Source organism: Bacillus cereus group sp. N31 (assembly GCF_016483245.1).
GTDB classification, from domain to species: domain Bacteria; phylum Bacillota; class Bacilli; order Bacillales; family Bacillaceae_G; genus Bacillus_A; species Bacillus_A toyonensis.
This window is the reverse complement of sequence record NZ_JAEHCH010000002.1, coordinates 230,686-438,999: the sequence shown is the minus strand read 5'-3', so window position 1 is coordinate 438,999 and position 208,314 is coordinate 230,686. Positions and strand designations below refer to the sequence as shown.

Here is a 208,314-nt window from a genome sequence, read left to right as displayed (position 1 = left end):
AGAATTAAGTGAATATAAAGCAATTTATATGATTCAAGATCATCTGTACTTAGTATATGAAGCTATACAACAAGACACCCAAGAAGGATCAAAAATTTTCCTTCGTCTGTTTGACCTCTTACAGAAAAACGGACGGAAATCGCATCGATATGAGAAAAAGACAGTTTTTGATATTTTAGGTGTCGTTTATCAGTGTACTGTATCCAATCTAAAGCAGAAAACTGCATAATCTTTAAAAATACACCTTATCAAGGTTTATTTGGTATGCGTATTTTTAAAAACAAATAAACAAAATATCAAGCATGTAGGCAACATGAACAGAAGTTCATAGGAAACCCAACCTTAGCTTGATGGGCATGGGGTCCCATATCAAAAAAAGAAAATTGTACATTTGGACACAATTTAGACGCAAAATATCCAATTCCTTGTACGATAGGGAATCGGATATTTATTTTACTGTTTTATATAGTGTACAATTTCTCGCTTACTAGGTCTGTGTAGCAACCGAACCAAATCTTACTTTAAGTATTAGTGGACATCAAAAATAGTAATGACTAATCCAGATTAACATCCATCCGATTCACAATTACATATACCAAAATGTTAAATAGCTAAATAATACAAACGGTATGAAGTGAATTTCTACTCTTTTCATACCGTTTTAAATTTGTTTATAAGTTTCATACGAAAATCGTGGAAAGATGGCAGCATCTCTTTATAAACAAGGATCAAAAGTTACCATACCTGACAACGGAAATATTAATGTAACTCTAGTTCCTTTATTCACTTCAGATTCAATGCCAATTTTCATTCCTAATTTTGAGCACAGTTTTTCGCATAGATACAAACCCATTCCTGTACTTTTGCTAAATCTCCTTCCATTCTCTCCAGTAAATCCTTTTTCAAAAACTCTATTTATATCTTTAGTTATTATCCCTACTCCATTATCTTCTATAGTTAGTATTACTGAGTTAGTTTTCTTAATTGTGTATATACGTATCATTTGTTCTTTGTTATTTGAGTACTTTATAGAATTTCCTATTATTTGATTAATAATAAATTCAACCCATTTTCCATCACTATATACAATCTCATCAATATCCTGTATATCTAATTTTATTCTCTTATGAATAAAATCTCTATAATTTCTTCTAATTACAGTTCTTACTACATCATCAAGGTTGATACGTACAGATTTTAAATTCGGATGGTTTGCTAGCGTTTCGTTAAAGTGTTGGTCGTACGCTTTATAGGAAAAGCCCTAATTTACTTCTTCATATTCCTTCATAATTTTATAAAAGGTGTTTTTCTTTAGTTCTAACATTTCCATAAATATAACAACAGTTATTTCTCTATTCTTCCATTTTGAATGAGTTTCCTCTATGTATGTATAATTATATGTTTTATATCGCTTTAAAGGATATTTCTACATTTCTATTAAAAAATCTTTAATGGGCGCCAAACTTTAAAATAAAAGTCATAATTACTCCAAAAATAAAGGAAGACATACAAGAGGTACCGCCCATGCATATCAACTTAAGAAATTGATTGTTCCCCAAAACAAAAAAACACTACATTCTCATAAATCACTGTTGTAGTGATATGAATTTTTCGTTTTGGGATACTTTAAAATATTTGCTTGATAGGCATGGGGCAGCAGTCTAATATGCTTGAATTATAATCAGTGTAAGCAGCTAAAAAAGTAATTGCTGGAATAGAAGTTAAGCATATGATCAAAAAAGGACAAACTCTCCAAGGTGAGAAGTTTGTCCAAAACCATAATCTATTTGATTTCACAATATAAAATTCAATTCCGCTAACAATCTTTCTTTTTTCATATCCCACGATTTTCACATGAGAACCCAAAATAGTGGATTAGAATAATGATTTAATACTTGCTAGTACAGTAAGGATACCTATAATAATGACAAATACATTGCTCGCTTTTCCTTTATATTTAGCTAGTACCGGTACTTTATAGATCGCATACATCGGTAATAGACATAAGATAGCTGCTACTAACGGTCCGCTAAGAGCATCAATAAGTCCAAGAATACTTGGATTTGCATAAGCAACATACCAACATGTTAATACGACAAAAGTAAGGATGATTGTCTTAACTGTTTTTTCTCCTATATCTTTCCCACGTGTTCGACTGGACTTGATAATCATGTCACGCATTACTTCATATGCTCCTATATAGTGTCCAAGGAACGACTTTGTTATGGCCGTAAAAGCAATGATAGGAGCTGCAATAGTAATTACAGGCGAATTAAGCTCATTAGCAAGATATGACAAGATTGATAAGTTCTGTTCTTTTGCCATCATGAGATCATTTGGAGTCAAACTTAAGGTACTGCTCCAAACAAAGAACATAACAACAGAGAATGTCATAATATAACAAACTTTTTGTATTTGAGCACACTTGGCATTAGTAGCTTCTATTCCATAGGTAGCTCTTTGTTTCATAACAAATGATGAAATCATTGGAGAATGATTAAACGAGAATACGATGATTGGTAGAATCATCAATATCGTTCCAAAATATCCTGTTCCTGTTGAAGCAGTAGAAACATTTGAAAAACTAAGCATTGACGTATTCCACTGTGGAATCAAAGATATTGCGATAAAAAGTAAAGAAGCTATGAAAGGATATACTAGCATGCTCATTATTTTCACAGTGATATCTTGACCAAAATTTAGTATAGCGATAAGACCAAGTACTAATACAAGCGATAAAATGGCCCTTGGAGGCTCTGGCATATGCAATTGATGCACGATAAAACTACTTGCAGTATTTGTAAGTGCAACCGAATACATCAGCACGATCGTATAAATTGAAACAAAATATACTATGTTAAAAATAATACTTGCCTTATTTCCGAAATACTCTCTTATTGTCCCTGTAATCCCCTCATCAGCAGAATTAGAAGCGTAAATCATTTTAGCAAGCGCCCTATGTGAGTAATACATTACAGGATATGCCAGTATGGTAATTAGTAGTAATGATAATAAACCGCCTGAACCTGCATTTATAGGTAAAAAGAGTACTCCTGCCCCAATTGCTGTTCCAAAAAGGCTCAATGCCCAGGTAGTATCCTGCTTATTCCATTTTTTAGGATCTGGATATTTATCATTTTTTACTGCAGTATTATCAGCTTGAAATTCTATGTTTTTTGCAGTATTCCCATTCATATAATACTTCCTCCTTGTGTCCTATTCTTACGTCTCTTTTTAGACTTAGGAATATAGATTGTTCTTGAAAAATGAATTGCTTAAAAAGTGCGCCACATCGTTTACCCTTCTTCTCATTTGACCAAAATCAAAAATTCCACTAGTCTTCAACCTGATGGGTTTGTTACCACTTACAAAATGTTTCAGTTATATAGTAGTATATTTTAGGGGCAATTCCCCAATATACAGACATCCTTAGGCGAACAATAGAGAATAAGTTTGTTAATTTTTTCACAATGTATCCGATAATTGTTCATTGATCTGATTGTTTCTCTCCAAAGATTTTATTTTTAATGGAAATCCCTGTAGGTGTAGCGGCAATTCCGCCTAAACCTGTCTCTCTTAACTCGCGAGGCATTTGTCTTCCAACTCTATACATCGCTTCAATAACTTCATCAGCATTGATGATATTGTTTACGCCGGCTAATGCGATGTCCGCTGCGGCTAAAGCATTTGTCGCTCCAATGGCGTTTCTCTTTACACAAGGAATTTCTACCAAACCAGCGACCGGATCACAAACTAAACCGAGCAAATTTTGTAATGCAGTTGAAAAAGCTTCAGAAGATTGCTGTGGTGTTCCACCTGCAGCTTCTACCGCAGCTGCAGCCGCCATTGCTGATGCACTGCCTACTTCAGCTTGACATCCTCCATACGCTCCTGAAATACAAGCGTTGTTTGCGACTATCGTTCCAAATAACGCTGAAGTGAATAGAAAATGAATCATATCTTCATGACTTAACTGCAACGTATCTTTAATACTAAATAAGACTCCCGGGATTGTCCCACTCGCACCTGCTGTTGGAGTTGCACAAATAGCTCCTAATGCAGCATTTACTTCATTAACACCGATAGCACTTTGAATCCCTAGCACCATCAAATCGCCAGAAAGAGTTTTCCTATTTTCTCGATAATTTTTAATCTTAACAGCATCACCTCCGGTTAAACCGGTTGGAGAAAATACCCCGTCGCCCTCGATACTTTTATTTATGGCATTTTCCATAGTCGCTAAATTCCGTTCCATTTTACTCCAAACTTCTTCATAAGAAGTTTTAGTTTGTTTGATTTCCTGTTCCATTGCTAATTCATAAATTGGCTTTTGGCTTTTATTAGCTGCATCCACAATTTCTTTTATGGTCATATACATTTTTTTCACTCCTTAATGGAACTAAAGAATAATAAGGTTAGCTATATTACTTAAATTTCCCAATTCCTTCTGAGCATTACCAGGCAATAGAGAATCCAAAGCGAATGCATATAAATATTTCTTGTTATCTTCTAAACTATGAAAGTTGTTAATTTCCACATCATATTGTTTAAAGATCCTTCGTAAGACAAATTCAAAGTCAGCTCTTTCAGAAATCGCAATAATAACTGGCAATGGCCCCTGCAGATCTAAGCTAAATCCGTCAATTTCAACATGTTTGACTTCAATCAATCCACCACCGACCGAAATACCCATCGTTCTAATACTTCGACTTTCATCCTCTAAATGTACATCTGCCGTATTTGGATGACCTGCAGGACTATCACCCGCTTTTTCAATAAAGGTAATGTCAATTCCTTTAGATTCTGCTATTTTAATAGCATCTGGCACTTTGCTGTCATCGGCAGCAAATCCCAATATCCCAGCAATAATTGCAAAATCAGTTCCGTGACCTTTATGGGTTTCAGCAAATGATTCATAATACTTTACCACAACTTTTTTTGGAAGACCTTGAAATAATGTATTGGCAACTGTTCCAATAGCCAAGGCACCTGCAGTATGTGAACTTGAAGGACCTATCATTATTGGCCCAATCACATCAAAACAACTTTTGTATTTAACAATCTTTTTTTCTTTAATAGATGCTACATTCATATTCATATAAACACCCCCATAATTTGTTATTTTTAATTGCAGTTGAATCTAAGTTATTAAAATGACTGATTCAAAACAAGACCTCATTGAATGCGTTTTCATTCTCGTGTCAAATACACTTCCTTTTAATCACATACCTTTCTTAGAGTAATCATGTCAGTATGTCCAATTTTAAAAGGTTACTTGTAATGTCATTAGAATTTTTGCAAAAAACTAGGTTTGATACTTTCTCTAAAGGTAATAAATTTTCTCTCGACGCCCTCATTATAGCTTGTATATTTATGAGATCAATATTTTTTTATTTTTAGAAAGATTGAATAAACAGAATCTTGAATGAGTAATAGATTACACTTAGCATGTAGCAATTGTGTCCTTTGTTTGAAGCTGTATTAGTTACTAGAAAAGCAAAAATAACACAGAGTTCCTTTCATTAACACATTGATTATATTGAAAAATCATTATAATGATACTTATATTGTCCTTTGTTAAAACATCTAATTTTGGAAATGAAAGCTGTTGCAATAAATAATAAATGTAGATGACAATGAATCCATTAATGAAACATAAAATCATTTATTGATATTAATAATTAATTTTGTATTAATATACATTTTCAGAAAAAAGAAACTTCTTTTATACTCTTAACTTGAAGTACTACTTTGACAATATTCACTAATTTACACCATCGATATCTACAGTTATGGAAAACCTAATTAGGTTTAAAAAGAGAGAAGAACATTTGTGAGCTCTTCTCTCTTTTTTATTTACTTAAGATTACTATTCAAATTGCTTATTGCAATTACTTTAGCCTGACTTTTATATTATAAATCTAATTTCCATACTACTTCACAAGCTGATAAAAGGAAAAAAGTATCGATTCCGTCAAAATTAAATTATAAAAAAGCTTTGTTTTCCTGTAACAAATTATTTATCCTGCTATTCATTGGCAATACACTTCCACACTTAATAAATGTTCACTTTATATCCGTTTGCAATATTTGCACATACCACACCTCCGATAATAATAAGCAATTGTAGCGCCAAACAGAGCTAATCCCCAAATTGGCCATAATAGCTCTGGACCTTCCAATGCCCATCCCCTATGATCTAGCCCCCCTTTATTAATAAAACCCTCGGATGTACATCAAACCAGTTGAAGTAACCATTATGGAAACAAGTGAAGCACACAAAAAACAACTCCAAAATCCACTTTTATTGTATATTTTGGGTTACTTGACGTTTACCTTACAAACACAAGTAGAACAGTTCAAATCAATTGAACTGTTCTACTAAGGTTATTTCATTTTTTTAACCTAATCCCATTTTGACAAATTAAATTGCAGCTCCAACAACCACTGCTATCACAAAAACTAAATCACTATATATTTTATGTTTAACTAGTTTTATTGATTATAAGAATATTCATTTTGGTTTTGCAACACCCTCAACGTGAATACATGTACTTTTTCATACGGATATTACTTACCTCTGTAGGTTCATAATCTCTGAATGCCTAAGTAATTGTTTTAAAACAGTTACATCAAAACATAAATTTTAATGTTTAATGACTTTTGATATTTCCTGATATTCCAATGATTTTGAGCTACCCGACTGGATTTTTTTTGCTAATTCATTAGCATAGTTTGTTGTTGCCGGCGCAAATTTATTACGATCCCACTGATGATTTCTAGCGATTTGTTCATCAGACAGATTATAATATGAATAAGTTACTCGTCCTTGCACATCTGGAATTGGATCATCAAAAGTTGTATCAAGATGGTACCATTTCCCTTCAATTTTCACTTGATTCCAAGCATGTGGTTGTCCATTTCCAGTTCCTGTTACAATATGAGTTTCTATTCCAGCCTCTTTTAACAATTGATACGTTAATAATGCATACCCTTGACAAACAGCAGAGCGGTTTGCTAAAGCTTCATATGCTGTATAAGCTTGGAAAGAAGTATCATAAGAAACATGCTTTACAACATAATCATGGATTACTTTTACTTTTTCGTGTTCATCCATACCAGCTTTGATAATGGAATTGATAATTGATTTTGCTTGCGCCTTTACATAGTCCGTTTGTCCTTTGGATTCACGATATGTAATCTTTACTGTAAACGTGTAATTTCCTGGAATACCACGAACGGAATATTGCGTATGCGAAATATTATGATTCAAATATTCGTTAGATTCGACTGCCTTGTCATATTCTTTAACAAGTGTGTTTAGAACCTCATTAATATTAGAGTTTTGGGATTTGTATGTCATCGTTATATTTTCTTTTTGATTATTAATATGAGTTTTTATTTCATTTTGAAATGCGTCTAATAGTTTCCCATCAGGTCGTGAATTATTATTTACAGATGTAGTATTTGGATTCCAAACACCATTACTTTCAAGGTAGTACTGTTTACCATTATCTTGGATCCAGCCTGTTTGCATCGCTCCACTTCCATTGAAGTAGTACCATGCTCCATTTACCTGCTGCCAATTTGTTTGCATCGCTCCGCTTCCATTGAAGTAATACCATACTCCGTTTACCTGCTGCCAAGTTTTTTTGATCGAGCCTTTTCTTTTTATGTAGTACTTTTTTCCATTTTCTTGGTGCCATCCTGTTTGCATCGCTCCTCTTCCTTTGAAGTAATACCATGCTCCGTTTACCTGCTGCCAACCTGTTTGCTTCACACCGTTTACATTATAGTAATTCCATACTGATCCAGTTTGTTTCCAACCTGTATCGGCACTTGTGTAAGTAGCTACTGTTGATCCCATCACTGTGAGACCAACTGCCATAGCTAAAACTTTTATATTCTGTTTCATAAATCTAATATTCCCCTTCTCTTGACCTATTTATCTATCAAACATTAACAATGAGGGCGTTGCAAAACTAAAATAAATACTCAATATTATAAAATGACACTTTCATTAGTAAATATTACTCTCCTCACTAATTGTTAGTTAATTCAATCGAGATTTTACGAGCAGTTAATGTAGGATAAATTAGAACAACTAGCTAAAAGATGACGATGCAACTCTTTGTCTTTCCACTTATGAAACGCATAATACATGGCCTCTTTGTTATAAGAGTTATCTTAGTCAATATTAGCGATTAAAGCAAGATTTGACATTTATTTATCTATATAAACATATTAAACATATGGTGCGTGAAATTTTTAAACAGCGCATTAGGGGGGAATACAGGTCAAATGTTATGTTAATTATACGGAATTTAGATTTATTAACCATTTTGTTGTCGCTTCTGTATACTGAGTACCTGTTATAATAAGAGGTTCTTTACATTCGGGACGTTTGCTTTTTGCAATATTGACTTGATGATCTATGTCTTTCAAACAGCTTTTAATATTTAGGATTTTTTGAGAATCATATTGTTAGCGATAATAGAATGTATGTAATTACGAACATTTATGTGTTGAAATGAAAGTGAACGAATATTCAAAAATTAACTTTCATATTTATAATAAATAAAGAGCACTTTTTAATGTTTTAAAAGTACTTTTAATTTGATGTTGATGTGACGTAACCTTAAGTATTTAGAAATTAAAAAAAGTCCCTTAATAATGTTAAAGGAACCTTACTCACACAAATAATCTGTAAATCAATTCATTTTTGATATACAGATCATTTGTATGATAATTTTTATAAATAATTGCTAAATAGTGAATTTACATAAATGCTTTTAGAAGTTCTTGAACTAATGGGATTGCTCCACCTATAAATTTTAAAACTGCCATTGCGATTTCCATATTATTCTCTCCTCTTTTTTCGTATTAAGATGTGGTTAATCTTTATACCCTTATTATAGTAAGCGCTTACAATTATAACAATACATTTTTGTATGCAATATTGCATATTTATACGTTTAGACAAAATTAGACCTCTATTAGTCATTCTTTAATGGTACCATAGCGAGGTGAGAGTCTTTAAGGGTTCTCCTTAATAGGAGGAAATATGGAAAGAGTGCAAGAGATTGACAGTAATCTAAAATTTAAGGGTTGGGTTAAACAGGTATTAGCTGTAGGAGGAATGTTAGGGTTCTGCTACTTAGTGCTATATGTTTTCTGTTTCTTAGTTACTATGTAAATATTATACAACTAAACTAGTAGAGTCTTGCCTAGAGCGGTAAGGCTCTTTTGTTTTGTATGAGATGAGCAAACTACATACAATACCTCTCAGGTTTGTCAGATTACTCTGTATGGCGCCTTGTTTCTCTAGGTTCTAGGAACATTAACTCCTATCATTGAAAGGTAAATAAACTTCTATTTAAAAGTTTCCATTTCTATTGAAAACACAATTGTATTGATAAAAAATGTCTTTTTACTAGATACATATTAAAAAGACAGGCATAAGTTATATTACGCTTTGGTAAAATCTTTTTATCTTTGAAAAGGACTTACATCTGATTAATAGATTTGAATCCTTTTTGCATATTGTCATCTTTATATTATCATATAAATATAATATATTAAAAACAATTTAAATGCAAAAATACTAGTATGGATACTGCAAGTATTTTTCAAAATAACGTAAACTATGCGGAAAAATAAAATAAGCTGCCCATATGGACAGCTCATTTACATAATTATCGTTATCGGAATTTAACCCTCTAATATTCATTCTAGAAAGTATCCTAGCCAAAAGCGGATGTTTAGTCGCTTTGTTTGAATTATGATTTTAGTAAGGAGTTTTGCTTTATCGCTTACAGATAAAGCATTATCTTTATTTTCAATCGGAGTTTCCCTTTCTTTTGATAAATCATATAGGTAGTTTAATGTCTTAATAAATCCTTTTAATGAAGATGATATTATCCTTGGATTCCATTCACCTTCGCCATGTTCCGCAGTATATATTGGTAAATATCTTCTACTCATATCTACAAAGATAGGGTTTCCATATTCCTCCTCGTGCCCTATGACAAACCGAGACTGTCTCCAATCTCCTTTATTATCTATGCTATACCCCAATTGTTCCTTTTCTAATGCACTATTACTATAAATTATTAATCCACTATATCCAATAGATAGTTCTATTTCTTTAAATGTGTCTAATAGATTATATAATTCGTTAATTTGTAATTTCATCAGTACCCTCACGCAAAATGCTTTGTATATCACTCGATTTAATTTTTCTATTGTAATTATTAAATATTTCGCATTATATGGAAAGTTAAATTAAGTAACTAAAACAAGCACTCTATACATGTAAGGTTAATATAACGTCTCATTATCAATAGCGAGTACAAGTGAGAATCCTAACCTCGCAAGGGAACCTCCTTTTTTGTTCTATGTATTCATGCATTTTTTATACATTCCTATCCTGTCGCTGTTTTGTTCCGGAATGCTGACGGTATAATATATATATAAAGACACCCTAAGGTACCTTCCTCCGACTTAAACCATCTTAATTTTAATAATATGTATTGAACTCACACCAAATATTATTGTATCAAGCTGGTGTATAGCGATTATTGGTAAACCGTTTTGAAAATTTGCGTTTTGTTGTTACTATCCCATGCCCATCAAGCTAATATTTTGAAGTATCCCCAAAACGAAAATTTTCTTCGTTTTGGGGAACTACCAATTTCTTAAGTTGATGGGCATGTATGGTGACCCCTATTAGAGAAATTTACTAGGTTATGGCTTTGACTCGGTTTTTCTAAAGAATACATCAGGATTATTCTGTCCGTTCAAAATATTTCGATTGTCACCCCAAGCATGGAGCAATGAATGACCTGGACCCGTAATAACTTGATTGTATTCACCCATATAACAAGAAAACACTCTTGGATCAAAATTCACGAAAACCCCACCGCTTGGTATATGATTATTAGGCACTTGAGAAAATTTGGTGCTGACCATATTTTCTTTCCCTACTTTACCAACGCCCTTATGAAGAGAGAATGTTTTCATAAACACACCAAATGTTCCATTACCTATGCCGCCAACATTATTAGGATCATTAAAGCGGTTATATTGAATATGAGCTCCTTTTTTATTGACAGCTACTGATGGAAAGAATGCATGTGGTAAATTATTGGAGATATTCACTTGAGTCCAGTTATTTCCTCCGTTTTGACTATAGGCTAAAAAGACATCGATAAAGATTGTACCTCCAATATTTCTACGTTGATTCCATACTACATAAATCGTACCATCTGGTCCTATACCTGCTTGAGGGATCTCAAACATCCTAATCACCCGTTGCTGCTCTGTTAATATAACAGGACGGAGTTCATTGGCTGGTCCGCATGGTACAACATCCGTAGCCGCTGCTGCAAATAGGCCAGCAGAGACTTGTACATTTATTGGGAAGGTATTTCCTCCATCGATTGACTTAGCCATACGAATGGAACGGTTCGCAGTATTTAGCTGAGCAAATGTGCCTGGCAAACGACTTTCATAAAAAACATATATATTCCCCGCTTTATCCACTACCGGAAAGGCTCCAAACACTGCATTAGCCCCAGCGACAATCGTTTGACTTGGAATAATAGGAGTTAATGTTACACCTGTTCCAAATTTTGAAAAACGAATTTTTGTACCTACATTAGGAGGGCCAAAGTCAGTCCATACAACATATAAAGCCTCATTTCCTGGATTATCAGCATCAGGACCTACTGTAATCCACGCTTTATCTTGATTTCCTGGATCACTAGCAGCTGGAGTCTGCCCTCGCCCAACAACTTGAGGAAGGTTCATAGTTATTGTTTTGTTTGGACTGATCGTTCCGGTTGAAACAGTGATTACACCTTCTTGCCTGCCTCCAATCAATTCATCCCCAATTTGTGAATAATAAAATACTCCATTTCTATCAACTGCTAAAGATGGATCACCAAAATTTTGACCTCCAGGATTGGCTGGTATTGACCCACCATCGGTCCAATTTTTACCTAAATCTTTTGAAAAGGAAAACCCTGAATAACTTGATGCCCCAGCTACCCCTGTGGCATTATTAGTATCATTAAATCCATACAAAATAAAATCTTTAAAACGCGCAAGGCTTGTCTCGCTTTGAGTTATATTTGGAAAACTAGCGATATCAACAGCAGGGTTATTCACTTGAACTTCTTTATCATTTGGTTTTGGTTTTGGCGGCATTTGATCACCCTTTCTATTATTTTTTTCAATATATAATATGAAAAAAACGAAAGAGTGCTTAGACTATTTAATAGATTTAAGTTTTTTTTGGAAGAGTCATTTAATCAATTAATTAGTCTTTAAACAAACCGAAAAAACCTTGCTGCTTTTGTTTCTGTACATCTCTAATGTTTTCAAGCAGGAGTGTTGGTCATATAAACATTGATACCACTAAGTCGTTTACTACGAGGAGAATATTTCATTCCTTTCTTTTTTTCTCGTACAACGTAATTAATGCTGTCAACATACCAAAAAGAGTCCTGATTGATAAGGACTCTTTTTTGAACTTTTACAAAAGTAAACTTTTAAACACCTAATTAAAATTCTATTATCTATTTTACCACTTGGACAGATACTGGCTTCCAACCCTGATTCTCTACCCAATCAATATCAACCTTATATTTTTTATTACTTTGTTTATCTCGTATATTACCGTAAGCTTTATTATTACCATTATTCCCAATAAACTCGAAAATCAATTGGCCCTCTGGAACATCAACAGCATAAGAAATTGCTTCTTTCATCTCACTCCAATCTACTGTTCCTTCTTTAAATTTCATTTCAGGTTTTGCTCCTTGCTTTGTACCAATTGGCTTCCAAGAAGGATTAGTTTGAGAACCCTTTTCTTGAGATACCGATTTTTCTGCTTTTTGTTTCTCTTCTAACAGTGCTGCTTCTTTCTCTTCATTTTTCTTCTCTTCTAACAGTGCTACTTCTCTCTCTTCACGTTTCTTCTCTTCTAACAGTGCTGCTTCTCTCTCCTCACGTTCCTTCTCTTCTAACTGCGCTGCTTCTTTCTCTTTACCTTTCTTCTCTTCTAACTGCGCTGCTTCTTTCTCTTTACCTTTCTTCTCTTCTATCTTTGTTTCTTTCTTTTCTTGAGCAATTGCTTTCTTTGATGTATCAGAAGGGGAAAACAACTGGTATGTCACTATACCAACTGTCACTAATACCAAAGTAAATGCAATATTAAAAATCACCTTTTTACGACGATTTTGTTGTTTTTCTTGAAACCTGCTTACTTGTCCCATTTTTTAAACCTCCGAGTTTATTTTCTCTTCTAATCTTTATGCGTTTCCTTATAATTCTTAATATTTTTATTAAACGATGGAAATGAATTACAATTCCCATACAAGATTTCATATCATAATAAAATTTGTGTTTTTTCAAGCATCTGACATATGTTATTCAAAAATATTTTAATACATTAAAAATTGATAAGCATCTGTTCGTAAGAAACCTTCAATTTTATTCAAAGGTGATTCCAATTACGTCCACATTAGATCTCCTGTAGAAATCTTTTTCACAATTAAGCCCCTTCTTCCCTTATTTATAATTTTCAAATTAAACTGCCCTCTATGGTACAATAAAGATGTGTTGTTTTCTACTGGGGTATGTCGTAAAATCAAAAGGGATTTTATCTCTTTTACCTTTTTTTCAGAGTAACTTTCACCACTAGGAAACTCTATTATTCCTAATGTAATCTTTAATTCGCTTTCATTAAAAATCCAATCCTTATTAAGTTCCCTTATCTTTTGTATAAAGCTTCTTTTGGTTTTTCCTATATAGATCAATGTTTCATTCTTAGCATATACTCTAGAGATTGCAAATATTCCCTTCTTAAAAGCTTCTTCTCTATTATAAAAATCATTTAAACTATACAATCCATACCACTTAATATGTACTGTTTCTATTAACCTCACCTCATTTTTAGATAATATTATAATTTCTGAATGTTCAAATTATTATGGATACATAGCCTTGATTACTTGAATTATAAATAGTGCTTTTCAATAATACATTTTATTATTACTAATTTCAATAATGAATATGTGTATATCATCATGAATTTCCTATCATTTGTTTCGTCAAGTAGGGGTAGCGTCAGGAAAATGCGCATTTACAACGTTAAGGAAATCCCCATATTAAAAAGCCCCATTTATCAACATTTATATTGAGGAATTAGGTTCTTTTCGTTATTCCGTTAAAGCGCTCCTTTAATTGAATAACCAAAATCTCTCCTCACTCATAATATCACTTAATTCTTATTAAACTAACGCACCTCGTTAGTTTAAGTGTAATTCTTCACAAATTTTTAGCAGGTTTAGTTAAAAATCTTTTTTATATAAACAAAAGAACTGAGCGAAAAATAACGCTCAGTTCTTTTACAAACATCCCATTTCATAAATGTGCGATCATATTATTTTCGTACAGCTTCAAATGTAATGAGTTGGCTATCTGTTGATGGTTGCTTTTTGAAAGTATAATCGGCAGAACAAGTAATATCAGTTTTATATGCATCATTGAATTAGTAGCTTTACATAGAGATTTTTTAGATTCCACTGATGATCCTTGCAGTTATCACACTAAAACAGCTTCTTTAGTATATTCTATAAAATTTTAAATACAACAATTCCTTATGAAGCATCATCTACTAAGATAACCATCATTTTTTGAGAATTATATTGAACTTACCTTTTTAAATTGTGCAGATAATTTGCAGATATATATTAGCATAAGTACTCTCCATTCGAACATATGATGAAGTGAATGATAGGACAGGGAGGTATCATGATGTTTGCTTATACGTTAACTGCCTTAACACTTTGTTGTATCTCAATTATTATTACATCATATATTTCTAAACGTAAGGGTACCCTAATGGAGTATATGGTATTTATTATGTCTTTTAGTATGAGTATCGGTTTAAGTATAGGTTTTTATTTAGGTATTCTCTTTAAAGGGGAATTACTATATTCTACTTTGCTTGCTATTTTGATTAGTGGTTGTATCGGTCTTTTAGTCGGTCTACGTTTTCACCTATATACTGCCTTAGAAGGAATGTTCTCTGGATTAATGGCAAGTATGATGGGAGCAATGATTACAGAAATGCTAAATGCGCAACAAGCTCATAGTATACTATTCATTAGCCTTTTACTTTCTATAACGATAACTATGTCATGTATAATTCAGCTTTTATCAGAAACCTTTACTACTTATATCCATCGTCGGTTTCTATTATTACTCTCTATTGGCGTAGTAATTATCCTGACTGTATTCATAACGTTCCCAGAGCATGTCCCGCCAACCTCTTCCACAGAAGAACAACATAAACATTAGCAGCTATAATCGATTCCCTCTAACATTTCATTATATTAGGGGGAATCGATTTCATTAATTTTATTTCTTAACAGATGAAGATTAAAAACACTTTGAATCGCTAGCCCAAAATTTCTATATCTATATAATTGATAACACATTAATTTCATAGATATTCAATTCTCTTTGCTTGAGAAGGTATACCATTCCATCTTGAAATAATAAATTTTCACTTAACCAATATATGTTTTTGGATCCATAGCATTGCTCTTCTGTGCATTCCATTCACCTTTATGGATTTCAAAATGTAAGTGCTGTCCTTCAGATTGTCCTGTATTCCCCATTATGCCAAGTTGTTGTCCTCGCTTCACTTTTTGACCAGCAGAAACAGAACGACTCTTTAAATGAGCATATACAGTCGTATATGTTTGTCCGTTAATATTGTGAGAAATAAACACAACATTACCATAGCTTGTAGAATAATAAGAGCGAGTGACTACACCTTCTGCGGCGGCAACAACCGGCACTATTCCTGAAGCAGCAATATCTAATCCGTGATGCATTTGCCTACCACGTTTCTCAAATCCAGAAGTATATCTTCCTACAGCTGGTTGAATAAATTCATTTGTTGTATTTATTCGCTGCTCCTCTGCATCAGTCTCACTTGTTTTTGATAGGAATTTACTTGATACATAACCGTTTTTACCGTTGTAATTAATTTTTTTCCATCCATTTTGTTCAAATAGAACTTGTACTTTTATTCCTTTTGATAAAGCACCGATTACACCATGATTTGTACCAGCACCGCTTCTTACATTTAACACGCTTACGTTAACATAGTAGTCATCAACTGTTGCTCCAGTAGATGGATTACTTGTTTCAGGTTTTGGTGGTGTACCTCTTTTAACAAATTTTACATATTCACTGCTTACATAACCAGTTCTTCCATTATGATTAATTTTCAACCAGCCATTTTCAACGCCAGTTACTTGCAATGTTCGTCCGTTTAATACACCACCAATTACACTATGGTAAGTAGCAGGACCTGTACGCACACGTAAAGATGTAGCGTCTACAATGTATATACCGTCAGCTTGAACCGTAACATTATTTTGTTGTTCATTTGCATTAGAGCCACTCTTTGAAATGTAATCTTTACTAATATAGGCGTCTTGTCCTTTATAGTTAATTTTGAACCAATTTTGTACTTCACCAGTCACTGGAACTACTTGTCCTTTATACATAGAGCCTAAAATCGTATGGGAAGTACTTGGACCTGTACGAACGCGGAGGGAGGATACGTTAACTTTGTAATCCCCACTCGCTACTTGAAATTTCCCATTGTTATTGTCGCTTCCATTTGAGCCACTGTCTTTCACAAATTGACTGCTTACATAACCCACTTTTCCATTATGGTTAATTTTCAACCAGCCGTTATCTTCTCCAATAACTTGTAAAACTTTCCCTTCATACACGCGCCCCATTATTGCACTAGATGTATTTGGCTGTGTGCGAACACGTAATACATTAGCAGTTACAATTTTACTACGACTCTTACCTATATTCGTCTTTGCTAGTACGCCATTTTTCGAAATAAATTCACTACTCACGTAGCCAATTTTTCCGTTATGATTGACTTTCAACCAACTGTTTTCTTCTCCAATAACTTGTAAAACTTCCCCTTCATACACGCGTCCCATAATTGCACTAGACGTATTTGGCTGTGTGCGGACACGTAGAACATTCGTATTTACTGTTACTTGATTTTCATATTTTACTACATCAGTAGTTTGCTCATGCTTCGTGTCTTTTTGTATAACAGTATTTTTCGCTTGAGCAGTACTAATAAATACACTTCCTGTAACAGAAGCTACTGCTACACTAGCTAAAATTTTTTTCATAAGTATAAAACACCTTCCTACAAACATATTCAAGTATCATTATGTTTTTATGTTAACTTCCATTTCTTTTCATTCTAACTATTCAGGAAAAGTATCCTTTTATTATCCACCATCTATACCTAGTAATAAAAGAAACTTAAATCCATTACACTTTGAAAATTCTCTCATTGCTTCAATCTAACACTACATAATGTAGTTTTAATTTCCAAAAAAAATGGCTACAAATGATCACCTATAATTAATACTACAAAAATAAAAAAATCATAATTTAGGCCTTCTTCATTTAACTTATACTTTTGCTTAAATATACCTGCTCTCCTTTCACACTACGAATTGTAGTATAAAATAAAAGAAAGGTCAAATATAAGTATTTAGCCTTTTGTAACTACAATACATTACATTTATCCATTTCTAATCTAATCATAAATAATTATGTTTTTTAATCTCTAAATAACCAAAAAACATTTTCACCTTGTAAACTCTTCCTACAGGATAGCTCTCTCTTATTGTCTAAACTTTTATAAAAATAATATTCCAAATTCACAACATGACATATAAAAGCAGCAATCTACTAAGATAACTGCTTTACATTATGATAAACTACATGAATTTCACATTATTCCGGCTTATTAGGAATATTAGGGTTTGGAACATAATCAGATGTGTAATCTATATATTTTACTTCCGTTACCATCCCTGCTGAAGCATGGTGTAGATCGTGACAGTGGAACATCCACTCACCCGGATTGTCTGCTACAAGGGCTACTTCATATTCTTCTCCTGGTTTCAGATTTAATGTGTCTTTAACAATTGGAGAACCTTCAATCGGTTTTCCATCTTTACTTAATACTTGGAAGAAATGACCGTGCAAATGCATCGGGTGATCGTCTCTTTTAGAGCGATTTACTAATTTCACTTTTACTAAGTCACCCTTTTTCACTAGAATTGGATCAATATCTGGAAATACTTTTCCGTTAATTGTATAAACCATTTCATTTTCATTCATTTTCGTATTCAAGTCCATATTATATGTGGCAGTATACTGCTGCTCTAGTGTGAAACTACCTAATTTTTTCTCACCATATTTCGTCATATCTAATTTCGGTAGTTTTTCTTTTTCATTTGCTCTGTCTTTCATCTCTTTACTACCTTCATATTCCATAATTGTTTTCATTCCTTTTGCACCTTTATTTGCTGAATGGTCTTCAACATACCATTTCCCAGGATTGTTAGCAGTAAATTCAACATCATAGCGTTCACCCGGTGCGATTGAAATTACTTTATCCTTTATAACTTTTGGATCGTTTATTGGTTGACCATCTGTCGCAACTACTTTTATATCATGACCGTGAACGTGTATATCATGTGATAGATAACCAGCATTAACAAGTCGAAGACGAACTTTATCACCCTTTTTCACTTTTAACGGCTCTACTAAATCACCGCTTTTACCATTGATTGTGAATAAGTTATACATACCCATATCATGACCTTCCATCTTCATATTTCCATGGTCCATTCCTGCCATATTACCAGAGTCTTTTTTATCACTACCCATGTTCATACCTGAATAATCCATGCCTTTCATATCATCATTCTTTTTCGTATTTTCATTATCCTTAGATTTATTACCTTTTTGCGCTTTTGTCATTTCTTTTAACTGCTTATTAATTTCTTCTTTATCTGTTATCCATTCATCTAACATTAACGTGTAATCTTTATCATACTTTTCATTTGTATCCTCTACAATAAGGGCACCATATAAGCCTCTATCTAGTTGATTTACAGAATCTTGATGTGAATGATACCAATACGTTCCTGGTACGTTCGCTTCAAATTCATAGGTGAAACTTTTTCCTGATTCAACCGCATCTTGTGTCACGCCTGGAATTCCATCCATGTTATTTGGGACAGGATACCCATGCCAATGAATAGATACTGGTGCAGGTAATTCATTTTTTAATGTCACTTTAACCTTTTCACCTTTTTTCACCCTAATTTCCGGACCCGGGGATGAACCATTAAATGTCCAGACTGGAACAATAACACCGCTACTTAGCTTTTGTTTTTCTTCTTTCGCTACTAAAGTAACTTCTGGCCCTTTTACAACTTTCAATGGCTTTGTAGCCGTTTCAGTCTGTGTTGTTTTTTTATCATTCATATTTTTATGATCATTTGTTGTATTTGTGGTCGCAGAACATGCAGCAATTAAAGATATTACGGAGACTGTAACTGCTGTTAATACAAATCTCTTCATAGAAAATCCCTCCTTTTTCTTTTTCAAGATTATTATAGAAGATAATTTTAAAGAAAATATGGAGATATAAAATGAGCAAAATAAAAAGGCACCCAAAATTGAGCGCCTCTTCTAACTATTATTTTGTAACAACTTCATCTTCTTTTACATTTACATTATTGTTACTCATAAACCCTTCAATCTCTTCAACTGTTCTAATGATATCTTTTGACAAATTTTCATAGCCATCTTTTGTTACAAGGATATCATCTTCAATACGAATACCAATTGATTCTTCTTCAATATATAGACCTGGTTCAATCGTAATAACCATACCTTCTTCTAATACTCTTTCTTTGTATGTTCCAACATCGTGAGTATCTAAACCAAGAAAGTGACTGACACCATGATAATAATATTTAGATAGTTCCTCATCTTCTTGAATTAAACCAATAGCTTTACACTCTTCTGCTAGTACCTTTTTTGTATGCTCATTTAATGCAGCAAAATTTAAGCCTGGCTTAATAATCTCTGTTGTTTCTTTCAATGCTTTTAATACAATATTATAGATTTGTTTTTGGCGACTAGAGAATGTTCCATTTGCCGGGAAAGTATAACTAATATCAGCGTTATAATAGTCTTTTTGAGCGCCTAAATCTAGCAGTACTAAATCACCATTTTGAATTTGTGCATCATTATCTTCATAATGAAGAACTGTTGCATTTTTCCCACTTGCCAAAATTGTATTGAACGCATGATGCTTAATCCCAGATGACTTCAGTGTGAAATCAAACTGAGCTTCTAATTCATATTCCATCATGTCTGCTTTTGCATGCTTTAACACATTGTAAATACCGTCTTTCGTTACAGCAATTGCTTCTTTAATGATTTCAATTTCTTCCTCTGTTTTAAACACTCGTAATTCACAAATTTCCGGGTATACATTACCAATTGTTATGTGTGGGTACTGTTCTCTTACATGTTTAGCAAACGCTAACGTTTTCGTCTCAGTACCCTTCCACTCACGACGCTCTAAATCTAAATACACATGTTGCGCATTTTCTGCGAAAAGTGTATGTGCCATTGTCTTCTCAAAGCTTTCTATATATACAACTTTTTGTATGCCTGAAATTCGTTCTGCATCTTCTTTAGAAACTGTTTTACCGACCCATTTTTCCATTACTGGATCTGATTTTTCAATGAAAAGAGTTTCTTCCACACTATTTCCAAACTTTTTCAACATGAAAATAACATTGGGCTCATCGATTCCCGTTAAATAGTAAAAATTTCGATTCGGCACAAATTTATAATGGGCATCTGCTGACATATGAGGTGCGTGTCCAGCAAATAAAATCGTAATCGATTCATCATGTAATGTTTTCGCTAATCGTTCTCTATTTTGAGCAAAAAATGTTGATTTCATAATAATCCCCCTAGCGTTCTATGTATAATTTTGAAACTGATTATCCAATATAATTCATTCTATTATTGTTATAATTTTTCGTCAATTAATAATGTTTATATAGAAGATAAACTTTCATTACTAGGCATCTAATCACTCCACAATTTCTTGACATTTATTCCATATACTTAACATCTCATATATATAAGAAAGGAGCCTACAAACGTGAAACATTACGTAGGACTAGCCATTACTTCATTATTTATCATTACAGGATGCTCTAATAACGTAGAAACACCACCAGTAAAAAAAGAAACCGTTCAATCTCAGCCCCAAAATAAAGATAACGCAAATACGATTCCGCAAAACTTCTATAAAGAAATTACATCTGGAAAAATAGCGCACATTCACGGAATTGGCTATGCAGGAAATATGCCTGGTATTTCTATCGCAACTCATAGTGGTATAAAAGTTTATCAAAATGGAAAATGGTTTGAAACTGCTACACAGTTACACGATTATATGGGCTTTCAGGCAACTAAAAATGGATTTTTTGCTAGTGGGCATCCGGAACCAGGTGCAAATTTAAAAAATCCTTTAGGATTAATGAAAAGTTCTGATGGCGGCAATAACCTGGAAAAGCTAGCATTCTATGGAGAATCCGATTTTCATAACCTTGCTGTCGGATATAATTCGGAAGCAATTTATTTATACAATGAACGTCCTAATTCTAAATTACAACAAGGTTTTTATGTCAGTACGGACAACGGACAAGAATGGAAAAATAGTAAGTTAAAGGGGCTTTCAAGTACAATCCATGCATTTTCAGTACATCCGGATCAAGCGAGTGTAGTCGCAGTAAGTGCTAAAGATGGTGTTTATTTATCTACAGATTACGGGAATACATTTGAACTATTCTCTAAATCACTTGAATCAACCGCAGTTACATTAAATAATGAAGATGCTATTTATGCCTCTATCAATAAGAAAGGTGAACAAATGATTACGAAAAAATCAATTGCTACAAATGAAGAGGTAAACATACAAGTTCCATCATTAGATGCTAAAGATAGCATGATGTATATTGCACAAAACCCTCAAAATTCATCTGAGATAGTTCTTGCTACAATGCAAGCAAATGTATTCCTTTCCACAGATGACGGTAAAACGTGGAAGCAGATTACTAAAAATGGCATATTACAATTTAATTAGAAAGGTGAATATAACGTGTTTTCAACAATTAGCGAGTGGAGTTATCAACTCATGTCTCCTTTAATGGATGTCGCGAATGCTACGAAATCAATCCCTCTTTTATTTGCGTTTTTATTAGGCATAGTGGGTACTCTTGCTCCATGCCAATTAACAGGAAACATTAGCACCATTACAATCTATGGCAATCAATCTTTACAAAAGGGAAATATCTGGAAACATATATTGTTATTCATTTTAGGAAAAATAATAGCTTTTACGACACTTGGACTATTAGTATGGTTCTTAGGAAAAGAGATTCAGCAAATATTAACTTTGTATTTCCCATGGTTACGTAAACTGATCGGACCTTTATTAATAATAATGGGGGTAATATTATCAGGTATTATAAAAGGTAGAAACTTCTTCTCTACCATCTTCCCTATCACATCTATACGAAAACAAAATGAAGTCAGCTCATTTTTTCTTGGGTTCTTCTTTTCGTTAGCTTTCTGCCCCACTATGTTTGTTCTATTTTTCGGAACATTAATACCACTCTCTTTAACATCTAATTACGGGTATTTATTTCCTACCTTTTTCTCTATAGGAACTGTTCTACCTGTCGTTGTATTACTGTCCATTATCTCCTACCTAGGCTTAAATGGAACACTACTTAAAAAGAGCCGAAAAATAGGGAAAAATATTCAGCGTATAGCTGGTGTACTTCTCGTTTTAATCGGACTTTATGATACCGCCCTATATTGGTAATACATACAAAAGGTAAGCTTCAGTGAAATGAGCTTACCTTTTGTATCATTTTATTCATTTTTCTTTTGTTGTAATTGTGTTAACAAATTCGTAACAAACGCGAGAAACAATGGATCTTTCTCTTTTTTAGGCGACCACTGCATAATGAGTTGCCTCGGGATTTCAATGTCTATCGGTTGCATGATAAAGTCATGAATAATTTGTTTATGAAGTCCTGATAACGGAACGATCGTTATACCGTTAACTTGTAAAGTAAGTGCTAATGCCGAGCTAATTGACTCTGACTCCATCACTTTATTCACTGTTATTTCGTTTTTCATTAAGTATGGTTCAAGTACTTCTTTACAACCAGAAAGTGGCATAATAAAAGGATAATTTTTCAACTCTTTACTAGTAAGATTAGGTGGAATATTCTTTGAAGAAACGATAACATAAGGATCTTCACCAATAACTTCATAGTGAAATCCTGGTATTAGATTTTCTTTTATAGAAATAGAAAAATCAGCACTTCCAGCAGACAGCCAATTTAAAACTTCTTGATAGCTTCCCTCTCTAACTGCAAGCACGTACTGACTTTGATCAATATTACCTAATTGGATACACTCTGCCAAACAATATACAGTAACGGAAGGATACGTAGCTAATACAATCTTATACAAACTTTTATTCTTCAAGTGTAAAGCTGTTTCTTCAAGATTTTCATACTCCATTAGAAGTCGTTCTACACAAACTAAAAATTCTTTTCCATTTTCAGTTAACATCGTTCCTTGTCTAGAGCGCTCAAATAAAGTTAAAGCATATCGTTTCTCTAGTTTGTTTATAATATGCGTTATTGCTGGCTGTGTCATATGTAATTCCTTAGCTGCTAAACTAATGCTGTTCAACCGAGCCACATATTTAAAAACTTTAAAATCAAAGACGTTCATTCTGTTCTCCTTATATAAAAGATATTTATATCATCTATAAATAACCTTCATTATATTTATCAAACTACTTCCTATACACTAAGTATACACTATCAATTTTACAAAAAAATAAAGCATATAAACATTAGAGGAGTGTTGATTAAATGAGTACTTACGTTTTAGTACATGGAGCATGGCAAGGTGAATGGACATGGGAATTAGTAAAACCTCAACTAGAGGCTTTAGGTCACACTGTTATTACACTAGACTTACCTGGAAGCGGGAAAGATACAACTCCTTCACAAAATATAACGTTAGATTCCTATGTTGATGCAGTAACAGCTACTATAAATCAACAAACTGAAAAAGTTATTGTTGTTGGACATAGTATGGGTGGAATTGTGATCACTCAAACCGCTGAACTTATACCGAATAAAATCGATAAATTAGTATATCTTTGTGCATTCTTACCACAAAACGGAGAAAGCCTTGGCAGTAAATTAGATGGTGAAGCTGGTCCACAATTTTCAATAAATGAGAACGACATGACAGCTGAACTTATACCTAATCTAATTGAAAAAACATTTTTAAATGCTACCGAAAATGAAGAGATTAAAGAAGCATCTTCCAAAAAAATGCGTCCTCAGCCACTAGGACCATTTCAACAACAGCTAAAAATTTCTGAAGAAAACTTCGGAACTGTAGATCGCATTTATATTGAAACAACTCTAGATAGAGCGATTCCAATTGATTTTCAGCGCCGAATGAATACAGAAACTCCATGCTCGAAGATTATTACTTTAGAAGCTGATCATTCTCCCTTCTTTTCAAAAGCAACAGAACTTGTGAATTGTTTACGTGCGTTAAGCTAAATTTCATTTAATGAAAATAGACACCCGCGGGTGTCTATTTATTATGCTAACTAAGGATTGTATGTTCTTCTCTACATTTGCATTCCCTTTTGCTTCATTTCCCACTTTTTATACAGTAATACTGCACCAAATAAGAATACCCCCGCAACAAATGAACCTACTGGTAACATCTTTATCATTTCATCTGGAAATACGAGCGGCAGTAATGGAAATGCATATGCTGCTGGAATACGTACACCAACTATTTTTAATAAAATAAGCATTAAAATCATATTTAATAAAGTGACTATAATCCATGAGTCGATTGCAAAGTACAATAAAGTTCCAACAGTTGCAGATGTAGTTAATACTACTATTTGTTTACATACCATTTTTTCATTGTACATCGGTTTTTGAAGTGATTCATACACAACAACTAATATTGGCGGAATAACCGCTAATTGTTCATGACCAGTGATCCAGCATATACTTATCCAAATGAAATTTAGTATTAGAAATACAGCCATATATTTATATTGGATGTTAACTTTTCTCTCAATACCGCTATTCAATTTAAAAACAAGGACACCAAGCATTAAAATAAATGTTAAAACGAAGACTGAGATAACAAATGACCATTCAGTCGCATTTGTCACTAAAGGTAATAAACCTGTCGCAATAGATGGTGCTAAATTTGATTGTATAATACGTAAAAACAGCATCATGAATATAAGTGTTACGCTTACTTTTGCTATATAAGCTAAATCCATTTGATTCACGATAAAACCAATACCAGCTGTTATTGACGGTGCAATAAAGATTTTTTCTGGCTGCCTTAACCAACCTGGCTCACGATACGCCCATAAAGCAATTGCCATCGCTGCTATTTCTGGCAAAATGACTTCCGGATCATTTAATAACACACCCGCTGTAACCATAGCTAAAATAAAGAAAATAGCAATCGTATATGAGATGATTGTTTCTTTTTTTGAAATTACTGCATTCATTATTACATACTCCCTTTACTTACTACTCTCACAATGTAAAACAAAATTTAATATACCCTACTAAGGTATTGTATATTAATATCTTTTCCATTTCAAGTATTCGTAATTTTTTCATTTTTCATCACCCATTACACTTACAAAAAAAGGATTTTTATAGGCGTTGACACTCATTGAAAGATAGGTTACAATAACTATATATTAGTAAGTAACTAATGTAATTAAATCTAACTTGAGGTGAAAACAAATGAAAAACATTTTATTCCGTATTAACGAATTATCAAAAAAAGAAAAAACATCTGGATTAACAGTTGATGAAAAACAAGAACAACAAATGTTACGTCAAAACTATACAAAAACATTTCGTGGAAGTTTAGATTCCATTTTATTAAACACAAAAATTGTCGATTCAAATGGTTTTAATGTTACACCAGTTGCATTACAAGATGCTCAAATTCGTTTGAAATTAAGCAAATGAAATTAAAGCTAAAGAAACAATTGTATAAAACATAAAAGAGCTGGACTTTTCATAATGAAATTCCAGCTCTTTTTCTACTTAATATTGTTGTTTTTGCAATGTAACATACGAGCGATACATCGCAATTCTCCACGACACAATCATCGCAAATGCGAGTAAGAAAAACATCCCGCTTAATTGCGCCAAATCAAGTGTTTGGCTTAAATATGATTTTAATGCGACTCGTACAGCTAATAAACCAATTAAAATAAATATAAATGCTTTTGACGGTTTCATATATATATGTTCGCCTCTTACTTCGAACTTAGTTGTTTTAATAAGAAATATAGAGAAAATAAGTCCTGCGATAATTGCCTCTACTATTTCTAACGATGTTAATCGGAATTCCGGTAAGAAGAACATCATGGCGCCAGTACTCATAAAAATTGGAGGCAAAATAATTTTCTTTTTCGTAACCGGCTTTTTCGCTGACTTAAAGCGAAGAAACATAACACCAACGGCCATACAAACTGCTACGATACTTGATAAAAGTGCTACACTCATACTCTCCACTCCTATCTATTTAATAGACTTTTTGAGTAAAATCATAAACCAAACGAAACCGATACTTATAATAACATGACCTAATCCAGCCATATGGCTTAAACCGTTAAAGTCAGTTCCATTTACTTGTAGAAGACCTCTACATACCATTGTTACGATAGTAATAATTAATCCTGTATTATATACAACAAACCAGGCATGAAAACTTTTTGTTTCTTGTATTTGAAATACTTTAACTAAAGCAACAGCGACTAAAAAGAATATGAATCCAAGCACTAGTACGTGTGTATGTACTAATTGCAACATAGTGGAACCTTTAATTCCTTGTGCTTTCGTATACTCTCGCGCAAATACTCCTGATAATAAACCAATAATTAAGTAAATGAATGCTGCATTATATAATTTCTTCATTCTATTCCTCCTGCTGTAAACTTTCCATATTCGCTGCAATCATTTTACGCAAAGTTTATGAACGGAATATGAACAAAATATTACATTCTATTTTTAAAGAACAAAAAAGCCATTCCACAATTCTTAATTGCGGAATGGCTTTTCAACTTATTTTAAATCATCAATTGTGAAAGCACCAGGAAGTAACTGCTCAACAGTCACTTCTTTTTCGTCACCTTTTACATTCGTTAGTAAAACTCGCATTTTCGGATCACAAAATTCAGCAATCACTTGTCTACAAGCACCACATGGTGAAATAGGTCCGTCAGTTTCTCCTGTAATGACTAAGTAACTAAAGTCGCGCTCCCCTTCTGATACTGCTTTGAATATTGCTGTTCTTTCTGCACAGTTACATAAACCGTAAGAAGCATTTTCTATATTACAACCAGTATAGATTTTACCTTCTTTCGTAACTAATGCTGCACCAACCGGAAATTTTGAATACGGAATATACGCTTTCGATAACATCTTATTTGCTTCTTCAATATATTTTTTCTTATCCATATTATTTCCTCCTCAAAGTAAATGTAATGTTAATTAGTCAGTAATAACAGTATGAACTAATTTAGGAGCCACTGCTGTTTCAGCGATAGAAATATTTTCATAAATTTTTGCTTTTACATCTTCTACATTTTCACGATTTGCGTAGATCGTTACGAATGGCTCGCCTTCTTTTACTGCATCGCCAACTTTTTTACGTAACATTAAACCTACAGCTAAATCGATTTCATCTTCTTTCGTTGCACGGCCTGCACCAAGTAACATTGCAGCGATACCGATTTCATCTGCAACAATATTTGAAATCACGCCTGAAGTTTTAGCAGGTACATCAATTACATACTTCGCTTGTGGCATTTTTTCTGGATTGTCTACAATCGAGCTATCTCCACCTTGATTGCTTAAGAACTCTTTAAATTTCTCAGTTGCTTTTCCGTTTTTCATAACTTCAATTAACATTTCACGAGCTTCTTCTAACGTATTTGCTTTTTTCGCAAGTACGACCATTTGACTTCCTAATACAAGTACTAATTCTGTTAAATCTTCTGGCCCTTCACCTTTTAACGTATCAATTGCTTCTTTCACTTCTAGGGCATTACCAATCGCAAAGCCAAGAGGTTGTGACATATCTGAAATAACAGCCATCGTTTGACGTCCTACATTATTTCCGATGCGTACCATTGCATGTGCTAATTCTTTTGCATCTTCTTCTGTTTTCATAAATGCACCTGCACCTGTTTTTACATCAAGTACGATTGCGTCAGCACCAGCTGCAATTTTTTTACTCATAATTGAACTTGCGATTAGAGGAATTGAATTTACTGTTCCTGTTACATCACGTAATGCATAAATCTTTTTATCAGCAGGTGTTAAGTTTCCTGTTTGTCCGATAACAGCTACTTTGTCACGGTTTACAATATCAATGAACTGCTCTTTCGTAATTTCAACGTGGAATCCTTCCACTGCTTCTAATTTGTCAATTGTTCCGCCCGTATGTCCTAAACCACGACCTGACATTTTTGCTACTGGTACATCTAAAGCAGCAACTAATGGTCCTAATACTAATGTAGTTGTATCACCAACACCGCCAGTTGAATGCTTATCTACTTTAATGCCTTCAATTGCTGATAAGTCGATCGTTTCTCCAGACTCCACCATTGCCATCGTTAAATCTGCACGTTCACGATCTGTCATATCTTTAAAGAAGATTGCCATTGCAAGTGCACTCACTTGATAATCAGGAATACTTCCGTCTGTATATCCATTAATAAAGAATTTGATTTCTTCAGTCGTTAATTCTTTGCCGTCACGTTTTTTTGCAATAATATCTACCATTCTCATTACAATCACCATTCCTTTTTATATGATATGAATCTATTAAAATAATAAACCAACGATTGTTGCTGATAAGAAACTTACTAGCGTTGCACCGAAAAGTAATTTCAAACCAAATCTTGCGACTACATTCCCCTGCTTTTCATTTAAGCTCTTAACTGCCCCTGCAATAATTCCAATTGAAGAGAAGTTTGCAAATGAAACTAAGAATACAGATATAATCGCTGTCGTTCTGTCTGAGAAATTAAAGTTCCCTTGCGCTAAATCTGTCATAGCGACAAATTCATTCGATACAAGTTTTGTTGCCATAATATTACCGGCATTAACTGCTTCATGCCATGGAACACCCATAATAAATGCAAATGGTGCAAATACATAACCAAGAATTTCTTGGAATGAAATACCGATTACACCTTTAAATACTGCATTAATGAATGCGATAAGAGCAACGAAACCAACTAACATAGCTGCTACTGTAATCGCAACTTTAAATCCATCGATAATGTATTCCCCTAGTACTTCAAAGAAAGTCTTCTTCTCTTCTTCTTGCACTTCTAACATATCTTCTTCTTCAGTAACTTCATACGGGTTAATGATAGAAGCAATGATAAAGCCACCGAATAAGTTAAGTACTAAAGCGGTTACAACATATTGCGGTTTTAATAATACCATGTATGATCCAACGATAGACATAGAAACTGTAGACATTGCAGATGCACATAATGTGTACATTCTTTTCTCTGGCAATAATCCTAGTTGTTTCTTAACTGAAATAAACACTTCAGACTGCCCTAAAATCGCAGAAGCTACCGCGTTATATGATTCTAGTTTACCCATTCCATTTACTTTACTTAATGCTAGACCGATAGATTTCACAATAATAGGTAATACTTTAATATGTTGCAAAATACCTATTAAAGCTGATATAAATACGATTGGCATTAATACACTTAAAAAGAATGAAAACTCTTTTTGATTTACTAATCCACCAAATACGAAATTCACACCATCAGCGGCATATTTTAATAATTCCCCAAAACCATCTGCTATTCCGCTAATTAATATATTCCCTACACTTGTATTTAATAGTAAAAAACCCAAAATGAATTGTAATATAACCATCGTTATGATTGGACGATATTTGACTTTCTTTCTATCATTACTAGCAAGCCAAGCGATACCTAAAATCAATACGAGGCCAAAAACACCGATTAAGTATTTCATAAGCCGTCTCCTCCCATTCGTATCCGCTTACATTCTTTTCAATTGTTAAAGCAATAGATACACTATACTTTGTGTATCTATTGCTTTTCACACTTTATTAATTAGTAGTTATCTGTAGCACCTTTTGCATCGTTTAATACGATTGCAACACTAGCGCTTGCTCCAACACGAGAAGCTCCAGCAGCTACCATTTTATCTGCATCTTCACGTGTACGAACTCCGCCAGATGCTTTTACACCAACGTTTGGTCCTACCGTTTTACGCATTAATGCGATATCTTCAGCAGTTGCTCCGCCAGTTGAGAATCCAGTTGAAGTTTTTACGAAATCAGCGCCAGCTTTTACTGATAATTCACAAGCACGAACTTTTTCTTCGTCTGTTAGAAGGCAAGTTTCAATGATTACTTTTACAAGAGCTTTTCCTTTTGCTGCTTGTACTACTTCATAAATATCTTTTTCAACGAACTCATTGTCGCCATCTTTTAAAGCACCTACGTTGATTACCATATCAACTTCAGTTGCACCTTTTGCGATAGCATCTTTTGTTTCGAATGCTTTTGTTTCAGTAGTGCTTGCACCTAATGGGAAACCGATTACAGTACAAACGTCTACATCATGTCCAGCTAATTCTTCAGCAGCTAGCTTTACCCATGTAGGATTAATACAAACAGAAGCGAATTTATATTCCTTTGCTTCCTCGATTACTTTCATAACATCTTCTTTTGTAGAATTAGCTTTTAAAATTGTATGGTCAATTAACTTTGCAATATTCATTATTATCACTCCTCATATCTTTTAACAACTTCATTCTAACTCTTAGTTGAACAAATGTAAATATACTTTTGAAATTTTGTTCATTTTTTTAAAAAGGAATTTTCTTGTAGTAAATAAAGCGCATTCTAACTAAGAAACAATTCACGTTTAAAATCAAAACTTTTATATTAACAATGGTAGTATGTATCTCAATATCCATAATTATTTTTAAAAAGGCAATTTGTATTCAAAAAACACTCCCATAATTCATACATAACAAAATAAAAGGCTTTCTCAAGATGTTAATTTTGAGAAAGCCTTTTATTACTAACCTTTTTGATAATGTAACAGTTCTTTTGCTGTATGCTGATCAATAATTAATACATTTGCATACCCGCCACGTAACGCACCATCAATTGCTTGTATTTTTCTATTACCACCTGCAACTAAAATAGAACGTTTCTTTAATTTAAGTTCCCCTAACTCAATTCCAATGGTACGCTTATTAATTTCTTCACTACTAATATTTCCGTCTCCGTCAAAGAAACGTGAACAAATGTCACCGACAGCTTGTTTTTTCAGAATGTTCGTTTCATCCTTATCTAAATATCCTAATCGGAATAATAACGCTTCATCACGCACTGTTCCGACAGTGAAAACTGCAATATTTGCTTGTTTCCCCATTTCAATAATGTGATGAATATGTCGATCCTGCTCTACTAATTCTTTTGTCACCGCATTATCAAATATAACTGGGAGCGGTAAATTTCTTGGTGTCGTTTGAAAAGCCTCTGCAAATAAAGCAATGGTCTCATTCGCATATGTATTTACACTCGAATGACTAATACCACCTTTTAGCTGGACAACTTCTACACCTTTCACATGTTGTGGTACGATTTTCCTAGCGATTTCATACATCGTCATTCCCCAGCTTACACCGACGATATCACCGTTTTTCACTGTCTTTTCCATGTACTCAGCCGCATATTTACTAATATACTCAGTAATCGTTGCATATTCTGGCACTGGAGAAAATACTACATGCGCCTCTAACAAGTTGTACTTTTCTTTCAATAAATTCCCAACGTTATCTAAATCAGCAAATGGATCGGCTATACTAATTTGAACAAATCCTTTTTCTTTCGCGTACTTTAATAATCTAGAAATCGTCGGTCTTGAAATATTTAATTTGTTAGCAATTTCTTGCTGACTATAATCGGATTGATAATATAATCTTGCAACTTCAACGCTTAATTGTTGTTTATCTTTTTCCATAATAACTTATTACAAACCCTTTCCTGTATTTCCCTTTCGTTACAAGCATTATACAGCTTTATGCAAAAAAATTCGACTACCGAATTTTTACTAACTGAACTTCTACTTCACTTAGTATATACAATGAAACCTTTTTGTGTAGATTTACAAACTCAATATAGATACACTTGAAACATATAAATCGATTTATATGTAATTCATTCTTTTTTCTTTTTCTGTAGTAACGATAACAAAGCCGTTCAATAAGAAACATGAAACATCGTCTAAAAACTATTCAAATACCCCTCATAAACTGAAGATACTGTTTATGAGGGGTATTTATTCAATTTAAGTCTATAAAAATTGGATGGAAACAATGCACGTTCTCACTTATTTAGAATAAGAGAAAAGATGATGCTTTATTTGTTCAATAAAATAATGATGGTGTATATTATCGTTAGATACTCGACTTGCCATAATAGCTCCCTCCATTGAAGATGCAAGAAAAGAAGCGAGCGATATAATATCTATATCTTCTTTAAGTTCTTGTTTCTCTATTCCTTCCTTTATGAGAGAGGCCATTAACATTACTGTATCATCATAACCTTTTGCTGCTGCTTTTTGTAATTCTGGAAATACTCCAGTACTTTCAATTGCGCTATTAAGTAATGGACAGCCTCCAGCAATAGGAGGGTTATTAGCTGCATCTTGATATACAAGGAATATTGCAAGGATTTTATCGATTGCTGTCTTTTTATTTTCCATCGCTTTATGAAAATGGTTCCACATAATCTCACCACTTTTGTCGTAGGCAGCAAGGACAATTTCTTCTTTATTTTTGAATCTACGATAAATAGCTCCTTTAGATAGTTCAGTAGCTGTCATTATATCCTGAATGGATGTATAAGTTATCCCATTAGTATTAAATAAATATAAAGATGTTTCAATAATCTTTTCTTTTACCTTATCAACTTTAGTCATGCTTTGTGGTCCTCCTAATAAAACGAACTTAATATTCAAGGTGATTTTTACTATGATTTTTTTTGAATTTTTATTGTAAGTATAAATAAGTTTGAAGCAAAAATATCTTATCAATCCCTATTTTATAGGAACCTAAAACAATACAGTTTGAGGTTCATTAAATTATGTTATCTATAACATTCGAATGAATTTTCTGTTAATAATAATATGAACAATCGGTTAATTCAGTCATATTATACAACTAATTCTATTTAAAACCATAGAAGAAGTAAAAATATATAGTTAATTTTAATGTATAGACATATAACTATTATATATAATTTTTATTAATATGTTTAGCTAAAGGGATGAGCTACTCCCTCTTTCATTTCATTCTATAAAAGGGTAATCATTAATGATTGCTGTAATTTGATTGTAAATAAACAATCGATATATAAACATACTCGGTTTTTACTATTTTGATTTTGTTAATAATTTGTAAAAAGGGTTTAAAAAACTAGAAACTTATAGTATCATTAGATTCCGGACCGAACCGTTCGGTCCGGAATCTTGTATAAATTAGAAAGAGAACCTTATGCAGAAAGAAAAATCAAAGATTCTAAGTAATTTAATTATGGAGGTAATAAGGTGAACTTTATTAAAATGAATCAAAAAGAACTTATTATGCTACTAGTTTATCCAATGTTTACACTATTTCAAATTGGCTTGTTCATATTATTTGGCATATCACTTTTAACTAATGTCAATTTAGTTGAATCAGAATTTGCTCTTGGTGCCATGAGCTTGACTATACCTACTATTCTAGGAGTAATGTTCTTTAGGAAAGAAATTATTCAAAGTTTTACTTATTTTAAAGAGAAGACAATTTTGAAAATAGTAAGTATTCCTATAGTGGTTTTATTTATGGTAATTGTGGAAAATTCTATTATGCATTTTCTAAATACAGGTCAACCAGAGAACCAAGAACAGGTCCTTACACAAGGGGCAGAGATTCCTATTATATTCACATTGCTCCTATTTGGAATTATGGGTCCAGTAATTGAAGAAATTATGTTTCGCCATATATTATTAAATCGTTTTTCGCATTATGTTGGTACTGCTATTGCATCTATCATTTCAATTATAATTTTTACAGTACTTCATACGAACCAGCTTTCGGATATTGCTATTTATTTACCTGGATCGGTAATTCTTACTGCGGCTTATCTTATTTCTAACAGATCCATTGCATATGTTATGGCGATACATGTGTTAAATAATTCTATTGCTTTCATTCAAATGTACATGTCATAGTGAGACATATGTTAAACAATGGCATTACTTTCATTCTAAACTAGACTTGTTTCTGTTGCAGAGTTAAAAAATAGAGATAGATATTAATAAATGGGGAGTGCAATTTAGATAGTGACTAATAATTTGTGTAATTCCTTGCACGTCAAAAAACCACAGTTTAGATGTAAACTGTGGTTTTTTTTATATAGGGGACCCACATCACAATTAAACTAAGAAAAGCAAATATCCTGAGATAAGAAAATTGGTATGAAGGTGTAAAATCAATTATAAAATGGTAGCTTTAGAATAAATGAAACGAGAAATTACCGTCATTGTTTATTTCTCATTTCATTTACATATTTATTTTTGGAAAAATAACCTAACTCCAAATACTAATAATACTGTGCCAGTAATACCCTCTATTGTACGGTTCACTTTTTCTTTTCTTAAAAAAGTTCTTAATTGACGTATTAGCGTGATATAAAGCAAATACCATATTGCTGTCAAAGTCGTAAATGTGAGTCCTAACAAAAGAAATTGGAAGAAATGACTTTGATTGCTCACAATAAATTGGGGTAAAAAACTTAGGAAAAATACAGCAGTTTTTGGGTTTAAAATTGCCGTAGTAAATCCTTGTCTAAAACTTTTAATTGCTCCAATATCTTTATAGTCCATTTCTACTGAACCTGACATATCTTCTTTTCTAGAAAAAGCACTTTTAATTGACTTCACAGCTAAGTACATTAAATAAAAAGCCCCAGCATATTTTATAAATGTAAATAACATAGCAAATTTCATTAGAATGGCAGAGAGTCCTAGCGTAGCCATTATTGTATGAATCATCATTCCAGATATCGTCCCTAAGACGGTCTTTATCCCACCATTTTTACCATGCGAGATAGTATTTTTTGTAACTAAGGCAAAACCAGGACCAGGCATAATTATGATTAGCATTGCTGTAAGGATAAATAATAAATAATTTTCCATGTTCTAATATTTCCTTTCCAATTTTTAGTTTTGCTTACAGTATAACTTTTTTCATTAAAACATTACATATAAAAGGCTTGATCAGAAGTTTATCTGGGTTATTAGTATCAATTTGGCTAAACATTATCCTAAAGCCATATTGATAAAACACATGGCAAACTTATATATCAAACGACAAGTTCAACTCTCACAAAAAACAGGATGAAAAAATAAACAGCGGAACAAGTCCACTGTTTACTTCGTCACGCCTTCATGTAATTTTTCTGTATAATCTTTTACATCTTTCCAGCTATCTTTCGCTGTATTTAAATCTTCTTTTATAAACGTAAATTCTTCAGGACTCATTCCTTTTACGTTTTGTAGTAAATTATTATATTTCGCACCTACTGTATACCATTGATTTGATATATTTTGCAGTGCTGTAATTGCTGCATCAATTGTTTCTGTCATATTTGTTGTTTTATTTTTCACATCTGTCAAAATTGCGACTTCTGCTTGTGCGCCAGAGATTTTATCTTTTAAATTGGCTATTTCTCTTTCTGCATTTGCGATATCTTTTTTCGCAATCGCAATCATCGGTCCGCCAGCAAGACATGTTATTAACGCTACGCAAAGTACACCACCAGCGATAACCATATCATTACTTTTTTTAATTGAATCATTATATGTATTTATTTGTTGCTCTAATGCTGGAATACCAGCATTCGTACTCGCCAAAATCGAAGTTAATTGATTTGTATCTTCTTTAAAACTGTTTGTATCTTTCGCCATTCTATCGCGAAATGCTTTTAAATTCCCTAATAAAATATCAACTTCATTTTGATTTTTTAAAATGTCCGCATACAACTTTTCTAAATCTGCTTTTAATTTACCGCTATCCTTTTGATCAATCGCTACTAGCATGCTATTATAGTACGCTTGAAAAGTATTATTGTAATTAATAATATTTTGATCCGTTTTCATAATTTGAGGCTTCATATTATTTAACCAATACGCTGCATTAATTTTTGCATCTCTTTGGTGCTGAACCATATTTCCTTTAAACTCACTATTAATTGAACTTATTTTACTCAAATCAGTCTCTTGCTGATTTTGAATTAATTTTGCATATGAATCCATTGCAAATATGCTCGATGTCGTTTGCGCCATTACATCTTGGAAACCTGCTGGTCCAAGAGAATAATTTTTCGCATTTTCTTGCAATGTTTTTACGTTTTGTTCCGCTGCAAAAGGATGTAAAGGAAACGCGTTACTTGCTGCGAATCCAGCAATCATTATCGTTAAAAGACATTTTTTATAGAATTTATTACGCATAATTATCACCTATTCTTTTTATGAGGATATGAAACGTTAGAGGTAAAAAAAGCTCCTGCTCACTACTGAACAGGAGCTCTCTATTATTTAAAAATCATTTATCTGTACGTAATGCTGTAACAGTTCAATTACTATTATGCTTTTTTCGTATCTACTACTTTAATATCCTCAGCATAAATCTTTTCTGCATAGTCCTTAATGTTCTTCCAGCTATCTTTCGCAATGTTTAAATCTTCTTTAATGAAAACAAGATCGTTTGGACTAATTGAATCTACATTTTGAAGTAAAGAATTGTATTTTGATCCCATTGTGTACCATTGGTTTGAAATGTTTTGCAACGCTGTAATTGCAGTATCAATTGTATTTGTTAAATACTCCGTTTGTGTTTTAATGTTTGTTAATCCTGCTACTTCTAATTGAGCAGTTGTAACTTGTCCTGTTATTTTTTGAATTTCAGCTTGTGCATTATCAAGCTCTTTCTTCGCTAAAACAATACCAGCTGTACCACCACCTACAGCTGCCGCACCACCTGCAATTAACGCGACTCCTAGCGGCGTTCCTGCACCAGTTGCAATAACTACTGCACCACCGATAATTGCAATTGGTCCTAACGCTGTAGCAACTGATGAACCGATAATAATTGCATTATATTTACTAATTGCTTCATTGTACGTTGTAATTTGATTTTGCAATAGCGGAATTCCAGCGTCTTGACTAGCTAAGATAGATGTAATTTGATTTGCATCTCCCTTGAAGTTTTGCGTATCTGACGTCATTTTATTGCGGAATTTCTTCAAGTCTTCTACTAATTGATCTACTTGTGCTTTATTTTCATTAATACTACTTGATAATCTAGTTAAGCCTTTCGTAAGAGTCGCTTTATCTTTTGCATCTACCGCAGCAACTAAAGTATCATAATAGTTTTGGAATTTGGTATTGTAATTAATGATATTTTGATTCGTTGAAATAAGCTGTGGCTTTAATACATCTAACCATTGCTTCGCATTTCCTCTAGCTGTATCTTGGTGCTGAATCACTTTCCCTTTTAAAGCCGCATCAACAGACGATACATTACCAAAGTTAACATTACCTTGTTTAATAATTGTTAAAGCGTACAGATCCATTACTAAAGCGTTTGAACCTGTTCTTTCCATTGCATCTTTTAGGCCTTCTGGTCCTAATGAGTATTCCTCATAGTCATTATAAGCTTTTGCTACCGCATGAACTGGAGCTTGTTTCACTGTACTTTCAGCTGCATACGTATGGGCTGGCATGATGTTTCCTGCTGCAAATACTGCCATAAGTGCTGATAGAGCCATTACTTTATAAGGTTTTTTTGTCATTTTTCTTCTCTCCCTATATCGTTACTTATTTTTAATGTACTTCAACGTTTGTAACGTAATCTTCAAATTGATTTGTTTGCTTATTCATTTCATCACTTACTTTTTTAATTTGATTGAAATGTTTTTGAAGTAAACTACTATCTGTATATGTGCCTTCTTCAACATTCTTTTGAATTTGGATCATATTATTGTTTAGAACTTTCCAATCTGTTATTAACGTTTCTAAAGTTGTAATTTGACGATCGATTAATTCTGTAAAGCTACTTACTTGATCTTCAACGAATGTAATTTGTGTCGCCTCTGCTTCAGTTTGTGATAACTTTTGTATAAGTGGTAGTAGCTCTTTTTGCTTTTGCTGAATGCGAAGAGCTGCTTCCCTCGTTTGACTATCTGCAGCATTTACAATTTCATTACTTAAAGTACCGATAGAAACAAAATCAATTGTTTTCGTTTGTGCAGTTTGATTTGTAATGGTAAATACTTGTTTACCGATATTAATAGAACCTTTAATAATTTCTTGAGGTCTATTCAAAATAGTAGTTAGTTCAGCTTGAATTTCCCCTTGAATTCTTTTAATATCTTCTCTTAGCTTCACAATATCTCCACTTGATCCTTGCAGTGTTTTTATTGCTTCATCAGCTTTAATCGATAAGTTATTGCTATCTTTGTCTAATACTGTTTTAAATCGATTTAACTCTAATAAATCTTGCTCCATACTCTCTTGGATGCTTTGTACTTGCAGTTGTAATTTTCCATATGCATTTGTAAAATCTGCTTTTGCTTGTTCATCTTCATTTACGTTTCCTGCTAGTTCATAGAGCTTACTATAATAACTATTAAATCTAATACTATATCTCATCATCTCTTGATTTAAATCGATTAACTTCGGATTATATTCATCGATCCACTCTCTTACATTTGCCTTTGCAAACTTTTGATGATTCGTCAAACTACTCATCGCATTCACCTTAATGTCTGGCTGTTGTAAAATAACTAATCCGTATGCTTGTATAAGCGGTGACTGTGATCCTAACATTCTAATTGAATTGGATAATGTATTTGGAGCAATTACATTTTGTGCATATACTGCTTTCACTTCTGTTTGCCCCTCCTTAGCGTAAGCGCTTACAGGAATGAAGCAACTCGTAGATACTGCTGTAACCAATAACCCTGTAATTAAAGTCTTTTTCACTTTAACTCCTCCTATGTATTAGCAACTATTACTATCGCATTTTATTATTCTATTTTCTTGCAATTAATTTGAGATGGTTACAATAGAGGACATTCTCACCGTGATTCATGTACGAACCATCTCTCCTAACTTTTTTCTACAGTACTTACTTATTGTTATAAAACATTTCATACCTTTTCATATGTGCTTAGTATGAATAAAGTTGTATAAATTTTCTATTCTATTGCAATTTCCACATTCATACAGTGAATATATTACATAAAAATATTATTCACTCTAAACTAATTCACTTATAAAAGTATGAAATTTCGTTTTGTTTTCAAGTAAGTTTTGTACTGTAAGGTCATTTAAACACAGCTATTTATATAACGTAAAGAAGTATTTTCATTCCCTTTATTTTCAAGCTCTTATGTCCTTATCCCAAAATAAAATTCGTTTCACTTTCCCGATTAAAATATCCATATATCACAACAGAAAACACTACTTACTCACAACGGATAAAATTATATTAATATATTTTTAGTTAAATATGCAATAATGCATAGCGTATACACAAAAAGGATAGCTCCACTTTCGTGAAACTATCCTTAAAAAATCTTTTTACTTTTTCAAATGATATGGAACTGTCGTAATAACAACATTTCTCTTATAGAGTAAATACGCACGTATGAGTAAACTTGATTGATTATGAAGAATGTTATGCCAACCTTTTTTCGGAATAAACTGTGGTATAACGACCGTAACTCGATAATTTGATTCACTCGCTTTATATTGCACTGTATCAATGAACTTAGTTAGCGGCTGAATAATACTTCTATAATGAGAATGCAATGTAACAAGCCTTACTTCAGGTTGCCACTTCTTCCATTTCTCTTCAAATTTCTTTTCCTCTTCTCTGTCAAAAGCAACATATACAGCGATAACTTGATCTGCAGAAAGAGCCTTCGCATAGTTCAATGAATTTTCTACTACATGAGTCATACCAGCTACAGGAACGACAATTACATTCCCCTCAATCGGAATAAGAGGCTCACAAGTTTTTAAACTTAATTGATCACCCACTGCATCATAATGCTTCTTAATTCGGTGGAACAAGAAAATAATAGCAGGTAAGAAAATAAGGATTGACCAAACTTGTGCAAATTTCGTTAAAAAGAACATGCTCATAACGATAAAACTAATGACTGCTCCAATTAAATTAACCGTTAATCTTAAAGCCCATCCTTCAGGTTTTTCACGAAGCCATTTTAATACCATACCCGTTTGAGAAAGTGTAAATGGAATAAACACACCTACTGCATATAGCGGAATTAAATGTTCTGTTTGACCTTGGAAAGCTACAATTAAAATAATCGAAGCGATTCCAAGTATAATAATACCGTTTGAGTAACCAAGACGGTCTCCTCTAATCGTAAACATTCTCGGTATGAATTTATCTTTTGCAAGGTTAACTGCTAATAATGGAAATGCAGAATACCCTGTGTTAGCAGCAAGAATTAATATTAAAGCTGTTGTGCCTTGTATGAAATAGTACATGAAATTACGTCCAAATGTTTGTTCAGCAATTTGGGAAACAACAGTTACTTCTTTACTCGGTGTAATTCCGTAATAATAAGCTAAAAATACAATTCCTGAAAATAACACAGCAAGTAATGCACCCATCGCAAGCAAAGTTTTCGCTGCATTGTTTGGTGCAGGATCTTTAAAGTTTGGAATTGCGTTTGAAATCGCTTCAACACCTGTTAAAGCCGAACTACCTGATGCAAATGCTCTTAACAGTAAAAACAAACTAATTCCCGCAACCGGCGTTCCAATCGGCGTGTGTAAGGCCTGCGAAACGTGACCAGTTAAAATATTGTATATCCCTACACCAATTAATATAAATAGTGCTAAAACGAATAAATAAACAGGATATGCTAAAACGGAAGCTGACTCTGTTACGCCTCTTAAATTTAATATGGTTATAAATATAACAAATATAATCGCAATGATTACATTATGTGCATGTAAGCTAGGAAAAGCCGATGTTAACGCATCTGTACCTGCTGATACACTTACTGCAACAGTTAAAATATAATCAACTAATAAAGACCCTCCAGCTATTAAACCTGGATTCATCCCTAAGTTTTCTTTTGATACAACATATGCGCCCCCGCCATGTGGGTAGGCAAAAATAATTTGACGATAAGATAAAATAAGAGCTGTCAATAATACTAATACCCCAACAGCTATCGGAATGGAATACCAATACGCAATCGCTCCAACACCTGCTAAAGCAATTAAAATTTGCTCTGGTCCGTAAGCAACTGATGACAATGCGTCAGAAGATAGAATGGCTAGCGCCTTCGTTTTATTAAGCTTTTGCTCTCCTAACTCAGTTGATTTTAACGGCCTTCCAATTAAAAATCTTTTAATAGATGAAACCACAGCTGTCCACTCTCCAATAATTTTGTACGAACGATTCTGCTTGTTACAGCCAGCAAACTATTTCTTCAGAAAACAAAAAATGTCTACAAGCCATAGCGAAATAGACTTGTAGACATTATTTTTTTTGTCGCACAAGCTCCACCTTCCTTCTCAATATAACGCTTACGAGGTTAGCTGTCGGATTCGGGCCTATGAGTAGCCCTACCTTTTTTCAAGGATTCACCCCATCGGATTATGTACTAATCCGTAAGAACGGGTCCCCCGTACCATGCGGTTTCAGCGATTTAGAAAATTGAAACTGTGGATTATAATACTCCTTTATTTTCAAAATGTAAACAAAAATTTTTAAAAAGAAAAAATTTAAAATGATTACGCATAATCCGCTGATAAATATACATAATGAATACTAAAAAACCCTTAAAGGAGACCCGTATGTCTAAAAAGAAGAAACCGCTTTTTTCCGATTCATATTTAGATGCAGTAGCAAATGAAATTAATCAGTTATATGATAAACGTGAACAGGAAATAAACTTGACAGAAAGAATTAAAAGAAACAAATAATTTGTCATACGCAAATAAAAAAGATAGCAATACACTTATATATTGCTATCTTTTTTATTATTTCATACATCTAATTCTATTACGGGTTTGTTAAATGTCATTTCTTCATACACCTTCAAATTTTGATATACCACTCCTAGTAATGGTGCTTCTAAAGAAAATTGTTCTGCTACATCTAGTAAGTATCCTTGCAAATGCTTCCCTTCAATAAACGAACCTTTTTCCATATCACGCTGCATGGAGGACTTCATATCATAAGAAATTTTATCAATTGTTTTCATATGTTCCTGGGCAATATTATCTTTAACTGGAGCTCCTAATACCCTCATAATTTGCACAGATTCCTCAAATAAATTTCGGATAAATTCACGTCCACCTTCACTTTCACGAATTGGTCCTATCGGTGCACGCATTAATGTTGTAACGCCTGACATGACAGTAATAAATAAATATTTATGCCACATATCTTGCGTGATATTTTCACTTAAAACAAAGCTAGCTTTCGTACCTATAAATGCTTTCGTAATACGCTTTATTCTCTCTGAATCTTGAGGCTTAATTTCTCCAAATACAAGTCTGTTGGCAGCACTAGTTTGTACAATTTCTCCTTGATCGTTTAACGTCGTCTCAATAAAGCATAAACCGCCCATTACTTTTTCCCCGCCGAATTCTTTTTGTAATAGCGATAAATGAGCGATACCATTTAACAATGGAATGATTACAGTATTTTCGCCAACAAATGGCTTCAAATCTTGAATTGCCTCGTTTAAGTGATACGCCTTTGTTGAAAATAAAATCACATCAAATGGAGAAGTTCTATCTTCTTTCGTTATCAATTTCGGTTGAAAGGAAAAATCTCCATTCACACTACGAATAACAAGTCCTTTTTCCTCTAATTGTTGTTTTCTTTTGCTGCGAACGAGAAATGTAACATCTTCTCCCTTTTCTACTAATCGGCCACCAAAAAATCCACCGACGCCACCAGCTCCTAATACTAAAATGCGCATACAACATCCCCTTTTCCTCACACAATTATACTAGTTTTAGTATACATAACATTATACATGTCCCTTGTTAAATTAGCTGAATTTTCATTCTTAATCTATTGAAAAAACAAGGTTATTTTCAAGAAAAATTGGGCATGTTGTTTCTATAGCTTATACGGAAAGGAAACAATGTAAATGGAGGCAATACAAACAATCGAAGAAAAAGATGTAACAACAGCTATATTTCAATTTATATTCCCGTTTTCGTTTAAAACTGGATATGAACAAAATATGTTCCCTTTCTTACAAAAAAATAATTTCCGTCCTTTTCGACTTGATCATCTTGAAGATGAAAATACATATTACGGACAGTTTCAAGTTTCACATCAAAATATGGAAGCATACTATCTTTCATTTACGAATAAAATTCTTTTTCCCCATTCAGAACATCAAAAGGGACTACAGCGCTATTCTAAAGACCTTAATTTAAATGGACATTTAACAACAAATCTTATTTCCGTTCCATTCAAGATACATTCTATTGATGTAACACTTTGTCCTTATGAGCTTGGCTTTTTAACAATTCGAACAGAAGTCAAAACCGCTCCAAACATGACATTATCAGAAGCCATCGAATTTGCTTCTCGCTTCCGTGTGCTTGAAACTAGAAATGATACAACCGAGACCATTTGTATTGAATGTGATGGAAAAAAATATTCACAAGTAGAAAAACTTATATTCGGCGATTTATATCATGGCTTAACAGACTTCTTTGAGAATAAGAGGTTGCGGAGTTCATACTTTCAAACATTCCCCTTCTTTGAAGACCAACGAATGTATGTACAAACCTTATTATCTATTAACAAAAAGTCAGACCTTCATGTAGTTGATGTATATCGAGCTTCCAGTCTTTCCGGATTAACAAACGATGGTAAGCCGTATATTAGCGCAAATAATGTTCCTTATATTCACGATTATTTAACAAAGCATTCTTATCAAAGATGGGCTCCTAACCGTTATTTTATTATGGAAGAACATATTTTCACATGTATAACAAATGAAGGTGAACGAGAAGTCACTAAACTTGCTAGTCAAATGTACGGAGAATTTTATTACGCTTTATTATTAAACCTATTTCATAAAGTTGTTTTATTAAAGATGGCGAATGCTTATGCTGAGCTAAATATTGAACAAGATACAAATGAAATAGAGAAATTAATTTATTCAATCAATTCGTTTACAGCCAATTATTTTTCTTTAGAATTAGTATCTCAATCACAAAGTGAAGATATTTTCTTCCGCTTAAGAAAACTTTTTAACATTGAAATTTTATACTCGAACGCGAAACAAAATCTTGATAGTTTGTTTAAATATCAAGAAAATGTCGCCGCTAAAAAAGATAGCCTTTTATTATTAATTTTAACGCTCTACTCTGTAGTGGGCCAAATGTTAGGTTTTACTATGATTGACCTTTTAAGAAATACAGATTCAAACAAAATATCATCTCCTCTTGAATTTTTTGCACTGTTAATAGCAATTAGCGGTATAGTCATTTCCTTTATTTTAGGTGCACAAAGTTTATACCAATGGGGTATACAGCATCGAAGAAGACAAGCGTGGGTAAAACAAACTGTACTTTCTGCTGTGAAAGAAAAAGAGGATAAAAATTAAAGACAATTCTTTTTAAATTACAAATACATGATGCGCTTCAGTAAATGAAATTTTTATCAGCGATTTTTCGAATATATCAGCGCAACTCAAAATATATCGGCGATTTTTCAGATATATCGACTTACCGACAAAAATCGACAAAAGACAGAACCTGACAATATAAAAAGGGTGCTCCAAAATAAAGTTTGGAGTACCCTTTTTTATTACACGAATTCAGCTTACTTACCTGCTTCGATTTTCTCTAATACAGCAGCTACTTGTTCTTCCGTTAATTCATGTTGTATTACGTAGCGGTTACGTGGGCTTACACGACATTCATGAGAACATGCACGTAAATGTTTTGCTTCGTTTTCTTCAGAACATAAAATTTTCTTGTTACATTCTGGATTTGAACAGTTTACATAGCGCTCACAAGGTTCACCTGTAAAGTGGTCTTTACCAACAATAACATGTTCTTTTTGGTTTACTGGTACAGCAATACGCTCATCAAATACGTAACATTGTCCATCCCATAGCTCGCCTTGTACTTCTGGATCTTTTCCGTACGTTACAATTCCGCCGTGAAGCTGACTTACATCTTCATAGCCTTCACGAACTAACCAACCAGAAAACTTCTCACAACGAATTCCGCCTGTACAATAAGTTAAAATCTTTTTACCCTCAAGTGTTTCTTTGTTTTCTCTAATCCAATCTGGTAATTCACGGAATGATTCAATATCTGGTTTAATTGCACCTTTAAAATGCCCTAAATCGAACTCATAATCATTTCGTGCATCAATAATAACTGTATCTTCTTGTTTCATCGCCTCATAAAAATCTTTTGGCTCTAAATATTTTCCAGTTATTTCTTTTGGATTAATGTCGTCTTCTAGACGAAGTGTAACTAACTCTGGACGCGGACGCACGTGCATTTTCTTGAATGCATGGCCTTCTTCTTCATCTATTTTAAACACGATACCATCAAAACGTGGATCATTGTTCATTGCTTCCATGTATTTCTCTGTTTGTTCTACAGTTCCAGAACAAGTTCCATTAATACCTTCTTTTGCTACAAGGATTCTACCTTTTAATTCAAGTGAATTACAAAATTCTAAATGCTCTGCAGCGAATTCTTCAGGGTTTTCAATTGTTGTGTACATGTAATAAAGTAATACTCTGTATGGTTTTGTAGTTGCCAATGTATTTCTACCACCTATCTAATTTTTAAAATCATGTATAAGTTAACGCTCATATCAAAACATATATAATAAGAAAATGTATCCAAAGTTTTATGCATCCCATTTTCTTCTCTTTATACTATTTTCTATAAGTTAACAAAAATAAAAAACAAGATTACACACCAAAACACTATGGTTATGTTGCAATCCCAATATATTATATATCATACAAATCCATTTCCATCAATTAATATGCTGTATAATAGGCTTTTTGTTCACATAAATTTCAAAAACAGTCCTTTAATTTATTATCTTCTCCTTTATTCAGCGCCCATAAACTTCCAAAATATTTTTGTATTTCCACACCATTAATTGCAGAAAGCCATATAATTTGCATTAAGGAAACTTTTATGTTCAAATAAAATCAACACATAACATATATAAATGTATTGAAATAATGAGTAAGAATAAATACAATAATTTCATCAAGTTAAGATTTCAAAGGGGAACACTACTATGAATAAAGATATATCAAAAGACGAACAAATCCCTTCTCAAAGTACAACTGTTCAATCAGCTCATTTAGCGCTAAGCGGACAAACGAAAGGCTTAAAAAGACTATTACCATTCTTAGGACCTGCTTTCATCGCTTCAGTCGCTTATATTGATCCTGGAAATTTTGCAACGAATATTGCTGCTGGTTCACAATATGGTTATTTATTACTTTGGGTAATTCTCGCTTCTAATTTAATGGCTGTATTAATTCAAACTTTATCAGCTAAATTAGGAATTGCTACTGGGAGAAACCTTCCAGAGATAGCTCGTGAAAATTTCCCGAGACCTGTTTCCATCGGTTTATGGATTCAAGGTGAACTTGTTATTATGGCAACTGATTTAGCTGAATTTATTGGGGCAGCACTCGGATTGTACTTGTTATTCGGAATTCCAATGTTACCAGCAGCTTTAATTACAGCAGCTGGATCGTTTATTATTCTTGAATTTCAACGCAGAGGCTTTCGTCCATTAGAAGCAATCATAACAGGGATGATTTTTATCGTTGTTATCGCTTTTGGTGTCCAGGTCTTTTATGCAAAACCGGAATTAAGCCCTCTTCTTTCAGGACTATTTATCCCAAAATTCCAAGGCGTGGATAGTATTCTTTTAGCAGCTGGTATTTTAGGTGCGACAGTTATGCCACACGCAATATATTTACATTCCGCCTTAACACAGCGCCGTGTAGTCGGAACAAATGATGAACAAAAGAAAAAGATTTTCCGTTTCGAATTCATTGATATCATTATTGCAATGGTTATCGCTGGAGCCATTAATGCGAGTATGTTAATTGTAGCAGCTGCTTTATTCTTTAAAAACGGCTTGCACGTTGAAGACCTTGACGTCGCTTTCAACCAATTCAGTAATTTAGTCGGTCCTGCATCCGCTGCTTTATTTGGAATCGGACTTTTATCAGCAGGATTATCTAGCTCGTCTGTCGGTACAATGTCTGGTGACATTATTATGCAAGGATTCATTCGCATGCATATTCCGTTATATTTACGCCGATTTATAACAATGATTCCACCTCTAGTTATAATTGCTTTAGGTGTAAACCCAACTTATGCTCTCGTTATGAGCCAAGTTGTCTTATCGTTTGGTATTGCCTTTGCATTAGTACCGCTTATTATGTTTACAAGTAGTAAAAAGATTATGGGGGCACTCGTTAACCACCGTATAACAACTTTCATCGCTTGGATAATTGCTGCACTCGTTATCGTTTTAAATATTTTCTTACTGTATCAAACATTTATAGGGTAATGAAAAAGGGTATTCCAATCAAAAATGGAATACCCTTTTTAGTAAAATAATTCTCTTCTAATTACCTTTTACGTATGTACCTCTTTCCGGCATCAGCGCACTTTTTTTAGTTCGAAAATAAAGTGGCAAGCCTTCCGTACAAAACATACTCACCTCGGATGGATTCTCTCTTTGATGATGGATGTGTAAATGCGGCTCACTTGAACTTCCAGAGTTACCAACTTGGGCAAGAACGAAGCCTTCGTTTACATGTTGTCCTTCTTTAGCTTTAATTGACCCTTTCTTTAAGTGAGCAAGAATCAAAAATGTCCCTGTTTCATCTAACCGTAAATAAATATGATTCCCGGCCATTGACTGAAAATCATCTGATCCCGGAACTAAATCTTTTTCATCATTATTAACTGATACAACTGTTCCAGAAGCTGGCGCCATTACTGTCGCTCCGTATATTCCATAATCCTCTAACTTACTACTTTTCACTTCAGCAGGTGGAATGAGAATATCATATGCCCATCTTTCATTTGGTTTTATCACATGATAATTCTTCTCTAGGCGATCACCACCCCACCCTACTAACGCCCGCTCATTCAAAGGAAAACGAACGACTATTTTAGGACTCGTAGACTGTACATCTGCTGGGTATGCAATTCTCCCAATGTTAGCGAACCACCCGACAGGCCAAGCTCCAATGATAGAGAACAGAACTATTAAAAGTAGCGTTCTATCTATTCGCTTTCTAAAGATGCCTTTCCAAGCAAACATTACTACTGAGCCTATCAAAACAAAAATCGAAACTACGCTAAATGCTTGTATCCACCACCAAACAACGACTGATATAATACCATGAGCTAAATAAACTACACTCCAACTTATAATTAAAAAAGAAACTATAATTGCTAACAAACTTTTCTTCCACATGCTGTATCCCTACTCTCATATCTTTGTTCTCAATGATATGAAGTAAAAATTACGGCATATGAAAGAAATACTTACGACTTTCTTACTTTTTTATACTGTGGTAATTTCACAGTGAAAATTGTTTCTTTATCGTTACTACATACAGTTATATCTCCTTTATGGAGCTGAGCTATACTTCTCGAAATTGCAAGTCCCATTCCTTTCCCACCCGTATGAGAGCTACGTGATTTTTCACCACGATAAAACTTCTCAAAAACGTAAGGAAGACTCTTTGTCGGAATACATTGTCCAAAATTTTTAATTTCTACTTCAACATTCCTTTCTCTTTGGGAAATTTGAATTGAAATTTCTTTTCCATCTTTCCCGTACATAATGCTATTACTAATTATATTTTCAAATAGTCTCACTATAAGTGCTACATCAACTTTTACATATAGCTCTTCATTACTTTTAATATAAAAACTTATATTGGCATCATCTAACTGTGGTAAAAAATCAATCATGACCTGTTCAATTAATGCTTTCATATCTACTACATTTTTATGTAATTCAATCTCTCTATAGTTTATTTGACAGTATTCTAATAAATCTTCAACTTGATTTTTTAATTCATAACTTTTTCGCTTTAATATGCTTACATATTGTCCACATTCTTCTCCATGTGAATGAAGCTTATTTTCTAGTAAGTCCGCATAACCAATTAGAGATGTTACAGGCGTTCGTAAGTCATGTGAAATATTACTAATCATTTCATTTTTCATTTCCTGTGATTTTTTTTCATTTTCAATAGACTCTTTTAAACTTTTGGCCATTCTATTGACATTCGTCGCTAACTCACCAATCTCATCGCTTTTCGAAATAGGTATATGTATTTCCAAATTACCATTGCTTATTTCCTTCACGTTCTTATTGATCTCATTCAATCTTTTTATAGTTGTCTTTGTCAGTAATGCAAAATATATAGTGGTTAACAGCAGAAAAAACATAAAATAAACAAACGAATATTTTTCTTCTAGCGCGACAACGTCACTATATATACTTCCAAATAAAATTTGAACTAATATGATACTTACCGTAGCTAACAGAATACTACATATAAATGAAAAAAAGAATTTAGCTCTAATTCCTTGTAATGATTTAATCTCCAATTTTATACCCGACTCCCCAAACATTTTGTATAAACCTCGGTTCTTTTGGATTCTCTTCAATTTTATTTCTTAATCTCGCAATATGAACCATTACCGTATTATTACTTTCATAGGCCCTTTCATTCCAAACACTTTCATATATTTCTTCAATCGTAAACACACGGTTCTTTGCAGCTGCCATTAAGTGCAAAATATCATATTCAGTTTTTGTAACATTAATTGTTTGTCCATATATCTTTACTACTCTAGAAATTTCATCTATTTCTAAACCTTTAATGTTTATTTTCTTTTCCATTACTTGGACAGCAATTTGATTAAAATATGTATACCTTCTTAATTGAGCTTTCACTCTTGCTATAAATTCAATTGTACTAAACGGCTTCACAATATAATCATCTGCCCCAGTACTAAATCCAATTACTTTATCTACATCCGATGATTTTGCGCTTAAAAACATAATTGGTAAACTATTTTTCTCTCTAATCCTTCTACACAGTTCTATACCATCCATTTGAGGCATCATAATATCAAGAATAGCAAGTTGAATACTGTTATTATTTATTATCTCTAATGCCTCTTCTCCGTTATGAGCACTAAAAACAGTAAAACCTTCTTGCGTTAAATTCACATTAATAAATTGAACAATATCTAGATCATCATCTACAATTAATATTGAGTTTTTCTCCATTTCTAAACCTCTTTTTTGAAATATATTCCACATCCCATTTTAACATAAATCAAACCTGCCCTTTCATCTTGAATAATCTTTATTTTCAGTTTAAATTATATAATAACAAATGCATTCTAGTTTCATAAGAAATGGAGTGAAAATATGTTTCCTATATTAAAAACTGACCGACTCATTTTGCGAGAACTTACGGAAGAAGATGCACCGGGTATACTACAATGCTTTTCTAATACTGATGTACTGCGCTATTATGGCCAAAAACCATTACAGAATGTAGATCAAGTAAAGCAAATTATTAATAATTTCAAGTTGAGTTACAATGCAAGAAACGGTATAAAATGGGGCATCGAATTAAAAGATAAAAAAGAACTCATTGGAACAATTGGTTTTCACGATTGGTCTTCTGAGCATAAACGAGCAAATATAAGTTATGCCTTTCTCCCTGAACACTGGGGAAATGGCTATGCTACGGAAGCAGTTTCTGAGGTTATATCATACGGTTTCCACACGCTTCATTTAAAACGGATTGGTGCAATTGTCTTTCTTGAAAATGAAGCTTCAAATAAGGTGCTATTAAAATTAGGTTTTGAAAAAGAAGGCGTTCTAAAAAATTATATGTATCAAGATGATATTCCATATGATACGAATTTTTATGCTTTATTAAAATCGGTTTAATAGAATTTATGTGTGAAGAATTCGTATCCGTACAACGGATCCAAATAGTAGATTTTTAATGAGGGATGGAAAAAAACGATCGGTTTTCATTTCTTATCGTACGATTGATGCGAAGTACAATACATTATAAAATCTAAAAAAACGGGAAATGAGCAAACTTTTACTCATTTCCCGTTTTTACGTTCTTTTTCTGTTTTCTCAATGCTTTTGGAATGTATACACAGAAAGGTTCGCTTTCCATGTAATCCCCCGTCATCGCATATGCTCTAGAACGAGATCCCCCACAAACATATCGAAACTCACAAACACCGCACTTTCCTTTATACTTGTCTGGATTACGAAGGTTTTGAAAAACAGGGGAGTTTCGATAGATTTCAGCTAGTGCTGTCGTTCTAATATTCCCGGTTTTAATAGGCAATAATCCACTTGGATATACATCTCCAATATGAGAAATAAATACAAAACCGTTTCCGTCATTCACCCCTTTTGGAGCACGACCAAGCCCATCAATTCGCCCTGTCGTCCCATCCATCAATACATCCTGATATTGAATGATCTGATTTGTATTGTTATTTTCTTTCATTTTTTCTTGAAGCACAACCCTTCTATAGTGCTGACCAGCTGTTGTTTTAATATCAAAAGAAACCTTTTTACTAAGTTTATATAGCCAATGGAATACCCTTTCATGTTGGGCTGGTGAAATCATATCTTTTTCCTTACCTCGTCCTGTTGGAACTAAGAAAAATATACTCCAAAGTACACATTTTAATTTTTCTATTAACATTGCCATTTCTTTAAGTACATCCACATTATACTTAGAAACAACAGTATTAATTTGAATAGGAATTTTTAATTCATGCAAATAACGAATCGCATTCATTGTTAATTGAAATGATCCTTCTGTCCCTCTAAAATGATCGTGTATTTCAGCTGTTGGTCCATCTAAACTAAATGCCCATCTAGCAAGTCCCACTTCTTTTGCTTTTTGAATCGTTTCTTTCGTCACGTTTGGAGTGGCACTTGGCGTCATAGAAACTCGAACACCTTTTTTCACTGCATATTCCGCAATATCATATACATCTGGACGCATTAATGGATCTCCACCAGTAAATACAAGCATTGGATTTTCCATTTCATATATATCATCAATTAGTTTTTTTCCTTCTTCGAATGTTAGCTCTAGAGGATGACGATGATACTGTGCTTCTGCACGACAATGCAGACATTTTAATTGACATGCCCTTGTTAACTCCCATATCACAATAAACGGATTTTCATTAAAATCACGATTAATCCTCCCATCAATTGATATTCTAATTGTAAAGTTATATATGTATTTATGGTGTGAGATGTATCACAAATAAAAATCTTCAGTCATAATAATGCCCCTAAACTGCTATTAATCTAATATTTCTACCTTCCTCTTCAACAATCACAAAAGCTCTTTGTTAAAAATATAAACACCCCTTTAGACTAAATGATCTAAAAGGGCAAAGCTTCACAACTTTTTATAAACATCGCGGCTTTCTTCAACAGATTTTTTTTAGTTAGAAGACTTAAATCGTAAAAGGTCATAAAAAATAAAGGACGATACATATTATGCATGAATAATATGTATCGCCCTTTTAATTGTTGTTCAACAATCGCTCCCGGTTGTTTAGACATTTCCTAGATAGGTTCGCGTCATGTTTTGGAGAACAATTTTTCCATTCTTACTATGTTTTTCGAATAACTCTGACAGGAGAAAAACAAATTTTTTATATTCTTCGTCATCCTTTTTCGGAGCATAGGACGCTGATAAATTCCTTCCCAAAAAACCTTCATAATCAAAAAGTAAATCATTTTGATACTCTTTAAACTCATACTTTCCATCCTTAAAAAAGGTGTTGAATACTTCGGGAGTTTCCTCTATTCCACCGCTAAATCCTGTGAAATTCGGGCAGGTTTTCTGGCAAATTTCTGCATTCTCTTTCATAATCGAACTAGTTAAATCTCTACTATTCCAAACGAGAGCAACATTTGCCTTTTGTTTCAAGATTCGTTGGCATTCCATTTTGAAAGCTGCTTTATCAAACCAATGAAATGCTTGAGCAACAGTTACTAAATCCACACTATGCTCTTTTAAAGTGGTATTTTCAGCAGTTGCTTTCATTGATTGAAAACGAGCATATAGTTTTAACGATTGCTCAGCCATCTTTCTCATGTCATCATTTGGCTCAACTCCAATAACCTTTAAACCTCTTTCAAGCAACTGGTGGCTAAATATCCCCGTACCTGAACCAATATCAGCCACAATTCGGTCCTCTTTCAGTTGGTTAGCCGAAAACAAATAATCAATATATGCATTAGGGTAATCGGGGCGATATTTCGCATATATATCGGCCTTGTCGTTAAAATTTTCTGTTGTTCTCAAAGTACTACCTTCTTCCCCACGATATGATGTACAGAAATAGGAATTAAATAATTAATTCCAGCTTCAATCTCTAAGTCTACAACTTAAGAATACAGCCAAATGGATCTACCTTAGTTCCAATATTAATCCCCGTTAATATACCCTAATTTTTTAATAACTGACCAGTTTCTCAGTATTAAAAGTAAGAAATTGAGCTTTTTTCTTAGCTATTTAATTTCGTTTACTACTAACTTCTTTTTACTTAAATAAACTGCTCAATCTGATTTTTTTTGCAACTTTTTGTGAATACGTAACAACAATTACGCATTCATCTTTTTCATGTGCTGGCAACAACCCTAAAGGGTTTCCCAACACTCTGTAAAAAAACCTTACTTTTAAAAGTAAGGCTTTTTTATTTACTTCTTATCAACATAAGCATTCTTATAAGTATAAACGCCACCAAATTGATGTTTTGCAATTCCTTTTACATAATCCTTTTGTACATAAGCTGAACCAAGATGATAAAGCGGTGCCACGGCAGCGTCTTCTAATAAGACCTGCTCAGCCTCTTGCAACGCTTCCCATCGTTTCTCCGGATCAAGTACAAAATCATTTTTCGCTTTCTTTATTAAATCATCGTAATGAGAATTCGAGTAACTCATTTTATTATTCGGATTCCCCGTCGTAAATAACTCTAAATAATTAATTGGGTCTTTATAGTCAGGTCCCCAATTTGCCATCGTTATATCGTAATCACCTGTTTGTTCTAACTGTAACTTTTGCTTAAATGGCTGCTGTTTAATTTGTAACGTTAATCCATTCAAATTCTTTTCTAAATCACCTTTTATATATTCTGCCATACGTTTTGCATTATCTTGTTCGAACGTTAAAAACTCGAGGTTTACTTGCTCTACTCCAAGCTCTTTTTTCGCTTCTTCCCAAATCTTTTGCGCATTTTGCAAATCATATGAAGAAATATTTCCGTTTTCTTTTCTAAAATCTTTGCCAGTCTCTTCATTCATATGACCAACTGGTACAAGTCCATTTGCAGGTTTTGCCCCGTTATTAATAAAGTGAGCAACGAGATCAACTTTATTTAATGCTAATGAGATAGATTGACGTACTTTCTTATTGGCTAACGCATTATTTTTCTCATTAAAACGTAGCATAGCGATTCCAGGATCACTTGACATATGTAATTCCTTATTCCCTTTATACTTGTCTACAACTTGAGAATTAATAGGTACTCGATCCAAATCGCCAGCCTCATATAAATTTACAGCCGTCATTGTATCCTTTACGATATGAAAGTTTATTTCGTCTAATTTCACTTTCTTTTGATCCCAATATGTAGCATTCTTCTTTAATTGGAACTCTTGTTCATGTTTCCATTTTTCTAATACAAATGGGCCGTTATATATGAGATTACTAGGTTCCAATCCGTATTTATTTCCTTGTTCTTTCAAAAATGATTCATGCTGTGGTAAGTATATAGGCAGTGCTAACAACTGTAAAAAATACGGAATTGGCTGTTCAAGTTCAACCTCTAACTTATAATCATTTATAACTTTAACCCCAAGTTCATCAAGTGACATTGTTCCCTTATTTATTTCTTTCGCATTTTTCACATGAAAGAACATGTCCGCAAATTGAGATGCCGTTTGCGGGTTAACTGCACGTTTCCATGCAAACATAAAGTCATTTGCTGTTACATTGTCTCCATTTGACCATTTTGCATCTTTACGCAAATCAAATGTATATTTTTTACCATCTTCACTTCTTTTAAACGATTTTGCTACTGCCGGAATAGGGTGATCTTGATCATCTAGCACATACAACCCTTCAAATATGTTTTGCATAACGTGTGATGATGTACCATCCATCGTTTTTGCAGTATCAAGTGAAGGAATTTCTTCTGATACTGTTACATTTAACACTTGTTTTTTAGCCTCTGTATCACTTTTATTCGCTTTATTATTACAAGCTGTTAAAAATAAAGATGTAATAATTGCCATTACCATTAAATGGCTCTTTTTTCGCTTCATGAATTGTTCTCCTTAAAAATAAAATATTATAAACGTTATATATTATAACAGAAATATTAACAGAAAGATGCGACATTATATTGAATATTTATTCGCTCAAGAAAAAAGCTGTCCTTTTTAAAAAAGGACAGCTTTTTCAAACAACTTGCACATACCTATCTTTGTAAACCTCGTTTATAACGACTTGCTTCAAATATAATACGCTCTTCATCTAACGTTTTACATTCACCATTCCAAACGACACGTTTTCCGTTAATAATTACATCACTTATATCTTTTCCACTAGCTGCATATACAAGGTGTGATAACACTTCATCAGCTGGTTGTAAATGCGGTTTATTAGACGGATCAATCGCAATAAAATCAGCACACTTTCCAACCTCAAGTGATCCAGTTTGTTTCATACCAATTACTTCTGCAGCTCCTTTTGTCGCTAGAGAAAGAGCAGTTTCTACTGGCAATGCTGTTGCGTCTTGATGAATACCTTTTTGTAATAAAGTTGCAATGCGCATTTCTTCAAACATATCTAAATTATTATTAGACGCAACACTATCTGTTGCAATCCCTACTTTAATTCCTGCTTCTAGCATCGCTTTCACATTCGCTATACCAGAACCTAGTTTTAAATTACTATTCGGATTATGAGCTACTCGAACATCATGTTCTGCTAAAAATGCACGCTCATTTTCATTTAATACTACACCATGCGCAATAACTGTTGGGCGTTTAAACAATCCGCAACTTGCTGCATATTCTACCGGACGTTTTCCGTACTGCGCTTCAATATCACGTACTTCACGCTCTGTTTCCGAAAGGTGAATATGAACCATAGTTTGATTTTCTACTGCAATCCGTGCGCACTCTTCTAACAATTCTGTACCACATGTATATGGACTATGTGGTGCAACCATCGTAGTTAACATGCCACTTTCGTTATAGTAACGCTTCACATATTTCTCAGCTTCTTCAATCGCTTTCTTTTCATCGTCTTTCGTTCCGAAGCTAAATAAAGTCCTTGAAACAGCAGCTCGCATCCCGCTCCTTGATACCGTTTCCATAATTGCGTCTTGATCTACTCCAATTGGATTAAACATGTCAGAGAATGATGTTGTACCACTTTTCACCATCTCAAGTAATCCTAATTCCGTACTAGCGACAGCAAGCTCTGGAGTAAATTGACTTTCCAGTGGCCAAATTCTCGTCTCAAGCCATGGCTGTAATAACATATCATCTCCAATACCTCTTAAAAGGCTCATTACAACGTGTGTATGTGTATTTACAAGCCCTGGTAAAACCCACTTTCCTTTCATGTCAATTACTTCATCTACTTCAAAATCATTAGCGAATTCTCCGCTCTTTACATCTATAATTTGATCATTCTCTACAATGATATATCCATTTTCTATCACTTCATTTTGTTCATTCATCGTTACAATTGTAGCGTTTACATAAGTTGTTTTCAAAAGTATTTCCCCTTTCAACTCTATGAAGTTCCCTTTAATAAGTTACCACCATTATAGTAACTTATTAAAGATTAAGAGTCAAAAGATAATTTGAATTCTTTCGTTATTTTTTCCTTCAAAATGTTATATTGCTTTTCATTTGTATCTGCAATTGCTTCTTCCCGATTTGATTCCACATCCAAATAATTCAGGTTTTCATTGAATTGAGCCTCTGTAAAATCAAACCTCTGTCCATCTATAAAGTTATAAAAATGCCACACGCACCCTATTTTTGTCTTTTTAATTTTCCCTCCACATATATCTTGAACGACTAGAGCCGTTACACCACACTGTCCCTTTGCTGGATTTTCAATTGTCCACTTTGAACTTGTTTCTATTGACCAAGATCTTATTAACGCTTCATATATTTGCTTTTTCTTTACATTATCCATTCTCAGCTTCCCCTACTATTAATAGTTTTACACATCATATTTCAAAAGAGGCAGTAAACGACCCTTAAAGACAGTTGATGGTGTCTCTCCTATTAACTGTGCTCCCATTTTCAAGTAATATCCTTTTGCATTCGGATCACTATCAATTGTAAAACTTTTTAATCCTAGTTCATTGGCTTTTTCTATTACATACTCCCAAAGTATTTTCCCGTAACCTTTTCCTTTGTAATCAGGATGAATGTACAAGAAATCGAGAGCTTTATCATTACGTAAAAATGAGAAAAAACCAATCTTCGCATTATCGTTTTCTAAAACATATACAAAATTATTTTTTATGTATTCTTCTGTAATTGTTAAATCTTCCTTACAAGCAAATATGAATTCCTCACTATAATCCCACGTTGCTTTTGATTGTAGTGCGAGTTCACTTAATTCATTTGCTTCTGCTAATGCAGCTTCTCGTATTTGCATAGTTTATTTATCCTCTCTTTTATTACTTGTAGTTCTATTTTCACATTCCATAGTAAAATACGATACTTTACAATTATTCTATAAATATCTTTACTATCCCTCGCTGCAATACTTACATCTCCACGCATTTAGTTCATAAAATAAAAGCGAACACTCAACTACAGAGCAGTATTACACGTGCTCCTTATAGTTCAGTGCTCGCTTTTTCTCAAAGTAGAGCTATGTCTTTTACAACGATTCTAGTAACTTTTTAATAAAATGAATGGAATGATGTGAAGCTGAAACACAATTATCTTCAAATACTTCAATACCAGACGCTTCTTCTGTATCTGTTATAGATCTAACTGCTATAAATGGAATCGTATTGGCATAACAAACGTGAGCTATACTTGCTGTTTCCATATCTACACAAAGTGGGTTGTATGTAGAAATTATTTCTGTACGGCCACTCTCACTTATAAAAGCCTCTCCAGTAACTATTTTTCCGAAATAAACATTTTGGGTAAATTGATTGTTCTCGATTACTGCTCGGCTTAATTCAAGAAGTTTACTATCCGTTTTAAAATATACACTTTCCATCCATGGATGATATTCAGTTAATATTCCTTCATCCACGTCGTGATACGCGATTTCTGTTGAAATGACTGTATCTCCAATTTTTAATACTTTATCGATTGCTCCTGCAACACCTGTTACAATAATATGCGTCACATTAAACTTATCTATTAATATTTGAGCTGCAATAGCTGCATTAACTTTACATACACCACAATATAATGCAACAACTTCTACATTTTCATATGTCCCACTATGAAACGTTAACATCGCAAGATTCGTTATTTTTTTATTAGACATATCTTCAATAAAAGGCATAATTTCATCTTCTGATGGCCCAATAATTCCAAATTTCATACACTCGTCTCCTCACTAAATTTATATATAAAACTTATATAGGCATTCAATCGATCTTCAAATATATATAGCCGCTACGCAAACTCCATTAGCGACTATCCGTACTATCTATAAATATAAGCCCGAACTACAAACAGTTTGGGCTTAGCTTTCATTCTCATTTATTATGCGCATCTAACCAAGAAATTAAATCTTTAAACACTTCATCTCTATTCACTTCATGGAACATTTCATGTCTTCCATTTTCATATAAACGTAGTGTAACATCTTTCACACCACATTTTTTATAGTTTTCATAAACTTCTTTTACACCTTTTCCCATATCTCCAACAGGATCACGATCACCAGAGAATATATGTATTGGAAGATGTTTTGGCGTCTTCTTGTATTCTTCTAGTTTATTTACTTCTAATACACCAGAAAATAGTTCTCTATAAAAACTCGTCGTACAAATGAATCCACATAACGGATCCGCGATATATTTATCAACTTGATTTATATCTGAAGATAACCAATCAAATTTCGTACGATTTGGCTTAAAGTTCGAATTGAAGTTTCCGAAAGATAAAAAGTTTAGCACTGGACTTTTCGTTTTTGCCCCACGCAATTTCATTTCGATTGTTGCTACTTTATGACCAATAGCCCCTAAAAGCCCTGGATTTCCACCTGTTCCTGAAATCAGAAATCCATCATATAGTTCACCCCTAAGTTGTACAGCACGTCTTGATAAAAAAGAACCCATACTATGTCCTAGTAAAAACAAAGGACTTGACTGCTCTTCTTTTATCCTTTCTGAAACAAAGATAACATCCGATACAACTTGATTCCACCCTATATTTGGTTCAAAATGACCATAATCTTCTTCTTTTTTTACTGTTTTCCCATGACCTTTATGATCATGCGCATAAACACCATACCCTGCTTCCAATAAAGCATCTACAAATTCTGTATACACCCCTGCATGCTCTGTCATGCCATGTGCAATTTGAATAATTCCTCTCGGATCTCCTTCTGGTAACCACTTACGCAAATAAATTTCCGATCCATCCAATGCCGTAACGAAACTTTCCTGTACGTTCATTTCGTCAGCCCCCAACTCTATTATGTATCTCAAAATAATGAATATCCGTTCATTATTCTTATTATGTATTATATGCAATTGCTTTCATTATGACAAATACTGTACTTTTCCGATTAGCTATCAAACTATTATGTTGACGAATAACCAATAAAATCATATAGTTACTTACATAAAGTAATTATTATATTTTTAGGAGGTTTCTATTATGATGCCATCACTATTTTTAGCACATGGTTCACCAATGCTTGCTATTCAAGATACAGATTATACACGTTTTTTAAAAACACTTGGAGAAACATATAAACCGAAAGCAATTGTTATTTTTACCGCTCACTGGGAAAGTGAAGTATTAACAATCTCCTCATCAGATGACGAGTATGAAACAATTTATGATTTTGGAGGTTTTCCTCCAGAGTTATACGAAATTAAATATCGGGCAAAAGGCTCTTCTAGTATTGCATCTATGTTAGAAACAAAATTTAAAAACAAAGGCATTCCAGTTCATTATAATATGACGAGAGGTTTAGATCATGGTTCATGGACACTCTTGCATCGCATGTATCCAGAAGCAAATATTCCTGTCGTACAAATATCAGTCAATCCATTCCTTCCTGCAAAAGAACAATTTGAGATTGGAGAAGCACTTAAAGGACTTGGACAAGAAGATATTTTAGTAATCGGTAGTGGCGTTACCGTTCATAATTTACGAGCACTGAAATGGAATCAAACTACACCTGAAAAATGGGCAATTGAATTTGATGATTGGATTATGAAACATATGCAGAATAACGATAAAGATGCATTGTTTAATTGGGAGAAAAATGCTCCTCATGCACAATTAGCAGTACCAAGAGCAGAACATTTTGTTCCTTTATTTATCGCTATGGGCAGTGGTGAAAGTGACGGAAAAGTCATTCACCGTAGTTACGAGCTTGGTACATTAAGTTATCTTTGCCTTCAATTTTAAAGAAAAAGGATGAAGCATTCATTGCTTCATCCTTTTTTCTATTTCATTCACTTAGTTAACTAACTTCCAAATGTTGTTTCTCTGATACCTCTTCGTTCTTATTATGAAAATAAACCCAAATGCATGCAATAAATAATAGTGATGATGTAGAGAAGAAAACATATTGGAAGCCTGCATGAGCTGCAATTTGCCCCCCAAGCACTGGACCAATCATATTTCCTAAAAACTGAAACGACTGATTATATCCAAATATTCGTCCCGTTACATGGGTTGGCGTATGTTGTTTTAGTAGAGTTTGTACGGAAGGTAATAATCCTGCTTGTGCGATACCTAATAAAAATCGAAGAATTAATAGTTGCCAAGATGAGGTTACAAATGCTTGCGGGATAAAGATAATCCCTGCAGCAAACAATGCTACTACTAATGTTTTTTGAGGACCGATATGATCTGATAATCTTCCTAATTTAGGCGCTGCCAAAATAACTGCTAATCCTGTCGCAGACATAACTGCCCCTGCAATCATTTCGATATGAGCTGTTCCTGGTCCTTCCAAATTCTTTACGTACAATGTAATAATAGGTTGAATTGACATATTGGCAAGTTGAATAATAAATGTTGTTACAAATAAACTAATAATTACATGCTTTGCTGGGACCATCGTCCATACTTTTTTTTGCTGTACCTTTTTTGCTTGAGCAGAGTGATTTTCTTCATGTAGGAAGAAAAAGACGATGAGGAAGGAAAGGAATAAGAAAGCTCCTGTAACAAGAAAGACATGACGCATTCCAATTAACTCAGACAAATAACCGCCTAGTAATGGTCCGAGTAATGAGCCGCTCACGCCCCCGGTTGAAATTGTGGAAATTGCCCAACCTGAATGCTCTTTCGGAGTTTCTGCTGCAATAAATGTCATTGCGGTTGAAAGGAAACCAGATACTGCTCCCATCAAAAATCTAAGTGCGACTAGTTGATACACATCCGTTACAAACCCCATAAGCGTCATAATAACCGCCATACCAAGGCTAGCACGTATAAGCATCAATTTCCGTCCATGTATATCACCAAGCTTTCCCCATATTGGTGATACAATCGCACCCATTAAAAATGTTACACCAAATGCAAGTCCCGACCACTGTGCAATACTCGAAGTGCCAGTCACTCCTAATTCCTCAATATAAAAAGATAAGAAAGGAATTACTAAACTCATACCGGCTGCAGTGGTAAAACAACCTAGCCAACAAATCATTAAATTTCGTTTCCAGCTGGCCATTTTCACACCTTCTTTCATTCGATACCCATTCTACACCTTTTCTTGTAAAAAGTTTAGTAATTTGATTTAGACGTAATATTCATTACAAAAGCCGCTATTTCCTAGCAAAAACCATGTAAATTCCACATTTTTTTCATAATAAAACCAACTCCCCTATATGGAGTTGGTCAATTATCTTCTAGCGGTATTAAACGAGCATTGCAACTTCTCTCATAAAACTCAATCGGACCTGCTTGTCCAATAATTGCATATTCATATCCGTCTTGCTTCATATTATATAAACAATGATGCAACAATTCTTTCCCTACACCTTTCACATGATTTCGTTTCGCTGTCCCCATCGGACCAAATAGTCCTTTCTTTCCCCTGACTACATCATAACAAGCGAAACCTACTATCACTTCACCCTGCTGTGCAATATAAATAGGTACCTTTTTCTTTATATGTTTGAAACCCATAATCTATTGACTGTAACCAGCGTTCACCAAATTTCCACGTAACAAAACGTACTAATGTTTCAAAATCAGCAGAGCTAGCTCTTCTAACATTACAAGATAATTTATTATAAATGGGATCAAAGCATTTTAAATCCACCGCCAAATCTCTTGGTTCAGCTATAATACGTAACACATCTTTTTGTATTTCTTTGTTTATAACTTTTTCACTCACTATACCTAAACGAAATAATGCATATATTACATGTCCTTCATTTATTAATACTTGCTGAAAACGTTCCATACGTTTCTTCGCTATTTGCAAAATTTCTAGCGTTTTATTAGCTAATTTATATTGTTCTATTTTTATGTACTCTATTTCATATTGTTCTTGTAAAGAAAGTTCTTCTAAAAAATCCGTGCCAACTTTACGAAACAAATACATATATAACTCTGCGCACACTCCTGTACCTTCTTTACACATGCCGATAAAAAGATGAACTGGTTGAATTATATTATATTTAGTTTCTTTTGCTGCAATCTCCAGTATTTTATGAACACGTTTTGTAAATTGGAATTCCCCCATATGTATCTCCATCCTCAACTACTTTACTAACAAACCGTAACCATAAATAATTGAAACAATTATTCCAACTACCAATATACCTGGAAGTAAATTCGCTACTTTAATTTTAATAAATCCAAGTAAGTTTAATCCAATGGCGAATATCATAATGCCGCCCGTAGCTGTCATTTCCACTATAAATTGATTCATTAATTCTTTCGGGACAAAACTATTAATCTGTGTTGCAAAAATGGCAATAGCACCTTCATATAAAATAACTGGAATCGCTGAAAATACTACGCCGATTCCTAGAGTTGTCGTTAATATAATCGAAATGAATCCATCGATAATCGCCTTTGTGAATAAAATATTATGATTTCCGCGAATTCCACTGTCCAATGCACCAAGTATCCCCATCGCGCCAATTGCAAAAATAAGCGTCGCTGTTACAAACCCTTCTGATATACTCCCTTTCCCCTTCGATCCAACTTTATTTTCTAACCAATCTCCTAACAGTTTTAACTTTTCTTCTAATTGTAACCATTCCCCAATTACAGTACCAATAACTAAACTTAGAATCACAACAAGAAAGTTTTCACTTTTTAATGCCATTTGAAGGCCAAGTACAGTAACCGCTAAACCGATTGCATGCATAATTGTTCCCTTCATACTTTCTGGAATCTTACTAAATAATTTACCAAGTAAAGTACCGAATATAATACAAATGCCATTTACAACTGCCCCTAATATAACCATTTCTCATTCTTCACCTTTCGAATTCTTTATTTCTATATTTTGGTTTACACATTGATTTACAAGTTATCTATATGTTAACTTAATATTGAGAATATTAACAAATGAATTTCACTACTATAACCCGTTTTTTTTGTAACTATACATATTTCGATAACTACCTTTAGTGGATTCATTTTAATCTAAATGCGGAAGTTTTCAATAACGGGATAAACTCAAAAGGAAGGTATATATGAAAACTTTACTAAAACGATTTCTGTTAATAGCCTTTTGTATTACACCAATTGTTGTATTAATCAACTACTCTTTTATTTCAAAAGCGAAAGACAAACCCGATTTGCAAAGCAAATCTAGTAAAACAGTTACAAAAAGCAAAAAGAAAATAGAAGACCCGGAAATTACACTCACTTTCTCTGGTGATACAATGTTCGATTGGCAATTACGTCCTATTATCGAAAAAAACGGGGCTGATTATCCATTCCAACATGTAAAAGAAGAAATAACAAAAGCAGATATTTCCTTTGTTAATTTAGAGTCGGCCTTTACAACGAGAGAAAAGAAAGCACCTGGGCAACTGTTTTGGATTAAAAGTGATCCATCTACACTACAAGCCATTAAAAACACTGGATATGACATCGTAAATATTGGGAATAACCATACACTTGATTATGGGCAAGATGGATTATTAGACACTATCTCTCACGTAGAAAAATTAAAGTTCCCTTACATCGGGGCCGGAAAAAATGCAAAAGATGCATATACTGCACGAGAAATGACTGTAAAAGGGAAAAAGTTCAAATTTCTTTCCTTCGTTCGATTTATGCCTGATTCTAATTGGGTAGCTGGTGACAATAAACCTGGCGTTGCGAACGGATATGATTTAAATCTTGTAACTAAAACAATTAAGGAGCAAAAACAAGATGCAGACTATTTAATCGTCTATATGCATTGGGGCGTTGAAAAATCAAATCGTCCAGTAGAATACCAAAAACAATATGTACCTAAAATGGTTGAAGCAGGTGCTGACGCTATTGTCGGAAGTCACCCGCATTGGTTACAAGGGTTTGAGTATTATAATAAAGTTCCTATTGCTTACTCATTAGGTAACTTTTTGTTCCCGAGTTATGTGAATGGAAAAAGTGCAGAAACTGGCGTCTTAACTTTAACTTTTAAAGGAAAGGATGTCCAAATGTCATTTAACCCTTACATCATTCGTAATAACCAAGTTTCCCCAGTAAATGAAGAAGAAAAGAAAAAAGCTCTACAATATTTACAAACGGTTTCAACTGATGTAGAAATTGATAGTACTGGAAAAATAATAAACACACGTAACTAAACAGCACGAAATCTATTTCTCTGTAACAAATACTACAGAATAGTTGATAGACATATTGAAAGACTTGTTAGAAAACGTTTTTAGAATATTTATAGCAATCCTGCTTTTATGCTCCTTTTTTCTGTTAGACTACTAAAAAAATAAAGGGAGAAAGAAAACTTTCTCCCTTTGAATTTTCATTGTACATAATCATTCGTATCGCGATATATTTTTGGTTAACTAGCTTTCTCCTTCATGAATTTGGAGAGTATTTCGTTTCACTATAAAAAGATAGAACAAGTAGCATTTTCCTTGCTTGTATCTATCTTTTTTTATTTTTTCTACTAAATAAGCAAATCAAACAAAACAGGATTTTTATTAAGCTCCACAAATTGAATATTATTTTCTTTAAAACGAGTAATTAATTGCTCATAATCTTCTTTATGTTTTAATTCTACCCCGACCAGCGCTGGACCATTTTCTTTATTATGTTTCTTAATATACTCAAAGCGCGTAATGTCATCTTCTGGTCCTAATCCTTTATCAAGAAATTCTCTTAGCGCACCTGAACGCTGCGGAAATTCAATGATGAAATAATGCTTTAACCCTTCGTAAATGAGAGAACGTTCTTTCATTTCTTGCATTCTATCAATATCATTATTTCCACCACTTAGCGTACATACAACTGTTTTACCTTTTATTTCATCCCTGTATAAATCAAGTGCTGCAATAGAGAGTGCACCAGCCGGTTCAGCTACAATTGCATTTTTCTTATACAGTTCTAAAATCGTCGTACAAACCTTTCCCTCTGGTACTAAAACAATGTCATCAATGACATCTTTACAAGTTTCAAATGTTAACTTCCCTACTTTTTTGACAGCTGCTCCATCAACAAAACTATCTATTTTCTCTAATGCTACATTTTCGTTTTGAAGGAAAGCCTCTTTCATAGATGCAGCCCCCATCGGTTCTACACCAATTACCTTTGTAGCTGGACTAACACCTTTCACATATGTACCTACACCTGATGCTAACCCACCGCCGCCAATTGCTGTAAAGAGATAATCAACTGCCTTATCCATATCGTGCATAATTTCAACAGCTACTGTTCCTTGCCCTGCAATTACATACGGATCATCAAACGGATGCACAAATGTCATCCTATTTTCCTCACAATAGCGCTGCGCTTCTTGAAAAGCACCATCAAATGTATCGCCAACTAACATGATTTCTGCAAAGCTACCACCAAAAAATTGAACTTGTGATACTTTCTGTTTTGGTGTCGTTGTTGGCATAAAGATTTTCGATGAAATATTTAATAAATTACACGTATACGCAACTCCTTGTGCGTGATTGCCAGCACTTGCACAAACAACACCATTTTGTAATTGTTCTTTCGACAAACTTTGAATTAAATTGTATGCACCGCGAATTTTGAAAGACCGAATTACTTGCAAATCTTCTCGTTTAATATACACCTCACATTCGTATTTTTCAGATAAAACCTTATCACGTTGCAAGGGCGTTTTCATGACGATATCCTTCATACAGTTATGAGCCATAAGGATATCTTCAATCTTCACTCTCTCCTTCACATTTTGCACCATTTTCTATCATCCTTATCTCTTTTATTTTGACTCAATCAAAATTAGGCACCTTTAAAACTGCACCTGTATTCGCCGATGTTACCATCTGAGAATATCGTCCAAGCCAGCCCGTTTTCACTTTCGGTTCTGGTCGTTTCCATTCTTTTTTACGTTTTTCTAATTCCTCATCACTCACTCTTACTTCTAGCAAGCGTTCCTCAACATCAATACATACAATATCCCCTTGTTCAAGTAGTGCGATTGTTCCACCCGCAGCTGCTTCTGGTGAAATATGCCCTACCGAAATGCCACGTGAAGCTCCAGAGAAACGTCCGTCCGTTAATAATGCAACCTCAGCACCTAATCCCATTCCAGCGATTGCTGATGTTGGTGCTAACATTTCAGGCATACCCGGTCCGCCTCTTGGCCCTTCATAACGAATGACAACTACATCTCCTTTTTCCACTTTCCCAAGCATAATGCCAGCCAGTGCCTCATCTTGTGAATTAAAAATAACGCAAGGTCCTTCAAATCGTTTTACTTCGGTTGCCCCGCTTTTAATAACCGCTCCATCTTTCGCTAGATTTCCTTTTAAAATACGTAAGCCCCCCTCTTCACTATGAGGGTTTTCAAGAGAATGAATCACTTCCTTATCTTTAATCTCTGCATGAGCAATGTTTTCTCTTAATGTTTGCCCAGTAGCCGTAATACGATCTAAATGAAGTACCCCTTCTTTTCTGCTCATCTCTTTCAAGATTGCACTAATTCCGCCCGCTCGATCAATATCTTCCATATGCCAGTTAGAGGCTGGACTTACTTTACATAAATGCGGTACACGTCTTGAAACAGCATCAATACGGCTCATATCATAATCTAGCCCTGCCTCTTGTGCGAGTGCTAGCGTGTGTAATACTGTATTCGTTGATCCACCCATCGCCATATCAAGTGCAAAAGCATCGTCAATTGCTTCTTCTGTTACAATATCACGCGGTTTAATATCTCTTTCAATTAAAATTTTCAGTTTCTCTGCTGCTTGTTTAATTAACTCTTCACGTCTTGGATCAATTGCTAAAATACTACCGTTTCCAGGAAGGGCTAAACCTAATACTTCACATAAACAGTTCATAGAGTTCGCTGTAAACATGCCGGAACAAGAGCCACAAGATGGACAGCCATGATCTTCAATATCTTTTAATTCTTCTTCTGAAATTTTCCCAGATTGATAAGCTCCTACCCCTTCAAAAACAGAACTAAGGTCAACAACTTCCCCCTTAGATGTTTTCCCAGCTGCCATCGGTCCACCTGAAACAAACACAGTCGGAATGTTAATACGAAGAGCTGCCATCATCATACCTGGCGTAATTTTGTCACAGTTTGGGATACAAATCATGCCGTCAAACCAATGTGCATTTACAACCGTTTCTACTGAATCTGCAATAATTTCACGACTCGGAAGCGAATAACGCATACCGATATGTCCCATCGCAATACCATCGTCTACTCCAATTGTATTGAATTCGAATGGTACCATACCTGCTGCACGAACGGCTTCTTTTACAAGTTTCCCAAACTCGTTCAAGTGCTTATGCCCTGGAATAATTTCAATAAAAGAATTACAAATCGCAATAAACGGCTTATCAAAATCCTCATCTTTCAAACCAGTTGCTTTTAATAAACTACGATGTGGCGCTTTATCAAAACCTTTTTTAATCATGTCGCTTCTCATCTTGTCAAATCCCCTCTTACGTATTTTTCACTTATATTCTCTTAATCTATTTCTTTACTAACGTTTTCTTTTCTGGTTCCTTAATCCAGCTCATCATTTCACGAAGCTCTGTTCCTACTTTTTCTAACTGATGATTTTGTTCTGCTTTTTTCATCGCGTTGTATGTTGGACGACCTGCTTGGTTTTCTAAAATCCATTTTTTCGCGAATTCACCTTGCTGAATTTCTGTAAGTACTCGTTTCATCTCTTTCTTCGTTTCATCTGTAACAATTCTTGATCCTGTTACATAATCTCCAAACTCTGCCGTATCTGAAATAGAATGGCGCATGTTCGTTAATCCACCTTCGTACATTAAATCAACAATTAACTTTAATTCATGCAAACATTCAAAATATGCAATTTCAGGACGATATCCGCCTTCCGTTAACGTTTCAAAACCAGCTTTTACAAGTGCAGTTACTCCGCCGCAAAGCACAGCTTGCTCACCAAATAAGTCTGTCTCTGTTTCTTCCTGGAATGTCGTTTCAATTACACCTGCACGTGTACAACCTACACCTTTTGCATATGCAAGAGCTACATGTAATGCCGTGCCGGTTGCATCTTGATGCACTGCAACTAATGCCGGAACACCATTTCCTTCTTGGAATACACGGCGAACGAGATGACCTGGGCTTTTTGGTGCGACCATCGCTACGTCTACGTAACTTGGCGGATTAATTTGTCCGAAGTGAATATTAAATCCATGTGAGAAAAGTAACATTTGCCCTTCACGAAGATTCTCTTCTACTTCTGTTTTATAAACATGTGCTTGTTGTTCATCCGGCAATAACATTTGTACAACTTGTGCGGTTCGAACCGCTTCTGAAACGGACATTACTTCAAACCCATCAGCTTTCGCTACTTCATATGACTTACCAGGACGAACGCCAACTACAACTTCCACACCAGAATCACGTAAATTTTGTGCTTGGGCATGACCTTGAGATCCATATCCGACTACCGCAACTGTCTTCCCTTGTAATAACTCTACTTTTGCATCTTGCTCATAATACGTTTTCATATTCCATACACTCCTTATAATTTGTTTACTTGTAGTACATTGATTAATTTTTTCAGCTGACTGATGAGTAATGTTGCTTCTTGTTCTGTACAAACTGTTGTTAACTCCATTTCATTTTCATTTAAATTTAATGAAGAAATATAATAACCACGCCGAGCAAAAATTCCACTTATGCGTAATAAGACGTTTGGGTCGTTATGGATAACTAGTGAAAAAGTATGACTCATTCTTCCCACCTCTTCATCATCATTTCATTATTCCCTTTGTTTGGCGGAACCATCGGAAATACGTTTTCACCTTCTTCTACACAAAAATCAACTACGACAGGACCTTCGTGCGCAAAAGCTTCTAACATCACTTTTTTCGCCTCTGTTGCATTTGTTGCTCTTAGCCCCCTCACTCCATATGCTTCTGCTACTTTTACAAAATCAGGTGATCCAATTTTTGATTCTGATAAACGATTCTCATAAAACATTTCTTGCCATTGCCTTACCATCCCTAAAAATTTGTTGTTTATTATAAATACTTTTACAGGTATGTTATTTTCTGCAATTGTTTGCAGTTCCTGAATATTCATTTGAAAAGAAGCATCGCCCGCAATACAGATGACAAGTTCTTCTTCTTTAGCAAGCTGGGCACCAATAGCTGCTGGGAAACCAAATCCCATTGTTCCTAATCCACCTGAGGTAAGAAAAGTACGAGGTTTTCTCGCTTTATAGAAGTGAGCAGCCCACATTTGATGCTGTCCTACTTCTGTCGTGACAATTGCTTCACCATTCGTTAATTCACTTATTAAATCAATCACATGCTGTGGTTTTAAATTGGATTCTTTTTGTTTATAGGAAAGAGGATATTCTTCTTTCCATTTCCTCACTTTTTGAAGCCATTCATCTGCTTGTGTATACATAGGCATATGTAACAGCATGTGTAACGCTTTTTTCACATCCCCTACAATCGGATGCTCTACAGCTATATTTTTATGGAACTCCGAAGGATCAATATCAATGTGTACCTTTGTCGAATGTGGAGAAAAAAGTTCTAATTTTCCTGTTACGCGATCATCAAAGCGAACACCTAAAGCAAGTAGTAAGTCACATTCTGTTACTGCCATATTTGCAGCGTACGTACCATGCATACCGAGCATTCCTAAAAACAATGGATCTCCCGGCGGATATGCACCTAGTCCCATTAAAGTTGAAACGACTGGAATACGATTCTCTCTTGCAAACTTGATGAGTTCTTCAGATCCACCTGAATGAATGACGCCTCCTCCAATATATAGAAGGGGACGCTTTGCTTTTGAAATTGCTTTAGCCACCTTTCTCAGTTTCATACTGTCTGGTACAAATTCCGGTTTATATCCTAGAATGTTAACTTCTTCATTAAAGAAACTTGTCACATTTGCATTTTGAATATCTTTTGGAATATCAATTAATACCGGTCCCGGTCGCCCACTATTAGCGATGTAAAAAGCTTCTTGCACGATACGTGATAAGTGATTTACTTCACGAACTTGGTAATTATGCTTCGTAACAGATACAGTAATTCCGACAACATCAGCTTCTTGAAATCCATCTTTACCAATTAAAGGCGTTGCAACTTGCCCTGTAATAACAACTAAAGGAATCGAATCCATATAAGCATCTGCTAAGCCCGTAACTAAATTCGTCGCTCCTGGGCCAGAGGTAGCAAAGACTACCCCGACCTTTCCAGAAGCTCTCGCATACCCTTCAGCCGCATGAATGGCAGCTTGCTCATGACGAGTTAAAACGTGCTTCAATCCACTTCCATATAACGCATCGTATACTGGCAAAATCGCTCCGCCCGGATAACCGAAAACAGTCGTTACACCTAATTTTTTCAAGCATTGAATAACGTGTCCGGCACCTGTCACTTCTTCGCACTGTAATTTCTCACATGTTGTATACTGTTCCTCCATTTCGATTAACTCCTCTCCCTTTCTACGCTAAACTTTCCGCCAGTCCTGGAACACGTACTCCTCTTTCTCTCGTCAATTTTTTAAACTCTTCAGTTAATCGTTTCGTTACACTTCCTGGTTTCCCATCTCCAATTTCTCTAGAATCAACTTTTACAACTGGAATTAACTCTGCTGCCGTTCCTGTTAAAAACACTTCATCTGCTACATATACGTCATGGCGAGTAAATGGCCTTTCCTCACACGAGATATTAAGACGCTCACATAACTCGATAACACTATTTCTCGTAATACCTTCTAGCGCCCCTAAATACGAAGGAGGTGTTAGCACTTTTCCATCTTTCACAATGAAAACATTATCTCCAGACCCTTCACAAACATATCCTTGTTGGTTAAGCATAAGCGCCTCGAGTACGCCTGCTTGCGCTGCTTCAATTTTTACAAGTACATTATTTAAATAGTTCATTGACTTAATACGTGGATCTAATGCATCTGGCGTATTACGTCTTGATGCTACAGATACAACGCTTAGTCCATTATCATAAAATTCCTGAGGGAATAACTTTAATTGTTCTGCAATAATAATTACGCTCGGTTTCACGCAACTCCTCGGGTCAAGCCCTAAATCCCCTTTTCCTCTTGAAACAATTAATCTAATGTATGCATCAGCGTATTCATTTTTTTGAAGTGTCTGTAAAACGGCTTCTTCCATTTCTTCTACCGGCATTGGAATCGTCAGTAAAATAGATTTCGCCGATTCATATAATCGTTTCACATGTTCTTTTAGACAAAATACATTTCCTCCGTAACTACGAATCCCTTCAAATACACCGTCTCCATATAAAAAACCGTGATCATATACTGAAACAACTGCCTTTTCTTTTTCTACAAATTCCCCATTCATATAAATGTACTGGTTACCCATCTCACATCGCTCCTCTTTTTTTCTCTCTATTTTTGCAATCTATTTCTACATCGATTGCTGAGATGAGTATTTTAACAGAATATTCAGTATATAAACCTTAAAAATATACTCATCTCAACAATCGATTACGTACATACTTGTAGCAACCCATTGCTGAGACGAGGGAATCGTGGTACCACTCAGCTTCCTTACACTTCTCACGAAATATAAGCTTTGCAAGTCCAATTAGACTTTTGTTTTTCTATCGGAAACAATTCCGCTACTTTTTACTAGTTTTCAAAAGTAGTGCTCCGAGGTGATCTTCAATGATTCGATTGTTACTACCCTCACAGCCTTGGGGCAGCTCTCTGAAACAATCTATATCATTTACTCTCCTCTTCCACGCATTCTTTTATTCTATTTTTATAAAAGAAAAACTCTCGCCTCAGCAATCAACTACTACAACTTAGTAGCTTTGATTGCTGAGGCGAGAGTTTCGCGTTACCACTCAGCTTCCTTATACTTCTCGCGAAATATAAGCTCTGTAGGTCCAATCAGACCCCCGTCCTTTTACCGGAGACGATGCCGCCGCCCTCTACTCAGTTTCCCTTTCGCAAGCGATGCTCCGAGGTGATCTTCAATGATTCGATTGCTACTACTCTCACAGCCTAGGAGTAGCTCTCTGAAACGATCATAATCATCTACTTTCCTCTTCTTTGCATATACAACATATAAAGTTAGAAAATTCTTAATTCACTTTTATTTGTTACACGTATTATAGGACGTTGTTCTTTTCATTGTCAACATGTTTTTAGAAAAAAATAAAATTCATTCTATTTACTAGAAATCTATTTATTTTTTCTCAAAACAAAATCGGAATGAACTTCTTACACATACTCATATATTACTTAAGTATGTTCGCATTACTACATAAAGAAAAACTACTGACAAACATATAAAATTTATGGGGAGATGAGAAAAATATGTTAAAAGGAAAAGTGGCATTAGTTACAGGAGCAAGCCGAGGAATTGGACGTGCTATTGCTAAACGTTTAGCAAATGACGGTGCATTGGTTGCTGTTCATTACGGTAATCGAAAAGATGACGCTGAAGAAACTGTTCATGAAATTCGATCAAATGGTGGCCAAGCTTTTTCTATCGGCGCAAATTTAGAATCCTTACACGGTGTAGAAAACCTTTATAACGCTTTAGATACTGAATTACAAAAGCGCACTGGTGAAACACAATTTGATATTTTAATAAACAATGCCGGCATTGGTCCTGGTGCTTTTATCGAAGAAACAACTGAACAATTTTTTGATAGAATTGTTTCAGTAAATGCAAAAGCACCATTCTTTATCATTCAACAAGCACTGCCACGTTTACGTGACAATAGCCGAATTATTAATATTTCATCCGCTGCGACCCGCATTTCTTTACCTGATTTCGTTGCATATAGTATGACGAAAGGCGCTATTAATACAATGACTTTTACGCTAGCAAAACAGCTTGGAGCACGAGGAATAACGGTGAATGCAATACTTCCAGGATTTATTAAAACAGATATGAATGCAGAACTCTTGAGCGACCCGATGATGAAGCAGTACGCTACTACTATTTCCGCTTTCAATCGCTTAGGTGAAGTAGAAGACATTGCCGATACTGCTGCATTTCTCGCTTCTCCAGACAGCCGCTGGGTTACTGGACAATTAATTGATGTGAGCGGAGGATCTTGTTTATAAAAAACATATATTTTCAAATCTTTTTTATTGCGCAATAAAACAATTTATATAATACTATATAAAACATATACATTTAGGAGGATTACAGCAATGTCCGAAAAAACATACGAACTCGCAACCTTCGCAGGCGGTTGCTTTTGGTGCATGGTAAAACCATTTGATGAACTTCCAGGTATTCATAAAGTGCTTTCTGGCTATGCAGGAGGTCATATAGAAAATCCAACATATGAACAAGTAAAAGCTGGAACATCTGGACATTTAGAAGTTGTTCAAATTACATTCGATCCTTCTATTTTTCCTTATCAGAAATTACTAGACTTATATTGGCCACAAATCGATCCAACTGATGATGGCGGACAATTTTTTGACCGTGGTCCATCTTATCGTACCGCTATTTTTTATCATAACGAAACACAAAAAGCGCTTGCTGAAAAATCAAAACAAGCTCTTGCAGAAAGCGGTATGTTTAAAGATCCAATCGTAACTGAAATTCGCCCGGCTGCACCTTTTTTTGAAGCCGAAGAATACCATCAACATTTCTATAAAAAGAACCCAGAGAAATATGCTACTGAGCAAAAAGAATCTGGCCGTGCAGACTTTATAAAAGAAAATTGGCAAAAAAAATAATAAAAATGCATCGTACTCTCTTTTCAAAGTGCGATGCGTTTTTATCTTTGAAAAAAGTACCATACAATGATGAGAACAACCGCTGTTAATGTCCAAAGTGCTATTTCATTTTTCACTCTACTCTTTTTCTTAGTCATTTCCTCTCCTCCTAATAGCAATACAACATATTCAAGATTTCCTCTGTTTAATTGTCCACCTTATATACGTGAATACATCCTTACAAATTCTTATAACAAGACCACCGACAATTCCGATTGCAATTGAAATTACTAACATCTGTACAAAACTAAGAGTAGTTGTGTATGTTATGTAGATAACAATGCATACAAGTAAAACATCCGGTAAAGAAAGCAAAAACTTTTTAAGCATTTCTTCAACTCTCCTATGCTTTATTTATTTGTTCTACTGTAGCTTTGAAATAAAGTTTGTTCAAAAATTCCATTTAGACCCTCATTTTACGGAAAAATAAAAAGAACCCCTTTTTAAAAGGATTCTTTTTCAGCAAATTTAATTTTGATTATTTTTTTACATATCCTATTCCATAATTACTCCTAAAATAGAATAATATTACTAGTGATTTGTTGTGAATTAACTATTTGCCAGGCAATCGGATGTTACACCAGCTACTTACGTCGCATTGACCATATGTATTATCACCTACTGCTACCACCGTGCCATCTAATTTCAGACCGACCGTATGCGCACAACCCGCCGCTATCGCTACAATATCACGCCAATCGCTTACATTACATTGACCATACTCATTCCAGCCGACTGCCACCACGGTACCGTCTGATTTAAGTCCGATTGTATGATTCGTACCAGCTGCTATTGCCATAATATCTTTCCAGCCGCCTACATCGCATTGACCAAGTTTATTATTACCCACTGCCATCACTTTTCCATCCGATTTCAAACCAACAGTATGAAGATAACCTGCCGCCAACTCCACCATACCACACCATCCACTTACATCGCATTGGCCATATCGATTATTCCCCACAGTGGTCACTGTGCCGTCCAATTTAAGACCGATTGTATGTGCATTACCCGTGTTCGTCGCCATATGAACATTACCCGCTGCGACTGCTTCAATATCACACCAGCTGCTTACATTGCATTCTCCTTCTTTATTTCGCCCCACTGCTACTACCGTGCCATCCAATTTAAGAGCAACGGTATGACCACGACCTGCCGCTATCGTATCTTTAGGCCACCGTTTCGCTTTTAACATTTCTTCTTTCGGTGAAATGTAATTCATGTTTTTCCTCCTTGCATATAAGCAACTGTATCCAAATAGATATTTTTATCTAATTTCATTATAAATGACCCGACTTTTTTTATAAATTTACAGCTACAAAAGAAGCCTATTATTACTTCTTCAAAAAATAAAAACCTCCAGTTTAAATACTAGAGGTTCCTTCATTATTTCTTCAATCGTTCAATAAAATCGTTCAATTTATCAAGTGATTTCATATTCTGATTACAAGCTACACCGTCTTTGCAAATATAGTTTCCCTTTTTCACGAAAGTTCCTGGTATATTACCTTTAATTTCAACTAAAAACATACCTACTTCTTCATGCCCATGACATAATGAACAAATGCTTTTTTTATTTAGACTTTGGAACGTACCTTGCAGACCAACAAACTTATTTTTATCATTTTTCGCTATAATAAATTTCCTGCTTGACCCTTGATCAATCCAGCTTAAATAAGATAATTCTTTCATATCCAGTTCTTCCATATCAGGAAGTTTTAACTTTTTCGCTTTAGGAAATAATTTTTTTAATGTTTGCGCTGTAACTTCCTGAAACGGAATGACATACGGATTTATTTTCATTAAAAACGATTCTGCATCTTCTCTATTTTGAACTGTTAATACCGTATCGATTAACTCTTTCTGTTCATCCGTTAAATTCTCAAATACATGTATTATTTTTTCAATCGCAAGTGATTTTAATGCTTGAATTACACCTCTATCATTTGCCGTTGCGTGCCCATTTGCTAAAATATAAGCTTGTGATTTTATAAAATTATATTGATCACTTCTAATAAAAGCTTCCATCTTTATCACTCCATACAAATTGTTGATCTAGTCTTATTGTATACAATGATTCAGTTTTTTGATATGTAAAAGATAACTTAGAAACAAACATTACATACATCGCCTATTCTCTACCGCTGCATTTCCTGACAAAAGAAACCATCGTCTGTTTTCCATTCTGCATATAATACGTCTTCAAATTTAGTAATTCCTTTTTGCTTTATTTGTTTATAAAGCCATCCTTCATCAAAACCTGCTTCCCTCAAATTATCCTTAACTACTTTCCCATCACTAATTAATGAAATCGGTAAGTATACAGGCTTATGTTTTAAACTTAAATCATTTATAGTAGGAGATTCATATTTACTTTTTTTCAATACACTTATGTTTCCGTTAGGTTCCAATATCATATACTCAACTTCTCGAATTGAAAATATATCTTTTTGTTGCCTAAGCATTTGCTGTAATTGGTTAATATCCAAATGATTTGAACTTAGTTGTTCCCGGTCAATATATCCATTACGGATAATGATTGACGGAGAGCCTTCAAAAAAACTTCTCGTTCCTCTAAATTTTTGTGTTATTACTTCTATTGTATAAATTAACACTACCCATACAAGTACAGCATATAAAATAGACCATACTTTTATTTCCGGATCATATATAGTATTTCCAACCAATTCTCCGAGAACAATGGCAGAAATAAAATCAAAAGGTGTTAGCTGCGATATTTGTGTTTTACCTAATATTTTAGTAGCAATTAATAAAACAAAAAAACCAACAAAAAGTTCTATCGTTATTTGTCCAAGATGATTCATATATGTTCACCTTTCTGCTTTTCACTCAAATGCTATGTATCCAATTTAGTAAAAAACGGCACATTATCGCTATTATCATGTCCATTCACATCCAATAAATACAAAACAAAAAGAGTCTGATTCAAAATAATATTTGAACCAGACCCTTTCCTTTTTTTCACTTAGAATACACAATCTTTTTAATCGTTTCTCCGGAAAGAAAATATTCTTCTGCAAGTTGATGAATAGCAATTCCGCTTTTAAATGCTGCTTTAATCGCGTTATTTCTTTCATCTAATTGTTTTCTTCCTCCAGATCGTGTACCCCATTTATAATGTTTCGTTTCTTGTTTTGGAATGTAAATTGTTTCACCTTGTATATACTTTTGAATTTCAGCAATTAAACTTTCTGGTAAAACTGCCGCAGCTTTTACGTATTTCATCTCTGCTCGCCCCTTATTTTTTATGATTCATTTCAATAAGGTGCAAAGCCAAATATAAAAAATGATACGAGCTCATTTAGGCGATTATATATTACTTGTCTACCTCACGCAAAGTATCGCCATTTCCATACTTGGCTTTGCATGAGACGTTGCAGTGTCTGGCAATTGAATTATAATCGCCATATAAACACCTCCTAATATACCTTTTGCATTTTATTATATGATAAATTTCCTCTCCTTGCATCCACACCCTTCTTAAAGCACGAAATTACTTAGTTTGATATAATACTTTTTAATCAAATCAAAAATCATTGTGAGGTTACATTATGAAGAAAAAAATTATCATTACAATCGTTACACTATTCTTTATTATCACAGTATTATTCGGAACATACAAATTGATGAACGCAAGAAGCTTTCAATTATTTGGAGATTTAACACAACGCGTAGAAACAAATGAAAAAGTAATCGCTTTAACTTTTGATGATGGCCCTACTAACAATGTAAAACAAATATTACCTTTACTGGATAAATACAACGCTAAAGCTACTTTCTTTTTAATTGGAAATGAACTAGAGAAAAATCTATCGTTAGGAGAAGCTATCACGCAATCTGGGCACCAACTTGGAAACCATACATATTCTCATAATAGAATGGTTTTCAAAACACCTTCTTTTATTAAAGATGAAATAGAAAAAACGAATTCATTAATCCGGCAAACAGGATTTACAGACGAAATTGATTTTAGACCCCCTAACGGAAAAAAATTAATTGGTCTACCCTATTATTTAAATAAAAATAATATCGAAACGATTACGTGGGATCTTGAGCCTGATACTTTTTATAAATCTACAGCTGATAAAATTGACTACGTTAATAAAAATGTAAAACCAGGTTCTATCATTTTATTACACCCTATGTATGATAAATCTAATGAAAATTTACAGACCATTGAAGGTATTTTAGACTCTTTATCTAAAGAGGGATATCAATTCGTCACAGTAAATGAACTGCAAAAAAGAGCAAAATAAGGTGAAACTTTAATCAGTGGGGGGTGCCCATCCCCCACTTAACTTCTTCGCTTTCGCTGAGTTTTGAGGTGGGGGTCTTACTGCCCGGCAAATAAAAGGATAAAAAAGGTAGCGTATCATATAACGATACGCTACCTTTCTTGTTAAATAATTCCAAGTACATTTAGGAATACGATAATAATCGCAATTGGTGCGATATAGCGAAGTAAGAATAACCATAATACGAATAGTTTATAGCCTTTATTTTTACTTACACCAAGCTCTTTCATTAATACATCTTTCTTCATTTTTAAAGGAACAAAGATAGAAACTAATAGAACACCAAGCGGCATTAATACGTTACTAACTGCATAATCCGATAAATCAAAAATAGTCTTTCCAAAAATCTTCAGATCGCTTAATATACCAAATGATAATGCTGATGGTACTCCAACAACGAAGATTAATAATCCAACGATTAAAGCCATTTTTTCACGTTTCCCTTTACCTTTTGCAGTTAAAGATGCAACGCTAATTTCTAACATCGAAATTGCTGATGTAATAGTAGCAAAGAAGAATAGTAATAAGAAAACGATGAAGAATAATTTTCCGAACGCCATTTTACTGAAAATAGCTGGCAATACGATAAACAATAATCCTGGTCCTTGAGATGGTTCCATTCCAAATGCGAATACAACCGGGAATATCGCAAGTCCTGCAAGTAATGTAATAACGAGCGTTAAAGCTACAATAGAAAATGCTGAACGCGGTAAACTTTCTTCTTTCGGTAAGTATGAGCTATACGTTACCATAACGGCTACACCGACAGATAATGAGAAGAACGATTGCCCCATCGCATATAAAATAATTTCTGACGTTACGTTTGAGAAATCAGGTTGTAAGAAGAAGCGAACTCCTTCACCAGCACCGTCTAATGTAAGTGCACGAACAATTAAGACAAAGAATAAAACGAATAGTGCCGGCATGAAATATTTATTTACTTTTTCAACACCATTTTGTACACCTTTACTTACGATGAAAATAGTAATAAGGATGAATAATAGTTGTGATCCGACTGCTAAATACGGATTGGAAATGATTTCACCGAACGTAGATTCGTACGCCCCATTTCCTTCCCACAGTCTACCTGTAATTGCATTCCATAAATATAATAAAATCCATCCTCCTACAACACTGTAGAAAGAAAGTAATATGAAACATGTTACAATTCCTAATTTACCTAACCACGGCCATAACGTTTTCGGTGCGATTTCTCTATACGCATCAACGGCCTCTTTTTGTGTACTTCTCCCAATAACGAATTCGGCTAATAATAGCGGTAAACCAATTAATAATGTGAAACCGATGAAAATAAGGAAGAATGCGCCGCCTCCTCCGATGCCGGCCATATATGGGAATTTCCAAATCGCCCCAAGACCAATTGCTGAACCTGCTGCAGCTAATACGAAACCTAATTTCGATGTCCATTGCTGTGAATTCATCTGTTAATCTCCTCTCTTTATCTTTTTCTGTTTTATAATTTGGTATTTATATTGTTCTATCAATACTTTTTTCTAATACGTTCACTTCCTCCCTAATAAAAAAACGTCCCTACGTAAATACGTAGGGACGACAAAAATATCGCGGTACCACCCTAGTTATGAAGATACAACAAAAGTAAGACCTAAATAAAAACGTCCCTACGTAAATACGTAGGGACGATAAAATATCGCGGTACCACCCTAGTTATGAAGCCACAGCAAAGTTAGGACCTAAATAAAAAACGTCCCTACGTAAATACGTAGGGACGATAAATATCGCGGTACCACCCTAGTTGTGAAAAAATCTTCACCACTTTATTTGATAACGGTATAAACTACCGTCTTCCATTTCCTCATAATGTGAGATTTATGAAAGATGCTCCAGGACGAACTTCATGAATAATCTATATACTGATTCACACCAACCATCAGCTCTCTGAAATAGGGAGATTTTCATTACTATACCCTTTCATTGCCCAAATATTATTTTCCGAATTGATTACTATCATTTTTATCACACATTAAAAATAGTGTCAACTTATATTTTAAGTTTTTATGTCTTATATTCTATTTAAAAATTTGAAATATGACTTTTGTATGAATAGTATTTGAACTTATATGGTTTATACTGTATTAACTTCTCTAACAGGTTTATAGTAGTATACGGTAAAGTGAAACTTTAATCAGCGGAGGATGCCCCACTGATTAAAGTTTCACCAATTTTGCGTTTACTCGTAGTAGCAGGGCTCCCACTTAACTTCTTTCTCCAGCCTCATTTTGAGGTAGGAGTCTTACTGCCCTCAAATAGCGAGATACATGCAAGGCAACATGAGTAGGAGGAACAAATTTTGTCTACTTCAAAAGTTTTAAAAGGTACTGCTTTACTAAGCGGTGCAACAATGATTTCACGTATTTTAGGTTTTATATACTTCTTCCCTTTTCAATTATTAGTTGGAACACAAGGGGTCGCTTTATACGGATATGCATATACTTGGTATGGTATTTTATTAAGCTTTTCAACTGCCGGTATTCCTATTGCCGTCTCCAAATTTGTTGCAAAACATAATGCACTCGGTGATTATAGTACAAGTAAAAAATTGTATAGCTCGAGCATAAAATTAATGCTATTTATGGGCTTTTTAGGATTTTTAATTTTATTTATTGGAGCGCCTTACATATCACAATTTATTATTCGCTCTAAAACGCCAAATCCACAATTTATCGCTGACGTAACACTTACAATGCGGGCATTAAGTTTCGCACTTATTATCGTACCGGCTATGAGTGTTACACGCGGCTATTTCCAAGGTTTTCAACATATGAAACCAAGTGCTGTTTCTCAAGTCGTAGAACAAATCGCACGCGTTGTTTTCATTTTAGTTGGTAGCTTCATCGTTTCCAAAATATTAGGAGGTTCCGTAGCCTCTTCTGTTGCTGTTGCTACATTCGGTGCTGTTATCGGGGCACTTGCCAGCGTCTCTATTTTAATGCTGTACTGGAAAAAGTATAACGGATTAAAGCCTCCTGAAGGTGAATTAAAGTCAAGGGCATCCGATATTCCATTACGAAATATTTATATGGAATTACTTCGATATGCAATCCCAATTGTATTTGTGGGTATTGCAATTCCACTCTATACGTTAGTAGATCAATATACCGTAGCTGATGTCCTTAGAGCGATGGGAGAGCCTTTAGAAACCGCGAATGCAGTTTTCGCTTATATAACGAACTATGCACAAAAGTTAATTATGATTCCGGCTTCACTTGCAACTGGATTCTCATTAACAATTATTCCGGCTATAACGAAATCATTTACAAGCGGAAAACTAGAAGAATTACAAGAACAAATTTCAAAGATATTCCAAGTATTGTTATTCTTCACTATCCCAGCTGCATTTGGTCTTGCTAGCATCGCTTACGATGCATTCCGAATGATTTATGTAGATCCTAAAATTGCACTTGATGGATCACAATATTTAATTTCATTTGCACCTTCTGCTATATTAGGTGCGATTTTCACAGTTTCTGCAGCTATATTACAAGGCATTGATTATCAAAGAAAAACAATGATTGCATTCTCAATCGGTATTCTTGTGAAGATTGTAGTAAACATACCACTTTTACACTTATTCGGTGGACACGGTGCTGTACTTGGAACAATTCTCGGATACCTCGTTTCGAATATTATTATGTTGTATTGCATCATTAAGTTTGCGAAATTTAAAATTGGTGAAACGGTGAAAACAGTATTTCTTATTACGATATACTCCGCAGCAATGTCTGCTGTTGTAATTGCATTAAAAGCAATTATAAGCTGGATTATTCCTGGCCAATCTTATATCGAATCACTGCTCATTGTATTTATATGTGGTGCGGCAGGAGGGCTTGTTTACCTTTTATTCGTATTAACGAGTGGACTCGCTTCACATATTCTTGGTAATCGTATTCAACGTTTACCTGTACTAAGAAAATTAGTAAAATAAAAAAACAAAAGATGTAACTCGTTGTTACATCTTTTGTTTTTACTTTGCATATTGAATGCGTTTTTGTTGCTCCGCAATATTTAATTCTGGAGTATATTGTTTTACTAAATGTAATACCTCTCCCATTAACAATTCTAACTCTTTCACACTATTCTCTGGATGTCCTATTAAAATATTCGCCATACGCTCATATAAATTTTCAGGCTTAATCCCCATTCGTTCCACATTATATGGCATCCATTTAAATGCAGGATGATGCACGTACATGCGGCTCAGACCAAATAAGACTCCAAATATATTTCTTTGAACTTCACAAATAACATCATATAGCATAAGCCAATCTTTTCGTTTTAAAAGAGCCTCTCGATTATGCCAACGATTGCTTAAACAAAGGTTTTCTGCAATCATTTTTTGCGCCAATTCTTCTGGATACGCTTCAACTCTATCTTTTAGAGTATGTACTTTCACTTCTCCATACAAACTCACACCTTCATGAATGGATGATACAATACATTGTTTCTCATAATTGATATCATACTGCTCTACAACTTCTGAAATAATTTTTTCTACGGTCACTGTTAAAAAATTACTAATCTCTAGTTTAATTCCTTCTTTCGTCAAATACGTCTCCGACCATTCTTCTTCCTCGTAAGGATAATATGATAAAATTTTTCCACCAATATGATTAATAGGCTCTTTACGATCCTCATCCTCTGGTGGTTCCGACCATAAAATATGTAATTCAATATCTGAATGTTCATCCTCTAATTTTCTAGCTACTGAACCTGCTAAAATAATAGCTTCGATTTTCGGGTTTTTTCTATAAATCTCCGACATTTCTATCGCTTTCTCTCTTAATCCCATTTCATTCCCCCCTAAAACTGCAGTACTCCCCTTACTCTTCATTTATCTATTTCGATATTGCATATTATATTACCTTTTCAAATTCACACTTAATCAAATTTCTACCCAATAACGCTGAACAATTTCACCAGTATGAGAAGAAACTACCTCATTTTCTAACACACCGCCAACCTTTTGAATCGTTTTAGCAGAACCGATATTGGATTTATCGCAAGTTATTAATACTTTCTGCAATCCTAATTTTCGCGCTTCAGTTAATGCAAGCTTTAGTTGTTTCGTAGCGTAACCATGGCGACGTTTATTCGGATGGACACTATATCCAATATGACCGCTTTCCCTTAATAATTCTGGATTTAATCTATGTCTAATATTCACAAAACCTATAAGTTCCCCTTTTTCAAAACTTAAAAACTGACTAGATGGCACTCGATTCGCTTGTAAGTTTTCTCCTACTTCTTGTATACTCACTTTTTCAAACCATTCAGCTAGGGAATCAAAATTTTGTAAAGAGCTACTACCGTGTGGTTGTTCTCCTGCATGTAAAAAAGCATCCCGATACTCTATAATTTGTTCACTATATTTATGCGTTGGTTTTAATAGTTTCATCGTGCTTTCCCCCTCTTAATCCCCTAAAACAAACCCCTTAATAGCTCTATTTCACCATTAAGGGATTTCTATCATTTTTATTCAAATAACCCCATACTCAAATAACGTTCACCAGTATCAGGTGCAATACATAAAACTTTTTTACCAGCGCCTAGGCGCTTCGCTATCATAATTGCTGCGTACACAGAAGCTCCTGAAGACGGCCCTACTAATAAGCCTTCTTGTCTAGCTAAGTTTCTCATTGTCGTTAAAGCCTCTTCGTCTGCAATTTGAATAATTTCGTTATACACTTCTGTATTTAAGTTTTTCGGAATAAATCCTGGGCTTGTTCCTACTAGTTTATGAGGACCTGGTACACCACCTGATAAAACGGGAGATCCTTTCGGTTCCACTACTGCAATATATAAGTTTGGTAATTTCTCTTTTAACGTTTCACCAGTCCCTGTAATCGTTCCGCCTGTTCCTGCCGTTGCAACAAAAGCATCAAGCTCTCCATCCATTTGTTCGTAAATTTCAAGTGCAGTCGTATAACGGTGAATATTCGGATTAGCTGGATTTTCAAATTGTTGCGGGATAAAACTATTCGGTATTTGTTTTTGCAGTTCTAACGCCTTCGCAATTGCTCCTGGCATTCTTTGTTCTGCTGGTGTTAAAACTACTTCTGCCCCGTATGCTTTCAATAAATTAATACGCTCTTTTGACATATTGTCTGGCATAATTAAAATCGCTTTATACCCTTTAGCAGCTGCGTTCATCGCTAAACCAATTCCTGTATTCCCACTTGTCGGTTCAATAATTGTATCCCCTGGTTTAATGAGACCATTTTCTTCTGCAACATGAAGTAAATTATAAGCAGCACGGTCTTTCACACTACGTGATGGGTTAAACATTTCTAGTTTCACATACACATCTGCTGCGTCTTCCGGAATAAATTTAGATAATCGGACGACAGGTGTATCTCCTATTAATTCTGTTACGTTTTCACATAATTTCATAGTACATCCCCTATTCTATCGTTTTCTTATCACTTGGTAATAACCATGAAGTAAGTCCAATTAACGGTAAATAACTACATAATATCATAATGAACTGAAGGCTATATATATCAGCTAACTTTCCTAGTACTACAGCACCTAGAGCACCAAGGCCGAACGCAAGACCTACAATTAGACCTGATACCATCCCTACTTTTCCCGGAACAAGCTCTTGCGCGTATACAACAATTACACTAAAACTACTTGAACTAATAAAACCGATACATAAAAATAAAGGTACGACCCACACAAGTGAGACATGTGGTAATAACAGTGCAAGTGGCGCTGAACCTAACATTGAAAATACGATGATGTTTTTCTTACCAAATCGATCTGCTAACGGTCCTCCGAAGAAAGTTCCTAACACACCAGCAATCATAAATGCGAATACGAAATACTGGGCATTTTTTATAGATAAACCATAATGCTCAATTAAGTAAAATTGATAGAAATTCCCGATACCGGCACCGTACCAAGAGCGCACAAAAGTAAGAAAAACAAGAAGTATAATAACGAATTTAATGTGTGTACTTACAATTGCATTTTCCGCCTCAAGTGCAGCTCTCTTCTTCCTTCTTACAGCGCCGGTTGCTAATTCATTTTTGTACCAATTCGATACGAAAATTAACAATATAATTCCTACTGCTGCAAATGCTGTAAAACCTAAAGAACCAATTTGACCAAGCGGAACGAAAATTAGCGCTGTAAAAATGGGAGCTAAGGAATTCCCCGTGTTTCCCCCAACTTGATAAATCGCTTGCGCTAACCCTCGTTTTGCACCTGCCGCCATATATGCAACACGAGCGCCTTCTGGATGAAAGACTGCAGAACCTAAGCCAATAAATAAAACAGAAATAATAACAATAATAAAGTTTGGTGCAAACGCGAGTCCAATCATTCCAAGCATACTCGAAAACATGCCGAGTGGTAATAAAAATGGTGACGGCTTCTTATCTGAATACATACCAAACACCGGTTGCATAATCGATGACGTCATATTTAACGCAAACGCAATCCACCCTACTTGCATATAGGATAAATTCATCGTTTTTTCCAAAATAGGAAACAACGCCGGCACAACTGCTTGCATCGAATCATTTAAAAAATGTCCGAAGCTAATCGCAAATAATATTCGGTATATTGTCGGTGTTTCTACAGTTTTTTTTTGTGAAACTGCCTGCATATGTGAATCTCCCCTTTCTGTACAAAATATTTATTAAAGTAGGTGTAATAAATTCTGACTTTTGAAACATTTCTATTCTATACTGCTTTCATTTCTTTTTCCAGAAATATAACTTAACTTCCGTCATTGGCTTGCATCCTTGTAACTTTCAGCGGTAAAACATTACAGAAAAAGGCAACCCAATCACATACTGGGTTGCCTCTCAAATTAAATCGCAAAACGCTTATACTTTTCGTAATCACTCGTCTTACATTCTAGTTCAATTTTTGTACCTTCGTTTTCATAACTCGTAGATAAAACGTGCGCATGATTGTTGAAATACGAAACTACCTGTCCTTGGTCATATGGAATTAACATTTCACACTTCGTATACTCTTTATAAATATACGAGCGAATCATTTCTACAAGCTCTTCAATTCCAACATGCTTCTTCGCAGATAAATACACGCGGTCTTCTTGTACTTTTGGAATTTCAACATCTATCATATCTGATTTGTTATATGCATATATCATTGGAATATTTTCTACTCCAATTTTCTTTAACGTTTCATTTGTAATATCAATTAATTGTTCATAATTTGGATTTGCGTAATCTACAACGTGAATAAGTAAGTCTGCTTCTGCTACTTCTTCTAACGTTGAACGGAACGCTTTCACAAGATGATGTGGTAATTTACTTACAAATCCAACCGTATCCGTTAATAAAAATGATTTATTATCTGGTAAATCAATATTTCGTACAGATGTTTCTAATGTCGCGAATAACATATCTTTTTCAAATACTTGTTTTTCTTCCGTACCATTATAAATTTCCAGCATTGCATTCATCGTCGTTGATTTTCCTGCGTTCGTATAGCCTACTAATGCTACAACTGGTACTTCATTTTTCTTACGTTGCTTTCGCTGCGTTTGACGCTGAGCAACAAGCGCTTCTAAATCTTTATTTAAAACTGAAATTTGCTCTTCAATTTTACGACGATCTAACTCTAATTTTTTCTCACCGACACCTTTATTTTTCGTACCAACGCCGCCGCTCTGTCTTCCTAATGATTCACGAAGACCGATTAAACGAGGCATCATATACTGAAGATGCGCTACTTCTACTTGCAGCTGCGCTTCTTTCGTTTTCGCACGTTGCGCAAAAATATCTAAAATTAAAATGGTACGATCAATAACTTTACAGTCTAAATCTTCCTCTAAATTTCGAATTTGTGAAGGAGATAATTCGTCATTAAAGATTACCATATTTGCATCTACTTCATTTACATAGGCTGCTACTTCTTCAATCTTTCCTTTTCCAATATAATGTGATGGATTTACTCGTTGTAAATTTTGCGTCACTTGCCCGATTACCTCTACATCACAAGCTTCTGCAAGATTCGTTAACTCTTCCATAGAATATACAAAATCATCTTCATTTCCTAAATTCACTCCAACTAAAACTGCTCTTTGTAATAATTCTTCCATATATTTATTCCTCCATTTCGATTACGTAAAATAAAAAACACAGGTCGCTGCCTGTGTTTTCGTAAACGGATAAGGGTTCACCAAAGAAATAGAAGAAAGTTATACTTTCATCCTATCTCATAGTCAATAAGTCTCAAGATCATATACGTATCCACAACAAGTGTTCACCTATACAATCCCATTCTATTTTTAAAGGCAAAACAAAAAGAGGGCGTATTCGTCCCTCCCTCTTTTTCACATATAAGCTTAATAAAGGGTTCCTTTAAAATAGGCAGACCAATCCCGTTCACTCTGTACACAGACAGAGCCTTTGAGCGCTATTCAATTATCGGCACAAAGTATTGAGACGTAATCTGATTAAGATCAAAGGAAGCCCCTCCGTTCATTTTAAGTTACATAAAGTGTAGCATAAGTAATTCGCTTTCACAAGGTTAAAGCACCTATATGAACAGAAAGAAAATCTTTGTATTTTTACTTTAATCGTCATTTTTTGCGAGTTCTTCTCACAAAAAAACTAACAACAGCAATGATCAATAGCAGACCTATGGATATGATAGCAACTTGCCACCAACTGAAAACACTCACCATTCCACCTTTTAAATTCACTTTCTTCGTCGGAACAGACTCTTTTGCAATATGACTTAAAGCCGCTTTGTCCACCCCTGCCTCATCCAATCTCTTCGTTCCACTACAACTATGTGTGTGTAATTGTTTTTCTGATCCCCTTTGAGAAGAAAACACTAAGTACTCTCCTCCCTCTACAAAGTGAAACACACAATCACCACCATTTGTATATACGATAATTTGCGAAGAAGTTGTCCCTTGCCATATTTTCTTCACTTCAAATAATACTTCAATCCCAATCCCTTCTTTCCTTCTAATCTCAATTACTTTCCCCTCAAACACTACATCATTTTTTTGAAATGCATCTTCTGCTGTTACATTAATACAATCACAAGCATGAGATTTCTCTGGAAAAATAATAAGAATAAAGCTACAAATAATGACAACAGGCAACATGCGCAAAATTCTTTTCAAGGAGCCCCACTCCCTTCATTATCAATTTCAAAAGCTTCTCGTATATTATTTTTACGCTACTCGTCAAATTCCTCCAGAGTAAATTAAACGGTATCGTTTCTATACAATAAAAGTCTTTATTGACATTTTTATAACCTGATATTAGTATCAGGTTATAAAAATAAGTTAGGAGATGTCCCTATGAATTCTAAATCTCGTATTACCGCAATTGGTACTTATGTTCCAAATCAAATATTGTCTAATAACGATTTAGAAAAAATGGTCCATACGAATGATGAATGGATTGTGCAAAGAACAGGCATGAAAGAAAGAAGAATTGCTAACGAAGACGAATACTCCTCACACTTAGCCATTAAAGCAATCGAAAATTTGTGTACAACATATAAGAAAAACTTAGAAGATATTGACTGTATCATCGTTGCTACAACTACTGCTGACTATGTTTTTCCTAGTGTCTCTTGCCAAATACAACAATACTTCAACATACCTTATACACTAGCTTTTGATTTAAATGCGACTTGCGCTGGTTTCACATACGGACTGCATGTCGGTAATAGCTTAATCACTTCTGGATCACATCAAAAAGTACTCGTCATAGCGACAGAGACATTATCTAAAGTTACTGATTACACCGATAGAACGACCTGTATTTTGTTCGGTGATGGCGCTGGAGCTATTTTATTAGAAAGAGATGAAAACAAACCAAGCTTTATTGCTGCTCACATGGGAACAAACGGTGACGGTGGTATTCATCTATACAGAACAAACTTATCTACTACTATGAATGGCACACCACTACAAACAAATGAAAAAATCGTTCAAAACGGAAGAGAAGTATATAAATGGGCTGTACGAACAGTACCATACGGCATAAAAGAACTATTACATACTGCAAATTTGCAAATAGATGATATAGACTGGTTCATACCACATAGTGCTAACTTAAGAATGATTGAATCTATTTGCGAAAAATCAAAAATATCTATTCAAAAAACATTAACGAGTGTGGAAGATATGGGGAATACATCTTCCGTCTCTATTCCACTCGCTTTAGATTTAGCTAGAAAAAAAGGAAGATTAAATAACGGAGATACACTTTTGCTATACGGATTTGGCGGTGGACTTACGCATTTAGGGCTTATTGTGGAGTGGGATTTAAGTTAAGTATTGAAAAAGAGGTTCTAATTAGTAACTAGAACCTCTTTCTCATTTAATTTCTCACCCCTTTTCGAGACCATATCACAATAGGAATAAGCAATAATGCTAGCACTCCTCCCGCTAATGATAATGCGGCATAACTGGAATTCGCTACTATCATACCTGACATCGCTCCACCAGAAGCCCCAGCTAACGCAACAAATACATCTATTTTGCCTTGTGTTTTTGCACGTGTAGAAGGTATAGTTGCATCAACAATTTGAGCTGTGCCACTTATTAAACCGAGGTTCCAACCTAACCCAAGTAAAGACAGAGCAACAATTAATAATAGTAAAGAATCACTCGGCGCCATCGCAGCTATGACACCCGCCGCTAATAAAATTATTCCACCAGCTATACTCATCGTAGTTCGTCCGATTTTATCAATTAACATTCCTGTAACGAGAGACGGAAGATACATTGCACCTACATGAAAACCAATTACAAGCCCTACTGCACTTAAACCATGACCATGATGCCCCATATGAACTGGCGTCATCGTCATAATCGCAACCATCACTATTTGAGTAAGTATCATAACGATTGCTCCAACTGTAATACCTCGTTTGTTTTCTTTCACTTCTTCTGTTACTGGTTGCCCTTTATATGTATGTTCTCGTTTATATGTTTCTATTATGTTAGCAATAATTAATGGATCTGGACGAAGCATAATAAAAAGGACAAGACCCGCCAGTATAAATGCCGCTGCTGATAATATAAACGGACCTGCAAGGTTAGGAATTCCGATTGAATGGGCAAAATCTCCCATTACGCCTACTAAGTTCGGTCCTGCAACTGCACCGAAAGTCGTCATAACCATCGTAATACTAATAGCAGTTGCTCGTTGTCTCTTATCTGCTAAATCGGTACCAGCATAACGAGCTTGTAGATTCGTCGCTGTACCTGCACCATATATAAGTAAAGAGACTAGTAATAAAATAATACTATTTGTTAAAGCAGCCAATACAACTCCAATAGCCCCTAGCCCCCCTACTATAAACCCTGTTGCAAGTCCTATTCGGCGACCATATTTTTGCGATAACTTCCCAACAAAGAAAGCCGCTACCGCAGACCCCATTGTAAACATAGCAGCCGGTAATCCTGCATATGCATCTGTCCCAAGCATTTGCTGCGCAAGAAGTGCACCTACTGTAATTCCAGCAGCTAATCCCGCTCCACCGAACATTTGTGAAATACTTACGATTATTAATGTTCGTTTATATAATTTTTGTTGCGCTTCTTCTGTGTACATACGATTACGTATTGAAGCATCTGCTGTCTCTATCATTTCCTCACCCTCTCTATAAAACTAATACCTCTTGTTAATGTACTATAGAACAACAAAATCCCAAAATTTAAAATGCTACAGTTTATTTATTAATGTAAAGAACCCCACGGTTTATGTTTCGCTCATTACCGAGGGGGCTCCCAAAATCACAGGGTAGATCTTCCTATATTTTACATTCAAACTTTCGACTATTTTACAACTACATCTTGATTATTTTCAAAGCCCTCTGCCTTACCTTCTTTCATTTCATAATAATAAGAAGGCAATTCTATACCATGTTCTAAGAAATAATCCTCTATGAATGAAATAATGATTTTTAACGTTTTCACACGAGCATACAATTTATCGTTACTTTCAATAATATGCCACTTCGCATTTGGCTTACTTGTTTTTTCAAACATGTCTTCCATTGCTTCAACATACTCATCCCATTTTTCACGATTACGCCAATCTTCGTCTGTAATTTTCCATCTTTTCAAAGGATTTTTCTCTCTATCTTTAAATCTCTTTAACTGTTCCTCTTTACTTATATGGTAGAAGAACTTCCCTATTATGTAATGGTCATCTGTTAGTAGTTTTTCAAAATCATTAATCTCATCATATGCTCTCATCCACTCTTCCTTTGTAGCAAATCCTTCCACACGCTCAACTAACACACGACCATACCATGAGCGATCAAAAATAGTAATTTGCCCGTACTGTGGAATTTTGCGCCAGAAACGTTGCAAATAATGGTAACGTTTTTCATGAGGTGCAGGCGCTCCAATTGGATTTACTTGGAACCCACGCGGGTCAAGATGTTCCGTCACCCGCTTAATTGCCCCACCTTTACCAGCCGCATCCCAACCTTCCATAACGAGCATAACCGCGATTTTTTCTTCTTTTAAAATTTGCTGTAATGCTAATAAGCGCCTTTGGTATTTTTCGAGTTTCTTATTGTACTTAGATTTTGATTCAATTTTTTTCGTTAAATCTACTTTAGCAAAATGCCCATTTTCCATAAAACAAATCCCCCTTGTTGTATGATAATATTATTTTAACATATTTTGGTAAATTTTTCATATTACAAAAAACTGTGCAGGAAAATCTCTACACAGTTTTTCACTCTATCTTTACATCTATCTCGATATTCCCTTTTCTATTGCTCACAGCTTTCATAAAGAATATAGCAATTAAAACAACTGTAATAACCGTGCCTGCAATCGGAGATATGTTTAGTGGAATGTTAGAAGCGATTTTCACATTTTACAATCGAATGATTGGGGGAATCCCCCTTCTAGTAAAAAATAAGCAAATACTGTAAAGCCAATGATTACTACTGAAAATTATATAGTTACAACTCCTATTGGTATTGTAAGCAGCGTAACATTTGAACTTTCTCTTACAGAACTGACAATTGAATATATACCTAAAATAAGACTAAGTATCGCAACACTTATATACACAATTACTGCATACCAAGGATTAAAGTCTAATAAGAGTCCAGAAATAACTATATACAAAAATAATAGTTGCAGAAAAACACTGCTCCCCATACTTATTAATATTCTCAACATACACTTCCCCTTATGTTCGCTATTTCATTTTTTCCGATTACATTTGATGTGTATTAGCATATGAATCAAATGTAATAATTCTTAACAATCACCCTTACATTAAATGGTATATCCTCTTATAAAGAGAAGATAATAACAAATAAATCCGTTACAGAATGGGAGTTCTCAAAAAATGAAACGAAAAATATTCTTTCTCTTTGTGCTTATTTGTGTAGTACTACCAATGCAAGCTAGCGCTTACACATTTCAATCGCTACCAATTGTGTTAAAGTCTAAACAATGGTATATCGAAATTGATAAATCTCATAACTCAAATGAACAAGTAATCCGGTCAAAACAAGGTGTATATGATACGTATAGTTTACTCGTAAAAAATATCGGTACTGATGTTTCAAATGTATCTGTAGAAATACTTGATAACACGCCTACATCTAAAGCTACCTTTACACCTACTACATCTGATGAAAACATCTCAAAAAGTCATACAAGCTTTGACCACATGGTATTTCCATTAGACTTTAATAGCCATAATTTTAAAGTCGTTATTACTTGGGAAGAAAAGAATTTCTCTTACAATGGTCATCCGGTAAATGAGGGTAAAAAAATGAAACAAACATTTGTATTTAATGAAGACTAAGCCTTATTTTAAGTATGGCTTAGTCTTTTTTTATGAAACCCGATTGGATCGCTTCTGTCACTTCTTTTGCAATTTCCATTTTCGTTGCTTTCTTGCAAATACATGTTTCCCATATATGTACAGAAGGCTCTTCATTAGAAAGATGCTTCAGTAATATGAGCCGTTCATACTCTAGTTTATTATCAACAGGAGTCACAATATATACAGTAAAATTCTTCGTATCAAATACCTGTTCTTTTACAACATATTCGCCTTGTAGTTCCGATTCTAAAAATTCGTTGAGGCAATCTACAACCATATAAAATAACTCCTTTCATTATTCATTCAAATTATTAATCAAACTTACGAATACTTGGGACAGATAGAGCAATTACAATTGTAAAGATTACGAATAATGCTAGCATTAATATAGTTACCTCTCCGCCTATTACATTCGCTAACCAACCAACAACTACATATCCTAATGGCAATAAAGCAAAAGAACCTAACATATCAAGGCTTGCTACTCTTCCGAAAGCTTCTTCCGGTACGAGCTCTTGTAAACTCGTTTCCCAAATGAGTCCAAATATCATCATACCGAATCCTTCAATTGCCATTAAGAATATTAAAGCAGGCGCCCAAGAAATAAAAGGCATAACTAATAGAGCGAAGCCGCTAATTAAAACACCTCCATAGGCCAGTAACCCTCTCTTGTGCCACCGCTCTTTCCCACCAAATATTAATGCGGCAATTACAGCACCGCCACCAGAAGATGCCATTCCCAGTCCGTAAACGTAAGCTTCAAAATGATGATGAATATTAAATAACCATGGAATTAATACGACGATAATGCCGGCATAACAAATATTTACGAAAGAAAAAACGAAGATTGTAATCCAAAGCCACGGATGACTTTTTAAAACTAAAACACCCTCCATAAACTCCTTTTTATAATCGACCTTACTCTTTTCAATCGATTTTATTTTTTTAAACTTAATTTCTTTTAAAAATAATAAACATAAAAATGATAATAAGTACGTTGCTGCATCTAATCCAAATCCTATCCCAGCAGATGCAACTGAAACGATTAATCCACCAAGTGCTGGTCCAATTAACCGTATGCCTTGATTACTCATTTGCGTTAATGCATTAGCTGCATTGCGAATTTCAGGTACGAATACTTTCGCCCTCACGGCAGAATATGCTGGCTGAAATATCCCTTCCATAAGTCCATATACGGCAACGAGGACATATAACAGCCTAATCGTTAACAAATCCGTAAATATAAGCGATGCAAGTAATAGCATTACTATACAGCGGATTATATCCGTAAATAACATTAATTTTACTCGATCAATTCGATCTACAACTAACCCTGCAAACGGTAAAGCAAGAATATTAGGTAGCATATACATTGCCATAGTCATCCCCATTACAACTGTTGAACCAGTTAGTGAGTAAACAACGACTGGCAAAATAACCATTGTTATAGAACTCCCTAAAGTTGAAAGCAATTGTCCAATCCACAAAAACTTAAAATGCCGTGATACTTTGACTGGCAACAGTAATTTTCCGACATATCCTAAACCTTTTTTGGTTTGTATTTCTCCCTGCATTTTCCTCACCTCTTTTCACTTAACTATAAACTCTATAATAAACATCTGAAAAATATTAATATTCTATTTTAAATTATAATATGAAACTACTATATTTATGGTAAAATTATCAAAAAAATACAAGGGAGAAAATATGGTCATGCCTTCCAATTCACCTAACATCGAGCACCAGATCTATACAATGTGTATGATCCAGCGTAACAATGAAATTTTACTTTTAAAACGTCCCAATCATCGAGGCTTTCCTGGCTATATAGCTCCTGGCGGAAAAGTAGATTTCCCAGAAAGTATCGTCCAAGCTGCTATACGAGAAGTGAAAGAAGAAACTGGACTACACGTTTCTAATTTAACTTTTAAAGGGGTAGACGAATATGTAAATCCTAAGGAGCATGTTCGATATATGGTATTCAACTATTGGACAGACTCATTTGAAGGCGAGCTTCTTATTAATCCTCCTGAGGGTGAATTAGTATGGGTGCCAATCGATACAGCACTCAATCTTCCTATGCAAGATTGGTTTAAAGAAAGATTCCCATTATTTTTTAAAAAAGGCACGTTTGAAATTCAACGTGTTTGGGACCGAGACTTAGATAAACAAGTCGCTATGACAATTACCCATACGTAAAAAAGCTTGGAATCCCTCCAAGCTTTTCTTACTTCACCTCTATTTTCTTAATCTCATAATCAATTTCTAAAAACTTAACTCCGAATATCCACATTTTATGGTGAGCAGTTAGCATGTGACCCTTTCCCTCTTTAATGATAAAAACCTCTGTTAACGGTAAACGGATTGTAAAGAAACCAGTATGTAGATAAATCCCCTCATCTCCCTTACTATTTTCTCTCAACTTACTAGTAATGATTAAATCATTGCTATCATTACATACTTTTAAAATACCTGTCATATTCGAATAAGGTAAAGGCAATGCGATATTCATATATGTCTCGTTCTTATGCGTATGTTTTGAATACAGAGCCAAAAAAATAGACTCTCCTGCTTCATTTTCCCTTAGCCAAGCCCTTACATTCTCTCTTCCATCTTTCTCATCATTTACACCTATGATAGAGCCATACATTGTTTCCCACTTATCGCCCATCCCTAAATGTATTTGTCCTACTCGTTTACTCATTTTCGTATAACAAAATGCAAATGGACGGAACCAACGAGCCCATTTAATATTCGATTGTAACTCATACGCTGCTGTATTTTCATAAAAACGAATCATACTTAAAGGAACCTTCGTCACGTCAAATGACTCACTATGAAAATCATTTATTTTATCAACTAAACCGTTGTATTCCTTACTATCTACTAAATTTCCATTCTGTAAAAATGTCCCACCAATTCTCACGCTTCCTCTTAATCTACTCATTGGTTTCCCATAGTACTTATAATTTGGAGCACTCTTTTCAATCATCCAACCTACAAATGCTGGTAATGCTACTCCAATACCATTTACCACACCGTGAATCCAAACCATTTGAGCAATTGTAATCGTCAGTACTTGTTTTAAATTTCCGTATGAATATATGAGTGAGAACATAATTGTAACCCTGAGCGTACTAGACGAAATGATTAAGAGAACCTTTGCACGAATAGCATTAAATTTCGCTTTCCAAACGTACATACCATATCCATAAATAGCACATAAATATATCACAACTGCAAAAAATTCAAATATCCTCAAATATGTAATTCCTATTGCAACTGTCATAGGTGAAATCATGATGATAAACATAATAGCATCATACACTTTACTTCTCTTTTCTCTTTTTCTCCCTATTAAACCAGCTGATAATGGCAATAAAAACGCCGAATAATGAAAATGTGCAGCTGTAAGTAAAACAATGTCAGAGCTAAAATGCATAATTGAAAGTTTTGCTACTGAAGCAAAAAACCAAAAACCACCTAAAAACAAATAAATAAACGCACTATCTATGACGGTCTCCTCTAACGGCTTCCATCCTCTTTCTAGCAATCTACTTACACCAAATAACGCAACAATTCCTGTATATACAAACCAAACTAGCGCAAATAAATAGTGATTTGTGACGAAAGCTAGCATTGCGCAAATTGCTGCGATTGGATATAAAAACGATACGAATTTATAAAATAATAAATACGATCCATTTCTTGTTCTTTTATCAATAATACAAAAAGACATCGGTATAAATAATAAAACAGATAATAATATAATTGCTTCAACAGGATTTATATTTGACCACTCACATATTAGAAAAATAATATAACAAGCAAGTCCAAATATTATATTTTTCATCGCGTTTATTTCCTTTCCACAAATGTTCCTTTATATGAAAATAGAGACCCAATTAACGGATTTCGTACTTGTACATGAATTCGAAAACATCGCAGTGCTTCATCATAACTTTCAAAAATTTTTGCTTCTCCGTATAAAAATTTCGGTAACGGAATTTTTCTCCCTACCATATAAAACCATTGTTTTTTTGAAGAAATATGCATTCCACCCGCCTCGTCAATATGAAAATTCAATGTAGAAACAAGTATATGCGGCTCACCAAAATAATCTACGATTTCATGTTTCTCTTCATCCAGCTGCATAACGGCGTTAAAATATCTTTTCTTATTATGAAAATAAAAAGTACGGTTCCACCTTACTAATTCTTGTCCATATTCATCTCGCTCAGCTATGTTTTGTATCGTAAATGGAATTTCCTCTCCTCGTTCCGAGAAAAACATTCGAAACTTCGATGCAATTTTCAATATAAATTTTACGAAAAAAGAGCCACCGTAAATTTCATCCATCTTTCCTTCCCCTGTAAAACTATTCTCTTCTGTAATCGCATAACGCTTCTGCAATTCCGGATGAAGATTTTTATAGGTATCCCCTAATAATCGTTCATACATATTAGCCATACACTTGCCCCTTTCTCGCCCTCTTGCAATTTTTCGCGCTTGGTAAATCGAAACTATTTATATAACCGACAATTGATAACCCCATTAGAAGAACATTTAATGTAATCGGATTAAACGGCCCTGTAAAGCTTGCGATATTCGTAAATCCTGCCGCTAACGTTAAAACTAGTAATACAATAATATGCAGTATAAATAATTTTCGTTTTATTATTGGCAACAGCCATACGACACCGAAAATTATTTCTAACACCCCAATTATTTTAAGTATACATACACTACTTTCATTTGAACCGATTAATAAAGAAAGCATCTTTACTTCCTCTGAATGAGTAAACAGTAGTTTTGGCACTATCCCTTGATATATCCATACAAAAGCAAATAAAAAACAAACGAGCCAATACGTCATCGTTCTTCTAATTAGCAAACTAGGATGCAAACCTTTTTCCAACCATAATTTGAGAGCATCAAAACTCCAAGCAGTCGCCCAACCTAATAATGGACGAAACATATATGAATCAATCACATTTCCTATACGACCATATCTCGTATCATAATCATATTGCGTTTCAAAATGAATACACTCTTTATGAGGTGTATACTTCCAATAACCACACCCTATTCGTATAAGTGATAATGTATTGTCTGTCCAAAATTTCAAAGAAGAAATCCGTTCACCAGTTTCTTTTCTTATTTCACCTATCGATTCCCCTTCTCCGCCTATTTCAAGCCCAAATCCTATCTTTGTTTTATATAAAAACTTCTGTGGTTCTCCCTCTTTTTTCTCTAAATACGAAATTTCAGTAAAACGAGCATCCCACTCTGTATGTAGGTCTGGTTCTTGCGTATATTCCCATAATTTCTCTATTGTCGTTTTCATTTCTGTCGCAACATAAATAGGCCTTTTTCTTTTCGTACTCCGACCTCCTATACTCTATATTTTTAATGTACATGTAATATATGTATTTTGCTACATTTTTCACAAACTTCATCTCTAAAAAGAAAGAATTTTGAAAATATATATAAAACACTTGATTCCCTGAATAATTTAAATTATTATAAAACAAATGTTACCAACAACTTCATAAATCAAACACTCTCGCCTAAAACGTGAGATAGAGGTTGCAATACTTATGAGTATTCTAATGGAGACACAGAGATGTCTATGAAATTGGATGAAAGGAAGTGTTGCCGAAATTGATAAATTTCTCTGCATTTATCAATTGGGGCTGTTTTCGAATAGAAACAGAACTGTCATATGTACAGACATGTACGTATGAAGAGCTATCTACAAAAAAGAGATATCATTTTCATGGTATTCCTTTTTTGGCGGTTTTTTTATTAGCTCCGTTTTCTGTTTCCCTTTTCCTGTAACAGCACCATCCTCACTTATTTGAGATGGTGTTTTTTGTTTTTCTCTCTGGTAACTACAGGAATATTGGGATTTATATATGTCCTAATCTATTCTTAAAAATGGACGAAAGAAGGAATTCGTAATGGAAACGATTGTACAAAAATTTGGTGGTACTTCTGTCGGAAGTGTTGAGCGCATTCAACATGTGGCAAATTTAATTATTGAAGAATATGAACGAGGACATAGTATCGTCTCTGTCGTTTCAGCAATGGGGAAAAGCACAGATGAACTTGTAGCACTTGCTAACGCTATTGCGGAAAATCCAAGCAAACGTGAAATGGATATGCTTCTATCTACAGGAGAACAAGTAACTATTTCATTATTAACAATGGTACTACAAGCAAAAGGTTATAACGCAATTTCATTAACAGGATGGCAAGCTGGTATTACGACAGAATCTGTACACAGTAGTGCACGGATTACTGACATTAACGTTGAGCGTATTCAGTCTTATCTTACTGAAGGCACGATTGTTATCGTAGCTGGTTTCCAAGGAATCAGTGAAAAAAATGAAATTACAACGCTTGGACGTGGTGGCTCTGATACGACAGCTGTTGCATTAGCAGCGGCACTAAAAGCGAAAAAATGTGATATTTATACGGATGTAACAGGCGTATACACGACGGATCCACGAGTTGTAAAGACAGCTTACAAATTAGATGAAATTTCTTATGATGAAATGTTAGAACTGGCAAACCTCGGCGCCGGCGTATTACATCCACGTGCTGTTGAATTTGCCAAAAATCATCATGTCGTTTTAGAAGTTCGCTCAAGTATGGAACAAGAAAACGGAACAATTGTAAAAGGAGAATGTAACATGGAACAACAATCAATCGTTAAAGGTATTGCTTTTGAAGATAATATTACTCGTGTAACAATTAAAGGATTAGAGCAAGGTTCACTTTCAACAATTTTCTCTACGTTAGCTAACGCACATATTAATGTAGATATTATTATTCAAAGTATTACAAATGAAGGAACTGTTCATCTTTCCTTCTCTATCCATTCTAATGACTTACAAGAAACACTAGAAGTATTGGAACAGAATCAAGAAGATCTTCACTATGAGTCTGTAGAACATGAAAATCATTTAGCAAAAGTATCAATTGTAGGATCTGGTATGGTATCTAATCCAGGTGTTGCTGCGAATATGTTCACTACTTTAAAAGAAGAAGATATTCATATTAAAATGGTAAGTACATCTGAAATTAAAGTGTCTGTCGTTATTGACCGCCTTCATTTAGTAACAGGTGTGGAAGCACTTCATCAATCATTTATGGCGAAAATTGAGCCTTTAGTGCAAATGAGCTAATTTAATATTTTTATTGCAACTTACAAAAACATATTAATCTATTTCTTTCCTATATAAATAAAAAGCTGTTTGCATAGATTTCAAGACTCTACGCAAACAGCTTTTTAATATATTATCGATATCCAAAAATCATTATAAAACAATGAAATTATTCTTTAAACTCTTTCCTAGGAAATATAGTTGACTCTTCTTACTTCTTATCACACATATCGTTTCTCTCTTTCCCTTGAAAAAATGATCTATATTCATTGAAAATAATTTTCTTCACATCCGAGTAAAAGACCATCATGAATAGTGCAATTCCTAATACAACCACCTGTATTTTTTCATACTCAATGAACGCACTCATAATGAGCAAACCACATCCAATATAAAAACCAAACTCATTCTCTTTCTCAAAATCCGCCTCTTCTTCATCAATATGTATTTTCTCTTTAAAGCTTTGATTCCCTTTTATTAACTCATCTAGCGTAACGTTGTACATTTCGCTCAGTAAAATTAAATTATCAATGTCAGGGTAACTTTTATCATTTTCCCACTTATAAACCGCTTGCCTCGTCACACCAATTTTTTTAGCAACATCCTCTTGCGAAAACTCCTTTGATTCTCGTAGTTTTTTAGCTGTTCTCCTATACTCATAACGTCCCCTCCTTTAACAAATTATTACATAAAAGGAGATAAAAAAGAAAGAAACTATTAGTAACACGCACTGTAAACCACTAGTTTACACAATAAAAAAAGGGAGAGTAACTCTATTTTCAAGCTACTCTCCCTCTCACTTATATTAATTAAAACAGATGAATGTTTTCTTTCTTACAAGCTTCACGTAAATCGTCAGGCCATACAGAAGATTGAACTTCACCGATATGTGCTTTGCGTAAAAAGTACATGCACATTCTTGATTGTCCAATACCACCACCAATTGTTAATGGTAGTACATCCTCTAAAATACCTTTATGGAAATCATACTCACGTTTGAAATCATCACCCGTTTTTGTTAACTGTTCATCAAGTGATTTACTATCAACACGAATTCCCATTGATGATAATTCGAATGAAGCTTGTAATACTGGGTGCCAGAATAAAATGTCACCGTTTAATTTCCAATCATCATAATCGGCTGCGCGTCCGTCATGCTTTTCACCTGAACGAAGTGCATCACCAATTCCGATAATGAAGACTGCACCGTGTTCTTTTGCAATTGCATGTTCACGGTCTTTCGGCGTTAATTCTGGATATTTATCTTCTAGCTCTTGGGAAGTAATGAAAACAACTTCTTCTGGTAAATACTTTCCAAGGAACGGATATTTTTCAAATAAGTGATCTTCCAAATCTTTGAATATTCCATAAATTGTTCGTACTGTTTCTTGTAAGTAATCTACAGTGCGCCATTCTTTTTGAACGATTTTTTCCCAATCCCATTGGTCGACGTAAATGGAATGTGTTGCATCAAGTTCTTCATCACGACGAATCGCGTTCATGTTTGTATATAAACCTTCACCAGCTTCATATCCATATTCATGTAGTGCAAATCGTTTCCACTTTGCTAGTGAATGAACAATTTCTAATTCTTCTCCTGAATGTAACATATCAAATTCAATTGGACGTTCTACACCGTTTAGATGATCGTTTAATCCTGATTTTTTTGTTACGAATAATGGTGCAGATACGCGGAATAGTTCAAGACGTTTTGCTAATTGGTCTTCGAAAAATGTTTTAACTTCCTTAATTGCGATTTGAGTCTCTCTTACTGTCATTAATGATTGATACATGGTGGTTTCCCCCTAAAATGTTTGGATGTTGTGAAAAGAAGCCAACAAAAAAAGCCCTTCTTCCCCAAAAAACTGGGACGAAAGGCTTTGGTTCCGCGGTACCACCCAAATTAGCAACAGAGGTTGCTCACTTATACAGTACGGAGATGAAGATCTCGATACTGTTCTTCTTGTAACGGCGAAGTGCCCGGCTAAGTCTACTTTCCTATAAAGGGTTTCGGTTAGCAACTCCAGGAGGTTCTTCATAATAGGCTTCGTATCAGGCTCACACCACCCCTGACTCGCTTAGACTACGTCCTACTACTACTCGTCCTTTCATAGTCGTTTTGTTGTCACATCTCTGAAACATTTTATTAATGATTATTCTATACAAAAAACAAAGAAAGTCAACAAAAAGTTTTAAAATATTTTTCAATTCTATATTTTACGGCTTTATTGATTGTTGTTAATTTAACATCTTTACTTCTTCTGCCTCGTCAATCCAAAAAATGTTTCACTAACCGAAACTAACGTATACACAACAATTAGTGTAATCGTTCGAAATATAGAATCCGCAGTATTTCTTATTATTTTCATTTTCTTTGTAATTCCTTTCAGTTTACTTGCAATTTCATGATATACTATAGCATTCAAGCAGTTTGTTTTTACTTAAAGCAAACATAGTCATTTATCAAGAGTATTTTCTAATTCATTGACTATTATCAAACAAGATTTTTATATAACGGAGTGATCATATGAGCAAAACGAAAGCGAAACCGAAAAAAGGTGTAGGACAAGGTACAGGAAGTAAAGGATGGAACCGTTGGCAATCAAGTGCAAAGAAAAAGAAAGCAGCAAAGCCATACAAAAGTAAAGGCACAAAGAAGTAATTTAAATACCATTTGATTTCTTTACTTTGTTCAAAACAAAATATAATTATTACAACAAAAAACTATGCTCTCATAAATTTGAAAGCATAGCTTTTTTTATTTTAAATCATAAGAATTTCTCGAATTTCTTCCTCAGTTATGGAGGATAATTTCCCTTCTCCTGGCTCAATTACTTCAGCAATTAAATTTTTCTTCGTTTCTTGTAGTTCATGCATTTTCTCTTCAATTGTTCCGTGGGCTACTAACTTAATAACTTGCACCGTATTTTTTTGTCCCATTCTATATGCTCTATCTGCTGCTTGTTGTTCGACAGCTGGATTCCACCATAAATCATATAATATCACTGTATCTGCACCAGTTAAGTTAAGACCCGTACCACCAGCTTTTAAAGAAATAAGAAACAAATCGCCTTCACCTTCGTTAAACCGATTGCATAGCTCTACACGTTCCTGCGCTGGTGTACTCCCGTCTAAATAAAAGTATGGAATCGCTTGACGATTTAACTCACGACCAATAATGGAAAGCATCTTCGTAAATTGAGAAAAGATCAAAATTCTCTTCCCAGTACTTCTACATTCTTCTAAAATCTCTAACAGTTGTTCAAATTTAGCTGAACTGCCTTTGTAATCATCAACGAATAAAGCAGGATGATTACAAATTTGTCGTAATCTCGTTAAACCAGCTAAAATTCTAATTTTATTTTTACGTAACGTATCTTTGTCTAAATGTTTTAACGTTTCTTCCCTTAATTTCGCTAAATAAGCTGCATACAATCTCTTTTGGTCTGGTAATAACTCCGATGACTGTAAATGCTCTATTTTATCTGGCAACTCATTTAATACGTCCTCTTTTAATCGTCTTAATACGAATGGTTTCACTCGCTTCGCTATATCCTCACGCCTTAAATCACCGAACTCTTTTCTTCCTGGTAATAATTCTGGGAAGACGACATGGAAGATAGACCATAGCTCTTCTAACGAATTTTCTACAGGTGTTCCTGTTAATCCGAAACGATACTCCGCTTGAATCGTTTTCACCGCTTTTGCAGTTTGCGTTGTAGGGTTTTTAAACGCTTGTGCTTCATCAAGAAATAGTGTATGAAACGGCCTTTCATACAACCTTATATCTCTTCTCAGCAATGGATATGACGTAATTATGACATCAAATTCTGCTATATCTTTTAAAATTTTTCGGCGCTCTATTTGATTTCCATCTGCAATAACTGCTCTAATATGCGGGGCGAATTTTTTCAATTCACTCAGCCAATTATAAACGAGGGACGACGGAGAGACTACTAATATAGGCATGTTTTTCTCTCGAATTTCAGGCAAAACAGAGTCTATAAAAGCAATGCTTTGCAGTGTTTTCCCGAGTCCCATATCGTCTGCTAAAATGCCTCCAAAACGGTAATAGGCGAGTGTTTTCATCCACTCGAATCCATACACTTGATACTCTCGCATTTCTGCATGTAAAGTATTTGGCACAGCAAATTTCAATTTTTTCGGGTTTTGAATATTTTCTACTAGCTCTTGAACAGAATCATCCAAACTTAAAACATTACCTTCGTGAAGTCCGTTCATCCATTTTACACTCCGAATAAGCGGAACATTCACTTCTTCCCCATGTAAAAATTCTTTCCGAATACCCGTTTCTTTTACAAATTGATTAATTTCATTAAACTCTTTACTCTCCAGTGATAATAAAGAACCGTTCGCTAATCGGTAATATTTCCGTTTCTCTTCAAGAGCTACTAATACTCCTTTAATTTCCGCCTCCGGTATTCCTTTTATATCAAAACGAAATGACAACCAGTCTATCCTCTCTTTTCGTCTAACTCTAATAAGAGGAGCTGTATCTCCTTTATGAATTCGTAATTTGATTGCTGTCGTCGCATAAATATCAAGTAAACCTTTTAATGTTGGAACGACGTGATATAAAAAATTGTACTCAGCTTCTTCATTATGCATAAAGTAACCGCCTTCCGTTTTCGCAAAGGCACTTTCACTCATAATATCTAAAATCTCTTTTTCCTTTTTCTCATCACGATTAAAAACAGACGGCTGTCCATCCTCTTCTAACGGATTAATTATGACGTTTCCATAGTGAAATTCAAGACCTGCTAACAAGCGATTTTTCACTCTATCTAAATATAATTTCGCTTTTAATACGGGTGTTTCAACACGATCTGATACTACCTCATCTATTCGTACAGTTCCTAGCTTCATTAAACCTGGTACAACTTTCGCTACAAAATATTCCATCTTATCTGTCGGAATGTATAATTGGTTACTACTAGAGCGATTCATCATTTTTTGTAATTCGATAAGCCGCTTGCAATCCTCAGCGTTCAACTGATACAGTTTCCCTCCAAATAGAGCATAACTATACGTATCCATTACCTCAACTCGTTGTAAGCCATCAATATAAAGCGTAAACCCACTGTTACTCCCTTTATTAAACTCAAAATGTAATGGAAGGAGTCCTTTTGAAATTTGTAAACCATGAAAAGATTGTCCATTTTGATTCAGTCTCACACACTCAACTTTAGAAAGTAAAGAAAGCATATCCCCCCAAGACGCTGGCGGTATTAAAATCATGCTATCATCTTGTTTTGCATGTACTTCTAGCGTATCCTCATACATTTTTTCATTATGATGAATTTTAATAAGTTGCTGAATAATCGCATCTGTATCTTGTTTAAAGCTATGTACATCTGGTGTATATGTAAACTCATTGGAACAATTAAAAAGTTCTCTTCTCTCCACCTTAAAAAGAAATTCTCTAATCTGATTTACGAAATACGTTTTGGCAAGTTTCAGCTGCATTCCTAGAAGCGCTCCACCTTGTTTCGTAACTACTGGTGTACAAATAAATTCAACATGAAGTATTTCACGTGTATCAAAACGATGTTGTTTACTTTTCGGTCTCAGTGGCTTGTCTGCAAACAACTGAAACATCCCACTTGTTAATTGATCATTCCCGCTCATGTGTTCACTACTAGCTGGGCGCATTCCACCCGTTTGCTGATTATAATTTATTTGTATCAATACTGCTGCAACATGTTGACAGTACGTTTGAAAAGACGCTAATGACGGACAACTACATTTCGCAACAACATCACCCTTTTTAATTTTTTCGACTGTAACATGAAAATCTTCGTTTCCTTTTACTGTCGCCTCGCAAATTTCTTTATTTTCATCATAATGATTTATTATTACTTTATTTGATTTATAATAAGCTTCACCTCTTTTATATGAGGTCTCTCCGCACACTTCTTTAATAATCGATTTATTTAATGTAAAACTCATTGCTTTGACACTTCCTTACTGTAAAACCATTTTCTCTTACTTAACATTTTACATGCTTCACGAGAAAATATAAAATGTTGGTTTAACAAAAAAGATACTTATTTATAAACGCCTCAGACTGTAAGCAAATAGAGTTTCAGTACTTGTCCCTAAACTCTTAAAACCGCCTATTATACAGGCGATTCTGAAAGGTTCCAGCATAGTATTTAAATATCTTCTACATTTTTCATGTAAAAGTTTTACTGGCCATCGCATCAATAATTTAAAAGATATGATTTTATGAAAAAGAGTAATAAAAGTTTTTCACACACACCGTTGAGATGGATGTGCATATTTTGATGCAGGGGGCTTACTCTCTATAATAGGAGGATAAAGTAGGTAATTTACATATTTTCATGCGTGCCCTTATATAAGACTGTTATTGCGGCTAGTAGAAGGATAATCCCCATACAAGCAGGTGCGGCATGCCCAAGTGAAACATAAATTTGACCTCCAATGATCGGCCCAACCATTCTTGCTAAAGCCTGAATAGATTGACTACCTCCTTGAATCCTTCCTTGTTCACTAGAATCGACAGACTTCGAGAGCATCCCATTGAATGAAGGTCCAAAGATGGAATCACCAAAACCAAATATAAACATTCCAGCGATAAGAAACGGATAAAATGAGAACAAAGCTGATGCTGCAATAAGACTATAACCTATAATCTCCGAAACCATTCCGAGAATTGCTATCTGTTTATCAGTAAGTTTTGTCAAAAGTTTTGGCATTATAAAACTTTGTGAAATGATATCTTGGAATCCCATAATTGAAAACATAAGTCCGATTAACGCAGGCTTCCAACTAAAAGTATCCATTGTAAATTGTGAAAAAATTGCCTGTAAAGATCCATTTGGTATCCAAAGTAAGAATGCTGAGACAAGTAGCCATTTTAAATTTTTCATGGAAAGTATATTTGCAAGTTGTGTAAATGGATTCAATCTTACAAAGGTAATCTCTTTCAATCTATTATTTTTGTCAAGGCTCTCAGGCATATATAAGATTCCATAAACAACATTTAATAAAGTTATGATTGCTCCAAAATACATAGGTACAGAATAACCAAACTTGGCAAGATATCCACCTATAGTTGGTCCAATAACAGTGCCTACTCCTACAACCGCACTTATCCATCCGAAGTATTTCGTTCTTTGTTCTGGAGGAATAATATCTGCAAAATATGCGAAGATAGTGCTTATGCTCCCTCCTGTTATACCTTCTATTATGCGTCCAGCAAATAGTATCCATAGAGCTCCTCCTATGCCAAAAACTAAGTACCCGATTGCGGAACCGAAAAGGCATACTAAAAGTAATGGACGACGACCATATTTATCACTCAAAGCTCCAAGTGCGGGAGCCGCAAAAAATACGCAGACTGCATAAACAGAAGTTAATAGCGTAACGACGACCGCTTGTTCTGCCGAATTACTTGTATACGGCTGCACTAAAAATGGAACGACAGGTATTATAATGCTGAATCCTATTCCACAAAGAAACACAGAGATAAGACCGAATAGTAAGGCGTGTTTATCTATGACTCTTTCCGTATTATGTTCATTATGTGATCTGAATTTGGACATTTACATTCTCACCCCAACAGTTATTTTTGTTTCCTTATCAACAAAACGATAACTCCATTTTGTTTCCCTGTCAACAAAATTGCAACAATAAAAAAGCAATCCATCCTTGGACTGCCTTTCGTTTCATTTTTATTTTTTAAATAGATTACGACTTAATATGTACACCTTGTTTCTTTATTTCTGTATCTAAATGTCTACTATACTTTTCCACAAAGCTAAGTATACTATCAAATTCTTCCTCGGTTACTTGATCAAACACAACTTTATCCCGTTCTTCAAACTCTTTGTGCAGATCCTCATGTATTTTATAAATTACTTTCCCTTGTTCAGTAAGCCTAAAATAGATTTCTTTCTTATTATCCGACTTCTGATAACTTTCGATAAGGCCTTTTTTTATAAGTTTTTTTGTTATTCTACTTATGGCACCGCGAGTCATATAAAAGGACTCCGCAAGTTTTGTCACGTTAGAATCTACATTTTTTTCAATGTATTCGATACAATGTACTTCAGAAGAATTATACCCCTTAAGACTGTCTTCCATCTTATCCTTATTAAGCCAAACAATCTTATTATATAAGTCCCTGAAACCCACTATGATCTTTTCTTCTTTATTCATGCCCTGTCCTCCTCCCCGTTGGTGCATTAACCATATTATATTTATTTTTTGCTTCTATTCCAACTCTAATGAAAAAAGAGAGTCAAAAGCGTGTTGAGCACCAAGAAACTCAATGTCATTTGAACAAGACTTTGTCTACAATCTGAAACACTTATCTCTTTTCATTCTATCTCCATCAACCGTTTTGCCTCAAAATACAACACTTGAATAAACTTCTTCGTGTTAATACGTATATGACCAGAAGCCGCTACTTCATCTTTCGTCATTTCTGTCATCCGTTTTCTAACTATAGTAAAATCAAAAAATTTCGGAGCATAGCTTTCAAATTTCGGATTCGAAAAGTCTGTTAACCCGAGGGAAGCTAAGTGATTTAACGATTGATAAATCGCCCTTCTTACCCTTTGCTCAGATGCTTTCTTCTCTTTATCAATATCCGTATCTAAAGCTACATCCCCTAATTTTCTTATTGTAATATGATGGAAAATATCTTTTAACGCAGGAAATCCAAATTCAAATGTTTGTGCCTTTTCCTGCCCATATAAATATTCCAACATACTAAGCAAGTCTTTGCTTCCGTTCTCTCCCGCAATACCGAGTTCTGATAATAAATAGCGCCCTGAATCCGCTATTTTCTTCCCTTCTTGTATTGGCTCATTTCGAACTTGCGGCTGTTCCCACTTAAAAACGTTATTCAATGATTTTTGAATATCATGTATAGAACGCTCCAAACGAATACGCTCCATTACTTTTCGTACAACAGATACAACTTCAATTTTATTCAGTGGCTTTGTAATATAATATTCTACTCCAAGTGTATACGCCTCACCTATAAGTTGCTTCGATTCAACTTGAGAAATCATAATGATCTTCCCAGTAAAAGCGGACGCAATATGACGAACTGTTTCAATTCCGTCTCGCATTGGCATTAATAAATCAATAAACAAAATATCTACTTTTTTAAAATTCAGTTGGTCCGCTTCAATAAAAGCTCCGTCTTCCGACTCTCCAATTACTTCCCCAAGATCTCCATCTTCAATAATTTGCGAAAGCATAGAACGGAAAACTTCATCATCATCTACGATATAATAAAACAACATTATTCCCCTTCCCGCTTTAAACTGCACTCCGGTAAACAAACGATAAACTTACACCCGCCGCCAGTTTCTCGGTCTTCTAATCTCACTTCTCCACCTAGCTCTGTTACCATTTCGTTTATGTAAGAAAGTCCAATACCTGTTGACGGTGTTCCCGTTTGATCATACTTTGAAGTAAACCCTGGCTTAAATACTAATTTCTTATACTTCTGTGCAATACCAGGACCATCGTCAATTACTTCAAAGAATATATGTTTATCTCGTTTATATAGCTTTATACTAATGAGACCTCTATCCTCAATTGCTTCCACTGCATTTGCAACTAAATTATTAAAAATTGATAGAACTGTATACACGTGATATGCAGCGTGCTCACCTTCTATATGTTTAGAAAAACGTATATCTTTTCCTAGCATTTCAGCATACTTCTCATTTATTCTTACAATTATTTCCGCTAATTCATGTCCTTCTACATACTCAGCCACATTTTTATCTAATAACAGTTTAGATAACCCTGCAAAAATCCTTTGATTATCCTTTTTTATTTCATGCACTTCTCCTGCTATTTTTAAAGCTGTTTTGCTATTTAAGTCATCGTTCGCTTGTAAGCTTCGATATAGTTGATATGCTTCTTGTGTAATTAACTCAGCATTTTGTAACGTTTTTTTCAAATGGACAGATTCCACATATAAATTAGAGAGATACATTAACATATTTTCATTTTCTTTTCGAACTTGGGATTCTTTTAATTTCGTTTCATATAAATTCATCATATTTAAAAAACCGAGCGCAAAGAAACTACGGAAAATAGCTATAATGATTAGTTTATTCACTTCAGAAACTGTTATCGTTGTGCCTAGTACGAGCATATGATAAAACGCAAGTTCTGACATACTTGCAATAATTTCAATTGAAATTCCAAGGCACCCAATAACAATTGGCTTCTGATGAAACTTATTTACCCTACAAAACGAAAAGAGGCTTCCATAAATAAAATAATAAAAGAACACAGGATAGCGCAAATAAAATGATTCTGTCATATGGAATGAACCTTGCAATACCCAGTCAAGACTTACACGGAATAAAACTACAGATATACCGACGAGAACACCTGCAGCAGCTGCTGGTATTCTTCTTAAAAATAGTAATAAAAAGAAGAAAAGCGGTGTCCCGAAGCTAACACGAAACATATCATTAAAAGGATGAAAATTAAGCTCTCCAGCAATTGGGACAACTACCATTAATATAATTAAAAGATACATATCTTTCTTCCATAATTGATTCCAATTCAAAGCTGCCACTTCCTATATATTTTTCAAAATGTATAAGTAAAGCCCGTTTATTATTATAAACGGGCTTTTTCTCTATATACTAACCTTTTCTACCGCTTTTATTTGACGATACTCAGGCTTCCACATTGCTTCTTTCACTGCAATCTTAATATCGTTATCACTTAAGTTCTCTCTAGCAACACCTTCTGCAACTGCAACTTTCGCTACTTCAATTGCAACTAGTTCAGAGATATTACGTAACTCTTCAACTTCTGGCAAAATAGGTGCTCCTGGCTGACTTGTATCTACCATACTTGCAACTGCTTCAGCTGCTGCTGCGAACATTCCATCCGTCATGACGCTTGCACAAACAACAATTGTACCAAGACCTAGTCCTGGGAAAATAAGTGCGTTATTTGACTGTCCAATCACATACGTTACACCGTTATATGTAACTGGTTCAAACGGACTTCCTGTTGCAACTAACGCTCTTCCTTCTGTCCACTCGATTAAATCTGCTGGTTTCGCTTCCGCAAGTGGTGTTGGATTCGACATTGGTAAAATAATTGGTCTTTCTACGTGAGAAGCCATTTCTTTAATAATCTCTTCTTTAAATGCGCCCGCAACTGTTGATGTTCCAATTAAAATTGTCGGTTTTACATGTTTCACAACTTCAGCAAGCCCAATCACATCATTTTGTTTCCAATCACTTACTTCTGCTTCTTTTCTTGCATATGGAATTTGAAAATCAAGAAGACCTTCCATATTATCTGTAACTAATCCGTTACGGTCAATACACCAGAAACGATTATGAGATTCTTCATCTGATAAGCCGACGCGAACCATTGCATCTCTTACTTGATCTGCGATACCGATTCCAGCCGTACCAGCACCAAACACAACAACACGGTGCTCACTTAGCGGTACACCAGAAGCTTTTACTGCCGATAATACAGCAGCAAGTGAAACTGCCCCTGTACCTTGAATATCATCATTAAATGTACAAACGTCATGACGATATTTATCTAAAATTTTTCGTGCATTTCGAGAACTGAAGTCTTCCCAATGTAGAAGCGCCTTCGGGAATTGTTTATTTACCGCTTGAACAAACGTATCAATAAATTCATCGTAAGCTTCCCCTGTTATACGAGGGTGACGATTTCCGATATAAAATGGATTGTTTAATAATTCCTCACGATTTGTACCTACATCTAAAATTACTGGTAATACACGGCTAGGATCGATTCCAACTGCGGCCGTATATACAGCTAATTTCCCGATTGCGATGTTAATTCCACCAACACCCCAATCACCAATTCCTAATATACCTTCTCCATCCGTTACAACGACTAAATCAATATTTTCAGCTGTTGCACCGATATTGGCAAATGCATCTTCAATACCTGATGGATCGTTAATTGATAAATAAATACCACGTGGTTTACGGTATTCATGACTATACCTTTGAATTGCTACACCTACAGTTGGTGTATATACAATCGGTAACATTTCACGTAAATGATCTGTTAATATACGATAAAATAATACTTCATTTCGATCATGTAACGCCGTTAAGTATACATTTTTTAATAAATCATCCGGCTGAGAACTAAATTGTTCGTATGCTCGGCGTGCCTGTTCTTCTAACGTTAAAACCGCTGGCGGTAATAAACCTTTTAAACCTAACTCTTCTCTTTCCTCTTGTGTGAAAGCTACCCCTTTATTTAAAAGTGGTGTTGATAATACTTCTGCTCCTCTTAATGTTGTTTCTAATGCACCATTAGAAGCCACTGTAAACTTACTCATAACATCCCTACCTCTATTCATATATAGCATTTCTATATTGTAAACAAAAAAGAGGGGATTGTCCCCCTCTTCTTTTAATTTTTCTTTAAAAGAGTTGCTCCTGCAATCCCTGGATGTGTCATTTCGAATGGATCTAGAATTAACTCTAAATCTTCTTGTGACAATACACCATTTTTTACACAAAGTTCACGAACGGATTGACCTGTTGCAATTGCTTCTTTCGCAACACGAGCTGCTGCTTCATAACCGATATGAGGGTTCACGGCTGTAATAATTCCTACACTTTTCTCAACGTACTCTTTTAAACGATCTTCATTCGCTTCAATTCCTTTTAAGCAATTATCTGTAAAGGCACGGAAACCGTTATTCATAATGCTAATAGATTGAAGTAAGTTGAAAACAAGTACTGGTTCCATAACATTTAATTCTAATTGTCCTGCTTCTGAAGCAAGGCAAATTGTATGATCGTTACCAATAACTTGGAACGCAATTTGGTTAATAACTTCTGGCATAACAGGGTTTACTTTCCCTGGCATAATAGAAGAACCTGGTTGACGAGCTGGTAACATAATTTCTGCTAAACCAACACGTGGACCTGATGCCATTAAGCGAAGGTCATTCGCAATTTTAGACATATTCATCATACATACTTTTAGTGCTGCAGATACTTCTGTGTACGCATCAGTATTTTGCGTCGCGTCCACTAAATCTTCTGCACCAACAAGCGGTAATTCACTAATTGTAGCAAGATGTTTTACAACTGCTTCAATATACTCTGGATCTGCATTTAGGCCTGTACCAACTGCAGTTGCTCCCATATTTACTTCATATAAATGTTGACGTGATTGCTTAATACGTTTCATATCACGTTCTAGTACGCGAGAATACGCTTTAAACTCTTGTCCAAGACGAATTGGTACAGCATCTTGTAAATGCGTACGACCCATTTTAATAACATGGTCGAATTGTTCTGCTTTTAATTCAAATACATCATGCATATAACCCATCGTTTGTAATAAGCCTTCTAATGCATTTAATGTCGCGATATGAATCGCCGTTGGGAATGCATCGTTTGTTGATTGTGCCATATTTACATGGCTATTTGGACTAATATAATGATAGTCTCCCTTTTCCATTCCTAATAATTCAAGAGCACGATTGGCAATGACTTCATTTGCATTCATGTTCATTGAAGTACCCGCACCGCCCTGAATTGGGTCGACGATGAAATGATCGTGCCATTTTCCATCTAGAATTTCTTGAGCAGCTTCTGCGATCGCGCCGCCTTTATTCAATTCCAATCTACCTACATCTGTATTTGCAAGTGCTGCTGCTTTTTTTACAACTGCGAATGCTTGAATTAAACCTTCATGAATTTTGTAACCTGTAATTGGGAAGTTTTCTACTGCACGCATTGTTTGTACGCCGTAGTATGCATAATTTGGTACTTCTTTTTCACCTAAAAAATCTTTTTCAATTCGCACACCATTTTTAACTTCAGTTAATGTTGCCATGATTATTCACTCCTTAACGATTTCTTATGCTGCTTTTGTTTCTTTGACTGTTTCTACATATTGTTTTGCTTTCTCATTATCGAATTCGCCTTCCCACTTCGACATAACAATGGCCGCTAATGCATTTCCTAATACATTGACAGATGAGCGAATCATATCTAAAATGCGGTCAATTCCCGCAATTAACGCGATACCTTCTAGTGGTAACCCCATTGAACCTAACGTTGCTAATACAACAACGAACGATGCACCTGGAACTCCCGCCATACCTTTGGATGTTAACATGAGAACGAATAATAACGTTATTTGCTCCGTCAGTGACATGTGTACACCATACATTTGTGCAACAAACAATGCCGCTAACGCTTGATAAATAGCCGATCCAGTCAAGTTAAATGTATAACCTGTCGGAATTACGAAAGAGGCAACTGCCTTTGGACAACCGAACTCTTCCATTTTTCTCATTATATTAGGTAAAACAGCTTCTGAACTTGCTGTCGTAAATGAAAGAATAAGTTCTTCTTTTAAAATTTTTATTAATGTAAAAATGTTTACGCCAACCATTCGTGCATTAATACCTAATACAATCACAACGAATAGTATAACAGTTACGTATACAGCTAGCACTAGTTTTCCTAACGGAAGTAGTGTTGCTACACCAAATTTTGCAACCGTAACAGCAATTAATGCGAATACACCGAATGGTGCAAACTTCATAACTTGATTTGTAACCCAAAACATTGCTTCGAGTACACCTTCAAAAAAGTTAAAGACAGACTTTCCTTTTTCTCCAATTGCCGCAACTCCTAAACCAAATAACACGGAGAAGAATATAATCGGTAATAAGTCACCTTGTGAGATAGATTCAAATACGTTTTTCGGTACAATATGAACAATCGTTTCAGCAAATCCTTTCTTCTCTGTTGCATCTGCAGTTTGTTTATAAGAAGAAATATCACTTTGCTGTAAATTACTCATATCAACGCCAGTACCTGGTTGGAATATATTCGCTGCAAGTAATCCCATTAAAATAGCAATCGTCGTAATAATTTCGAAATAAAGAATTGTCTTACCGCCCAGTTTCCCAAGCTTTTTCATATCTCCCACGCCAGCTACCGCAACAATTAATGCTGAAATAACAATTGGTACTACAATCATCTTAATTAAGTGAATAAATATATCTCCAATTGGTGTGATATAAGAAATCGCCGTTTTATTGCCATAAAAGACTGCCCCTACTACAATCCCTAAAACAAGCGCGACAAAAATTTGTGTTGCCAATCCGAATTTTTTCATTTATGTTCATCCCCTTCATGCGAACGCTTTCAATTTGAATTTATAAAAGCTACTCACACATCATATAAGCGAACCTACAAAATCATACAAAAACCTACAAGTTTGTCACAAAAAATTCAAATATTTTTCTTATATTTTTCATTGACACCATTTTGTTAAAAAACAATAAAATAAACTTGATAAGTAATCAGATTTTTTCGTATAATCAAAAAGATATATACTTAAAACAAATCGAAATGAAAAGGAGTGGATGGTATGAAAAACTATACAAAGCAATTCGTCCTATCTTCTTCTTTTCTTTTTCATTTTCTTAAAAAGGAACAAAGGCATTCGCCTTTGTTCCTTTTTTATTGCGATCTATATAGGGGGAATTGTTATGAGGCCATATAAAAGAGTTTTAATAAAACTAAGCGGCGGCGCTCTTGCCGATCAAACTGGAAATAGCTTTAACTCCAAACGATTAGAACATATCGCAAACGAAATTTTATCCATTGTTGATTTAGGTATCGAAGTATCCATCGTTATCGGTGGCGGTAACATTTTCAGAGGTCATCTAGCTGAAGAATGGGGAATTGATCGTGTAGAAGCTGATAATATCGGTACGTTAGGTACGATTATTAATAGCTTAATGCTACGCGGTGTTTTAACTAGTAAAACAAATAAAGAAGTACGCGTTATGACTTCCATCCCTTTTAACGCAGTAGCTGAACCATATATTCGCTTGCGTGCAGTCCATCATTTAGATAACGGTTATGTCGTTATTTTTGGAGGCGGTAACGGGCAACCTTTCGTTACGACAGATTACCCAAGTGTACAGAGAGCAATCGAAATGAATAGTGACGCCATATTAGTCGCAAAACAAGGAGTAGACGGTGTCTTTACAAGTGACCCAAAACATAACAAATCAGCGAAAATGTATCGAAAGCTGAACTATAACGATGTTGTTAGACAAAACATACAAGTCATGGACCAAGCCGCTTTATTGCTTGCTCGGGACTACAATTTACCAGCACATGTCTTTAACTTCGATGAGCCTGGGGTGATGAAGAAAATATGTTTAGGGGAACATGTGGGGACGTTGATTAATGATGATGTTTCGATGCTTGTGCATGAATAATAGTTATTTCTCATGAAAAGGGTGTCTATAAAAGACACCCTTTTCATTAACCTTTATAAATAAAAATCAGCCAATCCCCCCAACTTCTCCTTACAATGCTCCCAAAATGATAACTTCTCAAAAAATTCTTTCGTCATTTCTTTCGAATCATGAAAATCTTGCGTTAACGCCTCATTCACTTCTGAGACGATAGATCCACCATGAATATACAAATTCATCTCATCATTAATATAGAAGCTACGTGCAGTAAAGTTCGTTGTACCGATAACAGTTAATTCATTATCAATTAACATTAACTTCCCATGAAACATTCCTTTTTTATATCCATATACAGTAATCCCATTATTAACAGCTTGACGTATGTATGGATACGCCGCTTCTTTTATAAGAGGTAGATCTGGTTTATATGACCAAAGTATTTTTACTGTAACACCACGCTTTTGTGCTGCGATTAAAGCATTCATGGATTCTTTATTTTTTGCTATAAAATACGGCGTTGCAATTACAATGGAGTGTTGAGCTTGTTTTATGAGCTCTATATATTTTTCAACAACGTAATGCCCATTGTAACTAGTCATAGTATGTAATGTATTCCCTTTACTAGCTTTATTCGTACTCCTCTTTATATCTTCTTTCGTATCTCGTTTCCAATCTAAAGCGAATTGCTGTTCTAAATCTTTTGCTCCTTCTCCTTTAAGCCGTACATGATAATCACGCCAATATCCAAATCGCTTATCTTTCCCTAAGTACTCATCTCCTATATTAAATCCGCCTGTATAGCCAATCTCCCCATCAATCGTCGTAATACGGCGATGATTACGATGGTGAAGTGAATAAAATCCGAATGGCAATGTAGGTTTTCTACTATATGTAAAATGTACACCACTTTTCCGCAATTCATTTATCACCTTTCTTTCAAATGATAAATCATTAATGCGATCAACTGATAAATAGACGTTTACTCCTTCTTTTGCCTTCTCTTTTAATAAGTTTAAAAAAGTATGACTACTTTTATCATCCGACAAAATGAAAAAATAAGTGTAGATGGAGCTTTCCGCTTTTTTAATATCTTCAAATAGCTGCTCATATAATGATTTCCCTTCTACATATAATTGAAAATCACTATAATGAGGCGCATACTCTGTCGGCATGTTTTTCCCAGCTTCCATTTTCCTACCTAAGGTAACATCGATATGCATCCAAATTAAAATAAAAACGAAAATAGCAATAATAATAGAAGTAACTCTTAATATTTTTTTAATCATTTTGGTTTCCTTCCAATCATATTCCTTACTATTTCGTAGTGTTTCATTTAAATATGTTTTCATACGAAATGTATTTCTTATTTTTATTGATACTAAACAGTTAAAGGAGATACGAATATGAGAAAAGGAAAAACTCCTATTGTTTTTATCCCAGGTCTTTTCGGTTCAATGAGCAATATTATTATTCCCGGCACTGGTAATTGGAGTTTTGGACTTTCTGCATTTGTTTACGAACCATTCATCATGATGCTAGAAAGTATGGGGTACGAACGAAATAAAGACTTGTTCATCTGTTTTTATGACTGGCGGCAGCGTATTGTTTTTTCTACACAAAAATATTTATTACAAACGATTGCTTATGCTAAAAAGATTACAGGTTGCGATAAACTAAATCTAATTTGTCATAGTATGGGCGGCCTTCTTGGACGTTCTTACGTTCAAAGTGCAACATATAAAAATGATGTGAATCAACTTATAATACTCTGCACACCAAACGCTGGATCTCCACCAAATTATAGTTATTGGACTGGAGGTAGTCTCCCTATCCATGCCTCTTCTAAAATAAATATCGTTCATTTTTATATGGAACAATATATTTGTTACTTAAGCATCTTACATAAAATGAATAAAGTTGAGGCGATACACATTTACTTTCCAGGATTACAAGATGTTATTCCTTGTAAAGATTACGGAAATTATTTATTTATAAGATCTGACTCTTCTATTACATTTCTTCCTTATAGTAAGATGAAAACGAAAAACCCTTTCCTCGATACATTAAATACAAATAGATTTATTATACAAAAAAGAAATATTGAAACGACACTCATTGCCGGAGATGGAGAGGAAACAACTCAATATTTACAAGTCGTCCCTTCACATTCCAAACTGAAATGGACAGACGGCAAAGTCGTCGGTGATTTACTTACAAAACATGGTGACGGTAACGCTGTTCTACATAGCGTTTTTCTTCTAGAGGGAAATAAATATGTTTTGCATGCTTCACATAACGAAGTGCTCTACAAAAGCATTCCTATACTACAAAAGATACTCTAAATTTCAAACAAAAAAGGTATGGCATTAAGCCACACCTTTTCACATTAAACAAAATTCCTCGCATCATTATTTCTTCCAAACTTATAAATCGCAATTAAGAAAAATGCTATTGCAAAGGCGAATAAAATTAAAATGTTTAAATACAACTCCGAGAATGGTATTCCCTGCTGAAGTTTTGATATCGTATCTAACAACCAGCGCTGCGGAAGAAAATTAGCTACTTTTTGTACTGCACTTGGCATAATGTCATATGGGAAATAACATCCAGAAAGTAAGCATGTTGGTACAATGATCATGTTTTGCATCGCATTTGCCGATGCTGAGTTTTTCGAAAAAGCTACAAGGACTAATGATATTCCAATTGCTATTAATGCAAATAGCATTAGTACGCCCATCATCATTATGAAAGGCATATTGATATTCGTATGAAAAACATTCGTTAGGAATAGGATTGTAATCAAAATTTGTACTGTTAGTATTATCATATTTACCCCGACATTAGATAATATGAACTTCTTCCCATCTATCGGCGTTGATAATAGTCTAAAGTACGTTCTATTCTCTTTTTCTTTTAAAATATGACCTGATAAGTTCGCTGCTGAAAACAGCATAAACATAATAAGGTAACCCATCGTTTGATTTGTCATATCTTTATTTTTCGAAGTATCTTCTAGCGTCTCAGTTTTCATTTTAAATGAACTTTTTTGATACCCTGCGTACATATTGTCGAATGTGCTTTGATCTGTTCCTGCTACTTTACTAATAGCTGCTATATTATCAATATAATTATATAAATATGATTTTATAAATCCTGTTACTTGATCACCTTTAATCGATGAAATTTCAATATGCTCTGGTTTCCCTTCTCGAACACTTTTTGAAAAACCAGAATCTAATGTAATAACTCCATCAAGTTTTTTGGAAGTGAGTTTATCTTCTACTTCAGACTCCTTAACCTTACTCACATTCACATGATTTAATCCTTCTAAAAACTTTATCGTATCATTTGCTATCGGCTCATTTTCTTTATTTACAATCCCGATATTTAACGTTCCTTGCCCTGCATTTCCGTATATCGAGAAGGAAATGAGCGTCCCTATTATCGGCAAGCTAATTATAATGAGTAAACTTTTTTTATTTTTCAAAAGCACAGATAACGTTTTTTGTATGAGCCATAAAATATCCTTCATACTATAGCCCCTCCCGTCTACGTAATGCAATAATTGCAATTAATAAAAAGAGTGCTGAAATTCCAAGGTTTAAAGAAATGACTGGTAGTGCTGCCCCTACATCATTTGCATAAATTATTTTCATAACAGCTGTATTTGCCCAAGTTAATGGCGATAAATTCGTAACGAAATTTTCTTCTACTACGAAATATGCACCTCCAAAAATAGAAGCTAATTGCACAACAACCATAATAATTGCCCTAGACGCTTCAGCTGTTTTCGTAATATATCCGATTCCTAAACCGAAGCTAATTGCTAGAAAGACTTGTGTTAATAAAATAAGAAATATGATTCCAAGATGGTCGCCCCAATTCGCTTGAAAAACAAATTTACTAAATAATATGACGAGTAATATGCACAGGGCATTTGCTACTAGGCTACCAAGTACTTTTCCAATGAATATTTCAGCTTTACTTATAGGTGCAGCAATGAGACGATCTCCTGTTTTACGTATTCGTTCTCCTCGAATTAAAGAACTCGCTCCCATCGCAGCATATAGTGCAATCATCGTTGTCATTACAACCGCATAGTAATCCATAGAACCTGGTTTTTTCGCAGCTTGTAAGGATGTTTCTTTTATATAATCATTATGATTTCCGTTTGAAATAACTGTGCTCACCTTAGTAGGATCTACTTTTGCAACTTCGACTGCTACATTGTACTTATCAACAAATGTTGTAAGCATTCCTTCCACAATACTCCCCTCAATACTACTTTTGTCACTTCCGTACAATTTTGCACCATCTTTATTTAACTCTACATAAGCAGCATATTTATTTTTCTTCACTTCTTCTTTCCCATCTATACTGCCGGAAGCTTTTTTAAAATGAATACCTGATTTATCCACTTCTTTCGTAAATGCTTCAAATGATTGAGAAAACGTGCTACTCGCTTCATCTTTATATAGCACTTGTATATCTTTAATCGAATGACTATCACTATTAAATGCGTTCGTTAACGCTGTTCCTAACACAAGCATAAGCACAATCGGAAATGCTAACATAAAAACTAAAGTTCTTACGTCTCTGAAATCTCTTTTAATATGCATAATTGCAATATTGAAGATGTTCAATTGATGAACCTCCCTTTACCTTTTCTTCATTTACCTTTTATTTATCTCGTAAGTTTCTTCCGGTTAACGTAAGAAATACTGTTTCTAAGTTTGGAGCCTGCTCCTCTAACGAACGAATTTCAATGTCATGATTAATGAAATGCTGAATAATTTTATTTAAATTATTTAATCCTGCATCCGAGTTTACCTTGATTACGTTCTCTTCAATTTGAACAGCTTTCACACCGTTTATCTCTTTTAACTTTTCTACATCTAAATTTTCTACTGACTTCACTTCAATCCAAATATCTTTCGTATCTGTAATAATCGCTTTTAACTGTTCTTTCGTACCTTCTGCAATCACTTTACCGTGGTCGACAATTGCGATTTTCGTACAAATCTCTTCTACTTCTTCCATGTAGTGGCTCGTGTAAATAATAGTGCTTCCCATTTCGTTTAACTTCCGGACAGACTGAAGAATATAGTTTCTTGACTGCGGATCAATTCCAACTGTCGGTTCATCCATAATAATTAACTTCGGTCTATGTGCAATTGCACAAGCAATATTCAGTCTTCGTTTCATCCCGCCTGAAAAGTTTTTCGGGTAACTTTTATGTTTATCGCTAAGTCCTACAAATTTAAGTGCTTCCTCTACTCTCGCTTTTAGCTCGGCTCCTCTTAACCCGTACAATCCAGCAAAGAATTTCACATTTTCATAGGCAGTTAACTCTTCATAAATCGCAATATCTTGCGGAACGATACCGATATTCATCTTCGCAAATCGACTATGTTTCTTTATATTTTTTCCTAATATGCTAATTTCACCTTCATTACTTCTTAACAATCCAGCAATCATATTTATCGTTGTACTTTTACCAGCACCATTTGATCCTAAAAAGCCAAATATCTCTCCTTCTTTAATAGATAAAGACATATTATCTACCGCGATGAAATCACCAAATTTTTTCGTTAAATTTTTAATTTCTAATGTATTCATCATTTCACCCCTATTTCGGTTTCTCTGCTTTTAGTATAAACAAAAAAAATGAACCTGCTCAGTGCAGAAGTTCATTCTTTTCACATGAGATTATTCACTTTTTTCATATGAGATGATTCATCCTCGTCCCATTCTTTTATATCGGCAGCAACATTGTTACTGAAAAACCACTTGTCCCATCTACAATAATTTTTCCATTTACAGATGCTGTTCGCTCCTCCATCCCCATAATACCGAGACCTTTTTTTACAAGTGTTGCACCTTTTCCGTTATCCTTCACTTGTACTTTAACCATCTTGTTAAGTACATGAATATCAATTGAGATGACTGTTGCATCAGCATATTTCATCGTATTTGTTAAAGCCTCTGTAACATTTTCACCGATAATTTTCCATTGAATGGGAGAAATCATATCTAAGTTCCCTTTATATACGAAAGGAATATTTACATCATGCTTACCGGCAAATTCCTCTATGAATAATTTCATACGATGAATACCAATTAGTTCAGTTGGTGGCTTCATATTTTTTAATGTAATCCGAATACTTTCAATTCCATCTTTCGAAATATGAATAGCATTTTGTAATAACTCCGCAGATTTTTCTTTATCTATTTCAAGCAATCTCTTTGCTGCTTCCATTTGAATAAGCGCACCTGTCATCGAGTGACCGATTTTGTCATGAATTTCTTGAGATAGTCGATTTCTCTCTTCTAACTTAAACGTGTACTCTGATTGTCTTATGTATTCTTTATTTTCATGTAAGCTTTTCGTCAATCGCTGCATATCTTTTCGCATCTTATCATTTTGTGATTCCAGCTTTACTACACGCGATATATATCGATCTGCCATAGTTAAAACGAGAAAAGAAAATGCAACAATTAATCCATACGTCATTCGAATATTTTCATCTGTAATAATAATAGGTATCATCATAATGATAAAAAGTTGCCATTTCTTCTCTATATAATGAAATGTCACTTCGTATACATTCAAAGGTAAAAACAAAATAAAAAACGGATGAACCTTCCATGTCAATAACATAACTACACCAATTGACACACAAGTTAATATTTTTTTGTACGTATCTTTTTTAAATATAGAGATCAGCACGTTTATAGAAAGATATAAAAGCAAAGTAAGTATAACCCACGGTAAGTTCGTAACGTTTGAATAGATGTAACTGAACACAATATATATAAAGACAATTAATTTACTTACAATTAACCAAAATTCCATATCATTAATCTACTTTCCCTGTTAAGTAATAAATCGCGATTTGTGTGCGATGTTCAAGTCCAGTTTTCCCTAAAACTGATGTAATATAATTTGCAATCGTTCCTTCTGATATAAAAAGTTGCTTCGAAATTTCTTTATTCGAGAAACCTTTCGCAATTAATGCGATAATACTAAGCTCCCTTTCTGTAAAAAGACTCTCATCTATTTTACATTCTTCCTCTTTACTTTCCATTAAATTAGATTTAATTTTATCAAGTACTACATCTTGCATAACAGTTTGACCGTTATACACTCCTTTTATCGCATCACGAATACGTTCCGGATCATTATTTTTTAATAAATAACCTTTTGCTCCGTTTTTTACTGCGTCCAATATATATTCATCATCATCAAACGTCGTTAAAATAAGCGGCTTCGTTTTCGTCTCTTCACAAATTAACTTTGTCGCCTCTACCCCGTTCATGTTTGGCATGCGGACATCTAAAAGCACAATATCGACTTCATGTTTCTTACAATATGCTACAGCTTCTTTTCCATCATTTACAGTATCTAACACTTCAAACTCTTCGTATGTATTTAAAATAATTTTCATGCCTTCTCTAATAAAAGAATTATCATCTGCTATTAATATTTTAATTTTCATGTTTGTTAGTATGGACCTCTCCTACTAACATTCACATCCTTTCTCCGCGTAACATTTCCTCTTTGCTCATTATATACTTCTCTCTACCATTTTTTCACACCTTTTTCATATAGCCTCTTATTAAAAAATATATTATTCTTTTTTTACAGCATGTGTAGGGTGACTTATCATTTCTTACGTCTATATAATAGAATGCGTCAAAAAGGAGGGAGAGACCCATTGAGGAAAAACAATTAATTGAAAAAGCACAGCAAGGAAGCGAACATGCTTTTCGTGTCCTTGTACAAACGTATCGTCATTATATTTTTCAAGTTATCTTTTCTATTTTAAGACATGAAGAAGATGCGAAAGATGTTACACAAGAAGTATTCGTAAAAATTCACGCCTCTCTCCCAAATTATCAATTTCGCGGATTAAAAACGTGGATGGCGCGTATTGCCACCAATCACGCTATTGATTATAAAAGGAAGAAAGCTAGAGAACACGAAGAACTCTCCTTATGTAAAGAAACTGAGGAAAATATAAAATCCTCTCATAACATTGAAGCTTTACTATTGACGAAAGAGCAAAAATTACTCATTGCTCAAAAACTAAGAGAACTTCCTGAAAATTACCGTGATGTCGTTCTCTCGCATTATTTAGAAGAAAAAAGTTATCAAGAAATTGCTTTGCAGGAAAACATCGAAGTGAAAACAGTCGAAATGAAACTGTATCGGGCAAGAAAATGGATTAAAAAACATTGGAAGGAGGAAGAGTTTCTATGATGCATTATTCAAAAGAAGATTGGCGCAATTATACATTAGATTTTATAGAAAGCAATGAACGTGAATCTATGGAAGAACATCTTTTTGAATGTGATTATTGTTTAGCACTTTATATGGAAAGTATTGATGAACAACATGAAAACCTTCCAATGATAAATGATGATTCATTTACGAACGAAGTTATGACGCAAATTAATTTTGAAACACTACAGTCTAATGAATATATAAAAACAAACTCACTAAAACGCACAATTATTCACTACATAATTGCGACTGCGGCTACAATTATTTTTATGGTAAGTGGTTTATTCCAATATATTTTTACAGCGACATCAAATTTCGAGAAATCTTCAAAACATAACGAGTCTTCTATCTCACAACAAATTGTAAACAAATCGGTAGACACATCAACAAAGGACGGAGGTTCAAAGCATGAATAAAAACCCCTTTTTAGCACTTGTATTAGGGCTAATTCCTGGGCTTGGACATTTATATTTAAAGAAGTTTGGACGGTTTATTTTATATAGCGGAGGGGCTGTATTTCTATTTATCTTTGCAGCATTTTGCACAATAGCATTAGGAGAGCGTGATATTGCTTTTCTTTCTCTATTTTTACTAGTCGTGTTATGGGCGATCAATTTATTAGATTTAGTTATCACTATTATTAATCAATCGAAAAAACAAGCGGCCGGAGAATTTACAGAGTCCTCTAAAGAGAGCGAACGATTTTATATCATTCTTCTATCAATTATCCCTGGACTTGGTCATTTTCAATTAGGACTTATGCAACGTGGCCTTACATTTTTAGTAGCTTGTACAGGAATCGGAAGTATGATCATTTTCGTTGCCCTTTTAACATCTCAAGAAAGTTTCCTTATCTTTCTCGTGACGTTACCTGTTTTATGGATTTATAATTTCTTCGATGTTGTTCAACAACTACAGAAAAAAGAACGCGGAGAGCAACTAGATGACCGTACTATTTTTGAAGAGTTTGAAGAGCACCGAGAACAAGGAAAGAAAAATAAAACATTCGCTTCCATTTTAGCGATGTTTCCTGGAGCAGGACATATGTATTTAGGCTTACAGCGCCGTGGTCTTCAGCTTATGGCAGCCTTTTTACTATCCATTTATTTGCTCGACTTATTAAGACTTTCTGCGTTTTTATTTTTAGTACCAATCATTTGGTTCTATAGCTTTTTTGATGCGTTACAGCAAACTGCAAAATACGGAAAAGAACGTGTTAATGACGAACCTATCATAGATTATTTTATAAATCATCAAAGATGGATCGGTATCGGATTAATTGTATTAGGTGGTTATTATTTATTAGATCAAACAGTCCTTCCTATTTTGAATGACTATTTTGCAACTATATTTAATATTCATCTTAGCGAACTATATTATCGCTATTTCCAAACGTCTATCGTTGCTCTCCTTTTAATTGGCGGCGGCTTTAAATTGTTACTTGGAAATAAAGAAAATAAAGGTGGTACAAACGAATGAGAACATGGCGCGTTGGAACATTCTCAATGGGGCTTTCCATTATTACATTAGGTTGCTTCTTACTATTTTCAGTCATTAAAGGCACTCAAGTATTGGATACATTAACAGCATGGTGGCCTGTTTTACTTATTATACTTGGCGCTGAAATTTTACTATACCTTCTATTTTCTAAAAAGGAACAATCATTTATTAAATATGATATTTTTAGTATTTTCTTTATCGGCGTTTTAGGAAGTGTTGGAATTGCTTTTTACTGTTTATTATCTACTGGATTACTAGACGAAGTTCGTCATTCTATGAATACAACTAGGCAAACGAGTAATATTCCAGACGGACCACTTGATATACCTGAATCTATCAAAAAAATCGTAGTAGATGCAGGACATCAGCCTCTAACGATAGAGGGAAATAATACAAATCAAATTCATCTTTTGGGAACTTATGAAATGACGACGAAAGCAAATGAAGAACTCAATTTAAAACGAGATGATTTCCTTTCCGTTCAAACGGCTGGAGAAACGATGCATATCACATTAAAATCATTACCTGTTCAGCATACGTTATTTAACTCGGCACCACAGGTGAAACCAACGCTTGTTCTTCCGCAAAATAAAAATGTGGAAATCCGTGCTTCAAATAACGAACTATCTCTTTATCCAGGTCAATTACAAAATAATTGGTTTGTACAAGAAAGCTCAAGAGTGTCTGTCCATCTTGCAAAAGAGAGTGATGTATCTTTAACAGCAGTAACAAATCAAAAAGAAACACATGGAAACACACCTTGGGAACAAGTTGAAGATTTAACGAAAAAAGAAAATAATACTTCAGAAGAAAATCCAGAATTAATCGACCGAGAACATTGGTATAAAAATTCGATTAAAACTGGAAATGGAACGTACAAATTAAATATTGAGAAAGCTTATAATTTGAATATGAACGTTATCGAAAAATAAGAAAAACCTTCCACAAATGTGGAAGGTTTTTCTCATATAATCGCTTTAATTCCTTCTAAAATTAAGCCAATCATAAATCCGCAAACAGCCCCGTTCACTCGGATCCACTGCAAATCTTTACCGACGTTATTTTCGATCATTTCAATTAATGTTTTATCGTCTAGTTTATCAAGGTTTTCTTGTACAAGTTTTCCAATTTTCGAATGATTCTTTTCAACAAGTGTGACAACTTGCTTTTGTAACCAATCTTCTATTTTTTGAACCGTCACTTCGTCTTCTTTTATTTTATTCATTTGCGTTTGTAAAAATGGAATAACATATGTATCAGCAAATTCTTCTTTGTTTACAAAGGTAACTGCTCTTTGTTGTACTTGCTCCATCATCTCTTTTATTTTGTCAGTAGCATCCCAATTCGCAATCCACTTTTCTTTCCAATTTTCTAATTCCTGTAGTAAAGCTTCATTTTCTTTTACATTTATAATTTCTTGGCGAATTTTTGATAAGATAAGTTGTCTTGTGCCATTATCTGCATCTTGTAAGCTGTTAATATTGCTAATGATAAACTTCTGCAAAATGCCTCCAATTTTATCTTCATCTACAATATTCATAAACGATTTCAAAGTAAACTGCAAAAATCCATCTACTTTTATATTTTCCATCGCCTTCATTCCTAAGCTTCCAAGCTGGTAACGAGCTTCATCTTGCGCTGTCCAATCTTTCACTTTTACTAATATGTAATCAAGTGTCTTTTCATCATATTCTTGCACAACTAATTGATCAACAAGCACTTGTAAGATGTTACTCGTATTAATTGTATGCAAATATGTTTTAAGTTCTTTTTCAATAATAACAGCTAACTTTTCTGTATCTATTGAAACAATCGCTTTCTCAGCAATCGTTACAATTCCCTTTTTCACAGCATCAGACTGCATTTCTCTCTCAGCAATTTGTAGCACCATTTGCGCTAACTGCATTTCTTTTACTTTATTCGTAATACTCTCTTTCGTCAGCCACTCATTTTCTAGCGTATGAATGAGCCCTTTCGTTACTCGTTTACGGTTTTTAGGTAACAAAGCTGTATGCGGAATTGGGATTCCCATCGGATGACGAAATAATGCTGTAACCGCGAACCAATCCGCAAGTCCGCCAACTAATCCAGCTTCAAATCCCCCTTGTATAATCTCTCCAGCTATCGTTCCTTGAAAAGGGATAGAAGCAGCAAAGCCTACTCCCATAACCCCAAGCGAAATACCCGCTATATATTTAGTCTGTAATGACATCGTATACACACATCCTCTTATTATGTAAAATAAAGCTGTTTTGTTATATTTATTCGATATTTGTAATCCTTCATATCTATACTATAAAGAACTATTGTGAAAATAACAAAGATTTTTATGTACATGAAAAAATGAGGCTACAACTAGCCTCATTTTTCTTATATTGTTAATTCCAAACCTTTCTTATAATACCCATTCATCACATCTTCTGGAACCATGCTCCCACCAGTTCCCCACACAATATGAGTACCTTTTTTCACCGTCTCTGTTAACTGTTGCTTTTGTAAATACTCATCTTCTTTACATACATTCACTGGCCCAACCATACCAGCTAATGCAGAAGGCTCTAAATTAATATTTTCCGTATCAGCTAGTTCTTTTAATAGTCTATATAACTCTTCATCACTTACTGTGTAATTTCCACTCAAAAATGGTTCCATCGTTTTACCGACAAATCCAGACGGTCTTCCTACTGCTAGTCCGTCCGCGTCTGTTATATTATCAATCCCGATATCTTGAACGGCGATTTTATCATGAAGTCCTGTCATTAACCCGAGTAACATACATGGAGAATGTGTTGGCTCTGCAAAGAAACAATGGACGTTGTCTTTATACAATAACTTTAAACCAAATGCTACCCCGCCAGGTCCCCCACCTACTCCACACGGAAGATAAACGAATAAAGGATGTTCTTCATCTACTATAATCTCTAACTCTTCTAATTGCTTTTGTAAACGAGATGCTGCTACTGCGTATCCTAAAAATAAATCATGTGAGTTTTCATCATCTACAAAATAACAGCTAGGATCTGCATCTGCTTGCTGACGCCCCTCTTCTACTGCTTTACTATAATCAGCTTCATATTCAATAACATTTACACCTTTACTTCTTAATAAATCTTTTTTCCATTCTTTTGCGTCTGCTGACATATGAACAGTTACGTTAAAACCTAGTTTCGCACTCATAATCCCAATGCTTAGCCCTAAATTACCTGTAGAACCTACCGCAATTGAGTATTTTGCAAAAAACTCTCTACATGTATCACTATCTAAAATAGAATAATTATCTTCCTCTGTTAACATTCCATGCTGGAGTGCTAATTTCTCAGCATGTTTTAACACTTCATAAATACCGCCCCTAGCTTTAATTGAACCTGATATTGGAAGATGACTATCACATTTTAATAGTAATTTTCCTAGTATAGGTTGCCCGTAATTTTTCTCTAAAGACTGTTTCATTGAAGGTATTTTTACTAAAGGTGATTCTATAATACCATTCGTTTCTTTCGTTTCAGGAAAAACTTTCGCAATATATGGTGCAAAACGCTTTAATCTCTCTTCCGCGTCTTTGACATCTTCTTCATTAAGTGGTGAAGCTGTTATTGCTGTTTCATACTTTTCTATATTCGGGTTTATCCAAAATATTTCTTCTGTTGCAATAAGCTTGTTAACTAATGGATACTCTGCTTTTAATACCTCTATTTCCTTCATTCCGTTTCCTCCTCATATCCTTGTAGCTTGCTATACAATAAATTATAATTAAATTAATTTTAATATAGTTTAACATAAATTATTCATTTTAGTTAATTTTAATTTAATTTATTTAAATATAATTTAATAATCATTAAGGAGAATGTTTTATGGAAAATATAGATATTGGTAAAAAGATTGAAAAGCAAAGAAAAGAAAAAGGTTTAACTAGTAAACAACTAGCAAATATGGCTGAAATTACACCATCTATGTTAAGTCAAATTGAGCGTGGTTCTGCTAACCCTTCCATTCAAACGTTAAAGGTACTCGCAAAGGCACTGGATGTTCCAACATTTAGTTTTCTACTTGAAGAAACAAATACAGACGATTTAATCGTGCGCTCTCATAAACGAAAAAAAATGATTATCGATAATTTATCATATGAAATGCTATCGCCTGATTTCACAGGTAATTTAGCAACAGCAATTATGACTGTTCCCCCAAATACTTCTTCATCAGATAATATTCTAGAACATAAAGGTGAAGAATTAGCATTTGTATTAGACGGAACAATTACATTGTATTTAAATGAAGAAGAGTACACATTAGAAACTGGTGATAGTGTAAAAATACCTGCTTATTTAAAGCATAAATGGGTAAATCAATTCGAGAAAAATGCAATTGTCTTATTTTCTGTTACCCCGCCGATTTTTTAATATATAAAATAAAAATAGCCACGCACGGATACTCTCCGTACATGGCTATTTTTATTTTTTCGGCATGAACAAAATGCCTAAACTAATAACACAAAAACTAAGTATTTGCTGTATTGACAGGCCAAATAGAACCGAATTTTGTTCACTAATAAGCGAAATAACGATATGAGCAGTCCCCTCACAAATTAGAAAAACACTTATATTTTTTCCAGTTCCTAATCTTTCATTTTTCATCCATAACAAACCAATTACACAAAGGGCGAGGATGATCTCGTATGAGAAAATAGGATGATATAAAAATTTAGATTCATATATTTTCATTCCCCATGGTAGTGTCGTTTGTACACCTACTTCTCGATGGAATAGAAAATAAAAGATACTGCTCACGCACAATGCAAAAGGCAATGCATCAAGTAAAATACGAAGCGAAAATTGCTCCTTTTTACTTTTCCAAACAATATATGCACTCGCAATTATGCCCCCTATTAAAATGTGCTGCATGCTTCCTACAGCTAGTAATGCTTGCAATGGCGACCTAAAAGCCCATACTGGATTTAAAATTGCCGGTGCAAATTTCCATACAAATACGATAATAAGAAACGCATTTGTTACAGCATCCATCATTTTTTCATACGGTACATTTTGATGCTTCATCTTTCGTTTCATCAGCATAAATCCAAATAGACTTCCAATTATAAGAGATACGGGTTGTAACCTCATGATCCACTCCATCGCTGCAAAATCCCCTCTTAACCCTCAATTAATTTTTGAAATTTCTTTTCTAATTGATCTGGAGGTAATACCCCTCGTACATGATCTACTATAATTCCATCTTTATTAACAAAAAATGTCGTTGGTAAAGAAAATACTTTATAATCTAATCCAGCTACTCCATCCATATCTAGAAGAACTGGAAACTCAAATCCATAGCGATCCGCAAATGCAGTTGCTTCTTGTACTGGGTCACTAACAGTTGCATTTACTGCAAAGATTTCAATATCCTTTTTATATTTGTCATAAAAACGAACTAAGTCAGGTGCCTCCATTTCACATGGTCCACACCACGATGCCCAAAAATTAATAATATATGGTTTTCCCTTCGCATCATTTAGCGAATACAACTTTCCATCTAATCCTTTTAATGTTATATTTGGTGCTTTAAATCCTATTTGTGGTAATACTTCTTTCTCTTTTAACTCCGCTTGTTTCGCTTTTCTTTCCTTTTCTTCTTTCTTTGAATTATAAAAGTTAACACCCGCCCAAACGAGTGCTCCTACTAATATAATAGCAATTAGTTTCTTCACTTTTCTTCCTCCTCATTTTTTAAAATCCTGTAAATCCACCAAATAGGCGAATAAAGAACGCTGTAATTTTCGTCATTTGATTTGTATACAATAAAACACCTGTTACAATCATCATTACGCCGCCAATTTTCATCATGACATTGGCATATGTAACAATCCACTTTACCTTTCCGATAAAGAATGCCATCACGAAAAATGGAACTGCAAATCCAAGCGTATACGCTGTAATATAAAGAAGTGCCCCTTCAGGATTCGTCGCACCAAGCATGAGTACAGCTGAAAATATCGGCCCAACACATGGCGTCCATCCCGCTGCATATGTCATACCGACTAATATCGAACGAATATATCCAGTCGATTTACTTCTATACTGCACCTTTTTCTCTGCCATAAGCCACTTAGGCTGAAACAATCCAGTCATAAATAACCCCATCAAAACAATAAAAACCCCACCAATTTGTTGAATCAATTTTTGGTTAGATGAGAATGTTATTCCAATCCAGCTTACCGACAAACCTAACGCATAAAATATAACCGAAAATCCAATCATAAAAAATACGGTATGTATAATCGCTGATTTTTGCATAATCCCACGATTCTCTTTTAAATCTTGAATTGAAACACCTGTAATATAAGATAAATAAGATGGATATAGAGGTAAAGAGCATGGCGATATAAATGACAATACTCCCGCCCCAGCTACAAGCCAAATTGTTAAATCTGCTGCGTTCATTTTATTCCCCCTAAAAACACTACACCTAGTAGTGTTAATTGTTAAAAAAAGAGGCTATATGCACTCTCCGACAATAAGTACAATCGACATACAGAATAAACCTAGCGTTACATATACCGAATTTGTATGTAACGGGATAGTAAGCTTCACAACTTTTTCATTTAACACTTGCTCAATTCGTAAATTTATTGCTGTTTTTGCAAATGAAGCTGTCACACATCGATTTTCCATTGTCTTTATTTTAATTAATTTTAATAACGCGCTACCTAACTCGAATGAGGATTTCATTTTTTGCATCGCATATTTATCTGCTGCTAACTCTTGATACGTATGGTATCGCTGTAGCAGCCCTTTTAGTATCGGGATGTACAACATTCCTTCTGCTAATAACGTAAAACAAAATAATTTTAGTGGATCCCGATTGTTTTGATGATATTCTTCATGAAAAACAATCGCATCAATTTCTTCCTCTGAAAACGTGTGAAGTATCCCTTCTGACATGACAACTTTCGGACGAAATAATCCAATTGTAAATGCTGCAATTTCCTCGGTCGGTAATATATATATTTGTTTTCCGTTTCTAATAAAAGGTACAAGTACTTTTTGTAATTTTTTACTATAGAAAAATTGCCGCCAAACTCTTTTGCACACTATCAGTACAGTAAGTAATAATAATCCAGCTATTATGATACGAATCACCGATAGTTCTTTCATATGTTTTTCTAACTGAAACAAGCAAAACTTTGAAAGAAAGAACGCCTTATTTTGAAAAAGAAATGGATATGTAACGTAATACGTTAACATACAAAAAAAGAGAGTACTAACAATTACTGCTAACAATACGATTTTACGCATTTGCCATTTCATTTTATCGATCCTCTTTTTTTAACTGACTCAATTTATCTTCTAATTTTTTTAGTAAAGTCGGATCAGCCTGCTCTAACTCATCTAACATATGATTTACAACTAAATCCCCAAATTCCCCCATTAATTCCTGCGTCATTTTCTTCGTTTGATTGGATAAGAATTCTTCTTTTGTTTGTACTGCATGATATATGCCACTTCTTCTCACAGTCTGTTTTTCTAAGTGTAGTTTCTCTACTAACCTGTTCATAACTGTCATAACAGTATTAAAGTTCACCGGTGATTCTTCACTTAATTTCTGCTGTACTTCTTTAATGGTAATACCTTCAGTGGACCAAACAATCTCCATTATTTTCGCTTCAAGCGGTCCAAAGAAATGATTTAACCCTTGCTCATTTAACTTATAATTTTGAGTAAACATAGTATGGCTCCTTTCACACTACAGATTGTAGTACAAATTAAATGAAAGGTCAAACACGAATGGTATAAACTGCTATCCACTAATTATGAATATCCATTCATTGTAAACCTAACTTCTCTCCAAATGTATCAAAGAGATACTGCTCTAATATTTGTACACTAAACTTCTCATTACGCCCAAGTGCAAATAATTCCCGATTTTTCGCTACGATAGTGTCTAACGGAATAGCTACATTATCCACTATTTTTGTAATTTCAATTATATTACTTTTCACATTGACTTCCGTTTTAAATTCAACATTCTCCAATACTATATGTGAACGTCTTCCTGATGCAAAAAAAGTAAAGTTAGGATTTTTAACGACACCAATTTCACTCTCTAATGCATATAAATAATGAAAAATTATATCTCTATGTCCATCTTTTATTACTTTTTCATCCTTCTCATCATCTAAGTATTCTTTCAACTTCGTTGTAAATTCAAATCGAAAATCCACTTTTTTCACGCTCCTTTTTTCATTTTATACCGAATAAATATATTAATATAATTTTACCATATTGTAATACAAGTTCCTATAAAAAGTAAAAAATACGTTTGTAAAATCCCTAGTATTTCCGACGCCTTTATAAAATATATACACTAATTCAATATTAATTAATGAGTCGTTATATCCATTTAACCATATTGTTTCCATATTTTGAAACAATAGTATGCAATATTATATATCAATAAACTGTTTCTAATTCATCACTCTATATACTCATCGTTCCCTTTACTATTCCAATATATTTAAACTGTATTTTCTCTTTATTCATTACATTAGAGAAGGAATGTAACTCTCTTCTATCGAATTTTTACATAACAAAAATGATTAGGTGGTGCTTTACTATGAAATTAGCTGTCATTGGTGGTGGTGATTTACAAGATTTAAATCACTTTCATATTAATGAACGACTTATAGAATTAACAAATAAACAGTACCCAAAAATATTATTCATTCCAACAGCTAGTCATGATGATGAAAGCTATATAAAATTATTTTTAGACACGTTTGAAAACCAATTCCATTGTGATGTACAAATTTTACGTACAATAACCGATATACCTTCTAAATATGAAATAGATGCGATGATTCATTCAGCCGATTTCATTTACCTTGGTGGGGGAAACTATGTTGAAATGCTTACACAATGGAAAGAACATAAACTAGATGAGAAATTACTATTGGCTCTCGAGCAAGGAACACTCATTGCAGGGTATAGTGCTGGTGCTATGTGTTGGTTCACATCGAGTATCCGATCAGATTATGAAGGTTCTGGTTATGTAGAAAGTAACGGATGGGGGATTGTTAACAAAAGGTTTTGCCCACATTATAATCAATTAAATAGAATGAATGCTTTTCATTCCTTTTTACAAAATCACCAAGGTAATATAGAGGGGATTGCACTAGAAGATGATTGCGCTATATATATTACAGAAGAATCCTTTGAAATTATCGGTGCACCAGAAAAAGCGTGGGAGTTTTATATGAGTGATAAAAAACTTATTAGACAACATTTTGATATCACTTTAAAAAGCTATTTATAAAGTGAAACTTTAATCAGTGGGGGTTTTCTTCATCCCCACTAATTATTAGCCCTCATCAATCAGGCTTTTGCGAGATAAACATACGCTTCAAAAAAATGTCCCTAAGTATAATAACTTAGGGACATTTTCACTATTTAACTAACTAATCGTGTAATTCGTTTCTTCTGCCATGAAAGCTTATAATATGCATACTGTAATATGAGACTAACAATAAATGCTGCTGGGTATCCAATCCATATCCCTTCAATTCCAAGGCTTGTATGGTAAGAAAGATAATATGCTACTGGTACTTCAACTAGCCAAATTGATACAACACCAATAACAGTTGGCCATAATACTGTACCACTCGCTCGCATTGTCGCACTAATAATTTGTGCATGACCGAAAATTAAATAACTCCATAATGTAATCATAACTAAACTATGAGCAATATCAATTGTAGTTTGACTCGTTAAAAATAGTGATAAAATGTCTCTTGAGAACAAGTAAATAAGAGATATTAACATACCACCGATAACATAGTTCATAATAATTCCAGCCTTTACAACTTTCTGCAATCGATCAAATTGATTTGCACCAATTGATTGTGCCGCAAAAATAGAGACTGTAATGCCAAGGCTAACGGCTGGCATTTGTACATAACTGGCAACTTGATTCACGACGCCATAAGCAGCTGTTGCATCCGAACCATAACGATTTACAAACGCGATTACCGCAATTTCAGATAATGAAACTAATATCATATTAATACTCGCTGGAATACCGAGTCGTAGCAATAGCTTTAACAACTCACCATCCATTCGAAGGTATTTCCTTACCGTTCCATCTAGTTGTAGTGGATGATTTTTCTTCTTTAAATACACTAGCATGACAATAAACGTAATAACTGTCGATATAACAGAAGCATATGCTGCTCCATACACATCTAATTTCGGAGCTCCTAACCAGCCAAAAATAAGAATTGGTAATAAGATCATGTTTAGCGCTGTACTTACAATTAAAAAGTAAAATGGCGTTTTAGAATCTCCTGTCCCTCTCATAAATGTTGTGTATGCAAAATATAAAAATAATACTGGCATCGATATAAATAAAATTCTTGCATAATGTACACTTATTTCAATTATATTTTCTGGCGTTCCCATTAGACGCATAATATCCATTGCAAAAATACTGCCTATTATCGCCAATGCAACTCCGATAATAAACGTAAATGTAAGTGTCGTACCAACGATAGCTTTTAAACGATCTTCATTTTTAGCGCCAAACGCCTGACCAATTAAAATAGAACTACCCGACCCAATTCCAATTACGAATGAAACGAGTAGGAAAAATAACGGAAAGAATGCTGATATAGCTGCTAAATCATTGACACCAAGCCATCTCCCTACTACGACCATACCAAATAATTGTCCAACTGATTGAAGTACATTACTTAATAATAACGGTACTAAAAACATAGACATCGATTTCCAAATCGGTTTACTCTCACTTTCTAACTTATGTGACTCCACACCTTCTTTATTGTTATCTGTAGGTGGTTTCAAATTACATTTCTCCTTTTATTAAAAATCTTTTTTCCATCTCTATCTCTTTGTATAGTTGTTATAATGATTTGCTTCTATTCATTTTCTTTCCGCATTATTATAACTTCACCCAATATTGACTTCCATCTGCTGTTCTATCTAAAAATCCATATTCAATTAAATATCTTCTTAAAGTCACGAAATCTGGATATACATTTTCTAAAATTGTATTCACTTCTTTTTCGGAATACTTTTGATTACTATCAAACTTTTTCACTAAGTGACGCAATATAATTAATTTACGCTTTTGCTTCTTCGGAAATTTAGAAAGCGGCCCATCTAATCCATCTATAAAATGAGTTTTTAATACTTCATCATTTTCTTCTTCCGTAATATTGTATCGATCATCCACCATCGTTGCTGTTCTATGAATTGGTACAAATTTCGTTTGTACCTTCGATTTTTCTTCTGATAATTCCATTAACGCTAAAAATACTTTTGCTTGCTTCATCTTCTCTCGCAATGTAAAACGATGATTACGAATCGTCGATGTGCTACCGCCGTCCATCTCTTTTACAATTTCTTTATCATTCAGTCCCATATGGAAAAACTGAACCATCTTCTTTTGTAAATCGGTTAAACCAGTAAACTTCTTATCAAGATTTAATAAATAATCAAACATAGACGTATGCTCACTATGCATATGCAATTGGACAAACTTCTCTGCTTCATACAAAACTTGATTATGTTGATAAATAACTCCTTTAATAAACGCTTCTCCACATGCTAAACAAATATACTCCTCTGCTTCCTCATCAAACACATACCCTTTTTTCAATTCCTCTACCGACGCATCCCAAAACTTCTCTGAAATATCGTTCACACTAAACACTCCTTCAAAATGTTTATTTAAAAACAAACAAATTACAATTACGTTTATTATCACTTCATCATCTTAACATACATAAATCAGACATTTCAATGTTTCGTTTACCTATTTTGCAAACTTTTATAAAATCATCTATAAATTCCTCAAATAACCGCTAACTATAATGAAATTATTATTCCATGGAGAAACTGTAATAACTTAATTAAAGTGATATCCGAAATGAAACAAACCCTCTATTTATCCCCTATCAAATATTCCATTTTAACTACAAAAAAGGCGCTTCCTTTTATGGAAGCACCCTTTCATCTTTTATATTTTTTGTAAACAACCTCTACTAAAACTTTACTTGTCTCTATAAATACATGTTTTCGGTTTCCATCCTCAACCATTTTATTTGAACAGCCACTCATAATCATTATACAACTAAATATGACTAGCGCTACATTTCTATTCTTATAAGCCACTTCATGCCACTCCACTATAAAAAAACTTTATTTACATTTATCCTATCAAAAAATTTTACACGAATAACAAACCCAAAAAATATGCAATCTTGCATATTTTTTGGGTTTCATTAAGATATTGTGATTTAATTTATTTAAAGAACACTTTTATCGAGGTGACTTACTTGAAATTTAAAGCAAAAAAGAATCCATTTCACGTCATTTTCATTATATTATTTATAATTATTTTTTTCATTTCACTATTCTTCCAAAATGAAAACTCTATTTTTTTTACTCTTATGATGCTGTTAAATATCGTGAATCTTTCTTCATTCTATTTTTCACACTATAATATAACGAAATCATCAATTGTTGTAAAACACGGTTTCATACTGCGCACTGAAATTCCATTTGAAGACATTCGTCACATTAAATACTCTGGCAAAAAACTCCGTTCAAAAAAATGGACTCGACAGCAATTAGAAATTGATTACAATTTATTTGATTCCGTGAAAACTTTCGTCCCACAAGACGAAGAAAAATTCATTTCACTCTTAAAAGAGAACTGCCCACATATAAAAGTAATCCATTCGACCACTACCAAATAATATTTCAGAACTTACAGTTGTGCAGTTGAAGAAAACATAAAAAGGGATTAAAATTTATATGTGAAAAAAAGCCCAGATTCGAAATTTCGAATCTGGGCTTCTTCTATTATTCTTTTGGAGCGATCATTTTTTTCGGATCTACAATTTCGTCAAATTGCTCTTCTGTTAATAATCCCGATTGCAATGCTGCCTCTTTTAAAGTTAAACCATCTTTATGAGCATGTTTTGCAATTTTCGCTGCATTTTCATACCCAATATGAGGGTTTAATGCTGTAACAAGCATTAATGAACGATTCACGTTTTCGTTAATTACTTCTTCATCCGCTTCAATACCAACTGCACAATTATCATTAAACGAAACAATTGCATCTGCTAATAAGTGCGCTGATTGTAAGAAGTTATAAGCAATAACTGGTTTAAATACGTTTAACTCAAAATTCCCTTGGCTCGCAGCAAATCCGATTGTTGTATCATTTCCCATCACTTGCGCCACAACCATTGTTAACGCCTCACTTTGTGTAGGGTTTACTTTACCTGGCATGATCGAGCTTCCTGGCTCATTTGCTGGAATAATAATTTCTCCAAGACCACTACGTGGACCACTTGCAAGCCAACGTACATCGTTAGCAATCTTCATTAAATCAGCCGCTAATGCCTTTAATGCACCATGAGTATATACAACTTCATCATGGCTCGTTAATGCATGGAACTTATTTGGTGCAGAAATAAAGTTCTTACCTGTAAATTGGCTAATTTCCTCAGATACCATATCACCAAATTTAGGATGAGCATTAATACCCGTTCCAACTGCAGTACCACCAATTGCTAACTCTTTCATATATGTATTGCTCTCAGCAATCATACGCTCAGTTTTTTCAAGCATACGGTGCCATCCACTAATTTCTTGTCCCAAAGTTAACGGTGTTGCATCTTGTAAATGTGTACGACCGATTTTTATAATATGTTCAAATGCAGTTGCTTTTTCTGCTAAAGTTTCTTTTAACTTCGTAATTGCTGGTAATACGTGATTTTCTACCGCAATTACACATGCTACATGAAGCGCTGTTGGAAATGTATCGTTTGAACTTTGAGACATGTTCACATCATCATTCGGATGAATATGTACGTCAGATCCCTTTTCTTTCAAAATTTGATTCCCGCGGTTTGCAATTACTTCATTCACATTCATGTTAGATTGTGTACCACTACCCGTTTGCCATACGACAAGTGGAAAATGCTCATTCCATTTCCCTTCAATCACTTCATCAGCAGCTTCCACAATTGCTTTTGCTTTCTCTTCTGATAACTTCCCTAGTTTTTGATTGCTAAGGGCCGCACTTTTCTTTAAAATCGCAAATGCTTTTACAATTTCAAGCGGCATTTGCTCTGTTCCAATTGGGAAGTTCTCTTTACTTCTTTGTGTTTGCGCTGCCCATAATTTATCAGCCGGAACTTTTATTTCTCCTAATGTGTCTCTTTCAATTCTGTACTCCATTTTTTCATCCCCTTGAAAATTTAATACCTACATTTCTTATATTAACAGACTTCCCTTCAAATGATAAGAATTCTCACTCATATATATAAATATTTGATATTTATTTTTTAAAATTCCTCTTGACCTAAACTTAAGTTTAGGCTGTATCCTTTCCATTGTGACCTACTAAAAAGATACTGGAGGAATTCAATATGAAAAAATACGCTTTTGTAACAGGTGCAAATAAAGGAATTGGATATGAACTCGTTCGCCAATTAGCAGAGAAAGGCTATCACGTATTTTTAGGTGCTCGCAATGAACAACTTGGTCAAGAAGCTGTGAAATCTTTAAATATTTCCAACGTTTCTTATGTTCAAGTAGATATTTCAAATTCACAATCCATTCAAAAAGCAATGAAAAAAATGTATGAAACGACTGATCACTTAGATTTACTAATCAATAACGCAGGTATAGCACTAGACTTCAATACGCTACCTAGCAAATTAAATATTGAAACTTTACGTCAAGGATTTGAAATTAACTTTTTTGGAACTTTCCAAATGATGCAAGCCTTTTTACCATCATTAAAGAAGTCAAACAACAGCAAAATAATAAATGTAACAACTGACATGGCTTCACAAACAATGTTGGCTAATGGTGAAACACATCCAATTAATGCTTTAGGATATAATTCTTCAAAAACAGCTATTAACACTTTAACATTAGCTTTTAGCAAAGAATTTGGTACTAACGGTCCAGCAGTTTTCGGGGTAACACCTGGTTTTACAACTACCGACCTTAATGGAAATGCACCTGGTGGCCATACAACCAATGAAAGTGCTAAGATTATTATTAAATATGCATTAAGTGAAACAAACTATAATGGTAAAATATTAAATAAAAACGGAATTATACCCTGGTAACAAGAGGATGAATCACATGTATTATACAATTGGTCAAGTCGCCAAAATGCACCACTTAACTATTTCTCAAATACATTATTACGATCGACAAGGACTGTTCCCTTTTCTTCAAAGAAATGAAAAAGGAGATCGAGTTTTTAACGAAGAAGCACTCAAATATTTAGAGATGATTTTATGTTTAAAAGAAACTGGTATGCCTATTCAAAAAATAAAACATTTTATCGACTGGTCCATGGATGGAGAATCTACTATCCTTCAACGATTAGAATTAATGAAACAACAAAAGATAAATGTTTTACAGCACATTCAAGATACTGAAAAGAACTTAAAAAAGATACAACAAAAAATCACTAAATATGAGCATGAAATAACCTCAATAGCTCAAAATACAAAATAAAAAATCACCTTCTACAATGGGTAGAAGGTGATTTTTCATTTATGATGCTTGCTTTCCTTTATCCGCATCATCTACATACCAAATGAACTTGCCTGTATATCCGTAAATAACTGCTAAAATTAACGATACAAAACTTAACCACATAAATGGAATATATGATAACGTTGCTACACCTAAAATACCAGCCATAAAAATACCATTATCCGACCATGGAACCATACCTGAAGTTAACGTTCCACCTACTTCTGAGTTACGTGCTAATACACGACGGTCTATTTTTAGTTTATCATAGCTATCTTCCATAATTTTCGGCGTTAAAATAAGTGATACGTACATCGCACAACCAAATACGTTCGCTAAAAATGCAACGATTAATGTAGACAACGTTACATTACCTGCAGAATTTAATTTCTTCTCAAATTTCGATACGATTACTTTAAGAACACCTAGCTTTTCAAGTAATCCACCAAAACCTAAGCCAAATATAATAACGGCTACTGAGCCAAGCATACCGTTAATTCCACCACGGTTTAATAACTTATCGACAAACTCAACACCAGATTGAATTGAGAATCCATTATAAGCTGTTCCAATTGCCTCTCCAAAGTTCATCCCTTGGAAAAGAGTTGCCCAAATTGCACCGATTAAAGCTCCCATTGCAATTGTTGGCATCGACGGTTTCTTCATTGCTAATAGAACGATAACAATGACCGCTGGAACAAGCATCCATATTTTAATATCAAATTGCTTTAATAAAGCTTCTTTTAAAAACTCTACTCGGTTCAAATCTACATTATCCCCGCCGTACATCCAGCCAGCTACAGTAAACATAATACTAGTAATAATATACGCTGGAACGTCTAATACAAGCATAGCTCGAACGTGAGCAATAACATCTACTTTTGCCATAGAAGCTGCAAGAACTGTACTATCAGAAAGTGGTGATAATTTATCTCCGAAATAAGCTCCCGAAAGAACTGCACCAGCAACAAGCGGAAGTGGTAATCCAAGACCTTCACCAATGGCCATCATAGCTATACCAGCTGTTCCAACTGTTCCCCATGATGTTCCTGTCGCGATAGAAGTTATGGAACAAATAATTAAAGTTGCCAGTAAGAATATGCTTGGGTGGATAAATTCTAATCCATAATAAATTAATGTTGGTACAACCCCACCAGCAATCCACGTCCCAATTAAAGCCCCTACTGCAACTAAAATAAGAATTGCTTCTAATCCATTAGAAATTCCTTTTGTAATTGCATCTTGCAATTCTTGATAACGAAATCCTAACCTTAATCCAAGCGCAATAACTAAAAACCATGAAATAAAAAGCGCTAATTGAATTGGGAGATCAAAAATCGTTTGGAAGGAAAAGACGACAGCAAGAAATAGCATTAAAAGAACGATAATTTCTGGCATCGATGGTAATCTTACACTTTTCATTTTTTTCTCTCCTTACAAGTCGATAACATGATGTATGTCGTCTTACATGTATGTAGTATACAATTAGCGAAGACAAAACAAAATTTTCATATTATTTCGATTTATTTTTCCAGTATAATATATTGGACACCTTTTCTATTGTAAAAGTAGATGTTACTTTTCGCAATGGAAAATATAAAAAATGTTACATTTTTATTTAGATAGAATAATCTAAGAATAACTTTTTTAATATTTGCCACAATAAGATTTTTTACTATTATCTTCACCTTTTAAGGACTACCATTTTTCTCCCCCAAAAAAGCACACATCATTAAAATGATGCATGCTCCACTTTTATTTATACAATTTTTGTATTTCTTCTTTATTTTTAAGTATCTCCGAAAACTTATCACTACACCCTTTCGGAAATAATACTCCGAGTCCATATGAATGTCCAAACTGAAAATGAGGGTGCTTCGCCTTGATCTCATCCCAAAACTTATACACGCCAAAATCACCACTTCTCACTTCAATATCATGAAATAATACAATACCGTTTTTGGCGACTTTAGGTAACCACGTTTTATAATCATGAGAAACAGCTTCATACGTATGGTAGCCATCAATATGCAAAAGATTTATCGTTTCATCTTGAAACTGATCTATAGCATCATCAAAAGTAGACCGAATTAATTTTCCTATATTAAGGTAGTTAGCGCTCACAACTTTTTCTACTATTTGAAAAACCCCTTCTCCATATGGACCTGTATGCCCATCTCCAGCCCAAGTATCTACAGCAAAACATTTTGTAGTTAACCCACCATCTTTTACTCCCTGACAAAAACTGAAGAAGGAAGCACCTAGATGTGTGCCTAACTCAACTAAAGTTGCTGGTTTTTCAAATCGTACTAAGTCATATGCGAAATTTAAATGCCCACTCCACGCAGATTGTGACCGAATAATAGGACTAAATTTTTCAAAGTCAAACGATGGTTTATGAGTAACCCAGTTCATTGCATATCTCCTTATACACATATTTTTAACAAACCAAATTACTCTTATCTTTATTTTTTTTTCATTGCGATTATGATTATATTTCATAAAAATATGCAGAATTTATTCTTTTGAAATTCAATTAAAGATTCCTTGTCTCGCCTTCACTTTAAGCCGGATGATTGTCAAAATGATTCCTAATACAGCACAATTCTTATGGTATATTCCAACCTTAAATCGTAATCATTATGATTTATCATTGATTTTTTCTTTTCTATCTATTATCATAAAACGTAATGATTACGATTTAAAGGAGAGAAATTATTTTATGAAAAAAGTACCTATTACCGTATTAAGTGGTTTTTTAGGAGCCGGAAAAACCACTTTACTGCATCATATTTTGACTAATAAAAACAACTTAAAAGTAGCTGTTATCGTTAATGATATGAGCGAAGTAAACATTGATGCGTCCCTTATAAAAAAAGGTGGTTTTTCACGCACAGAGGAAAAATTAGTAGAAATTCAAAATGGTTGTATTTGTTGTACACTACGAGAAGATTTAATGATAGAAGTGAATCGTCTTGTTGAAAATGGTGATATTGACTATATAGTTATTGAATCTTCTGGTATAAGTGAGCCTATTCCAGTTGCCCAAACCTTTACTTATACAGATGAAGTTCTTAACATTGATTTAACGAAAAATTGTCACCTCGATACGATGGTTACAGTTGTAGATGCACATAGATTTTGGGATGATTTTGCAGATGGAGAAAGTTTGCTAGACCGAAAACAGGCAATCGATGAAACTGATACTCGGGAAGTTATTGATTTATTAATAGATCAAATTGAGTTTGCAAATGTAATTATTCTTAATAAGATAGACCTACTAGAAAAAGAAGATGTGATAGAACTCCATCATTTACTAAAGAAATTAAATCCTAGCGCCAAGGTTATTGAATCTTCATTTAGCAAAGTACCATTGCAAGAAGTTTTAAACACAAATTCATTTAATTATGAAGAGGCCAGTCAATCGGCTGGCTGGATGCAAGAATTAAATAGTGACCATCATACACCTGAAACGGAAGAATACGGTATTCATTCCTTTGTGTACCGTCGTAAATATCCTTTTCATCCTGAACGCCTTATGAATTGGCTAGAAAAATGGCCATTAGATGTTGTAAGAGCGAAAGGATTTTTCTGGCTCGCCTCTCGTAATACTATGATAGGGCTTCTATCACAAGCTGGTTCCTCTATTACAATTCAAGGTGCTGGTGAATGGATAGCGGCATTACCTGAGGCTGAAAAAAATCAAATCATTACAGAAGAACCAGAAGTATTGAAAAACTGGGATGAACAATATGGAGATCGAATAACTGAACTCGTATTTATCGGAATTGACATGGATCGTTCTTTAATTGAACAATCATTAGATAATTGTCTATTAACAAAAAAAGAAATGAAACAAGATTGGAATAGCTTTGTTGATCCTATTCCAGCTTTTACTTATACTTCATAACAAAGTGAAAAAAGGCTTCCGTAGCATGGAGCCTTTTTTCACTTTGTAGCACTCTTATTTAACATATTTGCTTTCATAAGAAACACCATTATACCCAAAACAATTAAGGTAGCATATACGACACCAACTACATCACCTATTTTTTCTAAGCCAAACGGTAATAGTATAGTAGCAACTCCGACTATATAGGAAAATACTCCTGAAAGCTTCGCTAATTTATTTTTATCTCCAACAAACGTTTCTTCTTGATATCCTGCCAACAAAAACAATCTCTTTTTCACATGTATTTGATACCCTAAAAAAATGATAAGTAATCCAACAAATAAACAAACCAAAAATCCTGCTAGCATTTCAATACCACCCTCTCTACAATATTTTACCACGTACAAAAAAAATTCGTCTCCATTATTAATAACTTTTCATTTAATTAGAAGTTTCAGTTTATTGATGCTCTTTTTTGTGATATATTGCATATTGTATCCAATATATATTTTTGGAAGGAGGATTATATGTCTTATGGATCCAAATCGATTAAAAGGAATTATAATGGTCATAATCGGTGCTTGTTTATGGGGCTTGTCCGGAACAGCTGCGCAACAACTTTTTCAATATGAAAATGTTTCAACCGAATGGTTAGTTACGATCCGTTTGCTTATATCTGGGGTTATTCTACTCATTATTTCATCATTCGGAACGAGAAAAAAAGAGATTTTTGCCATCTGGAAGCAAAAATCCGACGCTAGTAAAATGATTTTGTTCGGTCTTTTCGGCATGCTTGCTGTACAGTATACGTACTTCGCCTCTATTAAAGAAGGAAACGCTGCTGTTGCAACTTTGTTACAATATTTAGCCCCTATATTTATCACTGTATACTTACTTTTCAAATGGAACGTTCGTCCATCAAAAATTGATTATATTTCAATTACACTCTCATTAGTAGGGACTTTTCTCTTATTAACAAACGGGTCTATGCATAACTTAGCTGTATCTACACCAGCTATCATTTGGGGCATTTTATCTGGACTATCTCTTGCATTTTATAGTTTGTATTCAAAAAAATTGTTAGAAAAGTGGTCTTCATCTGTTATCGTTGGCTGGGGTATGATTATTGGGGGTATTGGTGTAACGATTTTACACTTTGTTTCCACAAACGAATTCATTTTATTATCCACTATAAAGTATGTAAAACTAAGTACCCTCCCGCTCATTACATTTGTAGTCATTTTCGGGACACTCATAGCATTTTATTTGTACTTAGATAGTATAAGATACCTTACGCCGAAAGAAACAACGTTATTTGGTTGTACAGAGCCGCTCGCAGCTATTATTTCTTCCGTACTTATTTTGCACGTACCGTTTCAATCTTTTCAGTTATTAGGTGCTTTTTGTGTCATTGTAATGGTGCTTATATTAAGCCAAAAGCCGGATGAAGGAAAACCGAAGCTAAAACTTATGAGTAGAAAAAAACAAAACATACAATGAAAGGATTGAATTATTTATGCCTGTCCCTCAAAATTATAAAAAACCTGGAAGAGTTTCCGCAAAGTCACTCGTTTTAACCCAACTACAAGATTGGATTATAGAAGGTGTATTACAACCAGATGAAAAAATTAATGATGGGGAATTGGCGGAAGCACTAGGTGTAAGCAGAACACCAGTTAGAGAAGCTTTACAAATTTTAGAGCTTTCTGGGCTAGTAGAAATGATTCCCGGTCAAAAAACGAAAATTGCTCCTATTAAATTAGAAGACGTATCTATCATTTATGAGACGCTGGCCGGTCTTCACTCAATTATAGGAAAACAAGCACTTCAAAAAGTTACAGATGCTGATATTAAACTACTTTCCGAGATAAATGATACTTTTCAACAATCTATACATGAAAAAGATTCAAAAAAAGCTTTAAAACTAGATATACAATTTCACAATACAATTACTTCTATTGCTAAAAACCGATATATTGAACCTTTTCTAGAAAATATGCAGCTTCACGTTTTACGACTGGAATATTTGTTTTTCCAAAACTTTGTGCCTGCAAGTCAATCTATTAAAGAACATCACTCTATCATTCAAGCACTTCAAAAGCAGGACGAAAAACAAATGGAACAAATGATGGCTCAAAACTGGCTCCGTCCCATGAAAGAAATACAAAAAATGATTTCTATGAAAGAATAAGAAAGCTGGTTACACAAAAGTGTAACCAGCTCCCTCTTTACTAATCTATATGCTATGCCTGAATATTCGCGTAACCTTCAATATCTTCGTACTCTTTTTCCAATTCCTCTAAAGATAGCTCGTATAATTGTCTGTCGCGAATCTTAAACACCCCTGCTCCAATTAACTCATCAATTAAATGCCTCTTACGATTTTCAACAGCAAAACGGAGTTGACTACTCATCTTTTAAAAAACTCCTTTCTACGATCATTGAAAATGATAATCTTTATCAATTACCACTTTTGATTATAAAAGATGATTCTTAATAAGTAAAGTAATCTTATGAAATATTTACCTTACAAAGTATTTGTGGCCACATTATATATATGTATGCCCTGCGAAAAATGTTATGACACTTTTTCTGATCTTTTTCTTTCATACTTTGCAAGTTGTCTCGCTATGATAAAACTCACCTTCCATTTCTACTTGGATGGTGACATGTTCTACATGAAACTTCTCCTTTAATACATCCGTAGCCTCTTTTAATACACTTTGCGTTTCATTACCTTTTATAATCAGGTGGCAAGTTAATACTTGAAAATCCGATGTGACAGACCATATGTGCAAATCATGAACTTCTTTTACAATCGCAATCGTTAATAATGTATTTTTCACCTCATCCATATCTATGTGCTGCGGTGCACCTTCCATTAATATATGGACTGTATCACGTGTTACACGCCACCCACTAATAATGACTAAAATAGACACAAGAATACTAGCAATTGCGTCTGCAACATTCCATCCGAAAAATTTAATAAGTAACGCAGCAATAATCGCTCCAACTGACCCTAATAGATCACCTAGTACGTGTAAGAAAGCACTTCTTAAGTTCAAATTACCTTTCACATCTCCGCCTCTCATTAATATCCAAGCTGATAAAATATTAATAAGCAAACCAAGTACAGCAATAATGAGCATCCCATTACTAGCAATCTCAACTGGTTCTTTAAAACGACGAATTGCTTCAATAAAAATGTATATAGAAATGACGATAAGAACGACACCGTTACATAATGCCGCTAACATTTCGACGCGCTTATACCCGTATGTTTTTGCAGTCGTCGCTGCTTTTTCTCCAAGCTTAAACGCAAGTAAACTTAAAGCCAAGGATACTGCATCACTTAACATATGCCCCGCGTCAGATAATAGTGCTAAACTATTTGTTACAAATCCGCCAATAACTTCAGCAACCATAAAGCTTGTTGTTAGTAAGAATGCAAGTAGTAACGCCTTTTTATTTTTAGAATGCCCGTGATCATGTGAATGTCCCATACTTATACTCCTTTAAGTGCCATATCTGTATGTTAGTATGAAACAAACTCCCCATCTTTATCCCGAATTGACCGCCCGTAAACCCCGCTTCCTCTGTATACACACTTCGCTACTTTTTAAACAATCCCTTTTTCTCAAATAAAAACAAGACTACTTCTTTTTTATTTTCATATTGTTTACTATTGAAAGAAATTTTAAGGAGGTTACGAAAATGAAACATTTATTTCTCTGTATGGAGCGTGAACTTGTTGTAGTGAAAGAACAAGATGGTAACTACGAAACGACTTGTCACTTGCAAAATATGCAACCTACCTGTATTGCCGTTGATCCGTTCCAACAAAAGCGTATATATTGCGGAACATTTGGACGAGGTTTATGGTTAAGCGACGATGGCGGAGATTCGTGGAGACCAATTGGGGATTCCTATCGCTACTTCGATTTCCCTAAAGAAGATGGTATTTTACACTCCTCTATCACTTCTATAACGATAAGCCCTAATGAACAAGTTAACAGATATGGAGTCGTTTATGTAGGGACTGAACCGAGCGCTTTATTCCGTTCAGAAAACGGTGGGGAAACGTGGACGGAACTTAAAAATATGAAATCATTATTATCTTCTTATACGTGGGCTTTCCCGCCTAGACCTTTTACTCATCACGTACGCTGGATCACAGTTGATCCAAACAATCCAAATACAATTCACGTTTCAATCGAAGCTGGTGCTGTTATTCAAAGTAACGATAAAGGGCATACATGGATTGATAAAAAATTCGGTGCTCCTATCGACGCCCATCAATTACTCATGCACCCCGAAGCCCCCAATCGCCTTTATGCATCATGTGGTGACGGATTTATGGGCGGACCTGATCGTGCCTATCTTGAAAGTTATAACAGTGGAAACAGCTGGATCTCATGTAGTGAAGGACTTGAGCATCATTATTTATACAGCATGGCTATCGATCCAGCTGATTGCGATACTGTTCTCGTTTCTGCTGCGCCAAGTGCCGATCTCGCTCATCACCGTATTCCTTATGAATCTTATATATATCGAAAAACGAAAGATACTCCTTTTGAGCAAGTACAGCAAGGACTGCCGTCTGCAATCGGTACAGTCATTTCGATGTTTGCGACAAATCCAGCAGAACCACATACGTTTTACACTTTAAATAACAATGGCGTCTTTCAATCCAATGATAGCGGCGAATCGTGGGAACAACTAAACATTCCGTGGAAAGATGAGTATAAAACGCAGCATCCGCATGCTTTACTCGTAACTAGTTTTTAACGAAAAAGAGACTGCCTAATGTTTTTAGGCAGTCTCTCTTTTATTTCTTTAAATCAATTACAATATCATCTAACACAATACCCTTATTGCCTCCCAGTTTTCGAGACACGAAACTCTCCTTTACTTGTCCTCCAACTATTGTTACCGAACCATAATTTTCAGGAGTGTGAATTCTTAAATTAACGTGAGGCGTTATTATTAGCTTGGTTGCATTCTCATTGAGTTGTTGGAATGTTTTACTCCAATTAAAATTATAAGAATCCTCACCTGAGCCTCCATTTCCTTCCCCAGAATACTGATTACCTAAATCATCCCTTACTTCTAAATCGCTATCCACTCCATCCCATACATCCCTTATTTCTTGAGATACTTCTTGGTTGTAGTATAAAATAAACGACATTGGTGTTATTTCCATTCTCTCCATATTTACTTTTACACCATCTTTTTCTGTACTACCTCTAATCAATTGCTCTTTATTTTCTATTCCTCTTAGATTAATATTAAAATTCCAATCCCCTTTTATCGTTTCTTCTGTTTCTAAAATGTCTATACTTTTTATACTCCATTCAATGTTCACTGTAGTTTCTTTACTACTAACTAGATCGCTGCTTGTTTTTATTAAACCTGTATATTTTCTATCAGCGACTTTAGTAATTTCATTGCTTCCTGATTGGGCACCTGCTCCTTTAATAGTTAAAAAATCCAATGTACTTGGATTTTTGCCTAAATCTCTGTTACTTTCTATAGAGTAGTTTATTGATACTGTCTTCCCATCGAAAATCGCATCATTTACCGTTATCTTAATTCCATTGCTTTCTTTTATCATATTTAGTACTATAGCGTATTGTTTATAATTATTATGAAGCTCCGCCGTCTTCTCTACGTCAGCTTTATAATTTTCATATAACCCTGTTCTACCATTATCTAAAAATCGGAATATGTCCCCTACTATTGGTAGTCCTCCAGCGTATGTAGGAAATCCGATGCCAAGCATGGCAACCGATACGCCGACTAAAATAGATGCTGCAGCAACACCTTTTTTCCAACTTTTCATCTTTTTCTTCGTACGTATCGACTGTTTTAAGTTACGCTTCACTTTTTCTTTTTCAATTTCAGAAGTCCCAATTTCCTCAAGTTCTTTTTCATCTATATCAATATCATTTAATAGTTCATAAATATCTTTCATATTGCACTACCTCCAAAACTAATATTCGTAGCATTTTGTTGTAGTTTCTTTTTCCCACGGTACACGCGATTATCGATCGCTGCCCGAGTTAACCCTAACTTGTCTCCTATTTCTTCTGTCTTCATACCGAGAAGATATTTCATAATGAATACTTTTTGATCTAACGGTTCCAATTGATTAATAAGATTCAATAATTCTTCCCTATCTTCCATAACGATTAATTCGTCTTCTGCCGATTTTTCGGCACTAATATGAAACTCATCTGAAATGATTTCTACTTTTTTATTCGCTTTTCGGTAATAATCAATTGCTTTAAACTTTGCAATCGCCGCAATCCATTTTTTAAAGTCACTCGGCTCTCCATGAAATTTATTTGCGTTATTCCAAATGGAAAGAAATATATCATTTATGCATTCCTCCATCAATCCATCATTTTGAACTGGAAGAAGAACTTTATGCGTAATCCCCTTTATGAGTGGTAAGTATGTATCAACAACAAATTCTAAGGCATCTTCTTTTTGCCGCTGTAATCTTTTTATAAAATTTTTCTCATTTGATTTCATGTAGCGATTCCCCTTATTTTTTTGTAAAAGCTTTTACACCCTATATAACGTCCTGAAAAATGTTTTCTCTCATCTTTTTTATTATTTTTTTATGTAATGGAATACTTTTCCTCAGCCATTGTCTCATATAACTTTGCATTTGAAGAAAATTTTCTCAAGTCTACAGTTTAATTCATGTAGTACACTATTTATGTAGTCATTCTTTAACTTAGTGTACATTTTATTTTGTTAATCTACTTTTAATTATTTTAAATTAGGAGATGAGATGTGTATGTGTGGAATTACAGGCTGGGTAGATTGGAAGAAGGACCTTTCCAATGAACATGTTGTTTTAGAAAAGATGGCGAATAGTATTGAGCATCGTGGTCCAGATGCTGAAGGATTTTGGTTTTCACCTAGAGCGGCTTTTGCACACCGGCGATTAATTGTAATTGATCCAGAAGGCGGGACACAACCAAAAACATTCCGTGCTGGTGATTATACGTATGCTCTTACTTATAATGGAGAAATTTATAATTTCCGTGAGCTGAGAGAGCAACTTCAAAAATGTGGACATGCATTTGAAACTCATTCAGATACAGAAGTGTTACTACATGCTTATTTAGAATGGAAAGAAGACTGCGTACAACATTTAAATGGAATTTTCGCTTTCGCCTTATGGGATGATCAGAAACAACAATTATTTTTAGCGCGCGATCATTTAGGTGTAAAACCACTTTTTTATACAGAAAGAAATGACAGTATTATTTTTGGTTCTGAAATTAAAGCATTATTAGCGCATCCATCTGTCCCTGCTGAAATTGATGTGGATGGAATAAATGAAATATTTGGATTAGGGTTATTTCGAACTCCAGGATGTGGTGTGTTTAAGCATATTCAAGAAGTACGTGCTGGACATTCTATAACATTTACACGTGATAAAAAAGTAGTTACGAAGTATTGGAACTTAGAAAGTAAGATCCATACAGACTCTATAGAAGATACATCTTCTCATATTTTATCTATTTTACAAGATACAGTAAAAAGACAATTAATTGCCGATGTTCCACTCGTTTGTATGTTATCAGGCGGATTAGATTCTAGTGGTATTACTGCACTTGCGGGGAAAGAATTTGCAGAGGAACACAAAACACTTCACACATATTCAATCGACTTTTTAAATAGCGCGAAAGATTTCGAACTGACATTTGCTCGAACTGGTCTAGATGCTCCTTGGGTAAAACGTGTTTCTGAACATGTAGGGACGTCGCATCATGACATTATTGTGAATGCTGAAGAATTAGCAAATCACTTATTCGTTCCCCTTCATGCGAAAGACTTACCAAGTGCAGGCGAAATGGAAACTTCACTATATTTACTATTTTGCGAAATGAAAAAAGATGCAACTGTAGCTTTATCCGGGGAATCTGCCGATGAAGTATTCGGTGGGTATCCTTGGTTTCATCAAGAAGAACTATTATATGTAGATAAGTTTCCGTGGTTAACAAACTGGAAAAACACATCTTCTCTAATATTAAACGACGTATCAAAGCAATGTAATCCTGAGCATTATATTCATACACGATTCCATGAAGCTGTTCTTGAAGTACCTACTCTTGAAGGGGAAAGTAAAAAATCCGCGAAACAACGCCAAATGTTTTATTTATTTTTAACGAGATTTCTCCCGTTCTTACTTGATCGTAAAGACCGTATGAGCATGGCTGTAGGATTTGAAGTTCGTGTACCGTTTTGCGATTATAGATTAGTTGAATATTTATGGAACGTTCCTTTCAACATAAAAAGTATTGATAATATTGAAAAAGGCATTTTACGTAGAGCACTAAAACCAGCTTTACCTGACGATATACGAAATAGAAGAAAAAGCGCTTATCCAACTTCACAAGACCCACACTACTTACAAACGATTCGTAATTTAACACTTGATATGTGTAGTAATAAAAACAATCCTATTTTCTCACTCATTAACCATTCCATTCTACTTTCAATTGCTGATCAAAGTAATAAAGAGATTAACACTTTTGAAGCGAGGAGTGCTATGGAGTATATGCTACAAGTAAATGAATGGTTGAAAACGTATCATATTCATATTGCTTAACAAAAAGGAGTTCAAGGACAACAAACCTTGAACTCCTTTTTGTTATTAATTAGCGCATTGTTTATTTTCAGTATCGATAGACCATCCGATAATCGTGGCACAATCTCTACCTTTCCACTGCAGTACATTTGTTAATACCGGCTCAATTTGTAAGCTATTTCCGTCGTGTAATATTTCTACTAAAGATTGATCATCATCAAACCTTCGTTTATCACACTCTAAAATACCGTCCGTTGCCATTACAATGTGATTCGTACCTTTTTCTAATCCCCTCACACCTGAAGTAAAACAAGGTGTATTTGCTGCGAAAATATTTTTCCTGCCGATATATTCGTAATTCTTCCGTTTATTTAATCGTCCTTTTCCATTCTTCGTTTGCTCAGAATGGAATAAGTATGCGAAACAATCACCAACTGATAGCCAATATAAGAACTCGCCTTTTCGCAAACAAATTAAACATGCAAGTTCTTCATCATTTTGATCACATTTTTCAATAAATAACTCATCTGTGAATAACGCTAATAAGTACATATGTGTATGATGAAAAGCTAAATGTATTGGGTATGAAAATAATTCTTTTAGTTTCTCTTTTCTTTCTGAAATTGCTTCTATTATATAATGGATATTTTTCGTTTTATGATGTGTATCAAAAATCATAACAAATTCAAATTGTAATTCAGGATCCCACCAAGCAAGCACCGCATCTCCTCTTTCATATGCATCACTTTCTTGGTTTCCACCGTATACGCCGACTGAAAGAGGACCACATTTTTCAACATGTATTTCATCTACATACATCTGTTCATGACTAATCCATTTAAATGTATTCACAGCTATCATCCTCTCTCTTGCTAAATGTATACCTTTACACATAGATTACCTTATATTTCAATAAAAATAAACTTTTTCAATATTTTTTATCCAAATAAAAGGATTTTATTTCTGTATTAACGAATATATCTTATTATACGATATAAAAATAGGGGGATTTATTATTATGAAAGACATCAATCAACATTGGGAGAGCATTTATTATCACTTACGATGTGAATATGAAGACAACCTTTCCCACCAAGCAATTCGTATTTTGCAAATCGTTTCCCGTGAGAAAAATATAACAATTGGAAAAGTTGCTTCTGAGCTTAGTCTCTCTCATAACACAGCATCTGAACACGTAAAGCGCCTTATTCAAAAGGATTTCCTCCTTAAAGAGAGAAATAAACAAGATGAAAGGGTCGTAAATCTTACATTAACAACCGAAGGAATGGAAGTATTAGAAAAGCATACTTTACTAGATAAAGAAAAGATAAAAATATTAGAATCACAGTTATCAAAAGAAGAACAACAATTAATTGAAAAAGCCTTTTCTTTATTAGCGAAGGAGGCAAAATATGCATTTCCTCGTTAAAGTTATCGTTTCGGCACTTATTATCGGTATCATTACTGAAGTCGCTAAACATTATAGTACGATAGGCGGCTTTATCGCTGCCCTTCCTCTTGTCAGTTTACTTAGTCTATTTTGGATTTCTTTCGAAGGTGGTAACAAACAAGAATTGAGTCAATTTGCTTTAGGTGTATTATATGGATTCCCTGCATCAGCACTACTACTATTTATCGTCTATATTAGTTTAAAAAATTCATTTGCACTTAGTACATCTGTCCTACTCGGTATAGGTGCTTGGTGTATCGTTTTTGCTTGCCAAAAATTATTTCAAACTTAGGAGGAATTATTATTCATAAATTTGTAGAGATATTGCGACAAAATATAGAAGTATATATAAAAGGAAATAGTAAACAAACTATAGTCATTCAAACTGGAATGACTTGCTCCTTTTATGATTGGCTTCCCATTATGAAAAAGCTTTCCGAGCACTTTACAGTCGTTTCATACCATCGCCCAGGTTACGGAAAAAGTGAGTTGGGAATGTATCCGCGTACTACGATACAAGTAACAAAAGAACTACATATGTTACTAGACAAACTATATATTCATGAGCCAATTATTCTAATTGGTCATTCCTATGGAGGATTATGTGCACAACATTTTGCGATGTTACATGAAGATAGGCTACAAGCACTTCTTTTAGTTGATTCTACTTCCATGAACTTACACCGATTAGACGAACTTCATTTACCGATTTCTGATCAAACTGATTCTGATGATATGTGGCTTCAAAAATATAATACGTACTCCAAAATGGATGTCGACACACTTTATAATGAACAAAAACCTATGCTCGTCAACAAACCAAAACATTATATAGAATTCTCTACATCACCCTCATTATATAAAGCGACGGTTTCTGAACTATCCGAGTGGAAAAACTGTGCTCGTTCAATAAAAGAGCTAGATATAATATTAGAAATACCATTAATCGTTATCGGTAGAGATCCTCATTATTCTATTACTCAAATGATTGAGGGCGGCATGCCAAAAGAGGAAGCAACACAACTTGAATCGACGTGGCAAAAACTAATTCGTGAACAATTTCACCTCTCTATAAACAGTCAATATATTCTAGCTGAACATGCTAGTCACGGAATAGAAAATGATCGACCAGATATTATCATTGAAGCTATTCACTCATTACACACAAAAAAAGGAAGCAACTAAAGCTGCTTCCTTACTTATCTATTCATAATCTTCTTCATCATCAATTTCTTCATAATACGAATACCCATTGCTTACATATATAGGACCATTCGCAACATCAATACGTAGTACCCATGCCCATGGCACAGCTAAACGTTTATGTAATGCTCGCCAAAAGTTCATCGATTTTCTTTCATACTCCTGGAACTCCTGAAGTAACTCTTTATAGGAGGAACCGTCTAACTGAATATTTGCTTCTAACAAACGAGAATGGGCACAGTACTGTAACTCTAGCTCAGCAGCAATTTCCATTTCTTCTTCCGTTGCCATACCAATAATTGTTCCATCTGCTGGTGCAATTTCATATACGTTGTGAACTTCAATAAGCCCTTCTTTCTCTTTCTCAAACATGTAAACAGCCTCCTTTAACATATATTTTTTATGTTACAAAGTCATACTTCTACAATAACTTCTCTCTTTCCTCTTTTTTTGATAAACTTTTACAAAATATTTATCCGATGACCTGCTTCCTCTATTCTTTCAGCAGAAATGAAACGATTATTATCAAAAGTTAATTTGTACACGTCAGGCATTTGAATTGTTTTCCAAAACTGAAAATCATATTTCGAATCAAAATAATTCATAAGTAACACCATAATATTCCCATGAGTACCTATTACAATATTCTTCCCTTTATATTTTTCCAATATATTTTGCATGCATAATATAGCACGCTTTTGTGCTACATCATTTGATTCTCCGCCTTCGTATGCAAAAGTCCAATCTTCCCACACATTCTCAATAGCATCATTAAAATCTTCTAGTGGCTCTGAACTTAATAACCTTTCCCGTAAATCTTCTTCTATTTGTATCGATACATTATATGTATTCGCAATTCCTTGTACAGTTTGAATTGCTCTTTTGTACGGGCTAGAGATCACAACATCAATATGCCCATCTTTTAATAAGCGTGTTACATTTTCTGCATCACAGTGTCCCTTTTCAGATAAAGGCCGTTCACGTTCTTCTTTTGTATATGTTGAGTGGGCATGGCGAACGAAATATATTGTCGTCATTCTTCAACTTCCTTTCTTATTTTCAATCTATATTCAATGGCATAATTAGAAAATCCTGTATCATTTATAGAAAAGAGTGCTTTTTAAAAAGCACTCTTTTGTTTACATAATAAAATTATTTCATTATAATTTATTTCTAAATTCCTTACTTGTTATAAAATCTTGAATAAAATAATCTATGTTACTTCTAAGTTTTTGATATGCAACTTGATCATCTATATCGTTAAACATAATTACAACTTCCACCTTATTGCCGTTTTTATCCGTAGTATACAAACTTTTTGTCAATACGAATGCGGTAGAACCACCCTTTTGTCCAGCGTATTCAAACTTACTATTTTTAACTGTTCCGTTAAAAACATTCTCAATTTCATCTTGCATTGATTTTGGAAAATAATTTCTACTATTTATTTTCCCCATTATACTCATATAATCTTTAGCGTTTGCACCCACTAATCGATCTGACCAAATTCGCTGAAATTCCATATCTACCTTTAATGGGATATCCCGTTTTTTCCATTCTTCTTCATCTTTCATCCATTCATGTATTTGTAACACATGTTTATTATACTCATCCTTTGACATGTTACGTATCGTTTCTAAAGATTGATTTTCTGGCTCATGAAGCTCTTTTTCTACATACCCTCTCATATATAGTGAAGCAGTATACGAAGAGAACTTGTCATGACTAGTAAGCTCTAACTCTTTTATACTTTCATTTACTCTTTCTATTCCAAGCTTTTCTAACAAATATGTTGTATTTGCATTCGAACTATAATGAATCATCCCTTTAGCGACTTCTTCCAAAGCGATTTGTCCATTTTTCACTAACTCTCTCGCTTTAGCATCTTCTAACCAGTTAGGATGCGCTCCACCATCAGTGTTTTTAACGTAATATTTTTCTAGCTCCTGCAATGAAATTTGTTCATCTCGACTTATTTTCCCTTCTGATACTTGCTTAGCAAATTCAACTGCTATTACGATTTTCGCCGTACTCGCCAATGGTAATTTTTTATTGGCATTTATAGAAGTTAATACTTCTCCATTTCTTTTAATAAATAATGAACATGTTTCATCGTCTTTATGTTCTTTTATGTACTTTAATACGTAATCAGGATCTTCTTTTGACAAATAGTACTTCATAATGACAAAGAAAGCTATAACAGCTACTAGAATCACTCCTGCAACAATTCCTATAATCTTAAATATATTCACAATATACCCCCTCTAATAAAGTGAAACTATAATCAGTGGGGTTGTTCATCCCCCACTGATTATTAGTTGAACCAATCGGCGTTTACGGGCAGCCCGACTCTCACCTAACATCTTCGCTCCAGCCGAATTTTAAGGTGGGAGTTTTACTGCCCGTTAATGCCAGATACATTCCCTTCTATATAATTATTATAACGAATTGAATTACAAAATTATACAAAACAGAATAACTCTTCCTAAAAAAGAAAGAGTTACTCTATTTCACATGAAGTTATTTGTCCATTTAGCGTAACGACTATATTTGAGTCGTCACTTTCTTTAACATCTTTTAGCCGTTTGGAGTTAGGTGGACCAATTACAACTGACTCCTTAATTGGCGAAAGGTCCTTCTCTAATTTCTCTGCACTTACACCGTATGCAGCTTGAAATACTTCTGGTGGTGTTAATCTAAGTATGTCTGATCCTTCTGCGGTTTCAAACTGATCGTTATTGAAGAACAAATGTAATTGTACTTCTTCTGTTATGGCTGTGATCCAATGCCACCATCCCATTGGAATAAAGACAGTTTGCCCCGCTTTTACATGATAATTTTGCAATTGATTCGTTTCAGGATTTAAAATGGATGTAACTGCTTCTCCTGATACAACAACATCTAATTCCCATGCATTCGGATGCCAATGCGGTTCTCGCATATGTCCCTTCGTCATAAATAAATCAACAAATGCTCCTCCAATCATTGCTGGTAACTGCGTTGAAGTAACTTCATATGCAACGTTTTTCTCATCCCTTTTAAAAAAGACATTTTTTCTTGAATCAAAGAAAAGGTTTGGAGTTCCTGAGCTTTTCTTTAAATTTTTATTATCTGGAACATAACCTGACGTACTCATATCATCCCTCTTTTCCGCTCCTAACATTTTGTACTTAACGATGTATCGTATGGAAAAAATAGATGATATGTGCCTATTCAGCACATAATAAAAAAACATGCTTTCATTAGGAAAACATGTTTTGTGATATCCTTCACATTGTTTAGTTAAATAATAACTCTTTTACTTACCATGATGTAACATTAAATCACTAAGTTCTTCTTCAATGTGATTTAATTTCGCAACGCCTTCTTTCCATTTATGAATATAACGTGAAACTCCAACGAAAAATAAAACAATAATTGTAGAAAGAATAATACCATACACGATTGCTACAGTACTCATAGTTACACTTCCTTATAATTAGTAATGTGGTTATTAGTTATATTTTTATTATAAACCTTTTTCTTTTAAAATACTTCGATTTCAACTTTTTGTAACAAAATTGATTTTTCTAATATTTCGTTCGTAAAAATGGCATATTTTTCACAAATTATACAAAACTTCACCATATGTACTATTACCATATGAGTTATATTATTAAATAGAATAAAGGGGATGATATACTATGACGACTTGGTTTATTGTACTGTTAGTTGTATTTGGGGCATTTAAAATTATCGTTTCTAGCCTTCCTAACTCTGTTATTGAATCCATTATTAGCAAGTACGAAACACATCCACAACTTGAAGAAGAGAATGTGACTGTTACTATTAATGGGAAGAGCGTAGAAGACGAAAAAAAGTCTCAAATCATTCATGATTTTAATGAAGGTTTATTTTTAGATCGCTATTATGCACCGCCTCACAATGAAGGCACTCCTTTAATTATCAATGCAAAACGTGGCAAAAAGGATTTTACATTTTATATTTATAGTCACGAGGAGCATGTTGATGTTGTAAAACAACATAAAAAGAAGGTAGTTGCTTATAGTTTACGCTCTAAAAATCTTCAAAATAGTGATATGTTCGTGTCAGCTGACTTAGCTTAATACTCATATATTAGAAAAAGGAATCCACGAAATATGGATTCCTTTTTTCTCATTTACTGAAAAATAAGCTCTGTCTTCAAACTATCTTTCGGTAACAACCATCCTTTTTTCTCTATACTCGCCATTAATAATTCTCTTTGTTTTGTCGCAAAACTTTCCTCATTTGTTTTAAACGACACTTCTATTACGAAGTCATCTTCTATCTTCCCAGTATTACTTAATGGCCAAATTTCAATATTCGTTTTTATATTTTCAAATTCACCTGTATATCGTTTCATTAATACAGGACCGTAAATGTGAGAATCCCTTAACATTTCTTCTCCCCAATTCGTATACAACCATTTGTTCATTTTCCCTGGTAACTTTTCTATTAACATATTTTGAGCAGCTTGTTCGTTTGGTAAGTCAAGTACTCCATATCCTTTCGCACTGTAACTTTTCTTATTTGAAATACTTAACGTTTTCTTCCCAAATCCCCAATCTATTTCCGCCTCATAACTATCAGTTTTACTATCAAATCCTTCTTTTTTAGCTACTTCTAGTGCATCTTGAATTACACCATTTTGAATAGGATATCTTTTTTTATATGTTAGCTCAAAATCTTTACTAAATTCTTTCTTTCGAATTCTCGCAAACCAACCTTCATCACTTAAATTTTTATTCGCAGTATCTAAAAATTGCACTTGTATTCTTTCATAATTTGTACCAACCTGGAAATGTTCTAGTACCTCTTGCTTAATCTCTTTGTTATAACCTAATACTTGTTCTGGCTTCAATAGTAACTTCACTTCAAAACTAGGTTTCATTGGACTAGCAGTAAGCCCTTCCTTAACGTTATAAAGGAAACAACAAAAGAAAATGCTTACGAATACAAATACTTTTTTCATATACCTATCCCCTTTACATTTCAAATGACTTCTATACGTTCCATTGCAAGTGAATATATATTTTCATATCCTGCTGTACTTAGCTTTTGTTGTAAACGATCCGTATCCTCTTTAAGAGCGTGCACTAGCAAAGTATGTTCCGGTAATAATATATTTAACATTGCCTTAACATCACCCATACTTTGATGAACTTTATACGGAACTCGATTCACCCTACATGTATTCCTTACATGCTCTTTCATAACTTTTTCTGCAAAACTCTCTTTCGCAATATGTCCTGTAAAAATAATGGAATTCCGTTCTTCATGCCGAAGTTGTTCATAGTATAACTGTGCGCGTTTCGTTTGCATATTCGCATCACTCATTACAACTATTCCGTAACTATTTTGCATACTAATGTCATGATCCATAACGATTATGTTTCTTTTTAAACTCTCCATAACCCATTGAAGTTCTTCATTATTTTTTATCCAATCTTTATATAGGAACATCTCTTCAAATCCAGCCAAAATTTCTTTATCTACTATAAGCGGAAATTCTTTATATCGTTCATATAAATACAATACTATATCTTGCGCCCTACCAAGTTGCGGCAGCGGTAGTAATGCTATTCCTTTATTTTTCATAACTCGTTCAATTTCTGCACATAGATCATCTAATCTTTCATTTTGCGAAACATCATCAGTATGGTAAGCGGCATCTACAATTGCAATTTTTATATTGCTTCGCAACTTCTCAGGTAAATTAGCTCGTAGTATATTAGATTCTGCGGAATAATCACCAGAATAAAATACGTATGTATTACACATATCCACTAAAAACCAAACTGCTCCTAATACATGCCCACTATACCCCCATTGAAACCGCAATGTAGGAGTAATCTGTATCCATTCATTTGGATTACTAATCTCATCAATATATACATAATTTAAATCTTTTATATTTTGATCGTTATACGGTACATTCCACCCTTGCGAAAGATTGTAGTTTCTCCATTTTTCAAAATAAGCTGGAAGTTGTTCCTTTGTATAACGAGTTGTCCAAATTTTTTTCTTATATCCATACTTCGCTAATAAAGGTAAACCCATCGTATGATCTTCATGAATATGCGATAAAAATACCGCATCTAAAAATGGAACGACTTCTCTTTCTATTTTTGGATAACTATCTTCATACGATCGATTAATACCACAATCAAATACGATTTTTGTCTCTTTATTTTTTACAAAATAGCAGGAACGACCGTACTCTCCTGCTCCTCCCCATACTTCTACCCTCATCATGCGACCCCTTTTCTTTTTTGCTCCATATGTTGCAGAAGTAATAAGCATAGTGTTGTAAGTCCAACAGAAACAACTGCCATCGCCATTCCTATAGATACTTCCCCCTGTTCAAATTGAGCAAAAATAAACGTTGCTGACGTTTCTACTGATGGAGGTAATACGAGAAGCGATGCTACTAACTCTCGTATTGAAATCGTAAATGTCATCGCCCATCCAGCGATAATGCCAGGAATAATAAGAGGCAATATTATTTTCCTAAAAATATAAATATAATTCCCGGAAAAAATACTTCCTGCCTGCACAAGAGAGTCATCAATTTGTCCGAGCGATGATTTTACATACTGCACTGTATAAGGTAAAAAAAGAACAACATACGTTACGATAACCATAACAGGTGTATTGTAAATGGACATAGGCATATATGGTGAATTCCAAAATAAAATAAGACCTACAACCATCACTATTCCTGGTACCATATTCGGTAACATACCGCACATATCAAGCCATTTTTCAGAAGACTTCTTCCCCTTTCGAATCATAAGTGCTAAAAAGACTCCAATCATTACAGCAACAACCGCTGTTACGAGCGAAAAAAGAAAACTGTTCCATAAAGCTTCTAATCCTGGAGAACCCATTGTAAACAATGCTTCATAATGACTTATTGTAAAGTTATTTACATGTAAGCCACCGCCTCTTAATTTCGACAATGAAGCAATCAGTATAGAAAAGTATGGGATACCAATTGATACGATTAGCAAACTAATCACATAAACCCATGCTACAACGCGCGCAAATATAGACAAAGTATACCTTTTAGATTTCACACCTTTTCCACTAACCATTGCATATGAATACTTTCGATTCAATACATTTTGCATATACCAAATGAGCATACATGCACTAAGTAATAAAGAAGATAATGCTGTTGCACTACTAAAATCAATCGGCCAACTCGAAATAAATTTATGGATTTCTGATGTTAACACGTGGAATCCTATTCTACGCCCAAATGTAGCTGGTGTTCCAAATTCAGCAATCGTCTTTACGAAAATGAGTAAAGCACCCATGACATAGCTTGATACTAATAACGGCAATATTATTTTTCGTAAACGATAGAAAAAGCTCCCACCATGAACTGCTGCCGCTTCTTCTTTACTACTCCCAATCTGAAGTAACGTGTTTTTCAACATGAAATAAAGGAATGGGAATAAATGCAGACTCATAATTAAGACCATACCTCCTAAACTAAAAAACGATGATGAAATCGTCTTTAGCATCGGAAAAAATTGTTCAAAATAGCCGTTAGGTTGCATGAACAAAATCCATCCCATCGATCCGATATAAGGCGGGGTCATAAATGGAATCATAAAAACAATATCTAACTTACTATACTTTCCTACATCTGTTTTACTCATAATGAACGCCAATGGAAATGCAAATATTGTAGCTCCTATTACAACGAGTACACCTAGCAGCATCGAATTCAGAAAAATCCCAGCTAATCCGCCACTCTGCATGACTTCAAAAGGCTTTAAAAAATTCCAACTGCTATTTTCATATACACTAGAAAATAAAATGAGAAAAAGCGGAATGACGATTAACATCGCCACAAGTAACAACGCTACTGTCATTCCAACTTGTCTTACTGACACGAATCGATTTACCATGTAATCACCATCTTATTGAAATACTTTCTTAAATTGTTTTCCTATTGCATCTTGTTCTTTCTCAACTGTTTTCCAGTCAATATGTAATACTGGAATCTCTTCTACATTCGGTCTATTTTCAGCTTTTATATCTTTTCTACCTGGCAATAAATACGCTTTAGAAACTTGTTTTTGTACATCATCTGATAATAAATAATCAATAAACTCTTTTGCACCTTCTACATTTTTACTACCCTTCATAATGCCTGCTGCACGTGGACTAATAACTGTTCCGCTTTTTGGATATACGATATCAACCGGTTCACCCTTAGCTTTTGCACTGTAGGTCATATAATCAACACCCGCAATTACCATATCTTTCGCACCTATTACAACTGGGTCTAACGCTTCTTGGTTTGCCCCCGCTACTGTACCTTCATTTTTCTTAAGTTGTTCAAATAATTTCCATCCATCTTGTCCATTCTTTTTCACATATCCTGTTACAAAGTCTAAAGCTGAGCCTGAAAGTGCTGGATCTGGAAGATTCACTTTTCCTTTCCATTCTCCTTTCGTTATATCGCTCCAATCTTCAGGTGCTGTTTTCACATTTTTTGTGTTGTACACAATTCCTAATGCTGAAGCACTATATCCAAAATAATGTCCTTTATCATCTGACCATTCAGAACGCAGCTTATCAGCTTGTTTCGCTTCTTTATAAGGTAACGTTTGACCATCTTTCTTTAGTCCTTCCATCGCTGGTAAAGAAGCGAGTACGACAACGTCAACGACTGGATTTTTCTTTTCAGCTTCCATTCTCGCTAAAATCTTACCTGTTGTTCCTTGAAACATTTCCACTTTTATACCGGTTTTCTTTTCAAAGTCTTTTTGAATTTTTTCTGCTAACCCTTTCGGTCCTGCACTATATACAACAATTTTCTTTTCATTAGAATTTTTATTTTTTGCATCTGCACTACCTGTCTTTGAACTACAACCTGTTACTACAGCTGAAAATAGTAAAGTACATACAAATAAAGACTTAAGCGAACTGAATTTCTTCATACGACTCTCCCCCTATATGATGAATACATTTTTTTGGTACATATAACGATACCGGTTTACCGACGCTTAGCTTACTATTGTGATAAGCTGTCCATACACCGAGTGTCCCCATGTTTACTTTCACTTCATAACGTTCTCCGACATATGTAACGTGCTGAATTTCACCTGTATACGTATCGCACACTTCATTTTTTGCCCAGTTCACGTGCTCTGGACGAACCATTTGTTTATTCTCTACAAGCCAATTTGCCTTACCAACAAACTTTGCAACAAATTCATGAGACGGCTTCACATAAATATCTTCTGGCGTTCCTTTTTGTAATACTTCTCCTTGTTTCATGACAATAATTTGATCTGACATTGACATAGCTTCCGTTTGATCATGCGTTACATACAATGCCGTTAAGCCAATAGAATGAACGATATCCATAAGCTCTAAGCGCATTTCTTCACGCAAAATTGCATCGAGTGCACTAAGCGGTTCATCAAACAAAATAAAATGAGGTTTTGTTACAATTGCTCTAGCAAATGCAACACGTTGCTGCTGTCCACCAGAAAGTTCGTGTGGATATCTTTTCTCCATACCTTGTAAACGAACTCGTTTTATCGCATCTTCTACCTTTTCTCGTAAATGATTCGTTTGCTTTGTAGCCCTTAATCCAAATGCAACATTTTCAAACACAGTCATATGCGGCCATAAAGCAAAATCTTGAAATACCATACCGATATTCCGTTCATGAGGAGATGTTTTTATTTTTTTCGCACCAGAATACATACACTTATCTCCAAAATATATTTCACCTTTATCCGGCTCTTCAAGCCCTGCAATCATTCTAAGTAAAGTCGTTTTTCCGCATCCAGAAGGTCCTAAAAGTGTGGTAAATTCCCCTTGTTTCATGACAATTTGCAGTGGTTTTAACGCCTGTGTTTGTCCAAATGTCTTTTCTAATCCGTAAATTTTAATATCCATCGTTTCACCTCTCTCCCCTCATTCTTAACCTGCTTTCATTCTATATGGAAGATTTATACTGAATGTTAATGTACTGTAAAGATTAAATTAAAAAACTTCTAATAAACTATTTATTTCTATAGATTTTTTCTATAGTTAAAATAAAAAAGGCGGGCAATTCATAATGAATCTCTTAAAATTAGAAATTGTAGTGCTTATTAAGAAATACAAAAAGCTTACGATTGTTGCAGAAAAACTTGGCGTGAAACAACCTACTATTACATTTCATATAAAAAGCTTAGAAGAGGAACTCGGTGTGTCTTTATTTGAATTACGTTCCGGAAGGTATTTCTTAACAGAGGCTGGCGAGGCATTGCATCATTATGCTTGTAAAATAGATGCACTTATGAAAGAAGCTAGGCGGGTCACACAAGAGTTTAAAGATTTTCATAAAGGTGCTATAACAATCGGTGCTAGTTATGTACCAGCGACTTATCTTTTACCAGAAGTTGTTCACCAATTTCAATGCGAATTTCCTAATATAAAAATAACGCTCATGGTAAAACCAGCTCCTGAAATTCGAATCATGCTACAAAATCATGAAATTGATCTCGGAGTAATTTCTGCTGCACCATTTGATGAACCACTTTTAAAACAAACGAATGTAATGCCTGATACACTTGTTCTCGCTTTTTCCAAAGAACATCATTTTGCTAAAAAGACAAATGTATCATTACAAGATATCGACAAAGAACGTATATTATTGCATCGTAATCCATCTACAACGAGAGATTTACTTACACAATGGACACTAGCACATAACATCACATTCAAATCTGAAATTGAACTAGATTCATTAGAAACGATGAAACAAATTTTAAAATACGGGAATGGCGTCGCTTTTATTTCTAAACTTGCTATTGAACAAGAAATACAGCGAAATGAGCTATGCTATATACCAATTCCAAGATTTGAATTTCAGCGTAACATTTATACGATTCATCATGAGGACAGATGGAATTCTAAAATCATTTCTTTTTTACTACATAGCATCATTTCTTTCGCAGCCAAAAATTAAAAGGCTGTCGTTATACACGACAGCCTTTTAAACTAAAACTCTATTTATTTTTCTTCGCCTCAATTTTTGCTTGCGCCTCTTCAGCCTTATCTAAGGCTTCTGAAACTTTTTTCTCTTTTTCTTTCACTTCATCTATACTATCGACAGCTTTAATAAGTTTATCGATTCCTTCTTCTTCTACTTTTCTCCGCTTTGCCACTCTTTCATTTACTTTCTCTTCCACATCTTTTGCTTTTTGAAGCATATTCTCTGCATTTGATTTTACAGCTTTTTCAAGTTCATCATCTTTTTTCTTTTGTAACACTTCATTTGCAATATCTTTCGCTTCTAAATACTTACCGTCTTTTAATGCTGTTGCTCCGTGATCCATTATCTCGGCAATTTCTTTATATGATTTCGCTTCATTTCCTGATTTCTCTTTTTCTGCTTTTTCGAACCACATTGTTGCATCACTATATTTTTCATCTTTCAATGATTGCATACCTGTTTCAATATACGTGTCATAATTACTACATCCAGCCATTACAACTAACAGAAAAAGCATAACAAAACTTATTTTTTTCATGATGTTTTCTCCTTTTCTTTGCCTGCTCACTTTACTGTAACATACATGAAAAAGAGTTTCAAAAACTAAAATACTAATTTGGTCATTTTTTATCATTAAGTCAAATTTTCTTTTAGGCTGACACATCCACTTGCTTTTTCGCTACATGCTTCTTCACTCCAACTAAAACAACTAACAATAATCCTCCGCCTATTGTCATCATAACAATGCTAGTCGGTAACATATCTAATAATAATCCATATACAATCATACCAAGCGGTGCGATGGCAGTAGCAATTGTTTCAAGCAAACCGAAAACGCGGCCTAAATAACTTGGATCTGTCGTCTTTTGCAAATGTACTTGCATCGGGATATTTACAGCCATCATTGATATACCCGTTAAAATCATAAAAGCAATATAGTACATAAAACTTACTACTTTCGGAATGGTAACTAACAATGGGACGACTGTACATAAACTTAAACCCGCAAATAAAAACAGCCCAATATAAACAGAGCGAAACGGATTATTCACTTCTTTACGTACTGATAATGCAATCGCACCAATTAGCATCCCGACTGCTAACATGCCCTCTACAACACCGAGTTGCTTCGAGGATAAATGCAGGTTTTGAATAATAATAAATGGTAGTGAAACGAACAGTGCACTTGCAAAAAAGTTTACCCATAGCCCTATTTTCATTAAACCATATATTTCATGCTGTCTTTTTATATATGAAAAACCTTCTTTTATACTCATCAAGAAATGCTCTTTACTTTCAACCATTTCTTTTTTATATAAATCAAATACGATAAATAATTGTACAATTACCGCTAAAAAGAATGTAATACTATTTAACAGAAAGAACGACTTAATTGAAAAGAAACCAAATACAACTCCGCCAATAATTGGTGCTAAAATATTCGATAATGATGCTGCAGTCTGGTTCAAAGCACTCGCTTTTTGAATACGCTCCTCATCTACTAAATTAGGAATAGACGAAGTTAATGCTACAGAATAAAAACTTGCACAAATTGATAATAATGCCGCTGATACATAAATAAACAGTAGTGATGGCCCAAAAGTAGTTGCAAGAATAAACATAATAAGCATCGTTACACTACTTAATAAATCTGTGCCAATGACAAGCCATTTTCGATTGACGCGGTCAGCTACAGCACCTGCAATTGGGCCACAGATCATTCTTGGTATTGATCCGCAAATAAGAGTAGTTGCAAACCCCATTCCTGAACCAGTTGTCTTTAATACGTATAACCCCATTGCAAACGTATAAATACCCGCCCCTAACAAGGACGTCATTTTTCCAATCATCATTAAAATAATATTTCTCGTTGCAACCTTCATTTTCCAATCATGTTGACCTATACTTACATCCCCCATTATGACACTCTCCCCTTAAAAGTTAAATTGTGTTAAACTTATTATATAATCAACTTTCCAATTTTTACAATAAAAAGTTTAATTGTGTTTAACTTTTAAATTATAAAGGAGCATATAATGGCTACTCTCGGTGCAAAAATTAAAACGTTACGAAAAGAAAAAAAGCTTACTCAAACTGATTTAGCAGGTTCAGAACTGACAAAAAGTATGCTAAGCCAAATTGAAAACGGAAAAGCTACACCTTCCATGAAAACATTACAATATATTGCTGAAAAACTTGGATGCGAAACGAGTTTTTTACTAGAAGATGATGATGTGGAAACGATAGAACTCATTCAACAAATGGAACAACTAATAAAAGCAAATAAGTACGATGAAGTATATGAGGTTTTACTACCTATCGTTCAAAAAGAGCTACCTCCTACTTTGAATACCGCTCGTTTATATAAACAATTTGTAACAGCTGCGGCTAAAATGAAAGATTACAATATCGAACATTACGTGGAAAAGGCTACTTCTATTTTTGAAAAATATACGTTATACCGGGAAAGTACGGAAACAAAATTAAAATTATCCTTTACGATATTCACACGTAAAAAGTATGCTGAATGTTTACAACTCATTGCTAGCATCCGAAATGACTATGAAGAGAAACATTTAGAAATGGATCTCATTATACATATCGAGTTATATTTATATGAGGCGATTATTTTTCTTGCATATGGTAATTACGAACAATGTGAAAGTGTCATTTTAGATGCACTTGCATTTTCAAAAAAACATCAAGTGTATTATAAAACAGATGAATTTTACCGTATTTTATCTTACCAAAAAGTCCTAACGGCTGATAAAGAACAATATTTACATTACATAAAAAAATCAGAGCAATTTGCCATTTTTACAGAAGATACTTTATCTGCCGCGGTTATTAATCTTTTAAAAGCTTACTACTACAACACAATTACTCATGAATATACTATTGCATTAGAACATGTAGAACAATTTCGAGAAAAACTAAAAGATGAGCGAATTTTTCAAGATGATGGATCGTATTATCTTGAAAAAGGAAAAGCTTTGTATGGTTTAAAACAATACGAAGAAGCTTTAAAAACATTACAACGTGCTATCATACCAGATTATATAAACCATCCACTTGATCACGCACGGCTTACAACAGCTGGGGCATATCGTGCTCTTTGTTATGTCAAACTTAATGATAAAAAAAGAGCTCTTGAAGAAGTAACAGAAGCATATGAAATCGTACAGTCCTATCCTGATTCCATCTTCACTTCATTTATTAAAGAAACATTACAAATAATACAAAAACTTTAAGAACGTCTCGAAATGGTATATTATTCCTCTTTTTTAGCAAAGATAATAATGATGGGAGGAATATAAATGAATATTCAACGTGCAAAAGAGCTTTCTGTGTCAGCGGAACATGCTAATGTCAGTTTTCAAGGCATGCCCGTTATGATTCAACACGTCGACGAAAGCAACGAAACCGCCCGCATATATGAAGTAAAAAATCCAGGTCGCGAATTAACTGTTCCAGTTAATAGCTTAGAGGAAATATAAGAAACGCCACTTCAATTTTTTGAAGTGGCGTTTTTCTTTCTTTAGATTATTTATTATAAATTTCTTCTATCTTCTATTTTACATGGGATGAAAAAATTAGAGTTTTCTACTTCTTTTCTTTTTGTGACCTGCTAAAATACAAACTATGGATGAATTATTTGTACCATACATTAAGGGGGAAAGACAATGAAATCTGATTTAGAAAAAAACAAACCTTATTATGCAGTTATATTCACTTCTAATTTATCAAATGATACAACAGATTATAGTACCGTTGCCGAAACAATGGAGGAACTTGCGAAACAGCAACCTGGATTTTTAGGTGTAGAAAGTGCACGCGGTAATTCGGGCCTCGGCATTACAATTTCTTATTGGGAATCACTTGAAGCAATTGAAAATTGGAAAAAGAACGCCTTACATAAAGAAGCGAAAAAAAGAGGCCGTGAGCAATGGTATGAAAACTTCCACTTGCGTATTTGCCTTGTAGAGAAAGAATACAAGTTTCAAAGAGAAATTTTGTAATGATGAAGAAAAAATTAGCTCTCGTTGTTTCACATGAAATATATGGTGTAAATGATCATATGCATCATGTAATTGACCACTTCACTTCATCTCAAATAGATGTATTCTGCCCGAATCTTCTACAATTACAACAGGCATTTCATTATAATAATGAAGAAAAAGCATACCAATATTTTATGAACCACATTGGATTTGATGGTGGAAAAAAGCAAATTGAGGAACTCATTCATAGCCTTTCCAATCGTTACACACATATTGGACTTATCGGCTTTAGCGTTGGAGCTACCATCTCATGGCTATGTAGTAACAATCCAAAACTAGATTTTATTATTGGATGTTACGGCTCTCGTATACGCGATTATGTTCACATGAAGCCTGCATGTGCTACATTACTGATTTTTCCTGAAAAAGAAATTAGTTTTTCAGTATCCTCCTTAACGAAAACATTACAGCAACAAGATAATCCTTTATTAGAAATAAAACAACTACAAGGTGAGCATGGATTTTTAAATCCATACACTGAAAAATATAACGAACACTCTACAAAACAAGTATACAATTTAATAGATTCATTTCTTATGAAAGCACTCTTATAAAGGAGGTTCTAATGCCCCTTACATTACTCTTACTTATTTTCATAATCATTGCCTTTATATCAGCGCTAACTCTCATTTTTATAACAGTTAAAAATGAGAAATTTTTAAAACGTCCCTATTCACAATCCATTATCGTTTGTATTTTATTTTTAACAAATTGGGTACTATATGTAACAACTTTTTATTCGTTACTCCCCAAGAAAATGAGTGAGTTCATATTTTTACCCATTTGGTTTTTCCTTTGCATTTTAGGATTTATCGTCTTCTGGCGCGAATGGAGAAATAATCGTGTGTTATCGATATGTATCGGTTTTCTTTCTTTTATTAGTTTTCTATTCGGAGTGTTGTTGTTAGTTCTTTCAGGAATGTAAAAGAAAAGGAAGAAAAGCACAACATCAACTTTTCTTCCTTCTATCTTTACCTTTAGACTTCACTGTCACTGATTCACAAGGTGTATAATAAATTTGAGGTGTCGCCTTATCAACAAACATCATAAACGTAATAAAGCCGATAATAAAGAAAATAAACAACGTTAACAATATTGCTCCTATCGTTAAAAGTATCATAACACCACCCCTATATATTTCTTATTATTACACCTTTCGCTATTATATGAGCCGAATCCTTTCTAGAAAAAGAAACGTAACAAAATAATCACAATCACTCCAGTTAATACGGTTCCTAATAGACTACGAGTATAGATTGCGACAAGAAATGTTGGAATTGCGGCGATAAGATAATCCCACTGCATCGTCTCATGCATAAATAATACTTGTGCTAAAAGTGCTGCTAATATCGCAATTGGTATGTAATTTAACCATTTTAAACCCCAGTCTGGAATTTGTATTTTACTAAATACGAGAAGAGGCAAAATACGCGGAACGAGTGTGACAGCTCCTGCCGCTAGTAATAGTAATAATACATCTAATCTCATTTCCATTTTTCAATCAGCACTCCAATCGTCGCAGCTAGTAATGTTGCAATAATAACTGCTATACTATCTGGCATAAATAAGTGTGAAACGTATGCGATAAGAATCGCTACAATTGCTACACTGAGATGAATTGCTAGTTTCGGTTTACTACTTATTAGCTGAAGTACAAATAATCCTATAAACATCGCTGGTAATGCATAATCCATCCCGTACGTATGAGGGTCTGGTATCCACTCACCAAAAAGCCCCCCGATAACTGTAGCAAGAATCCAATTTAAATACGCTGTTACATTAAGGCCCATCATCCATTTCTCGCCTAAATATCCTTTTTGCGCTGCTTGTTGCACTGCAACGCCGAAAGTTTCATCTGTAATTTGCGAACCAATTATTACATTTTTAAAAAGAGGTATCTTCGTGAAGTAAGGCGCAAGTGCCGCACTCATTAATAAGTGACGTAAATTAACAAAGAACACGGTAAAAATAATTGCTGAGGCTGGGGCACCTGCTGCATACATCCCCGCTAATATAAACTGAGCAGAACCTGCGTAAATTAACGTGGACATAAAGGCGATTTCTATGACCGAAAAACCTGCTGTTTTCGCAATAACACCAGCTGCTATACCGATGCTCAAATATCCAAATACAGTTGGTAAACAATCCTTTACACCTTGCTGAAATGAATCATCGCTCTGCAGTGTCATATGTGCTTGAGCTTTATTCACCATTATCTCCCTCCATTTCTTCCATCGTGCGTTTGCCTGTTACGACATGAACTAAATCTATGTTTTCACGCCATAATGTATCTAATTTATCAGCTCCAAACTCCTTCGTAATCTCTTCCACCATAATATCGTGCCGAACATACTCTGTAGCGACGAGTACTAAAGCTGGATCATACGTTGTCACCGCCCATGAAGTGCTATCATTTGAAAATTTAGCAATTAATACTTCTTCCCCATCACGCGCGATAACAGTTAAATGACCTCCCATTCTCTTTTCAACGACGTGAGGTGTCATATAGTTATGATGAAATGTCGCTCCTATTTTTGTTTCTGGAGCACCAAATAAAATGGAAAAAATATGTACGCCTTCCTCTTCCTTTTGATGAATGAACGGCTCAATCTCGTGCACTTGATCTTCCCATACTGAAATCCATAGCTCTTCTTTTGCTCTATTAATTATATTGCATATTTCTTTCAAAACACGATCATTTGAGCGAATATGCGAAATTACATCAATTTGCCGCTCTTGTTCTAAACAATTTAATTTCTGGTCTAAATATGCAAAGGACTTTTCAAAGTCTTTTCGCATTCGATCCATTAATTCCGTAGCTGGCACTGGTACATATTTCACTGGTTCAGAAGGAACGATATGCACCGCTCCTTTATCCATCAACTTGCCAAGTACTTCATAAATCATCGAACGAGGTACCCCTGTTTGTTTACTCACTTCGTATCCTGTTACTGGGGAATGTTTTAATAATCCAATGTACGCTTTGCATTCATATTGGGAAAAACCTAGCTTTTGTAACTCTTTTATTATTTCATCCATCGGTAACCCCTCACAATCTAAATAGCTCTCATTTTATATTAGTAGTTATTACTATACCTACTAATATAAAAAAAGAAGACCCGTAAAGTCAATTGATAATTCTGAAATTTTAACAAAAAAGAAAAAGCCTTCTTATGAAAGGCATTTTCTACATAGTATTCCACTTATTTTAACAGCAAAGTATTTGATAAAGTCCCCTCTAAATGTTCACGCAAAGTTGAACCTGTATATTCTTCCCTAAATATACCAGCCTTCACAAATAACGGAATGACTTCACTAAAGAATAGATCCAATGATTTCTGAGGCCCACCTGGAATTGCAATAAATCCATCTAGTGCTCCTGCTTCAAATATTTCCATAATTTGCTGGAATACATCTTGTGGTGTACCAATCGCAACCCAATGAGCAGAACCAACAACTTCTGGTCGTTCTAGTATTTGTTCAACAGTTGGTTCATTTTTAATGATGAAATTCCGTAATAATTCGGCATGTGTTTTACTGCGTACAGTTTGCTCTCTACTTGGCAACATATCTTCCTTTATCTTACTTTCTAGTGAAATTCCTCTAGCATCTAATCCGAGTACCATTTCAAGTAAAGCCAATCTCTTCTCCATTGTGAGATGTTGATGAGCTTGCCTATGCATCTCTAGCGCTTCTTCATATGTATCACCGATAAAGAAATACAATCCAGGTAATACCCGTACATCATCTTGCTTTCGGCCATGCTTTTCTGCTCTTCTTCTTAAATTTTGACGAAGTTCGATTCCTGATTCTATATCTGGCATCGCGGCGAAAATCGCATCCGCAACAGAAGCAGCGAAATTCCGACCAGCCTCTGAAGCACCCGCTTGAAATAATGGCATTTCTCCTGAAATATGCTGCGGAATATTAAATGGTCCTTTCACCTCAAAGTATTCACCACTGTGCTCAATAGGCTTTACCATCTCTCTAATGACTTCAGTGTTATCTACTTTCAAAACTTCATAAGGATGGCTTCTCCAAAGTTTTCTTACTAACTCTGTACATTCTGCAGCTTTCGCATATCGTTCCTCAGATGGCGGCATCCCTGTCTCACCAAAGTTTTCTGCACCATCAATGGATGTGACAATATTCCAACCTACTCGGCCATTACTAATCCAATTTAAAGATTGTAATTGCCTCGCAAGTATGTATGGTGGATAAAACGATGTGGAGGCAGTCGTAACCACTCCAATTTTTTCTGTTGCATACGCAATAGCAGTAAATAATAATGTCGGATCTAACATTACATTCCCCTTATTACGAGCGATTAAATCCGGGTGCGCCACTAAATAATCTGCTTTAAAAACAAAATCTAACTTAGCCTCTTCTGCCTGTAGTGCCAACTCTACTTGTTCATCTATCCCTGAATTAAACATACTCTCTTGTTCTTTCTTTCTAGAAATTAAACATAATCCAATGCAAAGTTTCTTTTTAGTAGACATAAATACACCTTCCCCTTTGTTTTTAATTCACCTAGTTAAACAATTGATACGACCATCACAACTTCCATTCTTATTAAACACCATAAAATGATAATGATTATCAATATCATTTTATGGTGTAACTGTAATAAAAGCAACAAAAAAAAGACTCCCCTTAACGGGAAGTCTCCTTTATCTCAATATTTCATTCGCTTCTTTTTCATAAATTTTATCAAATGAAGTCATAATACGCTGAGATGCTTGAATCATTTTTTGACTCGACATAAGATCTGCCATCTCTTTCGTCATATCTACATTTGAATTTTCTAGCATATGATTTTTTACTATTCCTGTTCCGTTCGGTAAATTAGCAATATTTCCTTCTGCTAGTGTAAAGCTTTTGTTTTCACGCTGCACGAGACGAGCATTCGTTTCTGCATCTACTGTTTTCGTTTGCAAACGGGCAATATTATTCTGTGTTACTTCATCATATAATGTACCATCTGCTTGTACAGCAACCTTTGCTCCTTCTGGAATACGAATACGCTCATTATTCTCTCCCATTACGAAAGCACCTGAAGATGTTTGCAAATAACGATCACTATTTAATGTGAAGCTTCCGTCTCTCGTTAAAAACGTTTCATCATTTTTAGATGTAACGAAAAATGATGATGTGCCTGCCGCACCGTCATCTAAAAAGAAATCTGTAGCACTATTTGTAATTTGTACATTTCCTTGTACTAAGTTCACATGCGTCGCAGCTGGTACTACAGCGTAATCGACCGAACCGATTTTTGTCATAGCCCCATCTCCGCGGCGATATGTGTCTTGTACATCAAATACTTTAGAAGTCATATTTTCTGCTTTAAATCCTGTCGTTTGGGCATTTGCAACGTTATTCGAATGAACATTAATACGCTGCATGTAATTCATCATTCCCATAGAACCTATATAAAGACCGTTCATATTCCTTTGAATAAGGCAACCGCCTTATTCTTCACCTCTTTTCTTACGATGTTTGTAACATTTGTTTCGCTAAATGTTCAGCTGTAGCGATATGTATATGTTGCTTTACGTCTTGTCCGTCTGTCATTAATACAATTGGAGCTGATGAAACTGCTGGAATTTTCAACAATTCGCCACTACTTGCTGTTTCATCAAATTTCGTAAACACGATACCATCTATATGAATATCTTTAAAGTTCGCAATGATTTCAATCATATCTTTACTTTTCATAGAAGCTGATAACGTTAAACAAATATAATCTGGTTCTACTTGTCCCATCGTTTCAATCATTTCTTCTACTGTATCTGACGTACGATAATTTTTTCCGGCTGTATCAATTAAAATATAATCGACGCGTGCTTCTTCTTTAAAATACGTAAGTGCTCTTGTCATTGCCGCTTCATCACGCACAGCGATTACTTCTGATCCAATTGTCTTTACGTAATCTTGTAATTGCTGTACTGTCCCAATGCGAGAGTGATCCGTCGTAATAAAGCCAACCGTTTTTTTCTTACCGTGAAATTGCCATGCCATTTTCGCAAGCGTCGTCGTTTTCCCAACCCCGGTTGGACCGATTAATGCAATTGTTTGTACTTCTTTTTCAAATACATTTTCAGTGTTGAAGTGAGATCTCATATCTTCCAATATATACCCGATTACTTCCTCTTCTGTAATCATCGTTGCATTTTCAAACTTCACTTTTAACTTTTCAGCATATGCATGAATGAAATATTGTTCTACATCGTTTTGTTCTAGCATCCGAATTACTTTTTGAATAATAAACGGTACAGATTCTTGATTTTCTTTCTTTGCAACTACTTCTTTTTTCTTGGTCGGAACGACTTGTTTCACAACTTTTTGCTTTTTCACTACTTTCGTTTCTTCCGTCTGTTTCACCACGACGATTCCTTTTTCAAACAACTTTAATAGTTTCTCTTTTTTTCTTGCCCATTCTTCACTATTTCCTGTTTGCATTGCCGCGTATGACATAGAAGTCGTTACATTTTCTAAATTGTGCAGTACTGATTGAATTCCATTAGCCTTCACAATTTGTTCTGAAGAATCATTCACAACATCCATTAATTGTTCATGAAATTGTGCTGTTCCTTCATTCACTTCTTCCTGTTTATCCTCTGGAAAAGCAACTAACATTTCATAATCCTTTTTCCAAAAAAACGGGATATTTCGTTTTACACTTTCATCGACAACGTAATAATAATCTGTACCATATTGGTCAAATAACTTTCGATACAATTCATTTTTCGAAGCTGCTTTTATTCGCATTAACGCTTCTTTCTTTTCTGTACTTTCCATTACTTCACCCCCTACTATTCAATATAGGCAATTTGATCTACAACAATTTCTGGTGCTAATTCACTAATACAAAGCACTTGCGCTTCTATTTGATATCGTTCTAGCAGTCTTACAATCGCAAATCTGAAATCTTTTCTACGCGTTAATAATACTGGTTCTCTTCCCATTAATCGCGCTTGTTTAAAGACGCGCTGTACTTGCTCAACGACACGTGTTTCTAAATCTAAATCCCAGTTTAATAAGTAACCTTGATAGGAATTGTTCACAACATCCGCATCTAGCTCTATTGAATCAGAGAAAAGCGCCGCATAAATTTTCCCGTCCGGATTTTTTGCATTTTCACAAATAACTTTTGAAATACATTCACGGACGAATGCCGTTACACCATCAACATGATTTTGATACACTTCTTTTCCGTCAATAATACCTTCAATAATCGTTGGTAAATCACGTATTGAAATACCTTCTTTTAGAAGTTGTTTAATAACATTTTGAACGAGTGATAAATCGATTTCTTTCTTCTTAATCTCTTCTAATAAAACGCCATTATCATTTTCAAGAGAATTGATTAAGTCTTTCACATGTTGACGCTGAATTAACTCATGAAGATTACGTCTAACGACAACATCTAAATGTGTAATTAATATACTAAGTGGCTCTAACACTTGATAGCCCTTCATTTGTGCATCTTGCACCATATGCTCTAAAATCCAATATCCATCTTCACCGAAGATTGGATCTTTCGCTGGTTCTGCATCTAGATCAGCCATTACGTTCGGTGTTTTTAGTGCTAATAAGTAACCTGATTTTAAAACACCTTCAGCCGCCTTCGCACCTTTAATACGAATAATGTAACGACCACGTGGTCTAAAACTCGTATTATCTTTAAAGTTAATGCCAGGAACGTTAATACCAAGGTCGGTAATAATCGATTTCCTCATAAGAACAACTTTATCACGAGCTGTCTCCCCATTAATTTTTTGCTTTACAAGTGCCGCTAAATCTAAACCGAGTTCTACAATAATCGGATATTTATCTGTAAAGACTCCAAATGAATCTTCCACTTGTTGTAATTGCTCATCCTCGCCTTGAATCATTTCTAATTCTTTTTGGAGCTCGTCTTCTTTCTCTTTCTTTATTCGCTTTTTATTGCGAATTCCTAAGAAGATAATTGTTCCACCAACGAGAGCAAACGGTAGGAATGGTAGCGGAGTAAAAATACCCATTGCGATAAACAAACCACCGAGCGCATATACAACAACTTCATGCGCTAATAACTCTTTAAAGATACCTTCCGTTACCGTATCCGGTGAACCATCAAATACACGCGTTACGATAATACCTGTTGAAATCGCAAGCATTAACGAACCGATTTGGTTTACGATTCCGTCACCGACAGTTAACTGTGTATAATGAAGAGCCGCATCTGCAAAGCTCATTCCTTGCTGCATCATTCCGACAATTAAACCGAAAATGATATTTACGAATAAAATGACAATCCCGAAAATAACGTCCCCTTTAATGAACTTCCCGGCACCATCCATCGCCCCGTAAAACTCTGTTTCCATATTTAATTTTTTTCGTTTTGCTTGTGCATCTTTTTCTGAAATAATACGCTGGTTTAAATCCGCATCGATAGACATTTGTTTCCCTGGTAAAGAATCAAGTGTAAAACGAGCTGCTACTTCAGCTGTACGAGATGCACCGTTTGCAACGATAAACTGGAAAATGATTAAAACGATAAAAATAACGATACCAATTAATAAGTTTCCGCCAATTACGAACTGACCGAACTCTTCAATAACATGACCCGCATTTCCGTCTGTTAAAATCGCTCGCGTCGTCGAAACGTTAATCGATACGCGGAAAATCCCGATTAATAACAACATCGTCGGAAATGACTTTAATTCATCCCACTCGTTAATACTTGTCGCTCGCATATAAATAAGTACTGACATACTTAGTAGAAAAACGATAACGATATCAAGTACAAATGGTGGAAGTGGAATTAGGAGCGCCACAACGAATGACGCTGCTAAAAAGATAGAAAAATAGGTTCTTGCAGAATCCATCTTAAACAAAGAGATCCCCTCCAAACGCGCTATTATACTTCAAGTTCATTCGTTTGAATTAAATAGCGCATAACTTCAATTACAGCTACGTATAAATCTTCTGGAATCGTCTCATCTTCCTCGACTTGATAATATAAAGAACGAGCGAGCGGACGGTTTTCCACCATCGGTATTTCTTGTTCACGGGCAAGCGTCCGTATGTATAATGCGAGCTCATCTTCCCCTTTTGCAACGACAATTGGCGCCGCATCAACTTGTTTATTGTAACGAAGTACGACTGAAATATGCGTCGGGTTATTTACAATAAACGTTGCACCATCCATCTTTTTCGCAATAGTCCCTTGCAAGATGGCATGCATAAAGTTTTTTCGTTTCCCCTTTACTTGTGGGTCCCCTTCATTATCTTTATGCTCTTGTTTTACTTCTTCTTTTTTCATCTTAATATCTTGCTCGTACTCCCACTTTTGATAAATGAAATCAATAATAGAAAGAACGATTAAAATAATTAAAATAGCTAAAAAGATAAATTTAATTTGCCTAATAATTTCAGTAAGTGACGCAGTCCAGTTAAATCCAATCATACTCACGATCTTCTCTAAATTCTTTTTAAAAAGAACGTACGCAACGTAACCGATTAATCCCATATAAAACAGTGATTTCAAAATATCTACTAAACTTTTACGACTAAACAGTCTCGTAAAATAGTTTTTCGGATTAATACGTGATGCTTTCGGCTTTATGACTTTAGAAGAAAATAAGAAACCGACTTGAATCATATAATTGAATAAATGAAAAGCATATACGAGTATTAATATAGGAGCTGATACTTTTAGTAGCAAAATCCCCATTAAATAAAAATACTCGGTCGAATCTGTATTTTTTCCGATTTGATCAAACAGCACCGCTACAGAATTGGCAATCTCAAACCCTAGCCAATCTCCGAAAAAATAAACGACAACTGCTAATACGAGAATAGAAAATAAATTATTTAAATCTTTACTCCGGGCGATATTCCCTTCTTCACGCGATTTTTTACGCTTCTGCGGGGTGGCCTTTTCTGTTTTATTATCCTTTGCCATACGCGTCCCCCTACTTCGTTAAGAAAAAGTTAAATAGTGTCGTATACTCTTCCAGTAATACATCTGTCATATTTTTAAACACATAACCGAGCATCGGTACGCTCATCGCAATAAATAAAATACCACATGTAATTTTAATCACGTACGCATTCATAAAAACGTTTAATTGCGGTGCATTTTTTGCGATTAAAATAAGAACAAAATTAATAATGAATAAGCTGCCCATAAGTGGCAAAGCAATTTCGACCGCTGATGTAATCGCAAATAATAACGTTGCGAGTAGACTATCTAAAAAACTAGTCGTCAACAATTTTGAAATCGCCTCTGTATATTGAAACGACTTTAAAATCGTGGCAACGAAATAGTTAATGCCGCCAAGTGAAATAAAAATAATGAGAAAAAATATATCAAAAATTGTTGATAGTAAAGTAGACTGTGATCCTGCATTTACATCAAACAAACTAGCCTGTGATAAACCGATATCAAAGTCTAAAATATGTCCGGCCATTTTCGGAATATTCCACAGCATTTCTACAATTTTTGCAAGGGATAATCCAATTACAATTTGCGTTGCTGCATAAGCTGCGACGTCCCAAACTGTCTTTATGTGAGAGACATCAACTTGATCGGCCACTGTAATCGAAAGACCAAGTCCAAATGTAACCTTTGCCATTGCAGGAATCGACCGTCCTGAAAAGAAAGGTAAAAAATATAAAAATGAAGTAATACGGCAAAACGCAAAAAACGTCGCCGCCCATAATTCCATATTCATTTCAGTTCACCTATCTTAGTACGAACGCAATAGCGATGGAATTTTATCAAATAAATCTAAAATAAGTGTCGTTAACTCTTGAAACATCCACGGACCTAAAATGATAATAACGAGCACTATACTCGCCATTTTCGGTAAAAACGTCAACGTTTGCTCTTGAATTTGCATCATCGCCATAATGACAGCGATGATAATAACGACAATCATACTTACACCGGCAACCGGCATTAAAATCATAACCCCTTTATAAAAAAAGGTTTGAAAAATATCTATAATTGGTGACGTATTCATTTATATGACTCCTATCACATAGCATCAAACGCTTCAGGCGACCGTTTTAAACATTATATCGACGATTTTTGTATATCCACCTAAATATACGAAAACGAGTATTTTAAACGGTAAACTTAAAATCATCGGCGGTACCATCATCATCCCGAGGTACATTAAAAGTGTACTAATAATCAAATCTATAAATACAAACGCTAAATAAATGAACATCCCCGTTAATAATCCTTTTTGAATTTGCGTTAACGTAAAGGATGGTACGAGCGTAAATAATGAAAGGTCTTTCAAATCTTTCGGCAACTCTTCACCGCGTACTTTCAGCATCATTTTTAAATCATGCTTATACGTATGCTTCGCCATGTAATCTTTCATAATTGGAGCTGTCGTCTCCGCAGCTTGACTTACAGTTATTTTTTCTTTCGTCATCGGATCCCACACATCACTCTTTAACTGACCTAACACCGGTTGCATCGTAAATAGTGATAAAAACAAAGCAAGTCCAACAAGCACTTGGTTTGGTGGTAAGTTCATTACCCCAAGTCCTTGACGAGTTATTCCAAGAACGATCATAAAATAAGTAAAATGCGTAAATAAAAGAACGATAGAAGAAGATAATGATAGAAGGGTAACGAGTGCAAATAACTGTACACTTGAATTACTCGTAAACTCTTTTCCATTTTCGAAATTAATAAAACCGTTCGGGGCTGCATACGCTGGATTTACAAAAATAATTGAAAAAACGATAGAAAATACGAAAATAACGGCTAATAATGATAACTGTTTCTTTATTCTCATGATGGATCCTCTACTTTTTTCGTTTCACTCTTCACCGCGTCTTCTAGCGCTTGTTGAAACTGATTTCCTGTTCCTGTTAATTGCACAGACTGCACACCATTATTACTAATAACAGTGAATACTTGCTTGCCATCCACTTCAAATAAAAAGGCGCTCGTTTGATGATTTAAATATACACCGTCTTTTACTTGAATATGGCCATTTTCACCTTGCTTAAAAAACTGCTGTTTGCGCGTCTTTTTCGTCATATAAAATGCACCGTAACCGAGTGCACCAAACAGTAAAACGACTTGAAATAAGGTCGTCATATACGACATATGACTCCTCCTCTACTCTTTATCTTGCATTTGACTTTGCGCCTTCATAAGCGCAGCTTGCTTCTTATCAGCTTCAATTTCAGAAATAATAATGCCGAACTTCTCGTCCATTACGATTGCTTCACCGATGCCGACCTTCATATTACTTAAATACACATCTACTTTATGTCCTAAGTTTTTCTCTACTTCAAGAACATCGCCAACTTTTAACTGCTTCACATCACCGAGCGTAATAGATGACTTCCCAAGCTTTACGCCAAGTTCAATCGAAATATCTGAAACAGTATCAATATGTGCTTTACTCGCTTCATTTCGTTTCCCTGCAAATTCTTCTAATCCCATTAAGGACACAGGAGATACTTCATGCTTCATATGGATCCTCCTACTCTACAAAACTTTTAAATAGGAGCGCTTTACGCGTTCCATCTTTCCCAATAAAACAATTAAATTTATGCTTTCCATCTACATAACCGAGTAATTCATCCGAAACTTTCGTATGAAGTGGAATAATATCGCCTTCTTCAATTTGTTCAATGTCACTCATTGTCATTTTCTGCTCACCAATTGCAACGTGAACAGGTTTGTACACTTGATTTACTTTCACTTCCACTTCAGACGTATACTTTTTACGTTTATCTGAAGAATGTTCGACAATATTTTCAGACGTTAACTTATCCATAATTTCTTCAACAGATAAGAACGGAATCCCGATACGCACCGTCGTATTCCAAAAATCTGTTTTCATATTTACGTTCAGTAATGAAATTATATCGCTCGCTGTCGTAATCTTTAATGCATTCGGATCTGTTTCCGTCGTTACAAACTTCGGTTCAATCGCAACAACACTTTCAAATGATTGCTCTAAATTTTTACAAAGAAGCAAGAATATATTATCAAGCGTTAAAAACTCAAACGCCGTTAGCGGTCTGCGCATCGTAAAGTTACGCTTACTATCTCCGCCAAGCCAGCATTCATGAATATAAATAACAAATGCTAAATCAATCTCAATAACAATTTCTCCAAGCTCTGGTAAACCGAGATCAATTACGCAATATAAATAATAATCTTTCGGCATTTTCTCCACATACTCACTCGTAAATGGAACTTGCTCAACTGTTGAAGGCTCTAGCTCAATCGGAATACGCATACGCGCTGACAACGTCTGTGACGTCTGTTTTCCAAACGTAGAAGCAATCGCTTGCAAACTACGTAAATGCTCAACACCAAACTTCTCTGGTCTATTAAAATCATACTCTTGAAATTTCTCTTGCTTCCCTGCTTCTTGTGCAAAAGCTGGCATTTCCTCGCCTTCATTTACCGCCTTCAGCAGGGCATCAATTTGCTCTTGGCTTAATTTTTCGCCACTCATGACAATCCCCTTCCCTACCTTTTCAATTCAACGATTTCAACGTACATCTTCCCGTTTTTCGTCAAAATCCTTCCGGTTCCAATCTCTTCATTCTCAAGCATAAGACGCACCGTATTTTTCGTTGAATTTTCAAGACGATACAATGTACCTTTCGTAATATGAAGCAGATCTTCAATTTTCTTTTTCGTATTTCCGATTTCAAAATAAATTGTTAACGGAATATCATCTTGTAATTTCAAATCTAGCCAACTCCCATATCATGTTCACGAAAATTTCATGTTCTCTCTATATATGAAACTTCTTATTTTGAAACGTCGATATTTAATATTTTTTTAATATATCCTTGCGTTTCTTTAAATGGTGGTACGCCTCCGTACTTTCTCACATTACCAGGACCAGCATTATAAGAAGCAAGCGCCAATACTAAGTCACCGTTATTTTTCTTTAAATAACCGCTTAACTCTTTCACGCCGCCTTCAATACTTTCAGCTGGTGAAAATGGATTCTTCACACCCATCTCCTTCACATTCGCTGGCATAAGCTGCATAAGCCCCATCGCACCTGCATGTGACACCGTTTTCGGATTAAAATTAGACTCTACTTCAATCATTTTTTGAATTAACGTTTGCGGAATTCCATATGTACGGCTAACGCGATCAATAATATCCTCATACTTCCCTTCATTGGAATAACGTATTTTTTGAATATTATACTTCTTCGTTAATTCCCACGTATCAACAGCCTCATTTTTCGTTTCTGGGAAACGTCGTTCAAACTCTTTTTGCGCGACTTGCACTTCATCTGCTTTCTTCGTTTCAGCCTTTTCTTCAGGCTTACTCACTTCCTCTACTTTATGAATAGATTGTTCCGGTTTAGTAACAACCGTTTCTATTTTCGTAGATTGTACCGGCTGACTCATATCTTCTATGTTTGCCGGCTGCGTAGTACCCTTCGTCTCCTTTGCAGGTTCACTCTGCAACTTCTCTTGAAAACGACTACTAACGAATGCTTGCGGACTACTTAGCTTTTGCTGAATTTGTCCTTTTTTATAGGCAAGCACTTCTTTTACTATATTTCCAACTACCATAATATCACCTTTTCGGTAAACAAAGATAATCTAATATTAGAGTTTTTTTTTAAAGTTTGCAATAATCCTTTTAATAATTATGTAATAAAAAAATGGATATATTGTTAAACTGTTATTTTTTTATATTTATTAATTCGAATTTTTAGTTGACACCCGCTATGACAGGGATTACAATAAATCTCGAAATTGATTTTTTCGCATATTACCGTTTTTCAATTTGCAGAAAAGTCACTATAAAAAAATGGGGGTTCTTAACATGAGAATTAATACAAACATTAACAGCATGCGTACGCAAGAGTACATGCGCCAAAACCAAGCTAAAATGAGTAACGCTATGGACCGTTTATCAAGCGGTAAACGTATCAACAACGCTTCTGACGATGCAGCAGGTCTTGCAATCGCAACTCGTATGCGTGCTCGTGAAAGTGGATTAGGAGTAGCCGCTAACAACACACAAGACGGTATTTCATTAATCCGTACAGCTGATTCAGCAATGAACTCAGTATCTAACATCTTACTTCGTATGCGTGACCTTGCAAACCAATCTGCAAATGGTACAAATACATCTGAGAACCAAGCAGCTCTAGATAAAGAATTCGGCGCATTAAAAGAGCAAATCAATTACATCTCTACTAACACTGAATTTAATGATAAAAAATTATTAGATGGTTCTAATGAAACTATTGCAATTCAAACATTAGATAACGCTGATGAAGGTAAGAAAATTGATATTAAATTAGCAAACGTTTCTACACAATCACTAAGTATTGATAAACTAACAATTGGTGGCGCATCACAAAAAACAATTGATGATGTTGCAGGCAAATTTACTGCACTTAATACAACAACTACTACTGACAAAGCTGATATTCAAAAAGAAGTTGATGCTGCTATGAAGGAATTCGATAAAGTTAAAGGATCTATGTCTGCAGCAGATGCTAAAGCCGTTACTGACAAATTAGCAGACTACAATAATGCCGCAGATACAGATGTAGCTAAAGCTGCTGCAGCTAAAGCCTTAGGCGGTGCGTTCGATAAAACAAAAGTAACTGTTGCTAATCCTAATGCTGCTGTCGCTGCAATTGACTCTGCACTAGAAAACATTGCATCTAACCGCGCAACTCTAGGTGCTACATTAAACCGTCTTGACTTTAACGTAAATAACCTGAAGAGCCAATCTTCTTCTATGGCTTCAGCAGCTTCTCAAATCGAAGACGCTGACATGGCTAAAGAAATGTCTGAAATGACTAAGTTCAAAATCTTGAACGAAGCTGGTATCAGCATGCTTTCTCAAGCAAACCAAACGCCACAAATGGTTTCTAAATTATTACAATAAGCCATTTGAGTTAGTTTCCTGAATAAACCTCTCTGCTTGCGGAGAGGTTTATTTTTTCTATATAAATGAATTATTTGTAAACTACTTCTTTTTTTAGATGGACAGGAGAATCCGCGATATGTAGAAGCGGTCAGTGCCTATTTTTATCCCCTCTTATGTTAAAACAACAACAGCAAATGAGCATAAGCCTTTTTATCTATCCATAGCCGTTTATTAGCTTTAGAACACTAACTATATCAATCTATAAGGAGTGTCTATTATGCGTATTGGTACGAATATTTTAAGTATGAATGCTAGGCAGTCGTTGTATGAGAATGAGAAACGTATGAATGTTGCGATGGAGCATTTGACGACTGGTAAGAAGTTGAATAACGCTTCCGATAATCCCGCTAATGTTGCAATTGTGACTCGTATGCATGCGAGAGCAAGTGGTATGCGCGTGGCAATTCGTAATAATGAAAATGCGCTATCGATGCTTCGCACAGCAGAAGCTGCCCTTCAAACTGTTACGAATATTTTGCAGCGTATGCGTGATTTAGCTGTTCAATCTGCGAACGGTACAAATTCAAATAAAAACCGTGATTCACTAAATAAAGAGTTTCAATCTTTAACAGAGCAAATTAGCTATATTGGTGAGACAACTGAGTTTAATAATTTGCCCGTATTTGGCGACCAAAACCGTCCTGTTACATTAGACGATATCGGTCATACAGTAAATCTAACGAAACATATTCCCCCTTCCCCTACACAACATGACATCAAGATTTCAACAGAACAAGAAGCAAGAACGGCAATTCGTAAAATTGAAGAAGCCTTGCAAAATGTATCACTTCATCGTGCTGATCTTGGGGCTATGATAAATCGTTTACACTTTAATATTGAAAATTTAAATAGTCAAAGTATGGCCCTAACAGATGCTTCTCCTCGAATTGAAGACGCGGATATGGCGCAGGAAATGAGCGATTTTTTAAAGTTTAAATTATTAACTAAAGTTGCGCTCAGTATGGTTTCACAGGCTAATCAAATTCCGCAAATGGTTTCTAAATTACTACAATCTTAAAAATTTGTCTTCCCTCTTTGAAACGATTCCACACAAAACAAAAGGGAAATACATATAAACTATGTATCTCCCTTTTATTTTGTACCCAAATTTTATTACTGTGTTACAGTCATAACTTGTCCACTACGATCAACCATAATTTTCATTTTCCCGTCTTGTGCGTTATATAACCCTAATTTATGCAAATCTTGTTTACATTCTTTTACGAAGTAAGGCAATGTGCGAATTTGATCGATATCAGAGCTCGTAATGAAATGAATTAAATGATGCGTCATTTCTTTTATATCATGAACAAGCTCTTCCTTTTCTCGCTTTAGTCTTTCATTTTCAGCTCGTAATACATGCAATTCGCTTTCAAGACCACGTACATCCTTTTCATTTTCCGAACGCCCAGCAGCCATGCTTGAAAGCTTATAAATGCCTTCCATAAACTGATGGAGTTCATCTTCTTTTCTTTCACTACATTGACTAATTGTTTCAAAATTATCAACGATACCAGATATAACTGTTACAAGACTTTTTTCATTCTCTGTATTTTGAACTTCTTTTCTTACTTCTTGCTTGTTTTCTTTTTTCATTTCAACGATTTGTTCTTTTACGGGTGTATATTTTCGCTTTCGTCCTGGTTTTTGTTTTTCAATATTTTCAAACGGTATTTCACGTTTTTTCAATTTATAATACGTATTTTGCAATTGACTTTCTGTTTTCGGAAAAAGATTTAGTTCATTTTTACTAACGTATTTTGAAATATTTAAAATGTTTAAACCGTGACGTTGACAAAATTGATACACTTCATACAGTAACTCTAGCTCAGACTTCAGCCATGTAATTGTTGATTTTTCATAAGCTCGCATACCGCCATGTTTTTCTATATCTATTTGGAATAAAACCATTCTATTATATAAATCGACTAACTCTTCATACTCCACTCGGAATTGTTTCTCTATTTTTTTAAATTCCGTTTCTAATTTCATATCATTCATTTTATTATTTGACATGTTTTGTAAAAGTTTTAATACATTGATTGCTGTGTGGTGATACATAATCTGTGCCACTCCCCCTCATCCTTTCACAATTCTCATCTGACTCCCATGTCTTTTAAGAAATAGCAATTTTTACATATCCATATTATAACATTTCGAAATTGTCTGTCAAATAATTAACATACAAAAACGTATGGAAAGTGTAAAAAAGAAAGAGTATTTTTTAATTAATATGCAATTATACATATTAATTACATATAATTATATTATATGGTATTTTTAATATATTTTCACCGAAAAAGTTTGCGCTACCACGAAATATTACTAACATAAACCAAAATATGTTCTCTTATATTTTTAAACAAAAAAACGTTACTTATTAATTAAACCAATTGAAAATCTCGAAATAGAGACTATTCATATAACCACAAATACTCCTTCTACCTGTACAGCGTATAGAATACTAAAAAGGAACTAGCCAGTACTACTATACATGGCTAGTTCCTTTTTCCCCACTAATAGAAGAAAGTTTCCAACCCTCAGTCGAAAGCTCTCTTCTCCTGCTTACTTGAAACCACTCCATATCTTTGGTCTTACATCGTACAGAGCTCTATTAGGCACTGACCGCTTCCAAACTTCGCTAGAGGTTCTATTCCAGCAAAAAAACGCTTTTTAAAACTCTTTTACAACACTAACTTATCAACTAAACCAATTAACTCTTGAATATCTGGCTTACTTACTTGAGCATTTGCTCCTACAGCTTCACCTTTATGGAATAATTCATTTGTAATTAATGAAGAGAAAATAATGACCGGTAAACGATTCATTATTTCACCATCCTTAACCACTTTCGTTAAATGATGTCCATCCATTTTTGGCATTTCAATATCAGTAATTAGCAAGTGAATGTGTTCAAACATTTTTTCCCCTTGCTCTTTCGCTAATTTTTCAATTTGTGCTAATGCTTCCGCACCATTGCTGAAGAAGTTCATTTTCGTATATCCAGCTGATGATAAAGTTTCTTCTAGTATTTGGCGAAGCATTGCTGAATCTTCTGCAATATAAATAACTTTTTCAGCACGATCTGTTTTTTGTTCTAAGCCTGAAAGTGATTTATTGTCATAACCAGTACCGCTAATTTCACATACAATTTTTTCATAGTCTAATAGTAAAATAATTTTCCCATCTAGTTTTACAATGCCAGATGTCGTTTCTTCTAGTCCCATTGATAAGGAAGCTGGTTCATCAATTTGTTCCCATGAAATACGTTGAATACGATGTACTTCGTCAACGCGGAAAATAACTTTCATTTGGTTTAATTCTGAGATGATGAATTTCGTTTGATCAAGTGGCTTTGTTGATTTTAAATTAAGAGCCGTTGCTAAGTTAATAACAGGTAAAATTTCACCACGTACTTGAACAACACCTTCAACTGCATGATGAGATTCTGGCACAGTTGTAACAGGGAATGGATTAATGATTTCACGTACTTTCATTACATTGATACTAAATAGATTTTCACCAACAGTATATGTGACAATCTCTAATTCATTTGTTCCACTTTCTAATAAAATACTTTGTGCTTGTGACATAAAGGTGTCGCTCCCCTTCCATTAATTCCGTATATTTAATTATTAAGCTTTATAAAAGAGAAAAAGTCAACTACCTATATGAAAAATATAGATAGTCGAACAATTTATTTACGCTTAATCTTGTATAAATGAAGCAAGTGCCTCTAATAACACTTCTTGTGCCCCTACAATTTCTGTCGGCATTGCTTCCCATTTTTTTGAAAGTTCGGTTTCTACTCTCATTCTTAACTCTTGATTCATTTCTTCGAGTACATATTGTTTCGTCGCTATATCAACATCAAGTAACGCGAGTGCATATAGTTCTGGATCGTTTATTTTTTTAAATAATTGTTTTAATATAGCCGGCGCTATATGTTTTAATTTTTCAATATGAATTTCCTTATCCGAAAATAGTAGCTCGTATTGAATAAACGCAACATTTTCTTTAATTACTTTAAAATAGCAATTATTTTTTTTATCATTCACAAAATAACCGTTCGGATCTGCGATAATACTCTCTACTTTACGAATTAGATCTGGCAAACTACTCGCCGCCATTACAGTCCGCTGCTCAACCTCACTTGGCGAAATGAATGTAACGCGATACTTATTCTGCGCCATCCTCCTCACCTCTCCTTTTATAAAAATGTATCCCCACAAACTATCCAAAAGGCACTGGTTTGCTATGAGACAATTATCTTATCTCCAACCAACCATCACAGTACCTCTCCATAGCACTACTCTTACAACTACAAGCCCCTCAGAACCATAGTTGTTATCCATACTATACTACAATTCGCTTATCTCTTATTAAACTACCTTGGTAACACTTCATACCGCTGTTTCCACAACGTTCGAGCACCCTTATAAGCACTTAAACCCTACCACATCTCTCAAACCATTAAAAGGGCTTTTAAGAGCTTTTAAGTAACTCGATATTATTGAACCAAAACGCAATTTGCTGATCCGTTATCCCTGATAACGTAACAAAAAACTCACGGCACTTCATCTCGTCCTTAAACAGTTGATACTTCCAAACTCCATCACTACCAACACTTACGAAATAAAACTCATGAATACGGCCAATGATGGCTTCCTTTTCACCAAATGAATACGGAGGCACTTGCTTAATTTCAAATTGATCCGGTAAATATACATGCTCTTCTCGTTCCATTTTTAGCACTTGCTCGGCAAGTTCACGTTTATTTTCGAAAAAAGGCAATTGTAAAACTCGCTCTTGTCTTGTCATACGAATAAAAAACCCTTTCTACTACATTACAAGTTTTCTTTATAATATATTATCGAATTAAGTTTACAACTTCATTTAATACTTCATCTGACACTTTAATTACTTTCGCATTTCCTTGGAATCCACGTTGATACAGCATTAAGTCAACGAACTCAACAGATAAATCTACGTTGGCCCCTTCTTGCGCGCCACCACGTACTTTACCTGCACCGTTTTGACCAGATGCACCAAGTGCTAAAATACCTGTTGTATTCGTCGCTGTATAGTTACCATTACCTGTTTTCATTAGACCGCCTTCGTTCGGGAACATCGCAACAGCTAATTGGCCAGCAGATTTCATACTTCCATCAGAATATTTTACCATTACATATCCACCGTCAGCAATGAAGCAATCTTTAACCGTCGCTGCTGCTCTACCATCTACGTCTGTTACTGATAATGTTTTATCTGTTGGATGGTTTGTTAAATGACTTAAGTCTAAATTTATAGAGCCGCCATCAAATGGAATATTGGCTCTTTGCTCTTTCGGATTAGGATTTCCAACAGCATCAAATGTCATATTACCACCTGCACCTTGAACATCCTTAAACTCTGTTTCTTTTTTCGAGTCATTACGCATCTGTACTTTATATGTATAATTATGTTCGCTCGTTTGTTTAAACTCTACACGCATTGTCCATGTATTCCCCGCATTATCATATACAGGTAAATCTTGTGTAATTTGTTTTTCACCAGTTGGAATATTCCCTTTAATTGTCCCTTTCGATGTTCGAATACCACCAATTGCTGTTCCCATTGGAATTTGCAACGGTCCTGGGATTCCAGATAAATCAACTTCACCAGTTGCTTCATTTGCAGGATATGCAAATACATATTGACCTTCAGTATTCGTAATATAGTAATCTGAGGATATCCCAAACGTACCTTTACGAGTAAATTCCATATTTCCGCCTTTTGAATCACCTACAACGAAGAAACCATTACCTTCCATTGCTGCTTGTGTTTTACCACCAGTTAACGTAATTGTACCATCACTATAATCTGTAACCGTACCACTCATTTTCACACCGTTACCAATACTTTTCGGATTCGTTCCTGCGTATTTACCGTCACCTTTTGCACCAATCGAATTGTTATATAGTAAATCATCAAACATTGCTTTTTGTTTTTTATAACCAACTGTTTGTGCATTAGCAATATTATTTGAAGTTACACTTAATGCATTTTGTGTTGCATTCATTCCTGTAATACTTGTATATAACGCTTTAATCATAACGTATGGACACTCCTCATGAATTTGTAGTTTTTACTTCTTCAGTTGTTTTTTGCTCTTCTTTCTTGACATCCTCTGGATTCGTTTCTCCAATCGGTTTATCAGACACTCTCTCAACGAAACGAAGAGATACGACTTTATTATTAATAATGAGCTGTACATCATTATTCTCTGCAAGGCGAACCGTCTCTACTTGACCAGTTACTTTGTTTCCGTCGCCGTCAACACCTCTTACGTACTTCCCTAAAAACTTCATACCGCCATCAAGCGCTGTCGAATACATCGTCGTTCTTAAAGAGTCAACTGCTTTTGTCATATTTTGCACTTGCTCCATAAGAGATAACTGCGCTGTCTGGTTCATCATTTGATTCATATCCATTGCATTAAATGGATCTTGATGTTGGAAACTTGATAAAAACAATTTTAGGAAGTCATCTTTCCCCATTACCCCAGGAGTCTTTTGTGCTCCTGCTGAAACTCCGTTTGTTTGTTGAACTGGCGATTGTACACCATTCACAGATGCGTTTTTTGCTTGCGCTCCTGCTTGTAACGGAATATGATTTGTACTCGTTGTATTTAACCCAACTGTTGGCACGCTTTATTCCTCCAATAATCCCGCAAATTCTTTTGATTGTTGTTTCTCATGTTGCGTACTTGCTAATTTCTGCTTTTGTCTTTGTTCTTGTTCTCGCTGTTCTTTACGGTTTTCATCTTTATCCGAATAGCTAATTTGAATATTAATTTCTTTTTCTTTTAGCTTTAGCCTCAATTCATCAAAAATGATTTCAACACGTTTTTTTGCATCGTGTTTTTCCATTTCTACATGCACATCAATTTGGTCGCCATGCTTTTTCATAAATACAGTTAACGTTCCAAATTTTTCTGGATTTAGCTGGAATAAAACACGTTCTTGTTTCACTACAAATTTTTGCAATGCTTCTACTTGCGCTTCCATTTTCTTTCCTAAGTCAGGTAATGTAACCTTCTCAGCGCCACTATTTGATTTTCCGATTTGATCAGTACTCGTCGCTTTATTTAATAACTCCGCACCCGTGGAACTCGAATCACTTAACGAATCGACTTCTGGCAACTCTACCTTCACATCATCGCTCTCTGATTTCAGAAGATCTACATCTTTAGACTCTTCTTGTTTTTTTGCAATATTACAAGTTTCTGTCTCTACAACTTTCAAAGCCTGCATCATTTGCTCTGGCATCTTCACTTTGTCTAACACCATTTGCATTGTATCTTCTAAACATATAGCATTTTTAATATTCATATTTGAAAGGAGCTCTTGTAATTGTTGTAATTCACCTGCGGGTAATTCGTTAAGTTTTATATTTCCATATTCTTTATACAGCTCTTGTATTTTTTGTATGTATTGATATAACAATTCTGGTTGCACACGTAATTGCTCAATTGCAACCATTTGCTCAGATACAGCTAATAACAACTGTTCTGTCTCTTTTTTTTCTTCTTTCTTTACACTTGGTTCTTCTTTCGTTACCGATGGTTTAGAAAGATTATATTCTTTTTTCTCTTCTTTTGGTGCTTCTTCTCGTTTCGTTTTCTCCGTTTTCGGCTGCTGTTTATTTTCCATTCTCAACGTACGATCAAATGAAGAATTTTCATTTTTCGATTGTATTTCTAGCCCTTTTTCTTTTTGCGGAGGTAAACTTTGTTGCACCGGTAATACAGACTGTATCACTACATTCACCTCATCCATTCATACACATTTTTAAATCAAGAAGCATTTTTTCTTCTAGCTTTTCTTGCACTTTTGCAAGCTTCTTACAATCTTCTTGATACATTTCATCAATGACACGTTCTTTTTCTTTTACTTGCTCTAAAAGGCTTTCATTTTTTTGAATAAAACCTTCTGTTTTTTTAATTTTTCGATTCCATTCTTCTATTCTTTCAGGTGAAAACGTATGTGAAGAAAGCATGCCAGCCATAATACGTTGACCAGTTTGTACGACTTTGCTACGTGATTTCACAACGTATAAATCATATTCTTTTTTTTGTTCTATTTTTCTTTTTTCAGCTGTTAGTTCGTACACTTCTTTTAAAATATGTTCTTTTTCTTGATTTATTTGCAATTTTATCGTGTCGTACTGCTGTTTATCCACCTGTTTTCATAGCCCCTTCCTATTATAACGCTCTCTTTTTCTATTATATAGTTTTTTTCCAAAAAAATCTGTGAAATATTAAAAAACAAAAAAATAAGACCCCTTTAGTAGAGGCCTTATACTATATGGTGTATCGCTTGAACGATATCATCAAATTGGAAACTATCCGATCGACCTTGCTTTAAAAACGTATTTATATCTTCTACTTTATTTTTACATTCAAAAATATAAGCATTTTCTTCATTTTCTTGAATCGTCCCTAATTTAAAGTACAATTCATTTTCTTTATAAATAGATAAGATTTTTCTCATTTCATTTGCAAGTTGCCAATGGTTAGGCGACACAATTTCTTCCATAATCCTACTTACTGAATCTAACACTGAAATGGCAGGATAATGACTAAGCGTAGCAAGCTCACGCTTTAATACAATATGTCCATCTAAAATACCACGTGCTAAATCTGGTACAGGACCGTTTAAATCGTCTCCATCAACGAGTACGGTATAAATACCTGTTATAGATCCTTTTTGTGTTTTACCAGATCGCTCTAACAACTTCTTCATATAACTTTCCATTAACAGTGTTTTACCACCAATCGGTAACTCTTTCACTGCAATATCAACACTTCGGCGCGCATCAGCAAAACGAGTAACTGAATCCATCATGAGTAGTACGTTATTGCCTTGATCACGGAAATATTCAGCAATGGATGTGGCAAGCTTTGCCGCGCGAAGTTGCATCAGATGGCTTTCATCTGACGTCGCTACAACAACAACGCTTTTCCTCATACCTTCCTCGCCTAATTCTTTTCGAATAAAGTCTTTTACTTCTCGGCCACGTTCTCCTACTAAACTAATAACGTTAATATCAGCTTTTGCATTTTTTGCAATCATTCCAAGTAAAGTAGATTTACCAACACCTGATCCAGCGAAAATACCAATCTTTTGACCGATACCAATTGTTAGCATAGAATCAATTGATTTTATTCCCGTTTCAAATACATCAGTAATCTCTTCACGCTCAAATGCATGAATAGGGGGGGCATCTAATTTTATTTTCTGTAGTGGAATGTTTTCAGCGTTCTCATTTAACACTTCACCATTCGCACTTAACACCTTTCCAAGTAAATGATCACCACGAGGTACAACAACATCTTCTGCAATTAATGTAACTGAATCCCCGTAACATACTTTTTCTGTCTGTCCAAATGGGAGTAACATATTATTCTCTTTTTCAATCGCAATTACTTCACATAAAACATTATGTTCTCCAACGAAACAAACATCGCCAATTTTTGCTTTCGGTCCTTTCGCTACGAAAAACTGTTCTTGTACACTATGAACTTTACCAATTTTCGTATAAAACGGTGTGTCGATAAACGTATTCCACTTATTCTGTTCATTTATGAGCTTGTTGTTCATACATTTTGCTCCTCAAACAACTTCTCTTCTTCCCATTTCTGACGAAGCTTCGCAAATATAGGTGCAAATTTAAATTCAAAAAACTCTTTCTCTTCCTCCAAAACAAATTCACCGAACTGCAGGGAGAAATCATATTTCCATTCTACTAATTGTAGTAACCAATACTCTTTCGTATTTTCCTTCTCTTCTTGAATACGTTCAAACGTTTCTGGATGTACTGTTATTATTAATTTTTCAAATGAAGTAGGCAACGTTTGAACGATGCCAGTTAAAATTGGTAACACATCAAGTAATCGCGAATCTACCGCTTGGTTTACGATTTTTTCTGCTAGATGAAAAGATTGATCCCACAATAACTCTGTCCATTCGTATGCTGTTTCCTGTTGTTCTTTTTGAAACTGCATACGTGCTACTTCCATCTGTTCCATTTGTTCATGAATATGCATTTGAAATTGTTCTTTATCTTGTACTAGCTGCTGACGCTCTCGTTCTAGCATTTGCTGCCCTTGTCTTAACTGATTCATTTCCATATGTAATGATTCTTGCTGGGCGCGAAGCTCTGCATGATCAGCTTGTAATTCTTCCTCTTCTATTTGGACTGAAGCTGGTTTTGGAAATTGTAATTCATACGTTTCTTCAGAAAAAGAAACAGAATTCTTCGGAATTCTGTTTTTAAATAAGGACATCCCCTTCACCTCTTTGAACGATAATTCTTCCTTCTTTTTCTAGCTTTTTAACTGTACCTGTAATCGTTTGCTGCGCTTTTTCAGCATCCGTCATCTTAAGCGGTCCTAAGCCATCTAATTCTTCTAGAATCATCTCTTTACGGTTTGAAGACATACATGTAAATAATTTCTCTTTAATTTCTTCTTTTGCAATTTTAAGTGCTTTCGCAAGAACACCGTTATCTGAAATTTCTTCCAATACACGGCGAAGCGCAAGATCTTCAAGACCAAGTAAATCTTCAAAGACAAACATATTTTCTTTAATTTTCTCAGATAACTCATAATCGACTTCATCCAGCTTTTGAAAGACTGTTTTTTCAACACCTCGTGAAACATTATTTAAAATGTTCACGATCGTTTTCAAGCCATCTGTTTTATTAATTGCACTAAATGCCATATTATTTAATTTCGCTTTTAACAACTCACCAATTTGATTAATTAATTCACCATCAACTTGTTCTAGTTTTGCAATACCCATTACCGTCTCTACTCGTTTATGATCTGGCAATCTCTCAATTAATTGAGAAGCAAGTTGCGGTTTAATGTAAGAAGCAATTATCGCAATCGTCTGTGGTGATTCATCATTGAGCACTGTAAGAAGTGGTTCTAAATCTGTAAGTGAATTTAAGAACTCAAACGGATTATCTTTGTTATACCAAAGATCTTCCAATAATTTTTCCAGCTCGTCTTCGGGCATGTTTTTAAATATGCGACGAATGTACTCTTTATCTGGAGTGACTAAGTTTAATTCTTTTACATTTAATTCATATAAGAACTCCCCTAGCACATTTTCTAACGTTTCTGGTTTATATACACGAAACTTCGCAATTTCACGAAGTAATACTTCTTTTTCCTCAGCTGTCATATATTCAATGACTTTTGCTGCCACCCCTTCGTCTAATGTACGAATGAGGATGGCAGCTTTTTCTTTGGAGGAGATTTCATCTAACATCGTTGTTCCTCCCTTACTGTCCGTTTAACCATTTTTTAATTACTTTTGCAGTACCTTCTACATGTTCTTTCGTAGCTTCCTGCACTTGATCATCTAACGTTGGTTCTTTCGGTCCTTCTGGTTCCGGTGTTGGCTCTGGCACTATTTTTTCTTCAGGAATTTCCAGAATACTTTCATTACTTGCGGCAATTTCCTCTTCGGCTAAGTATTCTTCATATTCCTCTTCTTCTCTCTTTTTCTTACGTCTTGCTAAGAAGAACCATACTAGACCAATTAGTGCTAACAAGCCAGCTGTAATTCCACCGAATAACCACCAGTTCATACCACTTTTTTCCGGCTCTTTCTCTTTTTCAACTTTCGGCTGGTCGAACTGAACAGTTACAACGTTAACTTGACCGTTTGTAAAGTTTCCATTCGGATCAACTTGAAGCCCAGCTGCTGTGCCAATCGCTTCTTTGAAAGTCGTCATATCAATTTTTCGTTTTACTAACGTATCATTATCTACCCATACAACAACATTTGTTTTCGTTAATTCTGGATGTTTCTTAATTGTTTCAACTGTTTTATCTATTTCATAGTTTTCAATTTTGTTACCATTTTTATTATCATAGACAACTTTACCGTTTTGATTATTGTTCGTACCGTAGTTTGGCACGTCACCGTTCGCTGTAATACCAGCACCTTGCTTCGTATCTGCTCCTTCTTGTGCAGTAGAGCTTTCCTCTTGCTCTTGTTTACTACGAAGCACACCTTTATCACCATATTTTTCTGATTGACGTGTAACCTCATCGTAGTTTACAGAAACTTTCGTATTCACTTTATATTCATTTGACTTAAACATCGTCATTAACGTTGCGTCAATATCTTGCTTTAATTTACCTTCAATTTGATGCTGCATCTCTACTTCTTTTTCATAAGAAGAGGAACTGTTAGAGTGCGCTTCATCTGCTCCTTTTGAGATGATACCTTTTTTACTATCAATAACACTTACTTCTTCTGCTTTCACGCCAGGAACTGCCGCACTAATCATTTGCTGTATACCAGCAACTTGATCAGCTGTTAATAATTGTCCACGCTTCACACCAACAGTAATCGCCGCTGTTCCCTTTGCTTTTTCTTCATCAAAAATTGTTTCTTTTTCAGGTAATGTAATTTGAACATTTGCCGTTTCAACCGTCGCAAAATTTCGTACAATATCTTGCTCCAATTGTTTTTTCGTACCGACAATTTGCTTCATTTTTTTATCTTGCTCACTTGACCCGAGCGAGCTTTCTAATAATATTTCCTCGCCGCTCTTAGAATTAAACGGTAAGCCCATTCCATTCATTTCTTTTCGAACCCATGGAGCATCATTCTTTTGCACACGAATTGAACCATCGGCCGCTAATTGGTAATCGACACCTAACTTCGATAATTCTGCTGTAATCTCTTGCTTATCTGCATCATTTAAATTTTGATATACAACAACATATTTATCTGGCAAGGTGAAGTATAAAAGTGCTCCTGTTACAACCGCTAAAAGCGCAGCACCGATTACTAACTTATGCCACGTTTTTAACGATTGGATAACATTTTTTATCTTTTCCATTTAAACACACCCGTCCACTTTCCTAAATTTGCATATTAATTAGTGACTTATAATTTTCAATAAGATTATCACGTACGAGAGCAGCCGTTTTCATTTGAGATTCAGCTTTTTTTTGCTGAATTAAAACGTCATGTGTTTCTCCTACCCCTTTTGTTAATAAATCATATACTGCTGTTTGCGCATTATTTTGCGTTTGATTCATATCTTCCAATAAATCAATAAACTTTTTTCCCGGAGCTACAGAAGTTTCCGAAGTTTTCGGTGCACCAATTGACTGAATTGCTCCAAATGGCTGTGTATGTAACATTGGTTGAATTTTCATATCCCTATCTTCCCCCTTATCCTCGTCCAATTTCTAAATCTTTATCGAGCATTTTTTTGTTCGCATTTAATACACTTGTATTTGCTTCATACATTTTTTGAGCAACCATAACATTCGTCATTTCAGCAGTTACATCAATATTTGGATAACGTACATATCCTTCTTCATTTGCATGCGGATGCGTCGGATCATACACTAAGTTTTCCGTTTTGTCTGCTTCAATACTTTTTATTTTCACTCCGTTAGTAGGAGCCCCGTCTAACATACTTGCAAAACTATTATTTGATTCTAGCACCACACTACGACGCTCATATAAATCTGCCCCCGGAGCGGCTGTCGTATTCGCATTTACAATATTGTTTGAAGTAACTTCCATCCACTTTCTCGCTGTCGTTAGTCCTGAGCCACTTGCATTCATTGCCTGAAACATCGTTGTCTCTCCTTCTACCTTTAACGTCCACGTGCCGCTTGGTTAATTGCGTATTGTGTATTAATTGCATTAATTGAAATACCGTATAACTGATTTGCTTTCATTAAATCTAGCATTTCTGTCGTTACATCCACACTATTTCCATCTTGATTCTTTTGCATTGATTTCGTTTGAATCTTTGCATACGTATTTTTCATATTTACTGTCGGTAAGTGCATTTCATTCGTTTGATATAAATCTGGATTGCTCTTTAAATCAGCCGCATTGTTCTTATATAACGCACTGCTCTTACTCATCTGCTCAGCAAATGTTACATCTTGTGCTTTATAGCCAGGTGTATTCGCATTTGCAATATTACTAGAAACAGTATTTCGTTTCGTTACTAAATAGTTCATATAATGGCTTACATCACTCACTAAATCTGGCATATTCCACACCCTTCCTTTTCTACCTTAATGATCCACTGATGGAAGTTTCACTTCATTATTTATTTTATTATATGTATTTATTAAAATATTAACTATTATGTACCCTTACATATTTTATTCCATTTTTCCATTGTTGTCTTTAGAAAAATACAAAAATATAAAAAGAATACAAAAAACTGTATACAGACAGTGATCCGTGAACTATTTTCATATATGAACTACACATTAAAGTTCATTTTTATATTATTTAGATTACTACTATTTTTTCATTACATTCATAAAATGAAACCTCAATCAGCGGAACTATTTACTTAAACAAAGGAATGGATCCCCTTTAAAAAGGGGAAATCCATTTGTAAACTGTATTATTAATATTTACCGTAAAATGAATTAGCTTTCATTCGTCCATCATTTGTCATAATCATTTCTTCCAAAATCTTTTGCTTATCTCGAATATGCTGCGCTGCCTTAATAATGAATGGACTTACTTCTGCTGCAACTTGCGCACGCGTTTCTTCATCCAATGTCATCATCCAGCGATTTAACATCTCACTCTTCTCAGCAAACTCTCCATCTGACACTTGCAATTCACCGATTTCATTAAAACAGCCGACAAACGTCCGATAAATATCATTGTTCATTTTCAAGTGCTCCGCGGTAACCGTCTATTAAATCTTGTAACACTTTCACAATCGCATCCATGTCTTTTGCTTCACGCGTTACTTTCATCGTCTGAATTTGAATACTAATCCAATCGTATAAACCATAAAGACTATCATATAAGTCTTTCGTAATTTCAGGGTTCAATTGAAGCTTCAATTCTTCAAAAATACGTTCTAACTTTTCAAGAAGCGCGTCTCCTTCTTGTAGTTTAAAAGTATGTAAAAGCTCTTCTAAATTACGAAACTCTACAATACATCTTTCATAGATAAAAATTGTATTTTTAATCGGATTACTCGTCATAATATCATTTTGCATATAACGTTGCCATGCTTGCATACCATCACTTCCTTAACTTTCATTAATCATCACTTTTTTGTTTTGTCATTGCTTTAATTGTTTTTAGCTGGCTATCAAGCGCCGCTAATGTACTTTCTAATTTTTGATACTTCTTCACAATTTCATCTTGCTTTTGCAAGTTTTGCGTCTCGATATCTTTAATCTTTTTATCTAAATCACTTACACGTGAGTCAATATTTTTTACTCTCTCACCGACTACACCTTTATCACCAAATAGTTTATCAAGTGGCTCTTCCATCATTTTTCCTAAACCGTTAGAACTAAAGAAAAATTGCTTCGCTGCATCAGGTTTTTCTTTTAATGCTTGTGTTAATTTTTCATCATTAACTTCCATCGTTCCATCTTGCTTTAATTGAATACCAAATGTGAATAAATAATTACCATCTTGAGAAAATGTTACGACATTGTTCATCGCTTGACGTACACTTTGCATAATGGCTTGACCTTGGAAAGCCCCACCTTTTCCGGCAAAGATATCTACCGTACTAACAGCTTTATTATAATCCGCAACCATCTTCTTAATAACATTCGATGCATCTGTTACGTTTGAGTCATTTACTGTAAATTTTAGGTCTATACCTTTTGTTTTTGGATCTGGTGTTGTGCCAGCATCTGGTGTCCCTTCCACTTTTGGCTCAGTTACCTTTAATAATTCAATTTTCACGCCTGGAAGAGCCTCAATTGTATTGGTAAAGCTTTCAGCTGTGATACCATTAATACTATATTTAGCATTTTGCGCTTCATTGATTACATTAAGCGCTACTCCATCCGCATTAGCTAAACCAATATCTTGAAATAGTGTAGATGTGTTCCCCTCAAACTTAATTACTCCATCTGTTCCTTCTTTTTTCGAGGTCATGAACATTTTATTTCCAAGTGTATAAGCTGATACGCCATAATCTCCATCATTAATCTTATTAATTAAATCTTTATATGTCATATCAGTTGTTACTTTTAATTCTTTACCGCCTAGTTTTAATGTTTCATCTTTAGGAAGCTTTGCATTTATATCTGTAATGTCATTTGAAGCTATTTGATGACGCTGCGCTAGCTGTGTAATTGTCATATTAAAAGTTCCTGCAATCGCACCACCATCAGCTTTTACATTTATATAACCGTCTTGTGTTGTCGTTACTTTTTTTTCATTCCCTTTAAAAGCCGCTAAGTTTTTAAATGTTTGTGTGAAAGAACTAAATTCTGATTTTAAACTTGTATATAATAATTTATCATTTGTAAGGTCGTTCTTTTCTTTCGTATACGGTGTTTTCCTCATATCTAACGCATTCATTTCTAATTCGACGAAGTTTGAAGTATCGATCATATTATTTCCGAGATTCCAAATTTGTTGTCTACCACCAATACCTGTCATCGTTGTTCCTGCCATTTTTCTCACTCCTTATTAATTACATGTAGTCTAAAATACTCGTTTTACTCATCGTGCTAACTGCTTTAAGCGTCGCTTCATACGTCGCATTTATATACGCTAAGTCAGAAATTGCTACCGCTAAATCGACATCCTCAATTTCTTTACGATTTTCTTGAAGCGCTAAATTTTGCTCGCTTAAAATTGTTTTAAATGTTTCCATTGTGTTCATTGTTGAACCAACTTCAGTTGTACGGTTAATGATGCCATCTAAGTTTTTCTTATTTTCTCCTAATAACGGTTGTAACGCTTTTTGGTCACCTTTTTGCATCGCTTCGCTCATCTGTTTTAACGTTTTTATAACCGGAGATAATAATGCTTCTCCGTTACGAAACGCTTTTAATTCATAACCGTCATTTAGTTGCCAATTTACATCATTTTTTCCACCTTGGTATGTACCATCTTCTGTAAATGGTTGCTTCTCCGCACTATCACCACCGAAAATATAACGACCTTGCTCTTTCGTATTCGCTAAATATACAACTTGTTTTAAAATTTGATCAATCTCTGCACCGATGGCTTTCAATTCTTTTTCACCATTTGGCTCATTTAATGCCTGCACCGTTAATTGATCTGCTCTCGTTAAAGATTTAAAAATACCTTGTAAAGTATTCTCAGTTTGTGTTAATACATTTTTCGAATCGGCTAAATCTTTTTGCATTTGTTCCATATTTGCCAATGAATGTTGAATTGCAAATGATTTACTTGCTGCAAGTGGGTCTTCACTCATAAGAAGGTTTTTCTTCCCCGAAGTTACTTGATTTCGATGATATTGCTGTTGCACGTTCAAATCCATTAACTGATTCTTTGCCCAGCTTGCATTTTGAAATGTAGATACTCTCATCTCTCTCTTCTCCTTTATCTATATTTGAATTGGCGTTAAGAAGAATCCACAGCTTCCTATCGCTATCCTCTTAACTCACTTAACCTTCAACTATTTTATATTTCTAGTCTCACATCGATTGGGCCAATGATAGGCATTGAACGCCTCTACCATCCGCAGGTCCTCTTTCTAACCATAAAAAAGAGGAGATTTCTTTTCTAATTCGTATTATCTAATAATCGAAAATAGACTATCAAACACTTCATTCATCGTAGTAATCGCTTTAGAGTTCGCCACGAAATATTTTTGGAAGGCCATTAAATTTACCATTTCCTCTTCCATATTTACCCCTTCGACACTCATTTTTTCTTGCTGAATACCTTCTAATAAGTCTCCATGAATTTTTTGATAAGCATTCACTGCACTTTTATCAGAAGCTACACCTACTATGAATTGGTCTAATGCTTGTTTATAAGAAAGGCCTTCTTTATAATCGCCATCTGTAATTGCTGCTAGTTTATTTGCTGTTTCAGCAGATATTTTCATTTTCGAAATATCTTTTGCAAATTCTGGATTTAACTTCATATCTTTCGCATAATCGCCAACGAAGAAATCTTTTCCCATCACTGTATTCACTTGATTTTTCACTGAACTCATTAAACCTTCAAGGTTTTTTTTATATTCAACAATCTTCGCTTTCGTATCAATCGCTGATTTTATCGCTCCGCTAGTTACAGAGATTTCTGAGCCATAAATCTCAACTGACATTGGGTCTTTTTCTTTATTTAATTGAAGTGGATATGTATCTTGTCCATTTACTGTTAAAACACCATTCATTCTAACACTCGCGATATTAGGATTCATAGATTCATAAGATACTTCTATATTGGCATACTTAGACATCTCTGTAACGATGCGATCACGTTCGTCTAACAGTTGATTCGGTACTTGTGTGCCTGCTTGTCCAATTTTTTTATTCGCTTCTGCTAAACTTGCGGCAAGACGATTAAATTCATTAACATGTGCTTCAATATCTTCTGTAGTCTGTGCTTCCACTGTATCTAAGTTTTTCGCAAGACGATTTACTTGGCTTGTGAACTTCCCAGTTTCAGAAATTAATGTATCGTAGTAATTTGGTTGTTCTGGATTTTTTGCCACTTCACGAAAAGCATTAAAGAAGCCGTCCATTAAACTAGATAATGAATTTTTTCCTGTCGTCCCTACCATAGACTCTACTCGTGATAACGTTGAATTCATGTAATTATAGTAAGAGAGTTGTGATAATTGATCATTAAACTGTTTCGTCTTCACTTCATCAGTAATACGATCGACACCTAACGTTTGTACACCGTATCCAATTCTCTGTTCTGGCGTATGACCATTGCTTGCTCCAACAGATCCGTAATTCACCATTTGACGCACATAACCCGGTGTATGAATGTTAGACAAGTTTTGTTTCGTTGTTTGTAACCCCATTTGAGCCGCTAACATACCCGATAGCGGTGTATTATAATCAGATAATCTCATAAAGCTTCACTTCTCCTTTACAATAGTTCATTCATAAAGATTTGCGAATTATTGTTTCGCTCCAAATTATATTCAGAAACGGAATCCACAATACTTTCTGTAGTTTTTAATAGTACGTTTAAGTAATATTGATTTTTTAAAAGAATCATTTTTACATTCTCTTCTAATTCAACTACGTTTTTTTGTATTTTTTCCATTTTTTCAATTTCTTCATGGGAAAAATACGAAAATAATG

199 protein-coding genes, 10 pseudogenes, 2 riboswitches and 4 other annotated features (1 of these 215 only partly in view) are annotated in these 208,314 nt (G+C 34.5%); of the genes and pseudogenes, 52 read left to right on the top strand and 157 right to left on the bottom strand.

Features of this window, described 5'->3' with window-relative positions; all coding sequences use genetic code 11:
• Positions 1 to 229, top strand: a pseudogene (locus tag JDS81_RS06490) (IS4 family transposase); the annotation flags it as partial.
• A 486-nt stretch (positions 230 to 715) separates the two neighbouring features.
• On the opposite strand, the pseudogene JDS81_RS06485 reads toward JDS81_RS06490, so the two are convergent.
• Positions 716 to 1,186, bottom strand: a pseudogene (locus tag JDS81_RS06485) (ATP-binding protein); the annotation flags it as partial.
• Positions 1,187 to 1,693: 507 nt separating this feature from the next.
• Between JDS81_RS06485 and JDS81_RS31035 the strand changes: the two are divergent.
• Positions 1,694 to 1,804 (top strand): annotated as a pseudogene (locus JDS81_RS31035) (IS6 family transposase); the annotation flags it as partial.
• A 71-nt stretch (positions 1,805 to 1,875) separates the two neighbouring features.
• On the opposite strand, the gene JDS81_RS06480 reads toward JDS81_RS31035, so the two are convergent.
• From JDS81_RS06480 to JDS81_RS06440, 10 genes and pseudogenes are all read right to left on the bottom strand, one after another.
• Entirely contained in the window at positions 1,876 to 3,195 is a 1,320-nt protein-coding gene (locus JDS81_RS06480) for an aromatic amino acid transport family protein (RefSeq protein WP_097954190.1), read from the bottom strand.
• A gap of 292 nt (positions 3,196 to 3,487) precedes the next feature.
• Positions 3,488 to 4,378, bottom strand: a complete 891-nt coding sequence (gene sdaAA, locus JDS81_RS06475; RefSeq protein ID WP_097954189.1) for an L-serine ammonia-lyase, iron-sulfur-dependent, subunit alpha — start codon at positions 4,376 to 4,378, stop codon at positions 3,488 to 3,490.
• 21 nt (positions 4,379 to 4,399) lie between these two features.
• The gene (sdaAB, locus tag JDS81_RS06470; RefSeq protein WP_097954188.1) at positions 4,400 to 5,098 is read right to left on the bottom strand and encodes an L-serine ammonia-lyase, iron-sulfur-dependent subunit beta; all 699 of its coding nucleotides are present in this window, start codon (positions 5,096 to 5,098) and stop codon (positions 4,400 to 4,402) included.
• 973 nt (positions 5,099 to 6,071) lie between these two features.
• Positions 6,072 to 6,276 (bottom strand): annotated as a pseudogene (locus JDS81_RS30275) (hypothetical protein); the annotation flags it as partial.
• Between the two features lie 370 nt (positions 6,277 to 6,646).
• Entirely contained in the window at positions 6,647 to 7,915 is a 1,269-nt protein-coding gene (locus JDS81_RS06465; protein ID WP_199688498.1) for a transglutaminase domain-containing protein, read from the bottom strand.
• 863 nt (positions 7,916 to 8,778) lie between these two features.
• Positions 8,779 to 8,965 (bottom strand): annotated as a pseudogene (locus JDS81_RS06460) (hypothetical protein).
• A gap of 761 nt (positions 8,966 to 9,726) precedes the next feature.
• The gene (locus tag JDS81_RS06455) at positions 9,727 to 10,194 is read right to left on the bottom strand and encodes a hypothetical protein (RefSeq protein WP_000775812.1); all 468 of its coding nucleotides are present in this window, start codon (positions 10,192 to 10,194) and stop codon (positions 9,727 to 9,729) included.
• Between the two features lie 552 nt (positions 10,195 to 10,746).
• Positions 10,747 to 12,210, bottom strand: coding sequence for a hypothetical protein (locus tag JDS81_RS06450; RefSeq protein ID WP_097954186.1), 1,464 nt, complete (start codon positions 12,208 to 12,210; stop codon positions 10,747 to 10,749).
• A 371-nt stretch (positions 12,211 to 12,581) separates the two neighbouring features.
• Positions 12,582 to 13,280, bottom strand: a complete 699-nt coding sequence (locus JDS81_RS06445) for a YrrS family protein (RefSeq protein WP_097954185.1) — start codon at positions 13,278 to 13,280, stop codon at positions 12,582 to 12,584.
• 237 nt (positions 13,281 to 13,517) lie between these two features.
• Entirely contained in the window at positions 13,518 to 13,952 is a 435-nt protein-coding gene (locus JDS81_RS06440) for a hypothetical protein (protein WP_033662984.1), read from the bottom strand.
• Between the two features lie 871 nt (positions 13,953 to 14,823).
• On the opposite strand from JDS81_RS06440, the gene JDS81_RS06435 reads away from it, so the two are divergent.
• On the top strand, positions 14,824 to 15,369 hold the full coding sequence (locus JDS81_RS06435; RefSeq protein WP_000458513.1) for a hypothetical protein: 546 nt from the start codon (positions 14,824 to 14,826) through the stop codon (positions 15,367 to 15,369).
• Positions 15,370 to 15,581: 212 nt separating this feature from the next.
• Here the strand turns inward: JDS81_RS06435 and JDS81_RS06430 are convergent, their stop codons facing one another.
• The 3 genes from JDS81_RS06430 to JDS81_RS06420 form a co-directional block, all read right to left on the bottom strand.
• The gene (locus tag JDS81_RS06430) at positions 15,582 to 17,249 is read right to left on the bottom strand and encodes an SH3 domain-containing protein (protein ID WP_097954184.1); all 1,668 of its coding nucleotides are present in this window, start codon (positions 17,247 to 17,249) and stop codon (positions 15,582 to 15,584) included.
• A 616-nt stretch (positions 17,250 to 17,865) separates the two neighbouring features.
• Positions 17,866 to 19,506, bottom strand: a complete 1,641-nt coding sequence (locus JDS81_RS06425; RefSeq protein WP_097954183.1) for a multicopper oxidase family protein — start codon at positions 19,504 to 19,506, stop codon at positions 17,866 to 17,868.
• A 118-nt stretch (positions 19,507 to 19,624) separates the two neighbouring features.
• Positions 19,625 to 20,908: an aminopeptidase P family protein gene (locus tag JDS81_RS06420; RefSeq protein WP_097954182.1), complete on the bottom strand. Its 1,284-nt coding sequence runs from the start codon at positions 20,906 to 20,908 to the stop codon at positions 19,625 to 19,627.
• Positions 20,909 to 21,112: 204 nt separating this feature from the next.
• Here JDS81_RS06420 and JDS81_RS06415 point away from each other — a divergent pair, with 204 nt between their 5' ends.
• Both JDS81_RS06415 and JDS81_RS06410 read left to right on the top strand, forming a co-directional pair.
• Entirely contained in the window at positions 21,113 to 22,099 is a 987-nt protein-coding gene (locus JDS81_RS06415) for a F510_1955 family glycosylhydrolase (RefSeq protein ID WP_097954181.1), read from the top strand.
• A 15-nt stretch (positions 22,100 to 22,114) separates the two neighbouring features.
• Entirely contained in the window at positions 22,115 to 22,843 is a 729-nt protein-coding gene (locus JDS81_RS06410; RefSeq protein WP_252199169.1) for an urease accessory protein UreH domain-containing protein, read from the top strand.
• Positions 22,844 to 22,893: 50 nt separating this feature from the next.
• Here JDS81_RS06410 and JDS81_RS06405 read toward each other — a convergent pair whose 3' ends face one another.
• Positions 22,894 to 23,769: a LysR family transcriptional regulator gene (locus JDS81_RS06405; RefSeq protein ID WP_097954180.1), complete on the bottom strand. Its 876-nt coding sequence runs from the start codon at positions 23,767 to 23,769 to the stop codon at positions 22,894 to 22,896.
• 143 nt (positions 23,770 to 23,912) lie between these two features.
• On the opposite strand from JDS81_RS06405, the gene JDS81_RS06400 reads away from it, so the two are divergent.
• Positions 23,913 to 24,620, top strand: coding sequence for an alpha/beta fold hydrolase (locus JDS81_RS06400; protein ID WP_097954179.1), 708 nt, complete (start codon positions 23,913 to 23,915; stop codon positions 24,618 to 24,620).
• A 71-nt stretch (positions 24,621 to 24,691) separates the two neighbouring features.
• On the opposite strand, the gene JDS81_RS06395 is transcribed toward JDS81_RS06400, so the two are convergent.
• Positions 24,692 to 25,606 (bottom strand): hypothetical protein, encoded by a 915-nt coding sequence (locus JDS81_RS06395; RefSeq protein ID WP_097954178.1) that lies wholly within the window; start codon positions 25,604 to 25,606, stop codon positions 24,692 to 24,694.
• Positions 25,607 to 25,850: 244 nt separating this feature from the next.
• On the opposite strand from JDS81_RS06395, the gene JDS81_RS06390 reads away from it, so the two are divergent.
• On the top strand, positions 25,851 to 26,081 hold the full coding sequence (locus JDS81_RS06390; RefSeq protein WP_000789785.1) for a DUF896 domain-containing protein: 231 nt from the start codon (positions 25,851 to 25,853) through the stop codon (positions 26,079 to 26,081).
• Between the two features lie 49 nt (positions 26,082 to 26,130).
• Here the strand turns inward: JDS81_RS06390 and JDS81_RS06385 are convergent.
• The 8 genes and pseudogenes from JDS81_RS06385 to JDS81_RS06350 all read right to left on the bottom strand — a co-directional run bounded on the left by JDS81_RS06385 (position 26,131) and on the right by JDS81_RS06350 (position 33,118).
• A pseudogene (locus JDS81_RS06385) lies at positions 26,131 to 26,624 on the bottom strand (CcdC family protein).
• Positions 26,625 to 26,639: 15 nt separating this feature from the next.
• Entirely contained in the window at positions 26,640 to 27,035 is a 396-nt protein-coding gene (locus JDS81_RS06380; RefSeq protein ID WP_000737869.1) for a DUF2871 domain-containing protein, read from the bottom strand.
• Between the two features lie 147 nt (positions 27,036 to 27,182).
• Positions 27,183 to 27,578 (bottom strand): cytidine deaminase, encoded by a 396-nt coding sequence (locus JDS81_RS06375; protein WP_000358537.1) that lies wholly within the window; start codon positions 27,576 to 27,578, stop codon positions 27,183 to 27,185.
• 33 nt (positions 27,579 to 27,611) lie between these two features.
• Positions 27,612 to 28,913, bottom strand: coding sequence for a pyrimidine-nucleoside phosphorylase (locus JDS81_RS06370; protein WP_001983022.1), 1,302 nt, complete (start codon positions 28,911 to 28,913; stop codon positions 27,612 to 27,614).
• A 36-nt stretch (positions 28,914 to 28,949) separates the two neighbouring features.
• On the bottom strand, positions 28,950 to 30,131 hold the full coding sequence (locus tag JDS81_RS06365; RefSeq protein ID WP_000876190.1) for a NupC/NupG family nucleoside CNT transporter: 1,182 nt from the start codon (positions 30,129 to 30,131) through the stop codon (positions 28,950 to 28,952).
• A 101-nt stretch (positions 30,132 to 30,232) separates the two neighbouring features.
• Positions 30,233 to 30,904, bottom strand: coding sequence for a deoxyribose-phosphate aldolase (gene deoC / locus JDS81_RS06360; RefSeq protein ID WP_001017434.1), 672 nt, complete (start codon positions 30,902 to 30,904; stop codon positions 30,233 to 30,235).
• A 306-nt stretch (positions 30,905 to 31,210) separates the two neighbouring features.
• Positions 31,211 to 32,158, bottom strand: coding sequence for a sugar-binding transcriptional regulator (locus tag JDS81_RS06355; RefSeq protein ID WP_097954177.1), 948 nt, complete (start codon positions 32,156 to 32,158; stop codon positions 31,211 to 31,213).
• Positions 32,159 to 32,527: 369 nt separating this feature from the next.
• Positions 32,528 to 33,118, bottom strand: a complete 591-nt coding sequence (locus JDS81_RS06350; protein ID WP_097954176.1) for a TetR/AcrR family transcriptional regulator — start codon at positions 33,116 to 33,118, stop codon at positions 32,528 to 32,530.
• A 627-nt stretch (positions 33,119 to 33,745) separates the two neighbouring features.
• Between JDS81_RS06350 and JDS81_RS06345 the strand changes: the two genes are divergently transcribed.
• On the top strand, positions 33,746 to 34,411 hold the full coding sequence (locus tag JDS81_RS06345) for a CPBP family intramembrane glutamic endopeptidase (protein ID WP_001009316.1): 666 nt from the start codon (positions 33,746 to 33,748) through the stop codon (positions 34,409 to 34,411).
• A 339-nt stretch (positions 34,412 to 34,750) separates the two neighbouring features.
• Here JDS81_RS06345 and JDS81_RS06340 read toward each other — a convergent pair whose 3' ends face one another.
• The 5 genes from JDS81_RS06340 to JDS81_RS06320 all read right to left on the bottom strand — a co-directional run bounded on the left by JDS81_RS06340 (position 34,751) and on the right by JDS81_RS06320 (position 41,653).
• The gene (locus tag JDS81_RS06340; RefSeq protein ID WP_000432984.1) at positions 34,751 to 35,377 is read right to left on the bottom strand and encodes a LysE family translocator; all 627 of its coding nucleotides are present in this window, start codon (positions 35,375 to 35,377) and stop codon (positions 34,751 to 34,753) included.
• Between the two features lie 234 nt (positions 35,378 to 35,611).
• Entirely contained in the window at positions 35,612 to 36,691 is a 1,080-nt protein-coding gene (gene nheC, locus JDS81_RS06335) for a non-hemolytic enterotoxin subunit C (protein ID WP_097954175.1), read from the bottom strand.
• Positions 36,692 to 36,825: 134 nt separating this feature from the next.
• Positions 36,826 to 38,034 (bottom strand): non-hemolytic enterotoxin NHE subunit B, encoded by a 1,209-nt coding sequence (gene nheB / locus JDS81_RS06330; protein ID WP_000162968.1) that lies wholly within the window; start codon positions 38,032 to 38,034, stop codon positions 36,826 to 36,828.
• 31 nt (positions 38,035 to 38,065) lie between these two features.
• Positions 38,066 to 39,226, bottom strand: a complete 1,161-nt coding sequence (nheA, locus tag JDS81_RS06325) for a non-hemolytic enterotoxin NHE subunit A (protein WP_097954174.1) — start codon at positions 39,224 to 39,226, stop codon at positions 38,066 to 38,068.
• A 600-nt stretch (positions 39,227 to 39,826) separates the two neighbouring features.
• On the bottom strand, positions 39,827 to 41,653 hold the full coding sequence (locus JDS81_RS06320) for an APC family permease (protein WP_000254903.1): 1,827 nt from the start codon (positions 41,651 to 41,653) through the stop codon (positions 39,827 to 39,829).
• Positions 41,654 to 41,797: 144 nt separating this feature from the next.
• A riboswitch (cyclic di-AMP (ydaO/yuaA leader) is annotated at positions 41,798 to 41,945 on the bottom strand.
• Positions 41,946 to 42,085: 140 nt separating this feature from the next.
• On the opposite strand from JDS81_RS06320, the gene JDS81_RS30740 reads away from it, so the two are divergent.
• Positions 42,086 to 42,214, top strand: coding sequence for a hypothetical protein (locus JDS81_RS30740; RefSeq protein ID WP_255569958.1), 129 nt, complete (start codon positions 42,086 to 42,088; stop codon positions 42,212 to 42,214).
• Positions 42,215 to 42,276: 62 nt separating this feature from the next.
• On the opposite strand, the gene panE is transcribed toward JDS81_RS30740, so the two are convergent.
• The gene (gene panE / locus JDS81_RS06315; protein ID WP_001221919.1) at positions 42,277 to 43,221 is read right to left on the bottom strand and encodes a 2-dehydropantoate 2-reductase; all 945 of its coding nucleotides are present in this window, start codon (positions 43,219 to 43,221) and stop codon (positions 42,277 to 42,279) included.
• Between the two features lie 174 nt (positions 43,222 to 43,395).
• Between panE and JDS81_RS06310 the strand changes: the two genes are divergently transcribed.
• Complete coding sequence (locus JDS81_RS06310; protein WP_097954172.1) at positions 43,396 to 44,871, top strand: hypothetical protein; 1,476 nt, start codon at positions 43,396 to 43,398, stop codon at positions 44,869 to 44,871.
• Between the two features lie 218 nt (positions 44,872 to 45,089).
• Here JDS81_RS06310 and trhO read toward each other — a convergent pair whose 3' ends face one another.
• A complete protein-coding gene (gene trhO, locus JDS81_RS06305; protein WP_000246238.1) occupies positions 45,090 to 46,049 on the bottom strand; it encodes an oxygen-dependent tRNA uridine(34) hydroxylase TrhO in 960 nt (319 codons plus the stop codon).
• Between the two features lie 495 nt (positions 46,050 to 46,544).
• On the opposite strand from trhO, the gene JDS81_RS06300 reads away from it, so the two are divergent.
• A complete protein-coding gene (locus tag JDS81_RS06300) occupies positions 46,545 to 47,840 on the top strand; it encodes an Nramp family divalent metal transporter (RefSeq protein ID WP_001030659.1) in 1,296 nt (431 codons plus the stop codon).
• A gap of 57 nt (positions 47,841 to 47,897) precedes the next feature.
• On the opposite strand, the gene JDS81_RS06295 is transcribed toward JDS81_RS06300, so the two are convergent.
• The 3 genes from JDS81_RS06295 to JDS81_RS06285 form a co-directional block, all read right to left on the bottom strand.
• Positions 47,898 to 48,758 (bottom strand): M23 family metallopeptidase, encoded by an 861-nt coding sequence (locus tag JDS81_RS06295; protein ID WP_097954171.1) that lies wholly within the window; start codon positions 48,756 to 48,758, stop codon positions 47,898 to 47,900.
• A gap of 71 nt (positions 48,759 to 48,829) precedes the next feature.
• A complete protein-coding gene (locus JDS81_RS06290) occupies positions 48,830 to 49,930 on the bottom strand; it encodes a sensor histidine kinase (RefSeq protein WP_141499573.1) in 1,101 nt (366 codons plus the stop codon).
• Entirely contained in the window at positions 49,896 to 50,594 is a 699-nt protein-coding gene (locus JDS81_RS06285; RefSeq protein WP_097954169.1) for a response regulator transcription factor, read from the bottom strand. The genes JDS81_RS06290 and JDS81_RS06285 overlap by 35 nt, the downstream gene beginning before the upstream one ends.
• A gap of 144 nt (positions 50,595 to 50,738) precedes the next feature.
• On the opposite strand from JDS81_RS06285, the gene JDS81_RS06280 reads away from it, so the two are divergent.
• Complete coding sequence (locus JDS81_RS06280) at positions 50,739 to 51,269, top strand: GNAT family N-acetyltransferase (RefSeq protein ID WP_000483971.1); 531 nt, start codon at positions 50,739 to 50,741, stop codon at positions 51,267 to 51,269.
• Between the two features lie 160 nt (positions 51,270 to 51,429).
• Here JDS81_RS06280 and JDS81_RS06275 read toward each other — a convergent pair whose 3' ends face one another.
• The 8 genes from JDS81_RS06275 to JDS81_RS06240 all read right to left on the bottom strand — a co-directional run bounded on the left by JDS81_RS06275 (position 51,430) and on the right by JDS81_RS06240 (position 60,064).
• Positions 51,430 to 52,563: a TIGR04053 family radical SAM/SPASM domain-containing protein gene (locus tag JDS81_RS06275; protein ID WP_097954168.1), complete on the bottom strand. Its 1,134-nt coding sequence runs from the start codon at positions 52,561 to 52,563 to the stop codon at positions 51,430 to 51,432.
• Between the two features lie 363 nt (positions 52,564 to 52,926).
• Positions 52,927 to 53,682: a class I SAM-dependent methyltransferase gene (locus tag JDS81_RS06270; protein ID WP_097954167.1), complete on the bottom strand. Its 756-nt coding sequence runs from the start codon at positions 53,680 to 53,682 to the stop codon at positions 52,927 to 52,929.
• A 395-nt stretch (positions 53,683 to 54,077) separates the two neighbouring features.
• Positions 54,078 to 55,706, bottom strand: coding sequence for a peptide ABC transporter substrate-binding protein (locus JDS81_RS06265; RefSeq protein WP_097954166.1), 1,629 nt, complete (start codon positions 55,704 to 55,706; stop codon positions 54,078 to 54,080).
• A gap of 155 nt (positions 55,707 to 55,861) precedes the next feature.
• Positions 55,862 to 57,187: a bifunctional S-methyl-5'-thioadenosine deaminase/S-adenosylhomocysteine deaminase gene (locus JDS81_RS06260; protein WP_141499457.1), complete on the bottom strand. Its 1,326-nt coding sequence runs from the start codon at positions 57,185 to 57,187 to the stop codon at positions 55,862 to 55,864.
• A gap of 53 nt (positions 57,188 to 57,240) precedes the next feature.
• Positions 57,241 to 57,600, bottom strand: coding sequence for a YunG family protein (locus JDS81_RS06255; RefSeq protein WP_097954164.1), 360 nt, complete (start codon positions 57,598 to 57,600; stop codon positions 57,241 to 57,243).
• Between the two features lie 27 nt (positions 57,601 to 57,627).
• The gene (locus tag JDS81_RS06250) at positions 57,628 to 58,071 is read right to left on the bottom strand and encodes a GNAT family N-acetyltransferase (RefSeq protein WP_097954163.1); all 444 of its coding nucleotides are present in this window, start codon (positions 58,069 to 58,071) and stop codon (positions 57,628 to 57,630) included.
• Between the two features lie 228 nt (positions 58,072 to 58,299).
• Positions 58,300 to 58,983: a 5'-methylthioadenosine/adenosylhomocysteine nucleosidase gene (locus JDS81_RS06245; RefSeq protein ID WP_097954162.1), complete on the bottom strand. Its 684-nt coding sequence runs from the start codon at positions 58,981 to 58,983 to the stop codon at positions 58,300 to 58,302.
• Between the two features lie 157 nt (positions 58,984 to 59,140).
• Positions 59,141 to 60,064, bottom strand: a complete 924-nt coding sequence (locus JDS81_RS06240) for an alpha/beta hydrolase (protein WP_001102585.1) — start codon at positions 60,062 to 60,064, stop codon at positions 59,141 to 59,143.
• A gap of 205 nt (positions 60,065 to 60,269) precedes the next feature.
• On the opposite strand from JDS81_RS06240, the gene JDS81_RS06235 reads away from it, so the two are divergent.
• On the top strand, positions 60,270 to 61,031 hold the full coding sequence (locus tag JDS81_RS06235) for a DODA-type extradiol aromatic ring-opening family dioxygenase (protein WP_097954161.1): 762 nt from the start codon (positions 60,270 to 60,272) through the stop codon (positions 61,029 to 61,031).
• A gap of 55 nt (positions 61,032 to 61,086) precedes the next feature.
• Here JDS81_RS06235 and JDS81_RS06230 read toward each other — a convergent pair whose 3' ends face one another.
• The 3 genes and pseudogenes from JDS81_RS06230 to JDS81_RS06220 all read right to left on the bottom strand — a co-directional run bounded on the left by JDS81_RS06230 (position 61,087) and on the right by JDS81_RS06220 (position 64,056).
• Positions 61,087 to 62,301: a multidrug efflux MFS transporter gene (locus JDS81_RS06230; RefSeq protein ID WP_097954160.1), complete on the bottom strand. Its 1,215-nt coding sequence runs from the start codon at positions 62,299 to 62,301 to the stop codon at positions 61,087 to 61,089.
• Positions 62,302 to 62,468: 167 nt separating this feature from the next.
• Positions 62,469 to 63,321: pseudogene (locus JDS81_RS06225) on the bottom strand (GNAT family N-acetyltransferase).
• Positions 63,322 to 63,339: 18 nt separating this feature from the next.
• Positions 63,340 to 64,056, bottom strand: a complete 717-nt coding sequence (locus JDS81_RS06220; RefSeq protein ID WP_000236015.1) for a DUF554 domain-containing protein — start codon at positions 64,054 to 64,056, stop codon at positions 63,340 to 63,342.
• A 229-nt stretch (positions 64,057 to 64,285) separates the two neighbouring features.
• Here JDS81_RS06220 and JDS81_RS06215 point away from each other — a divergent pair, with 229 nt between their 5' ends.
• Both JDS81_RS06215 and JDS81_RS30270 read left to right on the top strand, forming a co-directional pair.
• Entirely contained in the window at positions 64,286 to 65,389 is a 1,104-nt protein-coding gene (locus JDS81_RS06215; RefSeq protein WP_000854523.1) for a CapA family protein, read from the top strand.
• A 52-nt stretch (positions 65,390 to 65,441) separates the two neighbouring features.
• Positions 65,442 to 65,655: pseudogene (locus JDS81_RS30270) on the top strand (hypothetical protein).
• Positions 65,656 to 65,712: 57 nt separating this feature from the next.
• Here the strand turns inward: JDS81_RS30270 and ilvA are convergent.
• Genes ilvA through ilvE form a run of 6 tightly spaced genes read right to left on the bottom strand, consistent with a single transcriptional unit; the run spans position 65,713 to position 72,601 of the window.
• On the bottom strand, positions 65,713 to 66,975 hold the full coding sequence (gene ilvA / locus JDS81_RS06210; protein WP_097954159.1) for a threonine ammonia-lyase IlvA: 1,263 nt from the start codon (positions 66,973 to 66,975) through the stop codon (positions 65,713 to 65,715).
• A 31-nt stretch (positions 66,976 to 67,006) separates the two neighbouring features.
• Positions 67,007 to 68,680, bottom strand: coding sequence for a dihydroxy-acid dehydratase (ilvD, locus tag JDS81_RS06205; RefSeq protein WP_097954158.1), 1,674 nt, complete (start codon positions 68,678 to 68,680; stop codon positions 67,007 to 67,009).
• Between the two features lie 46 nt (positions 68,681 to 68,726).
• Positions 68,727 to 69,740: a ketol-acid reductoisomerase gene (gene ilvC, locus JDS81_RS06200; protein WP_000861155.1), complete on the bottom strand. Its 1,014-nt coding sequence runs from the start codon at positions 69,738 to 69,740 to the stop codon at positions 68,727 to 68,729.
• Positions 69,741 to 69,754: 14 nt separating this feature from the next.
• Entirely contained in the window at positions 69,755 to 69,967 is a 213-nt protein-coding gene (locus JDS81_RS06195) for an ACT domain-containing protein (RefSeq protein ID WP_000019908.1), read from the bottom strand.
• Positions 69,964 to 71,679 (bottom strand): acetolactate synthase large subunit, encoded by a 1,716-nt coding sequence (gene ilvB / locus JDS81_RS06190; RefSeq protein ID WP_097954157.1) that lies wholly within the window; start codon positions 71,677 to 71,679, stop codon positions 69,964 to 69,966. The genes JDS81_RS06195 and ilvB overlap by 4 nt, the downstream gene beginning before the upstream one ends.
• A gap of 22 nt (positions 71,680 to 71,701) precedes the next feature.
• Positions 71,702 to 72,601: a branched-chain-amino-acid transaminase gene (ilvE, locus tag JDS81_RS06185; RefSeq protein WP_000528146.1), complete on the bottom strand. Its 900-nt coding sequence runs from the start codon at positions 72,599 to 72,601 to the stop codon at positions 71,702 to 71,704.
• Positions 72,602 to 72,752: 151 nt separating this feature from the next.
• Positions 72,753 to 72,992 (bottom strand) — a binding site (T-box leader).
• Positions 72,993 to 73,060: 68 nt separating this feature from the next.
• Positions 73,061 to 73,306: a binding site (T-box leader), on the bottom strand.
• A 257-nt stretch (positions 73,307 to 73,563) separates the two neighbouring features.
• Between ilvE and JDS81_RS06180 the strand changes: the two genes are divergently transcribed.
• Positions 73,564 to 74,322 carry an SDR family oxidoreductase gene (locus JDS81_RS06180; RefSeq protein ID WP_000911813.1) on the top strand — a complete coding sequence of 253 codons (759 nt, stop codon included), beginning with the start codon at positions 73,564 to 73,566 and terminating at the stop codon, positions 74,320 to 74,322.
• 90 nt (positions 74,323 to 74,412) lie between these two features.
• Positions 74,413 to 74,949 carry a peptide-methionine (S)-S-oxide reductase MsrA gene (gene msrA, locus JDS81_RS06175; RefSeq protein ID WP_097954156.1) on the top strand — a complete coding sequence of 179 codons (537 nt, stop codon included), beginning with the start codon at positions 74,413 to 74,415 and terminating at the stop codon, positions 74,947 to 74,949.
• A 168-nt stretch (positions 74,950 to 75,117) separates the two neighbouring features.
• On the opposite strand, the gene JDS81_RS06170 is transcribed toward msrA, so the two are convergent.
• The 5 genes from JDS81_RS06170 to JDS81_RS06150 form a co-directional block, all read right to left on the bottom strand.
• Positions 75,118 to 75,318 (bottom strand): hypothetical protein, encoded by a 201-nt coding sequence (locus JDS81_RS06170; RefSeq protein WP_000913388.1) that lies wholly within the window; start codon positions 75,316 to 75,318, stop codon positions 75,118 to 75,120.
• 223 nt (positions 75,319 to 75,541) lie between these two features.
• Positions 75,542 to 76,210, bottom strand: coding sequence for an RCC1 domain-containing protein (locus tag JDS81_RS06165; RefSeq protein ID WP_097954155.1), 669 nt, complete (start codon positions 76,208 to 76,210; stop codon positions 75,542 to 75,544).
• 164 nt (positions 76,211 to 76,374) lie between these two features.
• Positions 76,375 to 77,016 (bottom strand): FusB/FusC family EF-G-binding protein, encoded by a 642-nt coding sequence (locus tag JDS81_RS06160; RefSeq protein WP_097954154.1) that lies wholly within the window; start codon positions 77,014 to 77,016, stop codon positions 76,375 to 76,377.
• Positions 77,017 to 77,126: 110 nt separating this feature from the next.
• Positions 77,127 to 77,813, bottom strand: a complete 687-nt coding sequence (locus tag JDS81_RS06155) for a DUF421 domain-containing protein (RefSeq protein WP_001015969.1) — start codon at positions 77,811 to 77,813, stop codon at positions 77,127 to 77,129.
• Positions 77,814 to 77,970: 157 nt separating this feature from the next.
• Complete coding sequence (locus JDS81_RS06150) at positions 77,971 to 78,234, bottom strand: CD3324 family protein (protein WP_000878303.1); 264 nt, start codon at positions 78,232 to 78,234, stop codon at positions 77,971 to 77,973.
• Between the two features lie 326 nt (positions 78,235 to 78,560).
• Between JDS81_RS06150 and JDS81_RS06145 the strand changes: the two genes are divergently transcribed.
• Positions 78,561 to 79,265, top strand: a complete 705-nt coding sequence (locus tag JDS81_RS06145) for a polysaccharide deacetylase family protein (RefSeq protein ID WP_097954153.1) — start codon at positions 78,561 to 78,563, stop codon at positions 79,263 to 79,265.
• Positions 79,266 to 79,408: 143 nt separating this feature from the next.
• Here JDS81_RS06145 and JDS81_RS06140 read toward each other — a convergent pair whose 3' ends face one another.
• Entirely contained in the window at positions 79,409 to 80,746 is a 1,338-nt protein-coding gene (locus JDS81_RS06140) for a sodium-dependent transporter (RefSeq protein WP_097954152.1), read from the bottom strand.
• Between the two features lie 298 nt (positions 80,747 to 81,044).
• Positions 81,045 to 81,267, bottom strand: a binding site (T-box leader).
• A 366-nt stretch (positions 81,268 to 81,633) separates the two neighbouring features.
• Between JDS81_RS06140 and JDS81_RS06135 the strand changes: the two genes are divergently transcribed.
• Complete coding sequence (locus JDS81_RS06135; protein ID WP_097954151.1) at positions 81,634 to 83,268, top strand: putative polysaccharide biosynthesis protein; 1,635 nt, start codon at positions 81,634 to 81,636, stop codon at positions 83,266 to 83,268.
• 39 nt (positions 83,269 to 83,307) lie between these two features.
• Here the strand turns inward: JDS81_RS06135 and JDS81_RS06130 are convergent, their stop codons facing one another.
• From JDS81_RS06130 to JDS81_RS06105, 6 genes are all read right to left on the bottom strand, one after another.
• Entirely contained in the window at positions 83,308 to 84,132 is an 825-nt protein-coding gene (locus JDS81_RS06130) for a DUF4037 domain-containing protein (RefSeq protein ID WP_097954150.1), read from the bottom strand.
• Positions 84,133 to 84,225: 93 nt separating this feature from the next.
• Positions 84,226 to 84,738 (bottom strand): GNAT family N-acetyltransferase, encoded by a 513-nt coding sequence (locus JDS81_RS06125; RefSeq protein WP_097954149.1) that lies wholly within the window; start codon positions 84,736 to 84,738, stop codon positions 84,226 to 84,228.
• A 77-nt stretch (positions 84,739 to 84,815) separates the two neighbouring features.
• Positions 84,816 to 85,733, bottom strand: coding sequence for a cysteine synthase A (cysK, locus tag JDS81_RS06120; RefSeq protein ID WP_000762271.1), 918 nt, complete (start codon positions 85,731 to 85,733; stop codon positions 84,816 to 84,818).
• Positions 85,734 to 85,743: 10 nt separating this feature from the next.
• Positions 85,744 to 86,955: an MFS transporter gene (locus tag JDS81_RS06115; protein ID WP_097954148.1), complete on the bottom strand. Its 1,212-nt coding sequence runs from the start codon at positions 86,953 to 86,955 to the stop codon at positions 85,744 to 85,746.
• Positions 86,956 to 87,162: 207 nt separating this feature from the next.
• Entirely contained in the window at positions 87,163 to 88,422 is a 1,260-nt protein-coding gene (gene hflX / locus JDS81_RS06110) for a GTPase HflX (protein WP_097954147.1), read from the bottom strand.
• Between the two features lie 483 nt (positions 88,423 to 88,905).
• Positions 88,906 to 89,460, bottom strand: coding sequence for a cobalamin biosynthesis protein CbiN (locus tag JDS81_RS06105; protein ID WP_097954146.1), 555 nt, complete (start codon positions 89,458 to 89,460; stop codon positions 88,906 to 88,908).
• A 180-nt stretch (positions 89,461 to 89,640) separates the two neighbouring features.
• On the opposite strand from JDS81_RS06105, the gene JDS81_RS06100 reads away from it, so the two are divergent.
• Positions 89,641 to 90,624 (top strand): ketoacyl-ACP synthase III, encoded by a 984-nt coding sequence (locus JDS81_RS06100; RefSeq protein ID WP_097954145.1) that lies wholly within the window; start codon positions 89,641 to 89,643, stop codon positions 90,622 to 90,624.
• Between the two features lie 46 nt (positions 90,625 to 90,670).
• Here JDS81_RS06100 and JDS81_RS06095 read toward each other — a convergent pair whose 3' ends face one another.
• The 3 genes and pseudogenes from JDS81_RS06095 to JDS81_RS30905 all read right to left on the bottom strand — a co-directional run bounded on the left by JDS81_RS06095 (position 90,671) and on the right by JDS81_RS30905 (position 93,498).
• The gene (locus tag JDS81_RS06095) at positions 90,671 to 91,945 is read right to left on the bottom strand and encodes an MFS transporter (protein WP_097954144.1); all 1,275 of its coding nucleotides are present in this window, start codon (positions 91,943 to 91,945) and stop codon (positions 90,671 to 90,673) included.
• 188 nt (positions 91,946 to 92,133) lie between these two features.
• A complete protein-coding gene (locus JDS81_RS06090) occupies positions 92,134 to 92,946 on the bottom strand; it encodes a polyphosphate kinase 2 family protein (protein WP_097954143.1) in 813 nt (270 codons plus the stop codon).
• A gap of 244 nt (positions 92,947 to 93,190) precedes the next feature.
• Positions 93,191 to 93,498: pseudogene (locus JDS81_RS30905) on the bottom strand (alpha/beta hydrolase).
• A 175-nt stretch (positions 93,499 to 93,673) separates the two neighbouring features.
• Between JDS81_RS30905 and JDS81_RS06085 the strand changes: the two are divergent.
• Positions 93,674 to 94,138 carry a hypothetical protein gene (locus JDS81_RS06085; RefSeq protein ID WP_000823157.1) on the top strand — a complete coding sequence of 155 codons (465 nt, stop codon included), beginning with the start codon at positions 93,674 to 93,676 and terminating at the stop codon, positions 94,136 to 94,138.
• A gap of 19 nt (positions 94,139 to 94,157) precedes the next feature.
• Here the strand turns inward: JDS81_RS06085 and JDS81_RS06080 are convergent, their stop codons facing one another.
• Together JDS81_RS06080 and JDS81_RS06075 are read right to left on the bottom strand one after the other, a co-directional pair.
• On the bottom strand, positions 94,158 to 94,436 hold the full coding sequence (locus tag JDS81_RS06080) for a hypothetical protein (RefSeq protein WP_000259572.1): 279 nt from the start codon (positions 94,434 to 94,436) through the stop codon (positions 94,158 to 94,160).
• 34 nt (positions 94,437 to 94,470) lie between these two features.
• On the bottom strand, positions 94,471 to 95,733 hold the full coding sequence (locus JDS81_RS06075; protein WP_001161182.1) for an MFS transporter: 1,263 nt from the start codon (positions 95,731 to 95,733) through the stop codon (positions 94,471 to 94,473).
• 139 nt (positions 95,734 to 95,872) lie between these two features.
• Between JDS81_RS06075 and JDS81_RS06070 the strand changes: the two genes are divergently transcribed.
• Positions 95,873 to 96,358, top strand: a complete 486-nt coding sequence (locus JDS81_RS06070) for an 8-oxo-dGTP diphosphatase (RefSeq protein WP_097954141.1) — start codon at positions 95,873 to 95,875, stop codon at positions 96,356 to 96,358.
• 28 nt (positions 96,359 to 96,386) lie between these two features.
• Here JDS81_RS06070 and JDS81_RS06065 read toward each other — a convergent pair whose 3' ends face one another.
• From JDS81_RS06065 to JDS81_RS06055, 3 genes are read right to left on the bottom strand one after another with little or no spacing between them, the layout of a single operon-like run.
• Entirely contained in the window at positions 96,387 to 98,012 is a 1,626-nt protein-coding gene (locus JDS81_RS06065) for a YndJ family protein (RefSeq protein ID WP_097954140.1), read from the bottom strand.
• A 5-nt stretch (positions 98,013 to 98,017) separates the two neighbouring features.
• Entirely contained in the window at positions 98,018 to 98,629 is a 612-nt protein-coding gene (locus JDS81_RS06060; RefSeq protein ID WP_097954139.1) for a DUF4166 domain-containing protein, read from the bottom strand.
• The gene (locus JDS81_RS06055; protein ID WP_097954138.1) at positions 98,622 to 99,506 is read right to left on the bottom strand and encodes a DoxX-like family protein; all 885 of its coding nucleotides are present in this window, start codon (positions 99,504 to 99,506) and stop codon (positions 98,622 to 98,624) included. The genes JDS81_RS06060 and JDS81_RS06055 overlap by 8 nt, the downstream gene beginning before the upstream one ends.
• Positions 99,507 to 99,734: 228 nt before the next feature.
• Positions 99,735 to 99,921, top strand: a riboswitch (Lysine riboswitch).
• Positions 99,922 to 100,122: 201 nt separating this feature from the next.
• On the opposite strand from JDS81_RS06055, the gene JDS81_RS06050 reads away from it, so the two are divergent.
• Positions 100,123 to 101,352, top strand: a complete 1,230-nt coding sequence (locus tag JDS81_RS06050; RefSeq protein WP_097954137.1) for an aspartate kinase — start codon at positions 100,123 to 100,125, stop codon at positions 101,350 to 101,352.
• Positions 101,353 to 101,542: 190 nt separating this feature from the next.
• Here JDS81_RS06050 and JDS81_RS06045 read toward each other — a convergent pair.
• Together JDS81_RS06045 and asnA are read right to left on the bottom strand one after the other, a co-directional pair.
• A pseudogene (locus tag JDS81_RS06045) lies at positions 101,543 to 101,991 on the bottom strand (helix-turn-helix domain-containing protein).
• Between the two features lie 149 nt (positions 101,992 to 102,140).
• On the bottom strand, positions 102,141 to 103,124 hold the full coding sequence (gene asnA / locus JDS81_RS06040; protein ID WP_000284901.1) for an aspartate--ammonia ligase: 984 nt from the start codon (positions 103,122 to 103,124) through the stop codon (positions 102,141 to 102,143).
• Positions 103,125 to 103,194: 70 nt separating this feature from the next.
• Positions 103,195 to 103,452, bottom strand: a binding site (T-box leader).
• A 406-nt stretch (positions 103,453 to 103,858) separates the two neighbouring features.
• On the opposite strand from asnA, the gene JDS81_RS06035 reads away from it, so the two are divergent.
• The gene (locus JDS81_RS06035; RefSeq protein ID WP_000047591.1) at positions 103,859 to 103,993 is read left to right on the top strand and encodes a DUF3934 domain-containing protein; all 135 of its coding nucleotides are present in this window, start codon (positions 103,859 to 103,861) and stop codon (positions 103,991 to 103,993) included.
• Positions 103,994 to 104,094: 101 nt separating this feature from the next.
• Here the strand turns inward: JDS81_RS06035 and JDS81_RS06030 are convergent, their stop codons facing one another.
• The 8 genes from JDS81_RS06030 to JDS81_RS05995 all read right to left on the bottom strand — a co-directional run bounded on the left by JDS81_RS06030 (position 104,095) and on the right by JDS81_RS05995 (position 116,517).
• Complete coding sequence (locus JDS81_RS06030; protein ID WP_097954136.1) at positions 104,095 to 107,301, bottom strand: DEAD/DEAH box helicase; 3,207 nt, start codon at positions 107,299 to 107,301, stop codon at positions 104,095 to 104,097.
• A gap of 383 nt (positions 107,302 to 107,684) precedes the next feature.
• On the bottom strand, positions 107,685 to 108,920 hold the full coding sequence (locus JDS81_RS06025; protein WP_097954135.1) for an MFS transporter: 1,236 nt from the start codon (positions 108,918 to 108,920) through the stop codon (positions 107,685 to 107,687).
• A gap of 145 nt (positions 108,921 to 109,065) precedes the next feature.
• Positions 109,066 to 109,536: a MarR family transcriptional regulator gene (locus tag JDS81_RS06020; protein WP_001030884.1), complete on the bottom strand. Its 471-nt coding sequence runs from the start codon at positions 109,534 to 109,536 to the stop codon at positions 109,066 to 109,068.
• A 161-nt stretch (positions 109,537 to 109,697) separates the two neighbouring features.
• The gene (locus JDS81_RS06015) at positions 109,698 to 110,630 is read right to left on the bottom strand and encodes a response regulator (protein ID WP_033657313.1); all 933 of its coding nucleotides are present in this window, start codon (positions 110,628 to 110,630) and stop codon (positions 109,698 to 109,700) included.
• Positions 110,631 to 110,632: 2 nt separating this feature from the next.
• On the bottom strand, positions 110,633 to 111,931 hold the full coding sequence (locus tag JDS81_RS06010) for a sensor histidine kinase (protein WP_097954134.1): 1,299 nt from the start codon (positions 111,929 to 111,931) through the stop codon (positions 110,633 to 110,635).
• Positions 111,932 to 111,994: 63 nt separating this feature from the next.
• A complete protein-coding gene (gene malS, locus JDS81_RS06005; protein WP_142312884.1) occupies positions 111,995 to 113,707 on the bottom strand; it encodes an oxaloacetate-decarboxylating malate dehydrogenase in 1,713 nt (570 codons plus the stop codon).
• A gap of 74 nt (positions 113,708 to 113,781) precedes the next feature.
• Positions 113,782 to 115,221, bottom strand: a complete 1,440-nt coding sequence (aspA, locus tag JDS81_RS06000; protein ID WP_000224192.1) for an aspartate ammonia-lyase — start codon at positions 115,219 to 115,221, stop codon at positions 113,782 to 113,784.
• Between the two features lie 24 nt (positions 115,222 to 115,245).
• Positions 115,246 to 116,517 carry a cation:dicarboxylate symporter family transporter gene (locus tag JDS81_RS05995; protein ID WP_097954716.1) on the bottom strand — a complete coding sequence of 424 codons (1,272 nt, stop codon included), beginning with the start codon at positions 116,515 to 116,517 and terminating at the stop codon, positions 115,246 to 115,248.
• Between the two features lie 376 nt (positions 116,518 to 116,893).
• Here JDS81_RS05995 and pyrH point away from each other — a divergent pair, with 376 nt between their 5' ends.
• Positions 116,894 to 117,634 carry a UMP kinase gene (pyrH, locus tag JDS81_RS05990; protein WP_001248057.1) on the top strand — a complete coding sequence of 247 codons (741 nt, stop codon included), beginning with the start codon at positions 116,894 to 116,896 and terminating at the stop codon, positions 117,632 to 117,634.
• A gap of 53 nt (positions 117,635 to 117,687) precedes the next feature.
• On the opposite strand, the gene JDS81_RS05985 is transcribed toward pyrH, so the two are convergent.
• Entirely contained in the window at positions 117,688 to 118,899 is a 1,212-nt protein-coding gene (locus JDS81_RS05985) for a phospholipase D-like domain-containing protein (protein ID WP_097954715.1), read from the bottom strand.
• A gap of 117 nt (positions 118,900 to 119,016) precedes the next feature.
• Between JDS81_RS05985 and JDS81_RS05980 the strand changes: the two genes are divergently transcribed.
• Complete coding sequence (locus JDS81_RS05980) at positions 119,017 to 119,955, top strand: esterase/lipase family protein (protein WP_097954714.1); 939 nt, start codon at positions 119,017 to 119,019, stop codon at positions 119,953 to 119,955.
• Positions 119,956 to 119,999: 44 nt separating this feature from the next.
• Here the strand turns inward: JDS81_RS05980 and JDS81_RS05975 are convergent, their stop codons facing one another.
• The 5 genes from JDS81_RS05975 to JDS81_RS05955 all read right to left on the bottom strand — a co-directional run bounded on the left by JDS81_RS05975 (position 120,000) and on the right by JDS81_RS05955 (position 125,112).
• Positions 120,000 to 121,145 carry an ABC transporter permease gene (locus tag JDS81_RS05975; protein ID WP_097954713.1) on the bottom strand — a complete coding sequence of 382 codons (1,146 nt, stop codon included), beginning with the start codon at positions 121,143 to 121,145 and terminating at the stop codon, positions 120,000 to 120,002.
• A 1-nt stretch (position 121,146) separates the two neighbouring features.
• Complete coding sequence (locus JDS81_RS05970) at positions 121,147 to 122,256, bottom strand: ABC transporter permease (protein ID WP_097954712.1); 1,110 nt, start codon at positions 122,254 to 122,256, stop codon at positions 121,147 to 121,149.
• A 37-nt stretch (positions 122,257 to 122,293) separates the two neighbouring features.
• Complete coding sequence (locus JDS81_RS05965; protein ID WP_097954711.1) at positions 122,294 to 123,232, bottom strand: ABC transporter ATP-binding protein; 939 nt, start codon at positions 123,230 to 123,232, stop codon at positions 122,294 to 122,296.
• 136 nt (positions 123,233 to 123,368) lie between these two features.
• Positions 123,369 to 124,469, bottom strand: a complete 1,101-nt coding sequence (locus JDS81_RS05960; protein ID WP_097954710.1) for a sensor histidine kinase — start codon at positions 124,467 to 124,469, stop codon at positions 123,369 to 123,371.
• Positions 124,470 to 124,473: 4 nt separating this feature from the next.
• Positions 124,474 to 125,112 carry a response regulator transcription factor gene (locus tag JDS81_RS05955; RefSeq protein WP_097954709.1) on the bottom strand — a complete coding sequence of 213 codons (639 nt, stop codon included), beginning with the start codon at positions 125,110 to 125,112 and terminating at the stop codon, positions 124,474 to 124,476.
• 218 nt (positions 125,113 to 125,330) lie between these two features.
• Here JDS81_RS05955 and JDS81_RS05950 point away from each other — a divergent pair, with 218 nt between their 5' ends.
• Genes JDS81_RS05950 through exsE form a run of 4 tightly spaced genes read left to right on the top strand, consistent with a single transcriptional unit; the run spans position 125,331 to position 128,332 of the window.
• Positions 125,331 to 125,876, top strand: coding sequence for an RNA polymerase sigma factor (locus tag JDS81_RS05950; protein ID WP_306472562.1), 546 nt, complete (start codon positions 125,331 to 125,333; stop codon positions 125,874 to 125,876).
• Complete coding sequence (locus tag JDS81_RS05945) at positions 125,873 to 126,316, top strand: hypothetical protein (protein ID WP_000972343.1); 444 nt, start codon at positions 125,873 to 125,875, stop codon at positions 126,314 to 126,316. The genes JDS81_RS05950 and JDS81_RS05945 overlap by 4 nt, the downstream gene beginning before the upstream one ends.
• Positions 126,309 to 127,379 (top strand): hypothetical protein, encoded by a 1,071-nt coding sequence (locus tag JDS81_RS05940; RefSeq protein ID WP_001039103.1) that lies wholly within the window; start codon positions 126,309 to 126,311, stop codon positions 127,377 to 127,379. Before JDS81_RS05945 ends, JDS81_RS05940 begins: the two co-directional genes overlap by 8 nt.
• A complete protein-coding gene (exsE, locus tag JDS81_RS05935) occupies positions 127,376 to 128,332 on the top strand; it encodes an exosporium protein ExsE (protein ID WP_001261437.1) in 957 nt (318 codons plus the stop codon). Before JDS81_RS05940 ends, exsE begins: the two co-directional genes overlap by 4 nt.
• A gap of 32 nt (positions 128,333 to 128,364) precedes the next feature.
• Here exsE and JDS81_RS05930 read toward each other — a convergent pair whose 3' ends face one another.
• Both JDS81_RS05930 and JDS81_RS05925 read right to left on the bottom strand, forming a co-directional pair.
• Positions 128,365 to 129,612 carry a DUF445 domain-containing protein gene (locus JDS81_RS05930; protein WP_097954707.1) on the bottom strand — a complete coding sequence of 416 codons (1,248 nt, stop codon included), beginning with the start codon at positions 129,610 to 129,612 and terminating at the stop codon, positions 128,365 to 128,367.
• 158 nt (positions 129,613 to 129,770) lie between these two features.
• Positions 129,771 to 131,102 (bottom strand): D-serine ammonia-lyase, encoded by a 1,332-nt coding sequence (locus JDS81_RS05925; protein WP_097954706.1) that lies wholly within the window; start codon positions 131,100 to 131,102, stop codon positions 129,771 to 129,773.
• A 149-nt stretch (positions 131,103 to 131,251) separates the two neighbouring features.
• On the opposite strand from JDS81_RS05925, the gene JDS81_RS05920 reads away from it, so the two are divergent.
• On the top strand, positions 131,252 to 131,797 hold the full coding sequence (locus tag JDS81_RS05920) for a helix-turn-helix domain-containing protein (RefSeq protein ID WP_000427659.1): 546 nt from the start codon (positions 131,252 to 131,254) through the stop codon (positions 131,795 to 131,797).
• A gap of 51 nt (positions 131,798 to 131,848) precedes the next feature.
• Here the strand turns inward: JDS81_RS05920 and JDS81_RS05915 are convergent, their stop codons facing one another.
• The 6 genes from JDS81_RS05915 to JDS81_RS05890 form a co-directional block, all read right to left on the bottom strand.
• A complete protein-coding gene (locus tag JDS81_RS05915; RefSeq protein WP_097954705.1) occupies positions 131,849 to 132,529 on the bottom strand; it encodes a prolipoprotein diacylglyceryl transferase family protein in 681 nt (226 codons plus the stop codon).
• A 17-nt stretch (positions 132,530 to 132,546) separates the two neighbouring features.
• On the bottom strand, positions 132,547 to 133,101 hold the full coding sequence (locus JDS81_RS05910; protein WP_000733179.1) for a TlpA family protein disulfide reductase: 555 nt from the start codon (positions 133,099 to 133,101) through the stop codon (positions 132,547 to 132,549).
• Between the two features lie 19 nt (positions 133,102 to 133,120).
• A complete protein-coding gene (gene ccdA, locus JDS81_RS05905; protein WP_000990446.1) occupies positions 133,121 to 133,834 on the bottom strand; it encodes a cytochrome c-type biogenesis protein CcdA in 714 nt (237 codons plus the stop codon).
• A 54-nt stretch (positions 133,835 to 133,888) separates the two neighbouring features.
• Positions 133,889 to 134,701 (bottom strand): M56 family metallopeptidase, encoded by an 813-nt coding sequence (locus JDS81_RS05900; protein WP_097954704.1) that lies wholly within the window; start codon positions 134,699 to 134,701, stop codon positions 133,889 to 133,891.
• A gap of 1 nt (position 134,702) precedes the next feature.
• Positions 134,703 to 135,119, bottom strand: coding sequence for a BlaI/MecI/CopY family transcriptional regulator (locus tag JDS81_RS05895; protein WP_000495072.1), 417 nt, complete (start codon positions 135,117 to 135,119; stop codon positions 134,703 to 134,705).
• Positions 135,120 to 135,216: 97 nt separating this feature from the next.
• Positions 135,217 to 135,615 carry a DUF3942 family protein gene (locus JDS81_RS05890; protein ID WP_000347531.1) on the bottom strand — a complete coding sequence of 133 codons (399 nt, stop codon included), beginning with the start codon at positions 135,613 to 135,615 and terminating at the stop codon, positions 135,217 to 135,219.
• Between the two features lie 392 nt (positions 135,616 to 136,007).
• On the opposite strand from JDS81_RS05890, the gene JDS81_RS05885 reads away from it, so the two are divergent.
• Positions 136,008 to 136,706: a peptidase E gene (locus tag JDS81_RS05885; RefSeq protein WP_097954703.1), complete on the top strand. Its 699-nt coding sequence runs from the start codon at positions 136,008 to 136,010 to the stop codon at positions 136,704 to 136,706.
• Positions 136,707 to 136,840: 134 nt separating this feature from the next.
• On the opposite strand, the gene JDS81_RS05880 is transcribed toward JDS81_RS05885, so the two are convergent.
• Positions 136,841 to 138,250, bottom strand: a complete 1,410-nt coding sequence (locus JDS81_RS05880; protein ID WP_000804166.1) for an MATE family efflux transporter — start codon at positions 138,248 to 138,250, stop codon at positions 136,841 to 136,843.
• A gap of 97 nt (positions 138,251 to 138,347) precedes the next feature.
• Entirely contained in the window at positions 138,348 to 139,112 is a 765-nt protein-coding gene (locus tag JDS81_RS05875) for a DUF2087 domain-containing protein (protein ID WP_000997950.1), read from the bottom strand.
• A gap of 634 nt (positions 139,113 to 139,746) precedes the next feature.
• On the opposite strand from JDS81_RS05875, the gene JDS81_RS05870 reads away from it, so the two are divergent.
• Positions 139,747 to 140,169, top strand: a complete 423-nt coding sequence (locus tag JDS81_RS05870) for a PH domain-containing protein (protein WP_097954702.1) — start codon at positions 139,747 to 139,749, stop codon at positions 140,167 to 140,169.
• A 106-nt stretch (positions 140,170 to 140,275) separates the two neighbouring features.
• Here the strand turns inward: JDS81_RS05870 and fumC are convergent, their stop codons facing one another.
• Positions 140,276 to 141,664, bottom strand: a complete 1,389-nt coding sequence (gene fumC, locus JDS81_RS05865) for a class II fumarate hydratase (protein ID WP_000456622.1) — start codon at positions 141,662 to 141,664, stop codon at positions 140,276 to 140,278.
• Positions 141,665 to 141,855: 191 nt separating this feature from the next.
• On the opposite strand from fumC, the gene JDS81_RS05860 reads away from it, so the two are divergent.
• Positions 141,856 to 142,566 (top strand): SDR family NAD(P)-dependent oxidoreductase, encoded by a 711-nt coding sequence (locus JDS81_RS05860; protein ID WP_097954701.1) that lies wholly within the window; start codon positions 141,856 to 141,858, stop codon positions 142,564 to 142,566.
• A gap of 16 nt (positions 142,567 to 142,582) precedes the next feature.
• Complete coding sequence (locus JDS81_RS05855; RefSeq protein ID WP_097954700.1) at positions 142,583 to 142,963, top strand: MerR family transcriptional regulator; 381 nt, start codon at positions 142,583 to 142,585, stop codon at positions 142,961 to 142,963.
• A 39-nt stretch (positions 142,964 to 143,002) separates the two neighbouring features.
• On the opposite strand, the gene nhaC is transcribed toward JDS81_RS05855, so the two are convergent.
• The gene (nhaC, locus tag JDS81_RS05850) at positions 143,003 to 144,406 is read right to left on the bottom strand and encodes a Na+/H+ antiporter NhaC (RefSeq protein ID WP_097954699.1); all 1,404 of its coding nucleotides are present in this window, start codon (positions 144,404 to 144,406) and stop codon (positions 143,003 to 143,005) included.
• A 333-nt stretch (positions 144,407 to 144,739) separates the two neighbouring features.
• Positions 144,740 to 145,399: a class I SAM-dependent methyltransferase gene (locus JDS81_RS05845; protein WP_097954698.1), complete on the bottom strand. Its 660-nt coding sequence runs from the start codon at positions 145,397 to 145,399 to the stop codon at positions 144,740 to 144,742.
• 307 nt (positions 145,400 to 145,706) lie between these two features.
• Between JDS81_RS05845 and JDS81_RS05840 the strand changes: the two genes are divergently transcribed.
• Positions 145,707 to 146,894, top strand: a complete 1,188-nt coding sequence (locus JDS81_RS05840; protein ID WP_097954697.1) for a GTP-binding protein — start codon at positions 145,707 to 145,709, stop codon at positions 146,892 to 146,894.
• 38 nt (positions 146,895 to 146,932) lie between these two features.
• Here JDS81_RS05840 and JDS81_RS05835 read toward each other — a convergent pair whose 3' ends face one another.
• A complete protein-coding gene (locus tag JDS81_RS05835) occupies positions 146,933 to 147,244 on the bottom strand; it encodes a DUF3784 domain-containing protein (RefSeq protein ID WP_097954719.1) in 312 nt (103 codons plus the stop codon).
• A gap of 166 nt (positions 147,245 to 147,410) precedes the next feature.
• Here JDS81_RS05835 and JDS81_RS05830 point away from each other — a divergent pair, with 166 nt between their 5' ends.
• Entirely contained in the window at positions 147,411 to 148,376 is a 966-nt protein-coding gene (locus JDS81_RS05830) for a DMT family transporter (protein WP_000371442.1), read from the top strand.
• A 16-nt stretch (positions 148,377 to 148,392) separates the two neighbouring features.
• Positions 148,393 to 149,067 carry a GntR family transcriptional regulator gene (locus JDS81_RS05825; protein WP_001145066.1) on the top strand — a complete coding sequence of 225 codons (675 nt, stop codon included), beginning with the start codon at positions 148,393 to 148,395 and terminating at the stop codon, positions 149,065 to 149,067.
• A gap of 52 nt (positions 149,068 to 149,119) precedes the next feature.
• Here the strand turns inward: JDS81_RS05825 and fbpA are convergent, their stop codons facing one another.
• The gene (fbpA, locus tag JDS81_RS05820; protein ID WP_097954696.1) at positions 149,120 to 149,290 is read right to left on the bottom strand and encodes a Fur-regulated basic protein FbpA; all 171 of its coding nucleotides are present in this window, start codon (positions 149,288 to 149,290) and stop codon (positions 149,120 to 149,122) included.
• 192 nt (positions 149,291 to 149,482) lie between these two features.
• Positions 149,483 to 150,382, bottom strand: a complete 900-nt coding sequence (locus JDS81_RS05815; protein WP_097954695.1) for a cation diffusion facilitator family transporter — start codon at positions 150,380 to 150,382, stop codon at positions 149,483 to 149,485.
• A 211-nt stretch (positions 150,383 to 150,593) separates the two neighbouring features.
• On the opposite strand from JDS81_RS05815, the gene JDS81_RS05810 reads away from it, so the two are divergent.
• The gene (locus JDS81_RS05810; RefSeq protein WP_097954694.1) at positions 150,594 to 151,667 is read left to right on the top strand and encodes a WD40/YVTN/BNR-like repeat-containing protein; all 1,074 of its coding nucleotides are present in this window, start codon (positions 150,594 to 150,596) and stop codon (positions 151,665 to 151,667) included.
• Between the two features lie 40 nt (positions 151,668 to 151,707).
• Here the strand turns inward: JDS81_RS05810 and JDS81_RS05805 are convergent, their stop codons facing one another.
• Both JDS81_RS05805 and JDS81_RS05800 read right to left on the bottom strand, forming a co-directional pair.
• Positions 151,708 to 152,853 carry a DUF4179 domain-containing protein gene (locus JDS81_RS05805; RefSeq protein ID WP_097954693.1) on the bottom strand — a complete coding sequence of 382 codons (1,146 nt, stop codon included), beginning with the start codon at positions 152,851 to 152,853 and terminating at the stop codon, positions 151,708 to 151,710.
• Positions 152,850 to 153,416, bottom strand: a complete 567-nt coding sequence (locus JDS81_RS05800) for a sigma-70 family RNA polymerase sigma factor (RefSeq protein WP_000840024.1) — start codon at positions 153,414 to 153,416, stop codon at positions 152,850 to 152,852. Before JDS81_RS05800 ends, JDS81_RS05805 begins: the two co-directional genes overlap by 4 nt.
• Before the next feature lie 271 nt (positions 153,417 to 153,687).
• Here JDS81_RS05800 and asnB point away from each other — a divergent pair, with 271 nt between their 5' ends.
• On the top strand, positions 153,688 to 155,511 hold the full coding sequence (gene asnB, locus JDS81_RS05795) for an asparagine synthase (glutamine-hydrolyzing) (protein ID WP_097954692.1): 1,824 nt from the start codon (positions 153,688 to 153,690) through the stop codon (positions 155,509 to 155,511).
• 45 nt (positions 155,512 to 155,556) lie between these two features.
• On the opposite strand, the gene JDS81_RS05790 is transcribed toward asnB, so the two are convergent.
• A complete protein-coding gene (locus JDS81_RS05790) occupies positions 155,557 to 156,384 on the bottom strand; it encodes a PP2C family serine/threonine-protein phosphatase (RefSeq protein WP_002047737.1) in 828 nt (275 codons plus the stop codon).
• A 124-nt stretch (positions 156,385 to 156,508) separates the two neighbouring features.
• Between JDS81_RS05790 and JDS81_RS05785 the strand changes: the two genes are divergently transcribed.
• Genes JDS81_RS05785 through JDS81_RS05775 form a run of 3 tightly spaced genes read left to right on the top strand, consistent with a single transcriptional unit; the run spans position 156,509 to position 158,125 of the window.
• The gene (locus JDS81_RS05785) at positions 156,509 to 156,919 is read left to right on the top strand and encodes a MarR family winged helix-turn-helix transcriptional regulator (RefSeq protein WP_000651923.1); all 411 of its coding nucleotides are present in this window, start codon (positions 156,509 to 156,511) and stop codon (positions 156,917 to 156,919) included.
• Entirely contained in the window at positions 156,903 to 157,232 is a 330-nt protein-coding gene (locus JDS81_RS05780) for a DUF3147 family protein (protein ID WP_000545617.1), read from the top strand. The genes JDS81_RS05785 and JDS81_RS05780 overlap by 17 nt, the downstream gene beginning before the upstream one ends.
• Positions 157,193 to 158,125 carry an alpha/beta fold hydrolase gene (locus tag JDS81_RS05775; protein ID WP_142316345.1) on the top strand — a complete coding sequence of 311 codons (933 nt, stop codon included), beginning with the start codon at positions 157,193 to 157,195 and terminating at the stop codon, positions 158,123 to 158,125. Before JDS81_RS05780 ends, JDS81_RS05775 begins: the two co-directional genes overlap by 40 nt.
• 18 nt (positions 158,126 to 158,143) lie before the next feature.
• Here the strand turns inward: JDS81_RS05775 and JDS81_RS05770 are convergent, their stop codons facing one another.
• From JDS81_RS05770 to JDS81_RS05745, 6 genes are all read right to left on the bottom strand, one after another.
• On the bottom strand, positions 158,144 to 158,515 hold the full coding sequence (locus JDS81_RS05770) for a hypothetical protein (protein WP_000461765.1): 372 nt from the start codon (positions 158,513 to 158,515) through the stop codon (positions 158,144 to 158,146).
• An 89-nt stretch (positions 158,516 to 158,604) separates the two neighbouring features.
• Positions 158,605 to 159,180: a histidine phosphatase family protein gene (locus JDS81_RS05765; protein WP_000208273.1), complete on the bottom strand. Its 576-nt coding sequence runs from the start codon at positions 159,178 to 159,180 to the stop codon at positions 158,605 to 158,607.
• A 123-nt stretch (positions 159,181 to 159,303) separates the two neighbouring features.
• Complete coding sequence (locus JDS81_RS05760) at positions 159,304 to 160,395, bottom strand: serine hydrolase (RefSeq protein WP_097954691.1); 1,092 nt, start codon at positions 160,393 to 160,395, stop codon at positions 159,304 to 159,306.
• 248 nt (positions 160,396 to 160,643) lie between these two features.
• A complete protein-coding gene (locus tag JDS81_RS05755; protein WP_000107762.1) occupies positions 160,644 to 161,279 on the bottom strand; it encodes a cupin domain-containing protein in 636 nt (211 codons plus the stop codon).
• Positions 161,280 to 161,441: 162 nt separating this feature from the next.
• A complete protein-coding gene (locus JDS81_RS05750; protein ID WP_000108701.1) occupies positions 161,442 to 161,603 on the bottom strand; it encodes a hypothetical protein in 162 nt (53 codons plus the stop codon).
• 65 nt (positions 161,604 to 161,668) lie between these two features.
• Positions 161,669 to 161,785, bottom strand: a complete 117-nt coding sequence (locus JDS81_RS05745; RefSeq protein WP_002011946.1) for a hypothetical protein — start codon at positions 161,783 to 161,785, stop codon at positions 161,669 to 161,671.
• A 41-nt stretch (positions 161,786 to 161,826) separates the two neighbouring features.
• Here JDS81_RS05745 and JDS81_RS05740 point away from each other — a divergent pair, with 41 nt between their 5' ends.
• Positions 161,827 to 162,249, top strand: coding sequence for a YfmQ family protein (locus tag JDS81_RS05740; RefSeq protein ID WP_000214566.1), 423 nt, complete (start codon positions 161,827 to 161,829; stop codon positions 162,247 to 162,249).
• 53 nt (positions 162,250 to 162,302) lie between these two features.
• Here JDS81_RS05740 and JDS81_RS05735 read toward each other — a convergent pair whose 3' ends face one another.
• From JDS81_RS05735 to JDS81_RS05715, 5 genes are read right to left on the bottom strand one after another with little or no spacing between them, the layout of a single operon-like run.
• On the bottom strand, positions 162,303 to 163,136 hold the full coding sequence (locus JDS81_RS05735) for a hypothetical protein (RefSeq protein ID WP_097954690.1): 834 nt from the start codon (positions 163,134 to 163,136) through the stop codon (positions 162,303 to 162,305).
• A gap of 20 nt (positions 163,137 to 163,156) precedes the next feature.
• The gene (locus tag JDS81_RS05730) at positions 163,157 to 164,419 is read right to left on the bottom strand and encodes an MBL fold metallo-hydrolase (RefSeq protein WP_142312877.1); all 1,263 of its coding nucleotides are present in this window, start codon (positions 164,417 to 164,419) and stop codon (positions 163,157 to 163,159) included.
• Positions 164,416 to 166,086, bottom strand: coding sequence for an ABC transporter permease (locus tag JDS81_RS05725; protein ID WP_097954688.1), 1,671 nt, complete (start codon positions 166,084 to 166,086; stop codon positions 164,416 to 164,418). The genes JDS81_RS05730 and JDS81_RS05725 overlap by 4 nt, the downstream gene beginning before the upstream one ends.
• Positions 166,087 to 166,098: 12 nt before the next feature.
• Positions 166,099 to 167,124 (bottom strand): ABC transporter substrate-binding protein, encoded by a 1,026-nt coding sequence (locus JDS81_RS05720; protein WP_098164148.1) that lies wholly within the window; start codon positions 167,122 to 167,124, stop codon positions 166,099 to 166,101.
• On the bottom strand, positions 167,102 to 168,094 hold the full coding sequence (locus tag JDS81_RS05715; protein ID WP_000351834.1) for an ABC transporter ATP-binding protein: 993 nt from the start codon (positions 168,092 to 168,094) through the stop codon (positions 167,102 to 167,104). Before JDS81_RS05715 ends, JDS81_RS05720 begins: the two co-directional genes overlap by 23 nt.
• Before the next feature lie 163 nt (positions 168,095 to 168,257).
• Between JDS81_RS05715 and JDS81_RS05710 the strand changes: the two genes are divergently transcribed.
• The gene (locus JDS81_RS05710) at positions 168,258 to 169,151 is read left to right on the top strand and encodes a LysR family transcriptional regulator (protein ID WP_097954685.1); all 894 of its coding nucleotides are present in this window, start codon (positions 168,258 to 168,260) and stop codon (positions 169,149 to 169,151) included.
• Positions 169,152 to 169,191: 40 nt separating this feature from the next.
• Here the strand turns inward: JDS81_RS05710 and JDS81_RS05705 are convergent, their stop codons facing one another.
• A complete protein-coding gene (locus JDS81_RS05705; protein WP_000723949.1) occupies positions 169,192 to 169,716 on the bottom strand; it encodes a COG3014 family protein in 525 nt (174 codons plus the stop codon).
• Positions 169,717 to 169,828: 112 nt separating this feature from the next.
• Positions 169,829 to 171,097: an MFS transporter gene (locus JDS81_RS05700; protein ID WP_097954684.1), complete on the bottom strand. Its 1,269-nt coding sequence runs from the start codon at positions 171,095 to 171,097 to the stop codon at positions 169,829 to 169,831.
• A 117-nt stretch (positions 171,098 to 171,214) separates the two neighbouring features.
• Here JDS81_RS05700 and JDS81_RS05695 point away from each other — a divergent pair, with 117 nt between their 5' ends.
• The 5 genes from JDS81_RS05695 to JDS81_RS05675 all read left to right on the top strand — a co-directional run bounded on the left by JDS81_RS05695 (position 171,215) and on the right by JDS81_RS05675 (position 174,164).
• Positions 171,215 to 172,429: a helix-turn-helix domain-containing protein gene (locus JDS81_RS05695; RefSeq protein ID WP_097954683.1), complete on the top strand. Its 1,215-nt coding sequence runs from the start codon at positions 171,215 to 171,217 to the stop codon at positions 172,427 to 172,429.
• A 66-nt stretch (positions 172,430 to 172,495) separates the two neighbouring features.
• Positions 172,496 to 172,675 carry an H-type small acid-soluble spore protein gene (locus tag JDS81_RS05690; RefSeq protein WP_001025738.1) on the top strand — a complete coding sequence of 60 codons (180 nt, stop codon included), beginning with the start codon at positions 172,496 to 172,498 and terminating at the stop codon, positions 172,673 to 172,675.
• 186 nt (positions 172,676 to 172,861) lie between these two features.
• Positions 172,862 to 173,197, top strand: coding sequence for an antibiotic biosynthesis monooxygenase family protein (locus JDS81_RS05685; RefSeq protein WP_097954682.1), 336 nt, complete (start codon positions 172,862 to 172,864; stop codon positions 173,195 to 173,197).
• 2 nt (positions 173,198 to 173,199) lie between these two features.
• A complete protein-coding gene (locus tag JDS81_RS05680) occupies positions 173,200 to 173,793 on the top strand; it encodes a dienelactone hydrolase family protein (protein ID WP_043322879.1) in 594 nt (197 codons plus the stop codon).
• A gap of 11 nt (positions 173,794 to 173,804) precedes the next feature.
• Complete coding sequence (locus JDS81_RS05675; RefSeq protein ID WP_001131599.1) at positions 173,805 to 174,164, top strand: hypothetical protein; 360 nt, start codon at positions 173,805 to 173,807, stop codon at positions 174,162 to 174,164.
• Between the two features lie 24 nt (positions 174,165 to 174,188).
• On the opposite strand, the gene JDS81_RS05670 is transcribed toward JDS81_RS05675, so the two are convergent.
• The 17 genes from JDS81_RS05670 to JDS81_RS05590 all read right to left on the bottom strand — a co-directional run bounded on the left by JDS81_RS05670 (position 174,189) and on the right by JDS81_RS05590 (position 187,819).
• Complete coding sequence (locus JDS81_RS05670; RefSeq protein WP_000602233.1) at positions 174,189 to 174,359, bottom strand: DUF3951 domain-containing protein; 171 nt, start codon at positions 174,357 to 174,359, stop codon at positions 174,189 to 174,191.
• Positions 174,360 to 174,421: 62 nt separating this feature from the next.
• A complete protein-coding gene (locus JDS81_RS05665; protein WP_000425939.1) occupies positions 174,422 to 174,733 on the bottom strand; it encodes an AzlD domain-containing protein in 312 nt (103 codons plus the stop codon).
• On the bottom strand, positions 174,724 to 175,452 hold the full coding sequence (locus tag JDS81_RS05660; RefSeq protein WP_000247291.1) for an AzlC family ABC transporter permease: 729 nt from the start codon (positions 175,450 to 175,452) through the stop codon (positions 174,724 to 174,726). The genes JDS81_RS05665 and JDS81_RS05660 overlap by 10 nt, the downstream gene beginning before the upstream one ends.
• Complete coding sequence (locus JDS81_RS05655) at positions 175,442 to 176,278, bottom strand: TrmB family transcriptional regulator (RefSeq protein ID WP_097954681.1); 837 nt, start codon at positions 176,276 to 176,278, stop codon at positions 175,442 to 175,444. The genes JDS81_RS05660 and JDS81_RS05655 overlap by 11 nt, the downstream gene beginning before the upstream one ends.
• 164 nt (positions 176,279 to 176,442) lie before the next feature.
• A complete protein-coding gene (locus tag JDS81_RS05650; RefSeq protein WP_097954680.1) occupies positions 176,443 to 177,741 on the bottom strand; it encodes an NtaA/DmoA family FMN-dependent monooxygenase in 1,299 nt (432 codons plus the stop codon).
• A gap of 171 nt (positions 177,742 to 177,912) precedes the next feature.
• Positions 177,913 to 178,686, bottom strand: coding sequence for a flagellar basal-body rod protein FlgG (locus JDS81_RS05645; protein WP_097954679.1), 774 nt, complete (start codon positions 178,684 to 178,686; stop codon positions 177,913 to 177,915).
• A gap of 43 nt (positions 178,687 to 178,729) precedes the next feature.
• On the bottom strand, positions 178,730 to 180,040 hold the full coding sequence (gene flhF, locus JDS81_RS05640) for a flagellar biosynthesis GTPase FlhF (RefSeq protein WP_000446163.1): 1,311 nt from the start codon (positions 180,038 to 180,040) through the stop codon (positions 178,730 to 178,732).
• Between the two features lie 14 nt (positions 180,041 to 180,054).
• Complete coding sequence (flhA, locus tag JDS81_RS05635) at positions 180,055 to 182,121, bottom strand: flagellar biosynthesis protein FlhA (protein ID WP_097954678.1); 2,067 nt, start codon at positions 182,119 to 182,121, stop codon at positions 180,055 to 180,057.
• A gap of 23 nt (positions 182,122 to 182,144) precedes the next feature.
• Positions 182,145 to 183,191 (bottom strand): flagellar type III secretion system protein FlhB, encoded by a 1,047-nt coding sequence (flhB, locus tag JDS81_RS05630; protein ID WP_001030092.1) that lies wholly within the window; start codon positions 183,189 to 183,191, stop codon positions 182,145 to 182,147.
• 10 nt (positions 183,192 to 183,201) lie between these two features.
• Entirely contained in the window at positions 183,202 to 183,963 is a 762-nt protein-coding gene (locus tag JDS81_RS05625) for a flagellar biosynthetic protein FliR (protein ID WP_001055700.1), read from the bottom strand.
• 15 nt (positions 183,964 to 183,978) lie between these two features.
• Complete coding sequence (locus tag JDS81_RS05620) at positions 183,979 to 184,254, bottom strand: flagellar biosynthetic protein FliQ (protein ID WP_001098085.1); 276 nt, start codon at positions 184,252 to 184,254, stop codon at positions 183,979 to 183,981.
• A 33-nt stretch (positions 184,255 to 184,287) separates the two neighbouring features.
• Positions 184,288 to 185,046: a flagellar type III secretion system pore protein FliP gene (locus tag JDS81_RS05615; RefSeq protein WP_001220581.1), complete on the bottom strand. Its 759-nt coding sequence runs from the start codon at positions 185,044 to 185,046 to the stop codon at positions 184,288 to 184,290.
• Entirely contained in the window at positions 185,043 to 185,363 is a 321-nt protein-coding gene (locus JDS81_RS05610; RefSeq protein ID WP_000121169.1) for a hypothetical protein, read from the bottom strand. The genes JDS81_RS05615 and JDS81_RS05610 overlap by 4 nt, the downstream gene beginning before the upstream one ends.
• Before the next feature lie 12 nt (positions 185,364 to 185,375).
• Positions 185,376 to 185,735, bottom strand: a complete 360-nt coding sequence (fliN, locus tag JDS81_RS05605) for a flagellar motor switch protein FliN (protein WP_000680022.1) — start codon at positions 185,733 to 185,735, stop codon at positions 185,376 to 185,378.
• A 10-nt stretch (positions 185,736 to 185,745) separates the two neighbouring features.
• Positions 185,746 to 186,732, bottom strand: a complete 987-nt coding sequence (gene fliM / locus JDS81_RS05600; protein ID WP_000012359.1) for a flagellar motor switch protein FliM — start codon at positions 186,730 to 186,732, stop codon at positions 185,746 to 185,748.
• Positions 186,733 to 186,746: 14 nt separating this feature from the next.
• Positions 186,747 to 186,971: a flagellar motor switch protein FliN gene (locus JDS81_RS05595; protein ID WP_000775714.1), complete on the bottom strand. Its 225-nt coding sequence runs from the start codon at positions 186,969 to 186,971 to the stop codon at positions 186,747 to 186,749.
• Between the two features lie 62 nt (positions 186,972 to 187,033).
• A complete protein-coding gene (locus JDS81_RS05590) occupies positions 187,034 to 187,819 on the bottom strand; it encodes a lytic transglycosylase domain-containing protein (RefSeq protein ID WP_097954677.1) in 786 nt (261 codons plus the stop codon).
• A gap of 256 nt (positions 187,820 to 188,075) precedes the next feature.
• Between JDS81_RS05590 and JDS81_RS05585 the strand changes: the two genes are divergently transcribed.
• Both JDS81_RS05585 and JDS81_RS05580 read left to right on the top strand, forming a co-directional pair.
• Complete coding sequence (locus JDS81_RS05585; protein ID WP_001222344.1) at positions 188,076 to 189,155, top strand: flagellin N-terminal helical domain-containing protein; 1,080 nt, start codon at positions 188,076 to 188,078, stop codon at positions 189,153 to 189,155.
• A gap of 259 nt (positions 189,156 to 189,414) precedes the next feature.
• Complete coding sequence (locus JDS81_RS05580; protein ID WP_097954676.1) at positions 189,415 to 190,215, top strand: flagellin N-terminal helical domain-containing protein; 801 nt, start codon at positions 189,415 to 189,417, stop codon at positions 190,213 to 190,215.
• 95 nt (positions 190,216 to 190,310) lie between these two features.
• Here JDS81_RS05580 and JDS81_RS05575 read toward each other — a convergent pair whose 3' ends face one another.
• The 21 genes from JDS81_RS05575 to flgN form a co-directional block, all read right to left on the bottom strand.
• Positions 190,311 to 191,258 carry a DNA-binding domain-containing protein gene (locus JDS81_RS05575; protein ID WP_000274704.1) on the bottom strand — a complete coding sequence of 316 codons (948 nt, stop codon included), beginning with the start codon at positions 191,256 to 191,258 and terminating at the stop codon, positions 190,311 to 190,313.
• 623 nt (positions 191,259 to 191,881) lie between these two features.
• The gene (locus tag JDS81_RS05570) at positions 191,882 to 192,790 is read right to left on the bottom strand and encodes a chemotaxis protein (protein WP_000075949.1); all 909 of its coding nucleotides are present in this window, start codon (positions 192,788 to 192,790) and stop codon (positions 191,882 to 191,884) included.
• Positions 192,791 to 192,904: 114 nt separating this feature from the next.
• Positions 192,905 to 193,390, bottom strand: coding sequence for a hypothetical protein (locus JDS81_RS05565; RefSeq protein WP_000068315.1), 486 nt, complete (start codon positions 193,388 to 193,390; stop codon positions 192,905 to 192,907).
• A gap of 292 nt (positions 193,391 to 193,682) precedes the next feature.
• Positions 193,683 to 194,018 carry a DUF3964 family protein gene (locus JDS81_RS05560; RefSeq protein WP_000198189.1) on the bottom strand — a complete coding sequence of 112 codons (336 nt, stop codon included), beginning with the start codon at positions 194,016 to 194,018 and terminating at the stop codon, positions 193,683 to 193,685.
• A gap of 49 nt (positions 194,019 to 194,067) precedes the next feature.
• Entirely contained in the window at positions 194,068 to 195,291 is a 1,224-nt protein-coding gene (locus JDS81_RS05555) for a flagellar hook protein FlgE (protein ID WP_000588325.1), read from the bottom strand.
• A gap of 16 nt (positions 195,292 to 195,307) precedes the next feature.
• Positions 195,308 to 195,886, bottom strand: coding sequence for a flagellar hook assembly protein FlgD (locus tag JDS81_RS05550; protein WP_001143458.1), 579 nt, complete (start codon positions 195,884 to 195,886; stop codon positions 195,308 to 195,310).
• Between the two features lie 3 nt (positions 195,887 to 195,889).
• Positions 195,890 to 196,999, bottom strand: coding sequence for a flagellar hook-length control protein FliK (locus JDS81_RS05545; RefSeq protein ID WP_000616448.1), 1,110 nt, complete (start codon positions 196,997 to 196,999; stop codon positions 195,890 to 195,892).
• Between the two features lie 10 nt (positions 197,000 to 197,009).
• Positions 197,010 to 197,420, bottom strand: coding sequence for a hypothetical protein (locus tag JDS81_RS05540; protein WP_000360857.1), 411 nt, complete (start codon positions 197,418 to 197,420; stop codon positions 197,010 to 197,012).
• 116 nt (positions 197,421 to 197,536) lie between these two features.
• Entirely contained in the window at positions 197,537 to 198,841 is a 1,305-nt protein-coding gene (gene fliI, locus JDS81_RS05535; RefSeq protein ID WP_001060540.1) for a flagellar protein export ATPase FliI, read from the bottom strand.
• A complete protein-coding gene (locus JDS81_RS05530) occupies positions 198,838 to 199,527 on the bottom strand; it encodes a FliH/SctL family protein (protein ID WP_000051701.1) in 690 nt (229 codons plus the stop codon). The genes fliI and JDS81_RS05530 overlap by 4 nt, the downstream gene beginning before the upstream one ends.
• On the bottom strand, positions 199,514 to 200,518 hold the full coding sequence (gene fliG, locus JDS81_RS05525) for a flagellar motor switch protein FliG (protein WP_000883355.1): 1,005 nt from the start codon (positions 200,516 to 200,518) through the stop codon (positions 199,514 to 199,516). Before fliG ends, JDS81_RS05530 begins: the two co-directional genes overlap by 14 nt.
• Positions 200,519 to 200,531: 13 nt before the next feature.
• Positions 200,532 to 202,106 carry a flagellar M-ring protein FliF C-terminal domain-containing protein gene (locus JDS81_RS05520; RefSeq protein WP_000411360.1) on the bottom strand — a complete coding sequence of 525 codons (1,575 nt, stop codon included), beginning with the start codon at positions 202,104 to 202,106 and terminating at the stop codon, positions 200,532 to 200,534.
• Between the two features lie 22 nt (positions 202,107 to 202,128).
• The gene (fliE, locus tag JDS81_RS05515; protein WP_000701668.1) at positions 202,129 to 202,428 is read right to left on the bottom strand and encodes a flagellar hook-basal body complex protein FliE; all 300 of its coding nucleotides are present in this window, start codon (positions 202,426 to 202,428) and stop codon (positions 202,129 to 202,131) included.
• A 16-nt stretch (positions 202,429 to 202,444) separates the two neighbouring features.
• Positions 202,445 to 202,858, bottom strand: a complete 414-nt coding sequence (gene flgC / locus JDS81_RS05510) for a flagellar basal body rod protein FlgC (RefSeq protein ID WP_000484909.1) — start codon at positions 202,856 to 202,858, stop codon at positions 202,445 to 202,447.
• A 20-nt stretch (positions 202,859 to 202,878) separates the two neighbouring features.
• The gene (gene flgB, locus JDS81_RS05505; RefSeq protein WP_001113112.1) at positions 202,879 to 203,286 is read right to left on the bottom strand and encodes a flagellar basal body rod protein FlgB; all 408 of its coding nucleotides are present in this window, start codon (positions 203,284 to 203,286) and stop codon (positions 202,879 to 202,881) included.
• 368 nt (positions 203,287 to 203,654) lie between these two features.
• Positions 203,655 to 203,927 carry a hypothetical protein gene (locus JDS81_RS05500; RefSeq protein ID WP_001058081.1) on the bottom strand — a complete coding sequence of 91 codons (273 nt, stop codon included), beginning with the start codon at positions 203,925 to 203,927 and terminating at the stop codon, positions 203,655 to 203,657.
• Positions 203,917 to 204,285, bottom strand: coding sequence for a flagellar export chaperone FliS (locus tag JDS81_RS05495; protein ID WP_001149518.1), 369 nt, complete (start codon positions 204,283 to 204,285; stop codon positions 203,917 to 203,919). The genes JDS81_RS05500 and JDS81_RS05495 overlap by 11 nt, the downstream gene beginning before the upstream one ends.
• 22 nt (positions 204,286 to 204,307) lie before the next feature.
• A complete protein-coding gene (locus tag JDS81_RS05490) occupies positions 204,308 to 205,690 on the bottom strand; it encodes a flagellar hook-associated protein 2 (protein WP_097954675.1) in 1,383 nt (460 codons plus the stop codon).
• Between the two features lie 19 nt (positions 205,691 to 205,709).
• On the bottom strand, positions 205,710 to 206,573 hold the full coding sequence (locus JDS81_RS05485) for a flagellar hook-associated protein 3 (RefSeq protein ID WP_001266434.1): 864 nt from the start codon (positions 206,571 to 206,573) through the stop codon (positions 205,710 to 205,712).
• Positions 206,574 to 206,780: 207 nt separating this feature from the next.
• Positions 206,781 to 208,079, bottom strand: a complete 1,299-nt coding sequence (gene flgK, locus JDS81_RS05480; RefSeq protein WP_097837900.1) for a flagellar hook-associated protein FlgK — start codon at positions 208,077 to 208,079, stop codon at positions 206,781 to 206,783.
• Positions 208,080 to 208,096: 17 nt separating this feature from the next.
• A protein-coding gene (gene flgN / locus JDS81_RS05475) for a flagellar export chaperone FlgN (RefSeq protein WP_097954674.1) crosses the window boundary here: on the bottom strand, positions 208,097 to 208,314 show its final stretch. It continues 235 nt past the right edge of the window; only the last 218 of its 453 coding nucleotides appear in the window; the start codon falls outside the window, past its right edge — the gene reads right to left on this strand; it ends in the stop codon at positions 208,097 to 208,099.

Excerpts from the sequence above, each read along its gene's own strand:
- JDS81_RS06480 (WP_097954190.1), bottom strand. The coding sequence starts at position 3,195 with ATGAATGGGAATACTGCAAAAAACATAGAATTTCAAGCTGATAATACT.
- sdaAA (WP_097954189.1), bottom strand. The coding sequence starts at position 4,378 with ATGTATATGACCATAAAAGAAATTGTGGATGCAGCTAATAAAAGCCAA.
- sdaAB (WP_097954188.1), bottom strand. The coding sequence starts at position 5,098 with ATGAATATGAATGTAGCATCTATTAAAGAAAAAAAGATTGTTAAATAC.
- JDS81_RS06465 (WP_199688498.1), bottom strand. The coding sequence starts at position 7,915 with ATGAAACAGAATATAAAAGTTTTAGCTATGGCAGTTGGTCTCACAGTG.
- JDS81_RS06455 (WP_000775812.1), bottom strand. The coding sequence starts at position 10,194 with ATGAAATTACAAATTAACGAATTATATAATCTATTAGACACATTTAAA.
- JDS81_RS06450 (WP_097954186.1), bottom strand. The coding sequence starts at position 12,210 with ATGCCGCCAAAACCAAAACCAAATGATAAAGAAGTTCAAGTGAATAAC.
- JDS81_RS06445 (WP_097954185.1), bottom strand. The coding sequence starts at position 13,280 with ATGGGACAAGTAAGCAGGTTTCAAGAAAAACAACAAAATCGTCGTAAA.
- JDS81_RS06435 (WP_000458513.1), top strand. The coding sequence starts at position 14,824 with ATGTTTGCTTATACGTTAACTGCCTTAACACTTTGTTGTATCTCAATT.
- JDS81_RS06430 (WP_097954184.1), bottom strand. The coding sequence starts at position 17,249 with ATGAAAAAAATTTTAGCTAGTGTAGCAGTAGCTTCTGTTACAGGAAGT.
- JDS81_RS06425 (WP_097954183.1), bottom strand. The coding sequence starts at position 19,506 with ATGAAGAGATTTGTATTAACAGCAGTTACAGTCTCCGTAATATCTTTA.
- JDS81_RS06420 (WP_097954182.1), bottom strand. The coding sequence starts at position 20,908 with ATGAAATCAACATTTTTTGCTCAAAATAGAGAACGATTAGCGAAAACA.
- JDS81_RS06405 (WP_097954180.1), bottom strand. The coding sequence starts at position 23,769 with ATGAACGTCTTTGATTTTAAAGTTTTTAAATATGTGGCTCGGTTGAAC.
- JDS81_RS06400 (WP_097954179.1), top strand. The coding sequence starts at position 23,913 with ATGAGTACTTACGTTTTAGTACATGGAGCATGGCAAGGTGAATGGACA.
- JDS81_RS06395 (WP_097954178.1), bottom strand. The coding sequence starts at position 25,606 with ATGAATGCAGTAATTTCAAAAAAAGAAACAATCATCTCATATACGATT.
- JDS81_RS06390 (WP_000789785.1), top strand. The coding sequence starts at position 25,851 with ATGAAAAACATTTTATTCCGTATTAACGAATTATCAAAAAAAGAAAAA.
- JDS81_RS06380 (WP_000737869.1), bottom strand. The coding sequence starts at position 27,035 with ATGAAGAAATTATATAATGCAGCATTCATTTACTTAATTATTGGTTTA.
- JDS81_RS06375 (WP_000358537.1), bottom strand. The coding sequence starts at position 27,578 with ATGGATAAGAAAAAATATATTGAAGAAGCAAATAAGATGTTATCGAAA.
- JDS81_RS06370 (WP_001983022.1), bottom strand. The coding sequence starts at position 28,913 with ATGAGAATGGTAGATATTATTGCAAAAAAACGTGACGGCAAAGAATTA.
- JDS81_RS06365 (WP_000876190.1), bottom strand. The coding sequence starts at position 30,131 with ATGAAATACTTAATCGGTGTTTTTGGCCTCGTATTGATTTTAGGTATC.
- deoC (WP_001017434.1), bottom strand. The coding sequence starts at position 30,904 with ATGAATATTGCAAAGTTAATTGACCATACAATTTTAAAAGCTAATTCT.
- JDS81_RS06355 (WP_097954177.1), bottom strand. The coding sequence starts at position 32,158 with ATGGAAAAAGATAAACAACAATTAAGCGTTGAAGTTGCAAGATTATAT.
- JDS81_RS06350 (WP_097954176.1), bottom strand. The coding sequence starts at position 33,118 with ATGACTAAAGTTGATAAGGTAAAAGAAAAGATTATTGAAACATCTTTA.
- JDS81_RS06340 (WP_000432984.1), bottom strand. The coding sequence starts at position 35,377 with ATGGAAAATTATTTATTATTTATCCTTACAGCAATGCTAATCATAATT.
- nheC (WP_097954175.1), bottom strand. The coding sequence starts at position 36,691 with ATGCGTAATAAATTCTATAAAAAATGTCTTTTAACGATAATGATTGCT.
- nheB (WP_000162968.1), bottom strand. The coding sequence starts at position 38,034 with ATGACAAAAAAACCTTATAAAGTAATGGCTCTATCAGCACTTATGGCA.
- JDS81_RS30740 (WP_255569958.1), top strand. The coding sequence starts at position 42,086 with ATGTCTAAAAAGAAGAAACCGCTTTTTTCCGATTCATATTTAGATGCA.
- panE (WP_001221919.1), bottom strand. The coding sequence starts at position 43,221 with ATGCGCATTTTAGTATTAGGAGCTGGTGGCGTCGGTGGATTTTTTGGT.
- JDS81_RS06310 (WP_097954172.1), top strand. The coding sequence starts at position 43,396 with ATGGAGGCAATACAAACAATCGAAGAAAAAGATGTAACAACAGCTATA.
- JDS81_RS06300 (WP_001030659.1), top strand. The coding sequence starts at position 46,545 with ATGAATAAAGATATATCAAAAGACGAACAAATCCCTTCTCAAAGTACA.
- JDS81_RS06295 (WP_097954171.1), bottom strand. The coding sequence starts at position 48,758 with ATGTGGAAGAAAAGTTTGTTAGCAATTATAGTTTCTTTTTTAATTATA.
- JDS81_RS06290 (WP_141499573.1), bottom strand. The coding sequence starts at position 49,930 with ATGTTTGGGGAGTCGGGTATAAAATTGGAGATTAAATCATTACAAGGA.
- JDS81_RS06285 (WP_097954169.1), bottom strand. The coding sequence starts at position 50,594 with ATGGAGAAAAACTCAATATTAATTGTAGATGATGATCTAGATATTGTT.
- JDS81_RS06280 (WP_000483971.1), top strand. The coding sequence starts at position 50,739 with ATGTTTCCTATATTAAAAACTGACCGACTCATTTTGCGAGAACTTACG.
- JDS81_RS06265 (WP_097954166.1), bottom strand. The coding sequence starts at position 55,706 with ATGAAGCGAAAAAAGAGCCATTTAATGGTAATGGCAATTATTACATCT.
- JDS81_RS06255 (WP_097954164.1), bottom strand. The coding sequence starts at position 57,600 with ATGGATAATGTAAAGAAAAAGCAAATATATGAAGCGTTAATAAGATCT.
- JDS81_RS06250 (WP_097954163.1), bottom strand. The coding sequence starts at position 58,071 with ATGCAAATACGAGAAGCTGCATTAGCAGAAGCAAATGAATTAAGTGAA.
- JDS81_RS06245 (WP_097954162.1), bottom strand. The coding sequence starts at position 58,983 with ATGAAATTTGGAATTATTGGGCCATCAGAAGATGAAATTATGCCTTTT.
- JDS81_RS06240 (WP_001102585.1), bottom strand. The coding sequence starts at position 60,064 with ATGAACGTACAGGAAAGTTTCGTTACGGCATTGGATGGATCGGAAATT.
- JDS81_RS06235 (WP_097954161.1), top strand. The coding sequence starts at position 60,270 with ATGATGCCATCACTATTTTTAGCACATGGTTCACCAATGCTTGCTATT.
- JDS81_RS06230 (WP_097954160.1), bottom strand. The coding sequence starts at position 62,301 with ATGGCCAGCTGGAAACGAAATTTAATGATTTGTTGGCTAGGTTGTTTT.
- JDS81_RS06220 (WP_000236015.1), bottom strand. The coding sequence starts at position 64,056 with ATGGTTATATTAGGGGCAGTTGTAAATGGCATTTGTATTATATTCGGT.
- JDS81_RS06215 (WP_000854523.1), top strand. The coding sequence starts at position 64,286 with ATGAAAACTTTACTAAAACGATTTCTGTTAATAGCCTTTTGTATTACA.
- ilvA (WP_097954159.1), bottom strand. The coding sequence starts at position 66,975 with ATGGTGCAAAATGTGAAGGAGAGAGTGAAGATTGAAGATATCCTTATG.
- ilvD (WP_097954158.1), bottom strand. The coding sequence starts at position 68,680 with ATGAGAAGCGACATGATTAAAAAAGGTTTTGATAAAGCGCCACATCGT.
- ilvC (WP_000861155.1), bottom strand. The coding sequence starts at position 69,740 with ATGAAAACGTATTATGAGCAAGATGCAAAAGTAGAGTTATTACAAGGG.
- JDS81_RS06195 (WP_000019908.1), bottom strand. The coding sequence starts at position 69,967 with ATGAGTCATACTTTTTCACTAGTTATCCATAACGACCCAAACGTCTTA.
- ilvB (WP_097954157.1), bottom strand. The coding sequence starts at position 71,679 with ATGGAGGAACAGTATACAACATGTGAGAAATTACAGTGCGAAGAAGTG.
- ilvE (WP_000528146.1), bottom strand. The coding sequence starts at position 72,601 with ATGGGTAACCAGTACATTTATATGAATGGGGAATTTGTAGAAAAAGAA.
- JDS81_RS06180 (WP_000911813.1), top strand. The coding sequence starts at position 73,564 with ATGTTAAAAGGAAAAGTGGCATTAGTTACAGGAGCAAGCCGAGGAATT.
- msrA (WP_097954156.1), top strand. The coding sequence starts at position 74,413 with ATGTCCGAAAAAACATACGAACTCGCAACCTTCGCAGGCGGTTGCTTT.
- JDS81_RS06170 (WP_000913388.1), bottom strand. The coding sequence starts at position 75,318 with ATGCTTAAAAAGTTTTTGCTTTCTTTACCGGATGTTTTACTTGTATGC.
- JDS81_RS06165 (WP_097954155.1), bottom strand. The coding sequence starts at position 76,210 with ATGAATTACATTTCACCGAAAGAAGAAATGTTAAAAGCGAAACGGTGG.
- JDS81_RS06160 (WP_097954154.1), bottom strand. The coding sequence starts at position 77,016 with ATGGAAGCTTTTATTAGAAGTGATCAATATAATTTTATAAAATCACAA.
- JDS81_RS06155 (WP_001015969.1), bottom strand. The coding sequence starts at position 77,813 with ATGAATCATCTTGGACAAATAACGATAGAACTTTTTGTTGGTTTTTTT.
- JDS81_RS06150 (WP_000878303.1), bottom strand. The coding sequence starts at position 78,234 with ATGAAATACGTAAAAGCTGCGGCAGTTTTACCAGAAAGTTTAATTGCT.
- JDS81_RS06145 (WP_097954153.1), top strand. The coding sequence starts at position 78,561 with ATGAAGAAAAAAATTATCATTACAATCGTTACACTATTCTTTATTATC.
- JDS81_RS06140 (WP_097954152.1), bottom strand. The coding sequence starts at position 80,746 with ATGAATTCACAGCAATGGACATCGAAATTAGGTTTCGTATTAGCTGCA.
- JDS81_RS06130 (WP_097954150.1), bottom strand. The coding sequence starts at position 84,132 with ATGGGATTAAGAGAGAAAGCGATAGAAATGTCGGAGATTTATAGAAAA.
- JDS81_RS06125 (WP_097954149.1), bottom strand. The coding sequence starts at position 84,738 with ATGAAACTATTAAAACCAACGCATAAATATAGTGAACAAATTATAGAG.
- cysK (WP_000762271.1), bottom strand. The coding sequence starts at position 85,733 with ATGAAATTATGTGAAAACGTAACAGAATTAATAGGAGATACACCTGTC.
- JDS81_RS06115 (WP_097954148.1), bottom strand. The coding sequence starts at position 86,955 with ATGCAGGCAGTTTCACAAAAAAAAACTGTAGAAACACCGACAATATAC.
- hflX (WP_097954147.1), bottom strand. The coding sequence starts at position 88,422 with ATGGAAGAATTATTACAAAGAGCAGTTTTAGTTGGAGTGAATTTAGGA.
- JDS81_RS06100 (WP_097954145.1), top strand. The coding sequence starts at position 89,641 with ATGAATTCTAAATCTCGTATTACCGCAATTGGTACTTATGTTCCAAAT.
- JDS81_RS06095 (WP_097954144.1), bottom strand. The coding sequence starts at position 91,945 with ATGATAGAGACAGCAGATGCTTCAATACGTAATCGTATGTACACAGAA.
- JDS81_RS06090 (WP_097954143.1), bottom strand. The coding sequence starts at position 92,946 with ATGGAAAATGGGCATTTTGCTAAAGTAGATTTAACGAAAAAAATTGAA.
- JDS81_RS06085 (WP_000823157.1), top strand. The coding sequence starts at position 93,674 with ATGAAACGAAAAATATTCTTTCTCTTTGTGCTTATTTGTGTAGTACTA.
- JDS81_RS06080 (WP_000259572.1), bottom strand. The coding sequence starts at position 94,436 with ATGGTTGTAGATTGCCTCAACGAATTTTTAGAATCGGAACTACAAGGC.
- JDS81_RS06075 (WP_001161182.1), bottom strand. The coding sequence starts at position 95,733 with ATGCAGGGAGAAATACAAACCAAAAAAGGTTTAGGATATGTCGGAAAA.
- JDS81_RS06070 (WP_097954141.1), top strand. The coding sequence starts at position 95,873 with ATGCCTTCCAATTCACCTAACATCGAGCACCAGATCTATACAATGTGT.
- JDS81_RS06065 (WP_097954140.1), bottom strand. The coding sequence starts at position 98,012 with ATGAAAAATATAATATTTGGACTTGCTTGTTATATTATTTTTCTAATA.
- JDS81_RS06060 (WP_097954139.1), bottom strand. The coding sequence starts at position 98,629 with ATGGCTAATATGTATGAACGATTATTAGGGGATACCTATAAAAATCTT.
- JDS81_RS06055 (WP_097954138.1), bottom strand. The coding sequence starts at position 99,506 with ATGAAAACGACAATAGAGAAATTATGGGAATATACGCAAGAACCAGAC.
- JDS81_RS06050 (WP_097954137.1), top strand. The coding sequence starts at position 100,123 with ATGGAAACGATTGTACAAAAATTTGGTGGTACTTCTGTCGGAAGTGTT.
- asnA (WP_000284901.1), bottom strand. The coding sequence starts at position 103,124 with ATGTATCAATCATTAATGACAGTAAGAGAGACTCAAATCGCAATTAAG.
- JDS81_RS06035 (WP_000047591.1), top strand. The coding sequence starts at position 103,859 with ATGAGCAAAACGAAAGCGAAACCGAAAAAAGGTGTAGGACAAGGTACA.
- JDS81_RS06030 (WP_097954136.1), bottom strand. The coding sequence starts at position 107,301 with ATGAGTTTTACATTAAATAAATCGATTATTAAAGAAGTGTGCGGAGAG.
- JDS81_RS06025 (WP_097954135.1), bottom strand. The coding sequence starts at position 108,920 with ATGTCCAAATTCAGATCACATAATGAACATAATACGGAAAGAGTCATA.
- JDS81_RS06020 (WP_001030884.1), bottom strand. The coding sequence starts at position 109,536 with ATGAATAAAGAAGAAAAGATCATAGTGGGTTTCAGGGACTTATATAAT.
- malS (WP_142312884.1), bottom strand. The coding sequence starts at position 113,707 with ATGAGTAAGTTTACAGTGGCTTCTAATGGTGCATTAGAAACAACATTA.
- aspA (WP_000224192.1), bottom strand. The coding sequence starts at position 115,221 with ATGGCAACATTAACTGAAGTTAAAAATGGTGTGCGAATTGAAAAAGAT.
- JDS81_RS05995 (WP_097954716.1), bottom strand. The coding sequence starts at position 116,517 with ATGAAAAAATTCGGATTGGCAACACAAATTTTTGTCGCGCTTGTTTTA.
- pyrH (WP_001248057.1), top strand. The coding sequence starts at position 116,894 with ATGAGGCCATATAAAAGAGTTTTAATAAAACTAAGCGGCGGCGCTCTT.
- JDS81_RS05985 (WP_097954715.1), bottom strand. The coding sequence starts at position 118,899 with ATGATTAAAAAAATATTAAGAGTTACTTCTATTATTATTGCTATTTTC.
- JDS81_RS05980 (WP_097954714.1), top strand. The coding sequence starts at position 119,017 with ATGAGAAAAGGAAAAACTCCTATTGTTTTTATCCCAGGTCTTTTCGGT.
- JDS81_RS05975 (WP_097954713.1), bottom strand. The coding sequence starts at position 121,145 with ATGAAGGATATTTTATGGCTCATACAAAAAACGTTATCTGTGCTTTTG.
- JDS81_RS05965 (WP_097954711.1), bottom strand. The coding sequence starts at position 123,232 with ATGAATACATTAGAAATTAAAAATTTAACGAAAAAATTTGGTGATTTC.
- JDS81_RS05960 (WP_097954710.1), bottom strand. The coding sequence starts at position 124,469 with ATGGAATTTTGGTTAATTGTAAGTAAATTAATTGTCTTTATATATATT.
- JDS81_RS05955 (WP_097954709.1), bottom strand. The coding sequence starts at position 125,112 with ATGAAAATTAAAATATTAATAGCAGATGATAATTCTTTTATTAGAGAA.
- JDS81_RS05945 (WP_000972343.1), top strand. The coding sequence starts at position 125,873 with ATGATGCATTATTCAAAAGAAGATTGGCGCAATTATACATTAGATTTT.
- JDS81_RS05940 (WP_001039103.1), top strand. The coding sequence starts at position 126,309 with ATGAATAAAAACCCCTTTTTAGCACTTGTATTAGGGCTAATTCCTGGG.
- exsE (WP_001261437.1), top strand. The coding sequence starts at position 127,376 with ATGAGAACATGGCGCGTTGGAACATTCTCAATGGGGCTTTCCATTATT.
- JDS81_RS05930 (WP_097954707.1), bottom strand. The coding sequence starts at position 129,612 with ATGTCATTACAGACTAAATATATAGCGGGTATTTCGCTTGGGGTTATG.
- JDS81_RS05925 (WP_097954706.1), bottom strand. The coding sequence starts at position 131,102 with ATGAAGGAAATAGAGGTATTAAAAGCAGAGTATCCATTAGTTAACAAG.
- JDS81_RS05920 (WP_000427659.1), top strand. The coding sequence starts at position 131,252 with ATGGAAAATATAGATATTGGTAAAAAGATTGAAAAGCAAAGAAAAGAA.
- JDS81_RS05915 (WP_097954705.1), bottom strand. The coding sequence starts at position 132,529 with ATGGAGTGGATCATGAGGTTACAACCCGTATCTCTTATAATTGGAAGT.
- ccdA (WP_000990446.1), bottom strand. The coding sequence starts at position 133,834 with ATGAACGCAGCAGATTTAACAATTTGGCTTGTAGCTGGGGCGGGAGTA.
- JDS81_RS05900 (WP_097954704.1), bottom strand. The coding sequence starts at position 134,701 with ATGAAATGGCAAATGCGTAAAATCGTATTGTTAGCAGTAATTGTTAGT.
- JDS81_RS05895 (WP_000495072.1), bottom strand. The coding sequence starts at position 135,119 with ATGTTTACTCAAAATTATAAGTTAAATGAGCAAGGGTTAAATCATTTC.
- JDS81_RS05885 (WP_097954703.1), top strand. The coding sequence starts at position 136,008 with ATGAAATTAGCTGTCATTGGTGGTGGTGATTTACAAGATTTAAATCAC.
- fumC (WP_000456622.1), bottom strand. The coding sequence starts at position 141,664 with ATGGAGTACAGAATTGAAAGAGACACATTAGGAGAAATAAAAGTTCCG.
- JDS81_RS05860 (WP_097954701.1), top strand. The coding sequence starts at position 141,856 with ATGAAAAAATACGCTTTTGTAACAGGTGCAAATAAAGGAATTGGATAT.
- JDS81_RS05855 (WP_097954700.1), top strand. The coding sequence starts at position 142,583 with ATGTATTATACAATTGGTCAAGTCGCCAAAATGCACCACTTAACTATT.
- nhaC (WP_097954699.1), bottom strand. The coding sequence starts at position 144,406 with ATGAAAAGTGTAAGATTACCATCGATGCCAGAAATTATCGTTCTTTTA.
- JDS81_RS05845 (WP_097954698.1), bottom strand. The coding sequence starts at position 145,399 with ATGAACTGGGTTACTCATAAACCATCGTTTGACTTTGAAAAATTTAGT.
- JDS81_RS05840 (WP_097954697.1), top strand. The coding sequence starts at position 145,707 with ATGAAAAAAGTACCTATTACCGTATTAAGTGGTTTTTTAGGAGCCGGA.
- JDS81_RS05835 (WP_097954719.1), bottom strand. The coding sequence starts at position 147,244 with ATGCTAGCAGGATTTTTGGTTTGTTTATTTGTTGGATTACTTATCATT.
- JDS81_RS05830 (WP_000371442.1), top strand. The coding sequence starts at position 147,411 with ATGGATCCAAATCGATTAAAAGGAATTATAATGGTCATAATCGGTGCT.
- JDS81_RS05825 (WP_001145066.1), top strand. The coding sequence starts at position 148,393 with ATGCCTGTCCCTCAAAATTATAAAAAACCTGGAAGAGTTTCCGCAAAG.
- fbpA (WP_097954696.1), bottom strand. The coding sequence starts at position 149,290 with ATGAGTAGTCAACTCCGTTTTGCTGTTGAAAATCGTAAGAGGCATTTA.
- JDS81_RS05815 (WP_097954695.1), bottom strand. The coding sequence starts at position 150,382 with ATGGGACATTCACATGATCACGGGCATTCTAAAAATAAAAAGGCGTTA.
- JDS81_RS05810 (WP_097954694.1), top strand. The coding sequence starts at position 150,594 with ATGAAACATTTATTTCTCTGTATGGAGCGTGAACTTGTTGTAGTGAAA.
- JDS81_RS05805 (WP_097954693.1), bottom strand. The coding sequence starts at position 152,853 with ATGAAAGATATTTATGAACTATTAAATGATATTGATATAGATGAAAAA.
- JDS81_RS05800 (WP_000840024.1), bottom strand. The coding sequence starts at position 153,416 with ATGAAATCAAATGAGAAAAATTTTATAAAAAGATTACAGCGGCAAAAA.
- asnB (WP_097954692.1), top strand. The coding sequence starts at position 153,688 with ATGTGTGGAATTACAGGCTGGGTAGATTGGAAGAAGGACCTTTCCAAT.
- JDS81_RS05790 (WP_002047737.1), bottom strand. The coding sequence starts at position 156,384 with ATGTGTAAAGGTATACATTTAGCAAGAGAGAGGATGATAGCTGTGAAT.
- JDS81_RS05785 (WP_000651923.1), top strand. The coding sequence starts at position 156,509 with ATGAAAGACATCAATCAACATTGGGAGAGCATTTATTATCACTTACGA.
- JDS81_RS05780 (WP_000545617.1), top strand. The coding sequence starts at position 156,903 with ATGCATTTCCTCGTTAAAGTTATCGTTTCGGCACTTATTATCGGTATC.
- JDS81_RS05770 (WP_000461765.1), bottom strand. The coding sequence starts at position 158,515 with ATGTTTGAGAAAGAGAAAGAAGGGCTTATTGAAGTTCACAACGTATAT.
- JDS81_RS05765 (WP_000208273.1), bottom strand. The coding sequence starts at position 159,180 with ATGACGACAATATATTTCGTTCGCCATGCCCACTCAACATATACAAAA.
- JDS81_RS05755 (WP_000107762.1), bottom strand. The coding sequence starts at position 161,279 with ATGAGTACGTCAGGTTATGTTCCAGATAATAAAAATTTAAAGAAAAGC.
- JDS81_RS05750 (WP_000108701.1), bottom strand. The coding sequence starts at position 161,603 with ATGAGTACTGTAGCAATCGTGTATGGTATTATTCTTTCTACAATTATT.
- JDS81_RS05745 (WP_002011946.1), bottom strand. The coding sequence starts at position 161,785 with ATGGTAATAGTACATATGGTGAAGTTTTGTATAATTTGTGAAAAATAT.
- JDS81_RS05740 (WP_000214566.1), top strand. The coding sequence starts at position 161,827 with ATGACGACTTGGTTTATTGTACTGTTAGTTGTATTTGGGGCATTTAAA.
- JDS81_RS05735 (WP_097954690.1), bottom strand. The coding sequence starts at position 163,136 with ATGAAAAAAGTATTTGTATTCGTAAGCATTTTCTTTTGTTGTTTCCTT.
- JDS81_RS05730 (WP_142312877.1), bottom strand. The coding sequence starts at position 164,419 with ATGATGAGGGTAGAAGTATGGGGAGGAGCAGGAGAGTACGGTCGTTCC.
- JDS81_RS05725 (WP_097954688.1), bottom strand. The coding sequence starts at position 166,086 with ATGGTAAATCGATTCGTGTCAGTAAGACAAGTTGGAATGACAGTAGCG.
- JDS81_RS05720 (WP_098164148.1), bottom strand. The coding sequence starts at position 167,124 with ATGAAGAAATTCAGTTCGCTTAAGTCTTTATTTGTATGTACTTTACTA.
- JDS81_RS05715 (WP_000351834.1), bottom strand. The coding sequence starts at position 168,094 with ATGGATATTAAAATTTACGGATTAGAAAAGACATTTGGACAAACACAG.
- JDS81_RS05710 (WP_097954685.1), top strand. The coding sequence starts at position 168,258 with ATGAATCTCTTAAAATTAGAAATTGTAGTGCTTATTAAGAAATACAAA.
- JDS81_RS05705 (WP_000723949.1), bottom strand. The coding sequence starts at position 169,716 with ATGAAAAAAATAAGTTTTGTTATGCTTTTTCTGTTAGTTGTAATGGCT.
- JDS81_RS05700 (WP_097954684.1), bottom strand. The coding sequence starts at position 171,097 with ATGGGGGATGTAAGTATAGGTCAACATGATTGGAAAATGAAGGTTGCA.
- JDS81_RS05695 (WP_097954683.1), top strand. The coding sequence starts at position 171,215 with ATGGCTACTCTCGGTGCAAAAATTAAAACGTTACGAAAAGAAAAAAAG.
- JDS81_RS05690 (WP_001025738.1), top strand. The coding sequence starts at position 172,496 with ATGAATATTCAACGTGCAAAAGAGCTTTCTGTGTCAGCGGAACATGCT.
- JDS81_RS05685 (WP_097954682.1), top strand. The coding sequence starts at position 172,862 with ATGAAATCTGATTTAGAAAAAAACAAACCTTATTATGCAGTTATATTC.
- JDS81_RS05680 (WP_043322879.1), top strand. The coding sequence starts at position 173,200 with ATGAAGAAAAAATTAGCTCTCGTTGTTTCACATGAAATATATGGTGTA.
- JDS81_RS05675 (WP_001131599.1), top strand. The coding sequence starts at position 173,805 with ATGCCCCTTACATTACTCTTACTTATTTTCATAATCATTGCCTTTATA.
- JDS81_RS05670 (WP_000602233.1), bottom strand. The coding sequence starts at position 174,359 with ATGATACTTTTAACGATAGGAGCAATATTGTTAACGTTGTTTATTTTC.
- JDS81_RS05665 (WP_000425939.1), bottom strand. The coding sequence starts at position 174,733 with ATGGAAATGAGATTAGATGTATTATTACTATTACTAGCGGCAGGAGCT.
- JDS81_RS05660 (WP_000247291.1), bottom strand. The coding sequence starts at position 175,452 with ATGGTGAATAAAGCTCAAGCACATATGACACTGCAGAGCGATGATTCA.
- JDS81_RS05655 (WP_097954681.1), bottom strand. The coding sequence starts at position 176,278 with ATGGATGAAATAATAAAAGAGTTACAAAAGCTAGGTTTTTCCCAATAT.
- JDS81_RS05650 (WP_097954680.1), bottom strand. The coding sequence starts at position 177,741 with ATGTCTACTAAAAAGAAACTTTGCATTGGATTATGTTTAATTTCTAGA.
- JDS81_RS05645 (WP_097954679.1), bottom strand. The coding sequence starts at position 178,686 with ATGAACGGTCTTTATATAGGTTCTATGGGAATGATGAATTACATGCAG.
- flhF (WP_000446163.1), bottom strand. The coding sequence starts at position 180,040 with ATGGAAAGTACAGAAAAGAAAGAAGCGTTAATGCGAATAAAAGCAGCT.
- flhB (WP_001030092.1), bottom strand. The coding sequence starts at position 183,191 with ATGGCAAAGGATAATAAAACAGAAAAGGCCACCCCGCAGAAGCGTAAA.
- JDS81_RS05625 (WP_001055700.1), bottom strand. The coding sequence starts at position 183,963 with ATGAATATGGAATTATGGGCGGCGACGTTTTTTGCGTTTTGCCGTATT.
- JDS81_RS05620 (WP_001098085.1), bottom strand. The coding sequence starts at position 184,254 with ATGAATACGTCACCAATTATAGATATTTTTCAAACCTTTTTTTATAAA.
- JDS81_RS05615 (WP_001220581.1), bottom strand. The coding sequence starts at position 185,046 with ATGAGAATAAAGAAACAGTTATCATTATTAGCCGTTATTTTCGTATTT.
- JDS81_RS05610 (WP_000121169.1), bottom strand. The coding sequence starts at position 185,363 with ATGTCGTATATGACGACCTTATTTCAAGTCGTTTTACTGTTTGGTGCA.
- fliN (WP_000680022.1), bottom strand. The coding sequence starts at position 185,735 with ATGAAGCATGAAGTATCTCCTGTGTCCTTAATGGGATTAGAAGAATTT.
- fliM (WP_000012359.1), bottom strand. The coding sequence starts at position 186,732 with ATGAGTGGCGAAAAATTAAGCCAAGAGCAAATTGATGCCCTGCTGAAG.
- JDS81_RS05590 (WP_097954677.1), bottom strand. The coding sequence starts at position 187,819 with ATGGTAGTTGGAAATATAGTAAAAGAAGTGCTTGCCTATAAAAAAGGA.
- JDS81_RS05585 (WP_001222344.1), top strand. The coding sequence starts at position 188,076 with ATGAGAATTAATACAAACATTAACAGCATGCGTACGCAAGAGTACATG.
- JDS81_RS05580 (WP_097954676.1), top strand. The coding sequence starts at position 189,415 with ATGCGTATTGGTACGAATATTTTAAGTATGAATGCTAGGCAGTCGTTG.
- JDS81_RS05575 (WP_000274704.1), bottom strand. The coding sequence starts at position 191,258 with ATGTATCACCACACAGCAATCAATGTATTAAAACTTTTACAAAACATG.
- JDS81_RS05570 (WP_000075949.1), bottom strand. The coding sequence starts at position 192,790 with ATGTCACAAGCACAAAGTATTTTATTAGAAAGTGGAACAAATGAATTA.
- JDS81_RS05565 (WP_000068315.1), bottom strand. The coding sequence starts at position 193,390 with ATGGCGCAGAATAAGTATCGCGTTACATTCATTTCGCCAAGTGAGGTT.
- JDS81_RS05560 (WP_000198189.1), bottom strand. The coding sequence starts at position 194,018 with ATGACAAGACAAGAGCGAGTTTTACAATTGCCTTTTTTCGAAAATAAA.
- JDS81_RS05555 (WP_000588325.1), bottom strand. The coding sequence starts at position 195,291 with ATGATTAAAGCGTTATATACAAGTATTACAGGAATGAATGCAACACAA.
- fliI (WP_001060540.1), bottom strand. The coding sequence starts at position 198,841 with ATGAACAACAAGCTCATAAATGAACAGAATAAGTGGAATACGTTTATC.
- JDS81_RS05530 (WP_000051701.1), bottom strand. The coding sequence starts at position 199,527 with ATGTCCTTATTTAAAAACAGAATTCCGAAGAATTCTGTTTCTTTTTCT.
- fliG (WP_000883355.1), bottom strand. The coding sequence starts at position 200,518 with ATGTTAGATGAAATCTCCTCCAAAGAAAAAGCTGCCATCCTCATTCGT.
- JDS81_RS05520 (WP_000411360.1), bottom strand. The coding sequence starts at position 202,106 with ATGGAAAAGATAAAAAATGTTATCCAATCGTTAAAAACGTGGCATAAG.
- fliE (WP_000701668.1), bottom strand. The coding sequence starts at position 202,428 with ATGAAAATTCAACCAATGTTACATACACAGCCATTTGGAGCAATTCAG.
- flgC (WP_000484909.1), bottom strand. The coding sequence starts at position 202,858 with ATGTTTCAGGCAATGAATGCAAGTGGCTCAGGACTAACGACAGCGAGA.
- flgB (WP_001113112.1), bottom strand. The coding sequence starts at position 203,286 with ATGCCAGATTTAGTGAGTGATGTAAGCCATTATATGAACTATTTAGTA.
- JDS81_RS05500 (WP_001058081.1), bottom strand. The coding sequence starts at position 203,927 with ATGAACAATGATATTTATCGGACGTTTGTCGGCTGTTTTAATGAAATC.
- JDS81_RS05495 (WP_001149518.1), bottom strand. The coding sequence starts at position 204,285 with ATGCAAGCATGGCAACGTTATATGCAAAATGATATTATGACGAGTAAT.
- JDS81_RS05490 (WP_097954675.1), bottom strand. The coding sequence starts at position 205,690 with ATGGCAGGAACAACGATGACAGGTATTGGTGGTAGACAACAAATTTGG.
- JDS81_RS05485 (WP_001266434.1), bottom strand. The coding sequence starts at position 206,573 with ATGAGAGTATCTACATTTCAAAATGCAAGCTGGGCAAAGAATCAGTTA.
- flgK (WP_097837900.1), bottom strand. The coding sequence starts at position 208,079 with ATGAGATTATCTGATTATAATACACCGCTATCGGGTATGTTAGCGGCT.